Raw genomic sequence first — 229,202 nt, 5'->3', positions numbered from 1 at the left:
TCGCGGTGCTGTCCGGTATCGAGGACGGCCCGGTCTGCTTGGCGCTCAGCGTGTCCGACGCCGCCGAGGACGTGATCGCGGTGATCCGCGCGGGCGCACGCGGCTACGTCACCAAGACAATCTCCGGCGCCGAACTCGCCGACGGCATCCGCAGGGTCGCGGGCGGCGACGCCGTCTTCAGCCCGCGGCTCGCCGGATTCGTGCTCGACTCGTTCACCGGCCGGTCACCGGTCCCCGAACCCCCGCTCGACCCGGAACTGGACTCGCTGACTCCCCGCGAACTCGAGGTGCTGCGCCTGCTCGCTCGCGGCTACACCTACCGCGAGATCGCCGAGAACCTCTTCATCTCGGTGAAGACCGTGGAGACCCACGCCTCCAACGTGCTGCGCAAAACCCAGCAGTCCAACCGCAACGCCCTCACCCGCTGGGCGCACCGCCGCCGCATCGACTAGTCCACATGAATGTTCCACAAGCTCGCATCCTGCGTGGCGTGTGAACCCGTTGCGAGGCGTCGACGAGTCCGTTCGCCCCGCTCGACCGGGGCGGATGGAGGTGTGCACGACACGCACGGCCCGGGCGGATGCGGAGATTTCGCAGAACGCGCATGGCCGGAGCGAATACGGAGGTTTCGCCTACATCGCGATGACGATGATCCCGATGATGATGAGCATGCCGATGAAGAGGCCGATGGCGATGGCCAACGGGGCGTTGCTCGGCTGCGGCTTGGCCGCGCGTTGCGGCATGGCCGTCGCGGCGACGCCCACGCCGGGTGCGCTGCGGTGCGGGCGGGGGAGCGGGGCCGAGTGGGGGCTGCGCAGGCCGGAGGCCGAGTTCCGGGCCGCCCAAGCCGGAATGGTGCCGTCCTCGGTGCGCACGGGGGCGCCGAGAATGTAGGGCCCGGTGCCGGGACCGAAAGCGGCGGTGAGGATTTCGTCCCGTGCCTCGGCCATCGTCGGCCTGCGCTGCGGCGCGGGTTCCATCATGTGCAGCAGGGCGTTGGTGAGGATGCCGCTGCGCGAGGGCGGAATGATCTGGGCCATCGCGGCGCGCTCCACCAGGACGTCGCTGTCCTCGTGCAGGCCGAACGGCGGCTGGCCCTCGATCGCGGTGTACAGCGTGGCGCCTAGCGAGAACACGTCGCTGGCCTCGGTCGGCTGCATGCCGCGCGCCACTTCCGGCGGGAGGTAGGCGGGGGTGCCGATGATGATCCCGTCCGGGTCGTCGATCTCGCCCGCGCCGCGGGAGATGCCGAAGTCGCTGAGTTTGGCCATGCCGACACCGGGGCCGCGATCGGCGACGAGAATGTTGCCCGGCTTGATGTCGCGGTGGGTGATGCCCGCGGCGTGCGCGGCGGCCAGTGCGTCGGCGACCTGGGCGCCGATCTGCGCGACCTCGATCACCGGCAGCGTGTCGACCAGCGCCAGCGCGCGCGCCACGTTGCGCGAGGGTAGATGCTCCATCACCAGCCAGGGCTCGCCCGCCTCCAGCACCACGTCGTAGACGGCGATGGCGTGGTCGTGCGAGAGCTTCGCCGCCACCCGGCCCTCGTGCATGATCCGGTTGCGCACCTCGGTGGCCTCGGCCTCGGGCAGCCCGGCCGTGGAGAGGACCTGCTTGATGGCGACGTCCCGGTCGAGCAGCCGGTCGTGGGCCAGCCACACCGCGCCCATGCCGCCGCCGCCCAGCTTGGACTGGAGGCGGTAGCGGCCTGCGACCAAATAGTCGGGGCCGACGATGGGACGGGGGCGATCGATCATGGTGTGCAGGGTATCCGAATATCCCTGCGTCGCCGCGCTTCTTATGCCGACAAGTGGGAGCGCGCGAGTGCTCTTGACGGGATTCCGGGGGTGGGTTTCTACTGTAGGCCTATCGAACGTATATTCGATAAGAGATCGATAGCTGGATCGGTGCTGGCTCCCGTTCCTCCGTGTGGAGGTGGGGTCGGTCCGCTCGCTTCGCCTCGGAGTCCATCGTGGGAAGTAGGTGGTTGTGATGGGTTCGGACGTGCGGGTGGGGGAGACAGAGAGACAACAGAAGCTGGCCGAGCTGCGCAATCGGATGGCCGCCATCCCGGGACGCGGCGAGTCGGCGGCCGCGCGGGTGCCGTTCGCCGAGGACATGCGCCGCGAACCGCTCCCGGTGCCCGATGCCCTTGCGGAATTGTTGCCGGAGGGTGGTCTCGGCAAGGGTTCTGTGGTCGCCTACACGGGTGCGCGCTCGCTGCTCGCCGGTCTGCTCGCCGCGGTGACCGAGCACGGCGGGCACGCCGCGGTGGTCGGGGTACCGAGGTTCGGGCTGCTCGCTGCCGCGGAGATGGGCGCCGAACTCGCGCGGCTGGCCGTGATCGCCGATCCGGGGCCCGATCCGATCGAGGTGGCGGCGGTGCTGCTGGACGGTCTCGACCTGGTCGTACTCGGTCTCGACGGCGTCGCCGTGCCGCCTGCGCGCACCCGCGTGCTCGCCGCCCGCGCCCGCAACAAGGGCGCCACCCTGGTGGTCACCGACGGCGACTGGCCCAACCCCACCCTGCGCCTGGACGCCCGCATCGCCGGATACGTCGGTCTCGGCACCGGCCACGGCCGCCTCCGCTCGCTGAGCCTCGAGGTCGAGGCGCGGCACCGTGCGGGCATGCCGCGGCGCGGACGTGTCGAGCTGCGCCCCAGCGGTGGTCGCGTCGAGTGGTTCGCCCAGGAGACCTCGCCCGCCCCCATCGAATTGCCGATCGCGCGGGGTGCGGCGTCATGAGTGGCGGGGCGGCACCGTGATTCGGCCGAGTCGGGCGCGGGTGCTCGCGGTGTGGTGCCAGGACTGGCCCGCGGTCGCGGCGGCGGCCGTGGCCGAGCTGCCGCCGACGCGGCCGGTGGCGGTGTTGTCCGCCAACCGGGTGGTGGCGTGCTCGGCGGTGGCACGGGCGGAGGGGGTGCGGCGCGGGCTGCGGCGCAGGGAGGCGCAGGCGCGGTGTCCGGAACTCTTTCTGGCGCAGGTTGATCCGGATCGCGATGCGCGATTGTTCGAGCCGGTGGTCGCGGCCGTCGACGCCACGGTGCCGGGTGTGGAGGTGCTGCGGCCCGGGTTGCTCGTGCTCGGCGCGCGCGGGGCCGCCCGGTTCTTCGGCTCCGAGGAGACGGCCGCCGAACGACTGGTCGACGCGGTGGCCGCGGTCGGGGTGGAGGCGCAGATCGGCATCGCCGACGAGCTGTCCACGGCGGTGATCGCGGCGCGGCGCGGTGCGATCGTGCCGCGGGGCGGGGGTGCGGGATTCCTCGCGCCGCTCGCGGTGTCCGAGCTAGCGCTGGAACCCAGCCTGGCCGCGCCGGAGCGCGCCGAGCTGGTGGATTTGTTGCACCGCTTGGGTTTACGCCGGGTCGGTGATTTCGCGGCGCTCGGTCCCGCCGAGGTCGCCTCCCGCTTCGGCGCGGACGCTGTGCTCGCGCACCGCAGCGCGCGCGCCGTTCCGGAGCGACCGCCCGCCGCGCGCCGCCCGCCGCCCGATCTCGCGGTGGACCAGCGCTGCGACTCGCCGATCGACCGGGTCGACGCGGCCGCTTTCGCGGGACGCATGCTCGCCACCCGCCTGCACGCCAAGCTCGCCGACGCCGCGCTGGCCTGCACCAGGCTCGCGGTGTTCGCCGAAACCGAAGCGGGCGAACAACTCTCCCGAATCTGGCGGTGCGCCGAGCCGCTCACCCCCGAGGACACCGCCGACCGGGTGCGCTGGCAACTCGACGGCTGGCTGACCCGCCGCGACCGCCCCACCGCCCCGGTCACGCTGCTGCGGCTGGAACCCGTGGAGGTGGTGCGGGCGGGCGCGCTGCAACTCGGCCTGTGGGGCGGCGTCGGCGAGGAGGACGAGCGCGCCCGGCGCGCCCTGGTTCGGGTGCAGGGGCTGCTCGGCGGTGAGGCGGTCCAGATGGGCGTGCTCAGCGGCGGCCGCGGTCCCGCCGAGCGCGTCACCATGGTCGTGCTCGGCGACGAGCGGGTGCCCGCGGCGGACCCGGAACTGCCCTGGCCCGGTCGGTTACCCGAACCCGCCCCCGCGGTGCTGCTGATGAACCGTCCCGTGGTGCGCGTGGAAGCGGCCGACGGAACTCCGGTGCGGGTCACCGAGCGCGGCCTGTTCACCGCCGACCCGGCCCACCTGCACTGGGGCAGCCGCAGCTGGCCGCTGGCGGGCTGGGCCGGACCGTGGCCGGTGGACGAACACTGGTGGGTCCCGGACTCCGCCGCCGCGGCCCGCGCCCAGGTGCAGCTGGGCGGCGACGCGGGCGACGTCCGTGTGCTGCTGCTCGTCTACAGCGGTGAGTGCTGGCGCGCCGAAGGTCTCTACGACTGATCCCGCGTCCAGACGAACGCGATGGTGAACGGATGTCCGCGCAGCTCAGCCCATTTCGGCTTGGCCCGCACCCAGTCGTCGTCCACGACCGACTCGACGACCTCGGTGAGCGCCCAGCCCGCCGTCAGCGCGGCGGTCATGTGCTCGCCGAGCATGTGCAGGTGAGTGCTGATCGCCACCGGCGCGTCGCCCGTCGGCGTGTAGTGCGTCGGCATGCCGGTCACCATCATGAACTGCGGGTGGTAGCTGACCGTGACGCAGCGACCGCCGGGTGCGGCCAGCCGCCGTGCCTCGGTGTAGAACGGGCCGAGTTCGGGCAGGTGCTCGTCGATCAACGAGGCGATCACCAGGTCGTAGGCGCCCTCCGGCAAGCCGGTCGCCCGCACGTCCACGCGGTGCAGCGAGGTGTGCGCGCCGCGGGCGCGGGCCAGTTCGAGCATGCCTTCGCTGACGTCGACGCCGTCGATCCATGTCACCCCGCGCTCGCGCAGCCAGCCGCCGGTCCGCCCGGTCCCGCAGCCCAGATCCGCCGCCCGCTCGACGCGGTCCCACACCGGAACGCGCAGCCGCGCGAGCAAGCCGAGATCCATCTCGTCCAGCACGGTGCGCTCGTAGGTGGGCGCCCAACCGTCGTATCCGGTGGTCACGTCGACGGTGCGGTAGTTGCGGCGGTCGAAGTCGGCGAACGTTGGCATGTGCGCATCCTGCGCCGCGATGTGCTCGAACACCAACGGTTTTCGTGCGCCACGAAATCGGCTGCCTACCTGCCCACCTGCCAGTCCTGCCGCGCCGCCCAGTCCCGCAGCTCGGTGGCTCCCGTCTCCAGCACCGACGGGTCGGGTTCCGGCGGAGTGGGCGCTCCCGGGGGCGGCGGTGTGTATACCGCGGCGATCCCTTCGGCGGCCTCGGCCCCGAGGTGTGGGGTGAGCATTTCCCGATAAGCGTTGGGAGATATGGAATTCCACCGCACCGCGTGTCCCAGGACCGCGCTGAGTTCGGCGGCGACCTCGTCACCAGTCAGCGCCTGCGGACCCGCCACGATCCGCAGCGGCGGCGGAGTCGTGGCACTGATCAGGTCGGCGACAGTCGATCCCAGGTCATCGAGCGCGACCCACGGGACAGGCAGTTCCCGCGGCAGCGGATAGGCGAGTTCCCCGGCGCGCACGAGCGGGGCGGACCACGGGGCGACGAGGTTCTCCATGTACTGCCGAGCGGGTGCGACCACCGTGGCCGCCTCGACGCCGCGGGTCAGTTCGGCGGACAACAGCACGCGGGCGTCCACGAACGGCACGCCGATGGGCGCGGGTGGCAGCACGGTGCCGGTATTGAAGACCACCCGCTCGACGCCCGCCTTCCGGAGACCGGCCAGCACCGCCTCGGCCTGCCGGACGGCCAGGTCGGTGAAGACGAGCGGCAACTGCACGATCACGGCGTCGGCGCCGGTGTACGCGGCTGCGAGCGAGTCGGGTTCGAGCAGGTCGGCCTGGACCGGCTCGGTGTCCGGGGGCAGCACGCCGGGAGAAGTGCGGACGACGCCACGGACGCGGTGCCCCGCGGCGAGCAGGCCGCGGACGATGGCGGCGCCCTGGGTTCCGGTCGCGCCGTGGACTGTCACGGTTGATGTGTTCATGCCCCCGAAGGTAGTTTCAGAAGTAAAGCAATACCCAGCAAGTGATATAATTTCAAGATGGAAACCATCGGCTCTGAGCAGCGGAAACAACTGCAAGCCACCGACTGCTCGGGCTGCGGTGTGGAGCGCACGCTGAAGGTTCTCGACGGAAAATGGACGACGCTGATCGTCCGCGAACTGCTCTCCGGCCCCAAGCGCTTCGGCGACCTGCGCACCGCTCTCGGTTCGCCGAGCGCCAAGACCCTGACCGACCGCCTGCGCGCCCTCGAACACCAGCGCATCCTCACCCGCACCGTCTACGCCGAAGTGCCGCCCCGCGTCGTCTACCAACTCACCGAAGACGGCGAAAGCCTCGAGGACATCCTGTACGCGATGCTGAAGTGGGGCGAGGAACACCCGCTCGCCGGGAGCTGACCCCGAGGACGCCCTCCGCTCAGCCGCCGGCCCAGATCGTCCGGCCTGGATCGGCGGGCCAGACCCAATCCTGATCGAAGAACCAGACGAGCCCGTCCCCAGCGGCCGCCGCCGCGAACGCCAGGGCCGAGCCGACAACGGCTCCCATCCCCGCGGCGTCGCGAGTTGGTCCCTGTGATGCTGCCGACAAACACCGGGCGGTGGTCGGGCCGGGGTCGGTACTCTCGAACATCGTGAATCTGACGGCTGCCCGGATGGCGTTCGGTGGGGTGGAGATCGCCTATCGCGATTCGGGGGCGGTCGACGAGACGCCCGTCGTGCTGGTGCACGGCATGGGCGGGGACGGGCACACCTGGGATCGCTTCGCGCGTCGGTTGGCGCAGACGGGGCGGCGGGTGATCATCCCGGATCTGCGCGGGCACGGCCGCAGCTCGCACGCCGACTCCTACCGCTTCGACGAGTTCGGTGCAGACGTGCTCCGCCTGTGCGAGCACCTCGAGCTGAGCCAGGTGGACCTGGTCGGGCATTCGCTGGGCGGTTACGCGGTGTCGTGCGTCGCGCAGGAGCGGCCCGAGCTGGTGCGCAGGCTGGTCATCGAGGAATGTCCGCTGCCGCTGCGCTCCGGCGACGAGGAACTCCGGCTGACCCGCCGGTTCCCGACCCTGCCGGAACTCTGGCACGCCACGACCAGCCTGATCCGGCATCCGCGCGCCGTCCTCGCCTTCGACCGTTCGATGACCCGCACCGCGCTGGAACAGTTCCGCAAGCCGAACCCGGAATGGTGGGACCGGCTGGCCGACATCACCGCCCCCACGCTGGTGCTGCGCGGCGGGCCGGGCGGCATGGTCGATCTCGCGAAGCTCGACGTGCTGCTCGGCTTGGTCGCCGACTGCACCGTCACCCCCTTCGCGTGCGGCCACAGCATCCACCGCGACCGTCATCGCGAGTTCGAGGCCGCGGTGCTGCCATTCCTCGCCGTGCCGTGCGGAATAGAGTGAAACGGTGCTCGTTACCGACCGGTCCGCCCCGGGCCCACGCGTGAGCGCGTGGTGAACGCGTTCGACGGCATGCTGTGCTCGGCGGCGTCGGCCGACGTCCCGCTGCCCGGCACCGCGACGCGGGTGAGCGCTTGGCTCTGCGTCGAACATCCCGGCGCGTGGGGCCGCGACGTGATCGGCGACGAGGTCCTCGGCCCCGAGATCACCGCCGAACTCGCCGCGCGCACCACCGCCGCCCGCGTCCGCCCGACCCTGATCCGTCGCCCCGGTCGCAGTGAATTCACCGGCGCTCGAACGGTTCTGCTCGTCAACTCGCGCGCCGAAGGCGGCTGGTGCGAGCGGCTCGAGATCACCGACTTGAAGCAGTTGCTCGAAATCGACCTGCACCTGCTCGACGGCCCGCCGCCCGGCATCGGCGAGCCGGTGGCCGACCCGCTTGTCCTGGTGTGCGCGCACGGCAAGCGCGACCAATGCTGCGCCATGCTCGGCCGCCCCATCGCCGCAACCCTCTCGACCGCCTACCCCGACCAGGTCTGGGAGTGCTCGCACACCGGCGGCCACCGCTTCGCGCCCGCCATGGTGCTGCTGCCCTCGGGACTCACCTACGGCCGCGTCGACGCCGCCGCCGCGACCGCCGCCGTGGCGGCCGTCCACCGCGGCGAGGTCGCGCTCGCCGGATTGCGCGGGCGCAGCGGGCATCGGCCGGTCGAACAGGTCGCCGAACTCGCGGTGCGCGCGGAGATCGGTGCGCGTCTGGATGAACTCAGATCCGAGATCGAAAATGTCTCCGGCACAACCGATCCCACGCACGCGGGCAGCGCCCTGGTCACCCACCGCGACGGCAGGCGCTGGCGTGCCACCGTCCGGACGGTCGCCTACACCCCGCGCCAGGCCAGCTGTGGCGCGGGCCCGAAGCCGGTCACCGCCCTTGTCGCCGATCCCATCCAGGCGCTGCCCTGATCGCCCTGCTCAAACCTATAGCCTGCGTACTGCTTTCGTCATCCAGTCCGTGGGCGGCGCCTCAGTGCTGGATCAAGCCGCCGACCCGGACAGGCGCGACGTGGCCGGTCGCCGGAAGGGTCTGAGCCAGGGTGAGCCCGATGTCGACGAGCGCGGACCTGCGCAGGCGGGCGACCTCTGGGATCGGAGTCCAAATCGACTCGGCGGTCTCGCCGTTCGGTTCGGGCCGGAGCCGGCCGCCGGTGATGCGAACCTGGTAGAAAATGCCGACGTTGTGGTGCTCGGCTCCGGCGCGCGCGGCGGCAGCGGGAATCACCCGCGAGTCCACGCCCAGCAGGCGTTCGACGATCCCGTGGCAGCCGGTTTCTTCGGCGACCTCCCGGATCACCGCGTCGAACGGATCCTCCGCGTGCTCGACCTTGCCGCCGGGAAGAGTCCAGTGGGTCTCGCCGCTCGGAAATACATGACGGGCGAGCAGCACCCGCTCGTCCTCGATGGACACCGCGTACGCTGCCAGTCTGAAGCTCATCACCGTAACCTCCCGCCGGACCCTACCCAACTCCGCGTGACATCCGGCACCACCGGGGTATTGCCTTGCGAGCGTGCGGCTTCGGATGCTGGCGGAACAGGGCGCGGTACGGGGCGGGTAATGTCCCGACGGCAAGCGCGCCGGTCGAGGGAGGGACGAGATGACGACACCGCCGTGGGGATCGAACGGGCCGGGATATCCGCCCGGATCGCCGAGCGGGGAGCTGCCCGCGCATTCCGGCGGACACCCCTTGCCATCGCAGCCGACCCCGCAGGGCCAGTCGGCCCCACCTGCACCCGGCTATCCCGTCCCGCCGCACGGGAATCCCACCCCGCCACCGCCTGGGCAACAGCCCCCGTTCCCGCATGGCCCCGCGACCCCACCTCCGCACGGCTATCCCGTGCCGTCCGGATATCCAGCACCGCAGCAACCTGGCTACCCGGCTCCACCGCCGCCCGGCTATCCGGGTGCGCCACAGGGATATCCCGCCCCATCACCGTATGGGCAACCGGCTCCTCCGCCGGGCTACCCGCACGCCGCCCCGCCGCCTCTCCAATTCCCCGGCACCCCCGCCGTCCAGGCCTACCTCACCGCGGTCACCCACCACATGACCCGCGGCCGCATGCAGATCGCCCAGCACATGGTCGGCCCGCTGATGAGCTTGGTCGGCGTCAACGCGGTGATCGCGACCGCGCTGAACCCGATCGATTTCGTGCTCTGCGTCGCCACGCTGGAGGAGATCTCACCGGCCGCCGTCGACGACTTCCCGCGCCACGTGGACGGTTTCGCCAAGAACCAGCGCAGGCGTAGCTTCATCGGGGTGAAGGGCGGCGCGATGGGCGTGGCCGCGCTGGTCTCCGAACGCGTGCACCCCGCTGCCGTGCAGGCGTTGCGGAACCGGCCGATGAGCTGGGGCTCGGTGGTGACGCCTGTGCTCGTGGATCTCGGGAATCGCCAGCTGCACATCGCCTCCAACACCCCGGCCGTCGGCCTGGCGCTGTGGCACGGTGTGCGCTCACAGGCGCGGGCCTACCTGCCGGAGCCGCGTCAGGTGCTGGGGTAGCGCGTCCACAGCGCAGGGAACCGCGCAGATCACCAGTGGGTGCCGGGCACCCAGCGCGCGGCGCGGCGCAGTACGGTGCCGGTGACCCGGCGCGCGGTCGAAGGTTCCCGCGGTTCCGCTTGTGGTGCAACGGGTTCCGCGTCTCCCTCGGTATCGGCGGTCTCGCCTTTCGCGGCGGGTGAGTCCGGCAGCGCGCGGTAGTAGCGGTGCAGGACGCGGTCACGCAACTTGGGCGTGAGCAGCGCGCCGTACTCCGCGATGGTGCCGATCGGGACGTCGATCCGCTTGGGCCGCTCGGTGAGCGCGCGCACGATCGTGGCCGCCGCCCACTCGGGCGATTCCGACGGCCCCTGGTCGCCGCTCGGCGTGATCATCGGTGTGCGCACCAGCGGCATGTGGATGGTGGTGAAGGTGACGCCGTCGGCCATGGTCTCCACGGCCGCCACCTCGGTGAACTTGTCCAGCGCCGCCTTGCTCGCCAGGTACGCCGAGAACCGCGGAGTCGCGACTTGCACACCCGCGCTGCTGATCTGGACGATGTGGCCGAATCCGCGCTCGCGCATCTGCGGCAGCAGAGCCAGCGTCATGCGCAGCGCGCCGAAGTAGTTCACCGCCATGGTCCGCTCGAAGTCGTGCAGGCGGTCGGTGGAGCGGTGGATGGCGCGGCGAATCGAGCGGCCCGCGTTGTTCACCAGCATGTCGACGTGGCCGTGCTCGTCGAGGATGGACTCGAGGGTGTGGTCGACGGAATCGGAATCCGTGACGTCGCACTGGTATCCGTACGCCGATCCGCCCGCGGCGCGAATCTCCTCGACCACGGACGCGAGTTCGTCGCCGCGTCGAGCCAGCAGGAACACCGTCGCGCCTTTGGCGGCCACCGCCACCGCGGCGGCGCGGCCGATGCCGGAGGAGGCGCCGGTGATGAGGACGTGCCTGCCGGTCAGGTCCCGGTTGCGGCGGTTGTGTCGGATCTGCCCGCGCACACCGGCGTCGTCGGCGGAAGCTTGGGTCATCGGGTTTGCTCCTTTGTCGCGTCAACGGTGACGGCCCTGGATGGGCAAGAACTTACTCCGAAGTAAGTTTACTCGCCAAGTGGCGCTCGTCACGCTCGGAGACGCGTTCGAAGAGCCCTCGAATCCATCGAACATATGTGCGATACTCGTGCGCATGGCGGACGATCGGATGGCGGACATCTTTGCCGCGGTGCGGCTCGGCAGCGGGAATCCGGAAGCGGCGCGCCGCGCGCTCGGTGCGCTGTGGGAGGAACTAGATCCGTCCGGTGATCCCTTGCAGCGCTGCGTGATCGCGCATCACCTCGCCGTCCTGCAGGAGACGGACGAGGCGGCGCTGCGCTGGGATCAGCGTGCGCTGGCCGCGGTGTTCGGCCCTGGGATCCCGCTGGACGAGGGGCTGCGCTGTTTCCTGCCCTCGCTGTACCTGAACCTCGCAGACAGTCACCGCAGGCTCGGCGATTTCGACGGCGCCCGAATGCAATTGGCGATCGCGCGCGGTCACCTGCGGATCCTGGCCGACGACGCGTACGGCGAGATGATCCGCGACGGGCTGGACCGCGTGGACGCCGCGGTCGCCGCTGGCTCCACCGAGCGGGTTCGCGAGGGCTGATCGGCGAGCGGGCGGCGGGTCGACGAGGGGCCCGCCGCCCGCTGGTTGCGACTCGGTATCCGTTGGGCGGACCCACGCGCACCTTCACATCTATCGAATGTATGTTCGAGATGAGGAGGTGACGTGTCATGGGTTGGAGCAACGGCCCGCCGACCTGGGCCGAACTGGAGCGGGTGCTGTCCGGTCGTCCCGGCCGGACCGATCCGGACGCCATGTACCCGGGCGACGGCGGCGACAGCCCGGCCTGGTCGCGCAAGCGCGAGCCGTACTCGGCCGAGCCGGTCCACCGCGACGGCCCGACCGTGCCCTACGCGGAACTCCACGCGCATTCGGCCTACAGCTTCCTCGACGGCGCCAGTCAGCCCGAAGAGCTGGTGGAAGAGGCGGTGCGGCTGGGGTTGGAGGCGATCGCGCTCACCGACCACGATGGCTTCTACGGCACCGTCCGCTTCGCGGAGGCGGCCAAGGAGTTGGGGATGGCGACCGTCTTCGGCGCGGAACTGTCGCTGGGTCCGCAGGACGTGCGGCGGCGCGCGCCGAAAACGGCCACGCACGCCGACGCGCCGGACTCCGCGCCGCGCACGGGCGCGCCGGATCCGGCCGGACAACACCTGCTCGTGCTTGCTCGCGGTCAGGAGGGCTATCGGCGGCTGTCCCGCGAGATCGCCGCCGCGCACCTGGCCGCGGGGGAGAAAGGCATCCTCCGCTACGACCTCGACGTCCTCACCGCGGCGGCGGGCGGACACTGGCACATCCTGACCGGCTGCCGCAAAGGGCACCTGCGCCGCGCGCTCGCCGAGGACCTGCGCGTAGGCGACACCCGGCTGGTGCGTGCCGAGGCCGCGCTGCGCGAACTCACCGAGCGTTTCGGCGTCGAACGGGTCGGCGTGGAACTCACCCACCACGGCGTCCCGGAGGACGACGAGCGCAACGCCCACCTCATCGACCTCGCCGACCGGCTCGGTCTTCCGGTAATCGCCACCACCGGAGCGCATTTCGCCGCCCCGGCGCAACGCCGCCGCGCCATGGCGCTGGCCGCCATCCGGGCCAGGCAGAGCCTGGACGACATCGCGGGCTGGCTGGCGCCCACCGGCGGCGCGCACCTGCGCTCGGGTGCGGAGATGGCGCGGCTGTTCGCGTCCTGCCCCGACGCGGTGGCCAATGCCGCGGCGCTGGCCCGGGAATGCGCCTTCGACCTGCGCCTCATCGCGCCCCAGCTGCCGCCCTTCGACGTGCCGGACGGCCACGACGAGAACTCCTGGCTGCGCGAACTCGCCCTCCGCGGCGCGGCCCGCCGCTACGGCTCGCACGCGGAGAACCCGGCGGCCTACCAGCAGATCGAACACGAGCTCGCGGTGATCGAACAGCTCGGCTTCCCCGGCTACTTCCTGGTGGTGCACGACATCGTCAGCTTCTGCGCGGACAACGACATCCTGTGCCAGGGAAGAGGTTCGGCGGCCAACTCGGCGGTCTGCTACGCCATCGGCATCACCAATGTCGATCCGGTGGCCAATCAGCTGCTGTTCGAACGCTTCCTCTCGCCGGAGCGAGACGGACCGCCCGATATCGACGTGGACATCGAATCCGATCGCCGGGAGGAGGCGATCCAGCACGTCTACGCCAAGTACGGCCGCGAGTACGCCGCCCAGGTGGCCAATGTGATCACCTATCGCGGTAAGTCGGCGGTGCGCGATGCCGCACGCGCGCTGGGCTTTTCGCCGGGGCAGCAGGACGCGTGGAGCAAACAGGTGAGCCGCTGGACCGGCGTCGCGGCCGAGACCGGCACCGACATACCCGACGAGGTGCTGCACTTGGCCGCCGACATCGAAGGTCTGCCAAGGCATCTTGGCATCCACTCGGGCGGCATGGTGATCTGCGATCGTCCCATCGCCGACGTGTGCCCGGTGGAATGGGCGCGCATGCCGGGCCGCAGCGTATTGCAATGGGACAAGGACGATTGCGCCGCGGTCGGGCTGGTGAAGTTCGACATGCTCGGGCTCGGCATGCTTTCCGCGCTGCACTACATGATCGATATGGTGCGCGAGCACAAGGGCGTCGAGGTGGAGTTGCACAAGCTCGACCTGAAAGAGACCGCGGTCTACGAAATGCTTTCGCGGGCGGATTCGGTCGGCGTCTTCCAGGTGGAGTCGCGGGCCCAGATGGCGACCCTGCCCCGGCTGAAGCCGCGCGATTTCTACGACTTGGTGGTGCAGGTCGCGCTGATTCGTCCCGGCCCGATCCAGGGCGGCTCGGTGCACCCCTACATCCGTCGTCGCAACGAGCGCGAGAAATGGGATTACGACCATCCGGCGCTGGAGAATTCGCTGGGCCGCACCCTCGGCGTGCCGCTGTTCCAGGAGCAGCTGATGCAAATGGCCGTCGACGTCGCCGGTTTCACCGCCGCCGAGGCCGACCAGCTGCGCCGCGCGATGGGTTCCAAACGCTCACCGGAACGTATGGAGCGGATCAAGGCCCGCCTCTACCAGGGCATGCGCGACCTGCACGGCATCACCGGCGAGATCGCCGATCGCATCTACGAGAAGCTCTACGCCTTCGCGAATTTCGGGTTCCCGGAAAGTCATTCGCAGAGTTTCGCCGCGCTGGTGTTCTATTCGGCGTGGTTCAAGCTGCACCATCACGCCACGTTCACGGCCGGATTGCTGCGCGCTCAGCCGATGGGCTTCTACTCCCCGCAATCCCTGGTCGCCGACGCGCGCAGGCACGGGATCGCGGTGCACGGCCCCGACATCAACGCCAGCCTGGCCGAGGCCACCCTGGAGGCGGCGGGCACCGAGGTCCGGCTCGGGCTGGCCGCCGTCCGGCACCTCGGCACGGACCTGGCCGAGCGGATCGTCGCCGCCCGGCGCGAAAGCGGACCGTACACCTCGTTCCTCGATCTCACCGGGCGGGTGGAACTCTCTGTCGCGCAAGCCGAATCGCTGGCCACCGCGGGCGCGCTCGGCAGCCTCGGCATCAGCAGGCGCGAGGCGCTGTGGGCGGCGGGCGCGGCGGCGGGAGAGCGCGCGGATCGGCTACCCGGCACCGGCGCCGCGACCACCGCCCCCGCCCTGCCCGGCATGAGCGAGCTGGAGCTCGCGGCCGCCGACGTGTGGGCCACCGGGATCTCACCGGGCAGCTACCCGACCGAATTCCTGCGCCCCCAGCTCGACGCGCTCGGCGCCATCCCCGCCTCCGGCTTGCTCGCCGTCCCCGACGGTTCCCGTGTGCTGGTCGGCGGCGCGGTCACCCACCGCCAGCGCCCCGCCACCGCCGAGGGCGTCACCTTCCTCAACCTGGAGGACGAGACCGGCATGGTGAACGTCGTCTGCTCCGTCGGCCTGTGGGCCCGGTACCGCCGTCTCGCCCAGAGCGCCACCGCCCTGCTCATCCGCGGACGGGTGCAGAACGCGGAGGGCGCGGTCAGCGTCGTCGCGGAACACCTTCAGCGTTTGCACCTGCGGATCGACGGGAAGTCACGCGACTTCCGTTGAGCGCATGTCGACCTCGCGTCAGCGCCGTCGATTCGCTCCAAATACGAGGGCCTCCGGTTGGACTTGGCGGATGCCGTCGGAGTCGCGCTCGCCGACAAGCACCGGACCGATTGCATATTCACGTTGGATCAGCGCGTCTTTCGGGCTATCGAACCGCTGACGCCAGGCGTCGCTGCCTTCCGGATTCTGCCCGCGGATCTGTGACGCCGCGCTCGACATCTGCTGACGAACGGCGGTGACCGGGCGGGGTGCGGCGGTTACGCTGCGAGCATGCGGAAGCTTGTTGTGGTGTGCGTCGCTTTGCTCGGCTTGGCGCTGCTCGTCGGCTGCGGGGGCGATGACCGGGCCGACTCCGGTGGGCCGCCCGCCAAGACGGGTGGCTCCGCGCCGGTGTCGCCGCCCGGGTTCCGGGAGCAGGCGCCGGTGCCCGGCGACAGTCGTGGGCAGGACACCGACACCGTCGACCGCAAGGAGGTCGTCACCGGCAGCATCGACATCACCGCGGGCGATCCGATCGAGGCCGCGGCGCAGGTCTCCGACCGGGTGCGCGAGGCGGGCGGCCGGGTGGACAGCCGCACCGAGCAACCCGGTACCGACGACACCGAACCCAGCGCGTCGCTGACCGTGCGGGTGCCCGCCGACAAGACCGACGCGTTCGTGAACGGCCTCGGCGCGATCGGCACCCTCACCAGGGTGAGCACCAACCGCGACGACGTCACCATGCAATGGGAAGACCTGGACGCCAGGATCAAGGCGTTGCAGGCCTCGGTCGACCGGCTGCGCGCGCTGATCACCAGCGCCGCCAACACCGCCGATCTCATCGCCGCCGAACAGGCGCTGTCCAGCCGTCAGGGCGAACTCGACAGTCTCACCGCCCAGAAGCGCCGCCTCGACGATCAAGTCGCGCTGTCCACCCTCACCATCGAGATCACCACGACCGACAAGGAATCCGACGAGGGGCCGAGCAACTTCTGGGACGGCATCGTCGCGGGCTGGAACTCCCTGGTCGACTGGCTGAAGGACGCGATCGTGTTCACCGGCAAGGCGATTCCCTGGCTCGGCTTCCTCGCGATCGTCGGCGCACTCGTCTTCGCCGTCGTCCGCTTGGTGCGCCGCAGGCGTCGACCTGCCGAAAGCTCTTCCACCGCAGCGATTCCCGCGACTACCCGAGCAGGAGCCCCCGATGCCGCCGACGGTGGTCAGGGCGATCATCAAACCCAACAGCCGTAAAGGCCCACTCGTCGAACCACTTCCGGACGGCACCCTCCAGCTCTACGTCCGCGCCCCCGCCGTCGAAGGCAAGGCCAACAAGGCCGCCATCGAACTCCTCGCCACCCACTTCGACGTCCCCAAAACCGCCGTCCGCCTCACCGCGGGCGCCACCTCCCGCTTCAAACGTTTCGAAATCGAGGACTGAGGGGCGAGGCCTCAGAACTCGAGTTCGGTCCACGGAATGCTGATCGGGAACGGAAAATCGAACTCGATACCGTTCAGGGCCTCGCGGGTCCATTCCCCGGTGAGCAGATAGTTGGAGGGGCGCAGCGGGCGAATTCCGTCGGGGAGTTGTCCATATCCGGTTTCGAGTCCGTAGACCCGGACGATGTCTATGGCGCTGTCGTCGCGGGCGAGTGAGACCTCCCAGTACCAAGGGATGCCACCGCTGGCGTAGCGCGCCTTCTTGGCTTCGATGTCGGATTGGGTATTGCCCGGGGAGAGCACTTCACCGACCAAGAGGACATCACCGGCGCGAACATCCTGGTAGGGCTGTTCCAGGCAGCGATGGACGAGGAAGTCGGGTGTCACGAAGTCGGACTTGCCGGTCCTACCGAAGAAGACGTTGGTCTCGAAGTTCGCGCGCAAGCAGTGCTCGGTATCGGACGACATGTATTTGCGTGCGCAGCGTTCGAGTGCTGTCCACATTCGGCCGGTGAATATCTGGTGTTCGCCGGGGCCACGGCGCAGCCAGACCACCCGCCCGTTCCACAGCTCGATCTGCGCGGCGATCTCGGCGGGTAGCTTCTCCAGTTCCTCCCATGTCATGTGGGTGGGGAGATTCGGCTGCTCGCGGTGCGGCTCTGGCATGCGTAAATGGTAGCCGTGCCGCGCTCAGATCCCGCCGGGAAAGCCCAGCTGGCGCCAGGCTTCGTAAACCGTGACGGCGGCGGCGTTGGAGAGGTTCATGGAGCGGCGGCCGGGGAGCATGGGGATGCGCAGGTGGGCGGTGACGTGCGGGTCGTCGAGGACATGGTCGGGCAGGCCGGTGGGTTCGGTGCCGAAGAGCAGGACGTCGCCGGGTTGATAGGCGACGTCGGTGTAGCGGGTCGTCGACTTGGTGGTGAAGGCGTAGACGCGTTCCGGCCGCAGCGCCGCCCACGCGGCGGGCAGGCTCTCGTGCACGGTGACCGAGGCCAGATCGTGGTAGTCCAACCCGGCCCGGCGCAGCTTCGACTCCGAGAGGTCGAACCCCAGCGGCTCGATCAAGTGCAGCTCACAGCCGGTCCCGGCGACCAGACGGATCGCGTTGCCGGTATTCGGCGGAATGCACGGCTCGTGGAACATCAGGCGGAACACGCAACCAGTCAATCAGGCGCCGCTACAGCCGAGCCGACGGGCCACCGCCGAGAACCGAGTTCAGTTCGGCAGAAGCCGGAAAGACACTCGGCGATTGCTGCGCACGACACTGAAGTGTCGTCGGTCGAGAGTTGCCACTTCCGCCACATCGAGCCGCTCGGCCAAGGCGATGACAGACGCGTCGACTGCGCCCAGAGGGAAGTCCGCGTACGGTGGCGGGCACGGCTCCGCATCGACGGGAGCGGGTGGTGGGGGCAGGGGTGGCGAGGGTGCGTCTGCAAGAATCGGTGCCGTGACCGATCTCGACGCGTCCGGCGGACGACACGCAGGCGGTAGTCGTGCCGCGCAGTTCGTGCGCAGTCATCTGCCGATGGTGGTCGTCGCGCTGGTCGTCTTGGTCGCGGTGGTGTTCGTCGCTTCGGATCGGTGGCGGCGCGGTGCCCTGTTCTTCGGTGGGGCGACGTTGTTGGCGGCGGCCTTCCGGCTGTGCCTGCCGACCGCGCGGGTCGGGCTGCTCGCGGTGCGCAGCAAGCCGTTCGACGTGGGCGCGCTGAGTTTGCTCGGCTCCGCCATCGTCTTCTTGGCGGCGACCATCAACACGCTCGGTGTCGGCTGAGGCCGTAGCCTCCCTTCCGAGCGCTCCGACGCGGTGTCCGGCGAACCGCGACTACCGGTTCTCGCGTGCCAACCGCATGGTCTCGATGAGCAACTTGGAGACCGCTGCCGCCTCGGTCAGAAACCCGTCGTGCCCGTCGCGCGAGTGCACCACTTCCAGCCGGGCGCAGCCGGGTAGCGCATCGGCCAGTTCCTGCTGCGTGCGCAGCGGATAGAGCCGGTCGGAGTCCACGCCGCCGACCACGCAGGGCACCGGCGTCGCGGCGAGCGCGGCCTCGATACCGCCCCGTCCGCGCCCGACGTCGTGTCGGTTCATCGCCTCGGTGAGCAACACATAGGTGGCGGGATCGAAACGCTTGCACAGCTTTTCGGCCTGGTGGTCCAGGTAGCTCTGCACCGCGTAGCGCCCGCCACGCCGCGGATCCTCCGAGCCCTGCGCGTGGTTCTCGAAGCGGTGGTCGAGTTCGCCCTCGGTGCGGTAGGTGAGGTGGGCGATGCGGCGCGCGATGCCCATGCCGGTCATCGGCGCGCGATCGGTGTCGTGGTAGTCGCCGCCCTGCCAGTCCGGATCGGCCTTGATGGCGGCGATCTGGGTGGTCTGGGTGCCGATCTGGTCGGCGGTGGCGCGCGCGCCGACGGCCAGGACCAGCGCCGCGGCCACCCTTTCGGGCGCGCCGATCATCCACTCCAGCACCCGCATGCCGCCCATCGATCCGCCGACGACCGCGGCGAGCCGCTCGATGCCGAGCAGATCCAGCAGGGCGGCCTCGGCGCTCACCTGATCGCGGATCGAGATCTCCGGGAAACGCGAGCCCCACGGCTTGCCGTCCGGCGCGAGCGACGACGGCCCGGTGCTGCCCTTACAGCCGCCGAGCACGTTGGTCGCGATCACACACCATTCGTCGGTGTCCACCGGCGCCCCGGGCCCGACCATGCCCTCCCACCAGCCGGGCTGCGCGTGGACGTCGTCCGGCGTGCCGACGACGTGCGAGTCACCGGTCAGAGCGTGCTCGACGAGCACCACATTGTCCAGGGTGGGGGAGAGTTCGCCCCACCGCTGCACGGCGAGATGGACATTCGGAATCACCGCGCCGCTTTCCAGCCGCACGTCCCCGATGGCGATGACGCCGGGCCTGCCGTCCGGCGGCGGCAACAGGCCGACGCCGGACTCGATGCTCTGCTCGGTGCTCACGGTCACGTCGTCGCCGCCGTGAATCCGGCGCGCAGATCGGCCAGAATGTCGTCGATTCCCTCGATGCCCACGGCGAGGCGGACCAGTCCCGGGGTGACGCCGGAGGCGAGCTGTTGCTCGGGTGTCAGCTGGGAGTGCGTCGTCGATGCCGGATGGATCACCAGAGAACGCACATCCCCGATGTTGGCCACGTGGCTGTGCAGGACCAACGCGTCCACGAACTTCTTGCCCGCGTCGACACCGCCGCGCAGCTCGAACGAGACGATCGCGCCGGTCCCCTTCGGCGCGAGCCGCTTGGCGCGCTCGTGCCAAGGCGAGCTGGGCAGTCCCGCGTAGTGCACCGATTCGACCGCCGGATGCTCGGCCAGGAATTCGGCGACCGCCTGCGCGTTGGCGACGTGGCGCTCGACGCGCAGGCTCAGCGTCTCGATGCCCTGCGCGATGAGGAACGCGTTGAACGGCGAGACTGCCGCGCCGAGATCGCGGAGCAGCTGCACGCGGGCCTTCAGCGCGTAGGCGGGCGCGCCGAGATCGGCGAAGACCGCGCCGTGATAGCTGGGGTCCGGGGTGGTGAAGCCGGGGAAACGCGGCTCGCCCTTGTCGTCGCGGACGGTCCAGTCGAACTTTCCGCCGTCGACGATCGCGCCCGCGATGGCCGTGCCGTGCCCGCCCAGGTACTTGGTGGCCGAGTGCACCACGATGTCGGCGCCGTGCGCCAGCGGCTGGATCAGGTAAGGGGTCGCGACGGTGTTGTCCACGATCAGCGGGATCCCGGCGGCGTGCGCGACCTCGGCGATGCCGGGGATGTCGAACACGGCGCTGCTGGGATTGGCGATGGTCTCGCCGAAGAACGCCTTGGTATTGGGCCGGATCGCGGCGCGCCACTGTTCGAGATCGTCCGCGTCCTCGACGAACGAGACCTCGATGCCGAGCTTGGGCAGCGAGTAATGGAAGAGGTTGTAGGTGCCGCCGTACAGGTGCGGGCTGGACACGATGTGGTCGCCTGCGGAAGCCAGGTTCAGGATCGCGTACGTCTCCGCGGCCTGCCCGGAGGCGAGCAGCAGTGCGGCGACGCCGCCTTCCAGGGCGGCGATGCGCTGCTCGACCACGTCCTGGGTCGGGTTCATGATGCGGGTGTAGATATTGCCCGGCTCGGCGAGACCGAACAGCGCCGCCGCGTGGTCGGTGTCGCGGAAGGCGTAGGAGGTGGTCTGGTAGATCGGCAGGGCGCGGGCGCCGGTGCTCGGATCGGGGGCTTGGCCCGCATGCACCTGCTTGGTCTCGAAGGACCAACGGGCAGGATCGAACTCGGCCGCGACGGGGTCGGTCATATCATGCTCCACAAGAGTTGTTCGCCGGACTAACGAGATCGGTGATGCGGTCTATCCAGGACAACACATTTCCGGGAACCTCCTGACAGCGCGCTTGCCCTCGACCTTCGAGGGCCCGGTCATCACCCGGAGCACCCCACCGCTGCTGGAGGGTTGCCGTCCAGCGAGCCGGGGCTTGGCGCTGGCACTCATGACCTGACGGACATGGTAGCTGGCGGGCGGCCAATGGCCGAAATTCGTAGCCGATCTCACTCCGCCGATTCCGTCGGCGGTTCCGTGCAGACCCGCATGAACTCCGCGTACGCGTCGAGCAGCGTCGCCCGCGCCGCGCGCACCGCGATCTGCGGATCGCAGTCCATGATCAGCTCGCTGTGCACGTCCATCGCGAGGTGACACAGCATCTGCCAGGTAGAGACGATCAACCGCACGCTGAGCGCGTCTTGGGTGGTGCCGAGACGTTCGGCGAGCACCGCGGTGATGGCAGCGGACTTGCTGTCGGCGAACTCCAGCGCGCGGCTGTTGACCGAGGGGCTGTCGCGCGCGATCCGCTGCATCTGCTGGAACCTGCAGAACGACACCGCCGAGTTCTCCGTCGCCGCGTCATCGATCACCTGGAGGTAGGCGTTGCACAGCGCGCGCAGCTCGTTGCCGCCGCGCGGCTCTTCTCGCAACTTGTCGGCAACCATTTGACCGAAGTCGAGGACCGGCGCGAGGACGATGTCCTCCTTCGTCTCGAAATACCGGTTGACGGTGCGCGGCGAGACGTCGGCCGCGTTCGCGATCTGCTCGACCGTCGTCGCGTCGAAGCCCTGCTTGTCGCACAGCTCGAGCGCGATGTTCATGATGCGCTGCCTCGTCTGCTGCTTCTTGCGCTCGCGCAGTCCGAGAGGTGCTGTGTTGTCTCGCGTCGTGGACACCACGCCTTCCCGTTCCGTCGACGCGAGGCCGCCCGCCGTCGCCCGCGCTGTGCTGTTCCCGGTCGCGGCGGCGTCCTCGGCCGCGTTCGTGCCCACCGGCGTCGATGAGTCGAGCATCTCCCCACTGTAACCCAGACACTCGCTCAACTGTCGCAACATGGCAAATGTCTGATTGCGACATTTTTCTATTGACGCCAAATGTCGGACAGTGACAGGATTGCTCGCACGCGCACTTCCGGACGACGAGGAGACAAGGTGAGCGAGATATCGACAGCGGTGCACGCGCCGGGTGACCGGCGCGACTCGGCCCGCTGGCTGGCGCTCGGCGTGATCGGGCTGGCCCAGCTGATGGTGGTCCTCGACGCGACCATCGTGACTATCGCGCTGCCGTTCGCGCAGCGTGACCTCGGCATCAGCGAGGGCGACAAGCAGTGGGCCCTCACCGCCTACACGCTGATCTTCGGCGGCCTGCTGCTGCTCGGCGGCCGCCTTGCCGACTACCTCGGCCGCCGCCGGATCTTCCTGGTCGGCCTCGTCGGCTTCGCGGCCGCCTCGGCGCTCGCGGGTCTGGCGCAGAACGGCGCCCAGCTCTTCGCGGGTCGCGGCTTGCAAGGCGCCTTCGCCGCGCTGCTCGCACCCGCCGCGCTCGCGCTGGTCTCGGTGACGTTCACCGAGGCGAAAGAACGGGCCCGCGCCTTCGCCGTGTTCGCGGGAATCTCCGCGGGCGGCGCCGCGATCGGCCTGATCGCGGGTGGCGCGCTCACCGAATACGCGTCCTGGCGGTGGACCCTGCTGGTCAACACCCCCATCGCGATCCTCGCGTTCGTCGGCGCGCTCGCGTTCGTCATCAAGGACGTGCCCGCGCCGCGGACCGGCGGCTACGACGTGCCCGGTGCCGTCACCGTGACAGCAGGCCTGATCGCCATCGTGTACGGCTTCAGCCGCGCGGCCGATCACGGCTGGACCTCGGGCGGCACCCTCGCGCTGCTGGTCGCCGGGCTCGCACTGCTCGTCGCGTTCGTCGCCATCGAGCGCCGTTCGTCGAATCCGCTGTTGCCCCTGCGTATTCCGGGGGAGAGCAACCGCGGCGGCGCACTGCTCGCGGCGCTGCTGATCCCCATCGCGATGTTCGCGATGTTCCTGTTCCTGAGCTTCTACTTCCAGGTCACGCTCGGTTACTCGCCGCTGAAGGCGGGCGTCGCGTTCCTGCCGTTCCCCGTGGGCATCGCGGTGTCGGCGGGCATCACCAGCGCGCTGCTGCCCAAGCTCGGACCGCGTCCGCTGATGGTCGTAGGCGCCGCGCTCGGCGTGGTCGGGTTGCTCTGGCTGGCGCAGCTGAGCTACGGCGACAGCTACGCCGCTGGTGTGCTGCCCGCCCAGCTGCTGATCGCGCTCGGCATGGGACCGCTGTTCGTCGGTATGCAGGCGGTGGCGCTGCACCGGGTGGACGAGGCCGACGCCGGTGTCGCCAGCGCGTTGCTCAACGCCGCCCAGCAGGTCGGCGGCGCGGTCGGCACCGCGCTGCTCACCACGATCTCGGTGCAGGCGGCGAAGGACTACCTCGCCGACAATCCGACCGTCGACGATTTGGCCGCTCGCGCCGCCATCTACAGCTACGACGTCGCGTTCTATGTGGGCGCGGGCTTCTTCCTCGCCGCGATTCCGGTGATCGCGCTGATGATCAAGGCCAAGCCGGCCGACTTCGCCGAGGACGCGGAGGAGAGTGTTCGCGTCCCGCTCGCGGTCTGAGCGACACCGGATACGGCCCGCGCATCGACGGTGCGCGGGCCGTCTCGCGCGCCTGGCCGCCCTTCGGTTCCGGCGCAGGTCGGCGCGCTCGACTTGCTCCGGATGACATGATGGAGAAAGTGGTTGGGATCACTCGTGGGGCTATCGTGGGTAACCGTCTAGGAGTCCGCACAGTGGCCCCTCCCCGCGCGGTGAGATCGTCGGCAGCAGTACGCTTGTCTTGCTTGCACCACACGTCCCGCAAACAACGCGGTACATATACGTTGTCTGTTGAACAGCTGGGGTCCGCTCACAAGCGTGTTCGCCTGGCCGTGCAATAAGGGCACCATCCTAGGAGGACACGAAGATCCATGTCCAAGATCAAGGTTGAAGGCACCGTCGTCGAACTCGACGGTGATGAGATGACCCGGATCATCTGGCAGTTCATCAAGGACAAGCTGATCCACCCGTACCTCGACGTGAACCTCGAGTACTACGACCTCGGCATCGAGTACCGGGACAAGACGGACGACCAGGTCACCATCGACGCGGCCAACGCCATCAAGCAGCACGGCGTCGGCGTGAAGTGTGCCACGATCACGCCGGACGAGGCCCGCGTCGAGGAGTTCGGCCTCAAGAAGATGTGGCGCTCGCCCAACGGCACCATCCGCAACATCCTCGGCGGCACCATCTTCCGCGCGCCGATCATCATCTCCAACGTCCCGCGACTGGTTCCCGGCTGGACCAAGCCGATCATCATCGGCCGCCACGCCTTCGGCGACCAGTACCGCGCCACCGACTTCAAGGTCTTCCAGTCGGGCACCGTCACCCTGACCTTCACCCCTGAGGACGGCAGCGAGCCGATCGTGCACGAGGTCGTGAAGATGCCGGACGAGGGCGGCGTCATCATGGGCATGTACAACTTCAAGAAGTCCATCGAGGACTTCGCGCGCGCGTCGTTCAACTACGGCCTGCAGCAGAACTACCCCGTCTACATGTCGACGAAGAACACCATCCTGAAGGCCTACGACGGCATGTTCAAGGACACCTTCCAGGAGATCTTCGACACCGAGTTCAAGAGCCAGTTCGACGCGGCGGGCCTGACCTACGAGCACCGTCTCATCGACGACATGGTCGCCTCCTCCATGAAGTGGGAGGGCGGCTACGTCTGGGCCTGCAAGAACTACGACGGCGACGTGCAGTCCGACACCGTGGCCCAGGGCTTCGGTTCCCTCGGCCTGATGACCTCGGTGCTGCTCACCCCGGACGGCAAGACCTGCGAGGCCGAGGCCGCGCACGGCACCGTCACCCGGCACTACCGTCAGCACCAGCAGGGCAAGCCGACCTCGACCAACCCGATCGCGTCGATCTTCGCCTGGACCCGTGGCCTCGAGCACCGCGGCAAGCTGGACAACACCCCCGAGGTGATCGGCTTCGCGCAGACCCTCGAGGACGTCGTCATCAAGACCGTCGAGGGCGGCCAGATGACCAAGGACCTCGCGCTGCTCGTCGGCGGCGACCAGGGTTACCTGACCACCGAGGAGTTCCTCGGCGCGCTCGACGCGAACCTGGCTCGCGCGCTGCGCTGAGTCGGCACCGGGGGCCGGACGCGATCCGTCCGACCCCGACCGGCGCTGGGTGATCCCAGCGCCGGGGTTGAACCGGGCACCCGCCCCACCTCACGGTGGAACGGGTGCCCGACGTGTATTCGGGGTAGACCGCGACATCGAGCTTTGGCGTGCGACGTGCACGCGGCGAAGCATGGAGCCGGAGCCGACTCCGAGTGCCGCGCGCGGAAACGCCGTCCGTGTCGGACGAGCGCCGATTGCGCTGCAGTCAGTTGCCGGAAGGCACAGGTGCGTCGAGCAGACCGGCGAACGCCCTGGTGAAGCTGGCTGCCCCGTGCCCACGTTCGACCTCGGCGTCGAACAGCCGCTGCAGCGGATCGAGCAGATCCGTCGCCACGCCTTGGTTCCGGCTGGTCGTGCGGATGTCCGCGAGACCGGCCGCGTTGACCGCGAGATCGGAGAAGTTCACCGGGAACTCCCGCGAGTCGATCTCGGCGGCCAGCGTCGGCAGCATGTCGAGCAGCGCGCGCAGCCAGGGCACCAGGAACGTGTCGGTGAAATCGACCGCGGAGACCCGCTCGGTGTGCACCATCGCCGTCGCCTGGAAGAAGCCGCCGAACAGCCCGTACATCCCGCCGAGCACCGCCATGTCGTGCAGCGCCGCGAGGCCCGGGTCCGCGCCGACGTACTCGGTCGCGCCCAATTCCGCTAGGACCTCGGCGAATTCGGCCTGCGCGCTGGACTCGCCGCTGTAGACGAGCAGCGTATCGGGCGTGCCCACCGTCTGCGGGACGCCGAAGATGCCGCCGTCCAGGAAGCGCGCACCGTGCTCGGCGAGCCGTTCGGCCAGCTCGCGCGCGGTGTCGGGGCGGCCGGTGGCCACGTTCAGCACCGTCCGCCCGCGCAGCGTCGCGCCGAGTGGCACGAGCTGCTCCCCGGCGGCCGCCGTGTCGGCGAGCACGGTGACGATCAGTTCGCTCGCCGCGACCGCCTCGGCGGCGTCGTCCGCGCGCCGTGCGCCGAGCTCGTCGAGGTGAATCGCCTTGCCCTGCGTTCGATTCCACACCGTGGTCGGATGGCCGTTGCGCAGGAAGACCTCGGCGATCGCCGCGCCCATCCGCCCGAGACCCAGCACGGTGACCGATGTCTTGCTCATGATTCCTCCGTCGTGTCGTTCTGTCGGGTGGGCGCCCGTCGACCAGTCTTCGCGACAGAGCCGCCGAGGAGTGAGTGGCAGAACTGCCGCCTATCGAACGATTGCTGCCATACTCAAGGTATGAGCGAGCGATTCATGTGCCAGCGCGCGGGGCGCGGACCGAAGCCGAGCGTCGGCGAGGCGCGGGCATGACCGGTCGAACCGTCGCCATGGCCATCGCGCCCGGCGCGCTGCACCCGTGGGATCTCTACGAATTGGGCGTCGTCGCTTCGATTTTCGGCACACCGCAGCCCGATCTGGCCGACCCCTGGTACGAGCTGAAGGTGTGCGCGGTGGCCCCGGACCAGCAGACCCAGCCGATCGGCTTCGGCGCGTTCCTGCGCGCCGAGCACGGATTCGACGACCTGCTCACCGCCGACACCGTGATCGTGCCCTCGGTGGCGCACGAATGCGTGACCGCCGAACGCGAACTGCCACCCGAGCTGCTGGAGGCACTGGCCGCCGCGCATCGCCGCGGCGCGCGCATGGTCGCCCTCTGCGACGGCACCTTCGCGCTCGCGGCGGCGGGTCTGCTCGACGGCAGGCGGGTCACCGCGCACTGGGCGCACGCCGAGATGCTGGCGAAGCGCTTCCCGAACATCGAGGTCGACGACTCCGTGCTCTACGTCGACGACGGCGACGTGCTCACCAGCGCGGGCATGACCGCGGCAGTGGATCTGTGCCTGCACCTCGTCCGCCGCGACCTGGGAGCCGAGGTGGCCAACCAGCTCGCGCGCCGTATGGTGATCCCGCCGCACCGGTCCGGGGGTCAGGCGCAGTACGTCGACCGGAACGTTCCCGCGCGTGCCGCGGACGATCTCGGCGTGGTGCTGCAATGGGCCGTCGAGCACCTCGACGAGCCGCTGACCGTCGATACCCTGGCGGCCAAGGCCAATATGAGCCCGCGCACCTTCCACCGCCGCCTGCACCGCTCCACCGGAGCCACCCCGATGCAGTGGTTGCTCAACCAGCGCCTCGCGCACGCCCAGTCGCTGTTGGAGACCACTGACTTCAATATCGAGCGGATCAGCCGCCTGTCCGGACTGGGGACCGCGACGAATCTGCGCCGCCATTTCGCGTCCGTGGTCGGCGTGACACCCGCCGAATACCGGCGAACCTTCGCGCGCCGGGAGCCGATCGCCTGACAGATTCCCGTGGCCAGAATGGCTGTCGGTGACTCTGGGGGCGTAGGGCGACGCCGTGTGAGCTGGACTGATACCACAGCGGGCGGTGGCCGAACTCACCTCGGCTCGGGGAGCGATCGGACGCGCGCGCCGGTTACATGAAGGCGTGACCAGTCAGGTAGCCACCCCTCTGCCAGCTCCGCCCGGCCAAGCGCGGACCAATTGGCATATCCCCGCGATGCTCGCGCTCGCGCTCGGCGGCTTCGGCATCGGCACGACCGAGTTCGTCACCATGGGTTTGCTGCCCGACATCGCGCAGGCCATGCACGTCTCGGAACCGACCGCGGGACACGCCGTGTCCGCCTACGCGCTCGGCGTGGTGATCGGCGCGCCGGTACTTGCCGCGCTGTGCGCACGGGTTCCGCGCAAGCGGCTGCTCATCGCGTTGATGATCGCGTTCAGCGTGGGCAACGCGGCAACTGTGGTGGCGCCGAGCTTCGAGAGCCTGGTCGTGGCGCGCTTCGTCTCCGGTCTGCCGCACGGGGCGTACTTCGGCGTCGCCTCGCTGGCCGCGGCCACCCTCGCGCCCGCCGGGCAGCGAGCCAAAGCTGTTGCCGCCGTTATGCTGGGGCTGAGCGCCGCCAATGTTGTCGGCGTTCCCGCCGCCACCTGGCTCGGCCAGCATCTCGGGTGGCGGGACGCCTTCGTGGTGGTCGCGGTGATCGGCCTCGCGACGGTCGCGGCGCTCGCCCGTTTCGTGCCGGAGCTCACCGGCGTCAGGACCACCGATCCCCGGACCGAACTCGGCGCGCTGCGTCGCTCGCAGGTGCTGCTGACCTTGGCGGTCGGCGCCGTCGGCTTCGGCGGCATGTTCGCCGTCTACACCTACATCACCACCACCCTCACCGACGTGGCAGGCATGTCGCTGGGCTTCGTGCCGCTGGTGCTGATGCTGTTCGGGCTCGGCATGGTGGCGGGCAACATCGTCGGTGGCGTGCTCGCCGATCGCGGTGTGGACCGTGCCGTCTTCCTCGCGATGATCGCGATGGCCGTCGTGCTCGCCGGTTTCGTCGCCGCGGCGCACAATCCGTTCACCGCCGCAGCGGGCGCGTTCCTGGTCGGCGCGACCGGCGCGGCGCTCGCGCCCGGGCTACAGACCCGACTGATGGACGTCGCCGCCGACGCCCAAACCCTCGCCGCCGCGCTCAATCACGCGGCCTTGAACATCGCCAACGCCGCGGGCGCGTGGCTCGGCGGTGTGGTCATCGCGGCGGGTCTCGGGTACACCGCGCCCGCCGCCGTCGGGGCGGGTCTCGCGGTGATCGGTACGCTGCTCTTCGCCGTGACGGTGCTGGTCGGTCGGCGTCGCACGCCAGAACATACAGATCTGTATGTAAGTGTAGAATCGTCGGAATGACCAGGACCGCCGCCGACAAGCCGCAGCGCCGAACCCAGGAACAGCGCAGCAGCGAGATGCGCGTGCGGTTGCTCGACGCCACCATCGACTGCCTGGTCGAATACGGCTACGCGGGGACGACGACGCCGCGGGTCGCCGAGCGCGCGGGCGTCACGCGCGGGGCGCAGGTGCATCACTTCGGATCCAAGAACGATCTCGTCGTCGCCGCGATCAGTCACCTGGCCCAGCGCCGCGCGGAGACCGCGATGCGGGAAATGGCCAAGGTCGAAAGCGGCGCCGACCCGGTCGCCGCGGCGTTGGACTTCCTGTGGGAACTGCACCAGGGTCCGCTGTTCATCGCGACCGTCGAACTGTGGGTCGCGGGCCGGACCGACCCGGTGCTCGCCTCGGCCATGGAGAAGGTCGAGCCGTTCGTGAACAACGCGGTGCTGATGGCGGTGGCCCGATTCGTCCCGGACGAGATGCGCCGCAAGGACGCTCGCGATTTCGTCTACACCGCCATGGACGCCCTGCGCGGCATCCTCATCTCGAACTTCATCGAGCCGGATACCGACCGCGCCCGCCGTCGCTGGGGTCGCGCGTCCGCGAACCTGCGGGCCGCCGCGACGGCGAGCCTCGTGCCGCGGAGTGAATGACGAGCGCTCGCGGGGTCGCTGACGCCTCGCTGGAGGCTATGGCCGCATGGCGAATCCGCTGATTCCCGCTGGCGGCGAACGCTGTGAAACACAGCGGCCGCGACGCCGAGTCTCCGATGACTATCGACGCGGCGAGGCGATACGGGACGTGGTCCCAGTCCGACCGGCGGTCGATGAGGCGAGGCGATACGGGACGGGGTCCCAATCCGACCGGCAGTCGACGAGGCGCTGCGGAGCGCGCGATGTGGTCGAGTTCGGCCGATGTGGCAGTGCGGCATCGCAATGGCGTCGAGTCGCATACGAATCACGCTGTTACCGAGGCTTGCTGACGCCCGCTGGCTGACTGCTGCGGGCTGAGTGCCGACCGCCGTCGGCGCTTCGTGCGGCGTCGGTGCGGCCGCAGTGTCGGTGCTGCCGTTGCCGCTGACGGCGATCGCTGTGACCGTGGGCTCGGTCTCGAACCGCTTTGCGGGCCGAAAACTTCGCGGTGGGCAGCGGTACCGCGAGCCGGGATCGGCCGCCTGCTCGGCGGTGCCGGGGAAGCGCCGAGGATTGCGCCGCCGTTGGCCGGGTCTGGCGCGGCGTACGTGCTCCCGTCCCGAAAACATCCATCGGGCGTAACCGCCTACATCTCAGCGGCGGGTGGCTCCAGATACACAACTAGTTGTATGTCTGTCAATGCCACTCTGACCTGCGAATAAAGCTGAATTGATCCGAACTAGCACAGGACCCTTGCATCATTACATACAGCTTTGTATGTTTGTTTCAGCTCGATCCGTTCGGATCGGACGCTGATGTCCGCCGCCCGCACCGCCGGTGCACACCACGGCGCGGGCAGGCACGAAGTAAGGAGTTCGATGGCGAACAGGGTTTACGTCGTCGGCGTCGGCATGACGAAGTTCGAGAAGCCGGGCCGTCGCAAGAACGAGGACGGCACCGACTGGGATTACCCGGACATGGCGCGGGAGTCGGGTACCAAAGCGCTCGCCGACGCGGGCATCGACTACCGCGAGGTGCAGCAGGCCTACGTCGGCTACGTCTACGGCGAATCCACCTCCGGGCAGCGCGCGGTCTACGAGCTCGGCATGACCGGCATTCCGGTGGTCAACGTCAACAACAACTGCTCGACCGGTTCCACCGCGCTGTACCTCGCGGCGCAGGCCATCCGCGGCGGGCTCGCCGACTGCACGCTGGCGTTGGGCTTCGAGAAGATGCAGCCCGGCTCGCTCGGTTCCACCTGGGACGATCGCGAGCAGCCGATGGCCAAGCACATCATGGCGCTGGCCGAGATCTCCGAGGTGCTCTTCCCGGTCGCGCCGTGGATGTTCGGCGCGGCGGGTCGCGAGCACATGAAGGAATACGGCACCACCGCCGAGCACTTCGCCAAGATCGGCTACAAGAACCACAAGCACTCGGTGAACAACCCGTACTCCCAGTTCCAGGACGAGTACACCCTCGACGACATCCTCGGCGCGCGGATGATCTACGACCCGCTCACCAAGTTGCAGTGCTCGCCGACCTCCGACGGTTCCGGCGCGGTGATCCTGGCGAGCGAGGACTTCGTGAACTCCCACGACCTCGCCGGGCAGGCCGTCGAGATCGTCGGCCAGGCGATGACCACCGACTTCGGTTCCACCTTCGACGGCACCGCGAAGAACCTGATCGGCTTCGACATGAATGTGCAAGCCGCGCGGCAGGTCTACCGCCAGGCGAACCTCGGCCCCGAGGACTTCCAGGTCATCGAGCTGCACGACTGCTTCTCCGCCAACGAGCTGCTGCTCTACGAGGCGCTCGGCCTGTGCGGCCCGGGCGAGGCGGGCAAGCTCATCGACGAGAACCAGACGACCTACGGCGGCAAGTGGGTCGTCAACCCCTCCGGCGGCCTGATCTCCAAGGGGCATCCGCTGGGCGCCACCGGTCTTGCGCAGTGCTCCGAACTCACCTGGCAGCTGCGCGGCGCGGCCGACAAGCGTCAGGTCGAGGGCGTCACCGCCGCGCTCCAGCACAACATCGGCCTCGGCGGCGCCGCGGTCGTGACCGCCTACCAGCGCGCCGATCGCTGATCCGAAAACCATTCCCCGACAGGAGAGATCATGGGACACATCGAAGCAACCAAGGATGTCGACGCCACCCCGGAAGCGCTGTGGGCGGTCGTCTCCGACCCGCAGACCTGGGACAAGTGGTTCACCATCCACGAGCGCTTCATGGAGGAGCCGCCCACCGTCTTGGCCGAGGGGTCCAAGCTGGTCGCCAAGATCGTCATGCTCGGCATGGCGAACAAGCTGGAGTGGACCATCAAGGCGGTCGAGGCGCCGAACAAGCTGACCCTCGGCGGCACCGGAATGGCCGGCGTGAAAACCGAATTCACCTTCGACATCCAGCCAAAGGGCGCGGGCAGCACCATCGTGGTGTCCGGCGACTTCGAAGGCGCGCTGATCAAGGGCGCGCTCGGCAAGGCGGTCGAGAAGGACGGCATCAAGCAGCTGGACAAGTCGCTCGACCAGCTCGACGCGCTGGCCTCGGCGTAAGGCGTCGCGATGACAGCGGAAACCACCGCCGCCCGCGTCGTCGAATTCGACGACGCGGGTCTGGAAACCTGGTGTGACGACGAGCGTTTCGAGGTGACCTCGGAACGGATCGCCGAATACGCCGCGGCCACCAACGATCCCATCGCGGCGCACCGTGCGGGCGAGGTGGCCTCGCCGGTGTTCGGCATCGTCCCGGTCTTCGAGGCCATGATGATGCCGGTGATCGACGTGGCGCCGATGGACATCTTCGGCCGAGTAGTGCACGGCGAGCAGGACTTTCACTTCCACCGTGCGATCCGGCCCGGTGACGAGCTGGTCACCCGCGCGAAAGCGGTGGGCTACGCGAGCAAGTCCAACGGCAGCACGATCACCATCCTCGTCGAATGTCGCGACGAGGACGGGGAACTGGTCAACGAGCAATACCTGACCGCGTTCTTTCGCAACATCGACGCGAGCAAGTCCGTCGGACAGGCCGCGCCGCCGCACAAGTTCGACGAGTCGCTGCGTGGAACCGAGCCGTTCGCCGTCGTGCCGCAGCACGTCGACGACGACCAAACTTTCCGCTACGCACCGGCTTCCGGCGATCCGGTGCCGCTGCACCTGGACGAGCAGGTCGCCAAGGACGCCGGACTGCCAGGCATCATCGCGCACGGCCTGTGCACCATGGCCTTCGCGTCGTGGGCGGTGCTCACCGAGGCGGCGGGCTCGGATGTGCATCGGCTGCGCCGTTTCGCGGTGCGCTTCGCCAAGATGGTCTTCCCCGGCGACGACCTGGAGACCCGGATCTGGAAGGTGGGCGCCGCCGACGGCGTCACCACCTACGCCTTCGAGACGGTGCGCGGCACGGACGTCGTGCTCAGCGACGGCCTCGCCGAGATCGCCGACTGACCCGATCGGCCCGCGGCGTTCGGTCGCGTGCCGGTACCCCATTCATCACACCCTCGTCCGATCGGGCGGGAGCACCACACAGGAGACGCACACATGGGCGCATTGGAAGGAAAGGTCGCCGTCATCACCGGCGCGGGCCGGGGGATCGGCCGCGAGCACGCGCTGCTGTTCGCGAGCGAGGGCGCGCACGTCGTCGTCAACGACCTCGGCGGCAGCAACGCGGGCGAGGGCACCGATTCCGGGCCTGCGCAGCAGGTGGTCGAGGAGATCGTCGCGGCGGGCGGCAAGGCGGTCGCCAACACCGACAACATCGCCTCCTGGGAGGGCGCGCCCAACCTGGTCCAGCAGGCGGTCTCGGAGCTGGGCGGCCTGGACATCGTGGTCAACAACGCGGGCATCCTGCGTGACGCGTTCGTCGCGGGCATGGACGAAGCCCAGTGGGACGCCGTGATCGCGGTGCACCTCAAGGGCCACGCCGCGGTGCTGCACCACGCGGCCGCCTACTGGAAAGAGCAGAGCAAGGCGGGCAATCAGCCCAACGCGGCGGTGATCAACACCGCGTCCGCCTCGGGCACCACCATCCCGAACGCCGGTCAGGCCAACTACGGCGCGGCCAAGGCGGGCATCGCCGCGCTGACGCTGGTCGCCGCCGACGAGCTGGCCCGCTACGGCGTGCGGGTGAACGCCATCGCGCCCATCGCGCGGACCCGGCTCACCCTCGCCACGCCGGGCATGGGCGAGATGATGGCGGCCGAGGCGGAGGCGGCTGAGGAAGCGGGCGGATTCGATGCCTTCAGCCCCGCCAATATCTCCCCGTTGGTCGCATACTTGGCTTCGGACAAGTGCCCGATCACCGGCAAGGTGTTCGCGGTGCAGGGCGGCGCCATCTCCGAGTTGGGCGGCTGGCACGACGTCAAGACGATCGAGACCGAGGGCCCCTGGCTGATCGACGACATCGCCGCCCGGCTGCCCTGAGGTTGGGCCGCCAGAAAGGAGAACGACGATGTTCGAATGGTCCGAGACCGATCTGATGATCCGCGACGCGGTGCGCACCTTCATCGACAAGGAGATCCGGCCGAACCTGGACGCGCTCGACACCGGCGAGATGCTGCCGTATCCGATCATCCGAAAGCTGTTCAGCGAGTTCGGGATCGACGCGATGGGCGGCGACGCGGTCGAGAAGATGCTCGCCAAACAGCGGTCCAGGGAAGCCGCGGTCGCGGCGGGGGAGCCCGCGCCGGAGAAGAAGAAGTCTTCCGGCGGTAGCCCGTTCAGCGGGCAGGAGTCGCTGATGGCGGTGCTGATCGGCGAATTGTCCGGTGTCTGTATGGGTTTGGTGACCGCGATGGGCGTCAGCATCGGGCTGGGCGCGACCACCATCATGTCGCGCGGCACGCTGGCGCAGAAGGAGCGGTGGCTCGCCGACATCGTGACGATGAAGAAGGTCGCGTCCTGGGCGATCACCGAACCGGACTCGGGCTCGGACGCGTTCGGCGGGATGAAGACCTACGTCAAGCGCGACGGTGAGGACTACATCCTCAACGGCCAGAAGACCTTCATCACCAACGGTCCCTTCGCCGACGTGATGATCGTGTACGCGAAGCTGGAGGAGGGCACCGGTGCCGACAAGCGTGAGCGTAAGGTGCTGACCTTCGTCCTCGACAAGGGCATGGAGGGGCTTACCCAGGGCAAGCCGTTCAAGAAGATGGGCCTGCACGCCTCGCCGACCGGCGAGCTGTTCTTCGACAACGTCCGCCTCGGCCGGGACCGGCTGCTCGGCGAGACAGAGGAGCACAAGGGCGGCGACGGTCGCGAGTCCGCGCGCTCCAGCTTCACCGCCGAACGCATCGGGGTGGCGTTCATGGCGCTGGGCATCATCAACGAATGCCACCGGCTCTGCGTCGAGTACGCCAAGAGCCGCAAGCTGTGGGGTCAGGAGATCGGGCGCTTCCAGCTGGTCCAGCTCAAGCTGGCCAAGATGGAGATCGCCAGGATCAACGTGCAGAACATGGTGTTCAACGCGCTCGAGCGCGGTCGCGCGGGCAAACCGCCGACCCTCGCCGAAGCCTCCGCGATGAAGCTCTACTGCTCCGAAGCCGCCACCGACGTGGCCATGGAAGCCGTCCAACTCTTCGGCGGCAACGGCTACATGACCGAATACCGCGTCGAACAACTAGCCCGCGACGCCAAATCCCTGATGATCTACGCGGGCTCCAACGAAATCCAAGTAACCCACATCGCCAAGGCCCTCCTCGGCCGCTGACGCTCCCACACCCCTACCGCACGCCTCACATAGGCACCGCCTATGTGAGGCGTGCACAGGATGTGTGAGATTCACACGGCGCGGAGGTGGGTGCGGCTGGCGTAGACGTGTTCGGCGATGAGGGTGGCTATGCGGTCGGGGGCTTCCAGCATGGGGACGTGGCCGACGCCGTTGACGAGGATGCGGTCGGCGGAGTCGGGGAGTTCCTTCAGGTAGCGGCGGGCGTAGACGCGGTTCGGGATGATGCGGTCGTACTCGGCGAGCAGCAAGCGGACCGGCGTGGGCAGGTCGGACAGGTCGGCGAGGGCCGGGGCGCGCAGGCCGCCCGCGATCATCGGCACCATCGCCGTGCAGTTCAGCGCGGCGCGCAGGACGTTCGCGATCTCGCGGCGCGGCACCGCCGAAGCCTGCTTGCTCAGCAGGAACAGCGCGAACCGCTGCGGAATGAAGTTGTCGGTGGCGAAGTCGCCGAGCCGCCTGCCGATCCGTACGAGCGGGACCAGCGAGAGGAACTTCAGGCCGACCCGGAACTGAGTGATCGAGGGGACGTTCCAGCCACCGGCGGGCGCGATGAGCGTCAACGTGCGGGCCCGGCCGCGGCGGGCGAGTTCCACCCCCACCCAGGCGCCGAGCGAGTTGCCCGCGATGTGGCAGGTGCGCCAACCCAATTCGTCGAGCTGGGCCTCGATCCCGTCGGCCAGCACGGACACGTCGGTGTGCCAGCCCTCGGAGGGCGGGCCGCCCCAGTGCCCGGGAAGCGCGGGCGCGTACACCTCGCAGGCCGAGGACAACCGGTCCGCGGTGCGTTCCCAGCAGTGCGGCGAGAGCATGAATCCGTGCAACAGCAGCAGCGGATCGCCGGAACCCAGGTGCAGGGCCTTGACCGGTCCGGGTTTGTCGGCCGCGCGTGCGGTTCGCGCTCGGCTGGAACGCGGGGCGGCCGGGGACTTGGAGGTGTCGGACGTCATCGTCAGCACCCCTTCCTGGACGGCGGTGTCCGGGGGCGATATCTCTGACCAGCATTGTACGGTCGTCGGGTGCCCTACATCATCTCTTGTGTCAACGTAAACGGCGTCCGAGCGGCCACGGGTAAGGGCATGCTCGAGTGGCTCGCCGCCACCGAGGCCGACATCGTCTGCCTACAGGAGACCCGCGCCACCGACGAGCAGACCCGCGCCGCACTCGCCCCCGCGCTGGCCGACGGCTGGTGGCTGGCGCACGCCGAGCCGGGGGCCAAGGGCCGGGCCGGTGTCGGCATCCTCTCCAGGCGCGAGCCGAAGGCCGTGCGCGTCGGATTCGGCAGCGCCGAGTTCGATGCTTCCGGGCGCTACCTCGAGGCCGACTTCGACGAGCTGACCGTCGCCAGCGTCTACGTGCACTCCGGCGACGCGGGTACCCCACGCCAAGACGAGAAGTACCGCTTCATGGCCGAGTTCGGTGCCTACCTGAAGACCCGCACCGGCGAATTCGTGGTCGGCGGCGACTGGAACATCGCGCACACCGAACGCGACCTGAAGAACTGGAAGGGCAATCTGAAGTCGGCCGGATTCCTGCCCGAGGAACGCGCCTGGATCGATGAGCTGATCGCCGCGGGCTACGTCGATGTGGTGCGTCAGCTGCATCCGGGCGTGGACGGTCCGTACAGCTGGTGGTCCTACCGCGGCCGCGCCTTCGACAACGACTCCGGTTGGCGCATCGACTACCAGATGGCCCGCGGCGAGCTGCCCGGCCGCGCCAAGCAGGCCGTTGTCGAGCGGGCCGCCGCCTACGATCAGCGCTGGTCCGACCACGCGCCGGTGACGGTGCAGTACCGGTGACCGAACGGAGTGAGCGAATCATGTGCTTGCGTGCCGCACGCGGAGCGTCGAGCGTATGTGAGGTGCGGGCATGTCCGGCAAGGTGATTCGGGCGCTCGCGGCGCTCGGCGCGGTGGCGGTGGTGTTGCTGGTGGCGGTGCTCGCTCTGCGCGGCGGCTCCGACACCGACCGCACCGCGGGCTCGGCCACTACAGGCACCATCGCGACTGCTACGAACGGCCCGGCGCGCTCGCCCGCCAGTAACGGTCCCGAGCGTTCGCCCGCCACCTCTGCCATCGCGGCGACCACAAGCACGGCGCCGAGCCGGGCGCAAGGCGTCCCTGACCGCGCCTACGTGACGCTGGCCGAGATCGACGCGGGCCGCTGGCCGGATTCGGCGAACGCGCCCGGCACCAAGGGCGGCGAACGGTGGATGAATCGTGAGGGCACGCTGCCGCGCACCGACGCGGCGGGCAGGTCGATCACCTATCGGGAGTGGGACGTCAATCCCAAGCAGCGCAATCGCTCCCGCGACGCCGAACGCATCGTGACCGGCAGCGACGGCACGGCGTGGTACACCGGCGACCACTACGAGACCTTCACGAGGATGCGCTGATGACCCGCCCGGTTCCGCTCTCGCGATTCCTCGCCCGCACCCCAGACGGCGCGCCCGCCGTCCTCGGCGGCCCGTCCACGCCGGTGCTCGGCGCGCTCCCTGTCGACGCGCCGGAGCTGAGCGAGGTGCGTTACCGCGCGCCCGCGGGCTACCTGGTGCGCGAGCTGCGCGGGCCCAAGATGCGCGGCACGGCGGGCGTGTTCGACGAGTGGGCCGCGGCGTTCCAGTTCCCGTACTACTTCGGCGCGAACAAGGACGCCTTCGACGAATGCCTGCGCGACCTGGACGATTTCGTCGGCAACGCGAGCGGCTACGTGGTGGTGGTGCGGGACGCGGCCGCGCTGCTCGCCGATCAACCCGACGAGCGAGACTGGTTCGAAGAGGCGATGCGCGACTGCGCGGGTTACTGGGCGCGGCGCGATGTCGCGTTCCGCGTGGTGTACCAGGGCGCCCCACCCTCGGGTGAGTTCGTTCCGCTGTCCTTGGGTTGATCCGGGGGCACCTCATCCGCGTGTTCTCGGGGCTCTTGGGCGCAGGCCGGGTGACCTCCCCGCCGCGCTGTACGGCTACGGCGTGGTCACCGGCCACGGCCTCGTCGGTCGGTCTCGGGCCGATCAGCCGAGGCGGCGCGCCAGATCCTCGCCGAGCAGGACGAACACATCCGTGGTGTGCTCGATGAGTTCCTCTTTGCTGAGCGGCAGATCGCCCTGAAGCCACGTGGTCAGCGTCTGCACCAGCCCGCCGACCAGGTAGGTCGCGCGGAAGAAGATGGCCGGATCCGGTTCCGGCTCGGTGATGCCGTAGAAGTCGATGCCCTCCGCCGCGACCATACGCGCGAATACCCGGATGGTCTCGGTGGTGCGGGCCCGCAGCTCCGGCGTCGCCATGCCCGCGATCAGCGCGACCTTGGCCTTGCGCGGATCGTCGGTGAGCAGGTGGATGCCAGCGGCGATGGCCGAATGCGCCTTGGCCCGCGAGTCGTCCGGCGCGTCGCGCAGGCCGCCGAGGATGGCGACGGCCAGTTCCTCGGCGATCCGGTCGGTCAGCGCGGTCAGCACGGCGTCGCGGCTGTCGAAGTTCTCGTAGTAGTAGCGCTCGTTGAGCCCGGCCTGCGCGCACAGGCCGGAGACGGTCAGCTTGGCGATGCCCTGGGTGCCGACGATCTCGAGCGCCGCGTCCAGCAGGGCCGTGCGGCGCTGTGCCCTGCGCTGGTCGGCGGAGACGCCGCCGTAGGTCCGCTGCGCTGTCACAGCTCGATTCTGGCACGGCAACGATTCTGGTAGTGGTCCTTGCCACAATGAGAAATCTGGAGGATTCTATTGCCAGATGCCGTGGGTCCCGGTGTATGCCGGGTCTTTCGATGAGGAGACAACGATGTCCGCACGCTCGTCCACGCCGGGATACTTCGCCGCCAACTCGATGGCGCGGCGCGTCATGAGCAAGCGCGCGGTCGGCCTCACCTACGGTCAGCGCGCGCTCGTGGTCGGGGCCGTGCACCCTCGGCTCTACGTCGGGACCGCGGAGAACACCGAGCACCGCGATACGCCCTACACCCGGCTCGCGCTCACCGGCAAGCTGTTCGAGGCCGTCTTCCTCGGCAGCAAGGAGGAGGCGGATCGGGCGCTGGCGTTCACCACGAAGAAGCACGCCAAGGTCGTCGGCGAGCTGCCCGAGGACGCCGGGCCACACCATCCCGCGGGCACCCCGTACTCGGCCCTCGATCCGCACCTGATGTTCATGACCATGGCGTTCACCTTCGACTCCGCCGAAGTGATGTACGACCTGCTGGTCCGCAAGCTGACCGACGGCGAGCGGGAGGGGCTGTACCAGGACTATGTGCGTTGGGGCGAGCTGTTCGGCATGCCGCGCTCGGCCGCGCCCGCCGACTACCCGGCCTTCCGCGACTTCTTCGACGGCTACCTCGCCTCCGACGAGCTGTTCCTCACCGAGGAGGCCCGGTTGGTCGGCTCGTACCTGGCCGGTCAGCGTGTCCCGTATCCGCAGCGTGCCCCGTTGCACCAGGTCACATCGGCGTTCTTCCTGCTGGTGCAAGGCAGTCTGCCGCCGCGCGTTCGGGCGATGTACGGCATGCGCTGGGGGATGGCCGACGAACTCGCCTTCCGCGCGCTGGCCCGCGGCGTGCGCACGGCGCATTTCGCGCCGCCGCTGGCACCGAGGGTGCTGCGCGGCACGCTCGCCGGTCCGAGCGGCCCGGTCTACCGGCTGGTCTCCGAGCGGGAGCGCGCGCTGGCGCGGACCGGGCGACCGAGCATGCCCGGCGTCGACCCGCGCAACTGGGCGGCTAGAAATTCCCCTGGACTCACATGGGAAGATCGGAGGCATGTCGAGTCCCGCACCAGCCCCGGCCGCCGAGCGTAAGCAGCGTGTGCTGTCCGGGATCCAGCCGACCAGCTCCTCGTTCCACCTGGGCAACTACCTTGGGGCGCTGCAGTACTGGGTGACCTTGCAGGACGACTACGACGCGCTGTACTTCATCCCGGACATGCACGCCATCACCGTCGCGCACGACCCGAAGCAACTGCGGGCGCGGACACGGGCCGCCGCGGCGCAGCTGCTGGCGATCGGTATCGACCCCAAGAAGTCGACGCTGTTCGTGCAGAGCCAGGTGCCCGAGCACGCCGAGCTGGCCTGGGTCCTCAGCTGCATCACCGGTTTCGGCGAGGCCAGCAGGATGACGCAGTTCAAGGACAAGTCGGTCCGGCAGGGTGCGGAGAACGCGACCGTCGGCCTGTTCACCTACCCGGTGTTGATGGCCGCCGACATCCTGCTCTACCGCCCGCACCAGGTGCCGGTCGGCGAGGATCAGCGCCAGCATCTCGAGCTGACCCGAAACCTGGCGCAGCGCTTCAACACCCGCTACAAGAAGACCTTCGTCGTGCCGGAGGCGCACATCGTCAAGGGCACCGCGAAGATCTACGACCTGCAGGACCCGACCGCCAAGATGAGCAAGTCGGCCGCCACCGACGCGGGTCTGATCAACCTGCTCGACGATCCGAAGATCACCGCGAAGAAGGTCCGTTCGGCGGTCACCGACACCGAGCGCGAGATCCGCTACGACACGGACGCCAAACCGGGTGTCAGCAATCTCCTGGTGATCCTGAGCTCGCTGACCGGAACGCCGATCGTCACGCTGGAGAAGGATTTCGAGGGCAAGGGCTACGGGGACCTGAAATCCGATGTCGCCGACGCGCTGGTGGAATTTGTCACGCCCTTGCGCGCCAAGGTGGAAGAGTATCTGGCGGATCAAGGCGAACTCGACCGTATCCTCGCCGCCGGCGCGGAGCAGGCGCGTGAGATCGCCGGCAACACTCTCGCACAGGTCTACGACCGGGTGGGTTTCCTGGCCCGCTAGCCCGGGTACGACGCTTGCGAGGGCGTACCGCCGCCTTCGCTCCGGCCGTGCGCGGGGAGCCGACGGGCCGGGTTCGTCAGGAGGCGTCGAAGGGGCGAGCAGGTGCAGGCGATCGACAACATCAAGGCCGGGATCGAACGCCGCGTGCAGGCGCGGCCCTGGCTGGACCATCTGATCCGGGCCGGTGGCCGCTATCAGCGCCAGCGTGGCGACTACTTCGCGGCCGGGATCACGTATTTCACTGTGCTGTCGCTGTTTCCGTTGCTGATGGTGGCGTTCGCGGCCGCGGGCTTCGTACTCGCGGGCAATCAGGAACTGTTCCAAGAGCTTCAGGACAAGATCGTCGAGACCATCCCCGGCGAGCTGGGCACCCAGCTCAACGATCTCATCGACCAGGCGGTCCGATCCCGCGGCACGGTCGGCGTGCTCGGCCTGCTCGCCGGCCTCTACACCGGGCTCGGCTGGATGGCGAACCTGCGCGCCGCGCTCACCGAGCAGTGGGAACAGAAGCACGAGGAGGGCAACTGGATTCGCACCAAGATCTCCGATCTCGGTGCGCTGATCGGCCTCGGCCTGGCTTTCGTGGTGTCGCTCGGTCTTTCGGCGCTGGCGTCGAGCAACCTCGGCGCTCAGCTGCTCGAGCGCTACGGCCTCGCCGACCTACCTGGCGCCCGGGTGCTGTTGACGCTGCTGTCGATCCTGTTCGCGCTGCTGGCGAGCTGGGCGGTGTTCGCGTGGATCATCGCCAGGTTGCCCCGCGAGCCCGTCACGGTGGCCAGCGCCGCTAAAGCCGCGCTGATCGCCGCGATCGCCTTCGAGATCTTCAAGTTCGTCGCCTCCATCTACCTGCAGATCGTGCTGCGCAGTCCGGCAGGGGCGGCCTTCGGTTCGATCATCGGTCTGATGGTGTTCAGCTACATCACCTACCGCATCATCCTGTTCGCGACCGCGTGGGCCGCGACCGCCTCCGAGAACGAGCCCGAGGTCGCGCCCCCCGCACCCGCCCCGGCCGTCATCCAGCCGCGCGTGATCGACAATGCCGGACCGTTCGGCCGCGGCGCGGCCTACTTCGGCGCGGGCGCGCTCGCCGCCCTCGGGTTGGCCACCCTGCGCAGGCGGCGCTGAAGTACGCGGCGGGGATGGGCCGCGCTGATCGGACTCGCCGGAGCGACGGCATCGAAACTGCCCAGCGCCGTGGGCAGTCGACGTTCCGCGTTGAGCAACGCGGCTGGGATGGGCTGAGCGGACTCGCCGGAACCGAATCCGCTCAGCGACGTTGGCGGTTGATGCGCCGTGCCTTGAGCAGCAGGAACAGGATCAGCACGATACCGCCGACCATCAGCAGCGTGCGGAAGCCCGCGTTGTCGCGCTCGTGCGGCGGGCTGGCGAGCACGTCGCCGCCCTCCGGGCCCGGCGGAGCAGCGAGGGCCGCCGTGGATTTCGCGTCCGTCGAGTTGTGGTTCGGCAGCATGCCGACCTGGGTGCCCGCGGGCAGCGCGAAACCGTAGTCGAGCAGCCGGGCCGCCTGCTCCCACGGCCGCAGCGGGCGCACCTCGGCCTGCAACAGGGCGACGGCCAGCCTGCGCCCGTCGCGCTGTGCGGCCGCGACGAAGGTCTGCCGCGCGTCGTCGGTGAAGCCGGTCTTGCCGCCGAGCGCGCCCTCGTAGTTGAACAGCAGATGGTTGTCGTTGCCGACGGCGAAGCCCGGGTGGTCGACGTCGTCCGGGATCTTCGGATTCTTGGGATAGCCGGGGAACTCGATCTGCTCGGTGCGGATGAACTCGGCGAACAGCGGGATGGTCATCGCCTCGCGGAACAGCAGCGACAGGTCGTAGGCCGATGTGCTCATGCCGGGACCGTCCAGCCCGGACGGCGTCGCCGCGCGGGTATCGAAGGCGTACAACGATTTCGCCAGCTCGTTCATCTTCGCCACGGCGGCGTCGTCGCCGCCGAGCTGCGCGGCGATCGCGTGCGCGGCGTCGTTGCCCGAGGCCATGATCAGCGCCTGCATGAGCTGCCGGTTGGTGTAGCGGCCGCCGGGGCCGATGCCGACGCGGGTGCCGTCGACGTCCGCGTCCGCCTGGGTTCCGGTGACCACCGTGTCCAGCTGCAGCGTGCGCAGCGCGACGGTGGCGAGCAGCACCTTGATCGTGCTGGCGGGCCGGTAGCGCCCGTGCGGGTCCTTGGCCGCGAGCACCTCGCCGGTGTCCAGATCCGACACCACCCACGCGGTCGCGGAAATGTCCTTCGGCGGAGGCGGCGCGCCCTTCGGCAGCACCACGCCGCACTCGCCCATCCTGGTCCCGCCCACCGGAGGCACGGGGACCGCCAGCGGACCGGGCGTCGGTTGACCCGGCGCGGGCACCTCGGAGGTGTCGATCGGCGCGGGCGGCTTGGTCTTCTGCGGGCAGCTATCCGTGTTCGGGGTGGTGAACGGGGCGGTCGTGGTGGTCGTCGGCGCCGCGAAAGCCGGTGCGGCGAAAGCGCCGCCGAGCAGGGTGGCGGCGAGCGCACCGGCGAGACAGCGCGCGGCGCGGTGGCGGGGATGCGGGATTCTCATCGGGAGCGAGCCTAATAGGCGCAGGCGGACGGAGTCGGCCAACAGACCGTGGCTGGCCGGAGCGAAGGCCGAGGTCCGCCTAACAGGCGCAGCCGGACGAAGTTTCGGCGCCAGGCGCTCGGCCGGAGCGTCGGCCGGATACCGGGCACAGTATTGACAGCCGCCATAAAATGGTAGTTACTATCAAAAAGTAGTAACTTCCATTTACGGAGGGATCGTGAACGCGGACACCCGACGCTGGCTCGCGCTCGGCGCGCTGGCACTCGCCATGCTGACCATCGGCCTCGATATGACCGTCCTGACTGTCGCGCTGCCCACCCTCGCGGTCGACCTGCACGCGAATACCGGTGCGCTGCAATGGTTCAGCTCGGCTTACACGCTGACGCTCGCGGCGTTCATGCTGCCCGCGGGCGCGCTCGGCGACCGGTACGGACGCAAGAAGATCCTGCTCGCCGCGCTCGTCTTGTTCGGTCTCGCTTCGCTCGCCTGCGCCTTCGCCGACACCTCGGGGCAGTTGATCGCCGCGCGGGTGGCGCTCGGTATCGCCGCGGCGGCCATGACGCCGTTGTCCATGGCGGTGCTTCCGGTGCTGTTCCCCGAGCAGCACGAACGGGCCCGCGCCATGTCGATCTGGGTCACCGCGACCTCGCTCGGACTGCCGCTGGGTCCGGTGCTCGGCGGCTGGCTGGTCGACAACTTCTGGTGGGGTTCGGTCTTCCTGATCAACGTGCCGATGGTGGTGCTCGCCGCGACGGCGGTGACCGCGCTGGTGCCGGAATCGCGCAATCCGGAACGGCGTCCGATCGATCTGCCCGGTGTGTTGCTGTCGATGCTCGGGATGCTCGGTATCACCTACGGTTTCATTCGCTTCGGCGAAGAGGGCTGGGGCGACGCGGCGGCCTGGATCTTGCTCGCCTCGGGCGCGATCGCGATGGCGGCGTTCCTGCTGTGGCAGCGGCGCGCCCGGCACGCGCTGATCGACCTGGAATTGTTCCGCGCCAGAGGTTTCCGCTGGGGCTCCGTGTTCGCCGTGCTGATCACCTTCGCGATGTTCGGCATGTTCTTCACCGTGCCGCAGTACTACCAGGAGGTGCTCGGCGCCGACGCGCTCGGCAGCGGTCTGCGGCTGCTCCCGATGATCGGCGGCGTGGTGGTCGGGGCGCGGCTGGGAGATCGGCTGCTGCCGAAAGCCGGTGCGCGGGTGGCGGTCACGGTCGGGCTCGTGCTGCTCGGCATCGGCCTCGGCTCGGGCGCGATGACCGACGTGGACAACGCCTACTGGTTTACCGCGTGCTGGATCACGCTGGTCGGCGTCGGCATGGGCATGGGCATGCCGGTCGCGATGTCGGTCGCCATCGACGATCTGGACGTCGCGCGCAGCGGCGTCGGGTCCGCGCTGCTGCAGGCGTTGCGGCAGGCGGCGGGCACCATCGGCGTCGCCCTGCTCGGCACCGTGCTCGTCACCCGGTACCGCGCCGAACTCGGTGCGCTGAACGTCGCGCCCTACGACGACGGCGTGAGCGGCGGGGCGGCCGCAGCGAAGGCGAGCGGAAACGCGGACGCGTTGGCGCAGGTCCAATCGGCTTTCGTCGGCGGGATGAGCCTGATGCTGTGGGTCTGCGCCGGCCTGTGCGCGGTGTCGGTGCCGCTGGCGCTGTGGGTGCTGCCGCGCCGCGCGCCGGAGCCGGTCGACGCACCTGCCGCCGCGGCGGCGCTCGATGAGTCAGAATCGACGCATGTCGGTTGAGTCAACGGGTGAGGGTGTCGCGGCGCCGGGATTGCGGGAACGGAAGAAGGAGCGGACCCGCCGGACGATTCGCACCGAGGCCTTCCGGCTGTTCCGCGAGCAGGGCTACGGGGAGACCACGATCGAGCAGATCGCCGCGGCGGCCGACGTCTCGCCGAGCACCTTCTTCCGCTACTTCCCGACCAAGGAGCAGCTGGTCATCGCCGACGACCTGGACCCGGTGCTGATCGATGAAATCCGCCGCCAGCCGCGCGGGCTTTCCCCGATTCTCGCCTTCCGGCAAGCGATGGACACGGCGTTCGCCACCCTGACGCCCGAGGAACTGGCCTTCGAGCAGGAGCGCCAAGCCCTGCTCTACCACGTGCCGGAACTGCGCGCGGCGATCGGCATCGAGCTCGAGCGCGGCATCGAGATGATCGCCGAGCTGCTCGCCGAATACCTCGACCGCCCCGCCGACGATTTCGAGGTCCGTGTGGCGGCCGGTGCGATCGCCGGAGCGGGCCTCGCCATCTCGTTGCGCGCGCCGGTGAACGCGGACAACCTCGGTCGCGCGATGGACTTCCTCGACGCCGGTCTGCCGCTGGACCCTTCCGTCGATTGACCGCGTCAGCTCGCCCCGGCCACCGATGGCCGCTTCTGCTCGCGCAGCGCGCGCAGGGGAGTGTCGTCGTCCATCTCGGCGAAGAAGCCGCCGATCACGTCCTCGATCTCCGAAACCGACTCGGCGCAGTAGAGAATCGGCTGGTAGTGGGTGATGTCGTAGGTGGCGGTTCCCATCGCGACCACGTCGAGCGGCCGCAGCTCGGCCCGCCGGAACTCGTCCAGCTCGCCGTAGGAGGACAGCAGACCCGCCCCGTAGCAGCGGATTTCGCCGTCCTCGCGGACGACGCCGAACTCCATCGAGAACCAGAACACATCGGCCAGGAATTTCAGCGCCGTCTCGGTGGTCAACCGGGCGACCGCCGCGCCGACGGTTTCGTAGATGGCGGCGAAGCGGGGGCTGGCGATCTGGTTGGCGTGCCCGATGATCTCGTGGATGGCGTCGGGCTCGGGCGTGTAGAGCGGGGCGGAGTGATGCCGGATGTACTGCGTCGAGTGGAACACCCGGTCCGCGAAAGAGCCGAAGAACTCGCGCAGCGGCACCAGGCCGGCGGCGGGAATGTAGTGGAAGCCGGTGAGCGGGGCGAGTGCCGCTGTCACCTGGTCGAGTTGCGGGATGTGGTCGCCGGGTAGGTCGAGCCGGGACGCGGCGGCCAGCACTTCCGCGCACGCGTAGGTGCGGTGTTTGCGAGCCAGTTCGGCGGAGACGATCCGCCAGACCTGTTGTTCTTCCTCGGTGTAGTCGATCTCGGGTACGGGTTCGCCCGGCCGGTAGGCCAGCGCGAGAGCGGCGATGGCGTTGCGGCGCGCCCGGTACTCGGGGTCGTGCACGCCGGGGTGCTCATCGCTCAAATGCACCGTCACGTCGCCGTCGCCGCTGCGGGTGACCGGCGAGTACAGCTGAGCCTCGGTGAACATATCTCGATGCAAGCACCGCCTGACCGTTCCGACAACGAAAGCCCGGCCAGCTGTACACACTGCCTAGCTGGCCGAGCGGTTTCCGTCGATTGCCGGTCTCGTTCATGGAAACGGTGACACTGGCGATTCAGTGACCTGCGTGGTACACGTGCACCACCGCATGCCCCTTGCCGCGCCCGATCAACCACTTGTTCACCGGTGTGGTGACCACGAAGGCGACGGCGAAAGCGAAGGCGAGGGCGCCCCAGAAGAGGGCGTCGGTGAGTCCGGCGTGCATGGCGCCGGGCACCGCGAGCAGCACCGCGTTGTCGGTGATCTCCATGACGGTGATCGAGAGAGTGTCGGCGGCGAAGGCGACGGACAGGGCGGCGCCGAACGCGACGCCCGCCTTCATCACGCCGCGGATGGTCAGCGCGTAGCCGAAGACGAAGGCGAGCACGATGGCGAGCACCATCGTCGGCAACGTGCTCCAGCCCAGCGCGGTGCCGATGACCAGGCCGAGCACCTCGCCGATGGCGCAGCCGGTGAGGCAGTGCAGCGTCGCGGTCGCGGCCATTTTCCAGGTGGCCGCCGGACGATGCTCGGCGTGTGCGGAGTGGTCCGCTGCGGCGGTGTGGGTTTGCTGCGCGCTGTGCGTGCTCTCGTGCCGACCGGCCGCATCTCCTTCGTGCGCGGTCGGTTCGGAACGCCCTGCGTGCCCGGCGTGTGCGTGATGTGCTCCGTGGCCGTGTTCCATGTCTTGAACTATACCCCCATGGGGTATCGAGTCAAGCCCGGTATCGCAGCGCGTGTACGCGATTTGCCGGACATGAGCGGGGGTGATGCCGCAAGATGGCGAAAGTACGAAGGAGGACGCATGCATACCGTGCGGATCGATCTCGACCAGAAGCTGTTGGCCGCCGCCGCCGCGATCATGGGGACGGCCAACAGCAACGCCACCGTCAACGAGGCGTTGCGCCGAATCGTGGTGCACGAGCGGCAACTCCATCACCTCGAGAAACTGGCCTCGGGTGTGCTGTGCGCACTACCCGCGCCGGAGGCTGTCACCGTCGACGGTTAGACGGGCGCTGCCGGACGACGTCCGTCGACAGTCCCATGCATGGTCGGAGCGGAGGCGGAGGCCCGACCCGCGGCCTATCGCTGTTGTGCGCATCGTGTGTCCGGTGGTGGAACGAGTTCGATCAGGTATTTCATGACCGGCTCGTCCACGCAACGCACGCCCTTGAACACGACGCCGTGCTGGGTGGCCGTGTAGGTGATCAGTGGTGCGTCGAGGGCCTCGGCCAGCCGCACGCCGCCCTCGTACGGTGTCGCCGGATCGCCGGTGGACGCCACGACGACCACTTTCGGCAGGCCCGTGATCACCGGCGGATGCGGCTGCCAATTCGGCGGCACCGGCCAGAACGCACACACGTCCAAGGGGGATTCGGTGATGGGCAGTCCGCTGTCGAAAATGGGGGCGACCTCGCGGATTCGGCGTTCCTGCTGGGTAACTTGTGCCCGCTCGGTGACTCTGACCTCCTCGAGGCACTTCACCGCCCGGTGTACGCCCATCCCGATGGACTCGGAATGGCCGGTGATGATCGCCTGGAGGGCGTCACCACGGCCCCGGGTCAGCTCGGCGAGGCCTGCGGTGAGCTGCGGCCAGAGTGCCGGGCTGTACATCGAGGCGATCACCCCGTCGGCCGCATCGAAGAAATCCACTCCGCGCTGATCCGTGGTGGCCGCGGGATGGCTGATCAGCGGCAGGGTCAGCTTCCGGTAGACCTCGGTCGCCTGCCGGGGGTCGGTGCCGAGAGGGCAGTCGGGTGCCGTCGCGCAGTCCGCCGCGTAGGCCTCGAATGCCCGCTGGAACGCGGCGGCGTCGGCCACCGGATCACCCATGTTGGCCGCCGGATCGAGGGGACCGTCCAGCACCATCGCCCGGACCCGGTCCGGGAACATCTCGGCGAAGGTGGAACCGAGACGGGTGCCGTAGGAACCACCGAAGTACGTCAGCTTCTGCTCGCCGAGCACCGTCCTGATCACATCGAGATCCCTGGCCACATCGACGGTCCCGACATGTGCGAGCAGCTTCGTCCCCGAACCGGCCGCACACGAGACGGCGTAGTCCTCGGCCTCCTCTTCCAGTTGATCGATCTCGCCGAAGGCATGGCCGGCCCCGAGTATCAACCGCTCCGTCCGCGTCTCCTCCGCGGACGGGCAGCGCACCAGCGGCGTCGAGGCGCCGAGTCCGCGCACATCCATGCCGATCACGTCGAAGCGTTCGGCCAGCGGCGTTTTCGCCAGCATCCTCGGCATGTCCAGGCCGGGCCCGCCCGGGCCGCCCGGGTTGGTGAGGATCGCGGCGACGCGCTCGCCGCGCGCCCGCAGCCGAGAGATGGCGATACGGGCGGTCTCGCCTCCTGGATCGGCGTAGTCCAGTGGAACCGTCACCCGCGCGCATTCGATGCCCTCGGCGGAAAGCCCCGCGCCGCCGGGATAGTTCTCGCACGACTCCCAGGTGAGGGTCTGGCGGAGGAACGGTTCCAGGGTCGGAGCCGGCGCGACGAGCGGTTCATCGTCCGCGCACGCCGCCGTGGTGAGCAGCAGCGCCGCCAGCGCCGCGCGCGGAAACCACGACGGCGCCACGCCCTGAATTGTCCTGCGCCTTCGCACTATTCGCCTTCTCCTGGGTAGCGGTTCGCCGAACAGTGTGCCCGAACCGGCGGTTGTCGCGCCTGCTGGGATCCGCTCAGGCCGACCGGCAGACCAGTCCTTCGGGTGGTGGGGTGAGATCGATCAGATACCGCAACACCGGCTCGTCCACACACGCCACACCCTGGCCGAAGACGCCGTGCTGCACACCCTCGTAGGTGACCAGGGAAGCGCCGAGCGCGCGGGCCAGGTTCGTCCCGCCCTCGTGCGGGGTGGCCGGATCGCCGGTGACGGAGACGACGACGACCTTCGGCAGATTCGATACCGAGGGGACGTGCGGCTGGGAATTCGTCGGCACCGGCCAGAAGGCGCAGACGCCGAGGGGAGCCTGTCCGGTGCCGCGACCGTCGTCGAAAATCGGTGCGGCGGAGCGGGTGCGGCGGTCCAGTTCGGCGGCCTCGGCGCGATCGGTGACGCGCTTCTCCTCGAGGCAGAACACCGCCTGCTGCAAATCCCGCTCGACGATGCTCGGGCTCGCGATGACGTCCGCGAATGCCAGCAGAGCGTCGCCGCGGCCGTCGGCCAGCTCCTTCAGGCCCTCGGTGATACCGGGCCAGCCCGCCGGGTTGTACAGCGAATTGGCCACCGCGCTGAGCGCGTCGCGATAGCCGAGGCCGCGCGGGTCGGCGGTGGCGGCCGGTCGGTCGATCAGCGGGAGGACGAGGGCGTGGAAGGCCGCGGTGGCGCGGGCCGGGTCGGTGCCGAGCGGGCAGTCCGGCGCCTTGGCGCATTCGGCGGCGTAGGCGTCGAAGGCCTGTTGGAAGCCGCGCGAGAAGACCACCGCGTCGACCATGTCGGTGGCCGGGTCGACGCCGCCGTCGAGGACCATGGCGCGCACGCGGTCGGGGAACATCTCGGCGAAGGTGGAGCCGAGGCGGGTGCCGTAGGAGCCGCCGTAGTAGGTCAGGTTCTCGTCGCCGAGCGCCGCCCGGATCACGTCGAAATCCCGTGCCACATCCCGGGTCCCGACATTGGCCAGCACGTCGACACCCGTGCGCTGTACGCATTTCGCCACGTAGTCGCGGTTCTCGCGTTCGGTTTGCGCGATGCCTTCGGGTGAATAGTCGACGTCGAGCTCGTTGCGCTCCGCTTGGTACTCCTCCGGCGTCAGGCACACCACCTTCGGCGTGGAGGCGCCGAGGCCGCGGACATCGACGCCGATCACGTCGAAACGTTGCGCCACCTCGCTTTTCGCGAACATCAGCGGCATCACGATTCCGGGCGATCCGGGGCCGCCGGGGTTGGTGAGCAGGGAAGCGACCCGGTCGCCGCGGGCGGGGAGGCGGGAGACGGCGATCGAAGCCGTCGCGCCGTCGGGCTCGGCGTAGTCGAGCGGGACGGTCACCCGCCCGCATTCGAGGCCGCCCGCCGCGAGCTCGGCGCCGTGCGGGAAGTCCGCGCAGGAACCCCATGCGACGTGCTGGTCGTAGTACCTGCCGAGGTCCGGGCTCGCCGCGGTGTCGGAGCCGCCGCAGGCCGCGAGCGTCAGCAGCGCGGCTGCGCCCAGTGCGCGCACGGCGTGCGCCGCGCCGTCGCGGCCGTGGGCCGCCGAGTTGTTGGAGTTCTTGCGCCAACCAGACATTCGTCCCCCCGATCGGTTCGTTCCCTCATTCTGCCCGAACCGCGCGCCCACCCGACCTGTCGGTGGCCGCTGGCACAATCCGAACTCTCCAACGCATTCGAGGGGGATTGTGATGTCGGTACCGATCGCCAACCTGCCCTTCGGCCAACGCCCGCGCGAGCGACTGCTCGCGCTCGGCCCGCACGCGCTCAGCGACAGCGAATTGCTCGCCCTGCTGCTCGGTCAGGGTCGCCGGGGCGAGAGTGCGCTGGAATTGGCCGCGGAGCTCCTCGCCGAATACGGCGGCATCCCGGGCCTGGCCAAGGCTCGGCCCGAGGAACTGTTCCGCAGAGCCGGGATCGGGGTGGCCAAGGCCGCCGCGATCATCGCGGCCTTCCAGCTCGGCAGCAGGGCACGCGCCGAACCCGAGGCCGCCCCGCACCTGGAGAGCGCCCTCGATGTCGTCCGCATCGCCCGCCCGCTGTTCGACGGCGTCCGCGTGGAACGGGTTCTCGTGCTGGTCTGCGACACCCAGAATCGCTTGCGGCAGAAGGTGTTCGTCGCCGAAGGCGCGGTCGATCAGGTCGCCGTCCCGATCCGCGAAATCCTCAACACCGTGCTGCGCCACGACGGCCGCGCCTTCGCCCTCGTCCACAACCACCCCTCCGGCACCGCCACCCCCAGCCTCGACGACCGCCGCACCACCACCGCCCTCATCGAAGCGTCCCGCACCGTAGGCCTGCGCTTCCTCGACCACGTGGTCCTCGCGGGCGAACACTGGTCCTGCGCGACTCCCCTTCCCCTCGGCCGGGAATGAGTCGGCTCATGCTGCCCCGAGGACGACCCGCGCCTGCGGTTGCCGGGTGGACGGTGGATACCTGCTTGCGCGATGCCACGTTTCGCGGCGTCACCGCTCGTGCCGTGCTCCCTCCGACAGGTGGCCGCGCAGGCCGATCTCAGCGGCTCGGTGCACGATGCCGGTGATCGTGGTGGGTGTCAGCTTTCCTCTGGCGGAGTCGTCGAGCACCGCGTCGACCGCACCGACCATCGCACCGCTCAACGCCGCCGCGTGCAGGTCGTCGAGGTCGGCGGGGTAGGCGTCGAGGAGGGCTTCGGTCAGGCGCTGCCGCAGTCCCGCGTTGCGCAGCAGAGCGGCAGCGCGCAGGGCGGGCACTTCGGCGATGAGGCGTGCTCGTATGTGGGTGAGTTCGTGGTCGAGCGGGAAACTCCAGCTCGTCGCCGCGCTGAGCTGATCGATCACGCGCAACAGCAGGTCGGCGGGGCCTTCGCGTGGGACGCGGGCGGCGAAGATCTCGGCGAGGAGTTCGTCGTAGAGGTCGTCGTCGGCGAAGACGACGTCTTCCTTGGCGGTGCAGTAGTTGAAGAAGGTCGCGTAGGAAACCTGTGCGGCGGCGGCGATCTCGGCGACCGTGGTGTTGTCGTAACCCTTCTCGGCGAACAATCGCAGGGCCGCCTCGACCAGAGCCTGCTTGGTCTTCCGCTTCTTCTGTTCCCGCAGTCCCATGCCTGGATTCTTACATGCCGTCGAAATTTAGACAGAGTCTAACTTCTGCTAGCCTGGCGCCATGATCGAACGAACGGGGTGCGTCGTCGTGGGTGGCGGCCCAGCGGGGATGATGCTCGGACTGTTGCTGGCTCGCGCGGGCGTCGAGGTGACCGTGCTCGAGAAGCACGCCGACTTCCGCCGGGACTTCCGCGGCGACACCGTCCACCCGTCGACACTGCGCCTTCTCGACGAACTCGGCTTGGGTGAACGGTTCGCGAGAATTCCGGCCGGGCGCCTGCGGCAGATGCGGATACGCATCGGCGACACCGTCGTCGTGATGGCGGATTTCAGCCGAATTCCCGGTCGGCACAAGCACATCGCGATGGTGCCCCAGGGCGATTTCCTCGATCTGCTCTGCGCTGCCGCTTCCGAGGAGCCGACGTTCACCCTCCGTCGCAATTGCACCGTGACCGGATTGCGCCGCGACGACGACGGCCGGGTCACCGGCGTCGACTACACCGATGCGGACGGTGGATCGCGGGCGCTCACGGCGGATCTCACGGTCGGCTGCGACGGCAGGTGGTCGGTGGTGCGCCGCGAATCCGGACTGCCGGTGCGCGAGTTCGAGGTTCCGATGGATGTGTGGCAGGTCCGAGTCCCCAAGGCTCACAGCGGCGACGGCGAGGTGTTCGGCTGGTTCGGCGGTGGTCAGGTGGCGGTCGCGATGGACCGCGGCGACTACCAGCAGGTCGCCTACCTCATCGCGAAAGGCACCGACGAGCAGCGGCGAAGCGAGGACATCGCGGCGTGGCGGTCCCGTCTGGGCGAGCTGTGCGGTTTCTCGGATCGGCAACTGGCCGCCATCCGGGACTGGGACGATGTCGCCGTCCTGCGGACCGGGATGAACCGCCTGCGCCGCTGGTACGCCGACGGCGTGCTGTGCATCGGCGACGCCGCGCACACCATGTCACCGGTCGGCGGCGTCGGCGTCAACCTCGCGATCCAAGACGCCGTCGCCACCGCCCGCTACCTCGCCGAACCCTTGCGCCACGGCACAATTCGCCGCACCGACCTGGCCCGCGTCCAATGCCGCCGCTCTCTCCCCGCGGCGGTCGTCCAGCAGACCCAGCGCGGCGAACACGACATGCTCATCCACCCGGCCCTCGACGCCACCCTCGATGAACACCACCTCCCAGCGCCCCTACGCCTGCTCCGCCGCTCGCCCCGGCTACGCGCCATCACCGCCTACATCGGCGGCATCGGCCTCCGCCCCGAACACGCCCCACCCTTCGCCCGCCGCACAGAGCGCTCCCCAGTCCTTTGAGCGGTCCACTGCGCGAATCCCGTGGGCGGCATCTGCGGACCCACACGCGAGTGAGTCAGTTCAAGCTGCCCTGGGGAACGACCCACACCTGTGGTTGCCGGGTTACGGCCGCGATGTGCTCGAAGTCGGCGTCGTAGTGGACGAGGACCGCGCCGTGGAACTCGGCCACGGCGGCGGTGAGCAGATCGATGATTCCGGCTGAACGATGCTGACTCCTGCGCGCCATCAGCAGCTGAACTTCCCGGGCGCGATCGGCGATGGTTTCGTTGATCGGCAGGTTGATGTACAGGGAGCGTCGTCGTTGGCCGATGTTCTGGACGTCGGCGAGATTGCGGCCGGAGTATCCGGCCTCGAGGTCGACGGTTACGCAGGTCGCGGCGGCGCGGTCGGCGATGAGGCCCGCGATGACGCTTTGTACCGGTGCATGCCTGATGCGAGCGGCCGCTGAGGTGTCCACGAGATGCAGCCGCAGTGGTGTCGTTTCGGTCAACGGCGAGCCTGGCGCATGATTTCCGGATCATCGATGTCCGGCCCGACCCCGAACCCGTGGGGATCGTTCAGCACCTGCTCGATCCGTCGCCTGCGATCGGCCACGAACTCGAGCGCGGCATTGACCGTGTCCTTCTTCGTGGTCGTGCCCAGCTCCTTGGCGGCCAGCGCCAACGCTTCGTCGTTGAGGTCGATCATGGTCTTCATATGTCTCATGATATATCTCCAGCAGAGTACCCAGCAATATCGATGGGTATTCGTAGCCCTCGACGCTGCGGATCGGTGCGTGCCGGTCACGGGGCGGAGCGCCAACGGCGAAGGCCGCCACCGTCTTTGGGATGGTGGCGGCCTTCGTTGTCGGGCCGGTGGGTCCGGGGGTCAGCGGGCGAAGAGGAGGGCTCGCTTGACTTCCTGGATGGCCTTGGTGACCTCGATGCCGCGGGGGCAGGCGTCGGTGCAGTTGAAGGTGGTGCGGCAGCGCCAGACGCCTTCGACGTCGTTGAGGATGTCGAGGCGTTCGCGGGCGGCTTCGTCGCGGCTGTCGAAGATGAAGCGGTGGGCGTTCACGATCGCGGCCGGGCCGAAGTAGCTGCCGTCGCTCCAGTACACGGGGCAGGAGGTGGTGCAGCAGGCGCACAGGATGCACTTGGTGGTGTCGTCGAACCGGGCGCGGTCGGCCTGGCTCTGGATGCGCTCGCGGGTCGGCTCGTTACCCGTGGTGATCAGGTAGGGCTTCACCGCGCGGAACGCGTCGAAGAACGGCTCCATGTCGACGACGAGGTCCTTCTCCACGGGCAGGCCGCGGATCGGCTCGACGGTGACGGTGAGCGACTTGCCGCCCTTGGGCAGCATGTCCTTCATCAGCACCTTGCAGGCCAGCCGGTTCACGCCGTTGATCCGCATCGCGTCCGAACCGCAGACGCCGTGCGCGCACGAGCGGCGGAAGGTGAGCGTGCCGTCCAGGTAGGACTTGATGTAGATGAGCACGTTCAGGAAGCGGTCGGTCGGCAGGACCGGCACCTGGAAGGACTCCCAGTGCGCGCCCTTGTCGTCCTCCGGGTTGAACCTGGCCACCTTGACGGTGATCATCACCGAGCCGTCGGGGACCGGAGCGGGCTTCTGCGAAGAGGGTGCTTCGGCAACAGCAGTCATCAGTACTTACGCTCCATCGGCTCGTAACGGGTCTGCACCACCGGCTTGAAGTCGAGGCGGATGTCGGAGATGAGCTCGGGGCTCTCCTTGTAGGCCATGGTGTGCCGCATGAAGTTCACGTCGTCGCGGTCCGGGTAGTCCTCGCGGGCGTGGCCGCCGCGCGATTCCTTCCTGTTCAGCGCGCCGACGACGGTGACCTCGGCCAGCTCGAGCAGGAAGCCGAGCTCGACGGCCTCGAGCAGGTCGCTGTTGTACCGCTTGCCCTTGTCCTGCACCGAGATCCGCGAGTACCGCTCCTTGAGCGCGTGGATGTCGGTGAGGGCCTGCTTGAGGGTGTCCTCGGTGCGGAACACGGCGGCGTTCATGTCCATCGTGTACTGCAGCTCGGTGCGGATGTCGGCGACCCGCTCGTCACCGTGCTCCGACAGCAGCATGGCCAGCCAGTCGGTGACCATCTGCGCCGGCTTCTCCGGCATGTCGACGAACTCGGTGCGCTGGGCGTACTCCGCGGCGGCGATGCCCGCGCGGCGGCCGAACACGTTGATGTCGAGCAGCGAGTTGGTGCCGAGGCGGTTGGAGCCGTGCACCGAGACGCACGCGCACTCGCCCGCGGCGTAGAGGCCGGGCACGATGTCGGTGTTGTTGCGCAGCACCTCGCCGCGGATCCGGGTCGGGATGCCACCCATCACGTAGTGACAGGTCGGCATGACCGGCACCGGCTCCTTCACCGGGTCCACACCCAGGTAGGTGCGGGAGAACTCGGTGATGTCCGGGAGCTTCTCCTCGAGCACGTCCTCGCCGAGGTGGGTCACGTCGATGAGCACGTAGTCCTTGTTCGGACCGGCGCCGCGACCCTCGAGCACCTCGAGCACCATCGAGCGGGCGACGATGTCGCGCGGCGCGAGGTCCTTGATGGTGGGCGCGTAGCGCTCCATGAACCGCTCGCCGGACGCGTTGCGCAGGATGCCGCCCTCACCGCGGACCGCCTCCGAGATCAGAATGCCGAGACCGGCCAGACCTGTCGGGTGGAACTGGTGGAACTCCATGTCCTCCAGCGGCAGACCCTTGCGGAACACGATCGCCATGCCGTCGCCGGTCAGCGTGTGCGCGTTCGAGGTGGTCTTGTACATCCGGCCCGAGCCGCCGGTGGCGAACACGATCGACTTGGCGTGGAAGACGTGCAGCTCGCCGGTGGCCAGCTCGTAGGCGACCACACCGGTGGCGACCGGACCGCGGTCGGTCTCGGTGAGTACCAGGTCGAGCACGTAGAACTCGTTGTAGAACTCCACGTCGTGCTTGACGCAGTTCTGGTACAGCGTCTGCAGGATCATGTGGCCGGTGCGGTCGGCGGCGTAGCACGCGCGGCGGACCGGAGCCTTGCCGTGATCGCGGGTGTGACCGCCGAAGCGACGCTGGTCGATCTTGCCCTCGGGGGTCCGGTTGAACGGCAGACCCATCTTCTCGAGGTCCATCACCGCGTCGATGGCCTCCTTGGCCATGATCTCCGCGGCGTCCTGGTCGACCAGGTAGTCACCACCCTTGACGGTGTCGAAGGTGTGCCACTCCCAGTTGTCCTCTTCGACGTTGGCCAGCGCGGCGCACATGCCGCCCTGGGCGGCGCCGGTGTGGCTACGGGTCGGGTACAGCTTGGTCAGCACGGCGGTGCGGACCCGGGGACCGGCCTCGATCGCCGCGCGCATGCCCGCGCCACCGGCGCCGACGATGACGACGTCGTAGCGGTGTTCCTGAATCGGTCGCGATTCACTCATGCCTGCGCCTCGCTCCGCTCAGCTCCGGCATGTGCGAAGCACGCTGTGTCGATGATTCGTTCGCTGCGCTCACTCATGCGAGGGCCTGTTCCTAACTGATGTTGGGGTCGAAGGTGAAGATGACGTAGGTGCCGACGCCCGTGACCAGGATCATCGAGATCACCAGCAGGGTCTTGAGCCAGAACCGGGTCGAGTCCTTGCGGGAGTAGTCGTCGATCACGGTGCGCAGACCGTTGCCGCCGTGCAGCTGGGCCAGCCACAGCATGGTGAGGTCCCAGATCTGCCAGAACGGGGAGGCCCAGCGGCCCGCGACAAAGGCGAAGTTCAGTCGCTGCACGCCGCCGTCGATCATCAGCATGATGAACATGTGGCCCAGCACCAGGACCATCAGCAGCAGGCCGGAGAAGCGCATGAACAGCCACGCGTACTTCTCGAAGTTGTTGCTGGAGCGAGCGCGCGGCGAGCGAGGCAGATCCAGGCTGGCCGGACGGTCGTAAGACTTACCGAGTACAGGTGCGCTCATCGCGATCAGTGCTCCGTCAACAGGTAGAAGAACTGGCGGCCGATACCGGCGGCCGAGACCAGGATCCAGATGGCGAGCACGATCCAGAGCATCTGCCGCTGGTAGCGCGGGCCCTGGGACCAGAAGTCGACGAGGATCACGCGGACGCCGTTGAGCGCGTGGAACAGCACGCAGACCACGAGGCCCATCTCCATCAGCGCGACGAGCGGCGTCTTGTAGGTCTCGATCGCCGCGTCGTAGGTCTCCGGGCTGACCCGGACGAGTGCGGTGTCCAAAACGTGCACGAAGAGGAAGAAGAAGATGGTGACACCGGTGATCCGGTGCAGCGCCCAGGACCACATTCCGGGGTCGCCTCGGTACAGCGTCTTCCGCTTCGGCTGGGCCGGAGCTTCGATCGTGGTCATAGAGTGCGGTGCCTCCAACGTCGTTGATGGACCCGGTCTCAGGTCCCGGGCCGGCCGCGTGAAGGGGGCGAATGCCCAGGTTGCTGCGCTGTGCTCCAAGTGTGCTGGAGTACGGTGCTCCGTTCGCACGAGGCCCGCCGGGAACCTGAACCGATCTGTTGTGGACTCTAATCCTCTCGGTTTCGCGGAACTAATTCGGCGTGCCGTGCGTTGCGCGACATTCCGCTGGGTTAGGTTTACCTTTGTTGATGCGTAATGGGGTGTGCGCGGGCTCTCGCGCGGCCTCGTCGCGGTGGTTCGGCGAGAGGTTCACGATGCCGGAAATCGAGTGGAATGTTTTGCGCGACAATGCTATTCGAGTTATGCGCAACGCCTATGCGCCCTACTCTCGTTTCCCGGTCGGCGCAGCGGCTCTCACTTCGGACGGTCGAATTGTGAGCGGTTGCAATGTGGAAAATGTCTCATATGGATTGGGCCTCTGCGCCGAATGCGTACTCGTCGGTAACTTATTCGCGGGCGGCGGCGGGCGTCTCGCGGCGGTCTCGGTCTGCGATTCCCGCGGCGAAATCCTGATGCCGTGCGGTCGCTGCCGCCAGCTTCTCTACGAGCACGGCGGCCGCGATCTCCTGGTGGACCACCGCACGGGCCCCGTCCGGCTGAGCGCCCTGCTGCCCGACGCCTTCGGTCCCGACGACCTCAGCGCCGGACAGCAGTAGGGGGCGTCAGCAGTCGGCCTCGAACGATTCGTCGATCTCCGCCTGAGTCGTCATCTCGGCGCTCGGCACGTGAATGGGGGTGAGCCCCATTCGCTGCATCATCAACGCGACACCCTCGCCGATGGCGGACGACTGAGCAGCGAGCCGGTTCGCGTAGATCTTCACGCCGCGCACATCCCGCAGCAGCGTCTCTTCGAGGTCGGCGACGCGTGTCTCGATCCTGGCCATTCGACGATCCAGATCTGAGCAGGTCATCTGATTCCCCCTTCGTCGATCGATTGATGCGGCGAGGCTATCGGAGGTCACCGACAAGAACCAGCCGCGGTGGAGTGTCGTGCCAGACTGGCCGGGTGACGGGTGTGGACGCGGTTTCGATCATCACGACCAAGCGCGATGGCGGGGAGCTCTCGGACGCGCAGATCGACTGGGTGGTCGACGGATTCACCAGGGGCGCGGTGGCCGACGAGCAGATGTCGGCGCTGGCCATGGCCATTGTCTGGCGCGGGATGACGCGCAGGGAGACGGCCCGCTGGACGGCCGCGATGATCGCCTCTGGACGGCGAATGGACTTCACGGATCTGCCGCGCCCCACGGTGGACAAGCACTCCACGGGCGGGGTCGGCGACAAGATCACGCTGCCGCTCGCGCCGCTGGTCGCCGCGTGTGGTGCGGCGGTGCCGCAACTATCCGGACGTGGGCTGGGTCACACCGGCGGCACTCTGGACAAGCTCGAGTCGATCCCCGGCTGGCGGGCCGACATCGACGTGCCGCGCATGCGCGAGATCCTGGCCGACCCGGCGATCGGCGCGGTCGTGTGCGCGGCGGGGGCCGACCTCGCGCCCGCCGACAAGCGCCTCTACGCCCTGCGCGACGTCACGGGCACGGTCGAGTCGATCCCGTTGATCGCCAGCTCGATCATGAGCAAGAAGATCGCCGAGGGCACCGGCGCGCTGGTGCTCGACGTGAAGGTCGGAGCGGGCGCGTTCATGAAGGACCACGGCGCGGCCCGCGAACTGGCCACGACCATGGTCGAGCTCGGCGCGGACGCCGGGGTGCGCACGGTCGCGTTGCTCACCGCGATGGACACCCCGCTGGGGCGCACCGCGGGCAACGCGCTCGAGGTGGCCGAATCGGTCGAGGTGCTGGCCGGTGGCGGGCCCGCCGACGTCGTCGAGCTCACCCTCGCGCTGGCGCGGGAGATGGTGGCGCTGGCGGGCCTGGACATCGATCCGGCCGACGCACTCGCCGACGGACGGGCGATGGATCACTGGCGCGCGATGGTGCGAGCCCAGGGCGGTGACCCGGACGCGGCCCTGCCGCGCGCCACGCACACCGAAACTGTCCGCGCCGAGCGCGACGGCGTGCTGACCCGCCTGGACGCCATGGGCGTCGGCGTCGCCGCGTGGCGCCTCGGCGCCGGTCGCGCCCGCCAGGGCGACCGGGTGCAGTTCGGCGCGGGCATCGAGATGCACGCCAAGCCGGGCGATCCGGTCGTCGCGGGACAGCCGCTGCTCACCCTGCACACCGACACGCCGGACGCGATCCCGGGAGCCGTTGCCGCACTGGCGGATTCGATCACCATCGGCGCCACCGCGCCGATCGGGGACGTCCCGCTGATCTTGGACCGGATCGGTTCCTGAGCGCCGAAACCGGCCGTGCTCGGCGTCGCTACGGAGACGCGCTGTGAACCGCGCCGTGGCCCGCCGGCAACGAGATGGTTGACACGGCGGAACTTCGCTGCCGATTCCGCGCGGCGCGGCTAACGTGTGGTCATGACAGGACCGATGCCGCTCACCCTCGCCTCGATCCGCCAAGCTCCCAAGGCGCTGCTGCACGATCACCTCGACGGTGGTCTGCGGCCCGCGACGGTGCTGGAGCTCGCCGCCGATTGCGGTTACGAAGACCTACCCGCGACCGATGAGGCCACCCTGGCGGCCTGGTTCCGCGACGCCGCCGACAGCGGTTCCCTGGAGCGCTACCTGGAGACGTTCGCGCACACCGTCGCGGTGATGCAGACACCGGAGGGCCTGCGCCGGGTGGCTCGCGAGTGCGCGGAGGACCTGGCCGCCGACGGCGTGGTGTACGCCGAGGTTCGCTTCGCGCCCGAGCAGCACCTGGAGCGCGGCCTGAGCATGGACGAGGTGGTCGAGCACACCTTGGCCGGCTTCCGTGAGGGCGAGGCGGCCGCGGCCGAGGCGGGCCATTCCATCGTGGTGACCTGTCTGCTCACGGCCATGCGGCACGCGGCGCGTTCGCGTGAGATCGCCGAGCTCACGGTGCGCTGGCGCGACCGTGGCGTCGGCGGCTTCGACATCGCGGGTGCGGAGGCGGGCTTCCCGCCGAGCAGGCATCTCGACGCGTTCGAGTTCATGCGGGCGAGCAGCGCGCACTTCACCATCCACGCGGGCGAGGCGTTCGGCCTGCCGTCGATCCACGAGGCGCTGGCGTTCTGCGGCGCCGACCGGCTCGGGCACGGCGTGCGCATCACCGACGACATCCACGTGCCAGGCGCGCTCGAGGACGCGGAACTGGGTCTGGTCGCGAACTACGTGCGGGACATGCGAATTCCGCTCGAGCTGTGTCCCTCGTCGAATGTGCAGACCGGTGCGGTGCCCGCCCTGGACAAGCACCCGTTCGATCTGCTCGCCCGGCTGCGCTTCCGCGTCACGGTGAACACCGACAACCGCCTGATGAGCGACACCACGATGAGCGCGGAGATGCTGAAGCTGGTGGAGACCTTCGGCTACGGCTGGAGCGATTTGGAGCGGTTCACCATCAACGCGATGAAGTCGGCCTTCATCCCGTTCCCGGAGCGGCTGCGCATCATCGACGACATCATCAAGCCGGGGTACGCGGTGCTGCTCGGCTGAACGAGGGCGCGGACGGACCACCGGCGCACGGCATACAGGGCGGTCTATCGTGGGATGTTGTGACGAGTGTGCAGATTCCCGGTCGATTCAACGGCCCGCCGGATTCGGGTAACGGCGGTTACGTCTGCGGACGTCTCGCCGAACACCGTGACGAAGGCACAGTGACCGTCATGTTGCGCAACCCGGCTCCGCTGGACACGCCGTTGCGGCTGGAGGACGGCAAGTTGTTCGACGGCGAGCGCCTGATCGCCGAATCGCGAGCGGGCGCCTTCGAACGGGATGTTCCGGGACCCGTTCCACGCGAAATCGCGGAGAAGGCCACGGGCTCGTACGAGACCAACGACATGTTCGCGCTCTGCTTCGTCTGCGGAAACGCACGCGAAGATGGACTGCGTATCGAGCCGGGGACGGTGCGCGCGGGGCTGGTCGCGGCACCGTGGACGCCCGACGAATCGCTGGCGATCGGAGACGCGCTGCTGTGGGCGGCGCTGGACTGCCCGGGTGGCTGGTCTGTGCCGGGCATGCTGGACCGCCCCGCACTGCTCGGCTCGATGACTGCCGCGGTGCTCGGCCTACCCGAGGTGGGCGAACCGTGCGTCGTGGTCGGGGAAAGCCACGGCGAGCAGGGTCGCAAGATTTTCACCGCCAGCGCGGTGTACGGCAGCGACGAGCGGCTGCTCGGTCGCGCCGAGCACATCTGGATCAGGCTGAAATGAGTTCGGGGCCGAACGTATTCGGCCCCGAACTCAGCGGACTACTGCGGCGCGAGCCGAGCTTCGAACCCGCGCTCGAGCTCGCGCCAGCTCTGCGCCTCCGCGGCGAACGGCGGGTTCGGCGCCATCCGGGTCGGGTCCGGGTTCAGCAGGTACGACACGTACCAGCCCAGGGGAGTGGACTGGGCAAGGGCCTGCTCGACGGCGTCGTCCTCGGCGTAGTCGGCGGCGTCGGTGAACAACTCGACTGCCAGGTCGAGCTGTTCGATGTCGACCGCCTCCGGGCCCTCGGCCAGGTCGTCGGCCAGGCCGGGCAGCACGTAGACGTTCTCGTCGGTCACCTCGACCTCGAGCGAGCCGTCCACGGCGGCGGTCTGCACCTCGCCATAGGTGCTCACCCTCGCCAGATCGTGCTCGTGCTCGTCGGCGAGGTAGCGCGCGAGGGCGCGCTCGGAGGTGAACACCGTGATCGAGCCGTTCTTGCCGAGGAAGATCGGTTCGTCGTCGAGATAGCAGCGCAGCGTGAAGTAGGTGCCGTCCGCGGTGACGATCTTGACCGGGTCGATGCCGACCTCGTGCCAGAACGAGTCGTCTTCCTCCTCGTCCTCGTCGTCCAGGTCTACGGCCTCGAATTCCTCGTCCTCGTCGCTGTCGGCGGCGTCGTCTGCGTCGACCACGTTCTCCTCGGCCGCGAGCAACTCGGCCTCGGCGACCGCGACGGCCTCGGCGTCCACGTCCGGGGTGGCGACCACCGAGTCGATGGCGTCGAGCACCGAGTCCCAGTCCTTGGCGATGGCCGCGCCGATCTGGTCCCAGAGTTCCTCGCCGTCGCGACCGACGAACGCGCTCACTCCACCGGGCAGCGCGCCGAGCACGGGGTGCGAGCCGAAGAACTTGGTGACCGTCTCCAGCTCGCACACCTCGCCGATGTTGCGGACCATGCCGAGGGTGTCCTCCAGCTCGGCGATGCTGTCCACGTCGGGATCGCCCGCGGCCAGCTCCGGCACCGCGACCAGGTCGAAAGTGAAGTTCTCCTCCGGCTCCAGTTCCACCGCCGACAGTCCGGCGACGACCTTCCACGCGGGATGGTCGACCAGGTCGTTGTCGGAGCTGGTCCGGATGAACGCGGCCAGTTCGGCGACGGTGTCGAAACCATAGAGGGAATCCTCGTGTCCGAGGAATGCCATCCACTCGTCGTCACCGTCGCGCCAGCGCGGTGCCCACAGGGTGACGAGATCGCCGTCGGTCAGGCCGAGCTCGATCGGGACGATGTCTCCAGAAGCCATGTGCGGAAGCCTATCGACCTTCCGGCTCAGGCACTATCCGGCCCGCCCCCAATTGTGCCCGCCGCGCCGTTGGGCGCCGGGGCGAACGACTCGTTCAGTGTCGCAACGACCTTCGAGCGCTGTGCTCCCGCGTCCTCGGAGGCCTGCCTGCAGGCCCAGACGATCAGCTGGGAGACGTCGCCGGGCGCCATCGAGGTGACCGCCTCCGACAGCGTCAACCCGACCAGCGCGCCCTCGCTGTTCACCTCGACGGTGACCGCGCCATCTTCGGTGGTGAACTGGCCGCGCACCTGCTTCAGGCCGTACAGGGCGGCCTCGAGCGCTTCCAGTTTCTGGGTCGCGCTCGCGACGAGCGCGTCCATCTCGGCACTCATGCCAATTCCTCGCTTCGCTCGTTCATACCGGCCGCATCCAGCTCGTCGGTCCCGTGTCGGCGTCGTCGATGCGGTCGAGTTCGTCGACCGCCTGCTGCCGGGTGGGCAGTCCGAGCCGGTCCAGGACGTCGGCGGGCATGCCCGACTCGGCGAGGACCTCGCGGCGCTTGGCGCGCGCGGCGATGGCCGAGCGCTGCGTCAGGCGCAGGATCTCGTTGGCGAGAGCCTGTGCGCCGTAACGGTATTCACTGCGCTCGAACTTGATCTCGACCGGCATGCCCTGGTCGGTCGCGCGCACCGCGATGGTGCCGGACCGGTTCTGGCTGACGGCCAGGGTGACGTTCGGAATCTGCTGGGCCTGCTGCTCGGTCATGCCTCCGCCTCGCTGGCGCTCGGCTCCGGCATGCCCTCGGCGGGCTGGCACATGATTCGCTCACTGCGTTCGCTCATGCTGTCGGCCTGTAGAAGCCGTAGAACTCCATACCCATGTTCTCCGTTCGGATGGAACTGACCGAGACCGGGTCGCCGGCCTCGACGAGCTGCCCGTTGCCGACGACCATGGCGACGTGGCCGTCCCATACGGCCAGGTCACCCGGCATCAGATCGCCGGGCGACACCTGCGGGTGTCCGATGTGCTGTTCCTGAGCCAGGCGCGGCAGTTCGACGCCCGCCTCGCTGTAGGCGTACTTGGTGAGGCCACTGCAGTCGATGCCGGAGCCCGGGGTGTTGCCGCCCCAGACGTAGGGCGTGCCGACCGCGCTCAGTGCCGACTGGACCGCGGTCGCGGCCTTCTCGTTCGGCGCCTCGACGACGCTACCGTCGGGCAGCGTGATCTTCACGCCGTCCTTGGTGCTCGGCGTGGCGGTGGTGTCGCCGGGCTTCGTGGAGTTCGAGCTCGAATTGTTGCTCGTGCCGGGACTCGTCTTGGCGACGTTCTGCGCGGAACTGCTCGCCACGCTGGTGATCAGCGAACCGGCCTGGCCGACCACGCCCATCAGGCCCTGGATGCCGGTGCCGGCCGTGCTGGTGATAGCGCCAGGCAGCGACGCGAGCGACGGGCTGGAGGGCGCCGGGGTCAGCTGGCTCATGGTCGCGGTGTGCGTGTCCAGTTCGTTGCGCACCCGACCGACTACGCCGAGTCCCTGGTTCAGGTGATCGATGGCGGTGCCGACCAGGGCCGCGAAACCCGGTGGCGTGGTGATCGTCGGGCCGAGCGCCGTCGCGGTGTTCACGAAGGACTGCACGATGCCGTTGAGATCCTTCTGCCCGGTCTCGACTTCGGTGGCGGCCTGGTCGACGACGGTCGCCATCTCGTTGCCGCGATCGGAGATGTTGGCCGCGGAGGTCTGCACGCGCAGCGCCTTCGCGGTCGCGGCGTCGGCGGCGACGCCGTCCCACGCGGTGTTCATCTGGTTGATGCTGTTGCGGCCCAACTGATGCAGCTGATCCAGCGCCGTCGAGGTGGAGGTCAGCGAGTCGGCCGGGCCGCCGCTGGGCAGCACGCCGGTGCCGAAGCTGCCGAGCAGATCGAGCAGCGGCTTGACCAAGAGGTTGACGTCGATCACCGGCTCATCCGTCCAGGTCGGCGGACTTCAACGCGGCCGCGTTGTTCATGTCCGTCTCGGTGAGCACGGTGGCCGCTCCGGCCGCCGCGCCGCCCATGCTGGACAGGACGGCCGACAGTTGCGCGATCGACGCGACGTGTCCGGCGTGCGCCGCGGAATACGCGGCCATGAAATCCCCGCCGATGAGCCCCATGATCGGCCCGAGCAACGCGGGCGAGGCGCCCGCGGCCCCCGCTGCGACACCGGCCATTTCACCGGCCATCACCTCGGCGGTGGCGCCGTAGGCGGCGATGCCCTCGGTGTCCGCCGACATCTTTGCCATAGTGCTTCCCCCATCTGTTCGTTCCCAGGCAGAGTACGTCATCCAACTGGTTCGACGCGCCGCCTTGCCATTCGGTTCCCTCGCCTCGGAAAAAATTCACGAGGACGTTCGACGCCGAACTCGCCTCGAACCTTATCGTTCCCTCATGCGTACGCACACCGTGGACCATCCACTCGCCGCCACCCTGCTGACGACGATGCGCGACGCGCGCACCCCCAACGCGGTATTCCGCAACGCGCTGCGCGATCTCACCGGCATCCTGGTCTACGAGGCGCTGCGCGACGCGCCCGTGACCAGGTACGAAATCGAAACCCCCGTCGCCTTCGCCGAAGGCGTGCGGCTGGCCCATCCGCCGCTGCTGGTCCCGGTGCTGCGCGCCGGGCTCGGCATGGTCGATGCGGCCGCCGAGCTGATCCCCAACGCCCAGGTCGGTTTCGTCGGCCTCGCCCGCGACGAGACCACTCACCAGCCGGTGCCGTACATGGAATCGCTGCCCGCCGACCTGTCCGGCATTCCGGTGTACGTGCTCGACCCGATGCTGGCGACCGGCGGCTCCATGCGCCACACCCTCGAATTGCTCGCCGCACGCGGCGCGACCGACATCACCGCGATCTGCGTGGTCGCCGCGCCGGAAGGCATTGCGCTGCTGGAGAAGTCGCGGCTGCCGGTGCGGTTGGTGACGGCGACCGTCGACTCGGGCCTGAACTCCGACGCCTACATCGTCCCCGGCTTGGGCGACGCGGGCGATCGCCAGTTCGGACCGCGCTGACGCGCTCAGCGCGGCCGGGTGGCTACAGCGCGCGGCAGAACGCCGCGAGCGCCGTGAGTCGTTCGGCGGCAACGCGTCTGGCGTCGGTGAGACCGGCGCGGTCGGCCACCGGCTCGACGACCTCCAGGTAGCACTTGAGTTTCGGCTCGGTGCCCGAGGGCCGGATCACCACCCGGGAACCCGCGCCCTCGAAAATCAGTGCGTCGGTGCGCATTCGGCCGCGCGTCTGGAGCAGATCCGCGTACTTCATCGGCTCGCCCGCGATCTCGTGGGGCGGGGCGGCGCGCAGCCGCTCGACCACCGCCGCGGCGGCCTCGGCGTCGGCCAGCCGCAACGCGACCTGATCGCCCGCGTGCAGGCCGAATTCGACCGCGTACCCGTCGAGTTCGTCGAGCAGCGTGCGCCGCTCGGCCTTCAGCCGGGCCACCAGGTCGGCGGTGAGGACGGCCGCCGAGATGCCGTCCTTGTCGCGCACGGCCGCCGGGTCGACGCAGTGACCGATGGCCTCCTCGTAGGCGTACACCAGTCCGTCGCCCGCCCTGGCAAGCCATTTGAAGCCGGTGAGCGTCTCGGCGTACCGGGCGCCGCGGGCCGCCGCCAGCTTGGACAGCAGCCGCGACGAGACGATCGTGGTGGCGACCAGCGCGTCCGGTGGCGCGGTGCGCAGCACGCAATCAGCAAGCAGCACACCGGTTTCGTCGCCGCGCAGCATCCGCCAGCCGTCCGGGCCCGGCACGCCGACCGCGCACCGATCCGCGTCGGGGTCCAGCGCGATGGCCACGTCGGCGTCCACCCGTTCGGCCAGCGCGAGCAGCAGGTCGGCGGCTCCCGGCTCCTCCGGGTTCGGGAAGGCGACGGTGGGGAAGTCGGGATCGGACGCGAATTGTTCGGTCACCACGTGCACGTCGGTGAAACCCGCCGCGGCCAGCGCCCGCACGGCGAGATCGCCGCCGACTCCGTGCAGCGGCGTCAGCGCGATCCGGACGTCGGCGCGCGCGCCCGGCCCGCCGACCAATTCCGGCAGCCGGGCCACCCGCGCGAGATAGCGGTGCACGAGCGCGTCGTCGGATTCGGCGACCGGTGTGCGCGGGATCGGACCGGCGACCGCCTCGATGCAGCGCTCGATCTCGGTGTCGGCGGGCGCGATCAACTGCGAGCCGCCGTCTAGATAGAGCTTGTAGCCGTTGTCCTCCGGCGGATTGTGCGACGCGGTGATCTGCACGCCCGCCACCGCGCCGAGTTCGCGCACCGCGTACGCCACCACCGGCGTCGGCACCGCGCCGGGCAGCAGGGTGACCGGAAAGCCCGCCGCCGCGAAGATTTCCGCGACGGCGGTGGCGAATTCGGGCGAACCGTGCCTGGCGTCGCGGCCCACGACGACGTGACCGCCGCCGAGGCATCGGCCGCGCAGCCAGTCGATCACGCCCGCCGTCGCCCTGCTCACGGTCGTCACGTTCATGCCGTCCGGGCCCTCGCGCAGCGGCCCGCGCAGCCCGGCGGTCCCGAAGCGCAGCATCTAGAGCCGCTCCAGCACGCCGCGCAGCAGTTTGCCGAGCCGAGGTGCGGCTGCGTTGCCCTCGGCGAGCACCTCGGCATGCGACAGGTGCTCGCCGGTCACGCCCGCGGCCAGGTTGGTCACCAGCGAGATGCCGAGCAACCGGGCGCCGAGCGCGCGGGCCGCGATGGCCTCCAGCACCGTCGACATGCCGACCAAGTCGGCGCCGATGGTGCGCAGCATGCGGATCTCGGCGGGCGTCTCGTACTGCGGTCCGGTCAGGCCCGCGTACACGCCCTCGGTCAGGCTCGGGTCGATTTCCCTTGCCAGCGCCCGTAATTCGGGGTCCCACGCGTCGACCAGATCGACGAAGGTGGCGCCCGCCAGCGGGGTGCGGGCGGTGAGATTGAGGTGATCGCTGATCAGGACCGGCTCGCCGACCTGCAAGCCGGGCCGGATGCCGCCCGCCGCGTTGGTCAGCACCACGATCTCCGCGCCCGCCGCCACCGCGGCCGACACCGGGTGCACCACGTCGGCGGGCTGGTAGCCCTCGTAGAGATGCTGGCGGCCCATCAGCAGCAGCACCGGCGTCTCGCCGACGGGCACCGAATGCACCACGCCGACATGGCCTTGCGCGGTCGGTTCGCCGAAACCGGGCAGTTCCGGCATCGACACCGACGCCGACGGCGCGCCGATCTCCGCGGCCGCCTGCTGCCACCCCGAACCGAGCACCACGGCCACCCGGTGGCGCTCGACTCCCGTACGTTCCGCGATCGCCTCGGCGGCCTGTTCGGCAAGCATGAAGAGAGTGTATTTGGCGCGCTGGCGCGCCGCGAACGGTCGCTCGTCGGGCTCGCTCCGGGGGCGGTCGGCAGGGCGTGGATGGTTCGTTGGGCGTCGTTGCGCGCCGAGTTGCGGTGGGCTACCCGCCAGTAGGCAACGTCTACCGATGGCGATACGCTGCACGCATGCCGTATCTGGAGCGTCAGGGAGATGTGTTCGTGCTGTACCTCGGGAACGAGGGACAGACCGACAGCGAGAACCGCTTCCATCCGGACTGGATCGCCGAAGTGCACGCGCTGTTCGACAAGGTCGAGGCCTCGGAGGGTCCCGCGGCGCTGGTGACCACGGCGACCGGCAAGTTCTTCAGCAACGGCCTGGACACCGACTGGCTGTTCGGCAACCTCGGCGAGATCCACGGCTACCTGGACAAGGTGCACTCGCTCTACACCCGCCTGCTCGCCTTCCCGATGCCGACGGTGGCCGCCGTCAACGGGCACGCGTTCGGCGCGGGCGCGATGCTGGCCACCTCGCACGACTTCCGCGTCATGCGGGCCGATCGCGGCTTCTGGAGCCTGCCCGAGGTGCACCTCGGCATGCCGTTCACCGTCGGCATGAACGCGCTGCTCACCAACCGCCTGACCAACCAGGTCTGCGTGCAGGCCATGACCACCGGCCATCGCTACCCGGCCGACCAGGCCATCGCGGCGGGCATCGTGGACCAGGCCGCCGAAGCCGACGCGTTGCTGGAGACCGCCGTCGCCCAGGCCGCGGCACTCGCGGGCAACCGCAAGCCGAATCTGCCGATCATCAAGCGGGCGCTGCACGCCGAAGCGCTGGCCGGGCTCGCGGTGCGGACCAGCCCCGAGAACCTGGCGTTCGCCGCCGGATAACCCCCGGCCGGGCCCGGGTGTGACCGGGCAGACGGATATGAGTGGGCCCGATTCGCGACACAGTGCCAGACTGTGTCCCATGCCTCCACCGCGCAGCGGGCCTCAGGAAACGAGCAGCACGTCGCGCGCTGTCCACACCGACGGCGCCGCGGCGGCTTCCGACGCCGCTGTCGCCGCCGCGGCCACCCGGTTGATCGAACTCTCGCATTCTCTCCACGCGGAGCCCGAGCTGGCTTTCGAGGAGACGCGCAGCGTCGCGAAGGTCCTCGCGCCGCTGGCCGAGCGCGGTTTCGAGATCCACCCCGGCGTCGCCGACCTGCCAACGGCGTTTCGCGCCAGCTATGGAAGCGGCGAGCTGACGGTCGGCATCTGCGCGGAATACGACGCACTGCCCGAGATCGGGCACGCCTGTGGGCACAACATCATCGCCGCGTCGGCCGTCGGCGCGGCGCTCGGCCTCGCCGAGGTGGCCGACGAACTCGGTATCACCGTCGTGGTGCTCGGGACGCCCGCCGAGGAAAGCGGCGGCGGCAAGGTGCTGATGCTCGAGCGCGGGGTCTTCGACGACGTCGCGATGGCGATGATGGTGCATCCCGGCCCGTACGACATCGTCGGCGCGCGCTCGCTCGCCCTCGCCGACATCGGCGTGGTCTTCCACGGGCACGAGGCGCACGCCAGCGCGGCCCCCGAGCACGGCCGCAACGCGGGGGACGCGGTCACCGTCGCACAGGTTGCTCTGGGTTTGCTGAGGCAGCATCTCCTGCCTGGTCAGCAACTTCACGGTATAGTCAGCGACGGTGGCGTAGCCCCCAACATCGTGCCCGGACGTGCGGAACTGCTGTACTACCTACGCGCAGTCGACTCCGCATCCCTCGAGGATCTGATGCGACGAGCGTCGGCTTGTTTCGAGGCGGGCGCCCTGGCGACCGGCTGCACCCACGAAATCCGGACGCTCGCGCCTACATATACCGAGCTGACGCCCGATCCGGCACTACTGTGTGCCTATCGCGAGCAGATCGCCGACCTGGGACGGGTGCCGATCGCACCGGAGCTCGAGGCGCAGCGACCGCTCGGCAGCACCGATATGGGCAATGTCACCAACGTCATCCCGGGCATCCATCCGGTCATCGGCATAGATGCCGGTGGGGCGGTGACACATCAGCCGGGATTCGCCGCGGCCAGTGTCAATGCCTCGGCGGATCGCGCGGTAACCGATGGCGCGGTCGCGCTCGCGCGTACCGCAATCGCCGTCGCCCGCGATGAAGAACACAGAGACAGGTTGTTGCAACGACTCGTTCAACGACAGGAGGACATTCGGTGAGCACTACAGGCCGACCGGCGGCGCGAGCGACGGGCCAGGAGGCGGCGCGCGCTACCACGGAGGGCCCCGCGAGTGCCGCGTTGTCGAACACCTCGGCGCGAGCCACCGGCCCCAAGGGCGCGGCGTGCCTGACCCCGGAGGCGCCGGGCGGCGTCGCGACGGACACCGTCGTGACCGCCCGGGATGCGGTCGAATCGTGGCTGGCCGAGCACGCTGTCGACCTCGTGCAGTGGCGCAGGCACATCCACGCGAACCCGGAGCTGTCCCGCACCGAGTTCGGCACGACCGAGTTCGTCGCGGCCTGGCTGACCAAGGCGGGTCTCTCCCCGCAGAAGATGCCCGGCGGCACCGGCCTGATCTGTGACATCGGCCCCGAGGGACCGCGCATCGGCCTGCGCGCCGACATGGACGCGCTCCCGTTGCAAGAGTTCACCGGCCTCAGCTTCGCCTCGACCGTGCCGGGCGTCTCGCACGCCTGCGGCCACGACGCGCACACCACCATCCTGCTCGGCACCGCGCTCGCGCTCGCGGAGATCCCGGACCTGCCGGTCGGCGTGCGGCTGGTCTTCCAGCCCGCCGAGGAGGTCATGCCCGGCGGCGCGATCGACCTGGTCGCCGCGGGCGTGATGGAGGGTGTGGAGCGGATCTTCGCGCTGCACTGCGATCCGCGCCTGGAGGTCGGCAGGGTCGGCATCCGGGTCGGCGCGATCACCTCGGCCGCCGACACCATCGAGCTGGTGCTCGACTCGCCGGGCGGCCACACCTCGCGTCCGCACCTGACCAGCGACCTCGTCTACGCCATCGGCACCGTGATCACCGGCCTGCCCGGCCTGCTCAGCCGCCGCATCGATCCGCGGACCAGCACCGTGATGGTGTGGGGCGCGGTGTCGGCGGGCAAGGCGCCGAACGCCATACCGCAGACGGGCATGCTCACCGGCACCGTCCGCACCGGCGATCACGCGACCTGGTCGCTGCTCGAGCCGATGGTGCACGAGATCGTCGACGGCCTGCTCGCGCCGACCGGCGTGCGGTACCAGCTCAACTACCGCCGCGGGGTGCCGCCGGTGGTCAACGACGAGCACTCGACCAGGATCTTCGAGGACGCCATCCGCGCGCTGGGCCCCGACGCGCTGGCCGACACCATCCAGTCCGGCGGCGGCGAGGACTTCTCCTGGTACCTGGAGGAGGTGCCGGGCGCGATGGCGCGGCTCGGCGTCTGGTCCGGGCACGGTGAGCAGCTGGATCTGCACCAGCCGACTTTCGACATCGACGAGCGCGCGCTGGCGGTGGGCGTGCGTGTGCTGTCGAACATCGTGTTGCAGACGCCGCCGCGCTGAGCTGTCCGAAAGAACTGAGCCGTCCGAAAGAGCTGAGGATCCGAAACAACCGAGGATCCGAAACAAGCGAAACGAACGAACCCCGCCGCCCGGATGCTCCGGCGGCGGGGTTCGGCGTCTCAGCTCGAGTAGTTGCCAGGTCCCACGTTGCGGCTGTTCCGCGTGCGCAGGGCGTGCACGTAATCCTCTGGCGCGCCCGCCTTTTCGGCCGCGTCGGCCATCACGCCCAGATAGCGCGCCGACGGTAGGCCGCCCTCGTAGGCGTCCAGCACGTACAGCCAGGCCAGCCGCGGCTCGGTGCCACTGCCGGGGCTCGGGGTGACACGCAACCGGATCTTCTTGTGGATGCCGAAGTCCGAGCCCTCCCAGCGGTCCAGCAACTGCTCGTCCTCGGGGGAGACGTCGTAGAGCACGACGAACACCCGGGACCCCGGTTCCTCGACGACCGTCGCCAGCGGCCCTTCCCACCCGATGTCGTCGCCGGCGAAGGTCAGCCGCCAGCCCTCCAACCAGCCGGTCCCGGACATGGGGGAGTGCGGACAGCGCTCGAGCATCTGGGTCGAGTCCATGTTGGACCCGTAGGCGGCGTAGATCGGCACCTGCAAAGGGTAGCCAATGATGACACCGGATCGCCGCTATCCCGCCCACATGACGCCGTGTTCCCGGCGCGACGGCCAGGTGTGGCGAGTACGACAGCGCGCCGACCACTAACGTTAGCCAGGTACCGGAGATCCCGGTCGACAGCTCGAGCGGAGGTATCCATGACCCGCATTGCGATCATCGGTGGCGGACCGGCCGGCTATGAGGCGGCCTTGGTCGCGGCCCAGCACGGCGCGGACGTGACACTGATCGACCGCGACGGCATCGGTGGCGCATGTGTGTTGTGGGACTGTGTCCCGTCCAAGACCTTCATCGCCTCCACCGGTGTGCGCACCGATCTGCGCCGGGCCAGGGACCTCGGAATCACGCTCGACCCGAGTCAGGCGGCCGTACGGCTGCCCGAGGTGAACGCGCGCGTCAAGGCGCTCGCGCTGGCCCAGTCCTCCGATATCCGCTCCAAGTTGCAGTCCGCGGGCGTGACCGTGCTGTCCGGCTCCGCCCGGCTGGCCGAGAACGGCGGCGGGCGGGCGCCGCATCGGGTGACCGTCGGTATGGACGGTGGCCGCGAGCGGCTGATCGAGGCCGAGGTGGTGCTGATCGCCACCGGCGCGAGCCCGCGCGTGCTGTCCGGCGCCGAACCCGACGGCGAGCGCATCCTGAACTGGCGTCAGCTCTACGACCTGCGCCAGCTGCCGGAGACCCTGGTGGTGGTCGGTTCCGGCGTGACCGGCGCCGAATTCGTCTCCGCCTACACGGAATTGGGCGTCCGGGTGAAGCTGGTCTCCAGCCGTGACCGGGTGCTGCCGCACGAGGACGCCGACGCCGCCCTCGTGCTCGAGGAAGCGCTGGCCGAGCGCGGTGTCGAGCTGGTGAAGCACGCGCGGGCCGACGCCGTCGAGCGCACCGCGGAAGGCATCGTGGTCAAGCTCTCCGACGGCCGCACAGTGGCCGGCACGCACGCGCTGATGACCGTCGGTTCCACACCGAACACCGACGATCTCGGCCTGGAAGAGGTGGGTGTCGAGCTCGACCGCGGCGGCTACCTGCGGGTCGATCGGGTCTCGCGCACCTCGGTGTCCGGCATCTACGCCGCGGGCGACTGCACGGGCTTGCTGCCGCTGGCCTCGGTGGCGGCGATGCAGGGCCGCATCGCGATGTACCACGCGCTCGGTGAGGGCGTCAGCCCGATTCGGCTCAAGACGGTCGCGTCGGCCGTGTTCACCAGGCCGGAGATCGCCACGGTCGGCGTCAGTCAGAACTCGATCGACAATGGCGAGGTACCCGCGCGCACCGTGATGCTGCCGCTGAACACCAACCCGCGGGCGAAGATGTCGGGCCTGCGCCGCGGCTTCGTCAAGATCTTCTGCCGCCCGGCCACCGGCGTGGTGATCGGCGGCGTCGTGGTCGCGCCGATCGCCTCCGAGTTGATCCTGCCGATCGCACTCGCGGTGCAGAACAACCTGACGGTCAACGATCTCGCCCAGACCTTCTCGGTCTACCCGTCGCTGACCGGCTCGGTCACCGAGGCGGGCCGCCTGCTCATGCGCCACGACGACCTGGACTGACGCGCGGCGCCGCGGTTCTCACGGTCATGCGGGTCGACGCGTCGAGTGACGTTGTCGGCTCGGGTATTTCACCGCGTTGCCTGCACGGCCCAACTGTGGTTGACTGCCCGCAGAGATGCGATCGGCGGGCGGTCGCGTGGTTCTGGTGTGGGGGGAAGGTCCTTTCCGAAACCGAACAGCGAACGGCCCTAGGGTTGTTCGGCGATCGAGGCGCGTCTCACCAGGGACAACTGAGTGCGATCGATTCGGCCGCACCCGGGAAAGGGATTGGCGAAAAGTGAAACATCGTAAGCCGAGTCGGGCGCAGCGAGCGATGGCGAGCACCTCGTTGCCACTGGCCACTGCGGCCGCCGTGGCTACATTGTTCGCGGCGCCGGCGGGGGCAGTTCCCAACGAACCGAGCACACCGACGACACCGGCGCCGGTCCAGCCGGGCACCGAGACGCCGGAGGCGCAGAACACTCCGGAGACCACCAAGCCGGATCCGGGCAACACCCAGGAGTCGGACCCGAACAAGCCGGAGAGCGCGCCGACTCCGAGCCAGCCGGGTGTCAACACCCCGGATCCGAACCAGGTGATGCCGGATCCGAAGAAGGACCCGAAGCTAACCGTGCCCAGCCAGCCGGGCGTCACTAGCCCGCGCGTCGCGCCGCTGCCGGTGCCGGGCCAGGACCCCGCGCAGCCGGTCGTCGTTCCGGGCACCGAGGCGGAAGAGCCGAAGCCGGGTCAGCCGGGCGAGACTCGTCCGGGCGGCGAGAGCGGCGCCCAGCCGGGCGGCGACGCCGACGCGCGTGCCGCGCAGCCGGATCGGCCGGGTTCCTCCGGGCCGTCGCAGTCGGAGACGCTGGTGCAGGAACCGCGCTGGGAGGCGCCGCGCCTGCAGGCCGCGCCCGCCGCGCCGGTCGTCGAGATGAGCGGTCCGCACCAGGAATTCGGCGCGAACATCGACGGCGGCGCCGTGCTGCCCGGTTACGTGGCCAACACCCACCACTTCAGCAACGAGGCCGGTTACGTCGGCACGATCGGGTACAACACCCCGACCGGTAAGGGCGAGGCCGGTGTGTCGGTCGAGTTCGTCGACGTCAACACCATCAAGGTCACCAGCTACACCGGTGGCGAGGGTCTGGCCCCCAACACCAACTCGTTCGTGCTCGACACCACCCAGGTGAACCTGGCCAAGGCGTCGGTCGAGCAGTGGATCGCCGCTCAGCCGGGTGGTGCCGCCGCGCTGGAAGCCGCCGCGCAGGTTAAACTTCCGCCGATTGTCCCGCCGGGCGACTTGGCTCCGCAGACGGTCAATGTTGCTGGCGTGACCACGCAGTGGGGTGGCTCGTTCCAGTACTGACACGAGCTGTTCAACGGGTGGGGCGGTCGTTTCGCGACCGCCCCACACGTGTGTTCTGGGGAAAGGATTGGGTGTGGGCTCCGAAGGTGACGCGAAGGACAACGAAGCCGACAAGCCCGGGTCGCAGTTCGGTCCGCCGCTGAACGATTTCGGCCCGCCGACAGGGGATTTCGGCCCGTCGGTCGGCGGCGGCGATTTCGGTCCGCCGCTGAGCGAGTTCGGGGGTCCGCAACTGGGGGAGGTCGGCCCGCAGTGGCCCGAACCCCCGGGCGACCACCCGAACGTGGGCTGGCGGCCCGCCGCGGAGGCGCCGCCCGTGCCGCCGACGCCGCCGCAGTACCGCGCTCCGGAGACAACGGTCTTCCCGGACAACCCGCCCGCGCCGCAGGCACGTCCCGCACCGGCGCCCGCGCCCGACACCGAGCGCGACGTCCCCGCCGACGCGACTGTGCGACACACCGCGGCGCCGACCGGCGGCACGCCGGAACGCTGGTGGAACAGCGCGAGCGAATCCGGCGAGGTGCCCAAGCCGCCGCCCACGACCGACCCCGGCCTGTCCTGGGCCGACGATCCCATCGCCAAGCGGCTCGCGCCCGGTGCGCCCGTCGCGCCCACCGGCGGCGGCTCCGGCGGCAACAAACGCTGGATCGTGCTCGGCGTCGCGGCCGCGGTCGCCGTGCTGATCGGTCTGGTGGTGACCATCGTCGCGGTCAACGGCGGCGGCGACGAAGGCACGACTGCCGCGCCACCCTCCGATTCGAGCGTCGGACGGGGTTGTGTGCCCAGCAAGGACGACAGGGTGACCGTCGGGAACGGCGCGGGTGGATTCGACTCGGGCCCCGACGCGATCCTCGGCTTCCAGTACGGGTTCTACGTCGAGCGCAGCGGAGAGAAGGCGCGCAGGTATGTGGCGCCCGATTCCGTCAACGTCTCCCCGGCCGAGACCATCCAAGCGGCCATCGACGATCAGATCCCCGCCCGTACCACCCACTGCCTGCGCATCGCCCAGGTGACCGCCGACACCTTCGAGGTCGACCTGACCGAGTACCGACCCGGCAGTGCGCCCATCGTCTACCCCCAGGTGGTGCAGACCGTCAGCCGGGACGGTAAGACGCTGATCCTGAGCATGCGAGCGCGGTCGTGGTGATCCACCTTGGTCTCATATTCTGAGATTGGAGTTTCATATTCTGGTAGCGGTGTGACACAGTGGGATGACGCGTACCGTGGCGTTCCGCTGGGAGGTTTCCATGTCGCCGACTGTTCCACCGCTGGCAGCCAAGCTCGGCGGACTGAAGAGTTCGGCGATTCGTGACCTGCTGAAGCTCACCGCTCGGGCCGAGGTGATCAGCCTCGCGGGCGGCTTGCCGGATGCCGAACTGATGCCGCGCGAACGCATCGCGACCGCGGCCGAGGCGGCGCTGCGCGGACCCGGCTGTCTGCAATACACCGAATCGCCCGGCTGGGCGCCGCTGCGCGACGTGCTCGCCGAGCGCGAGTCCGCCCGGCTCGGCCGCCGGGTGCCGGTCGACGAGGTGTTCGTGACGCACGGCTCGCAGCAGGCATTGTCGCTGCTCGCCGAGGTGCTGCTCGACCCGGGTGCGCTGGTGGTCGTCGAGAATCCGGCGTACGTCGGCGCGCTCCAGGTGTTCCGTGCGGCCGGAGCGCGCATCGTCGCCGTGCCGCTGGACGGCGAGGGTATGCGCGTCGACGTGCTGCGTGAACTGCTGGCGCGGGGCGAGCGACCCGCGGTGGTGCACACGGTGAGCAATTTCCACAACCCGGGCGGGGTGACCATGAGCACCGCGCGCCGCCGCGAACTCGCGGAACTAGCTGCGGCGCAAGGCTTCTGGGTGATCGAGGACGACCCGTACGGCGAGCTCTGGTTCGACCGGCCCGCCCCGGAACCGGTCGCGACACACTCGCCCAACGTGATTCGGCTGTCCAGTGCGTCCAAGATCCTGTCGCCGAGTTTGCGAGTCGGCTGGATGGTCGCCCCCGACGCGGTCTGCCGGGCGGTGGAACTACTGAAACAGGGTGCGGACCTTTGTGGTTCGGCGCTCACCCAGCAGATCGCGGCCGACCTGCTCTCGGACCGGGACTGGCTCACCACGCATGTGGATCACGTCCGTGGCGTCTACGGTGAGCGGGCCAAGGCGCTGGTGCACGCCGTGCGCACCGGCTTCGGTGACCGCGTCGTCTGCACCGACGCCGCGGGCGGCATGTTCGTCTGGGCCGATTTCACCGACGGCACCGACACCCAGCGGTTGCTGCCGCGCGCGCTGGAGGTGGGCGTCGCCTACGTGCCTGGCGCCGCGTTCGCGGTCGAGAACGGCTACCGCAACTCGATGCGCATGTGCTTCACCACCTCCGACGCGGCGGTGCTCGAGGAGGCTGTCGCCCGGCTGGTTACGGCGCACGCCGGATAGACGCGTCGGTCGGCCCGGCGAGCCCGAGCTCGCTCGCCTTGCGCCGCTGCCGCACTCGATTCAGCACCTTCGTGCCCATCGGTCTCGAGCGCGCTCGCGTCGGTCGGCCGTGCACCTCGGTGCGATCGGCCCAGCGCGCTCGTGTCGGTCGGCTGTGCGCCAGTGTGCGATCGGTCAGCGCGCCTGGGTGTCAGTCGACCCAGTTGTAGGTCCGCTCGACGGCCTTGTTCCACGCCGCGATGTGCTCGTCGCGGTCCTCGGCGCTCATGCTCGGCTCCCACGTGGTGTCGGCGGCCCAGTTGGCGCGGATGTCGTCGGTGCCGGACCAGTAGCCGACGGCCAGTCCCGCGGCGTAGGCCGCGCCGAGCGCGGTGGTCTCGGTGACGACGGGCCGCACCACCGGCACCTCGAGGATGTCGGACTGGAATTGCATGAGCAGGTCGTTGGCGGTCATGCCGCCGTCGACCTTCAGCGTGGTCAGTTCCAGGTCCAGCTTCTGGGATTCGGCGTCGGCGCGCATCGCCTCGACCACCTCGAATGTCTGGAACGCGGTGGATTCCAGAACCGCTCGCGCCAGGTGGGCCTTGTTGACGAAGCGGGTCAGCCCCGCGATGACGCCGCGCGCGTCGGGCCGCCAGCGCGGGGCGAACAGCCCCGAGAACGCGGGCACGATGTAGGCGCCGCCGTTGTCGTCGACGCTGGCCGCGAGCCGCTCGATCTCCTCGGCGGAATCGATGATGCCGAGGTTGTCGCGGAACCACTGCACCAGCGAGCCGGTCACCGCGATGGAGCCTTCCAGCGCGTACACCGCGGGTTGGTCACCGAGCTGGTAGCAGACCGTGGTGAGCAGGCCGTGCTTGCTCCACACGGGGGTGGTCCCGGTGTTGAGCAGCATGAAATTGCCTGTGCCGTAGGTGTTCTTGGCCTCGCCGGGAACCAGGCAGGCCTGCCCGAAGGTGGCCGCCTGCTGGTCGCCGAGGATGCCCGCGACCGGAACTCCTTGCAGCGGACCGGAGGAGATCTCGCCGTACACCTCCGAGGAGCTGCGGATCTCGGGCAGCATCGCCTCCGGCACGCGGAATTCCGCGCAGATCTCCGAATCCCATTGCAGCGTCTTCAGATCCATCAGCATGGTGCGCGAGGCGTTGGTGACGTCGGTGACGTGCAGTCCGGTCAGATTCCACAGCACCCAGCTGTCGATGGTGCCGAAGCACAGCTCGCCCGCCTCGGCGCGCTCCTGCGCACCCGGTACGTTGTCCAGGATCCAGCGCAGCTTGGGGCCCGCGAAGTAGGTGGACAGCGGCAGTCCGGTGCGGTCCTGGTAGCGGGTCGGGCCCGCCTCGCCGCCGAGTTCGGCGACCAGCCGATCGGTGCGTGTGTCCTGCCAGACGATGGCGTGGTGAATCGGCTTGCCGGTGGCGCGTTCCCAGACCACGGTGGTCTCGCGCTGGTTGGTGATGCCGACGGCGGCGATGTCGCCGGGGCCGAGGTCGTTCTGCTCCAGCACCTCGCCGAGCACGAGTTCGGTATTGCGCCAGATGCTTTCGGGATCGTGCTCGACCCACCCCGGCCGGGGGAAGATCTGCTCGTGTTCGCGCTGGGCCACCCCGACGACGCGGCCACGCCGGTCGAAGACGATGCACCTGCTCGATGTCGTGCCCTGATCGATGGCGGCCACATAGCGACGCATTGCAGCAGGCTACTAAACGTCCCTCGCGCTCGGTATCACATCGCGACATGCCCGCCAGCGGACTAGGCTCATCGGTTACCGGCGAGTAGTTCTGGACGACACACGGAGCCCGGCCGACCGGCGCTAGGTGCGGCGATTCGCATAGCCTGTACCAGAACAGCTCGATCTGTGCCCGTGAAGACCCACGACGTCCGACGCAGGCGCGTCGGCTGGAGGAGTCGAGCATGACCAAGAAACCGGAATCGCAGTTCCTGGGCCCGGAGCAGCGGCGTGCGGCCTGGGAGCGGTTGGGCAAGGAACATTTCGACGTGCTGGTCATCGGCGGCGGGGTGGTCGGCGCCGGTATCGCGCTCGACGCGGCGACCCGCGGTCTCTCGGTCGCGCTGGTCGAGGCGCGGGATCTGGCGTCCGGTACGTCGAGCCGGTCGTCGAAGATGTTCCACGGCGGGCTGCGGTATCTGGAGCAGCTGGAATTCGGGTTGGTGCGCGAGGCGCTGCGGGAGCGTGAGCTGGCGCTGGCCACGCTGTCGCCGCACCTGGTGAAGCCGCTGCGCTTTCTGTATCCGCTGACCCACCGCGGCTGGGAACGGCCGTACGTCGCGGCGGGGCTGGTGCTCTACGACACCATGGGCGGCGCGAAATCCGTTCCCGGACAGCGTCATCTGTCGCGAGCGGGTGCGCTGCGGCTGGCGCCCGGGCTGCGGCGCGATTCGCTGATCGGCGGCGTCAGCTATTACGACACGGTCGTCGACGACGCCCGCCACACCATGATGGTCGCGCGCACGGCAGGGCACTACGGTGCGGTGATCCGCACCTCCACCCAGGTCGTCGGGTTCCTCCGGGAGGCGGATCGGATCGTCGGCGTGCGGATCCGCGACAGCGAGGACGGACGTTCCGGCGAGGCGCGGGGGCACGTGGTGATCAACGCGACCGGCGTGTGGACCGACGAGGTCCAAGCCCTCTCGCACAACCGCGGCCGGTTCCACGTGCGCGCCTCCAAAGGCGTGCACGTCGTGGTGCCGCGCGACCGCATCGTCAGCGACACCGCGATCATCCTGCGCACGGCCACCTCGGTGTTGTTCGTCATCCCGTGGGGCGCGTTCTGGATCATCGGCACCACCGACACCGACTGGAATCTGGACCTGGCGCACCCGGCCGCCACCAAGGCGGACATCGACTACCTGCTCGACCGGGTGAACGAGGTGCTCGTCACCCCGCTGACCAGCGACGACATCACCGGCGTCTACGCGGGCCTGCGACCGCTGCTGGCGGGCGAGAGCGATTCCACGTCCAAGCTGTCCAGGGAGCACGCGGTGGCTCGGATCGCGCCTGGGCTGGTCGCGATCGCGGGCGGCAAGTACACCACCTACCGAGTGATGGCCTACGACGCGGTCGACGAAGCGGCACAAGACATTCCGGCCAGGGTTTCGCCGTCGATCACCGAGAAGGTGCCGCTGCTGGGCGCGGACGGCTACTTCGCACTGGTCAACCAAACAGTCCAGCTGGCCGAGGCGTACGGCATCCACCCCTACCGGGTCAAGCACCTGCTCGATCGCTACGGTTCGCTGATCGATGAGGTGATGGCGCTGGCCGAGGGCAAGCCGGAGCTGTTGCAGCCGATCACCGAGGCGCCCTCGTATCTCCAGGTGGAGGCCGTGTACGCGGCGGCGGCCGAAGGCGCGCTGCACCTGGACGACATCCTGGCCCGCCGCACCAGAATCTCCATCGAGTACTCGCACCGCGGCGCGCACTGCGCCGAACAGGTGGCGCGGCTGGTCGCGCCGGTGCTCGGCTGGGACGAGGCGGAGATCGACCGCGAGATACGGACCTACCAGGCGCGGGTCCAGGCCGAGATCCGGTCGCAGACCCAGCCCGACGACGCCTCGGCCGACGCGCTGCGGATCGCCGCCCCGGAGCCGCGGCCGCAGATCCTGGAGCCGGTGCCCTCCGACGGCTGAGCCGCGCGCTCGACTGCGTCCGAGAAAGATTCAGGCGCGGCCGAGCGCTCCCGCCTCGACGCCGACGGCCCAATCCACCAGCGAGCGCAGGTAGCGCAGCACGAGTTCGTCCGGATACGCGGCCGGATCGGTCAGGTGCAGCCGAGCCAGTTCCTCGACGGCGGCCAGCATGATCCGCTCCGTCGCGCCGTTCGGATCGATGGTGATCCCGGCGTAGCGCGAGAGGTGTCGCGCGCCGATCGCCCGCGCGTAGGCGCGACCGGTCTCCAGCCGGTCGCGCAGCTCGGGCGGGCCACCGTCGGGCGGGCTCAGCATGATCCGCCAGCTGGTCGGCGCGGCGTGCAGATAGGCGAGCACGCCCCGGCCGACCTGGTCGACGTCGTCGCCGGTGCCGCTCCAGTCCACGCTGCGCACGCCGGCCAGCGCGACCGCGCTCTCCCGGTCGAGCAGCGCCGACATCAGCCCGGGCAAATCGGTGAACTGCTGATAGACCAGCGCCCGCGCGACGTCGGCGGTGCGGGCGACACGCTCGATGCCGACCGCGCCGAACCCCTCGGCGGCGGCGATGTCGCGAGCCACGTCCAGCAATTGGTCGCGGCGCTCGGCGGCGGACATGCGCCGCTTGGGGGCGCGGGAGGCTCGCTCCGTGGTCACGGCACAGACGGTAGCGCAAGCAAAAGTTCCACAGCCTTCGCCGCGCTCTGCACCGCGCTCTCCATCGTCGCCGACCAGTCGGTGGCGGTCCAGTCGCCCGCGAGCACCAGGGTGGGGACCGAGGTGCGCTGGGCGGGTCGCAGCCCGTGGGTGCCGAGCACCTGCGAGAACGTCGCCCTCGGCATGCGCACCACGTGGGCCTGCACGACGCGGGCCGCGGCGGCCGCCGGATAGTAGCGGCGCAGCAGGTCGAGTTGTTCGGCGACGATCGCGTCGTTGGACTTGTGGATCTGCTCGTAGGCGCCGCTGGTGGTCAGGCAGTACAGCCAGGCCTTGTCGGTGTTCCGTCCGGTCATCAGCTGGCGGTCGAAGACCTCGTCGATGATTCCAGTGCCGCCGATCAGCGCCTCGAACTCGGCCGTGGTGCCCAGCGGGCGGTCCAGGTAGAGGTTGGTGCTGACGATCGGCGTGTAGCCGAGTTCGTCCGCCGCGGCGTAGATTTCGGCGTGCTCGGGCAGGTCGTCGAGCAGACCGCCGATCGCGGAGTTCGGCACGGCGCAGACCACCGCGTCGGCGGGCAGCACCGAGCCGTCGGCGAGCGCGACGCCGGTCACCTCGCCGTCGGCGATGTGGATGCGCCGGGCGATGGCCCGGTACCTGACCTCCACCCCGTGCCGCTCGAAAACGCGCTGTGCCCCGGTGACATACAGCGTGTCGAGGTCGGTCGTCGGGTAGCCGATGGTGACCGGCCGCCGGTGCCGGACACCGAGCCGGATGCCGGTCGCCATGACATCGGCGAACACCTTGGCCGACTCCCGCTGCACGGGCTCGGCGGCGATGCCGAGCGCGAGCCAATCCCACAGCGCCTCACGGGCTGTGGCGGGCATACCGACGCGCTGGAACCACTGTTCGGTGGTGAGGTCGGCGAGATCGGCGGGCTGGCGCAGACATTGCCACCCGAGGAGCATCGTGGCGCGGGCCGCGCGCAGCCGGTCCGGCACGCTCGCGTCGGGATGCGCGCCGAGGAAGGTGCGCAGCGCGCCGAATCCCTTGGTGGACATGCTCACCGAGCGCCCGTCCGGCCACCGGAGGGTGGCGCGGTGCGGGAAGGCGACGTATTCGCGGGTGCCGACGCTGGTGAGGTAGCGGAACAGGTGCTCGTAACCGCTGGCGATGACGTGCTGACCGTTGTCGGGCGGATCGTCGACGGCGTCGACCCGCATGGCGTGGGTGCGCCCGCCCAGCCGTCCGCGGCGCTCCAGCAGCGTGACCTGTTTGCCCGCCTCGGCGAGCCAGACCGCGGACGCGAGCCCCGCCAGTCCGCCGCCGATGACCACATAGCGTCGCGGATCGTCCATGGCCGCACCCTTCTCGCAACTGACATTTTGTAAGTTAGGTGAGAAGGGCTGGATGGTCAAGGGTTTTCGGCTCAGGCGGGCACGGTCTGAAAGGCGCGCAACTCGGCGGCGTTGTGCGCCGAGAAGATTCGCACTTGGTCGCCGTGGTCGCGGAGCAGATCGCGCAGGCGCTGCTGGTTCTCGCGCCGCGGTCCGCCGAGCGTCTCGACGCTGAGTTCGAAAAGGGTCGTGCCGAGCGGCTGGTGCGGATGGACCAGATCCAGTTGGCCCGGATGGAAATACGCGTCACCCGCGGCGAGCAGCCATCCGTCGCCGGTGTCGACGGCGACGCCCGCGTGACCGCGGGTGTGCCCGGCCAGCGGCACGAGCAGCAGGCTCGGCGGCAGTCCGGCCAGTTCGCGTACGGCCTCGAAGCCGAACCACGGCTCGCCGTGCTCGGAATAGGATTGCCACTTCGGACCGTGCTCGAATTGCGCTGCGCGGTAACGGAATCGCTCCTGCGCGGTGTGCGCGCCGCGGAAGGCGCGCAGTTCGTCGTCGTAGACGTGCACGGTGGCGTGCGGGAAGTCGGCGAGGCCGCCCGCGTGATCCAGATCGAGGTGAGTGAGCACGATGTCGCGCACGTCCTCGCGGCGGAAGCCGAGCGCCTCCACCTGCCGCACCGCGGTGCGCTCGATGTCGAACACCGGCCGGGTGAGCGAGATGAAGCGACGGCCGAGCCATTCGTTCGGGCGACGCACGCTCTGCTCGCCCATGCCGGTCTCGATCAGGACGAGCCGGTCGTCGAGTTCGAGAAGCAAGCAGTGGCAGACCATTTCGGCGCGGCGCAGCAGGCCGGGCGCTCCGTCGAGCAGCTTTCCGCCGAAGGGGCGCATGGTGCCGCAGTCGAGGTGGTGGATGCGCATCAGGACAGCTCCCTTTCGAGGGTGGTGCGGAGGTGGTCGGCGACGGTGCGCAGCGGGGCGAGGTCGCGCTGGGTCTTGGCGAGCAGCAGCCCGCCCTCGAGCATGGTCAGCGCGACGACCGAGAGGTTGGCCGCGCGCTCGTCGTCGAGGCCCTTCTCGCGCAGGAATTCTTCGATCACCGCGCGCCAGGAGTCGAACCCGGCGACGCAGGCCTGCCGGATCAATTCGCTCTCGGCGGCGGCGTCCAGCGCGACCGTCGCGAGTGGGCAGCCGCGCTGGAAATCGGACGCGTGTAGGTTGTCCGCCATCGCGGCGAATATGGCGTCGGTGCCGCCGTCGTCGAGGATCGCGCGCAGCGTGTCCCTCAGGTGCACGCTGGATTGCGTCAGCGCCTCGGCCGCGAGCTGTTCTTTGCCGCCGGGGAAGTGGAAATACAGCGAGCCCTTCGGGGCGCCGCCCGCGCTGACCAGCTGGTTCAGGCCCGTGGCGTGATAGCCCTTGGTGTGGAAGAGATCGGCGGCGGCGTCGAGGAAGCGCTGCCGCGAGTCGGTTCGTGGGGACACGAGGACCAAGGTACCTCGAGTTATGACGACCGGTCTAGTTATTGTTTTCAGTGCGGCTGAGTGACGCTGGACCGAGGCGCTTCCGCCGTGCCCGCCGACTGTTGGGGTTGTAGCAGCAGGTAACCGAAGACGGCCGTCACCGCCAGCGCGATCAGCGCGGCGACGTACTGGGTGGCAATCGCGCGGACCGGCACGCGCCGCACCGATCGGGTCGTCATCGTTCTTGCTCCTGTCGGGTGAGTAGCGGTCGGCCGCAAGTGCTGTCGTCAACCAGGGCGAAACTGTTAGCAACTGAGTGGCAACTAACACTTCGCGGCCGCGCGCATCCTCGCGGACCCCGCCGCGCCCTCCCTCGGATGACTGCCATACGAACCGGAACGGTGACCGACGCTGGCGCGTCCATTGGGTGAACTTCGGACTCGGGAGGCTCGAAATGTATCCGCCCCCTTCGGGCGGCGGGTCGGTCCGAGGGCAGCTCGTAGCTGCACGGCTCGAACAGGCAACAAGGTGGCGACTGCCCATACCTTGGGTCCCTGGTCCGGAGCGCCGCTCAGCGCGATGGTTCATATATGAGTGGCATGAAATCGACCACTGAGGCGCGGTCGGAGAAGTTCCGGGCCCGCGGCGGGATGGGGTTCATCTCGGCGTGCGGGCTGCTCCTCGCGGTACTGAGCACGGCTGCCATAGTCATGGTCGTTCCGCGACTCGCGCATGCGATGTCCGGCATGGATGTCTCGACCATCCTGATCTGGCTGGCTATTCCGGTCTTCATCGTCGCCGTTGTGGCGGAGATCGTGTACCTCGAGCGTCACGGCAAGCCGTACGACTACCGTGACTCGGCTACCTCCATCGCCGCAGGCCTGGGGTATCAACTCGCCAACGTTCCATGGGCGCTGGCGGAACTCGCGATCTTCGCGGCTGTTTCTTCGCTGGTGCCGTGGCGCCTCGAGGGTTGGGTCGCGTGGGCAGTCGCACTCATCGGGGTCGACCTCGCCTACTACTGGTTTCACCGCGCGCACCACGAAATCCGGGTGTTCTGGTCGGTCCACGTCGTGCACCACTCGAGCGAGAGATTCAATCTCACCACGGCACTGCGCACGCCTTGGCTGGTTGTGACGTCCCTGCCGTTCCTCGTACCACTGGCACTGTTGGGAATCGATGGCAAGATCATCGCCGCCTCCTACGCGATCAACCTGCTGTACCAGTTCGGCATCCACACCGAGGTCATCGACAAACTCTGGGCGCCTGTCGAATTCGTGTTCAACACGCCGAGTCACCACCGCGTGCACCACGGCTCGAACACCGAATACCTCGACCGCAACTACGGTGGCGTACTCATCATCTGGGACCGCATCTTCGGCTCTTTCGAGCCGGAGGGTGAGCGGGTGATCTACGGGCTCACCAAGAACGTCGACACCTACAACATCGCAAAGATCAACGTCCGCGAGATGGTCGCGATCTGGCAGGACGTCAAGAACGCGGCGAAATTCTCGGACAAGCTCGGCTTCCTGTTCCGGGGTCCAGGTTGGCGGCCACAGTCGACCCTGACCGATACCGCGACTGCACTCGAGTGAGTGTCTGGTCGTGTCGCCGGTAGTACGACAGCCGGGCTGGTGTCGCCAGTGTGACCTGGCCCAGATGTGGTCGGCGGCGCGTCTGATGAGCGGTTCCGATCAGGTGCGGCGCTTCTTGCGTGAGCGGGCGAGGTCGTGGGCGGCTCGAAGTAGGTCCAGGACGGCTGTTTCCGTGCGCGGGCCCGGATTCACCACGGCAAGCCACCCCTGGCGGCCATAGACCGGGTGTGCCATGACGATGTCGGTGGCGCTCGGGTCCACGGTGTGCGGGTCGGGGTCGCGGGGTGTGCGGCCGGTCCAGTTCAGGAAGGCGTCCTTTCCGGCGAAGAAGTTCACGCGGAAGGTGCCGGGGCGGCTCAGGCGCGAGGTTTCGTCGCCGGGGTAGTCCTTCGTCAAGAGCGTTGCGAAGGGTTGCGTCCGGGGGACGACGCCGTCGGGTGCGTAATAGAAGAACGCGTCGCCCCAGCTGATATCGGGGGAGCCGTCGCCGGGTTGCGGTGTCAATGTCAGGACTCCGTCGAGTCCCGCGACGAATTCGATGATCTCGTCCATCTCCATGTGTTCTAGCGTTTCATTCATGTGCATGTGGAGACTTCGGTCCGGGAACGCCGAGATCCCGACATGACAAGTCGCAAATCGCCTGGACTGCGCACGGTCGATGTCGCCAGACGGGCCGGGTGCTCCGTCCAGCAGGTGCGCAACCTGGAACGCGACGGCGTCCTGCCTCCGGCGACGCGCACCGCCTCCGGTTACCGGACCTACACGGAATCGCACGTGCATTCCGCGGTGGCCTATCGCGCCTTCGCGGTGGGCGCGGGCCCGATGGAGGCCAAGCGAATCATGCGCGCCGCACACGCCTACCCGGATTCGGACCTGCTCGCCCTACTGGACACCGCGCATGCCCGGCTCGACACCGAGCGCCGGGAACTGGAACTGGCCAAGCGGGCGGCGGGTGCGATCACCGTCGAGCCGATGGACGACGTCCGGCCTGCCGACTCGATGACTGTCGCCGAGCTCGCCGGTGCGCTGGGCGTGCGGCCGTCGACGTTGCGGCACTGGGAATCCGAGGGACTCCTCGCGCCGCGTCGCGGCAGTCCGCGCGGGGCGCGTGAGTACACGCCGAGCGATGTCCGAGACGCGCGGATCGTCAACCAACTGCGCCGGGCCGGTTACCGGATCGCCCCGCTGCGCGCCTTGATGCCGGAACTGCGCAGGGCGAACCGGTGGAACGAGATATCCTCCGCGCTGGCCGCGCGAGACGCGAACATAAACTCTCGCTCGCGAGCTCTGCTCGACGGCTCGGCCGCACTCGGTGCGCTGCTCGCGTCGAAGTGATCGCAGGGAACGAGATCGCGTCCGCGTTGGCGGCGCGGGACGTGAATGTCGACGCCCGCTCGCGAGCTCTGCTGGACGGGGCGACTGCGCTGCGTGCGGTGTTTGTGTCGAAGCGATTGCGAGCAAGGAGGTTCGAGCCCCGCGCCGATGCCCGGTAGGCACGGTCGTGGGGGCTCGGTCGGCTCACTTCGTGATCGAGCGAACCTCTTCCTCGTACTTCTCCCGAACCTCGGCGTCGGCGGGATGGAGCGCGCGATTGCCGTCGAACAGTTTTCGGACCAGCTGAACCGCCCGCTCCGGTGCGGCGGCAAGTGCGAGATCGATTCCCCCGAGGTAATTCGGTACGGCCACTTCGGCTTTGCGTGTCTGCAAGGTCCCGACGATCGCGGCGGCCACGTCTTCCGGGTCCACTGTCGGCATCCCGCGACCGAGCGTCAGCCCCGAGGACAACCTGGTCCGCACCGCCGACGGCAGCACGCAGCTGACGCTGACACCGCGCTCGGCGAACTCCAGACGCGTTGCGGCAGAAAGACCCACGGCGGCGAACTTGCTCGCGTTGTAGACGGCCAGGCCGGCGATCGGGATCTTGCCCGCCAGCGAGGCGACGTTCACGACGTGCCCGCTCCCGCGCTCGACCATCCCGGGAACCACCGCGCGCATGCCGTGGATCAATCCCCAGACGTTGATGTCGAAGGTGGCGCGACCGATCGCGTCCGGCTCGTCGAGGAACGCGCCCGCGGGCATCACGCCCGCGTTGTTGACCAGGATGTCGACGCGGCCGAGCTCGGCGACGACCTTGTCCCACTGGTCGCGGGCGCGCACGTCGAGCTCGAAGGCGCGGGCGCCGATGGCCGCGGCGGCCGCCTCGCCCGCGGCGATGTCGACGTCGGCGATGGCGACGTGGGCTCCGGCGTCGGCGAACAATTGGGCGGTGGACTGGCCGATACCGCGACCACCGCCGGTGATCAGCACTTGGGCGTCCCGTAGCTCGATGGCGGGATAACCGTGACCGAGAATTCTCACGCAAAGACTCCTTGTTCGAGGGCGCGGCGGGTGCTGCGCAGGCTGTGCCGGAAGGTGTCGAGACGGCGACGGCCGTCCATGAAGTTCGGGCCCATCACCGCGAGGTCCTCGGCGGTCGCGCCGAGCATCAGCACGCGGGTGCCCGCGGCGCGCAGCTGGGCGATCTCCGCGGCGAGCTGAGCGCTCATCCGGTCGCGGAGTTGGCGCTCGAGGAAGTGGCCGGGGCCGGTGGCGGGCACCCGCGACGCGGAGGCCATCGGCGCGAGCACCACGACCTCGTCCAATCCCAGCCCGGCGAGCAGGTCGACGGACGCGGTGGATCCGGCGCCGCCGTCCACGAACCGGCGTCCGGCGATCGGGACCGGCGGGAACCAGCCGGGAATCGCCCAGGACGCGCGCAGCGCCGCGCCGAGGGTGGCGTCGGGTGCGTCGGGCGCGCCGAACGGAACTCGCTCCGCTGTCGCGTGATCCATGCTCACCAGCCAGGTCGCCGGATGCGGCACCCAGGTGCGGTCCGGGTTCAGGCGCTCGGCGAGCCGCTGCAACCATCCGGCGTCACCGCCGCCGATCGGCAGTAGGCCGCTGCCCGCGGTGAGCAGTCGCTGCCCGGATCCCGCACCGCGCAGAGTCAGCCTCGGTGCGCCGAGGCCGGGGCGGGGCAGCGGCGGGAAACGGCCAGGTTCGTCGCGCATGTGCGCGAGCAGCGCCGGATTGGTGCTCCGGCCTTCCTGCATGGCGACCAGCTCGTCGACGTCGATGCCGCTGCCGAGCATGGTCACCATCTCCGCGCCCGCCGAGGTGCCGAGCAGGACGTCGGCCTCGCGCGGATCCCAGTCGAGCACGTCGCGCACCGCGGCGAGCGCGGCGACGATCCATGCCGCGCCGACCGTCCCGCCGCAACCGATGGCCAGACCACGTCGCTGTGGCCCGTTCTTGTTACTCATGGTTTCGCACACTATCAGAATTCAAATTCTCTCGGTATCCGAAATCTGAGAGTACGTAGAATCGCGGGCATGGCACGACTGACCAGGTCCGAGAGTCAGGCCCGCACCAGGGCCGATCTGATCGCGACCGCGCGCGATCTCTTCCTCGCCGACGGTTATGCGAAGACCTCCATGGAGCGCGTCGCGGAGGAGGCCGGGTACTCCAAGGGCGCGGTCTACTCCAACTTCCGCACCAAGAAGGAGCTGTGCCTCGAGGTGCTCGAGGACATCCACGCCACCAAGTTCGGCGAGGTCTCGGAACTGGTCGCCGCGGACGAGAGCTTGGAAGAGCGGCTGGCGCGACTTCAGGACTGGGCCGAGCGCACCCTCGGCGACGTCGGCTGGACGATGCTCGAGTTCGAATTCGCCACGCTCTCTCGCGACGATCCCGAGCTGCGCGCCGCGCTGGTGTCCAACCTCGGCGCGGTGCGCGGCGCGGTGGCCGCGCAATTGCAGACACTGGCCGACAGTCTCCGCTTGGACTTGCCGATGCCGGCGGAGGACGCGGCGTCCACGGTGCTGAGTCTCGGTCTCGGCCTGGGCATTCAGCGCGCCATCGACCCGTCCCTGTCGGCGCGGCTGATCACCGACGCGGTGCGGCTCTTGCTGAGCGTCGCCGAACGGTCTACGCCGCTCGGCGCGGAATGATCGACGCGCTCACGGCGGAAAATGCAGCGTCCACTCGCCGCGGTAATGCAGGCGGGTGACACTGCCGGGCGGAATGTCGATCCGCCAGAACGATTTCGGCGGGGCGTCCAGCGTCACCAGCAGCGCGGCGCGGATCACCGCGGGATGGGTCACCGCGATGGTCGACTTGCCCTCGGAGGCGATCTCGGCCATCCAGTACCTGGTCCGCTCGATCACGTCCAGCACCGACTCCCCGCCGTGGCCGCGGAACTGCGGGTTGGTCAGCCACGCGTAGAGCTCGTCTTGCGGCACCGACATGAGCTCGCCGCCGCGCCACGCGCCCGCGTCGAGGTCGCGCAGCCGGGCGTCCTCCTCGCCGGGCAGACCCATCAGAGCCGCCGTCTCGACGGTGCGGCGTTCTGGTCCGGTCAGCACACGCGCGGCGGTGAGCGGGGCGCAGGCGGAGATGGCGCGGCGGCCCGCCTCGGTCAGGGATTCGTCGACTGGAAAACGTGCCTTTCGCATCGCCTCGGTCATGCCATGGCTGACCAGGTCGAGTCTCAGCACCTTTTGCACGGATCGAAGCGTACGACCCGGCGACGGCGGACGGACCCTTATCCGGCCTGTCAGTCTGTTCGTCGTGTGCTCCCGGGTAACGCTAGGGGTGCGCGCCGGGGGCGCGGTCGGTTTCGTCCAGGTCTCGTCGGCGCCGTGTCGTCGAGCCGCCGGTTGCCGCCTCGCGGTCGGTCGCCTGTCGGTGCTCGGGTGCACACTGATCCCATGGCCACGTTCTCCACCGCCATGTTCACCCGCGCGACCCAGGAATGGTTCGACGGCGCGTTCCCCGCGCCGACCTCGGCCCAGCTCGGCGCGTGGCAAGCCATCGCGGCCGGAGAACACACCTTGGTCGTCGCGCCGACCGGCTCCGGCAAGACGCTCTCGGCGTTCCTGTGGGCGATCGATGAACTCGCCGCACGCGAGCGACCGGACGACGCGCCGAAGCGCCGGACGCGTCGTTCGAGCGAAGACGGCAAGGTCGAACACGTGGGGACCACCGTGCTCTACGTGTCCCCCCTGAAGGCGCTCGCGGTGGACGTCGAGCGAAACCTGCGCGCGCCGCTGGTCGGCGTCACACAGACCGCCAAACGGCTCGGCCTCGACCCGCCCGACATCACCGTCGGCGTGCGCTCGGGCGATACCAGCGCCGCCGATCGTCGCGCCATGCAACGCACCCCGCCCGACATCCTGATCACCACGCCGGAGTCGCTGTTCCTCATGCTGACCTCCGCCGCGCGCGAGACCCTGCGCACCGTGCGGACGGTGATCGTGGACGAAGTGCACGCCATCGCTGGTTCCAAACGCGGTTCGCACCTGGCGCTCTCGCTGGCCAGGCTGGATCTGCTGACCGAGCGGCCCGCCCAGCGCATCGGCCTCTCCGCCACCGTGCGGCCGCCGGAGGAGGTCGGCCGGTTCCTGGTGGGCAACGCGCCCATCACCATCGTCTCGCCGCCCGCGCCCAAGACCTTCGACCTGTCGGTGCGGGTGCCGGTGCCGGACATGACCGAGCCGGGCGAATCCGATCAGCCGGGTTCGATCTGGCCGCACGTCGACGAGGCCATCGTGGACTTGGTGCTCGACCACAACTCCTCGATCGTTTTCGCGAATTCGCGCAGGCTCGCCGAACGGCTCACGGCCCGGCTGAACGAGGCGTACTCGGCGCGGCTCGGCGATCCGATCGACACCGCGCACGCGCCGCCCGCGCTGCTCGGCGCGTCCACCGAGGTGATCCACGGCGCCGACCAACTGCTCGCCCGCGCGCACCACGGGTCGGTCAGCAAGGAGCAGCGCGCGCTGATCGAAGACGACCTCAAGAGCGGGCGCTTGCGTTGCGTGGTCGCGACGAGCAGTCTCGAACTCGGCATCGACATGGGCGCGGTCGATCTCGTCGTGCAGGTCGAAGCGCCGCCCTCGGTGGCGAGCGGACTGCAACGCATCGGCAGGGCGGGTCACCAGGTCGGCGAGATCTCCCGCGGTGTCCTGTTTCCCAAGCACCGCACCGACGTCATCCACTGCGCCGTCGCCGCCCAGCGGATGGTCACGGGACAGATCGAGGCCTTGCAGATCCCGGCCCACCCGCTCGACATCCTCGCCCAGCAGACCGTCGCGGCCTGCGCGCTCGAGCCCATCGACGTGGACGCCTGGTTCGAGACGGTGCGCGGGACCGGCAGCTACGCCGGACTGCCGCGCTCGGCCTACGAGTCGGTGCTCGACCTGCTCTCCGGTCGCTATCCCTCCGACGAATTCGCCGAACTGCGCCCACGGCTGGTGTGGGATCGCGACGCGGGCACGCTCACCGGCCGCCCCGGCGCGCAGCGACTGGCGGTGACCTCCGGCGGCGCGATCCCGGATCGCGGCATGTTCGCGGTGTACATGGTGGGCGAACGGAATTCGCGGGTCGGCGAACTCGACGAGGAGATGGTCTACGAATCCCGCGTCGGCGACGTGTTCGCCCTCGGCGCGACCAGTTGGCGGATCGAGGAGATCACCTTCGACCGGGTCCTGGTGACGCCCGCTTTCGGGCAGCCGGGGCGACTTCCGTTCTGGCACGGGGACGGGTTGGGCAGGCCCGCCGAATTGGGCGCGGCGCTGGGCGAATTCATTCGCAAAGCGGGCCGGGAGTCCGCCGAGGCGCTGGCCAGGTCGGTCGAGCCGTCGGCCGCGGGTGACGGCGCACCGTCCGGGTCGCGGAAGGCCGCCGCGCGGAATGCCGGTTCCGCGGAGACCGATGGTTTCGGTCGCATCGTCCGAGCCGCCGGACTCGACGACAACGCCACTTCGAATCTTGTGACCCTGCTGGAAGATCAGCGCAGCGCGACCGGCCAGCTGCCCACCGACCGGACCCTGATCGTCGAACGGTTCCGCGACGAACTCGGCGACTGGCGGCTGGTCTTGCACTCGCCGTACGGTCTGCCGGTTCACGCGCCGTGGGCGCTGGCGGTCGGCTCCCGGCTGCGCGAACGGTTCGGCGTGGACGCCGCGCCGAACGCCTCCGACGACGGGATCGTGGTGCGGTTGCCCGACACCACCGACGATCCGCCCGGCGCGGAGTTGTTCGTCTTCGACCAGGACGAGATCGACGACATCGTCACCGAACAGGTCGGCGGCTCGGCCCTTTTCGCATCCCGGTTCCGCGAATGCGCGGCGCGCGCCCTGCTGCTGCCGCGGCGCGACCCGGGCAAGCGCGCACCGCTGTGGCAGCAGCGGCAACGCTCGGCGCAGCTGCTGGACGTCGCGCGGAAGTTCCCGGACTTCCCGATCCTGCTGGAGACGGTGCGCGAATGCCTCCGCGACGTCTACGACCTGCCGAACCTGCGCGACCTGCTCGGCCGGGTCGCGCGCAGGCAGGTGCGGCTCGTCGAGGTGGAGACCGCGACGCCGTCGCCGTTCGCCAGCGCGCTGCTGTTCGACTACATCGGCCAGTTCATGTACGAGGGCGACAGCCCGCTCGCCGAGCGAAGGGCCGCCGCGCTCTCGCTGGATTCCGGATTGCTCGCGGAGCTGCTGGGCCGCGTCGAGCTGCGCGAGCTGCTAGATCCGGCGGTGCTCGAACAGACCGAGCGTGAACTGCAACGACTCACCCCCGAACGCCGTGCGCGTGATGCGGAGGGGTTGGCCGATCTCCTGCGGCTGCTCGGGCCGCTGACGCCGGAAGAGGCGGCGTTGCGTTGCGTCGGTGCGCCGGTGGCGCGCGGTGATGAGGATGCGCGGCCGAGCGACGACGAGATGGCGGCGAATTTCGGTGCCGTCGACGAACCCCCCGGCGACCCGCGGCCCTGGTTTGCGGAACTCGCCAAAGCTCGGCGCGTGCTGGAGGTCTCGTTCGCGGGTCGGACCTGGTGGGTAGCCGTCGAGGACGCCTCCCGCCTCCGCGACGCGCTCGGGGTCCCGCTGCCGATCGGCACGCCCGCCGCGTTCATCGAGCCGGTCGCCGACCCGCTCGGCGACTTGGTCGGCCGCTACGCCCGCACGCACGGACCGTTCACCACCGAGGCCGTCGCCGCACGCTTCGGCATCGGCCCCGCGGTCGCCGCCACCGCGCTGCATCGTCTGGTGACCGAAAAGCGGGCGGTGGAAGGCGAATTCACGCCGGGTGCCAGCGGTTCCGAGTGGTGCGACACCCAGGTGCTGCGGCGGTTGCGGCGGCGGTCGCTCGCCGCGGCGCGGCACGAGGTCGAGCCGGTCTCGACCGCGGCCTTCGGGCGCTTCCTCCCGTCCTGGCAGCACGTCGAGACCGGCGAGCTGCGCGGCGTCGACGGCGTCGCGGCCGTGGTGGAACAGCTTGCCGGAGTGCCCATTCCGGCCTCGGCGTGGGAATCGCTGATCCTGCCCGCCCGCGTCCGCGACTATTCGCCCGCGATGCTGGACGAGCTGATGGCCACCGGCGAGGTGGTGTGGTCCGGGCACGGCGCCATCACGGCCAAGGATGGATGGATCGCGCTGCACCTGGCGGACCAGGCCCCGTTCACGCTCGCGCCGCCGGACGAGATCGACCTGTCCGAGGTGCACCTGCGGCTGCTCGACGCGCTCGGTGCGACATTGGCGCCGCGGACGCCGCTCGCCTCGGACTCGCCGGGCCGCCGCGACAACGTCGTACTGCTAGACGACGACATGCCGACGAAGCCGGACGCCGCGATGCCGCTCGACGCCGACCCAGTGACGAAACCCGATGGCGCGGTGCCACGCGACGTGGACCAGGCCCCGGCCGGTGATGGCCCGCCGCGCTCCGAGCCCATTCGTCTCCCCCCGGTCGTACACGGCGGCGGCGCGTACTTCTTCCGCCAACTCTCCGACTCCACCGGCCTCCTCGACGACACCGCGGTGGCCGCCGCGCTGTGGGAGCTGGTGTGGGCGGGTGTGGTCTCCGGCGACACGTTCGCGCCGGTGCGCGCCCTGCTCGCGGGTACCTCGCGCACCACGACGGCGCACCGGACTCCACGCCGCGCGCCACGCGGCCGCGCCTACCTGCCCCGACCGGCCATGCCGACCCGGTCCGGCCCGCCCGCCGTCGCGGGGCGCTGGTCGCTGCTGCCGGAACGCGTCGCCGACAACACGATTCGCGCGCACGCCACCGCGGACACCCTGCTCGAGCGTTATGGCGTACTGACCAGGGGATCGGTGCAGAACGAGGGGGTGACGGGCGGTTTCGCGCTGATGTACCGGGTGCTCACCGAATTCGAGGACCGCGGCCGCTGCCGTCGCGGTTACTTCGTCGACTCGCTCGGCGGCGCGCAGTTCTCCACCACCGACGTCGTAGATCGGTTGCGCTCCTTCGACACCGAACGCGGCCGGACCGGCGATCCGGCGAAACAGGGCAAGGCGCTGGCGCTGGCCGCCTGCGACCCCGCGAACCCGTACGGCGCGGCCCTCGGCTGGCCCAAGGGCGACGGCGACAGCGGCCACCGCCCTGGTCGTAAGGCGGGCGCGCTGGTCGTGCTGGTGGACGGCGAGCTCGTGCTCTACTTGGAGCGCGGCGGCAAGACGCTGCTCACCTTCACCGAGGACCCGAACGCGCGCCAGTCCGCCGCCGCCGAACTCGCCGAGCTGGTCCGGCGCCGCCGCGTCGACTCGTTGGTGATCGACCGGGTGGACGGAGAATCGGTGCACGGCAACACCTTCGCGGGCTTCCTCACCGAGGCGGGCTTCTCCGCCACGCCGCGCGGGCTGCGGCTGCGGAGGCAACCATGACGGGGGGAGCGGTGCGTGCCCGAGGGTGACAAGGTCTTCCTGACCGCGAACCGCCTGCGGCTCGCGCTCGTGGGAAAGACGCTGGTGCGCAGCGATTTCCGGGTGCCGAGGTATGCGACGGTGGATCTGGTCGGCGAGCTGGTCGAAGAGGTCGGCAGCTACGGTAAGCACCTGTTCATCCGCACCACCAACGCGAGCATCCACACCCATCTGAAGATGGAGGGGGTGTGGCGCACCTACTGCGCGGGCGAGCGCTGGACCCGGCCGCGGGTGACCGCGCGCGTGGTGCTCGGTACCGACGACACCGAGGCCGTCGGTTTCTCGCTCGGCACCGTCGAGGTGCTGCGCCGGGCCGACGAGCACACCGCGACCGATCACCTCGGCCCGGATCTGCTCGGCCCGAATTGGGATGCGGCCGAGGCGGTTCGGCGCTTGGAAAGACATCCAGCGCAACCGGTCGGCCTCGCCCTGCTCGATCAGCGCAATCTGGCGGGCATCGGCAACATCTACCGCAGCGAGGTCTGCTTTCTGCGAAAAGTGCACCCGGCAATGCCGGTCGGTGACGTGCCGGATCTGCTGGCCCTGGTCAACGAGGCGCATCGCGTCCTCACCCAGGCCGCGCACCGTCCGCCGTGGCGCGCGTTGGTCTACGGTCGCCAGCGTCAGCCCTGCCAGCGGTGCGGCACGCGGATCGAGGTGCGGCCGCTCGGCGAGACGACCCCGCCGTCGGATCGCATCACGCAGCGCGAACGCGGCATCTACTATTGCCCTCGCTGCCAACCCGAACCGCCCTGAACCCTGGTCGCCGACCGAGCCCGTCAAGTTGTTCGGAATTCGCTATCTGTGATCGCGGAATTCCGTGCCAACGGTTTGCAAATCGGTCTTTACGCCGGTAATTCTCCAGAGTAGGGTTCGAGCTCGTCAAACTATGTGAGCCGTAATTCCGGTTGCGCCGCCACACTTTTCGGTCTCGGGGAGAACACCATGGAACTCACGGCAGGGCAGCGGGCGGCGCTGGAGCTGATCTGCGACACCTTCGCGCCGGGCGACGGCCTCGCGCTGCCGTCCGCCTCCGAGCTCGGCGTCGCCGACGTGGTGCTCCGGCTGCTCGACCGCAATCCGCGCGAGGCCGAACGCAAACAGCTGGCGACGCTGCTCGGCCTGTGGGATTCCCCGGTTTTCGGTCTGCTCGCTGGCATGGGTCCGCGACGTTTCTCCGCGCGCTCGCAGGCCGATCGCGAACGGCTGCTGCTCGAACTCGGCGAATCGCGGCTGGGGGCCAAGCGCGCGATCTTCCAGGCGCTCAAACAGGCCGCGCTGCTCGCGTACTACACGACGCCGGGACCCGACGGCAGCAACCCGCTGTGGAAGGAGATGGGCTATCCCGCTCCGCCCGGCCCGTTGCCCGGCGCGCCGAAGCCCGCCTTGCGGCCGGTGCGGCCCGGCGCGGACGAGACGCTCGACTGCGACGTCGTCGTGGTCGGTTCCGGCGCGGGCGGCGGCGCCGCGGCCGCCGTGCTCGCCGAGGCCGGTCTCGATGTGATCGTCCTGGAGCGCGGCGAATACTACGACGACGCCGATTTCGGCGCGGGCGAGCTCGACGCGCTGCTGCGGCTGTACGCGCCGGGGCCGTCGGCCACCGCGGAGGGCCAGCTCACGCTGGTCGCGGGCACCTGCCTGGGCGGCGGCACGGTCGTCAACTGGAGCACCTCGCTGCGCACCCCTGACGAGGTGCGCGCGGAATGGGCGAACCTGGGCGCCACCCAGTTCGCCGAGGACGAGTACGGCGCGGCGCTGGACGCCGTCGAGCGGCGGCTCGGCGTCACCTACGACCGCTCGCCGGGCTCCGCGCGCGACGGCGTGCTGGAACGTGGGCTCGCGGCGCTGGGCTGGGATGTCGCCCCGCTGCCGCGCAATGTCACCGACGCGTGCGACGCGGGCGTCGAGTGCGGACGCTGCGGCTACGGCTGTCGGCTCGGCGCGAAGCAGACGGTCACCAAGACCTGGCTCGCCGACGCGGCCGAGCGCGGCGCCCGGCTCGTGGTCGGCGCCGACGTCCGGCGCGTCGAGGTGAAGGGCGGCCGGGCCGAAGGCGTCCAGGCCGTGACCGCCGAGGGCGCGGAATTCACGGTCCGTGCCCGCGCCGTGGTGGTCGCCGCGGGCGCCATCCAGACGCCCGCGCTGCTGCGCCGATCGGGGTTGCGGAACAAGAACATCGGCGATTACCTGCGCCTGCATCCGGCCTCGGCGGTGTTCGGCGTCTTCGACGAGGAGATCAGGCCGTGGGAGGGCGGGCTGCAGACCAGGATCTCGCGCAAGCACAGCGATCTGGACCAGCACGGCTACGGCGTGATCTACGAGACGGGCCCGCTGCACCCCGGTCTGCTCGTCGGCTTCATGAACTGGCGCGGCGCGGCCGAGCACCGCGCGGCCATGCTGGATCTGGCCCGCACCGCGGCCGTCGGCGTGATCACCCGCGACCGCGACCATGGGCGCGTCACGGTGGACCGTTCCGGCGAACCGGTCGTGCGCTACAAGCTCTCCGAGCGCGACCGCGCCCACCTGCACACCGGAATCGCGGGCGCCGCCAGCATTCTCGAAGCCGCGGGCGCGAAGCGCGTCTTCTCCGGGCATCAGGCCGGAGCTACCTACGAACCCGGCGTCAGCGGCTCGCACGCGGAATTCGTCGCGGCCTGCCTCGCCGCCGGATACGGACCCGGCCGCTGCGGGATGGGAGCGCTGCACATCATGGGCTCGGCGCGGATGGGCGGCTCGCGGGCGATGTCGGCGGCGGATCCGGACGGCGCGACCTGGGAGGTGCCCAATATCGTCGTCGCGGATGCCTCTTGCTTCCCGACGGCGTCCGGGGTGAACCCCATGGTGTCGATCGAGGCGATCGCCTATATGAACGCCAAACGTCTTGCCGCCCGGTTGAGTTGAGCCGCTACAGCGCCTTGATTCCTTTGAGCACCGCGCGCAACACATCCATGTCCCGCGGCCCCGCCTCCGGCGTCGGTTCGGGATCGCGGAAGTTCAGCAAACCGTCATCGATGAGGTCACCGACCAGGATCTTGGTCGAGGTCAGCGGCAGGTTCAGCTGCGCGGCCAGCTCGGCGATGGACTGCGGTTCGCGGGCCAGCCGCACGATCTCGGCGTACTCGGGTTCGTTGCGGCGTAGCGTCCGCGATCCGGCGCGCACCACGAGCGTGAGCATGTTCAGCTCGGGTCGGCCGCCGCCGGAGCGCCCTCCCGTGACCGCGTAGAGGCGGACGAGGGGGCCCGCCTCCTCGTCGAACCAGGACTCCCGCCGGTCGCTCATGGCCGTCGCGAACCGACCCCGTCGAGCTGTTGCGGGCGCGGGTCGACGGATAGGTGCGCGCCGACGCGCTGCACGGTCTGGTTCATCTCGTAGGCGACCATGCCCATGTTGGCGTTCTCCGCGGTGAGCACCGCGAGGCACGCGTTGTCGCCCGCCGCCGTGATGAACAGCACCGCGCGATCGAGCTCCACCACCGTCTGGCAGACCCCGCCCGCGTCGAAATGGCTGCCCGCGCTGCGCGCCACGCCGTGCAGGGTGGAGGCCATCGCGCAGAAGCGTTCCGCGTCCGAGCGATTCATCGCCGTGCTGTGGCCGAGGAGCAGTCCGTCGGTCGACAGCACGACGGCATAGCGGACGTCGAGCAGCCGTTCGACGAGATCATCGAGCAACCAGTCGAGACTACGTGGCTTGGAGGTCGTCACCGGCACCTTCCTGCGGGTTGGAGGTCGTTGCTGTCGGGTTGTCGACGCGGTTCAGGCGACCCTGCCGGGTTCCGTTCTCGATGGCCGACATGAGTGTGCGCGCCTCCTCGGCGGTGCGCGGCCGGGTGGCGGCGGCGCCGTTCGTGCTGGCGGACGGCCCGGCGGACGTCTCGCGACGACGCTTGGGCAGGGCCGGTCGATCGCCGGAACCGGCGTCGACGGCCACATTTGGCGCGGGGCTCGGCGCGGCGAGAGCGGGGACCGGTGCGAATCCGTTGAACGTCCCGTTGCTCGCCAGCGCGTGCGGTTCGCGGGCGGCTTGCTCGCGCGGGGGCTCCTGCCCGGTGGCGATCAGCGTGGTCGGCACCAGCACGATGGCTTTCACGCCGCCGTAGTCGGATTCGGTCAGCCGCACCGAGATGCCGTGCCGCGCGGCCAGTTTCCCGACCACGAACAGGCCGAGGCGGGCATCGCTGGAGAGCGTGGCGACGCTGAAGTCCGGCGGCGAGGCCAGCACGGCATTGCGTTCGGCCAGTTCGGCTTCCGGCATGCCGAGCCCCTGATCGGTGATCTCGATGGCGACGCCCTTGCCGACCAGCGTGCCCGTCACCTCGACCCGCGATTCCGGCGGGGAGAAGGCGGTCGCGTTGTCGGTCAGCTCGGCGATGAGGTGGATGAGGTCGGCCACCGAGGTGCCCGACACGCGTACCTCGGGCAGCTTGCCGATCTGAATCCTGGTGTAGTCCAGGCTTTCCGCGACCGCGCTGCGCACCACTTCGATCAGCGGCACCGGGTTGCGCCAGCGACGACCCGGCTGTTCGCCGCCGAGGATGACGAGGTTCTCGGCGTTGCGCCGTGCCCTGGTGGCCAGGTGGTCGAGCTGGAAGAGCAGGTCGAGGCGGGCGGGGTTCTCCTCCTCGCGTTCGGCCTTGTCCAGCAGCGCCAGCTGACGGTGCACCATCACCTGGCTGCGGTGCGCGATATTGAGGAAGACCGCGGCGACGCCCGCCCGCGTCTTCGATTCGGCGACCGCGGCCGACACCGCCGCCACGTGGGCGCGGTTGAACGCGTCGGCCACCTGACCGATCTCGTCGCCGCCGTAGTCCAGGCGCGCGACCTCCTGCGGGTCGACCTGGTCGCCCTCGCCGAGCCTGCGGATGGTCTCCGGCAGGCGCTCGTCGGCGAGTTCCAGGGTGTCGCGGCGCAACCGGTGCATGCGGCCGATGAAGCGGTTGGCGAGCAGCAGCGCGGCGAGGAAGGCCAGCAGCGTCACCGCGAGCACGGCGAGGCCGCCGTAGAGGGAGTTGCGGGCGATCTCCTCGCCGGTGCTCTCCGCGGTGCGGTGAGCGTCGCGGCTCTGGTCCTCCCACAGCTTCAGCAGCTGCGAGCGCACGGCGGTGGCGGACTGCTGCCATTCGCCGATGCCGAGCGGCAGCGGCGGCGGGGTGTCGGCCGCGCGGGTGGTGCGGGAGGTGGACTGCCTGCCGGACGTGTCGGCGGTGGAACCGTCGGACTCGCCGCTGTGAGTGCCGCGCTGGATGATCGCGTCTTCCATCGCGGTCAGCTGCCGCCAGGTGGGGCTGGCTGTGATCTCCTGAAGCTGTGCTTGGCGCTTTCCGCTCAGCACCGTTGTCGCGTAGGTGACCTCGCCGCGGCCGTCGCCGACGTAGCGGCTGAAGTCGGTCAGCTGTTCGGGGGTGATCTGCTCCGAGATGAGCGCCGCCGAGCCGATCGCGCTCGCCCGCGATACCGCTTCGGCCGCGCGCAGCGCGTGCACACCCTTGTACAGCTCGACGGCGATCTCGGCGTCCGGCGCCACCTCGGCGGCCAGCAGCGAGGCGAGCACGATGGTGTCGATGATCTGGTTGAAGGCGAGGAATACCTGCGCCGAAGGCACGGCGTGCGCGTCGACGCCGCCGCGCAGAGTGGGCAGCTGCTGGTAGAGCACGTCGTAGCTGTCGATATCGCCCGCGAGGTCGGGACGCAGTTCAGAAGCGGTCTCGCCCAGGGCGCCCAGCGCGGCCAGCGCCTCGTCGGAATTCTTGCGGGCGGCGGACAGCGTGTTGGTCGCGTCGTCGTCGCCCGCCAAGTGCAGCAGCGAGGCGCGACGTTCCTCCTGGAACGCCTCGATCATCAGGATCGCCGGGGTGGTGACGGAACTGGCCAGCTCGGCCCAAGACGCCGCGTTGCGACCGGCTTTCACCAGATACCAGGTGGCGCCGATGCCGAGCCCGAGCAGCGCGACGCTGGGGATGAGGACGATCGCCAGCAACCTGGTTCGGACGCCGAGGGGGCGGGACCACATGCCGGTCGGTAATAGCCGTTGAATTCTGCTGCTTATCACCGATGATCTTGCCTACCTCTGGGCATCGCTGCCGCCGTGCGGAACCGGCCGGTGCCGGGTTCGAGAACCGGCATGGGCCGAATGTCCCGAGTAACCCTAGTCACTGAAAGAACGGCGACGCAATAACTTTCGTCGAGCAGAGAGAAGGGTAATGGGGAGTGGCGGTATTCGGGTAACCAAGCGATATATTCGGAAGTGCTACCAATGTGAATGCCGTGGTCACAATGCATTTCGCTCAGATATCGCGGGACGCGGGGGAGTTCGCCGAGTCGCGTTCTCTGGGCGGACGGGAGAGGCCCGAGCTGCCGAATGCCGGAACGGGCAAACCGAAATGGCCCCGGAGTCAGTGGCTCCGGGGCCGATTTTCCCAGTAGCGGGGACAGGCTTCGAACCTCAGAGCTCTGGGTATGGTTCCAGCTGGCTGCCGCGCTTATTCAGCCCGCGCCGGTGTTCTCGACGGCAGCCGAGCCCCTTCCTGATCGAGGAAAGCCGGGCGCGGTGCTTGTTGTCCGGGTGGCGCGTCACCGAGTAGGCGCGGGTAGTTCGCGTGCTTGTTGTCTGGGTGGGGCGTCACCGAGTAGGCGCGGTAGTTCGCGTGCTTGTTGTCGGCTCGGGTGAAGCGACGCGGAGTGAGCGCGGCAGTCTCGGTTCTTTCACCAACCTGAACGAACCGGCGTCGACTGGACGCGGTGCACGCGCTCGGGGCCGCTCGACGCGCACTGGCTCGCGGGATGGTGAATGTGGTGGTGGTCACATCGATCTGGCATCGTGCTCAGGCAGTGCCCAGTCCGGCGTGGACAAGTTGAGCAGAATGCTCAATTGAAACTCCACCTATTGTTCAATCCGCGCTTTCGGGACAGGATGTCGGCACCAAGTGCTCAACGATGCGAAGCGCTCCGACCGGGCGCCGAGCGGATGGGTGGACCGATGACCGAGCTCGCCGACCGCGATCTGATCACCGCGCCATACGACCTCGCCGACCGCTACCGCGTCGGCTCCGGCACCGTCGTGCTGACGGGGGTGCAGGCGATCGCGCGGCAACTGGTGGAACAACACGTGCGCGATCTGCGGGCGGGCCTGCGGGTCGGCACCTTCGTCTCCGGCTATCAGGGCAGCCCGCTCGGCGGCGTGGACAAGATGCTCAACGGAATGCCCACCGTCCTCGCCGAGCACGACATCTCCTTCGTCCCCGGCCTGAACGAGGAACTCGCCGCGACCTCCGTGTGGGGCAGCCAAGCGCAACTGCCCGCGGGCAACGCGACACACGACGGCGTCGTCGGGGTCTGGTACGGAAAGGGACCCGGCCTCGACCGCGCCACCGACGCGCTGCGGCACGCGAATATGTACGGCGCGAACGCGCGCGGCGGGGTGCTGCTACTGGTCGGCGACGATCCGGCGTCGAAATCCTCGACCGTGCCCGCGGTGAGCGAACGGTCGCTGGCCGCGATGAACATCCCCGTGCTCTTTCCGCGCAACGCGCGCGAGATCATCACCATGGGGTTGCACGGCGTCGCGCTGTCGCGGGCGTCCGGGTGCCTGGTGGCGCTGAAGATCGTCGCCGACGTGGCCGACGGCGCATGGACGGTGGACGGCTCGGTCGGCGACATCGCCATCACCGTCCCGGAGATCGAATGGGAGGGCAGGCCTTTCACCTACCTCCAGCGGCCGATGGCCGCGCCGACCGACAGCGTCGTCGCCGAGGCCGACCTGTACGGACCGCGCTGGGAACTGGTGAAGGCCTACAGCACCGTCAACGAGCTGGACGTCATCGAGGTGAACCCGGCGCGCGCCAGGATCGGCATCGCCGCCACCGGAACCACTTTCGACGCGATGCGCCAAGCGCTGGTCGATCTCGGCGTGGACGACGCCGACCTGTCCCGAGCCGGAGTCCGGCTGCTGCGCATCGGCATGCCGTATCCCATTGCGCCCGAACGTGTCCGGCAGTTCGCGGACGGGCTGGAGCGGATCGTCGTCGTCGAGGACAAGACCGCGTTCATCGAGACGCAGATTCGCGACATCCTCTACGGCCGTGCCGATGCGCCCGAGATCCTCGGCAAGACCGATGCCGATGGGCGAGTGTTGTTCAGCCCCAATGGCGAACTCACCTCCGGTCGCATCGCGGGCCCGCTGCGCCGAGCCCTCGCCAGTTACCTGGAGATGAAAAGGGCCCTGCCGCAGCCGCTGTCGCTTTCGGTGCTGTCCGCCAAACGCGCACCGTACTTTTGCAGCGGCTGCCCGCACAACCGCTCGACGGCGGTGCCGGAAGGCTCGCTGGCCGGTGGCGGGATCGGCTGCCACACCATGGTGACTCTGTCCGGTCGCGCCGACAGCGCCGTCACCGGCTTGACCCAGATGGGCGGCGAAGGGGCGCAGTGGATCGGTCAGGCGCCCTTCACCGACGTGGGTCATCTGTTCCAGAACATCGGTGACGGAACGTATTTCCACTCCGGGCAGCTGGCGGTGCAGGCCTGCGTCGCGGCGGGGGTGAACATCACCTTCAAGCTGCTGCACAACGACGTGGTCGCGATGACAGGGGCGCAGGACGCGGAGGGCTCCATCGGCGTTCCGAGGCTCACCCACAAGCTCAGCGTCGAGGGCGTGCGGAAGATCATCGTGTGCGCCGACGAACCCAAGCGCTACCGCAAGCGCGATCTCGCTCCGGGCACGCTGCTGTGGCACCGTGATCGGCTCGACGAGGCCCAGCGCATGCTGCGCGAGATTCCCGGCGTCACCGTGCTCGTCTACGACCAGCACTGCGCGGCCGACGCGCGCCGCAAGCGCAAGCGCGGCGCGCTGCCGGTCCGGCGGACCAGGGTGGTCATCAACGAGGCGGTGTGCGAGGGCTGCGGCGATTGCGGCGTGAAGAGCAACTGTCTTTCGGTGCAGCCGGTCGACACCGAGTTCGGCCGCAAGACGCGCATTGATCAGACCTCCTGCAACACCGACTACAGCTGCATGGACGGCGACTGCCCCTCCTTCGTCACGGTGGAGCTGCCCGACCCGGCGGAACGCAAGCGGCGCAAGGAGGTTCGCCGTCCGCAGCCGCCGCGCCTGCCGGAACTCGCGCTCGAGGCGCCGACCGGCACGCAGAACGTCTTCCTCGCGGGGATCGGCGGCACCGGCATCGTGACCGTGAACCAGGTGCTGGCGACGGCGGCGCTGCGGGCGGGCTACGACGTGGCGAGCCTCGACCAGATCGGCCTGAGCCAGAAGGCCGGACCGGTCGTGTCGCACCTGCGGTTCGCGGCGGACGCGCTGGAGCCCGCCAACCGGCTCGCCCCCGGTTCCGCGGACTGCGTCATCGCGTTCGACCTGCTCGCCGCGACCGACGACAAGAACCTGGCCTACGGTTCGCCGACCGCGACCATCGCGGTGGCCTCGACGAGCAAGACGCCCACCGGCGACATGGTCTACGACAAGTCCGTCACCTATCCGGACGAGTCGTCGCTGCTCGCCCGGCTGGCGCGGGCGGCGAAGGTGGTCGGCTCGTTCGACGCGCTCGCGGCCGCCGAGGTGCTCTTCGGCAATACCGCGGCCGCCAACTTCCTGCTGGTCGGGGCGGCGTATCAGAGTGGGGGACTGCGGCTGCCCGCGTCGGCGATCGAGGAGGCCATCGAGATCAACGGCGTCGCCGTCGCCGCCAATCTCTCGGCCTTCCGCTGGGGCAGGATCACGATCGCGCGGCCCGCGGAGTTCGCCGCCGCGACCGCGCGCAGCAAGCCCGAGCCCGCGCGGGTCGTAATGCCCGCGGATCTGTTCGACGGGTTCACCGCGACGGGGGAGACGCGGCGGCTGGTCGAGCTGCGCGCGGCCGAGCTGATCGGATTCCAGAGCGTCGCGGTGGCGCGCGACTACGTGCGCACCGTGCGGCACATCTGGGACACCGAACGGCGGGTCACCGACCGCACCGAATTCAGCGAGCAGGTGGCGCGCGGGCTGTACAAGTTGACCGCCTACAAGGACGAATACGAGGTGGCGCGGCGACTGACCGATCCCGCGTTCCTCGCCGAGGTCGCCGCCCAGGTGCCCGACGGCGCGAACCTCACCTACCGCCTGCACCCGCCCGTCCTGCGGGCGCTCGGCAGGGAGAAGAAGATCGGCATGGGCCCGCGCAGCCACCTGGCTCTGCGCTTGCTCGCCAAGGGAAAGCGCCTGCGCGGCACCGCCTTCGACCTCTTCGGCTACGCCCACGTCCGCCGCGTCGAACGCGAACTTCGCGACCACTACGTGCGCATGGTGACCGCGCTCGCCAACGATCTGGACGCCGACGGCTACGACCGAGCCGTCCAGGCCGCCGCTCTCCCCGACGTCGTCCGCGGTTACGAGAACATCAAGCTCGCGAACGTCGCGGAGTACGCCGAGCGGTTGCGCGAACTCGGTATCGAGCCGCCACGGATCTGACGCCCGCCGTAATACCGCACCGGGCAGGCACTTCCGAGACTTGTGCCGACCTCGCTGCTCACCTCGTAATCCCCGACGACCAGCTTGGCCGTGCGGACGTGGACCCCGGTGGAATCCGGGGTCCACCGGGGATCCCGGGTTCAGCGTTCAGGCTCGCTGCGGTAGCGGGACGCGCGGCCGTCGATTCCGCAGAGTTTCCACGCGAGCTTCGCCACCGGGTTCATCAGACCGGAGTCCGTGGCGAGGGCGCGGACGTCGGCGAAGATGCCGCGCAGGGTCGCCTGGGATTCTTCGCTGCGCCAGTACAAGTCGTCGATCACCGATTTCGGGATGTCGAATTCGCGGCGGAACTCGACCGGCGGCGTCATGATCATCTCGCACATCACGCGCATCACGATCGGCGTCAGCACCGACAGCGCTGTCTTGCGCACCGGGTCCAGCCGCGGGGCGTTCTTGCGCAGGTACTCGTGGGCGAACGAGATGTGGCGCGCCTCCTCGGCGACGTGGATCTGCATCACCCTGGCGACCATCGGATGCATGTCCGCGCTGGAGCGCAGGATCGCCTTCTGCATGTGGTCGATCGGCTCTTCCCCGCCGAGGACCATGGTGAAGAACAGCGCGGGGAAGTACACCACGGTCGGCCAGATCGCGAGGGTGAGTTTGCGATCGATCGACCCCATGCCCACGACGTCCATGCCGATCCGGTCGATCATCTCCTGAAACATCAGGGTGTGATTGCACTCTTCGGCCGCTTCGTGGGTGATGAATCGGAACTCCGGATCGCCGTTGTCGAGCCGGGCCGCGTACTGCATGATCCCGCGAATCAGCAACTGCTCGAAGTGCAGTCCGACCTTCGCGATCCCCGCTTGCCGCCACATCCCGATGGCGATCCGCCGCTCCTCCGGCTGCGCCTGGTACCAGGGGTGCCGCCCGAGCGGGTCCGCCTCGGGCAGGATCCATCGCCGATCGGTCGGATCGACAGCGAAATCCGCCGAATCCCAATCGATGTCGACGTACGGGTCGAAGTGCCGTTCCACCGACCCTTCGGACAACGTCGTCAACTTCGCCGCGTACTCGGCGTCTTCGATGTCGCGGTCCATCGTGCTGGCGGCGGAGTGGGCGAGCCCCATTGCCTGCCCCTTTCATCGGATGCGAGAACTACTGTTACCGACGGTAACAGCTAGGAGCTGATCGACGCCAGACGCAAGAAAGCGGCCCGGAACTTGTTGTTCCGGGCCGCTTTCGTTTGTAGCGGGGACAGGATTTGAACCTGCGACCTCTGGGTTATGAGCCCAGCGAGCTACCGAGCTGCTCCACCCCGCGTCGGTAGTCTCAACCTTACACACGGGCAGGGTGTGGCACCTAATCGCCTGGTCGGGGGTGGTTTCAGCCGAACTGGATGCCCTGGGCGAGTGGTAGTTCGGTGGAGTAGTTGACGGTGTTGGTGGCGCGGCGCATGTAGGCCTTCCACGAGTCGGAGCCGGATTCGCGGCCGCCGCCGGTGTTCTTCTCGCCGCCGAACGCGCCGCCGATCTCGGCGCCCGAGGTGCCGATGTTGACGTTGGCGATGCCGCAGTCGGAGCCGTCGGCGGCCAGGAAGCGTTCGGCCTCGCGTTGGTCGCCGGTGAAGACCGCGGACGAAAGTCCTTGCGGCACCGCGTTGTGCAGCGCGATGGCGTGGTCGAAGTCGTGGTAGGTGAGCACGTAGAGGATCGGCGCGAAGGTCTCCTCGCGCACCACGGCGGTCTGGGCGGGCATCCGCACGATGGCCGGGCGCACGTAGTGGGCGTGCTCGCTGAACCCGAGTACCGGCTCACCGCCGCAGACCAGCTCGCCGCCGTCGGCGAGGGCGCGGTCGATCGCCGCCCGCATGCTCGTGTGCGCGGATTCGTTGATCAGCGGGCCGACCAGCACCCCGTCGTCGAGCGGATTGCCAACGCGCAGTTGCCGATACGCCTTCTCGACGCGATCGAGCAGCGGCCCGACCACGTCGACGTGGACGATCAGCCGTCGCAACGTGGTGCAGCGCTGCCCTGCGGTGCCCGCGGCGGCGAACACGATGGCGCGCGCCGCCAGCTCCAGATCGGCCGACGGCGTGACGACGGCACCGTTGTTCCCGCCGAGTTCCAGCAGGCAGCGGCCGAAACGCGCGGCCACCCGCGGCGCGACGATGCGACCCATCCGCACCGAACCGGTGGCGCTGAGCAGCGCGACCCGCTCGTCGTCCACCAGCCGGGCGCCGACCTCGGAACCGCCCTGAATCAGTTGGTGCACTTGCGGATCCGCGCCGACGTCGGCCGCCGCGCGGCGTAGCAGTGTGTGGCAGGCGAGCGCGGTGAGCGGGGTGGTCTCGGACGGCTTCCACACCACCGTGTCGCCGCACACCAGCGCGATCGCGGTGTTCCATGCCCAGACCGCCACCGGAAAGTTGAAGGCCGAGATCACCCCGACGACGCCCAGCGGATGCCAGGTCTCCATCAGCCGGTGCCCGGGCCGTTCGGAGGGCATGGTGCGCCCGTACAGCTGGCGGGAGAGCCCGATGGCGAACTCGCAGATGTCGATCATCTCCTGCACCTCGCCGACCGCCTCGGGGCCGATCTTGCCCGCCTCCAAGGTGACCAGCTGGGCGAGTTCGGTCTTGTGCGCGGTGAGCAGTTCGGCGAGCCTGCGCACCACCGCCGCCCTGGCGGGCGCGGGCACCGTGCGCCAGGCGCCGAAGGCCGCGGCGGCGCGTCCGATGGCCGCGTCGACGGACGCGGACGAGTCGGCGGGCAGAGTGGCGAGCACACCGCAGGTGATGGGGGTGCGGGCGGTCAGCTCGCCGTCCTCGGGCGGCTCGGCGCCGAGGCCGCGCAAGAGGGTTGCCGCGCGGTCGGCGAGATCGCGGGTCAGCTGGTCGCTCAGGGTGTTCGTCATCGATTGCTCCGCTTCGGCTTTGGTTTCCGCTGTGGGCATGCACCCGGTGCTACCAGGTTGCCGGAAGTGAACGAGTGGAGGTTTTCGACACGAGCAGCGCTCACTGGGTTAGCCTCCACTGATGGCGGATACACCGGCAAGACCCGTACTCGATGACATCGATCGCCTGCTGATTCGTGAACTGATGGCCGATGGTCGCGCCACCCTGTCGAACCTGGCCGAGAAGGCGAGCCTATCGGTCTCCGCGGTGCAGTCTCGGGTGCGCAGGCTGGAAGCGCGCGGCGTGATCCGCGGCTACACAGCGCATGTCGATCCGGAGGCACTTGGACAGCTGCTCTCGGCATTCGTCGCGATCACTCCTCTCGACCCGTCGCAGCCGGATGACGCCCCCGCTGTGCTGCAACATATCCCGGGTATCGAGGCATGCCACTCGGTGGCGGGTGACGAGAGCTACGTGTTGCTGGTACGGGTCGCATCGCCGAGGCATCTGGAGCAGCTGCTCCAGGAGATCCGGGCGACCGCCAACGTCCGGACGCGCAGCACCATCATCCTGCAGACATTCTACGACAGGTAGCCGTAGAGCGTAATTAATCCGCAATCTTGTAGAGATTCCGTAAATCTTTTCGTACCCTACTGGTGTGACCCTCGAACTGGAGCGCACCCGATCGGGTGGTGACACGGCACCGGTCACCCCCGCGACCCGGGTACACGAGATCCTGTCGGCGCATATCCTCGCCGACGGATTCGATATGGTGCTGGACCTGACGAACTCCCGCGGCTGCCGCCTCGTCGACGAACGCGACGGCAGCACCTACCTCGACATGTTCGGTTTCTTCGCGTCCAACGCGCTGGGCATGAACCATCCCGCGCTGGCCGACGACCCGGACTTCCGCGCGGAGCTGGCGACGGCCGCGCTGAACAAACCCTCCAACTCCGACATGTACACCGTGGAGATGGCGCGGTTCGTCGCGACGTTCGCGCGGGTGCTCGGCGATCCGCGGCTACCGCACCTGTTCTTCATCGATGGCGGCGGCCTCGCCGTGGAGAACGCGCTCAAGGTCGCGTTCGACTGGAAGAGCCGACACAACGAATCCGGTGGCAGGTCACCGGATCTCGGCACCCAGGTGTTGCATCTGACCGGCGCGTTCCACGGCCGCACCGGCTACACCATGTCGCTGACCAACACCGACCCGGTCAAGACCGCCCGCTTCCCGAAGTTCGATTGGCCGCGCATCGAGACGCCTTACCTGGCCCCGGGGCGTGACATCGAGGCCGCCGAGGCGCAGGCGCTGGACCAGGCGCGCCGCGCGTTCGCCGAAAACCCGCACGACATAGCGTGTTTCATCGCCGAGCCGATCCTCGGCGAGGGCGGCGACCGGCACTTGCGCCCGGAGTTCCTGCTCGCCGTGCAGCGGCTCTGCCACGAGAACGACGCGCTTTTCGTCCTCGACGAGGTGCAGACCGGCGTCGGCATGACCGGAACCACTTGGGCCTACCAGCAATTCGGCCTGGCGCCCGACGTGGTCGCCTTCGGCAAGCGGACCCAGGTGTGCGGCGTGATGGCGGGTGGCCGGGTCGACGAGATCCCCGACCACGTCTTCGCGGTGAGTTCGCGGCTCAACTCGACGTGGGGCGGCAACCTCACCGACATGGTGCGGGCCCGTCGCATCCTCGAGGTGATCGAACGCGACGGACTCATCGAGGCCTCCCGGCCACTCGGCGAGCACCTGCTGTGCAGGCTGGAGGGGCTCGCGGCGGATCATCCGCGCGTCACCGAGCCGCGCGGACGCGGTCTGATGTGCGCCATCACCCTGGCGACGGCGGACCTGCGCGACGCGGTGCTGACGGCGCTGCGCGAGCGGGAGAACGTGCTGATCCTCGGCACCGGCGAGCGCGGCATCCGGTTCCGGCCGCCGCTGACGGTCACCGCGGCGCAGCTGGACGCCGCCGTCGACGCGTTGGAAAGGGTGCTCGGTTCGGTCGAGTGAGGCGGCGGGAGACCGGGTCGGCGTGGATAGCCGGGAAATGGCTGTTCGGCCCGTAGGCTTCGCTCACATGTCGTCTCACTCCTCACAGGCACGGTGCAGGCGCGTGAACCGATGCGGCGCACCTCGCGGGATATTCGCGTCCTTGGCCGCCGTGGCGGCGGTGACCAGCTGCACTACTACCAGTGAGGCGGGCATCGTCGCCACGGAGTCCACGACCTCAGCGGTCGCGGCCCCAACCTCCGCGCCGCCGCCCCCGCAGATCGCCAACCTGTTGCCGGGCATGCCGCCGCCGCTCTCGGCGACCGACGTGTACGCGGCCAACCGGGAGCTGAGCCCAACGGTCGCCGATCACCGGCCGCTGGTGTACGTCCCCAACAGCCAGTCGCACACCGTCACGGTGATCGACCAGAACACCTTCCAGGTGATCGACACCTTCGCGGCGGGCGGCGAGGAGCCACAGCACGTGGTGCCGTCCTACGACATGCAGACGCTCTACGTCACCAACGACCTGCCGATCGGCGGCGGCAGCCTGCGGCCGATCGACCCGCGCACCGGCCTGCCCGGCGAGCCTTTCCCGGTCCGGGACCCCTACAACATGTACTACACGCCCGACGGCAAGTTCGCGCTCGTCGTCGCCGAGGCGGACAAGTCGCTGGACTTCTACGACCCGAAGACCTGGCAGAAAGTACACGCCCTTCCGGTGCCCGACTGCGCGGGCGTCGACCACATGGACTTCACGGCCGACGGCCGTTTCGCGCTCGCCAGCTGCGAATTCATCGGCCGCATGCAGGTTTTCGACGTCGCGGAACGCAAGCTGATCAAGACCATCGATCTCGCGGGCGGCCGCTCGGGCAAGCCGCAGGACGTGAAACTCTCGCCGGACGGGCTCACCTTCTACGTCGCCGACATGGCGGCGGGCGGCCTTTACGTCTTCGACGCGCTCACCTTCGAGAGCAAGGGCTTCGTGCCCACCGGGGACGGCGCGCACGGCCTCTACATCACCCGCGACTCCAAGCAGATGATCATCACCAACCGGCACGAGGGCAGCATCTCGGTCTGGGACTTCGCGGCGAACGGCTTGGTGCACAAATGGTTCGTGCCCGGCGGCGGCAGCCCGGACATGGGCAACATCTCCGTCGACGGCCGGATCTTCTGGGCCTCCGGACGCCACCACGGCGAGGTCTACGCGATCGACATCGTCGAGTGGAAACTGTTGGCCCGCATCCCGGTGGGCCGCGGACCGCACGGGCTCACCGTGTGGCCGCAGCCGGGGCGTTATTCGACCGGGCACACGGGGGTCATGCGCTAGGCCCTGTCTCGAAGTCCGCGGATGGGACTTCGAGACAGGGCCTGGGCGCTCCGACGACCTCGGTTGTGTGCGGATTTCGCCCGGTCTGTCGGCCGCCGTTGTCAGTCGTTCGCAGCTAGGCGCAGGCCCAACCCGCCTTCGACGAAGCGACCGACCGCCGTGCGACCGGCGTCGAGCGCGGGCTCGTAGCCTTCGCGGGACCAGCCGATGAGTTCGGCGGTGCCGTCTCCGGCCGGGGTGACGACGATCTCGGCGACCATCTCCGCCGTGGTCGGTTCGCAGACGGCCCAGGAGTAGTGGGTTTCCTTGTCCCACTGGGCGGTTCGCTGGGCGACGTAGTCGGGGTCGGTGATTCCGCCTGCGGCGAGCGCCGGGCGGTCGTCGATCCGTTCGTCGGCGCGCAGGGCGCGCAGGTACCAGCTGCCCGCGTTGATCTCGATGGGTTCCATCAGTGCTTTCCGTGTCGTGTGCCGAAGAAGAGAGCGCCGGCCAGTGGGATCGCGAGGAACCACAGCCAGCTGCCGGTGACGAAGAACAGGATGAGCGCGACGATCGGGATCGCGGCCATCGCCCGGTCCAACCATTCGTCGAACGGCCGGGATTTGCGTTCGGCGGGAGCGGCGACGGCCGCGGGCTCCGGCGGCAGGTCCGCGAAGACACGGTCCACGTCGGCCCGGGTCACCGCCGCGGCGATCACGGCGCTGCGCTCGTCGAATTCCGCGACACTGAGGCGACCAGCGGCGAAGTTGTCCGACAGCCGCCGCATCGCGTGCTCCCGCTCCGCGGTGCCGATCCGGGTGTCGGGCAGCTCGTCCATGGGGAAAGGCTAGCGCGCGCGGCCTCGCGCACCCGCGAGGCGGGGATCGCGGGGGAGTCGGCCAGCTCACACTGTCCGAGATGGTCGGCGGGGGTACGCTCCCTGTAAGGCTGTGCCCGCGGCAGCGATGTCGTGAGCTGGACTTTCGGTAGTGTGCCCCGGCATTCGGGAGTCCGCGTCGGCGCGGCGGATGTCGATGGTGACTGGGAGGTTCGCGATGACTGCGGCGCGATTCGGTCGCTATCGGCTGGAACGGCTTCTCGGCAAGGGCGGGATGGGACAGGTCTGGCTGGCCTACGACACCACCGACCGCAGGCGCGTCGCGCTGAAGCTGCTGCCCGCCGAACTCGCTGCGGACGCGGTGTACCGGACGCGTTTCGAGCGCGAGGCTCAGGTCGCCGCCGCACTGCGCGATCCGCACATCGTGCCGATCCACCGGCACGGTGCCGTCGACGGGCGGCTGTTCATCGAGATGGCATTCGTGGAGGGCACCGACCTCGCGGCGCGGCTGACCGAGAGCGGAGCGCTCGAAGCGAGCGTGGCCCTCGACATCCTCGGGCAGGTCGCGACCGCGCTGGACGCGGCCCATCGTGCCGGGCTGGTGCATCGCGACGTCAAGCCCTCCAACATCCTCGTCGCACCCGACGGTTTCACCTACCTGATCGACTTCGGCATCGCGCGCGGCGCGGGCCAGACCTCGGTCACCACAACGGGTCTGGCGATCGGCACCTGGGCCTACATGGCGCCCGAACGCTTCAGCGGTCACGCCGACGCGCGCGCCGACGTCTACTCCCTGGCCTGCGTCCTCTACGAATCCCTCACCGGCCGTCGCCCCTACGGCGACACCGACCCGGCCCAGCAGATGCGCGGGCACCTCATGACCGATCCGCCGTGCGTGTCGTCGGTGAACGCGGCGGTCCCGGCCGGGCTCGACGCGATCATCGCGCGGGGGATGGCGAAAGAGCCGGGGGACCGGTACGCCAGCGCGGGGGAGTTCGTTCGCGCGGCTCGCGAGGTCGTTTCGGCTGATGTGGCCCAGCATGTTCCATCGGGAAGTGCGCCGTCGGCGGCGAGTGGCGCTGCGGGGCGGCAGGTCGGTGGGCCGCCTGTGGCCGGAGGCGCGCGGCGTGCGGTGGTCGAAGGGCCAAAGCCGACGAAGGTCATGCCCGTGCCGGGCCCTACGCCCACGCTCGTGCAGACCAGAGTCGCGCCGCAGGCCCTCGCGCCAGACCATTCGCCGAGTCCCCTGGCCGGGAGTCGTGCCGGGTCGGATGTCGCGCCGCAGAACTCACCAGGCGCCTCGGCATGGGGACGTGCGACGTCAGGAGTTGCCCCACAAGGTGTCGCGCCGCTGGGCTACGCGCCACCGATCTCGGCGCCGGGTGTGCCGGTTCCGCACCCCTACGGTAAGCGGTGGTATCTGCGCCGCAAGCCCGCCCCGGTTGTTCGGCGGCCGAGGTCGCTCGGGCCGGTGTGGCCGTCGCGCGGGCCCGCGTACGTCGCCCCGCCTCCGCAGCGAATGCCGCGGCGCAAGAGGGGCGGGGTGCTGCGGAAGGTCATCGGTGCCTTGGTCGTGATCTTCTTGGCGCCCTTCGTCTTCGCCGCGGGCTGCTTGGCGTTGATCGCCGCGGTCGGTGGGAACGAGACCACGACCGCGCCGCCGCCCGCCGCGATGGTCGAGGAGGGGCCGGAGCCCGCGCCGAACCAGCCGGACGTCCCCGCCCCGGCGTACAGCGCGGTGCGGGACGGCAAGTTCGAGTTCGCGGTGACCGACGTGAAGTCGGGAGTCGCGCGGGTCGGTCTGCAATCGGCGCAGGGCGCGTTCCTGATCGTCACCCTCGCCGTCCGCAACATCTCCGACGAGACGAAGTGGTTCCTGCCCTTCGGCCAGAAGCTGTTCGACGCCCAAGGCAACGCCATCGACCACGACACGACCGCCACCGCCTGGCAGGCCATGCAGTCCCGCCTCGGCCACTCCTTCGAACTGCGCCCCGGCGCGTCGGCCACCACCGTGCTGGTCTTCGACGTGCCACCCGGCAGCACCCCGGCCCACCTCGAACTCCACGACTTCGTCCTCTCCGACGGCGTCACCGTCGCCCTCGACTGAGCCGCGTCGATTCGCCGATCGAGAAGCGATCGCGGCTCTCCGGCCGGATAACGGCCCGTTGCCTACGCATCGGCCCGTAGTCCAGATCGTGACGCGCAGCGAAAACCCCCGGACGCCTCGTCCGAACAGCATGCGCAGGCGAAGAAGCGCCCTTGACTGCCCGCGCGTCCCGAGAGCAATCCGCTCGGCGGCTACGTCCTGCTCAGGACGCCAGACCGGGCCGCGACGACCGGTCCCGAGCGACGCGGGAGTCGGGTCGCTGCGACGTGGCTCGTCGGCGGCCACTGCCCGCGGACATCGGAGGCCGAGGAGTCGAGGGACCGGGTCGGACAGTGCCGCGGTCAGGCGGCGTCGACGCGGGCGAGGGTCGAGTGGACCGCTTGGCGGCCGAGTTCCAGCGCCTTGGTGAGCAGGTCGGTGTCGCGGGCGGTGCCTTCGACGGTGGGGGCGTCGGCGGGCGGGTGGATCTGCAGGACCGCGTCGCCGAGCGAGGCCAGCAGGGCGTTCTCCGCCTCTTCCTGCTGCGGGCGGCGCAGCCAGGCGCGGTAGGCGCCGGGGGCGCGCAGGCGGAGGTAGTTGCCGCCGACCATCTGGTGCACGCGGGAGGCGGGCGGGCGCGACTCGTCGGCGCGGCGGGTGCGCAGCACCAGGCAGTGGGTGGCGCCGCCGCGCACCGCGCTGTGGATCGGGATCGGCTCGGCGATGCCGCCGTCGAGGTATGGGACGCCGTCCAAGGTGACGGGCGGACCGGCCAGGATCGGCAGGTTCGCACTGGCCCGCAGCGCCCGCATGAGGGTGCGCTTGTCGTAGATGTGCGGGCGCAGGTCGATGGCGTTGCCGGTGCGGATGTCGGTGCCGATGGGGTGGAAGGTGGTGGGGTTGTTCAGGATCGCCGGGAAGTCCATGGGCTCCAGGCCGTCGTAGACCCGATGCACCAGGTACCGCACGTCGAAGGCGGCGCCGCCGCGAAACAGCCTGCTCGGATCGATCACCCGCCGCATGATCTCCGGATTCGACCAGGACCGCATCCCCGGCACGGCCCGCCCGCACAGCAGCCAAGCGCCGTTGATCGCGCCCGCCGACGTGCCGTAGACCGCGTCGAACACCCCGGAGAGGCCGAGTTCCTCGAGCGCCTGCACCATGCCGCTGGAGTAGACGCCGCGGCTGCCGCCACCTTCGATGACGAGCGCGAGGCGATGCCCGTCCGCGCGGGAACCGGTGGTGCTGCGGCCGCGGATGATCTCGGCCACGGTAGAGCTGGTCACCGAACCACGATACGACAAGAGCGGGCGCGGACTCCGTTGTCCATCGCCCGCTCTCGTGCGGTGCGGTCGGCCACGAGGGCGCGACCTACATTCGGTTGGCGCAGCCGTACGTCGCCTTACTTGATCTCGGCCAGCACGGTGCCCTGGGTGATCGCGGCGCCCGCCTCGACGGCGAGACCGGTCACGACGCCCGCCTTGTGCGCGTTGACGGGGTTCTCCATCTTCATGGCCTCGAGCACCACGATGAGGTCGCCCGCTTCCACGGTCTGGCCCTCCTCGACGGCGACCTTGACCACGGTGCCCTGCATCGGCGCGGTGACCGCGTCACCGGAGGCCGCGCCGCCGCCCGCGCCGCCACGCTTGCGCGGCTTCGGCTTCTTGCGGATCACACCGGCGCCGTTGCTCGCCGCACCCGCGGCGCCCGCGCCCACGGTGAAGTTGCCGGGCAGCGAGACCTCGACGCGACGGCCGCCGACCTCGACGACGACCTTCTGCCGGGGCAGGTCCTCGTCCTCCTCGGCGGGGGCGGCGCTACCGGTGTAGGGCTCGATGTTGTTGGTCCACTCGGTTTCGATCCACTTGGTGTAGACGTCGAACTTCTCGCCGTCACCGATGAACGCCGGGTCCTCGACGATGGCGCGGTGGAACGGGATGACGGTGGCCAGACCCTCGACCTCGAACTCGGCCAGCGCGCGCCGGGCGCGCTCCAGCGCCTGGTTGCGGTTCTCGCCGGTGACGATCAGCTTGGCCAGCATCGAGTCGAACTGTCCGCCGATCACGCTGCCCGCGACCACGCCGGAGTCCACGCGCACACCGGGGCCCGACGGCTCGCGGTAGACCTCGACCGGGCCGGGGGCGGGCAGGAAGCCGCGGCCCGCGTCCTCGCCGTTGATGCGGAACTCGAAGGAGTGGCCGCGCGGGGTGGGGTCTTCCTTGATGTCCAGTTCCTCGCCGTTGGCGATGCGGAACTGCTGGCGCACCAGGTCGATACCCGCGGTCTCCTCGGTGACCGGGTGCTCGACCTGCAGGCGGGTGTTGACCTCGAGGAACGACACGGTGTCGCCCTGCACCAGGTACTCGACGGTGCCCGCGCCGTAGTAGTGGGCCTCGCGGCAGATCCGCTTGGCGGACTCGTGGATCTCGGCGCGCACCTTGTCGGACAGGAACGGCGCGGGCGCCTCCTCGACCAGCTTCTGGAAGCGGCGCTGCAGCGAGCAGTCGCGGGTACCGGCGACCACGACGTTGCCGTGCTTGTCGGCGATGACCTGCGCCTCGACGTGGCGGGCCTTGTCCAGGTACTGCTCGACGAAGCACTCGCCGCGACCGAACGCGGCGACCGCCTCGCGGGTGGCCGACTCGAACAGCTCGGGGATCTCCTCGATGGAGTGCGCGACCTTCATGCCGCGACCGCCGCCACCGAACGCGGCCTTGATCGCGACCGGCACGCCGTACTTCTTGGCGAACTCGACGACCTCGTCGGCGTTCTTGACCGGGTCCTTGGTGCCCGCGGCCATCGGCGCGTTCGCGCGCTCGGCGATGTGGCGGGCGGTCACCTTGTCGCCCAGATCGCGGATGGACTGCGGCGAGGGACCGATCCAGATCAGGCCGGCGTCGAGCACGGCCTGGGCGAAGTCGGCGTTCTCCGAGAGGAAGCCGTAGCCCGGGTGGATCGCGTCGGCGCCCGCCTTGGCGGCGGCGTCGAGGATCTTGTCGAACACGAGGTACGACTCGGCCGAGGTCTGGCCGCCCAGCGCGAACGCCTCGTCGGCGAGCTTCACGAAGGGCGCGTCGGCGTCGGGCTCGGCATACACCGCGACACTGGCGATGCCGGCGTCCTTGGCCGCCCGGATCACGCGCACGGCGATCTCGCCTCGATTAGCTACGAGTACCTTCGTGATCCGCGCGCTGGCATGGCTGGGCACTGAGCCTCCTGGTTGCATTCTTCTGGTCGCTTCGCGGGTGGGACCGCGCAGGCTCCGTTCCCGGTGGGTTCGGAACACCGCGCAGGCTCCGCGCCCTGTCGACAATTTCGTCTGGGGCGAGTGTAGGCAGTCTGCCAACAGACACCGAACTCGGATAGCCCTACTGAACAGTAGGTCGCGCATCACACATTCGCATCTGTTGTGATCGAAGCCCTGTTCGGCCGATCGAGTACTACCGGACGCAGTCCGACAGCAGGCCCGCGCGTGGCCGCAGGTACGCCTTACTTTCCGCGCCCGCGCCGGGGCGTTCCCGCCGGAATCTCGCCCGGTTCAGCCCCCTTGGCGATCGGCATCCGCACCGAATTGCCCCATTCGGTCCAAGAGCCGTCGTAATTGCGGACCTTCTCGTACCCGAGCAGATAGGTCAGCACGAACCAGGTGTGGCTCGAACGCTCGCCGACGCGGCTGTAGACGACCAAGTCGTCGGCGCCGTCGAGGGGCGCGTAGGTGGTGTCCAGCTCCGCGCGCGAGCGGAAACGCCCGTCGGAGTGGAGCGAGGAGTCCCACGGGATGTTCAGTGCGGTGGGAATGTGGCCGCCGCGCAGCGCCGCGTCCTCGGGGTTGTCCGGCTTGGGGGTGAGCTCGCCGGAGTACTCCTCGGGCGAGCGCACGTCGAGCAGCGGTTTGCCCAGGTGGGCGAGCACGTCCTCGCGGAAGGCGCGCGCGGTCGTGTCGTCGCGGCGCACCGTCGGGTAGTCGCTGACCGGGAGATTCGGGGTGTCGAAGGTGGTGTCGCGCTCCTCGGAGATCCACGCCTCACGCCCGCCGTCGAGCAGCCGCACGTCCTCGTGCCCGAAGAGCGTGAACAGCCACAATGTGTGCGCCGCCTGGGCGTTGCCCCGATCCCCGTAGATGACCACCGTGTCGTCGCGCGAGATGCCCTTGGCCCGCATCAGTTCGGTGAAACGGGCGCCGTCGATATAGTCACGCGTGACCGGATCGTTGAGATCACCGCGCCAATCGATCTTGACGGCTCCCGGCACGTGTCCGATGTCGTACAGCAAGATGTCCTCGTTGGACTCGACGATCCTGAGTCCCGGCGCGCCTATGTTTGCCGACAGCCACTCTGTGGTTACTAGTCGGTGAGGATGTGCGTACGTTCCGAATGAGGGATGTGAGTCCGGGGCGACGGGCACGATTTGGGTCCTTCACACGAGGTAGACGGTGGTTACGGCGGTTCAGGTCTCACAGCGATGTTAAATGTGAGGCGATTGTGAAACTCGTTTCAGATCACGAATCGGCTGATTGGGCGAATAAATCGCACCCTCATCCGATAAAGTCTCCCGGGAGGAGGGGTGAGCTATGTCCGATTCTTGGCCGCGGCGGCGACTGCTCGCGATCCTACGTGGCGCAAGCGAGCCTCTCGACGCCCAGGAGCTGGCCAGAATCACCGGGCAACACGTCACGACGGTGCGGTTTCACCTCGACGTGCTCACCAAGGAATCCCTGGTCCGCCAATTCCAGCAGCCACCGCGTGGCCGCGGCCGTCCGCGCATCGGCTACAGCGCGGTGCAGCGCTCGGTCGGCTATCAGGAATTGGCGCAGGTGCTCGCCGACCAGCTCGGTCCCGATCCGCGCCGCCGCTCGGAGGCCGCCGTCGCGGCGGGTCGGGCCTGGGGCGCCAAGCTCGACGCCGGTGATCACGCGGTGGAGTCCCTGGAGGACGCCAGAGAAGTCACGATGACGCTGCTCTCGGAGCTCGGGTTCGCGCCGGAGCGCGATGCCGCCGCCGAGACCTCCGGCCAAGCGGTGATCCGGATGACCGCCTGCCCGCTGCGGGAACTGGCCCGCACCCACTCCGAGGTGGTGTGCGGCGTGCATCTGGGTTTGATCAGAGAAGTGCTGGACCGCAACGGCGCGCGCGGCGAGGTGAACGTCCGGCTGCAACCGTTCGTGGAACCCGAGCTGTGCGTGACCCGGCTCGAATACCTGGCCCGCCGGAATCAGGAGAATCGCGAGGCGGCCTCGGTGCCCGTCGGCGCCGAGGCAGGCGGCGCGGAAGCGCCCCTCACGCCGCCGCTACTGGGCCGTGTGGCGCCACAACTGCGCAACGGCGACCCCAACGTCGCCAAGCAGTCGGCGCAGCAGTGGTAGGCCGATACCGATGACGCTCGACGGATCGCCCTCGATCCGGTCGACGAACCAGCCGCCGAGCCCGTCCAACGTGAACGCCCCCGCCACTTGGAGCGGCTCGCCCGTGGCGATGTAGGCGTCCAGCTCGTCCGGTTCCGGCTTGGCGAAATGCACTGTCGTGGAACTGCAGTCCACGGATTCGGCGACGATCTCGCCGTCGACCAGCCGCAGCACACAGTGCCCGGTGATCAGATCGGCGCTGCGCCCGGCCATCTCGGCCCAGCGGGCCCGCGCCACCTCGGGGGTGTGCGGCTTGCCCTGGAGAACGCCGTCCACCAGCAGCATGGAATCGCAACCGACCACGACGCAGTCGGCGGCGTATTCGGGGACGACCGAGGCGACCGCGACCGCCTTGGCCCTGGCCAGCTCGACGACGACCGTCTGCGGGGTGGTGTCGGCGGGCAGGGCCGCGGCGACCGCGTCCTCGTCCACATCGGAGATGCGCACCACCGGGTCGATGCCCGCCGAGCGCAGCACCTCCCTGCGCGCCGGTGACGCGGACGCGAGAACCAGCGTCGTCGTCACCGACGGGTGGACAGGTGCGGGAAGGCGTACGGCGAGAACGGTGACGTGCCGCGGTGCATCGCGGTCGGGCGACCCCACATGTCGGCGGGGCCGGTGGCGGCCGGTGCGCTCGCCGCGTTCGCGGCGGCGGTCAGCACGCACACCAGTGCGGCGACCTCCTCGTCGGACGGCGAGCCCTTGACGATTCGAATGAACGGCTGCTCGCCCGCCTCGGCGGTCGGGGTGGACGCGTCGGCGGTGACCGACTCGACCTCGTCCGCGATCGGGTCGACTGCGAGATCCAACTCGGCGGCGGTCAACACGTCTTCTTCTGCCACGGTCGTCACAGTGCCAGATCCTTCCTCTAGCTCCATCGGGCGTCTTGCGCTACCCGAAATGGGATGACGCGGTAATCATCCTCGGATTCACTCATTGCGTCTGCAACCAGTGTGCGCGGGCTACCGAGGTTATCGCTGACTCAGAGCGGGATGTTGCCGTGCTTTTTGGGCGGAAGGGTCACCATCTTGCGCTCCAGCAGTCGCAACGCGGACACGATCTGGCCGCGAGTGTGCGACGGCGGAATGACCGCGTCGACGTAACCGCGCTCGGCGGCGACGTACGGGTTCACGAGAGTGTCCTCGTACTCGTTCTGCAGCTCGAGCCGCAGCGCATCGACGTCGTTGCCGTCCTTGGCCGCCTGCTGCAGCTGCTTGCGGTAGACGAATCCGACGGCGCCGGAAGCGCCCATCACGGCGATCTGAGCGGTCGGCCAGGCGAGGTTCACATCGGCGCCCATGTGCTTGGAACCCATGACGTCGTAGGCGCCGCCGTAGGCCTTGCGGGTGATGATGGTGATTTTGCCCACAGTGGCCTCACCGTAGGCATAGAGCAGCTTCGCGCCGCGCCGGATGATGCCGTTGTACTCCTGGCCGGTGCCGGGCAGGAAGCCGGGAACGTCGACCAGGGTGATGATCGGGATGTTGAACGCGTCGCAGGTGCGCACGAAGCGCGCGGCCTTCTCAGAAGCGTCGATGTCGAGGCAGCCGGCGAACTGGGTGGGCTGGTTGGCCACGATGCCGACGCTGCGGCCGTCGACGCGGCCGAAGCCGACGATGATGTTCATCGCGCGCTCGGCCTGCACCTCGAGGAACTCGTCGTCGTCGAGCAGGCGACGGATCACCTCGTGCATGTCGTACGGCTGGTTCGGCGAGTCCGGGATGATCGAGTCCAGCTCGAGGTCTTCCTCGGTGAGCGAGTCCTCGATGGCGCCGTCGATCGGGTCGGTGGGCGCGAAGCGCGGCGCCTCGGCGCGGTTGTTGCTCGGCAGGTAGCTGAGCAGGTCCTTGACGTAGTCGAGCGCGTCCTGCTCGCCGGAGGCCACGTAGTGCGCGACGCCGGACTTGGTCATGTGAGTGTGCGCGCCGCCGAGGTCCTCCATGGTGACGTCCTCGCCGGTGACCGTCTTGATGACGTCCGGACCGGTGACGAACATCTGGCTGGTGCCGTCGACCATCACCACGAAGTCGGTGAGCGCGGGGGAGTAGACGTGTCCGCCCGCGGCCGGGCCCATGATCAGCGAGATCTGCGGGATCACGCCGGAGGCCTGGATGTTGCGGTGGAAGATCTCGCCGTAGAGGCCGAGGGAGACGACGCCCTCCTGGATGCGCGCGCCCGCGCCCTCGTTGATGCCGATCAGCGGGCGGCCGGTCTTGAGCGCGAGGTCCATCACCTTGACGATCTTCTCGCCGTACACCTCGCCGAGGCTGCCGCCGAAGACGGTGACGTCCTGGCTGAAGATGCACACGTCGCGGCCGTCGATGGTGCCGTAACCGGTCACCACGCCGTCGCCGAGCGGCCGGTTGTTCTCCAGCCCGAAGTTGACGCTGCGGTGCCGGGCGAGCGCGTCGAGTTCCACGAAAGAGCCCTCGTCCAGCAGCGCGAGGATGCGTTCGCGGGCGGTCATCTTGCCCTTGGCGTGCACCTTGTCGACCGCGGCCTCACCCATCGGGTGCTTGGCCTCTTCCAGCCGATTCCGCAGGTCGGCCAGCTTCCCGGCGGTGGTGTGGATATCGGGTTCGCCCGCCGAACCGGATGCGGACTGCTGCTGGACACTCGTCATGGCTTCGGAGTGTAACCAGTAGCAGGCGGTCCTTCTAACCCACGGTGGGCTACCCGCGAGTAGAAAAGCCCAGGTCGACAGGGCTCAGAGGGGTTTTCGAGCGAAAAATCGGTTTCGTGCGGACGGGGCCGCCGGATACCCTGCGGGAGTCCATTTTTCGGCTCATGGGGAGGAGCCAGACATGTGGGAGTGGGGTAGAACCGTCGCCGAATACGCCACGGCGGCGTCGACGAATTGGCGGGTGCGCGAGGCCGAGCCGACCATCCTCGATCCGGAGTTCGAGGAAGAGGAGTCGACCTCCGACACCACCGCGCGCGGGGAGCGAGAGCCGGGCAGCATGGCCGGTTACGACCTCGTGGGCTGAGACCGATCGCTCCCGTCCCGACTCCGGGACGGGGGCGAGTAGCCTGCGGTGCGTGCAGACGCCACCGCCCGATTCCGCGCACCGACCGCCTTTGGATGCCGAACAGTTGCGGCGCGGCCTCGCCGAGAGCGACTACGCGGACTTCTTCGCGCGGGTGGAGGTGGTGGAATCCACCGGTTCCACCAACGCCGATCTGATCGCCACGGCCGCGACCTCCGAGGATCACCGCGTGCTGATCGCCGAGACCCAGAAGGCGGGCCGCGGCAGGCACGCGCGTACCTGGGTCAGTCCGCCGCGGGCGCAGATCGCGATGTCGATGCTGGTGCGGCTGCCCGGCATCGAGCCCGAGGTGCTCGGCTGGCTGCCGCTGCTGACCGGCGTGGCAGTGGCGGATGCATTGCGCGCGACGGCGGGTGTGAACGCGATGCTCAAGTGGCCCAACGACATTCTGATCGGCGGCCGCAAGGTCGCGGGCATTCTGGCCGAGGTGGCCGCGGGCGGCGACGTTCCCGCGGTGGTGATCGGCGTCGGCGTGAACGTCGGCCTCACCGAGGCGGAATTGCCGGTGCCGCATGCGACTTCGCTCGCGCTGGCGGGCGCGGCACAGACCGACCGCACCTTGGTGGCGCAGTCGCTGCTGACCGAGTTCGCGCGCCGCTTCACGGCTTGGCGCGACGCGTCGTGGGCGACCGACGACTTGGCCGCCGCCTACCGTGAGCGCTGCGCCACGCTCGGCATGGACGTGCGCGCCGAACTGCCCGGCGGCCGGACCCTGACCGGTGTCGCGACGGGCATCGACGCGACCGGGCGTTTGCTGATCGGGCACGACGCGGTCTCCGCGGGCGACGTCACCCACTTGCGCGCCGATTACTGATCGGCGGTGGTGTGGCGATGGTTCGCCACCGCCACCGACCCATACGAGCGATCAGGCGGGCTGCAAGTCCCCTTTCGCCGCCTCCCTGGCAAGCATGCGGTCCCGCTGCTCCTCGAACTTGAGCACGTCGCGGCCGAGCTTGTCCACGAACTCGCCGAGCCGCTCGCGCGCCTGCTCGCCGCGCGGCCCGAAATCGTTGCGCTCGAAGATGTCCCACTTTTTCAGCACCGGTGAGACCACCTCGTCGAGATGCTGGCGCAGGTCGTAGATGCCGTGCTTGGCCATGAGCACGCTGTTGCGGCGCCAGTTCGGCATCCCGGCGCCCGGCATGACGAAGCTGGTGAGCACCCTGGTCAGCGCCATGATCGCCTGGTCGGGAACCAGATCGAGGGCCGCGCCGCACAGGTTGCGGTAGAAGATCATGTGCAGGTTCTCGTCGGCGGCCACGCGCTGCAGCATGCGGTCGGCGATCGGGTCTTCGCAGACCTTGCCGGTGTTGCGGTGGCTGACCCGGGTGGCGAGCTCCTGGAAGGTCACGTAGGCGACGTTGACCAGGAAACCGTCCCAGTCCGCGGGCGCGTCGACGCCCTGGGTCATGTGGATCATCCTGGCCTGTTCCAGCGCGACCGGATCCACGCCCCGGGTGACGACCAGGTAGTCGCGCATGACGATGCCATGCCGGTTCTCCTCGGCGGTCCAGCGGCCGACCCAGCTGCCCCACGCGCCGTCTTGGGAGAAGTTCTGCGCGATCAAGCGATGGTAGGAGGGCAGGTTGTCCTCGGTGAGCAGGTTGGTGATCATCGCGGCCTTGGCCACGTCGCTCAGTGTGGACTGCTCGGGTTCCCAGTCCACGCCGCCCATCGCCGCGAAGTTGCGCCCTTCGTCCCACGGCACGTAGTCGTGCGGATGCCAGTCCTTGGCCATCGACAGATGCCGGTTCAGGTTCTGCTCGGCCACCGGTTCGAGTTCGGTCAGGATTTCGAGTTGGGTCAGATCCTTGGTCACACACGCCTCCACAGTCGTCAGTACACGTCATGCCGAGTGGTTGTCGTCTGAATCGGGGCCGAGCTTGTCGAGCGAGCGGAGCCGGGTCGTGCGCAATGCGATACAGCCAGTGAAGCGATCCCCCGCAAGCTGACGATTGTGCAGCACGCGGGAGCCGGTGTCAGGCATTCTGGCATCTTGCCGGGGTAGGGTTCCGAGCATGGGTTATCCGGAGGATGTGCTCGCCCCCGACGAGCAGTTGATACTCCATCGCCATCCGCATTGGAAGATGCTCTTCTGGCCCATCGTGACGCTGATCGGGGCCACGGCGCTGGCCGGTTTCGCCGGGGGACTCGCGTACCGCAACACCGTGGGCACCGCCACGACCGTCGTGCTCGGCCTGATCTTCGCCATTTGGTTCGTGATCGTCGTCTGGCGTTGTGTCGCACCGATTCTCAGCTGGCGGACGACTCACTTCATCATCACCGACCGGCGCGTGCTCGTGCGCCAGGGCGTGCTCACCCACACCGGCATCGATATCCCGATGAGCCGCATCTCGAGCGTTCAGTTCCGGCACGGGCTGTTCGACCGGATGCTCGGCACCGGCACCCTGATCATCGGCTCGTCCTCGGAGGAGCCGCTCGAATACGACGACATCCCCGGCGTGCAGGACGTGCACGCGCTGCTCTACCACCAGGTGTTCGAAGTGGACAGGTCGAGCCACCAGCACGGGTTCGGCCCGGCGGGCGGCCATCGGTGAGTCGGGCGTTCGCGCCCGCGATCCGTAATCTGTTTCCATGACCGCCGTACTCCTGGCCGAAGACGACGAGGCCATCGCCGCCCCGCTGTCGCGAGCGTTGGGGCGGGAGGGTTATCACGTCACCGTGGAGAGCTTCGGCCCCGCCGTGCTGCGCCGCGCTCTCGAAGGCCATCACGACCTGCTGATTCTCGACCTCGGCCTGCCCGGCATGGACGGACTGGAGGTGTGCAGGCAAGTGCGCGCCCGCGGCGCCGATCTCGCCGTGCTGATGCTCACCGCGCGCACCGACGAGGTCGATTTCGTGGTGGGGCTCGACGCGGGCGCCGACGACTACGTCGGAAAGCCGTTCCGGCTCGCGGAATTGCTGGCACGGGTGCGAGCGCTGTTGCGCCGCAGCGGAATCGGCGACGAGGCGGTGGAGGTCGGCGGCATCCGGCTGGAGCCTGCCGCGCGCCGGGTGCTCGTCAACGGCGCGGAGGTCGGTCTGGCGAACAAGGAGTACGAGCTGCTCAAGGTACTCATCGACCGTGCGGGCCAGGTGGTGCCGCGCGAGACGATCCTGCGCGAGGTCTGGGGCGACGCCGAACTACGCGGCTCCAAGACGCTGGACATGCACATGTCCTGGCTGCGCCGCAAGATCGGCGACGAGGGGCCGATGGCCGAGCGGCGCATCGTCACGGTGCGCGGCGTCGGCTTCCGGCTGAACACCGACTGACGTGCGGCGCCGGATCCTGCGGTCGATGCTGACCGTGCTGACACTGACCACGGTTGTGCTCGGCGTGCCGTTGACCTACACCGCCTGGCTGTGGGTCGAGGACATCACCCGCAACGACCTGCAGAGCAGGCTGGACCGGATCGCCACCGAGGTCATCGCCCAGGAACAGGCCGACGGCCTGGTGCGCGGCGGTCTCGACGTGCGCGTCGTGCGTCCGCTGGTGCCGGAGAACGGCAAGCTCACGATCGTCTACCCGAGTCCGCAGGACAACGCCTCCCGCCTCGACATCGGCGCGGACTCGGTGCCCGACCCGCTGGTCGAATCGCTGTCCATGGGCACATCGGGATCGCTGCGCCTCGAGGTGCCCGCCGCGCCCATGCACGCGCGGCAGCGGCAGGCGGTCGCGGTGGTGGCGCTGGCCGTGCTCGCCTCGCTCGGCGCGGCGGTGACGGTCGCGGTGGTGACGGCGCGCCGGGTCGCCGATCCGCTGCGCGACGTCGCGGCGCGCGCGGCGCGGCTGGCGATGGGCGATTTCCGCGCCGACCCGCGCCGCCACGGCATCTCCGAACTGGACCGCGTCTCCGACGTGCTCGACTCGGCCACCGTGGAGATCGCGGGCCGTTTGCAACGCGAGCACGCGCTGGTCGCCGATGTCTCCCACCAGCTGCGCAGCCGCCTGACCGCGGTGCGGCTGCGCCTGGACGAACTCTCCGCGCACGCGGATCCCGAGGTGGTGCACGAGGCCGAGGAGGCGATGGCGCAGGTCGACCGGCTCACCGACGCCATCGACGAACTGGTTCGCGCGTCCCGCGACGAGGACGCCGCCGACCGCGATCCGATCCCGGTGATGGACGAGCTGTGCGGCATCGTCGCCGAGTGGAAGCATCCGTTCGCCGAGGCGGGGCGCGAGCTGGTGCTGACCGGCGACGAGTCGCTGCGCGCGCCGATCACCGCGTCGCGCCTGCGAGAGGCGGTGACGGTGCTCATCGACAACGCGCTCATGCACGGCGGGGGCATCTGCACGGTGTCGGTGCGCACGGTCCGTCCTGGCAATGCTCGCGAGCCGCTGGTGTGCGTGGAGGTGGCCGACGAGGGCGAGGGCGTGCGCGACGAGCTGGCGCCGCACATCTTCGATCGCGGGTTCTCCGCGGGCGGGTCGACGGGCGTCGGCTTGGCGTTGGCGCGCGCGTTGATCGAGGCGGACGGTGGACGTCTGGAGTTGCAGCGGCGCAGGCCCGCGCTGTTCGCGGTGTTCCTCGGATCGTGGACGCCGTCGCGGGCGGCGGGCGCGGCGCCCGAGCCGCGCTGAGACTACGGTCAGCCGGTCAGGCTTGCCCGAGCTGTTCCTCTTCGATGAGCTCTTCGAGCTCGGCCTCCAGCTCGGTCATCTCGTCCGGGAAGACCCAGCGCCGCATCGCCCAGAACCGGAAGGCCATCTGCAGGAAATTGCCGATGATGAAGGCGCTGACGAAGTCGGCGACGTTCTCGACCACGAAGCTGACGTTCGGCTGCCGCAGGTCGAACACGTAACTGGAGATCCACAGCGGGATGTTGCTGAGAATCACGCCGACACCGCTGACCGCGAAGAACAGCAGCGCCTCGTGGTGGCGCTCCCGGCCGCCGCGGTTCTTGAACGACCACTCGCGGTTCAGGATGTAGGAGGCGATCACGGCGATGACGCCGGAGATGATCTTCGCGGTGACCGGCTTCTCGGTCAGCACGGTCAGCTTGAGGAAGTAGAAGATCCCGCTGTCGATCACGAAGGTCGTCGCGCCGACGATCGCGAACTTGATCAGCTCGTGGTGGCGGTAGGCGATCTCCCGCAGGGGCCGGGGGAGGACGCTGACCACGTCGTCGACGAAAGACACGAGAGCCGAGTGTACCGGTAGCGGTCATTGCGGCCGGACATGACAAGATTGCACGACGTGAGTACCCGTTCGTTCGATCAAGCCGCGATGCCCACCGTCACCATGATCGGTGGCGGTCAACTCGCGCGAATGACCCATCAGGCCGCGATAGCGCTCGGCCAGCGGCTCCGGGTGCTCGCCGAGAACCCGGAAGACCCGGCCGCGCAGGTCAGTCCCGAGGTGGTGCTCGGCAGCCACACCGATCTCGCCGCGTTGCGCAAGGCCGCCGTCGGATCGCACGCGCTGACCTTCGACCACGAGCACGTGCCGACCGAGCACCTCGAGGCGCTGGTCGCCGAGGGCGTCAACGTGGCGCCGCCGCCGCAGGCCCTGATCTACGCCCAGGACAAGCTGGCCATGCGCACCAAGCTCGCCGAGCTCGGTGTCCCGGTGCCCGCGTTCACCCCGGTCGCCGCGCCCGCCGACGCGGTGCGCTTCGGCGACGAGCACGGCTGGCCGTTCGTGCTCAAGGCAGTGCGCGGCGGTTACGACGGCCGCGGTGTGTGGATGCCCGCCGACGCCGCCGAGGCCGAGCGGATCGTCACCGACCAGCTCGCGCACGGCGTGCGGCTGCTCGCCGAGGCGAAGGTCGATCTGAAGCGCGAGCTCTCGGCGATGGTGGCCCGTTCGCCGTTCGGGCAGGCCGCGACCTGGCCGGTGGTGGAGACCGTGCAGCGCAAGGGGCAGTGCGCGGTGGTGATCGCGCCCGCGCCGGACCTCGCCGATGAGCAGGCCGCCGAGGCCGAGACCCTGGCGCTGAACCTGGCCGCCGAACTCGGCGTGGTCGGCGCGATGGCCGTCGAGCTCTTCGAGACCCACGACGGCGCGCTGCTGGTGAACGAGCTGGCGATGCGCCCGCACAACTCCGGCCACTGGGGCATGGACGGTGCGCGCACCGGGCAGTTCGAGCAGCACCTGCGCGCCGTGCTGGACTACCCGCTCGGCGACACCAGCCCGCTGGCTCCGGTCACCGTGATGGCCAACATCCTCGGCGCCGAGCAGGCGCCCGAGATGTCGATGGACGAGCGGCTGCACCATCTGTTCGCCAGGATGCCCGATGCGAAGGTGCACCTGTACGGCAAGGGCGAACGCCCCGATCGCAAGATCGGGCACATCAACATCCTCGGTGACGACGTGGCCGAGGTGCGCGAGAAGGCAGAGCGGGCGGCGCACTGGATGTCGCACGCGGTGTGGACCGACGGATGGGATCCCCATGAGTAATCCTCGAGTTGGCCTGATCATGGGCAGCGACTCCGATTGGCCGACCATGGAGGCGGCCGCCGAGGCGCTCGCCGAGTTCGGCGTGCCGTTCGAGGTGGGCGTGGTCTCCGCGCACCGCACGCCGCAGCGCATGCTCGACTACGCGCGCGAGGCGGCCGATCGCGGCGTCCAGGTGATCATCGCGGGCGCGGGCGGCGCGGCGCACCTGCCCGGCATGGTCGCCTCCGCGACTCCGCTTCCGGTGATCGGGGTGCCGGTCCCGCTGAAGTACCTCGACGGCATGGACTCGCTGCTCTCGATCGTGCAGATGCCCGCGGGCGTCCCGGTCGCCACCGTCTCCATCGGCGGCGCACGCAACGCGGGCCTGCTCGCGGTCCGCATCCTCGCCGCCGCCGACCCGGCCCTGCGCACCCGCATGACCCAATTCCAGGCCGACCTGGAAAAACTCGTCCTCGAAAAGGACGAAGCCCTCCGCACCAAACTCCTCGGCTGACGTGCCGCCCGTCCGGGCGTCGCTCAACAGCGGCGTCCGGACCGCAGGGCTGTCACGGATTCGACCAAGCTCTACGAAACATGCGAAACAAACGAAACAACCTCGCGGGGTCATGGGGCAGTTCAAGCTTCGGTCGCTACGGTGGCTGCCGTGGCATCTGAGGAGAGTGGGCGGGCGCGGGCCGGGGAGGATCCGGCGCGGTTTCGGTTGACCGTGGTCGATCAGGCGTTGCGGTTGTTCGCGGACAAGGGGTACGAGGCGACGACGGTCGACGAGATCGCGGAGGCGGCGGGGATTTCCCGGCGGACGTTCTTCCGGCAGTTCCGGTCGAAAGAGGACGTGATCTTCGCCGATCACGAGTCGCAGCTGGCGCAGGCGGCGGCCTATCTGGCGAACGCGCAGGACGAGGATCCGTGGGACGCCGTGTGCGCGGCTGTCGTGCAGGTCTTCGAGCGGTTCACGCAGTGGCGGGAGATCGCCGCGCGGCGCTACCGGGTGGTGCGCAGGGTGCCCGCGCTGCGCGAGCGCGAGATCGTCACCGTGTTCCGTTACGAGCGCCTGTTCACCGACTATCTGCGCGAGCGCCTGCCCGACGCCCCCGATCTGGCCAGGGTGCAGTTCACCGCGGCGGTCACCGCGACGCACAACTATCTGCTGCGCCGGATGGTGCGCGGCGAGTCGGACGCGGGCGCCGCGGATCTGCGGGTCGAACTGGCGGCCATTCCGCGCGGTCGCGGCCGCGCCCACGACGCGGCGGAGATGGTGGTCGCGGTGTTCCCGAGGGACATGCCATCGCGCCAGGTCGCCGATCTGCTGACCCGCAAGCTCGGTAGTCTGTGACCTGAACCACCTACCGGTGCGTTGACACTCAGTGCCAGAAGATCGCCCCACTTGGCGCGGAATTCTGTGCGTATACTGGCGCATGAAGTGGCACTGAGTGCCGAGATGAACGCCGGCCGCCGACGCGGCTCGAGCCCACCACCCAGGAGCGTGTCCCATGGCGGGAAACCCCGATTTCGACCTGTTCAAGCTCGAGGACTTCCACGACGAACTGCGGGCGGCCATCCGCGGTCTGGCGGAGAAGGAAATCGCGCCGTACGCCAAGGACGTCGACGGTAACTCCCGCTTCCCCGAGGAGGCGCTCACCGCGCTGAACGCCGCCGGCTTCAACGCCGTGCACGTGCCCGAGGCCTACGGCGGCCAGGGCGCCGACTCGGTCGCCACCTGCATCGTGATCGAAGAGGTCGCCCGCGTCTGTGGCTCCTCCTCGCTCATCCCCGCGGTCAACAAGCTCGGCACCATGGGCCTGATCCTGAACGGCTCCGAGGAGCTGAAGCAGAAGGTGCTCGCCGACATCGTCAACGGCGAGATGGCCTCCTACGCGCTGTCCGAGCGCGAGGCGGGCTCCGACGCCGCCTCCATGCGCACCCGCGCCAAGCAGGACGGCGACGACTGGATCATCAACGGCTCCAAGTGTTGGATCACCAACGGTGGCAAGTCCTCCTGGTACACCGTGATGGCCGTGACCGACGCCGACAAGGGCGCCAACGGCATCTCCGCGTTCATGGTGCACAAGGACGACGAGGGCTTCGTCGTCGGCCCGCTCGAGCACAAGCTCGGCATCAAGGGCTCGCCCACCGCCGAGCTGTACTTCGAGAACTGCCGCGTCCCCGGCGACCGCATCATCGGCGCGCCCGGCACCGGTTTCAAGACCGCGCTGCAGACCCTCGACCACACCCGCCCGACCATCGGCGCGCAGGCCGTCGGCCTGGCCCAGGGCGCGCTGGACGCGGCGATCGCCTACACCAAGGACCGCAAGCAGTTCGGCACCGCCATCGCCGACTTCCAGAACACCCAGTTCATGCTGGCCGACATGGCGATGAAGATCGAGGCCGCCCGCCTCATGGTCTACACCTCGGCCGCCCGCGCCGAGCGCGGTGAGAAGAACCTCGGCTTCATCTCCGCCGCCGCCAAGTGCTTCGCCTCGGACGTGGCCATGGAGGTCACCACCAACGCCGTCCAGCTCTTCGGTGGCGCCGGCTACACCACCGACTTCCCGGTCGAGCGGATGATGCGTGACGCCAAGATCACCCAGATCTACGAGGGCACCAACCAGATCCAGCGTGTGGTGATGTCCAGGGCGTTGCTGCGCGGCTGACGCCCGCACCTGCGTATCAGGGAACGGCCGGGTTGTTACCCGGCCGTTCCCTTTTTTGTGTCACCCATCGTTCGCCGATATTCGTTCGCGACCGACCGGTTGCTCCATCGTGTCCGCGAAGTAGCTCGTTTCGAGACCTGCCGGCCCATAACCATTGGTAGCTGGATATTTCGGAAGCCGGTCGGGGCTTTTGGAGGCTGACGTCGATCCTCGCTGATAGGAGGCGCCTGAACAGGCGCTTCGTGGTTACTTCGGCAGGAGCTGACGCGTGTTTCGTCATAGCGCACATATTCTGAACAATCACTTCCCAAGAAACGCGGGTGATCGGCTACGCGCCTGTCCGGGAGGTTCGCGAGACCGCGCTCGACCTCGTTACGTCGCGAGGTGAGTGATGGTCGAGATCGTCATCGGACAACAGTCGGGGATGAATTGGTTCCCCTTGTCCGACTCAGATGTTTCGTGTCCGCACACGAAGTCCACCGTCGACTCCGTGCGGACCTGGGCCGAGGACTATTTGACCGGCCACGTGCCGGAACTCGGTCGTGACGGGCCGGTCTGCCCGTACATCCGGCCGTCGCTGCGCCGCGAGCTGATGTGGGTCGGCCGGGTGCCCGGCGTCCGTCCGTGGCCGGCGTACGTACGACTGGTCATCGAGGACGCGCTCGAGCTGTTCGGGCGGCTGGGGCCGGCGGAGGGCAGCGGCGCGGTGCTGCGCGCCCTCGTCACCGCGATGCCGGACCTGCGGGACTTCTCGCTGATCGACGACTTGCACGACGAGCTCAAGTCGAGATTCGTCGAGCGCGGCTTCATGCTCGGGCAGTTCTATCCCGGATGCAAGGAGCCGGGGTTGTGGAACAAGGACTACCACCCGCTCGATTCGCCGATCCCGATGCTCGTCGTGCGCAGCATGATGACCACCGACTTCCCGTTCCTGCTCGGGCGGCCCGAGTGGATGGCCGCCTATGTCAAGAAGTTCGCGCCCACGCTGCCCGCACACGTGCGGCAGGTGATGGTCAGCCGGTTGACCGCGAGCTCCGATACCGACGTGCCCGCCTACGAGCTCCAACCGGAGCCGGAGACGGACCGGGCGTCGTCGACCAGAAAGAACGCCATGCCGATTTCCGCGACGACGCGTAGAGCCGGCTGACTCGAATCAAGGGGATCGACTATGACGCACGGACTTTCGGCCGCGCGGGGCATCGACGTGAGCGAGAACGATGGTTTCCCGCTTTCGCCCGCGCAACTCGGCATGTGGTACGCACAGCAGCTGGATCCTTCGGTGCCGCTCAACGAAGCGCAGTACATCGAGATGCGCGGGCCGCTGGACATCGACACGCTGATCGAGGTCTCGCATCAGGTCGCCTACGAGTACGAGACCGCGCTGCTGCGGTTCGGGGTGCGCGATGGGCAGCCGTATCAGGTCGTCGATCCGAGCCTGCACACGAACCTGAGCTACCTGGACCTCAGCGACGCCGCCGACCCGGACGCCGAAGCCATGCGCTGGATGCGGGCGGACGTGACCGCCCCGGTGGACCTGATCGACGAGCGGCCCGGGATATCGGTGCTGATCCGGGTCGCCCCCGATCGAGTGCTGTGGTATTCGCGGGCACACCACATCGTGGTGGACGGTTTCGCGTCCGCGACGGGGCTGTACCGCGTCGCCGAGCTGTACAACGCCGCGCTGGCGGGCGAGGAGCCGCCCGCGTGCAAGGCGTCCGGGCTGCGCGAGATCTACGACGACGAGGTGCGCTACCGGCAGTCGAGCCGATTCACCGCCGATGCGCAGTACTGGTCGCAGCGCATGGCGGACATGCCCGAACGGTGCAGTCTGGTGCCGGGCGCCGCGCCCGCGCACGCGCTCGGACGTCAGCACCGGCAGCGGCTCTCCGACGAGACGAAGGCACGGCTCGACGCCGCCGCGTCGCGCTACGGCGTCGGCACGCCCGGTATCGCGATGGCGGCGCTCGCGGTCTTCTACGCGCAGTCCACCGGTGCGCACGATGTGGTGCTGAGCCTGCCGGTCTCCGGACGCACCACCGCGATGTTGCGTCGCTCCGGCGGCATGCTGGCCAATATCGTTCCGCTGCGCGTCACGGTGGGTGAGCGCAGCACCATGGCCGAGATCGTGGACGCGATCCGGATCGAGGTCTCCGGTGCGCTACGGCACCAACGGTTTCGACACGAAGAGATCCGGCGGGGCGCGGACGGCGACGCGGCGGTCGCGGGCGGTCGCGGGATCGTCGGCCCGGTGGTCAACATCATGCTGTTCCCCGCCGAGATCCACTTCACGGGCATCGAGACCGATCTGCACGTGATCACGTCGGGCCCGATCGAGGACCTGTTCGTCAACATCTACCAACACGGCGCGCGGGCGCCGATCTACCTCGACTTCACCGCCAATCCCGATCTCTACGACGAAGATTCCCTGGCCCGTCACCACCTGCGGTTCCTGAAGCTGTTCGAGGCGCTGCTGGACGCCGACCCCGACACCCCGGTCCGCGAGGTCGAGTACTTCCTCGACGACGAGGTGGTCCTGCGCGAAGGAATGCACGGTCCGACGCCACCCGTCCCCGGACTGCTGCCGGATGTGCTCGACGAGGGACTGCGCGCGGCGGGCGAGGATGCCGTCGCCGTGGTGGACGGCGACCGCACCGTGACCTACGGCGAACTCGACAGCGCCGCAGGCGTAGTGGCCCGGCGACTGACTCGGCTCGGCGCGGGGCCGGACGAGTCGGTGCTCGTCGCACTGCCGCGCTCGATGGAGTCGGTGCTCGCGTTCTGGGGCGTGGTGCGTTCCGGCGCGGCCTACGTGCCGCTCGGTATCGGTAACCCCGCCGAGCGGGTCGCCACGATGGCGACGGAATGCGGTGCGCGACTGGGTATCACCACCCGCGAGCAAGCTTCGCGGTTGCCCGATACGGTCCGGTGGATCGAGATCGACACGGACACGGCGATTCTCGACGCGCTCCACGGCCACGCGGCGGAAGCCACTGCGGTGGAGAGCGATTCGACGGAAGGCGACTCGCGGGGCGAGCTGCGCCTCGAGCACGCCGCCTACGTCGTCTTCACCTCCGGGTCGACCGGCGTGCCGAAGGGCGTGGTCGTCTCGCACTCCGGGATCGCGGGGCTGGCCGCCGCTGTGCGCGAAGCCTATCGGCCCGAGGTGGGTTCGCGCGTGCTGCAGTGCCTGAACCCGAGTTTCGACGCGTCCCTGCTGGAACTGCTGGTCGCGTTCGGTAGCGGCGCGACGCTGGTGATCGGCCGGGGTGAAGCCATGGCGGGCGCCGAGATCACCTCCGCGATCGCGGAATCCGGGATCACCCACCTCTGCTCCACGCCCGCCGTGCTCACCACACTGCCGGACGACGCCCTGAACGGCGTGCGTGCGCTGTCCACCGGTGGGGAGATCTGCCCGCCGGAAGTGGTGGCACGCTTCGGTTCCGGCCGCAGGCTGGTGAACTCCTACGGCCCGTCCGAGACCACCGTCGCGGCCACCTTCACCGATGCCATGGACCTCGAGCGCCCCTCCGGCATCGGCCGGCCGGTGCCGGGTGCGCGACTGCTGGTCCTCGATCGGCGGCTGGCGCCGGTGCCGATCGGCACACCTGGCGAGCTCTACATCGCCGGGTCCGGAGTGGCCCGCGGTTACGCGGGACGCCCCGGTCTGACGGCCGAACGTCTGGTCGCCGACCCGTTCGGACCGGCGGGCAGCCGGATGTATCGCACCGGTGACTTGGTCTACTGGCGTTCGGTCGAACCGTCCGGTGAAACGGCCGCGGCCGACGGTGTCGTGCTGGAGTACCTGGGGCGCAGCGATTTCCAGGTGAAGTTGCGCGGCATGCGAGTGGAACCCGGCGAGGTCGACGCGGTGCTCCATTCGCACCCGGAGGTGGAGATCTCCGTCACGGTCGTTCGCACCGGTGCGTCCGGACGCGCCATGCTCGCGTCCTATGTGGTTCCGGTGCATCACGATTCGCGGTCCGTCGAACTGGACGTGCCGAGCCTGCGCGAATTCTGCATGCGCCGGTTGCCCGGCCACATGGTGCCCGGCGCCATCACCGTGCTGGACGCGCTGCCGATCACCGGCAACGGCAAGGTCGACCGGCGCGCGCTGCCGGAGCCGATGGCCTACGAGGCGTCGCGGGCTGCCGCGTCGGAGGTCGAGGGCGTCCTGTGCCAGTTGTTCGCCGAAGTGCTCGGCGTGCCGTCGATCGGCGCGGACGTGTCGTTCTTCGCGCTCGGCGGCGACTCGATCCTCTCCATCCAACTGGTCGCCCGCGGCCGGGCGGCCGATCTGGTGTTCTCGGCGCGCGACGTGTTCGAGCACCCGACGCCCGCGGCCCTGGCGGCGGTGGTCACCGCGCCCGGCGAGCGGCAGTCGCTCGCCGAATTGCCCGGCGGCGGCGTGGGTTTCCTGCCACGGACGCCGATCGTGGACTGGCTGCTCGAGCAGCGGGGATGGCAGCGGTTCAGCCAGTCCATGGTGCTCGCCCTGCCCGCAGGTCTGAGCGAGTCCGAACTGGTGCGCACCCTCGGCGCGGTGCTGGACCGGCACGACATGTTGCGCGCCAGGGTGGTTCGCGGCGGCTTGGAGGTCGCGGCGCCGCGGACGCTCGCGGCCGAGACGCTGCTCGAGCGCGTGCGGGTGCCCGAAATCGAGGGCATCGACACCGAATCCGTCGTCGCGGCGGCCACCGCGCGACTCGCGCCGGAGGCCGGGATCATGGTCGCGGCGACCTGGCTGGACGCCGGTGCGGAGGCGGCGGGCAGGCTCGTCCTCGTCATCCACCATCTGGCCGTCGACGCGGTGTCCTGGCGCATTCTGATCGCCGATCTGATCTCCGCCTGGGCGCAGGCGCACGCCGACGAGACGCCCGAATTGCCATCCGTCGGCACCTCCATGCGTACGTGGGCGCACGCCCTCACCGAGGCGGCGACGACCGAGCCGTGGACCGCCGAGGCCGACCACTGGGCCGCCGTGCTCGCCACCCCCGATCCGCCGCTCGGCCGCCGCGCGCTCGATCCGGCAATGGACACCGGCGACACCATCGAGCGCCTCGAACTGAGCCTGCCCGCGGCGACCACCGCGACGCTGCTCGACCGGCTGCCCGCGACCTACCGCTGCGGTATGGAGGAGGCGCTGCTGACCGCGCTGGCCTCGGCGCTCGCGGAACACCGTGCCGAACCCGGCCCCGCGCTGGTCATGCTGGAGCGGCACGGCCGCGAGGAGGCCGCCGTACCCGGCGCCGATCTCTCCCGCACAGTCGGCTGGTTCACCAGCCAGTTCCCCGTCCGGTTGACGATTGGCGACGCCGGTCCGCTGGACGCGCTCGTCACCGTCAAGGAACAGCTGCGCGCCGTCCCGCACGGCGGCATCGGCTTCGGCCTGCTGCGGCATTCGAACCCGGAGACCGCCGCCGTCCTCGGCGCCGCGCCGGACCCGCAGCTCGGATTCAACTACCTCGGCCAGGTGACCGAGGGCGACACCGACGCGTCGGAGGCTGCGGTGCCGTGGTTGCCGGTCTCGCTCGCGGCGAGCCTGGGCGGTGGCGCCGAGCTGCCTGCCTCGGCGGTCCTCGCTGTCGACGCGGTGGTCGTCGAACGCCCGGAAGGTTCGGTGCTGCACGCGGTGTGGCGGTACGCCTCGAAGGTCGTCGACGGCGCGGAAATGGAAGCCCTTGCCGGGAAGTGGATTTCCGCACTGGAGGAACTGGCCCGACGACTGGCCGAGCCCGACGCGGGCAAACTGACGCCCTCCGATCTGCCCCTGGTCTCGGTCGGTCAGCGACAGCTGGACGCCTGGGCCACCAGGTATCCCGCCATGACGGACGTGTGGCCACTGGCCCCGCTCCAGCATGGTCTGCTCTTCCACGCGCAACTGGCCGCGGGCCGCACCGACGAGTACTCGGTGCAGGCGGTGTTCGAATTCGACGGAGCGGTGGACATCGAGCGGCTGGCGGCCGCCGCCACCGCGACCGTGCGCGAACACGAGGCGCTGCGCACCGCGTTCGTGGCGGGCACCGACGAGCCGGTGCAGATCCTGCTCGCCGACGTCGACGTCCCCTGGCGCACAGTGGATGTCGACGCGGACGACTTCGACGCGTTCGCGGCCCGCGAGCTGGCGGCGCCGTTCGACCCCGCGCACCCGCCGCTGGTCAGGTTCGTCTGCGTGCGGTGCAGCGAGGACGACATCCGGCTGCTCGTCACCAACCACCACCTTGTGCTCGACGGCTGGTCCATGCCGCTGCTGCTCGCCGAACTGCTCGCGCGCTACCAAAGCGGTGGGGACGGAACGGCTTTCCCGCAGCCGGTCTCGTACCGCGACTACCTGGAATGGCTGACCCGCCGGGACCGCGCCGCGGCGACGGCGGCGTGGACGGACGCGCTCTCCGGACTGCCCGGCCCCACGCTGGTCACCGCGGGCCGCACCCCGCAGCGAACCGGTGCCGGGAAACTGGATCTCGACCTGCCGCTCACACCCGAGACCGCCCTCGCCCTGCACAGCATGGCGGCCGACCAAGGCGTCACCCTCAACACGGTGGTGCAGTGCGCTTGGGGCATGCTGCTCGCCGAGCTGACCGGCGAGACCGATATCGTCTTCGGCGCGACGGTTTCCGGCCGACCTGCCGACCTGCCCGGCGCGGAACGCATCGTCGGCATGCTGGTCAACACCCTCCCGGTGCGCGTCACGCTCGATCCCGCCGAGCCGGTCGGTGACCTGTTGCGCCGGATCCAGCGCGAGCAGGGCACTCTGCTCGACCACCACACCGCGGGACTCACCGAGATCCAGTCCGCCACCGGGCTCGGCGTGCTCTTCGACACCGCCATCGTCTACGAGTCCTATCCGGTGGACGCGGCGGCCCTGCGCAACGCAGCCGAGCACGCGGCGCTCCGGGTGCGGGATTTCCGCGGCCGCGACGGCACCCACTACCCGCTGTCGCTTGCCGCGCACGCACGCGACACGCTGCGGCTGATCCTCAGCTGCGCCACCGGATTCTTCGACGCCGACGAGGCACACGCGATCGGCGACCGCCTGGTGCGGATGCTCGACCGCATGGCCGCCGACCCGGCGGGGAGAGCCGCCGGTGTGTGCGGCGTGGAGCGCGCCGACGTGCTGCGTTCCCGACCGCAGCCGATGCGGCTGCTGCCCGATCTGCTGCGCTGCGGCGTGCGTCCGGGCCGGGTCGCGGTCGAGGACGACGCACACGCCGTCGACTACACGGAACTCGATGCCCGCTCGAATCGCTTGGCCCGCAGACTGATCGCGTCCGGCGCTGGCCCGGAGACCAGGGTGCTGCTCGCGCTGCCGCGGTCCGTCGACTGGTTCGTCGCGGTGTGGGCGATCGCGAAGTCCGGCGCCGCGTTCGTCCCCGTCGATATCGACCATCCCGAGGACCGCCTCGCGACCCTCGCCGCCGACAGCGCCGCGCCGCTCGGTATCACCACCGCGCGACACCGAGATCGACTGCCCGGCACGGTGTCCTGGTCGCTGCTCGACGACCCGGTGCTGCGCGCCGAGCTGCTGGACCATTCCGACGCGGCGATCACCGATGACGACCGGCTGCGCCCGCTGCGCGTGGAACACCCCGCCTATCTGATCTACACCTCGGGATCCACCGGGACACCCAAGGGCGTCGTGGTGACCCACGCCGGACTCGGCGGGCTCGCGGTGGGTGCCGCGGCGCGCATGCGGGCCAGGCCGGGCGATCGTGTCCTGCTCAGCATGAACCCGAATTTCGACGCCGCGACGCTGGTGTGGCTGTCCACCTTCTACACCGGCGCCACGCTGGTCACCGCGCCCGCGGCGGCGATCGCGGGCGACGAGCTGACCTCCGTGATCGTGGCGAACGAGGTGACTCACGTCGTCGCGCCGCCCGCCGTGCTCGCCACGCTCTCGGCCGCGTCGTGGAACGGCGTGCGCACGGTGGTCACCGGCGGCGAGGTCTGTCCGCCCGAGCTCACCGCACGGGTCGGCGCGGGTCGGTCGATGATGAACTCCTACGGACCGGCCGAGGCGACCGTCGCCGCGACCTTCAGCGCGCCGCTGGTCCCCGGCGAGGCCGCCGAGCTCGGCGCGCCCATGCCGGGATTCGGTCTGGTCGTGTTCGACCGCTGGTTGCGGCCCGCGCCGGTCGGGACGATCGGTGAGCTGTACCTGATGGGCCCCGGTCTGGCGCGCGGCTACCACGGCCGCGCGGGGCTGACGGCCGCTCGGTTCGTGCCCGACCCGTTCGGCGCTCCCGGCGACCGGATGTATCGCACCGGCGATCTGGTGCGGCGCGTCTCGCACAGCGGCCTGGAATACGTGGGCCGCAACGATTCCCAGGTCAAGCTGCATGGCATCCGGGTGGAACCCGGTGAGGTCGACGCGGTGCTGCGCGACGTGCCGGGGGTCGGACTCGCGGTCACCGTGCCGCGGCGCGGGCCCACCGGTGACCTGGCGCTCGCGGCCTATGTGGCTCCGACGGCGGGCGCCGAACTCGACGGCGCGCGCCTGCGCGACCACTTGGTGCGCCGCCTGCCCCGCCACCTGGTGCCCGCGGCGGTGACCGTGCTCGACGTCCTGCCGGTGACCGGCAACGGCAAGGTCGACGTGCGCGCTTTGCCCGAACCCGAATGCGTCGCAGTGGAATACGTGGCTCCGATCGGCGTCGAGCGCGTCGTCGCCGAGGTTTTCGGCGCGGTGCTCGATCGGCCGGGTATCGGCGCGTACGACGACTTCTTCGCCCTCGGCGGCGATTCGCTGTCCGCGACCAGGGTGACCGCCCGGCTCGGCGCCGCACTCGACATCGAGGTGCCGGTCCGGTTGTTGTTCGAAGCGCCGACGGTGCGCGCGCTGGCCGCCCGGTTGCCCGCGGCGGGCGCCGGGGCACGGCCCAGCATCGGACCGCGATCCGGTGCGCGGCCCGAGCACATTCCGCTCGCGCCCGCGCAGCAGCGGATGTGGTTCGTCAACCAATACGACCCGGAATCCGGTGCGTACAACATCCCCGCGGTGCTCCGCCTGCGCGGTGACCTGGATGTGAGCGCTCTGCGTGCGGCGCTCTCCGATGTGCTGGCCAGGCACGAGGCGCTGCGTACCGTGTACCCGGCGCGCGACGGCGTCGGCTACCAGGTCGTGCTGCCGGCGGACGCGGTGGAACTCGATCCGGAGCCGATCCAGATCGCGGGGGACGCGCTGCCTGCTGCGGTACTGGATTGCGTGACAGCCGGTTTCGACGTGGCCTCGGCGGTGCCGTTGCGGCTGCGCCTGTTCCGCGTCGCCGATGGCGAGCACGTCCTCGTCGTCGTGGTGCACCACATCAGCGCGGACGGGTTCTCCATGGGGCCGCTCGCGAGGGACGTGCTCGCGGCCTACGCGGCGCGTGCCAACGGCGATATCCCGGGCTGGACCGAATTGCCGGTGCAGTACGCGGATTACACGCTCTGGCAACGGGATCGGCTGGGTTCGGCCGACGACCCGGAATCCCTGCTCGCCGCTCAGCTCGACTACTGGACCACCACACTGAAGGGCCTGCCGGACCGGCTCGAGCTGCCCGCCGACCGGCCTCGTCCGGCCGTTCCGTCGCTGCGCGCGGGCACCGTGCTGCGCACCGTCGACGCCGAATTGGCCACCGCGCTGGACGAACTCGGCCGAACCAACCACAGTTCGCTGTTCATGGTGCTGCACGCCGCGCTCGCGGCCCTGTTCGCCAGGCTCAGCGGCACATCGGACATCGCGATCGGCACGCCGGTCGCGGGTCGCGGCGCGGCCGAACTGGACGATGTGGTCGGCATGTTCGTCAACACCGTCGTGCTGCGCACCGAGATCGACTCGGCCGACACGTTCGCCGAACTGCTCGCCGAGACGCGGCGCACCGATCTGGACGCCTTCGCGCACGCCGACATCCCGTTCGAGAGCCTCGTCGACGTGCTCGATCCGGCCCGCTCGGCGGCGCGGCACCCGCTGGTCCAGGTCATGTTGGTGTTCCAGAATCTCGCACCGGTCGAGCTCACGCTCTCCCATCTGCACGTAGCGCCGGTGGAGCTGGAACAGCAGAGCCTGCGTTTCGACCTGAGCGTCACGGTGGCGCCGGACGAGACGTCGGGCCTGACGATCCGCTTCGGCTACGCCACCGATCTGTTCGACCACGACACCGTCGAGCGGTTCGCCGACCGCTGGCTGCGGTTGTTGCGCGCGGTCGCCACGGCTCCGGAAGCGCCCGTTGGCGATGTCGACCTGCTCGACGCGGAAGAGGCTGCGGCCCTTGTCGTTCCGGCCCTGCCTCCGGTGGCGGAACCGGCCGTGTTGCCAAAGCTGCTCGCGGCGGCGGTGGCGGACAATCCGGACGGTGTCGCGGTGATCGACGGCGTCACCCGGCTCACCTACCGCGAGCTCGACGAGCACGCCAACCGGTTGGCGCGGGTGCTCATCAGCGCGGGCGCTGGCCCCGAAGAGCTGGTCGCGATCGCCATCCGGCGCTCGCTGCCCGCGGTGCTCGCGGTGTGGGCGGTGGCCAAGACCGGCGCCGCGTTCGTGCCGATCGACCCGGCCTATCCGGCCGAGCGGATCACGCAGATCCTGGACGATTCCGGGGCGCGGCTCGGCGTGACGGTCCGCGCCGTCGCGCCGTCGCTGCCCGGCGCGGACTCCGGCGAGTCGCCGGTGCACTGGCTCGCGCTGGACGATCCGGCCACCACCGATCTGGTCGACTCGGCCACCGGAGTGCCGATCGACGACACCGAACGCACGACGCCGGTGCGGTGGGAGAATCCGGCCTACGTCATCTTCACCTCGGGTTCCACCGGACGACCGAAGGGCGTCGTCGTCACACACGAGGGGCTGGCGAATCTCACCGTCGCCCAGCGCGATCGGATGCGCATCACGGCGGACTCGCGTGTGCTCGCGGTCGCGTCCCCGAGCTTCGACGCCGCGGTGCTGGAGCTGCTGATGGCCGTCGGCGCGGGGGCGACGCTGGTGATCGCCGGTCCCACCGCTTTCGGCGGGCCGGAGCTCGGGGAACTGCTCGCCCGCGAACGTGTTTCGCACATCGCGCTCTCGCCGTCGGCGCTGGGCTCGGTGGATGCCGCGGTGCTCGGCCCGGAACCCGCGCTGCGCGGCATCATCACCGGCGGCGAGCCGTGCCCGCCGGACCTGGTCGAACAGTGGGCGGCGCCGGATCGCTTGCAGTTCAACGACTACGGTCCCACCGAGTGCACGATCTGGGCGACGGGCAGTGATGCCCTGCGGCCCGGTGACGAGATCACCATCGGCGGCCCGGTCCCCGGTCTCGCGGTCCGCGTGCTCGACGAGCGGCTGCACCCGGTGCCGGACGGTGTCGTCGGCGAACTGTATCTGTCCGGCCATGCCCTCGCGCGCGGCTACCACGGCCGATCGCCCCTGACCGCCGCGCGCTTCGTCGCCGATCCGTACGGCGCGCCCGGCGAACGCATGTACCGCACCGGCGATCTGGTGCGCAGGCGCGACGGCGCGCTGGGCTACATCGGCCGCGGTGACCTCCAGGTGAAACTGCGCGGACTGCGCATCGAACTCGGCGAGATCGAGTCGGCCCTGGTGCGCGATCACGCCGTCCACCAAGCGGCGGTGACGGTCTACACCGATCCGTCCGTCGGCGAGCTGCTGGTCGGCTACGTGGTGCCGCACGGAGTGGGTGCCCACGAGGCGGCGGCAGACGAGGCCGAGGCGCCCGCGGCGGAAACCCACGCCGTCGCGTCCCGCGAGGTCGCGACGATCGACCTCGACGCGCTGAAAGCCTCTCTCGCCCAGCAGCTTCCGTCGTACATGGTGCCGTCGGCACTTGTCGTGCTCGACGCTCTGCCGCGCACCGCGAACGGCAAGCTCGATCGGCGGGCACTTCCGGCTCCCGATATCCGTGCGGGCCGCTTCCGCGAGCCGACGACGCCCGCCGAGCGCATCGTCGCCGAAACCTTCGGTGAGCTGCTCGGCGTGCCGCGGGTCGGTCTCGACGACGACTTCTTCGCGCTCGGCGGCAATTCGCTCATCGCGACCCGCATCGCCGCCCGCCTCGGTGCGGCACTGGACCGTCGCGTTCCGGTGCGTATGGTGTTCGACGCCCCGACCGTCGAACGACTGGCCGAAGCGGTGCGCACCTCGGCGGCGCCGCCCGGTCCGCGTCCGGGACCGCGCCACCGGCCGACCTACGTCCCGCTTTCGGCGGCGCAGCGGCGGATGTGGTTCCTCAACCGCTACGATCCTTCCTCGCCCGCGCAGAACGTGCCCCTCGCGTTGGAGGTGCGGGGCGAACTGGATGTCGCGGTCGTGCAGGCGGCACTGATGGACGTCATCGCCCGCCACGAGGCGCTGCGCACCGTATATCCGGTGAACGCCGAGGGCGAGCCGTACCAGGACGTGCGTGGTGTGGCGGAAGCCTTTGTGCCGGTTCGCGTCTCGGATGCCGATGCCGAATCCGTTCCGCGTTTGGTCGCCATGGCCTGCGCGCAGGGTTTCGATCTCACCACCGAGCTCTCGCTGCGCGTGCAGCTGCTCCGGATCGAACCGCGGCGCACCGTAATGGTGGTGGTGATGCACCACATCGCCTCCGACGGTTCGTCGCTGGCGCCCTTGGCCCGCGACGTGCTGGTGGCCTACTCGGCTCGCCGCGCCGGTGCCGCCCCGCAATGGCAGCCGCTGCCACTGCAATACGCCGATTACGCGCTGTGGCAGCACGAGTTGCTCGGCGCCGACGACGATCCCGACAGTCTGGCGCACCGGCAGCTGGAGTACTGGCGGGACGCACTGGACGGACTGCCCGCCGTGACGTCGCTGCCGAGCGACCATCCGCGGCCGACCATGTCCACCCATCGCGCGGGATCGGTCGAGTTCCACATCGATGTCGCCACGCAGCAACGCATTCGGCAGATCGCACGGTGGCACGGCGTGAGTAACTTCATGGTGGCGCACGCGGCCCTCGCCGCGCTGCTCGGCCGCATCTCCAGGCAGCAGGATGTCGCGATTGGCACGGTCGTCGCCGGACGCGGTGACGGCGAACTCGACGAGCTGGTCGGCATGTTCGTCAACACCCTGGTGTTGCGCAGCAGGGTGCGTTCCGAGGACACCTTCGAAAAGCTGCTGGCCGCAACCAAAGACGGTGATCTGGACGCGTTCGGCAATGCCGATCTGCCGTTCGAGCGGTTGGTCGAGGTGGTCGCGCCCGCTCGCTCCACGTCCCACCATCCGCTGTTCCAGGTGCTGCTGACCTTCCAGAACTTCGAGTTCAATCCAGGCGGGGTGCCCGAACTCGGTGTCCGCGCGATCGAGATGCCCGCGGTCGGAGCGAAATTCGATCTGGAGTGGATGCTCGACGAGCAGTTCGACGGAGAGGGAGCGCCCGCTGGCATCGACGGCAGCCTCACTTTCGCCCTCGACCTGTTCGAACCGTCCACCGCGCGAACGCTCACGGAAAGGTACGTCGAGTTGCTCGACGCCGTCACCGCGAACCCGGAGCTGGTACTCGGCGACATCGATGTCACCGCGCCGCCCGGCACGGTCGTCTACGCCCCACCGCCGAGCGTGGTCCAGCAGCGCACCGACTTGCCCTACCGTCCGCCGGTCACCCGGACCGAGCACGTGGTGGTGAGCGCCTTCGAGAAGGTGCTCGGCGCGGAACGAGTCGGGTTGGACGACAACTTCTTCGAACTCGGCGGCACCTCCATGGTCGCGGTCCGCCTGGTCGACGAACTGCGCGAACAACTCGACCACGCCGTCCCGGTGCAGTGGATGTTCGGCGATCCCACGCCGGGAGCGCTGGCCGAGCGCATCGTGGCGCAGCCGGAGGCGAGGGCGGACGGGACCGATCCCGCGCTGCGACCGCTGCTGCCGTTGCGTCCGTCCGGCAGCGGGCCCGCGCTGTTCTGCGTGCATCCGGCGATCGGATTGGCCTGGGGCTACGCGGGATTGGTGCGTCATCTGGATCCCGGCCACCCGGTGTACGGGCTGCAATCACCGGGCGTCGCCGCCGCGCAGCCGGACATGTCGCTGACCGAACGCGCGGCGCGCTACGCCGACGAGATGCAGGCCGCCCAGCCGGACGGTCCGTACCGGGTGCTCGGCTATTCGGCGGGCGGACCGCTGGCCCACGCGGTCGCCGTGGAACTCCAACGCCGAGAGGCGACGGTATCGGCGCTCGTCATCATCGACGGTCGCGCCGACGTCGAACCCGAGAGCGCCACGGAGATGCCGCCGCCGGAGATCCTGCTCGCCGAGTTCGGCGGCATCGACCCGGCCCTGCTCACCGGCGACCAGCCGCTGGCCGAGCGCGCCGCCGAACTCCTGCGCGGCGGGCGCGTGTTGGGCGAGGTTGCCGTTGATGCTTTGGGCGAATCCGCTGATGGCGCCTTGGACGAAGTTGCCGGTGGTACCTCGGGCGGCGTTGCCGATGATCCCTCGGGCGCGGTGGTCGATGGTGGCTCGGACGAGTCGGCCGGTGGTGCCTCGGGCGAGTCGGCTGGTGGTGCCTCGGGCGAGTCGGCTGGTGGTGCCTCGGGCGAGTCGGCTGGTGGTGCCTTGGCCGCACTAGGCGGCGGCGCCCTGGACGCGATGGCCGGTAGCGCCTTCGGTGCGCTCGACGCCGCGGCCTTGGAACGCCTCTACCTCGACTACCAGCAGTTGGTCCGGCAGGCGGCCGAATACCGGCCCGGCGTGTTCGACGGTGATCTGCTCTTCTTCAGCAGCACCAGCCGCAGGCCCGGCTACTCGCCGAACGCGGACACCTGGCGGCCCTACGTCAGCGGCGCGATCGTCGACCACCAGACGGGCCACGAACACAACCACCTGACCGGGCCAGAGGCCCTCGCGGTGATCGGCCCGATCCTGGCCGAGTACTTGCGGGAGCGCGGCTGACTTCCATCAGCCGGAGCGGAGGTACGCCTAAGCGACCAGGTCCGCGTACTCGCGGTGGTCGGCGATGTACTTCTCGACGTACCAGCAGGTCGGCACCACGGAAAAGCCCGCGTCCCTGGAGTCCTGAAGCGCGTACTCGACCACCTTGGCCGCGATGCCCTGCCCGCGGAACTCCGGGAAGGTCATGGTGTGGTGGAAGTCGCGGACCTTGCTGTCCTCGCGCTCGGCGTAGTCGGCGTACCCGGCCAGGGTGTCGTCGACGTAGATCTCGAATCGGGTGTCGGCGGCGTTGTGCTCGAGCCTGGTGGTCATGGTGGTGCCAACTCCTTCGTGCGCGGGATTGTTCCGGACTCCATCAGGGGTGCGGTTGCGTGGCGGTGGACCGGTCGCGGAATGCGCCGAGTGTATAAGCCCGGTCGGCGAGTTCCGCGTCAGAGGATCGCGCCGGGGTTGAGGATGCCGTGCGGGTCGAGCGCGTCCTTGATGCGCTGGGTCAGCGCCATCACGTCGGGGCCGAGCTGGTCGGGCAGCCAGTCCTTCTTGAGCCTGCCGACGCCGTGTTCGCCGGTGATCGTGCCGCCGAGGGTGATGGCGAGGTCCATGATCTCGCCGAAGGCACGGTGCGCGCGGGCGGTGTTCTCGGCGTCGGCGGGGTCGTGCACGATCAGCGGGTGGGTGTTGCCGTCGCCCGCGTGCGCGATCACCGAGACGGTCACGTCGTTGCGTTCGGCGATGGCGGCGATGCCCGTGACCAGATCGCCGAGGCGCGGCAGCGGCACCCCGACGTCTTCGAGCAGCAGCGGCCCGAGCCGTTCCACGGCGGGAATCGCGAAACGCCTCGCCGCCGTGAACGCCTCGCCCTCCTCGGCGTCCTCGGTGTGGAAAACCTCGGTGGCTCCGGCCTTTTCGCACGCCTCGACCATGATCTCGGCCTCGCGCGCGGCGAATTCGCCAGGCGCGTCGGACCGGGCGACCAGCAGCGCGGCGGCGGCACGGTCCAGACCCATCCGCATCTCGTCCTCGACGGCATTGATGGCGATGGAGTCCATGAACTCGAGCATGGACGGCCGCAGCGTGCCGGTGATGCCGAGAATGGCCTCGGTGGCGGCGGTGAGCGAGGCGAAACTGGCGACCACAGTGCTCTGCGACGGCTGCGCGGGCAGCAGTCGCAGCGTCAGTTCGGTGATCACGCCGAGCGTGCCCTCGCTGCCGACGAACAGCTTGGTGAGCGAGAGCCCGGCGGAATCCTTCAGGCGCGGCCCGCCCAACCGCACGGGGGTTCCGTCGGCGAGCACGACCTCCATGCCGAGCACGTAGTCGGTGGTGACCCCGTACTTCACGCAGCACAGCCCGCCCGCGTTGGTCGCCGCGTTGCCGCCGATCGAGCACATCTCGAACGACGACGGATCCGGCGGATACCACAGCCCGTGCTCGGCGACCGCCCGCTTCACCTCCGCGTTCAACAGCCCCGGCTGCGCGACCGCGGTCCGGGTGACCGGATCGACGGTGATCGCCCGCATCCGCTCGGTGCTCAGCACGATCCCGCCGTCCACCGCCGTGGCGCCGCCGGAAAGCCCGGATCCCGCGCCGCGCGGAACCACCGGCACCCGGTGCGCGTGCGCCCAGCGCAACGTCGCCGCGACATCCGCGGTGCAGGTGGCGCGGACGACCGCCGCGGGCGTTCCGGCCCCGGGATCGCGCGCCCAGTCCTGCCGGTAGCCGATCAGCAAATCGGGGTCGGTGAGCACCGCGCCCTCGGGGAGTGCGGCGACGAGTTCATGCAGGTCCACGGTTGTTCAGAGTAGTGGGGTGCGGGCGTGGAATCGGTCGAAAGCGCAGGCGGACGCTACTTCGGGCTGGTAATTCCGGGCGCGCCGGGCAAGAATGCCGGGTGCAGGGGCTCGCCGTGCGCGGATCGACCGTCGTCGTGACGGTGGACGCGCCCGGCCGACGGATCGTTCGACCATTCCGGGGACCTGCCACATATTCGGAGGGTTGACGGCATGCGGGTCGAATCACCGGACTACCGCGAACTCATCGGCGCGCTGTTCGCCGACGAGTTCGCCGACGGCGCCGTCGATCTGGAGGCGCTGCGCGGCATCCACGCGGGCGAGTTCGGTACCTGGCTCACCGCACTCGACCGCTCGGGCCTGTTCGACAAGGAAGCCCTGGCGACGGTCGCCGACCAGTGGCGCCGCGACCCCATGCTCCTGCTGGACGCCCTCCTCGCCGATGTCGACGACGTCACCCGCCGCCGCTGGCTGATGGCCTGGTCGAGCCTGGACCGCCCGGAACCCTTGGGCCAGATCGGCTGACCGGGGCGACTCGGCGGACGTTTGCCAACAGCTCACCTCGCGGACACCTGCCGCTGCCATGCTGGCCGCGTGTCCGATCTGGCCGTCGCCGCCGACTCCCTCGCCGACCGGTTCACCCGCTGGTGTGAGCTCGTCGTCGCGCGGCTGCCCCTGGGATTGGACCGGATCGTCCCGCCGACGTTCCTCGGCTTCGCACTGATCAACAGCTTCACCTTCGGCGTCGACCTGGTGCTGCTCACCCTCTTTCACGGCTGGTGGAACTGGCCGGTGCCGGTCTCGATCACACTGGGCTACATCTGCGCGTTCGGGCTCGCCTTCGTCCTCAACCGCACCTTCAACTTCCACTCGCACGCCCCCGTCGGCAGGCAGGCCGCGGTGTACGTCGTGGTCGTCGTGATCAACTACGTGGCCTTCATCCTCGGCGTCGGCGGCGGACTCACCGCGCTCGGCGTCGAATACCACGTGGCCCGGCTGCTCGCGGGCGCCTGCGAAGCCCTTTATATGTACACCGCCATGCGCTGGATCGTCTTCCGCGCCCGCCCCACCGACGAGACCTGACCGCTCGCACACGCCGTTCGCACGCCTCACATAGGCACCGACTATGTGACGCGTACGGACGACGTGTGGGAACCGACGGGTTGGGGAAGGGGGATGTCAGTGCAGGAGTTGTGGTCGCGCGCCGTCGATTACGACGACGTCGTCGTCGGTGAGCGCCCAGTGCGCGACCCCGGCGGCGCGGTACTCGGCCGCGAGCCGGTTGCCGAACCCATCCGGGTCGGTGGGGGAGTCGATGTGCGGGACGATCCGGTGATCGACCAAACCCAATCCGTCCCAACGCGGTTCGACACCGCACGTCGGTTCCACCTCGGCGGGGTCGTCCACCGACTCCAGCCCGTGTAGGTCCGGCGTCAGCAGGCAAGCGCCCGCGCTGTACCCCGCGTAGACCAGCGCGTCGGCTTCGAGCAACCGCGTCAAGGCGAGATCGGCTCCGCTACGGGCGAATTGGGCACGCAGCACGAAGGTATTGCCGCCACGTACCCAGATCAGCGGGAACTCGGCGAGTCGATGCTCCAATTCCTCTGCGCGCCCGACGTACTCGCGGAGATCCAGCACCTCCGGCGTATACCCGAGCTTGCGCAACGGAACCAGATCGCTGGTCACCGCCGACGTCCACGCGTCCGGCCAGGCGTCGCAGGCGTTGGGTATTACGGCAACCCGGCCCGGCGCGCCGACCAGTGCGGCGAGCCGGTCCTGGTGCTTGCCGAATCGGTAGCTGGACAGGAAGAGCCGCACCGGCTCAGAGGGTGAACGCGAGGTGGCGGACCAAACGGACGCCGAGCTCTTCGTTGCCCGTGACGGCGATCTCGTCGAGATGTTCTGCCGCACTGCGACGACCGCCGCCCAGCCGGACGAAAAGCCCCGAGTCCATGGCGATCTCGACATCGGCCGCACCGTCGAACGAGTCGACGAAGGCGGCCCGCTCGTCCACCGCGATGTGCAGGGTCCGCGGTAGCGCGCCGGACAGCGCGAAGGTGATCCGTGACCCGGCGGGCGCCTTGCCGAGCTTGGCGACGACCCGCGGCAGCGATCCGGCGAACTCGGCGAACGCCAGGTCACCGCGCCTGCCGCCCTCGTTCACTCGCACGTCCAGCGCGTCGGCGATGTCGAGTTCGTGCATCCAGCAGTCGAACAGCCGCACCCGCATGAACCGGCCGTAGGGGACCTGGCCGATCGGGGAGACCGTCGGCGTGGTCCATGCGGCGTCGTCCATCTCGGCCAGCGCCTTGTGCCGCCGGTCCATCACCTCACGGAACAGCTCGAGCAGACGCGCGCCGGGCATCGGACGCAGCCGGTCGACCCAGATCTCGTTGAGCACCGCGGTCTCGTTGCGGACGTACGGCAGCGAACGGACGTCGGTCTTCTCGCGCATCGGATCGTGCGGCGGCGGCTTCTCGCCGAGCAGCCACGATTCGGTGCCGACCACGTGTGCCACGATGTCGAACACGGTCCAGCCGGGCAGCTTCGACGGTGTGCGCCACCGGTTTTCGTCCAGGTCGGCGACCAGCGCCGCGATGGCGTCCCACTGCTCGGTCAGCAGCGCGGTCAGCTCGGTGCGGTCGAATGTCTGGTCGGTCATGCCTGCGTTCCTTCCTCGGTGCCCACGTCCTCGGCGTCGTCCTGGCGGGCCAGCGTCGCGAGGCCCGCCCGGATGGCGTCGGCGGTGCCCTCCGGATCGTTCGGTCTGCGCAGCAGGAAGCCCTTGGCGAAGCTGAGCTTGTCGCCGTGCCTGCGCGGGACGACGTGCAGGTGCACGTGCGCGACGGTCTGGAACGCGGCCTTGCCGTCGTTCATCACCAGGTTCGCGCCGTCGGCGACGAGACTGCTGCGCCGCATGGCCAGCGCGATCCGGTGCCCGGCGCGGAAGAGCTCCGCGCCGAGATCGGCGTCGAGATCGTCCAGTTCCGCCGCGTGCCGCTTCGGCACGACCAGTGTGTGGCCGCGCGCGACGGGGCGGATATCGAGGAACGCGCACAGCAGTTCGTCCTCGTAGACCTTGGTAGCCGGAGCTTCACCCGCCACGATGCGGCAGAAGACGCAGTCGTTCACACCGCGACCATACGGCGTACGAGTGGCGCGGAACACCCCGAATCCCCTGTCGAACATGACGCGCGTCACTCTCTGTCGCGGTCTCGAGCGCCTGACCAGTTCGCTGACGTGTGGGTAAGTAAGAGACCTGAAGGTTCGATCTTGTGGCCCTCACCTGCGCGGACGATCATCGAAGTCGAGTTTTTCGCGTCGGCGCAGCGAGAACGGAGGCGACGACACAGCGCGTCGACGCGGTTCGAATCCGGCATATGGGCGGAATCCGACCACGTTCTGTGACGGGCATCTCAGCTACGCTCACGGCGAGCCGGGTACAGTTGCGAGGATTTTCGGCGAACTTACTCGTTAGTAACTTCGTCCGGACATCGGTCGGTGGCCAACAGCCAGCACGAGAAGGAAGTCTGACAAGTGGAGACAACGCAAAACGTTGGCGACTCGTCGCCGCGCGGAGCGCGTGTCGGAGTCGTTCGCGAGTCCAACGCGGGCGAGCGGCGTGTCGCATTGGTGCCCAAGATCATTCCGGCGCTGCTGAAGCAGGGCGTCGAGGTGGTCGTGGAAGCCGGCGCCGGACTGGGTGCGCTCATTCCCGACGAGGCCTACGCGGAGGCCGGTGCGACCATCGGCGATCCGTGGTCGGCCGAGGTGGTCGTGAAGGTGGCCCCGCCCAGCGATGCCGAGGTGGCCAAGCTGTCCGACGGGCAGACGCTGATCGGCTTCCTCGCCCCGCGCAATGCCGAGAACCAGATCGCGGCGCTGAAGTCGGCCGGTGTGCAGGCCTTCGCGGTCGAGGCGATCCCGCGGATCTCGCGTGCGCAGGTGATGGACGCGCTGTCCTCGCAGGCGAATGTCGCCGGATACAAGGCGGTGCTGCTGGCGGCGTCGGAGTCGACCCGCTTCTTCCCGATGCTGACCACCGCGGCGGGCACGGTGAAGCCCGCGACCGTGCTGGTGCTCGGCGTGGGTGTGGCCGGTCTGCAGGCGCTGGCGACGGCCAAGCGACTAGGCGGCCGGACCACCGGTTACGACGTGCGTCCCGAGGTCGCCGATCAGGTGCGTTCGGTCGGTGCGCAGTGGCTGGACCTTGGCATCGACGCCGCGGGCGAGGGCGGTTACGCGCGTGAGCTGACCGACGAGGAGAAGGCCAAGCAGCAGCAGGCGCTCGAGGACGCGATCAAGGGCTTCGACGTGGTGATCACCACCGCGCTGGTGCCGGGTCGTCCCGCGCCGCGGCTGGTGACCGCCGCCGCGGTGGAGGGCATGAAGCCGGGCAGCGTGATCGTGGACCTGGCCGGTGAGACCGGCGGCAACTGCGAACTGACCGAGCCGGGACAGACCGTGGTCAAGCACGGCGTCACCATCGCCTCGCCGCTGAACCTGCCCGCGACCATGCCGGAGCACGCCAGCGAGCTGTACTCCAAGAACATCGCGGCCCTGCTGGAACTGATGCTCGTGGATGGCAAGGTCGCCCCCGACTTCGAGGATCAGGTTCTCGCGGACTCCTGCGTCACTCGTGAGGTGAACTGATGTATACCGAACTGCTGGCGAACATCGCGATCCTGGTGCTGTCCGGGTTCGTCGGTTTCGCCGTCATCTCCAAGGTCCCCAACACCTTGCACACCCCGCTGATGTCGGGCACCAACGCCATTCACGGCATCGTGGTCCTCGGTGCGTTGGTGACGCTGGGCCGGGTGGAGAACCCCTCGATCGGCATCCAGATCATTCTGTTCGTCGCCGTGGTCTTCGGAACGCTGAACGTGATCGGTGGTTTCGTGGTCACCGACCGGATGCTGGGCATGTTCAAGGCCAAGAAGCCGGTCGCCGCGGCGGAGAAGGCGGGCGAGTAAAGCTATGGACAACCTGGTCAACATTCTCTACATCGTCGCCTTCGCGATGTTCATCTACGGTCTGATGGGCTTGACCGGCCCGAAGACCGCGGTGCGCGGCAACTGGATCGCCGCCGTCGGTATGGGCATCGCCGTGGTCGCGACGTTGATCGCGGTGCGCGACACCTCCAACTGGATCCTGATCGTCGCCGGTCTGGTGCTCGGTGTGGTGCTGGGTGTGCCGCCCGCGAAGTACACCAAGATGACCGCCATGCCGCAGCTGGTGGCCGCGTTCAACGGTGTCGGCGGTGGCACGGTCGCGCTCATCGCGTGGGCCGAGTTCCTGGATACCACGGGCTTTTCCAACTTCAAGCACGGTGAGGAACCGACGGTCCACATCATCGTGGGCTCGCTGTTCGCCGCGATCATCGGTTCGGTGTCGTTCTGGGGCTCGCTGATCGCCTTCGGCAAGTTGCAGGAGATCCTGCCGGGCAAGCCGATCGGGATCGGCCGCCTGCAGCAGCCGCTGAATCTGCTGCTGCTGGTGGTCGCGATCGTCGCGGCCGTGGTGATCGGCATCGGCGCGGCCGACGGTGGTGCGCCGTGGTGGTGGATGGTGCTGCTGCTCCTCGCCGCGGGTGTGCTCGGGTTGATGGTGGTGCTGCCGATCGGTGGCGCGGACATGCCCGTGGTCATCTCGCTGCTCAACGCGTTGACCGGTTTGTCGGCCGCCGCGGCGGGTCTGGCGTTGAACAACACCGCGATGATCGTGGCGGGCATGATCGTCGGCGCGTCCGGCACCATCCTGACCAACCTGATGGCCAAGGCCATGAACCGGTCCATCCCGGCCATCGTCGCCGGTGGATTCGGTGGCGGCGGCACCGCGCCCGGTGCCGGTGGCGGCGAGCAGAAGCAGGCCAAGGCCACCTCGGCCGCGGACGCCGCGATCCAGATGGCGTATGCCAACCAGGTCATCGTGGTCCCCGGCTACGGCATGGCCGTCGCGCAGGCCCAGCACGCGGTCAAGGAGATGGCCGAGCTGCTGGAGAAGAAGGGTGTGGAGGTCAAGTACGCCATCCACCCGGTCGCGGGTCGGATGCCCGGGCACATGAACGTGCTGCTGGCCGAGGCCGAGGTCTCCTACGACGCGATGAAGGAAATGGACGACATCAACGGCGAGTTCGGCCGCACCGATGTCGCCCTGGTCATCGGCGCCAACGACGTCACCAACCCGGCCGCCCGCGAGGACGCCTCCAGCCCGATCTACGGCATGCCGGTGCTCAACGTCGACCAGGCCAAGTCGGTGATCGTGCTCAAGCGGTCGATGAACTCCGGCTTCGCCGGCATCGACAACCCGCTGTTCTACGCCGACACCACCTCGATGCTGTTCGGCGACGCCAAGAAGTCCGTCGGTGCGGTCACCGAGGAACTGAAGGCGCTGTAAGGCACCGGGTAAGCGGCCCTCGTTCCACCGGAGCGGGGGCCGCTTCGCGTTAATTCGGTGGACGTCGCCGGTCCGACACGCCGATCATGGTCGGAATGTTGGAACGCAAGGAACCACTTCGGTTGGTCGGGCCCGAGCCGGGGCCGGCCGATCCGGCCGAGAGCCTACGGTGGTCCGTCGCACTGGATTCGTACTACTCGCCGCGCGATGTGCTCGACGTGCTCGCGCTGACCCCTTTCGTCCAAGGCGAACAGGGTCGCTACCGCAAGAAGCAGCTCGAACGCGTGCGCGCCGACGCGCCGCTGCGCCCGCCGGGTTCGCGGATCGCCCGCGCCATCGAGGAGGACAACAGCCGCTCGATCCTGGTGGTCGGCGACGGCTGGACGCTGCGCGCGGACCGCTGGGCCGACCGTTCCGCCGTCGTCGAGGTCACCGCCGTCACCGATGAGCTGGCCAACGATGTTCTGGCCGAGGCGATCCGCGACGCCGAGGAGCCGTCCGAGGTGGTGGACGGCATCGAGATGGGGTTCTGGTACCTGCACACCCAGCAGGGACCGCGGCGGCGTCAACACGACATCGAGACACCGGTCTGGTCGGACATCCGCCGCAACTATCCGGACTCGGCCGCGGCCGCCCTGGATCGGCTGATGGCGCTGTCGCCCACCGATATTCGCGGTCGGCTCCTGTTGCTGCACGGGCCGCCGGGCACCGGAAAGACCACGGCGCTGCGCGCGCTGGCCAGGGCGTGGCAGCCGTGGTGCCAGGTCGACTGCGTGCTGGATCCGGACATGCTGTTCAGTCAGCCCGGCTACCTCATGTCGGCCGCCACCGAGGTCGACGACGAGCGCCGCCGCTGGCGCCTGCTGGTGCTGGAGGACTGCGACGAGCTCATCCGTGCCGAAGCGAAAGCCTCGGCGGGGCAGGGGCTCTCGCGTCTGCTGAACCTGACCGACGGGATGCTCGGGCAAGGGCGCGATGTGCTCGTCGCCATCACCACCAACGAGGACCTGTCCCGCCTGCACCCCGCCGTCACGCGTCCCGGCCGCTGCCTCGCCCAACTCGAGATCGGCCGCCTCTCCGCGACCGAAGCGCGGCGCTGGCTCGGCGACCACCCGGCCCCGATCCCCGACGACGGTTTCTCCCTCGCCGAACTCATCGCCCTCCAAGGCGGCGTGCCCAGTCTCGATACCACCGCACCCGAACCGGAGTCGGGGATGTACCTGTAGGCGCTGCGAGCGCGGGGTTTCGCCAGCGTCGTCCGCGATCGACCAAGCCGGAAGCCGAACACCGGTACCGTCGAACTGGTGCCAGCCAAAACGGTCGACGGTCGAACACGCACGGCGCGCGGCGCGGTGTTCACCGTATTCGGTGCGAACGGTGCCCTGCTGGCGATGTGGGTCGTGCACATCCCGGTCATCACCGATCGGACGGGCGTCTCGCATTCGACGCTGGGCATGTTCATCCTGCTCATGGCGGGCGCGGGGATCGTCGGCATGCGCATCGCGGGCCCGCTCGCGGACCGGTTCGGCAGCAGGAGACTGGTGGGCGTGGCCGCGCTCGTCGCGTCGATAGCCGTGCTCGGTCCCGGCTTCGCGACCGGCCCGGTGTCGCTGGCGGTGGCGCTGGCCTGTTTCGGCTTCGGCAACGGCGCACTCGACGTCTCGATGAACGCCCAAGCGGTGCAGGTCGAACGGGCCTACGGGCGGCCGATCATGTCGGCGTTCCACGCCCTGTTCTCCGGCGGCGGCCTGCTGGGTTCCCTGCTCGGCGCCGCCGCGTTGCGCGCGGGCTGGGACGTGCGCGTCACTCTCGTCCTGGCCTCGGCGAGTTGTGTCGCGCTGGTCGTCGCGAGCGTGCCGCGTCTACTGGCCGATCCGGCCGCGCCCCAGCGGCCCGAACCACCCAGCTCGGAAGTCATCGGCCCCGCGCATACTGAGGACGCCGCCGACGTGCCGGAACCCGGACACCGACGAAAGGTGTTGGCGCTGGCCGCTATCGCTTTCGCAGTGCTGCTCGCGGAAGGCGTCGCCGCCGACTGGAGCACGTTGCAGATGCGCGACCACCTCGGCGTCGACGCAGCCACCGCCGCGCTGGCGTTCGGCGCGTTCTCGGTGACCATGACCGCGGGTCGCTTCGCCGCCGACCGCGTCAGCGGCGCGTTCGGCCGGGTCGCCGTGGTCCGCTACGGAACCCTGCTCGCCGCCCTCGGCCTCGGTGTCATCATGCTGTCCGCCTGGACACCGCTGACCCTTGTCGGCTGGGCGCTCTGCGGCCTCGGCCTCTCCGGCAGCGTCCCCCAGATCTTCACCGCCGCAGGCAATCTCGGAACCAGCACCGCCGCCACCGATATGGCTCGCGTCTTCGGCCTCGGTTACTTCGGCCTGCTCGCGGGGCCTGCCGTCATCGGTTGGCTCACCGAACTGGTTCCCCTCACCGCCGCCATGCTCGTGCCCCTCGTCGCGGTGCTGCTCTGCTGCTGGAAGGCGGGCGTCGTCGCCCCGGCCCCGTCCGCGCCCGACCTCAGCGCCAAGGCCACGGACGACGCCCACTGATCGCTCGGTTCGCCAGTGGACCCGCGCTGGGAGTGGGCGGGTCCCGCAGCACCCACCCACGGGGCCGGTTCGGGACATCGTCGGCCCGGGCTGGTCCGGTTGCGTGGGGCGCTCCGTTGAGCTCCACGTCCGCGGGTGGGTACATTTCGCTTCCGACAATTTCAACAGGTCGGCGTGATCCGCTATTCCGCGCCAACCAGCGGACCGCATCAACTGGACTCAGTCGAGTCGACAATGACTCCTGCTCCAATCCTGTTGCCCCTGACGCTCTTCGAGCCGCAAACCCTCGGATCACCGCACCGAAACCTCCTCCACCGCCCATGCCCCGGCCGCCGCCGTCTCCGCGACGAAGTCGCCGAAATCCTTGGCCTCCCGCCCGAGCGCCCGCCGCACACCATCCGTGACCGCCGAGTTCCGTCCGTCGAGAAGCGTGCCGAACAGGTAGTCGAGCAGGCTGACCTCGTCGGCCGGAACCTGGTATTCCGTCAGCCCCGCGACGAATTCCGTGCGGGTGAGGGGGATGAACTGGATGTCGCGGCCGGTGGCCGCGGCGATCTCGGCGGTCGCCTCGGCGAAGGACAACGCCCGCGGCCCGGTGAGTTCGTAGACTTCGCCGTCGTGCCCCGGCTCGGTCAGCGCGGCGACCGCCACGTCGGCGATGTCGTCGGCGTGTACGAACGGTTCCGGTACGTCGCCGTTGGGCAGCGCGACCGTTCCGGACGGGATGTAGTCCGCGAACGCGCCCTCGCTGAAGTTCTGGGCGAAGAAGGCGCAGCGCACCACGGTCCACTCGAGCCCGGATTCGCGCACGATCCGCTCGCACTCCAGCGCCTCGGGTTCGCCGCGCCCGGACAGCAGCACCAACTTGCCCACACCGGCCGTCTTCGCGGCCGCGGCGAACGCCCGGATGACGTCCGGCGCTCCCGGCGCGGCGAGATCGGGCTGGTAGGCCAGGTAGGCGGCGTCCACATCGGCGAGCGCCGGTCCCCAGGTGGCGCGGTCGGTCCAGTCGAACGGAATCTCCGCGGAACGGGACCCGATACGGACTTCGTGGCCACCCGCCAGGAGCCGGGACGCCACCCGGGAACCGGTCTTTCCGGTGCCGCCGGTGACGAGGGTGCGGGGCTGTCGGCTGTCGTTGCTGTTCATGATTCGAGTACACCGTCTCGAGCCGAGACGAAACATAGTTCAGCCGCTCACGACCATGCGCGTGCGTCTACTGTTGGAGACGTGGATGCGCTCGCCAGTCTGCTCGAAGGCCCACGCGCCAGGGGCGCGTTCCTGATGTGTTCGCTGCTGGATCCGCCGTGGTCGTTGCGCATCCAGGACGAAGCGCCGCTCACCGTGCTCTCGATGATCCGCGGCACCGCCTGGATCGTCCCGGACGGCACCTCGAATTCGCCTCGGGCGAGCAAGGTTTCGGCCAAGAGCGAGCCGCGCCAACTGCTCGCGGGCGACGTCGCCATCTTCCGCGGCCCGCATCCCTACACCGTCGCCGACGATCCAGCGACGCCACCGCAGATCATCATCCATCCGGGCCAGGTCACGAAGACGCCCGACGGTGAGATCCTCTGCGAGACATTGAGTCTCGGCGTGCGTCAGTGGGGCACCGACCCGGAGGGCGCGACCATGATGGTCACCGGCACCTACGAGTCGGCGGGCGCGGCGAGCCAGCGGCTGCTGCGCGCCCTGCCCCCGATCGCGGTGCTGTCGCACGGCGATTTCGACAGCCGCCTGCTCGACATCCTCGCCGACGAGGCGACCAAGGACCAGCCCGCCCAAGGCGCGGTGCTGGACCGCCTTCTCGACTTGGTACTGATCGCCGCGCTGCGCGCCTGGTTCGCCCGCAACGACGCACCCGCCTGGTACCACGCCTACAGCGATCCGCTGGTCGGCAAGGCCCTGCGCTTGCTGCAGCACAATCCCGCGCACGGCTGGACCGTCGCGAGCCTGGCCGAGACGGTCGGCGTCTCGCGCGCCGCGCTGGCTCGGCGGTTCACCGACCTGGTCGGCGAGCCACCGATGGCCTTCCTCACCGAATGGCGCCTCGCGCTGGCCGCCGATCTGCTCCAGGAGTCGGATGCCACCATCGAGGCCATCGCGCGCCAGGTCGGCTACGGTTCGGCCTTCGCGCTGAGCGCCGCCTTCAAACGCCACTTCGGGGTGAGTCCGCGCGACCACCGGCAGGGCGCCGCCCACGCTGAGCTATCGTCGGCCGGGTGACGCAGCAGTATCCCGTGCTCTGGCCGATGCCGACCCGGTGGGCGGACAACGACCACTACGGCCACGTGAACAACGTGACGTACTACTCGTACTTCGACACCGCGGTGAACGCCTGGTTGATGCACGCGACGGGCACCGACATCAGGGAGCTGCCCGCGCTCGGCGTGGTCGCGCAGACCTCCTGCCAGTACCTCGGCTCGATCAGCTTCCCCGACCAGCTGCAGGTCGGCCTGCGGATATCCCGGCTCGGCCGCTCCAGCATCACCTACGACCTGGCGATCTTCCGCGACGCCGACGGTTCGCTCGAGCTCGCGGCCACGGGCGTCTTCGTGCACGTCTACGTGGACGCCGAGACCCGCAAGCCGGTCGAGATCCCGGAGGTCGTCCGTACTGCCGCGGCCGAACTCGTCACCGACTGACGGTTCCCTCGAAGAGCTCGAGCCGCGGCAGGGCGCGGCTATCCGCGCAGCGCGCTCTGGAACCGGCGCATGCCCGCCAGCCAGCGGTCGTAGTCGGCGCCCTTGCGGCGGTACATCTCCAGCACCTCCGGGTGGGGGAGGATCAGGAACTGCTCGGCCTCGACGCCCGCCAAGACCACATCGGCGACCTCTTCGGGCGAGAGCACCGCGCCCGCCGACGTGACCGCCTTGATCGCCATCGCGGCGGCCGCCTCGTCGCCGGGGATCAGATCGCCGTGCAGCAGCTTGGTGTCGACGCCCATCGGGCACACGCAGCTGACTCGAATCCCGTTGTCCCCGTAGGTGATCGAAAGCCATTCGGCGAAACCGACCGCGGCGTGTTTGGTGACCGAGTACGGCGCCGAGCCGATCTGGGTCAACAGCCCCGCAGCCGACGCCGTGACGACGAAGTATCCCTCGCCACGCGCCACCCAACCGGGGACGAGCAGCCGAGCGGCGCGCACGTGCGCCAGCACGTTCACCTCCAGCGCGGCCGACCACTGCTCGTCGGTGCTCTCCAGTCCGGGACCGCCGCCGATGCCCGCGTTGGCGAAATAGGAGTCCACCGGCCCGAATTCGGCCTCGGCGCGATCGATCAGTGATTGGACGACCTGCTCGTCGGAGACATCGCCGCCCACCGATACCGCCTGGGCGCCAATGGATTCCGCTACCGCAGCAGCCGACTCGCCGTCCAGGTCGGCGACCACGACGCGCGCTCCGCGCTCGGCCAGCCGCCGCGCCAGCGCCGCACCGATACCCGCTCCCGCCCCCGTGACGATCGCGACCTTGCCCGAAATCTCCATACCCGCACAGTAGCGGGCACGGCGATCAGCTCGACCCGGCCAGCCGATCCAGCAACGGCGCGGTCCGCGGCCCCACCAGCTCCCGCATGACCAGCGCCATGTTGGTTCGCTCCACCCCGGGAATCTTGAGGATCTGTCCGGCGATTCGATACAGGTCGTCGGCGTCCTGGGCGACGACGCGGACGGTGAGGTCGGTGAGTCCGGTCATGCCGCACACCTCGGTGACCTCCGGGACCTCGGCGAGTTCGTCCACCACCGAGTCCAATTGGTGCTGATCGACGACCACCGCGACGAACGCGGCGAGTGGATAGCCCAGCGCTCGCGGCCGCACCCGCCGTTCGAAACTGCCGAGCACCCCGCTCGCCTCCCAGCGAGACAGCCGCGCCTGCACGGTGTTGCGGGACAGCCCGAGCCGGTTCGCCAGCTCCACGCCGGTCGCCCTCGGGTTGGCGACCAGCTCCAGCAGCAGGCGCGCATCGGTGGCGTCCAGCGTGGCGTCGACGGGTTCCTTACTGGACATACAACGCAGTATGACACCACCGCGGCCCACCGATTTGAGCATTCTGCCCATTGGTCTACCGGTCACTTGCGCAGACCGCTTTCTCGTGGATGCTGTGAGGTAGGACACATCGTGCTCGGCGCAGGATGAGGAGGCGAGCGGTCATGGCGGACAAGCCCACATACCCGGTGCAGTTGATCCAGCCCGACGGCCGCCGCGTTCTCGATCGTCAGCACGCGGCGCTCGTCGCCGATGTCGGCCCGGATCAGCTGCGCGCGCTGTACGAGGACATGGTGGTGAGTCGCCGCATCGACGTCGAGGCGACCGCGTTGCAGCGCCAAGGCCAGTTGGGACTGTGGCCGCCGTTGTTCGGCCAAGAGGCGGCCCAGGTCGGTTCGGCGCGCGCCCTCCACGCCGACGACTATGTGTTCTGCAGCTACCGCGAAGCCGCCGTCGCCTATTGCCGCGGCGTCTCGCCCACCGAGCTCACCCGGCTGTGGCGCGGCGCGGCGCACTCCTGCTGGGACCCCGGCGCGGTGAACATGACCAACCCGAACATCGTGGTCGGCTCGCAGGGCCTGCACGCCACCGGATACGCCTACGCCGCGAACCTGGACGGCGCCGAGATCGCCACCATCGCCTACTTCGGTGACGGCGCGACGAGCCAGGGCGACATCGCCGAGGCGCTCGGCTTCGCCGCGAGCTGGAGCGCGCCGGTGGTGTTCTTCTGCCAGAACAACCACTGGGCGATCAGCGCTCCCGTGCGGATCCAGAGCGCGACGCCGATCGCCCGCCGCGCCTACGGCTACGGCATGCCCGGCGTTCAGGTCGACGGCAACGACGTACTCGCCGTGCTCGCGGTGACCAGGCAGGCCGTGGCGCGGGCGCGTTCGGGCGGCGGGCCGTCCTTCATCGAGGCGCTCACCTACCGGATGGGTCCGCACACCACCGCCGACGACCCCACCCGGTACCGCGCAGCGGCCGAGACCGAGGAGTGGAAGCGCCGCGATCCGATCGACCGGGTGCGCAGGCTCCTGGAGCGGGAGGGGCAGTTCGACGAGGACTGGGCGCGGCAGGTCACCGCCCACGCCGACGACGTCGCGCGACAGCTGCGCGCCGCGACCATCGAGATGCCGGACCCGGCGCCGATGGAGCTGTTCGACCACGTCTACGCGACACCACACTCGCTGCTAGACGAACAGCGGCGGGAGTACGCGGAGTACCTGACCGGCGATCCCGGTGCGTCCTCCGCGCGACCGGAAGGAGTCCGACCATGATCACCACCTTCGCCAACGCGCTGAACACCGGGCTGCGCCGGGCGCTGGAGGACGATCCCAAGGTCGTGCTCATGGGCGAGGACATCGGCAAGCTCGGCGGCGTCTTCCGGGTGACCGACACCTTGCAGAAGGACTTCGGCAACAACCGCGTCGTCGACACCCCGCTGGCCGAATCCGGCATCGTCGGAACGGCTTTCGGCATGGCGCTGCGCGGGTTCCGGCCGGTCTGCGAGATCCAGTTCGACGGGTTCGTCTATCCGGCGTTCGACCAGATCGTCTCCCAGGTGGCCAAGATCCACTACCGGACCAAAGGAAAGGTGATCGCGCCCATCACGATTCGCATACCGTTCGGCGGCGGCATCGGTTCGGTGGAACACCACTCCGAATCGCCGGAGGCCTACTTCGCGCACACCGCGGGGCTGCGGGTGGTGACGCCGAGCAATCCGTCCGACGCGTATCACCTTGTGCGCCAAGCGATCGCGCTGGACGATCCGGTCATCTTCTTCGAGCCGAAGCGCCGCTACTGGGACAAGGCCGACGTCGACTTCGACGCACCGCCGGAGCTGGCGATGGATCGGGCCCGGGTCTGTCGCACCGGCGAGGACGCCACTCTCGTCGCCTACGGCGGCACCGTCGCGACCGCGCTCACGGCGGCCAGAATCGCCGCGGAGGAAGGACATTCGCTCGAGGTCATCGATCTGCGCAGCCTCGCGCCGATCGATTTCGACACCATCGAGGAATCGGTGGACAAGACCGGCAGGCTGGTCATCGTGCACGAGGCTCCCGTCTTCGGTGGGCTCGGCGCCGAGATCGCGGCACGGATCACCGAACGCTGCTTCTATCACCTGGAGTCGCCGGTGTTGCGCGTCGGCGGGTTCGACATCCCCTACCCCCCGGCTAAGCTCGAGAAGCACCACCTGCCCGACGCCGATCGCATCCTCGCCGCGGTCGACCGTTCGCTCGCCGCCTGACCGCCGACCCGATCCGAGAGGCGCCCCGTGGAAGACGACGGCCACGTTCTGGAATTCCGGCTCCCGGATCTCGGGGAGGGTCTTTCCGAGGCCGAAGTGGTGTCCTGGTCGGTGGCCGTCGGCGACAGTGTCGAGCTGAATCAGACGATCGCGGAGGTCGAGACCGCCAAGGCCGTGGTGGCGCTGCCCTCGCCGTTCGCGGGACGGGTCGAGGAGTTGCTCGCCGAGCCGGGGGAGACGGTCGAGGTGGGCGCGCCGCTGATCCGGGTGCGGGTCGAGTCGCCGCCTTCCGCCGCCCGGGAGTCCGCCGCGATCCGAGCCCCGCTTCCGCCGTCTCCCGGCACTGACGCGACACAAGCGCCGGTCCCGCCGTCCTCCGAGGCCGACGCGACCGAGGCCGTCCCGTCGTCGCCGGACACCGCCGACGGCAACGGCCGCACCTCGGTGCTCGTCGGTTACGGACCGGAAGGCGAAGCCGAGTCGCGGCGGCGCAGGCCCGCGCCGGAAGGACGCGCCGCGGCAACGCCCGCCGCGCGCAAACTGGCCAAGGAACTCGGCATCGACCTGTGGTTCGTCGCGGGCTCCGGCCCGAACGGAGCGGTGACGGTCGAAGACGTGCGCGGCGCCGTGCCCGTCTCGCAACCCCGAATCGCCGCGCCCAGAACCGATATCGCGCCCGTGAATCGCCCCGCGCAGCCGGTGACCGAGCCGAACGCCGGCGTGATCCGCCCCGCGGTGCGCGAGGAGCGTGCGCCGATCACCGGCATCCGCAAGCGCACCGCGGCGGCCATGGTGGTGAGCGCGCGGACGATTCCGCAGGCCAGCGCCTTCGTCACGATCGACTGCACCGCGTCGATGGAACTGCTCGACCACCTGCGCACCACCAAATCCTTCGCGGGACTGACGCTCACGCCGCTGGCGCTGGTCGCCAAGGCGACGCTGGCCGCCATCGCGGACTTCCCCGGCGTCAACGCGTACTGGGACGAGGCGAATCAGCAGATCGTCACCAAGCACTACGTGAATCTCGGCATCGCGGTGGCCACCGACCGCGGCCTGCTGGTGCCCAATCTCAAAGAGGCGCAATCGCTCAGCCTGCGCGACCTGTGCCGCGAGATCGGCTGGCTGGCCGAGACCGCGCGCTCCGGCTCGGCGACTCCGGCCGACCTGCGCGGCGGCACCTTCACCATCACGAACGTCGGCGTCTTCGGCGTCGACGCCGGGGTGCCGCTGGTCAATCCCGGCGAGGCCGCGATCCTGTGCCTCGGTTCGATCCGCAAGCGGCCCTGGGTGTTCCGCGACGAACTCGCCGTCCGCTGGGTGACCACGCTCGGCGTCAGCTTCGACCACCGCATGATCGACGGCGAACTGGCCGCGCGCTTCCTCGCGACCACCGCCGGACTGCTGGAAGACCCACTCACCCTGCTCAGCCGGATGTAGCGCGCGCAGGGCTGGCGAGCGCCTGCGGTGTTCCGCTGACGGTCGCCTCCGGCGCGGCTCGCGTATCCAGCACCCGCCGCACGATCAACCCGGCGAGCAACGCCCAGAACGCGGCCCCGATGCCGAGGAATCCGACACCGGACGCGGCGATGACGAAGGTGATCACCCCCGCTTCCCGGTGCTGTTCGGAGCGCAGAGCACCCGCCAGCGCCGCCGCCAGGGTCGCCAGCAGCGCCAGCCCGGCCACCGTTTCCAACGTCCCCTCCGGCGCGGCGGCCACCAGGGTGACCAGCGCCGCGGAGCCGAGCGCGAGCAGCAGGTAGGCGACCCCCGCGGTGCAGGCCGCGATCCACCGGCGCTTCGGGTCCGGATGCGCGGCGGGCGCGGCGGACAGGGCGGCGCTGATCGCGGCCAGATTGATGGCGTGACCGCCCGCCGGTGCGCCGAGAATGGTGCCGATACCGGTGACTGTCATCGCCGCGCGCCACGGCACCCGGTAGTCGAACGACCGCATCACCGCCGTGCCCGGAATGTTCTGCGAGGCCATGGTGACGATGTAGAGCGGGATGGCGATGCCGATCATCGCTTGCCAATTCCACTGCGGCAGAGCGAGTTCCACTGTCGGCGCCATGGCGGTGAGATCGAGTTCGCGATGCTCGACAACGATGCTCACCGCGGCGCCGATGGCGGCGACGACGAACGCGGCGATCACCGCCCAGCGCTTGGCGAAACGTTGGAGCGCCAGCCACACCGCGATCACCGGAACCACCACCGCCGGGCTGGTCGCCACCGCCTTCACCGGCGCGAGGCACATCGGCAACAGCACGCCCGCCAGCATGGCCTGCGCGATCTCGACCGGAATCGCCGCGACCAGATTCCCAAGCCGCTGCCACAGGCCGGTGATCACGATCAGGACCCCGGTGAGCGCGAAAGCCCCGAGCGCGGCCCGCCAGCCCCCCGCGATCGTGCCCGCCCCCGCGAGCAGCGCGGCGCCGGGCGTCGACCAGGCCAGCGTGATCGGCATCCGGTAGCGGTAGCTGAGCAGGATGATCCCGATGCCCTGGGTGACGCACAGCGCGAGGAGTCCGGACGCGGCTTGGGCCGCGGTGGCGCCGACCGCCGTCAACCCGCTCAGCACCACCGCGAACGAACTGGTGAACCCGACGAGCGCCGTCACCGCGCCCGCCCCGAGCGGTTGTGCCAGCCCGGCGGGCGTGGAAATCGTGGCCATTGTTCGGATGATGCCGCTGGTCGGACGGCGTGTCACCGGCCAGTGCGGGGAAACTGGACCGACTTCCTACCGGTGGGTATGTCGCGCGAGCCCGCACATCCGCGGCGCGCGGTGCGCAGGCGTACCTCAGCATTCGCTCCGAACATGCGCCGCTATCGACGACGTCGTCGTGCGGTGTCGATTAAGGTGAGACGGTCGGCGCGCGAGAGAAACTGGACGAGGAGCTGGGTTGAGCGCGGTACTGATCTCTGCGGGGGAACTTCGGGAAACATTGGCGGACAAGCGGGTTCGCTTGCTCGATGTGCGATGGGCGCTGGGCGACCCGGACGGGCCGCAGCACTATCTGGAGGGCCACATTCCCGGCGCGGTCTTCGTCGACATGGAGACCGAGCTGGCCGCACCGCCCTCACCCGCGCGCGGACGGCATCCGCTTCCCGACATCGCGCAGCTGGAGAAGTGCGCGCGTAGCTGGGGCATCCGCACCGGCGATCCGGTGGTCGTCTACGACGCGACCGGCGGCATGGCCGCGGCACGGGCTTGGTGGCTGCTGCGCTGGGCGGGCATCGCCGACGTGCGCATTCTCGACGGCGGCCTGCCCGCTTGGACGAACGCGGGCGGCGAACTCGCCGCGGGCGCCGAACCCGATCCGGAACCCGGCGACGTCGAACTGCGGCCCGGCCAGCTGCCGGTGGTCGACGCCGACGCCGTCGCGAAGTGGAAGGGCGTGCTGCTCGACGCCCGCGCGGGCGAGCGATACCGCGGCGAGATCGAGCCGGTCGACCCGAAAGCCGGACACATCCCCGGCGCGGTGAGCGCGCCGACCGCCGAGAACCTCGGCGCCGACGGACGTTTCCGCGCCGCGGCCGAATTGCGCGAGCGCTTCGCGGGTTTCGGCTCCGGCCCGGTCGCGGTGTACTGCGGTTCCGGCGTCACCGCCGCCCACCAGGTCGCCGCGCTCGCGGTCGCGGGCGTCGAGGCCGCGCTGTACCCGGGCTCCTGGTCGCAGTGGTCGAACGATCCCAAACGTCCGGTCGCCACGGGCGCGCAGTAGTCGGTCGGCGAGTGCGAGACGCCTACGACGAGGTAGCGCGGCCGCCGCGGCAACGGGCGGCATCCTGCTGGAACGAAGGCGCCCGGTCCGTCGATAGCACCTCTCGTCGACGGACCGGCGTCATGGACACGTGCGTGCGATGTCGTGCAGCGTGGCGTTGTCGGCCGCGGTCAGCGGCAGTTCGTAGCGCACCGCGACAGTGAGGTAGCGGCCCGCGTAGAAACAGTGGTTCGCGCGCGACGGCGGCAGCCATTCCGCGGGCGTGCTGTCGCCTTTGGCCTGGTTGACGCCCGCCGCGGTGACCAGCAGATTCGTCTCGACGTCGTTGGCGAACCGCACGCGGCGCTGCGGCGGCCAGGCGAACGCGCCCATGTCCCAGGCGGCCGCGAGCGGGTAGACGTGGTCGATCTGCACGGCGCGGGCGTCGGCCTTGCGGAACGTGCTCCGTTCACCGGTGTACGGGTCGTCGAGGGTGCCGGACACGACTACGCAGTCCCGGGTGCCCGCGCGGAAACGCACGTCGCCGAGCTGGGCGGCGAGCACGTTGTTGCGGGTGTCGCAGCCGTCGTGCCCGCCGGGGCCGTCGTAATCGTCGGTCCAGGACGGCCCGAAGACGCAGCCCTGGCCGTTCCCGCAGCCGCGCTCGTAGCCGCCCGGCTTGGGCCGCTCGGCGACCACCCGAACCTCGGCGAACAGCTGTTCCAGCTGGGCTCGGCTCGGGCTACCCGGCGCGGGTGGGACCGGTCCGGCCGACCACACACCGCACCCGGCCAGCAGCAGCGCCGCGAGGAGCGGCGCGAGCACACGACCACGGATGTTCTGACGCACGGTGCCACTTGTACTCGTGGGCACCGACATTCGCGGGTTTCGGCGGGACGATCAGTTGTGGGGCTTGCTCACAACCAGGCGCGCGCGAGCAGGTCGTCGTCGGCGACCTCGCTGGCCCGCGGCGGGTATCGGGTGGCCGCGATGGACTCGTGGTGCGCGCCATCGTGCCCGATCAACCACGAGCCGCCGCGCTCCTCGCACTCGGCGATCTTGGCGAAAGTGGTGAGCAGGAACGTGATCGCCTGATGCGGGTCCGGGGTGTGCGCGAGGTGCTGTGATTCCCCGGGACGTGACAGGTCCAGCCACACACCGCACTCGCCGTCGAGTCGCATCCCGACGATCTTGGCGGCGTTGACGAAGGTGTACTTGCGTCGTTCCCAATGCGTAGTCGGCGTGAAGCTCTGCTCGAGTACCTGGAGCAGAATCGTCATGCTGCTGCCCTCCGCTCGTTGACGCCCAGCTGTGGTTCTCAGTCGTGACCAGCGAATATCCCAGTATGTGCCGAAAACGGCGCCAGCGGTAGCAGCACATCCCGGCGCGGCTCGGGGACGCGTCGACGGACACCCGGTACCACTGGACCCGGGCTGTCTCCGCTGGTCGCGGCATGATCTCGGTACCGTCCATAGTGCCCCTGAACCGCGAACTTCGCATGGACGCACCTACGGAACACCGCGCGCACCCCGCGGCGAAGTGTCGGACTCACCTGATTTGATGGGCGGATGCTGCACGGACTGTGGTCGCCAGGGGCCGGTCTGCTGCTGTGGACCGACGACGGGGTGCCGGACGCGCTGCCCGACCCGTTGGGCGCCGTTCTGCGCGCGTCGCGGTTCCGGCACCGGGCCGAGGTTCTCGTGTCCGCGTCCGGTTCGGCCGAGCCCGCCACGGTGCGCGCGCACGCGCTCGCGCCCGAGGCCGCCGCCGCGGCGTTGCGCCAGCCGCTGCCCGCTTCGGCCGTCGCGGGCGATCTGCGCTTTCTCGCTCATGTCGCGCACGGTGTGGAACGCTGGGTGCGGGCCGGGCGGGTCGTCCCGGAACTGCGCAGGGACGACGGCCAATGGTGGGTGCGCTGGCGACTGGTCGGCGGCGCGGCCCAGCGCGCCTGGCTGGCCGAGCTCGCGGTGGCCGCACCGGCAGCGCTGCATGTGGCCGGACGCCCCGCTGCGATGCTGGAAGACCTCGTCGGCGAACTGACCGACCCGATCGCCAGGCGGCTGCTGGACGGTCCGCCGCCGTCGCACCCGCTGCTCGCCGCGCTGGTCGGCGACAGTCCGCTCGACAGCGGCAGCCATCAGCTTGCCGAGGTGCTGGAGCGCTGGCGGGCCAGTCTCACCGTGGACGAGCCGGAACTGGTGCTTCGCCTGCTCGAACCGGACGGCGAGCTGGGTGTCGCCGACGAGTCGGTCGCGCTGTGGCGGCTCGAGGTCTGCCTGCGCACCGAGGGGGAGGCGCCCTCGCCGATCCCGCTGCACGGCGACCCGAGCCTGATCCGCACCGCGATCGACAAGCTGGGCGAGGCGCAGCGCGCCTATCCGCGCCTGCGCGATCTGCCGACCGATCCGCGCACGATGGATCTGCTGCTGCCCACCGAGGTGGTCGCCGATCTCGTCGCGCACGGCGCGCACGCGTTGCAGGCGGCGGGCGTCCGGTTGCTGCTGCCGCGCGCGTGGAGCATCTCCGCGCCGTCGATGCGGTTGCGCGTGGAGAGCGGGGTCCCGGCGGCGGAGAGCACCGTCGGTATGCGCGGATTGGTCCGTTACCGTTGGGAATTGGCGCTCGGCGACACCGTGCTGACCACGGCCGAGATGGAGCGCCTGGTTCGCGCGAAATCCGATCTCGTCCAGTTGCGCGGCGAGTGGGTGCAGGCAGATCACAAGGTGCTCGCCGCCGCGGCTCGTTACGTCGCCGCGCACAGCGACGATTCGCCGATCACCTTCGCCGACATGATCGGCGAACTGGCGGGCGGGCGCGTCGAGCAGGTGCCGATCACCGAGGTCACCGCCACGGGGTGGGCGGCCGATCTGCTCGATCGGCAGCACGACGCCGAGCCGGTGGCCGCCCCGAGCGGTCTGAAGGCGCAGCTGCGTCCCTACCAGCTGCGCGGGCTGTCCTGGCTGGTCACCATGAGCCGAATGGGCTGCGGGGCGATCCTCGCCGACGACATGGGCCTCGGCAAGACGATCCAGGTGCTCGCGCTGCTGGTGCACGAGCGGGAACAGTCCGACAACCCTGGCCCGACGCTGCTGGTGTGCCCGATGTCGGTGGTCGGCAACTGGCAGCGCGAGGCCGAGCGGTTCGCACCCGACCTGCGCGTGCTGGTCCACCACGGCGCGGGTCGGCGGGGCGGCGCGGACCTGGACGCGGCGATCGCCGAAGCGGACCTGGTGCTCACCACCTACTCGCTGCTCGCCAGGGATGTCGAGGCGCTAGGCAGACGGGACTGGGAGCGCGTCGTGCTCGACGAGGCCCAGCACATCAAGAACGCCGCGACTCGCCAGGCCCGCGCGGCCCGCTCGTTGCGAGCGCGACATCGCTTGGCGCTCACCGGAACTCCCGTCGAGAACCGGCTCGAGGAACTGCGGTCGCTGCTGGATTTCGTGATGCCGAAGCTGCTCGGCAGCGCGCAGACGTTCCGCGCGCGGTTCGCGGTGCCGATCGAGCGGGAGAACGATCAGAACGCGATCTCGCGGCTGCGCTTCGTCACCCAGCCGTTCGTGCTGCGCCGGGTGAAGACCGATCCGTCCGTCATCAGCGACCTGCCGGAAAAGCTGGAGATGACGGTGCGGGCCAACTTGACCGTCGAACAGGCCGCGCTGTACCAGGCGGTGGTCGACGACATGATGGACAAGATCAAAAACGCGAAAGGCATGGCGCGCAAGGGCGCTGTGCTCGGCGCGCTGACCCGCCTCAAGCAGGTGTGCAACCACCCCGCGCACTTCCTAGGCGACGGCTCCGGCGTGCTGGCGCGCGGCAAACACCGTTCCGGCAAGCTGGCGTTGGTGGAGGACGTGGTGGACGCGGTGCTCGCCGATGGTGAGAAGGCATTGCTTTTCACCCAGTTTCGCGAGTTCGGCGAGCTCGTCGCGCCGTTCCTCGCCGAGCGCTTCGGCGCCCCGATCCCGTTCCTGCACGGCGGTGTGCCCAAACGCCGCCGCGACGCCATGGTGACCGGGTTCCAGGCCGAGGACGGTCCGCCGCTGATGTTGTTGTCGCTCAAGGCCGGTGGCACCGGACTGAACCTGACGGCGGCGAATCACGTAGTGCACCTGGACCGTTGGTGGAATCCCGCGGTGGAGAACCAGGCGACCGACCGTGCCTTCCGCATCGGCCAGCGGCGCGCGGTGCAGGTGCGCAAGCTCGTCTGCGTCGACACCATCGAGGAGCGGATCGACGAGATGATCAACGGCAAGCGCAGGCTCGCCGACCTGGCCGTCGGCGCGGGGGAGAACTGGATCACCGAGCTGAGCACCGACGAACTGCGTGACCTGTTCACCCTCGGCGCCGAGGCGGTGGGCGAATGAGCTTCGAGGACTACAGCAAGTACGGCAAGCGGCTACCGGTCGAGGGTGGCGTGACGGCGCGCAGCAGGCGCGGCGGATTCGGGCGCACCTGGTGGGGCAAGGCGCTGATCGACGCGGTCGAGGCGATGGCCGAGCCCGGCAGGCTGGCCCGAGGGCGCAGTTACGCGCGCTCGGGACAGGTGGTGAGTTATCGGATCGAACCGGGCGCGGTGGTCGCGGAGGTGCAGGGCAGTCAGCCGCGCCCGTTCACCGCGGCGTTCCGCGTCCGCGCGCTGCGCGAGGACGAACTCGAGCTGCTGATCGAGACGATCCGCAGCTCACCGGGCATGCTGGCCGAGATAGCGTCGGGCGCGCTGCCCTCCGGACTCGGCCCGCTGCTGTTGCCGACCACCGCGGCCGAGCTGGACTTCGACTGCACCTGCCCGGACCCCGGCTGGCCGTGCAAACACGTCGCGGCCGTCTGCTACCTGCTCGCCGAGCGCCTCGACGAGCGGCCCCGCGAGATCCTCACGCTGCGCGGACTGGATCTCGACACGCTGATTCGCGGTATCGAGCGCGATCCGCGACCGGTCGCCACGGAGGATCTGTACGGCGACGAGGCGCTGCTTCCCGACCTGCCGAAGGTCGAATTCCGTTCCGCGATGGACGATCTCGATCCCGTACTGCTGCGCAAGGCGCTGCGCATGAGCTCGGAGGACGAGGCGAGCGCCGCCGCCGGGTTGCGCGAACTCGGTGCGTTGTATGCGCTGCTGCGGCGCTGAGATCGCCGCGGCGATCCGCTGCCGCGCGGCCAGCACCCGGCATCGAGGTCGGGCCCTGCGTCTCCGGACTTCGTCGGGCGGATCCCGTCCGTGCGCTGGGTGCCGGTTTCTCGGTACCGGGTGCCACTTCCAAGTCTGCTCTCGCGGGACGGGCGAGGTAATGCCTGAGCGCTGTTCATTCACTGCCCATGTGCCGAACCTGCGCTGCCAGGACCTTCCAGAGTCGCGCGGCCGACCCGACCTGCGGCGCTACCTCTCTGACCTGCGCTGATGCGCTGACTTGGGCGGCCCGCCCACCAGCACGACCACGTAGCAGAGCGCGGACAGCCCGGCGAACGCGACCACGGTCTCGGGGAAGTACAGGCAGGAGATCCAGAACGTGCCGCCCGCCGTGACCGCGCAGATCCAGTTGAACAGCGACCAGCGTGCGATCAGCTCGGGAGCCGCCCGCACCGCGACGGCCGCGAGCAGCGGGAAGAGCATTCCGAACAGCCCCAAGGCCACGCTGTAGCCGGTATTGAGCCCGAACACCGTTACTTCCCTGCCGCCTTCGAACAGCGCGGTCGTGGTGTTCCTGCCCAGCTCGTTGATCACTTCCTCGCCCGCGACATCGGCCCCGTTGAAGACGTGCAGCGCGAGCAAGTGGCCGAAGCCGATCAGGCCGAGGAACACGCCGCCCGCGTAGTGGGCCGGTAAAGGCCATCGGGCGACGATGGGGTTGGGCTGGATGGTGGACGTCATCGCGGTCATCGCGACCTCCGAGAGTTGACATACCCAGAACAGAACAAAATTTATGTTATAGGGTGGGCGATGTGGCGGGCAAGACCTCATGGCTGGCATCCGGGCTGACGATCCTCGGCGCGGCGGGACCGACGGCGCTGACCATCGACAAGCTCGTCGCGGCCACCGGACTCAGCACCGGGTCCTTCTATCACCACTTCGCGGGCATGCCCGGCTACAAGAAGGCGCTGCTCGCGCACTTCGAGGAGGTGCAGACGCTGCGCTACATCCGCGAGGTGCAGGCCGCCGAGAATCTGGACCCGCGCGCCAAACTCGATCTGCTGATCGACCTGGTGCTCGCCGATGGCGCACCCGCACGCCTGGAGGTGGCGGTCCGGGCCTGGGCACTGGACGATCCGGTCGCGGCCGCGGCCAAGCAGCGCGTCGACGCGGCCAGGCTGGCGTTCCTGCGCGAGCTGCTCGGTGAGATCGGCTACCCGGAACCCGCCGCCGAGCAGACCGCGCAGATCCTCTACCTGCTGGTGCTCGGCGCGGGCAACACGCTGCCCGAGGTGCCGCCCGAGCGGCTGCGCGTCCTGTGCGACCGGATCCTGTCGTGAATGCCGTTCCGCCGCAGCCTGTCTCGTCCACCGACGACTTGGGCGGCGAGGTCCCGATCGTCCGCCCGGTCCGGCGGGTCGTGTCCCTGGTGCCGTCGATCACCGAGTCGGTCGCTGTCACCTGCCCGGAGCTGCTCGTCGCGGCGACGCAGTGGTGCGCGCACCCGGCCGACCTCTCCGTCGAGCGGGTGCGCGGCACCAAGAACCCGAATGTCCGCCGGATCGTCGAGCTGGCTCCCGATCTGGTGCTGTGCAATCAGGAGGAGAATCGTCGCAGGGACGTGGAGCGGCTGCGCGAGGCCGGTATCCCGGTGTGGGTCACCAGGATCGAAACCTTGGACGACGCGTTCCCCTCGCTCACCAGGCTTTTCGTCGAGGCGCTCGGAGTCCCGGCGCCGTCCTGGCTGGTCGAAGCCGAAAAGATCTGGGCCGCCCCTCCTCCGGAGCCAGTTCGGGCGGCAGTGATCCCGATCTGGCGCAAGCCCTGGATGGTCGTCGGTCGCGACACCTTCACCGGTGACCTGGCGCGCCGCCTCGGGCTGCGACTCGTCCACGCCGACCGCCCGGAGCGCTACCCGCGCGTCACGGAGGACGAACTCACCCGCGGCGTCGAACTCGCGATCCTGCCCGACGAGCCGTACGTCTTCACCGAAACCGATGGACCCGAAGCTTTTCCGGGCATACCGGTCGCGCTGGTCGAAGGACGCAGCCTCACCTGGTACGGCCCCTCGCTCGTCACCGCCCGCGACACCTTGACCAGGCAGATCACCGCCGCGACCGCCGACCACCGCTAGACAGGGCCTGAGGCACCGAGGCGAACCGGTAGTCGGTCAGATCGAAATGCCCACTGCGCCAGGCCGCCTCCACCGTGGTCGACGGCCGCAGCGGAACATCACCGTGCTTGTCGAAGTAGTAGCTGTTGGCCACCGAACACGACTCCTGCCAGAACACCTGCCCGCCGCGCCGGGACAGCATCTCCTGGAAGAAGCGGTCGTTGGCTTCCTCGGTGACCTCGACCAGGGTCGAGCCGGTCGCGCGGGCGTGCCGCAGGCAGCGCAGGATATGGCGGACCTGGTTCTCGATCAGCGCGAAATACGACGAACCGTTGTAGCCGTACGGCCCGATCACCGAGAAGAAGTTCGGGAAGCCGGGGACGCTGACGCCCTCGTAGGCCTGTAGCCGGTGCTCGTCCCACCACTTCTCCAGGTCCCGGCCGCCGACGCCGCGCAGGTCGTAGGTCGGCATGTTGCCCGACTCCATCACCTTGAACCCGGTGGCCAGGATCAGCACGTCCGCCCGATGCTCGGTCGCGTCGGTTCGCACGCCCGTCGCGGTGATCTCCCGGATCGGATCGGTCTCCAGCAGCACGTTGTCGCGGTTGAAAGCGGCCAGGTAGTCGTTGGAGAAGCTGGGGCGCTTGCAGCCGAGTGCGTAACGGGGCGTGAGCTTTTCGCGGATCACCGGGTCGTGGACCTGGCGGCGCAGGTGGGCGAGCCCGGCGCGCTCGCCCACGGCGGCGGTCGGCAGTGACTTGTAGTAGTGCGCCGCGATGGGGAAGGTCAGTTCCACGTAGGTCTGGCTGATCAACCTGGTCAGCGACCGTCCACCGGGCAGCCGCAAGGCCAGCCGCAGCGGGGCGGGCAGCGGCATGTCCGGGCGCGGCAGGCACCAGATCGGCGTGCGCTGGAAGACGACGAGCTGCGATACCTCGGGCGCGATCTCCGGGATGACCTGCACCGCGGAGGCGCCGGTCCCGATGATCGCGACCCGCTTGCCACGCAGGCTCTGCCCGTGGTCCCAGCGCGAGGTGTGCATGGTGACGCCGCGGAAATCGCCGACGCCCGGGATCTCCGGCATCTTCGGCCGGGTCAGCACACCGGTCGCGCTGATCACGTAGCGTGCCCGCAACTCCTTCCCGGAGTCGGTGCGTAGCCGCCACAGGTGCCGCTCTTCGTCGAATTCGGCGTCGGAGATGGTGGTGCTGAAGCGGATGCGCGGGCGCAGCCCGTACTTGTCGACGCACGATTCGGCGTAGGCCTTGAGTTCGCGACCCGGCGCGTAGACGCGGGTCCAGTCCGCCCGCTGATCGAACGAGAACTGATAGCTGAACGACGGAATGTCCACGGCCACACCGGGATAAGTGTTCCAGTGCCAGGTGCCGCCGACGCCGTCCGCGTCGTCGACGATGAGGAAGTCCTCGAAACCGGCCTCGCGCAGCTTGATCGCCGCGCCGATGCCGGAGAACCCGGCTCCGACGATGATCACTTCGTGGTCGATGGTCTCGTCGTTCATCGCACCGCTCGCTTCATGAGTCCGGCGTACGAACCCATGTGATGTCGGGCGACATCATTGTCCGCACCTGCCACCTCATTAGGCGCGCGCCCGCCGGCTTTGTCAACGGGCCGCGGTGCTACTCGGGAGCCTCGACGCGATAGACGCGTTCTGCGGTGCCACGGAAGATCTGGGCCAGGTCGTCGGGCCCGCCACCGTGGCCGGTCACGATCTCGGCGATGGCCCGGGCGCTGTGGTCGATGCTGGTGATGGGCTTGTCCACCGGGAAGTTCGAGCCCCACAGCAGGCGGTTGGGTCCGAAGGCATCCATCGCGTGCGTGACCAGCGGACCGATCCGCTCGACCAGCGTCGGCACCGGCGTCGCGCTACCGCGCGTCGGCACCGGGTGGCCGAGGATGGGCATCATCAATCCGCTGACTTTCGCGACCACATTCGACTGGGCAGCCAGTGCGCTCAGGTCGTCGCGCCAGGTCAGCAGCAGCTTCCTGCGCTCGCCCGGGTTGGCTCCGGTGTGTTTGCCGACCTTGCCGAACAGTCCCGCGGGCGTGCCGAGATGGTTCAGCACGATGGTGACGTCGGGATAGCGCGCGGCCAGTGCCGTCACCTCCGGCAGCTGGTGCGAGTACACCCACGCCTCGAAGGACAGCCCGCGCTCGGCGAGCTCGGCGAACCCGTCGAGGAAGCGGCTCGTGGTGAGTGCGCCCGCGTTGCCCGTGAAGGAGCGGATGGCGGTGTCGGGGTGGTGCGCGACCATCGTGCGGATGCCGCGGAACAGCGGCGACGCCGTCTGGTGCGCGTCGAGCAGGGCCGCGAAGCCGTCGGCGGCCGGGTCGGCCGATCCGATGACGGCGCCGAGCCGCGGGGTGTCGACACCGAAGGGCAGGCTGGCGACCCAGCGGGTCTCGTCGGCCTTGGCGGTCGGACCCGTACCGGTCCATTCGACCTCGATGTGCACGATCGACTCGACCGGGACGCCCGCGGTGTCGGTCCGGTAGTCGGCGGGCAGGTACGGATGCACGTACGGCGTTGGGTCGCCGACGAATTCACGGTCGCGGCGCGGGGCCAGCCGGGTGGCGAGATCGATCGGCACCGGCAGGTACTTGAACAGCCGGGCGAGATTGCTGAAATCGCGCGGCGTGGTCAGCGGATCCCACTGGTGGATGTGCGCGTCGATCACGCGTAGACCCGCGAGGTCCATCGTGTCCCTCCTGTCTGGCGGATTTCCCGGCCCGGCGATTGTCACACGACCGGTGCCGGGCCTGGGGGAAATGCTTCGCTCCGGCCGTGCGTGGGCTGCTGACGGACTTCGGCCGGTGTCGCCGATCGCCCCCGCCTCACACGTTGCGGCGGTACTGCCCGCCGACGGTGAAGAAGGCGTCGGTGATCTGCTCCAGCGTGCATACCCGCGCGGCGTCCATCAGCACCTCGAAGATGTTCTCGTTGGTGCGGGCCACCGCGTCCAGGCGGGCCAGCGCCGTGTGCGCCGCGTCCCGATGGCGCTGCTGGAACTCACGCACCCGATCGAGCTGGGACTTCTTCTCCGCTTCGGTGGCGCGGGCGAGTTCCATTACCCGGTGCTGTTCGCCGTGGGGATTGCGGAACGTGTTGACTCCGACGATCGGCAGCGAGCCGTCGTGCTTGCGCCGCTCGTAGAGCATGGACTCGTCCTGGATCTTGCCGCGCTGGTAGCCGGTCTCCATGGCGCCGAGCACGCCGCCGCGCTCGCTGATCCGCTCGAACTCGGTGAGCACCGCCTCCTCGACCAGATCGGTGAGTTCGTCGACGATGAAGCTGCCCTGCATCGGGTTCTCGTTCATCGCCAGCCCCCACTCGCGGTTGATGATCAGCTGGATCGCCAGCGCGCGGCGCACCGATTCCTCGGTCGGGGTGGTCACCGCCTCGTCGTAGGCGTTGGTGTGCAGGCTGTTGCAGTTGTCGTAGACGGCGATCAGGGCCTGCAGCGTGGTGCGAATGTCGTTGAAGTTCATCTCCTGGGCGTGCAGCGAACGGCCCGAGGTCTGGATGTGATACTTCAGCTTCTGCGAGCGCTCGTTGGCGCCGTAGCGGTCGCGCATGGCGATCGCCCAGATGCGCCGCGCGACCCGGCCGATCACCGAGTACTCGGGGTCCATGCCGTTGGAGAAGAAGAACGACAGGTTGGGCGCGAAGTCATCGATGTCCATGCCGCGCGCGAGATAGGCCTCCACGTAGGTGAATCCGTTGGCGAGGGTGAAGGCCAGCTGACTGATTGGGTTCGCGCCCGCCTCGGCGATGTGGTAGCCCGAGATGGACACCGAGTAGAAGTTGCGAACCTTGTTGCGCACGAACCATTCCTGGATGTCGGCCATCATGCGCAGGCTGAACTCGGTGGAGAAGATGCAGGTGTTCTGGCCCTGGTCCTCCTTGAGGATGTCGGCCTGCACGGTCCCGCGCACGGTGGACAGCGTCCGCGCCCGGATGTCGGTTGCCTCCTGCTCGGTCGGCGCGCGGCCCGTGCTCGCCGAGAATCGTTCCAGCGCTTGGTCGATGGCCGTGTTGAGGAAGTAGGCGAGGATGGTCGGGGCCGGGCCGTTGATGGTCATGGAGACCGAGGTGGTCGGCGCGGTCAGGTCGAAGCCGTCGTAGAGCGCCTTCATGTCGTCGAGCGAGGCGATGGAGACACCGGACGTGCCGACCTTGCCGTAGATGTCGGGGCGCTCGTCTGGATCGCGGCCGTAGAGCGTCACCGAGTCGAAAGCGGTCGAAAGGCGTTTCGCATCGGAGTGTTCGGAGAGCACCTTGAACCGCCGGTTGGTGCGGAACGGATCACCCTCGCCCGCGAACATCCGCGCCGGATCCTCGTTGTCCCGCTTGAACGCGAACACCCCCGCCGTGAACGGGAAGCGACCGGGCAGGTTCTCCGCACGCAGAAACCGCAGTAGCTCACCGTGATCGGTGAAGCGGGGCAGCGCGACGCGCGCGATGCTGCTGCCCGACAACGACTCCCGTCTCAGCGGCGTGTGCAGCTCCCGGTCGCGCACGCGCACCACCTGCTCCGCGCCACGGTAACTCTCGGCGACCGAGGGCCATTCGGCCAGCAGCGCGGCATCGTCGTCACTCAGTTCGCGGCGGGCGGTATCGAGCAGCTCGGCCACCGCGGTGGCCTCGGGTAGTTCGGCCAGCACTTGCTCGAGCCGCTGGACGCGCTGCGCCGCCGCGACCTGCCGGGCCGTCTCGGCATGGTATTCGCGCACCGCCTCGGCGATCTCGGCCAGATACCGCACCCTGGCAGGCGGAATGATCTGGGCAAAGCGGGTGGAGACCTTGGTGTCCACCCGCGGCAGCGTCCCTGGCTCGAGCCGCAGGCCGTGCTCGCTCAACAGGCCGGTCAGGTGCTGGTAGAGCGCGGTCACGCCGTCGTCGTTGAAGGTCGCCGCGCTGGTGCCGAACACGGGCATGTCCTCCGGGCGCGAGCCGAATGCCTCACGGTTGCGCAGCAATTGGCGCGACACGTCGCGCACCGCGTCGGACGCGCCCCGGCGCTCGAACTTGTTGATCGCCACCACGTCGGCGTAGTCGAGCATGTCGATCTTCTCGAGCTGGGAGGCGGCGCCGAACTCGGGCGTCATGACGTACATCGACACGTCGACGTGGTCGACGATGGCGGTGTCGCCCTGCCCTATGCCTGGTGTCTCCAGGACGACCAGGTCGTATCCGGCCGCCTTGCACGCCGCGATGATGGTGTCGACGTTCCGCGGCAGCTCGTGATTGCCGCGGGTGGCCAGCGAGCGGAAGAACAGGTGCGCGCCGTCGAGCGCGTTCATCCGGATGCGGTCGCCGAGCAGCGCGCCGCCCCCGCGGCGCCGGGTCGGATCGACGGCGAGGATCGCGACGCGCGGCTTGTCCTGCTGGTCCGAGCGCAGCCGCCGCACCAATTCGTCGGTGAGAGAGGACTTTCCCGATCCGCCGGTGCCGGTGATGCCGAGTACCGGCACGGCGCGCGCGTCGGCCGCGGCGAGCAGCGCCTCGCGGGCGGCGGCGGGCAGCGTGTCCTGCTGGAGGCAGGTGATGGCGCGGGCCAACGCGGGTCGCTCGCCCGCGAGCACCGCCTCGGTCGCGGGGAAATCCTCGGCGAGATCGACATCGCAGATGCGCACCAACTCGTTGATCATGCCGGGCAAGCCGAGCCGCTGGCCGTCCTCGGGGGAGAAGATCCGCACGCCGGAAGCGGCCAGGCGCTCGATCTCCTCGGCCACGATCACCCCGCCGCCACCGCCGAAGACCCGGATGTGGCCTGCCCCGGCCTCTTTCAGCGCGGCCGCGAGGTATTCGAAGTACTCGATGTGGCCGCCCTGATAGGAGCTGACCGCGACGCCCTGCACGTCCTCCTCGATCGCGGCGGCGACCACCTCGTGCACGGCGCGGTTGTGGCCGAGGTGGATCACCTCCGCGCCCTGGGACTGGAGGATGCGGCGCATGATGTTGATCGCGGCGTCGTGCCCGTCGAAGAGGGCGGCCGACGTCACGAAACGCACGGGATGGGTGGGCGTGTAGAGCGCGCTGCTGTCGGCCACGGGAGTCCTCCGGCGAGTCGTCCTGACGCCCGATACTAGGACGTCAAAGTAATTCTACGGTGATGGGGATCACGCCGCCAGGATTCGCGGCGGTCCCGGCGACGTGCCGGTTTCCGGTCCTCGCGAGGGTTCCGATCAGCCTGACCGCAACCGGCGACATCGGCCGCGCACTCGAGTTCCGATGGAGACCGTCGTAATCGGAGCGAAGGGCCGGATGATGAACAGCTTCATCGCCGGGAGGGTCTGGGCGCAGCCGCGTCCTCCTTCGGTGGCAGTCCGTCCCGGCGCCGGGCTCCCCGCCCTGTCGCGTGCCGCTGGCATCACCACGTGCTCGCTAGGTCCCTCGAAAAGGTCTGGAGGTCAATGGATATGAGCGATCATCCGACCCCGAGTGGGCGAGCCGCCTGCTGGCGCCCGGCGCGACCCGGCTCCGCGTCCGCCGTCGGACCGCGCGAGATGCGAGTGCTCACCGATCTGCGGGTCGGCCCGGTTCCGTTGCTCACGATGGAATGGCTCGCGACCGGCGGCGGTCTCGGTTGATCGCCCCGGCGCCCGTCGCGTAGCCCGGGTCTGTTCCCACGCCCTCGGACATACTGATCCGACGGCGTGCGAGCATCGGATGGGGAACGCGCTGCGGCGGCTGGTCGATGACGGTGTGCTGAGCGCGGAGCAGCGCGACGCCGTGCTGGCGGCGGTGGCCGCCGAGGAGACGGCTCGGCCGTCGACGGGCAAGCTGCTCGTTGAGGTCGCGGCGTACGCGGGGGCGGTCGCGCTCGCGATCGCCGAGGCGGTCTCGGAGCTGTCGGGAGCGCTCGGCGCGGCCGGGTTCGTGCTGATCGTCGGTGCGGTGCTGCTGGCGGCGGGCGCCATCGCTATGACGCGTTCGCCGCGCAGATCCGACTGACGCGGGGCGGTGCGACCGAAGCGGCCCGGCCGGAGAGGCGGCTGAAGGCGCACGGCAACTCGGCGAGGTGGGATGGATCACATTCGCCAACCGGCGGATCATTACTTGGACATCCAACTATAGGATGACCGCAGATCGCGCCTTCGCGCGTCGACGACGACAGACAAGGACTGGCATGGTTCGCGAACTCACTCATTTCATCGGCGGGCAGCACGTCCCGGGCACCTCCGGAAACTTCGGCGACGTCTTCGACCCGAACATCGGTCAGGTGCAGGCGCGGGTGCCGCTGGCGAGCAAGGCCGAGGTCGAGGCGGTCATCGCGAACGCGGCGGCGGCCCAGCCGGAGTGGGCGGCGTTCAATCCGCAGAAGCGGGCCAGGGTGCTGATGAGGTTCCTGACCCTGGTGCAGGACGAGATGGACAGCCTGGCCGCGCTGCTCTCCGCCGAGCACGGCAAGACCATCGCCGACGCCAAGGGCGACATCCAGCGCGGGCTCGAGGTCATCGAGTTCGCCACCGGCATCCCGCACCTGCTCAAGGGCGAATACACCGAGAGCGCGGGCACCGGCATCGACGTCTACTCGATGCGTCAGCCGCTCGGCGTCGTCGCGGGCATCACTCCGTTCAACTTCCCGGCGATGATCCCGCTGTGGAAGGCGGGCCCGGCCCTCGCGTGCGGTAACGCGTTCGTGCTCAAGCCGTCCGAGCGCGATCCCTCGGTGCCGCTGCGGCTCGCCGAGCTGTTCCTGGAGGCGGGTCTGCCCGCCGGCGTGTTCAACGTGGTCAACGGCGACAAGGAGGCCGTCGACACCCTGCTGCACGATCCGCGGATCAAGGCCGTCGGCTTCGTCGGCTCCACCCCGATCGCGCAGTACATCTACGAGACCGCGACCGCGAACGGCAAGCGCGCCCAATGCTTCGGCGGCGCCAAGAACCACGCCATCGTGATGCCCGACGCCGATCTCGACGACGTCGCCGACCAGCTGATCGGCGCGGGCTACGGCTCGGCGGGCGAGCGCTGCATGGCCATCTCGGTGGCCGTGCCGGTCGGCGAGGAGACCGCGGACCGCCTGGTGGCCAAGCTGACCGAGCGCGTGCACAAGCTCAACATCGGCCGCTCGGACGATCCGGGCGCCGACTTCGGCCCGCTGGTCGGCAAGGACGGCGTGGATCGGGTCAACAACTACGTCCAGATCGGCATCGATGAGGGGGCCGATCTGGTCGTGGATGGTCGCGGCCTGACCGTCGAGGGCGGTGAGGACGGCTACTTCGTCGGCGCGACCCTGTTCGACAAGGTCACCTCCGAGATGCGGATCTACCGGGAGGAGATCTTCGGCCCGGTGCTCACCGTGGTCCGTGCCAAGGACTACGAGGAAGGCTTGCGCCTGGCCAACGAGCACGAGTACGGCAACGGCGTCGCCATCTTCACCCGCGACGGCGACACCGCCCGCGATTTCGCGTCCCGGGTCGAGGTCGGCATGGTCGGCATCAACGTGCCGATCCCGGTGCCGATCGCGTACTACACCTTCGGCGGCTGGAAGCGTTCCGGCTTCGGTGATCTGAACCAGCACGGCCCGGACTCGATCCGCTTCTACACCAAGACCAAGACGGTGACCCAGCGCTGGCCTTCCGGTCTGAAGGAGTCCAACGCGTTCGTCATCCCGACGATGGACTGAGCCGGATGTTCACCTTGGACGAGGACGAGCGCGCGATCGGCGAGACCGCGCGTCAGTTCGCCGACGAGTTCCTCGCGCCCAACGCGCTGGAATGGGACGAGCGGAAACACTTTCCGGTGGACGTGCTGCGCAAGGCGGGCCCACTCGGTCTCGGCGGCATCTACGTCCGCGAGGACGTGGGCGGCTCGGGACTGCGCAGACTCGACGCCGTGCGCATCTTCGAGAAGCTTGCCACCGGCTGTCCGGCGGTGGCGGCCTACATCTCCATCCACAACATGGCCGCCTGGATGATCGATGCCTACGGCACAGAGGAGCAGCGCCAGCACTGGTTGCCCGGACTGACCTCGATGGAGTTGCTCGGCAGCTACGCGCTGACCGAACCGGGCGTCGGCTCCGACGCGGCGGCGTTGAGCACCAAGGCCGTTCGCGACGGCGACGACTACATCCTCAACGGGGCCAAGCAGTTCATCTCCGGCGCGGGCGCCAACGACGTCTACGTGCTGATGGTCCGCACGGGTGAGGAAGGGGCGCGCGGCATTTCGGCGCTGATCGTCCCCGCCGACACGCCGGGCCTGTCGGTCGGGCCGAACGAGCGCAAGATGGGCTGGAACGCCCAGCCGACCCGCCAGGTCGTGCTGGAGGACGCCCGCGTCCCGGTCGCCAACCGGCTCGGCGCGGAGGGCGATGGCTTCCGCATCGCCATGAACGGGCTCAACGGCGGGCGGCTGAACATCGCGGCGTGCTCGGTCGGCGGTGCGCAGGCGGCGCTGGACAAGGCGGTGCCGTATCTCGCCGATCGCCAGGCCTTCGGCAAGCCGCTGAACAAGAACCAGGCGCTGCAATTCGAATTGGCCGATATGCGCACCGAATTGGAGGCCGCGCGGACGCTGCTGTGGCGCGCGGCCGCAGCGCTCGACGCGGACGCGACCGACAAGGTCGAACTGTGCGCGATGGCCAAGCGATTCGCCACCGACGTCGGCTTCGAGGTGGCCAACAAGGCACTCCAATTGCACGGCGGCTACGGCTATCTGCACGAATACGGTCTGGAGAAGATCGTCCGGGATCTGCGCGTCCACCAGATCCTCGAGGGCACCAACGAAATCATGCGGGTGGTCGTCGCCCGCTCGGTCATAGGAGCAGCATGAGCGAACGAAGTGAGCGAATCATGTGCCAGCGCGCCTCGCGCATGCCGGAGCCGAGCGTCAGCGAGGTGCAGGCATGAGCGACGTACTCATCGAGAAGCGCGACGGCCTCGGCCTGATCACGCTGAATCGGCCCAAGGCCATCAACGCGCTGAATCACCCGATGGCGCTGGCCATCACGGATGCGCTGCGCGCGTGGGCCGAGGACGACGAGGTGCGCACCGTCGTGGTCACCGGCGCGGGGGAGCGCGGGCTGTGCGCGGGCGGCGACATCGTCGCGATCCACGCCGACGCGCTCGCGCTGAATGATCGCTCCGCAAGCTCCGCGAAAACCGGTGACGCGGAAGCCGATTCGCCGACCGGCCTGTTCTGGCGCGACGAGTACATCCTCAACGCGCTGATCGGCCGCTACTCGAAGCCGTACGTGGTGATCATGGACGGCATCGTGATGGGCGGCGGCGTCGGCCTTTCCGGCCACGGCAGCCACCGCGTCGTCACCGAGCGGTCCAAGGTCGGCATGCCCGAAGTGGGCATCGGTTTCATCCCCGATGTCGGTGGCACCTACCTGCTCGCGCGCACGCCGGGCGAGATCGGCACGCACGTCGCGCTGACCACCGCGCGGATGGGCGCTGGCGACGCCATCGCGGCCGGATTCGCCGACTACTACGTGCCTTCGGACGACATCCCGGCGCTGCTCGACGCCCTGCGCACAGCGAGCGCCAACGCCGCGATCGCCCAGTTCGCCAAGGCCGCACCGGAATCCGAACTGCTCGGGCAGCGGGACTGGATCGACGCCTGCTACAGCGCGGACACCGTCGAGGAGATCGTGGCCCGGCTGCAAGCCTACGACGCGCCGGAGGCGAGCAAGGCGGCGTCCGATCTGCTCGCCAAATCGCCTGTCGCGCTGAAGGTCACGCTGCGCTCGTTGCGCGCGGCGCGCGAGTTGTCGAGCCTGGAGGCGGTGCTGAACGAGGAGTACCGCGTGTCCATCGCTTCGCTCGGATCGCACGACCTGGTCGAGGGCATTCGCGCGCAGGTCGTCGACAAGGACCGCAACCCGCAGTGGCGACCGGCGTCCCTTGCCGAGGTCACCGACGCGCAGGTGGCGGCGTATTTCGCCGAATTGGGCGACAAGGAACTGGGTTTGGCGACACCGGAGGCAGAGCAGTGAACGCAGCATCGCACAGCGATTCGACCAGGGGTGGTGACCGGGCGACGGGCGGGCAGAAGATCGGTTTCCTCGGCGTCGGTCACATGGGCGCGCCCATGGCGGCCAACCTGGTCCGCGCGGGCTACGACGTGCTCGCGTTCGACCCGGTGCCCGCGGCCAAGGAGCAGGCGCGTAAGGATGGCGCGACCGTGGTGGAGACCGCCGTCGCGGCCGCCGCGGACCGTGACGTGGTGATCACCATGCTGCCCAACGGCAAGCTGGTGCTCGACGTCTACGCCGATCTGCTGCCCGCCGCGAACCCCGGCACCCTGTTCATCGACTGCTCCACCATCGACGTCGCCGACGCCAAGGAGGCCGCCGCGCGGACCGTCGCGGCCGGGCACCGCGCGCTCGACGCACCCGTCTCGGGCGGCGTCGCGGGCGCGGCGGCGGGCACCCTGACCTTCATGGTCGGCGGCGCGGCGGCCGATTTCGCCGACGCGCTCCCGCTGCTCGAAGTGATGGGCGGCAAGGTGGTGCACTGCGGCGACGCGGGCGTCGGCCAGGCCGCCAAGATTTGCAACAACATGCTGCTCGGCATCTCGATGATCGGCCTGTCCGAGGCGCTGGTGCTCGGCGAGAAGCTGGGCCTGAGCCACCAGTCGTTCTTCGACGTGGTCTCCACCGCGTCGGGCCAGAGCTGGGCGCTGACCAGCTACTGCCCGGTCCCCGGCCCGGTTCCCACCAGCCCGGCGAACAACGACTACCAGCCGGGATTCGCCACCGCGCTGATGACGAAGGACCTCGGTCTGGCCGCGAACGCTTTGCGCGCCAACGGCATCGACGGTCAGCTCGGCGCGCTCGCCGCGGAGATCTACACCCGGTTCAACCAGACGGACGCGGGCAAGGACTTCTCGGCTATCGTCACCGATATCCGTAACCGATCCGATCAAGAGGTGGCCTGAAGATGGATGCATCGCGAAGCGATTCCGTGAGGGGTGGCGGCCGGGCGACGGGTGGGCCAGACTTCGAGACGATTCTGCTGGAGCGCAAGGGCCGGGTCGGCTGGATCACGCTGAACCGTCCGAAGGCGCTCAACGCGCTGAACGCGCAGGTCCTCGACGACGTGATCGCCGCGCTGGACGAGCTCGAGCACGACGACGAGATCGGCGCCGTGGTCATCACCGGCTCGGAGCGGGCCTTCGCGGCGGGCGCCGACATCAAGGAGATGCAGCCCAAGTCGTACATGGACATGTTCATGGACGATTTCTTCGCCCGGTGGGACCGGCTGGCGAACTTCCGCAAGCCCACCATCGCGGCGGTCGCGGGTTACGCGCTCGGCGGCGGCTGTGAGCTGGCGATGATCTGCGACATCCTGATCGCCGCCGACACGGCCAAGTTCGGGCAGCCGGAGATCAAGCTGGGCGTCATCCCCGGCATCGGCGGCTCGCAGCGCCTGACCAGGGCGATCGGCAAGGCCAAGGCCATGGATCTGGTGCTGACCGGCCGCAATATGGATGTCGAGGAGGCCGAGCGCGCCGGACTCGTCTCGCGCATCGTGCCCGCCGCCGAGCTGCTCGACACCGCGCTCGAGGTGGCCGAGACCATTGCGGGGATGTCGCTGCCGGTCGCCATGATCGCGAAGGAGTCGGTCAACCGCTCCTTCGAGACCACCCTCGCCGAGGGCCTGCGCTTCGAACGCCGCGTGTTCCACTCGCTGTTCGCGATCGAGGACCAGAAGGAAGGCATGACCGCCTTCGTCGAGAAGCGTCCGGCGAAGTTCAACAACCGCTGAGTCGGTGCACGGCTCGCGCGCCCGCCCCCGAGGCGTTCGCGCGAGCCGTTGCTGTTTCCAGAAGGCGAACGGCTCGGTTCGATCCCGCGCGGGAGTGACTTCGCGCTCGGACGCCTCCGCTCAGGGTTGGAGCGAGCGCTCGAGATTCGCGGTGAACGCAGGCATCGTGCGTCGCCTTCCGAGGCGTTCACGCGCGCCGTCGCTCTTTTCGGGGCGGACGGCTCGGTTCGAACCTGAGCGGGAATGGCTTCGCGCGCAGACGATTCTGCTCAGGGTTGGAACGCACGCGTGAGATCCGCGGCGAACGCGGGCGGCGTGCGTCCGTCGACCGTGTAGCGGTAGAGCGCGACCTGATACACCGCGGTCGCGGCCGAGACGAAGATCAGCGCGGTGGTGAAGACGGACAGGCCGAACCAGCCGCCGACCGCCGCGCCGTAGGGGAGGCCGATCCCGGCCTGTGCCTGCGCGCCCAACGCCGCACCGACCGACACACTCACCAGGAGCCCGACGAGCACGAGCACGTAGCCGACGACGCCGAGGCGCGCGCTGCTCGCCACGCCGGGGCCCCACCCGCGCTCCAGCGTCGCCCGCGAATCACGCAGTGCGTCGATCGGATTCCGATGCTCCAGGACGATCTTCGGCAGCGTCAGGTTGGCCACGTCCGCCCACGCCGTGCGGGTACGGCCGCGCGTCGCGCGCATGTCGCGGAAGTCGTGCTCGACCAGGCGCAGCACCGGCAGCACGGTCGCCGCCGCGAGCGCCCACAGCAGGACCGCGGCCCACCGTGCCCGCGCCGCCCGCCTGCCCTCGGCCGCAGTGGGGTACCCGCCGCGAAGCACGATGTCGGTCTGCGCGATGAGCGCGGCATTGCCGAACGTGGTGACGATCATCGTCAGCAGGTAGGCGGCGCCCGCCAGCAGTAACGGCGTCGCCGAGGCGGTGCCGACGATGTCCGTGCCGACCAACAGCATCGGCGCGCCCATTACGACCGCGCCGGTGACGGCCGACCGCCTCGGAAACGCGCGAAGAGCGCGATGCGAGGTCAGCACGCCGAATCCGGTCGTGAGCATGGTTCTTGTGGCGGCGAATGCCATGTGTACACCCCCGTTGTCGTGCGCGTGTGGTTCTCGCGCCATGCTAGTCAACGGGACGCGGCGGGCTCCGGTCTCAGTTGCCCGAGGGCTCCGGGGTGCTGCGCAGTTCGATCTGCGTCGGCGCGGTTCCGCCGTGCGGCGGCCGCGCCGAATTCCGTTCCACCGCGAGCAGACCGGCGATCGTCGCGCCGAGCGCCGCGGTGACCGCCACTGCCGCGATGACTTTCCGGCGGTCGACGCCCGCGGTGGCCGGCCGGTACAGTGTCGCGCCCGCCCGCAGGCGCGCCATCCGCACGTCGCCGGACGGGCGTTCGGCGGCGAGCAGCACCGCGCCGCGGGCCGAGACGTATTCCGGCTCCGGGTCGTAGACCACCGGCAGATCGACGAGTTCGGCCAGCTCGGCGCGCACGCTGGGGCTGCGGGTGCAGCCGCCGAGCAGCACGAGCGCGTCGGGGCGCACCCCGCTTTCCTCGATGAGCTGGCGGACGAACGACGCGGAGTGGTGGATGCTGGCCGCGCACAGTTCGGCCAGGTCGCTGCGGGTCACCACGGCGCGCCCGCCGGAGCCGGCGTCGGTCGCGGTGACCACCCGCGCGGTGCTGAGCGCCTCGCGATGCCGTCGGCTGGTCAGCCGATCGGTGAGCACGCCGCCGCGGGCGAGTTGCCAGCGCAGCAGCGCGTCGTAGCCGTCGCCGCCGAGCACCGTGCTGCGTTTGCTGGAGAGGATGGTGTCGGTGCGGCAGTCGGCGTGCGTGACCGTCAGCCCGGAGCTGCCGAGGTCGTAGAGCATCACCGTGCCCGACTCCGGCAGGCTTCCGGTGAAGCGCAGGTATCGCAACTGGGCGAGCGGCTCGTCGACGATGGTCAGTCGGCTGCGGCCCGCCGCGGCGCGAATGGCGTCGGCGTGCAGCGGGCAGCGGCAGGTGACCGCGGTTCCGGTGATCAGCTCGTCTCGTAGCTGCGCTGAACGGCTCATTCGGCTGATCGCCTCGAACACTGCTTCCTCGACGCCGCCGCCCATACGACGCGGTACGTGGCAGCGGTCGATCGGAGGCAAGTGCGGCTGGTCGGAATGTGTCAACATCGCGCGCGCGCCACCAGCGCCCGCCGATACCCCCAAGACCAGCACCATGGATTACATGGTGGACCTTTTCCCGTCCGCTGCCAAGGCAACACCGCCGCTAATTCGCTAGTTGGATGCCGGAACGTTACGCGGCGGTCGTTTCCGTGGTGTACGAGACCGGTAGGTACGGACCGAAGTTCAGCGATCGCGGGTGTTCCAGCGGGCGGGCGCGTCCCCGGTGTCGAAGTCGCCCGCGGCATGCCGGAATTCCGCGAGCAACTGCAACAACGTGTGCAGTCGCTGCGGGGGCAGACCTGGCTGGGCGAACACCTTCGTGTTCAGTTCCTTGGTCGCCTCGGCGACCAATTCCCTTCCGGCGTCGGTGATCTCGATCAGGGTGGCGCGGCGGTCGCTGGGGTGCGGAACTCGTTCCACGAGTCGTGCCGCCTCCAGGCGATCGACGGTGTTGGTGACGCTGGTCGGGTGCACTTGCAGTCGGGCGCTGGCCTTCGCCATCGGCAGCGCGCCGGTCTTGCTGAAGCTGAGCAACATCAGCAGCTCGTACCGGGAGAAGGTCAGACCGGTCGGTTTGAGTGCCTCGTCCACCCGGGCCATCACGATTTGCTGGGCGCGCACCAGCGACGTCACCGCCGCCATGCCGTCGGCGACATCGCCCCAGCCGTGGCCGACCCACTGGCGGTGGGCCTCCTCGATCGGGTCGACTGGAAGCGGGCGTGGCCGAGACATGTCCCCGATCATTCCATGCCGAGTGGCCGTTTCCGTGTCGTGCGCCGACGTTCCGGCGTCGTTATCACCCGCGCGGGGTTCAGGCCCGCTTTCGAATCAGCTCGAGCCCAAGCCTGGTCGCTCGACGCCCGGCCCGGCATTCTCGAAGACGAGGCGGGCGTGGCTGAGTGGTTCAGGCAACGGTCTGCAAAGCCGTTTACGCGGGTTCGATTCCCGCCGCTCGCTCCAGGCAAAGGGGTGCGCCGGTCGTCGACGCCCCGGTTCGATGTCGGATCGGGGCGTCGCCGACGGTTGCCGCACGCGGTGAGTGGCCGCATGGGTGTTCACCCACCGTGGGCCGTTCGCGACGACGCGGGCGATCCAGGGTCGCGTGCGTGCCATCGTTCATGCGAGGCCGGAAAAGTCTCGCGCGACAACGTGATTGCGATCGGCGAAAGTGCCGAAGGTGTAGTCGGGCAACAGACCGAAGTATTCGCCGCGGGTGGTGCTGCTCCACCGCCGGGCGCTCTCGGCGCGCGTCTTGTAGAAGTTCACCATGTACCCGCCCTCGTACACGCGCAGCAGGCTGTAGCCACCCGGATACTCCTTCACCGCGGCCACCTCGAGGAATTCCACCGCGATGTTCGCGTCCGGGCGGGTGCGCCGGTTGCGGTGGGTGTGGCCGCTGTGGTGCAGGAAGACGCCGGGCGCGCGCTCGTAGTGGCGCTGTAGCTCCGCGCTGTCCGGACCGTTGAGAACGAAGCCGGGGCCCGCGGTGTTGGTCAGCCCGGACTCGCGGGTCACCGGGTGGTGGCCGAAGACCAGGGTCGGGCGGTCCGGGTCGGCGCGCAGCACCTCGGCGAGGTGATCGAACTGCGGCCGTTCGATGCGGCCGCCCGAGCCGTCGAGTTCACTGGTGTCCACGCCGAGCAGGCGCAGGCCGCCGACCTCGTGTTCGACCAGTTGCTGCCTGGGCAGGAAGTTGTCGCCCCAGCAGTCGCGGTGTTCGCCCAGATGCGTGCAGCCCCGGTAACCGACGTGCGGGCGATCGTGATTGCCTCTCGTCACCAGGTAGTCGCTGCCGAGCGCGCCCCAGGTGTCCAGCCGGGCGCGGACACCGCGCGCTTCCTCCGGCGTCGCCTCGCTGGTCAGGTCACCCGCGACGACCAGTTGGTCCACGTCCCTGGCCCGCAGGTCGTCGAGCAGCGCGTCCAGCATGACTTCCGGGTAGGGCGGCAGACCGGCGAGCTGGCGGAACCCGGGCGGGAACCCGCCGACCACAAGGCCGCTCACCGTCTCGCCGTAGTGCACGTCGTTGGCCAGCGCGATGGTGCGCAACAGGTGGCCTGGCGGCGGCACCAGGGTGGTGAATTCGCCGGTGGTTTCCGGTGTTCCGGGAGTCAGCGTCGTCAGCGAGAGAGCGGGCGTCGCCCGCACGCCCTGCGACCGAGCTTCGAAACGGTAGCGTCGGCCCGGCTCCAAACCGCCGATCTCCGCGTAGTGAAAAGGGGTTCGCTCGGGATCGGCGAAGACGGGGACCGGCGTACTAGCGGAATCCGCCGGACCCAAACGAACTTCGGCATCGGAGGGGACCGGCGTCAGGCGTCCCGAGTCGTCCGGAGCCACCGTCGTCCAGGTCAGCGCGACCGAGCGGTCGGTGACGGTGACCACTTCCAGATCCGTCGCCAGCGGCGAAACGCGGTGCGCCCGCGCTCGACCCGCGGGCAACGCGGAAAGCAGGGCTGCGGAGGCGAAGGCGCCGAGCAGGGTCCGGCGCGACGGCCCGCAGCAGCTCATGAACGCGAGGGTACGGCAAAACGCCCGTCCGATCCGATCTACTTCGCGGCCAGCAGCACTCGGTGCTGCTCTTCGAGCAGCCGGTGGGCGTCGTCCTGGGTCTTCGCCCAGATCTCGCCGACGTACCGCCCCGCGGTCACGACGCAGAACCAGGAATTGGCACCGCCTTGCGGGTCCGACCGACACGACGAAGACGCGACGCCGGGAGCGGTCGGCGCGGGCTGCAGCTCGCGCTGCATCTCCGCCAGGGCCGCACCCAGGCGCTGCGCTCCGGAGGAGTCGTCGGTGCGATAGACCGTCGTGTCCTTGTTCGCCATGGCGTTCAATCCGACTTCGCCGAACAAAGTCGCCGCCCGGGGCTGGTCCTGCGCGAAGAGCACCGCGCCGCGGCGGCGATACGCGCCACGCTGCGCGTCACCGTCGCCGATGGCGAGGGCGTAAACGCCGTCCGGGTCGTAGGGCAGATCGGGATAGTCGGCGGGTGGTGTCGCGCGGAAGTCATCGAGGAGGGGACGCTGTAACTCGATGGCGCGCAGCGCGATTCGCTCCAGGTCGGCGCGGGTCGTGGCCCCCACCGAGGTGTAGATCACGTACTCGCGCACGGCGGTGAAGGCCATTCCCTGGAACCGTCCCCGATCTTCCAGGTAGCTGAAGCGCGTTTCCGGGGCATCGGGCAGCGGTGCGGGCGTTTGCGCTTCGTTCTGCAACAGGCCGGGAGAGCTCGCCGCGGTATCCCCGAATTCCTCGGCCGCCTTCGTCGCCGTATCGGCATCGGGGAACCGCATCACGCCGTGTGTCAGGTCTTTCCGTCGCTCCCGATCACCGTTCGTGCGATGCGAGATGAATCCGCTGAGCAGCCCGTTGCGCTCGGCCACCGCCTTCATCTCCTGACTGTGCCCAGCCATCACCACCAGCATCGCCGAGGTCAACACCCCCGCCCGCCCATACAGCGTGACCTCCGGATCGATATCTGTCGGCAGCGCGAGCACATCCGCCATCCGCGTACCCTCCGCCAACATGCCCTGAAGCCGCCGCTGCTCCGGCGTCGGCACACTCGTGGGCGCCGCCGCCGACGTCGTGGTGGACGCCGATGTCGGAACATCCTCCGGATAACAAGAACTCAGGGCGATCATCGCGGCCACAACGGCCCCCACCCGCAATACAGAACGCACGGTGTCATCCTGCCAAAGGTCGGCTGCGGTGCGTGCGGGGGACCGCTGCGCCGAGCTGCTCGGCCGCTGTCGGTGACGGACTGAGCTGCTCGGCTGGCCCGTGCGTCAGTCGACGGTCTCCTCGTATCCGCTCTTCTCTTTCGCGGCAATCGTTTTCGCGGCCTTGGCGGCGGCCTTGGCCGGGTCGCCGTAGCGCTTCGTGTTGACGGTGCCGACGCTGCCTTCTTTACCGTGCCGGGTGGCGACGGTATCGAGGCCGGGGTCGGTGACGATCTCCCAGAACTTCGTGCCGTTCGGCCCGACGGCCTCGAAGTACCGGCGGGTGAGCCCGGGGCCGCGCCGCTGGCCGCCGAAGAGCATGGTGGTTTCGGGCGCGGCCTGCTCGAGGTGGTCGGCGAACAGGCTCAGGAACGAGGTCGCGAGGATCCACGACAGCGACTTCTCCCACCACGAGTAGGCCGGATGCGCATCCGAATTCGTGAAGACCCGGCCGTCGGAACTCGGTGACACGTCGGAGAATACGGTGTCGATCGTGCCGTCGAGGCCGACCACGAGCGCACTCAGGGTCGACAGCACGGGGTCCCAATGAAGTTGCTCGTCAGGGCGCAGCGCGACCGTGTACTTCGCCCCGAGTTTGCGCATGGGCCCCCGCTCCCGCCGTACCTCGGCGGGACTCAGCAGTCGCAGACCGGCCCTTCCGATCCGCCACTCGGCGTAGCCGATGCGCTCCCAGAGCGTACGCAGGCTCGCGGGCAGCGGTGCCGTGAGCGCCTCCTCGAGCGCGTCGATCTCCTCGGCCGGGGCGGGCGGGCCGACTTCCACTTTCAACTCGTCCAGACCGGGTGAGTGTGTGGTGAATCCCTGTGCCACAAGGTATTCAGCTATCTCGCCGAGGGCGGTGACATGCCAGGCCGGATCCTGATCGTCGTCGCGGATGCGAGCGCGGACCCATTCGGCGACGGTCAGTTCCTCGCGTACCCGGTAGCCGTTCCAGGTTACCCATTCCAGGGTGGACAGCGCCGCACCGTCGCGGTACAGCTCCAGCTCCCGGCGTTCGTGCGCCGCCGCGAGTTCCGGGTCCACCGCGAACCGTGGCCGGTCGAAGGCCACCAGGCGTTCGCTGTCGGCGTCGGGCCGGTAGAAGGTGCGCATGATGGCCGCACGACCGGGCAGATACCAGGGATCGGATTCGGTGTATTTCGCCGCCGCGCAGGTGGCCTTCATTCCGGTGAAGGCGTTTCCGGCGGCGGCCGGGTCGGGGAAGATGAGGCCGACCGTGTCGAAGCGGCCGTTGTTGACGCCCCACCGATAGACGACTCGGTCGAGATAGCGCACCAGTTCGACGAATTCGTTGCCTGAAGTCGTCCACAGCAACGCGCGCTCGGATTGTTCGCGCGCCTCGCCCAGGAACTCCCGCATCCCGTGATAGCCGATCGGGCTCGTCTGGAAGGGGTTGTCGCCCAGGATGCCGAAGCCGTCGAAGGCGTAGATTTCGCCGTCCGAGTCGAGGAACCACACCTCGCCCGTGCTTCGGTCGGTGAGCAGGCGGCGCCGCACGGTGGTGCCCGCCAAGGTGCCGAGGTCGTCGTCACCGATCCGAACGAGCGGCCGCCCTGCCGCGCGGGCTCGCTCGCCCTTGTCGAGCAGCGCGCTCCGTGCCGAATCCGCCTCTCCTGACAGCACTTCGGCGAGCTGCGCGCGCATGTCGTCCGAGGTGAGCGGATCGAACCAGTCCCGGCCGCGAGAGAGATCGTCGGGCTCGACGGCGTCGACCGCGATGGACGTCCAACTGACGTAGGCGGTTCGGACGAGGTCGTACTCGTCGGCTTCCCACGCGGCCATGATGCCGACGGCCAGCGCGTACTTGAACACCCGCTGTTCGGTCTCGTCCGCCGGTGTGGCCCAGCCGCTGATCTCACGCAGCAGTTCGACGAGAGGCCATCGCTGCTTCACGTGATCGGTGACGGCATTGGCGTAGTGCGCGGCGGCACGATGGTCGCGCCGATCGCGCAACCGCCGCAGGACATCCCGGTGCACCTCCGCTGAGAAGATCTCACCGAGTGCGTTTCCCATGCGCCAGATGCTGCGCCGTTCGGTGAACAGCCGCTCGATCAATGCCGTGCGCGCGGTGTCGGTCTTCAGGTTCCGTACCGCCGAATACAGGTTGGCGACCACTGTTTCGAGCTGGTCGTCCACTGTCTGCCCGTGGCTGAGCAGCACGCTGTGCGCCGGGTCGGAGTCGGCGTAGCGACGACCGTAGTCGTCGAGCGCCGCGATGAGAAAGTCCTGCGCACCGGCGTGCTGGAAGCGATACAGCTGGTGGCCAGCGGTATTGCGAGCGCCTATCCCCGGATGGGACAAGATGGTGTCGATCATGGCGGCGGCGGCCCGCACGGCCTGCTCGGGCGAGAGCCGTGGCAGCACATACTGCTCCCCGCTCGGCCGGAACAGCTGCTCCCACAGCGCTTCGACCGTGCTCGCCGGTGCGGGCAGGGCCGCCAGCCGGAGCAGTTCGTCGAACACCTGCGGATGATGCGCGACCGGAGCCAGGGCGAGGCAGACGGCCTTCTTCAGTTCGTCGTTGTTCATCTCGGCGACGATGTCGGAGGCATCCGGCTCCGGTGTGTGCTCGAGTAGCCGGAGAAGCACCGGAACCAAGGCGCTGTCCGGGGCGTCCACCCGCATGCCCTTGACCACGCGGGTGCGCACCTGGGCGGGCAGGTGCTCGATACCGCTGGCCGCCAGCGCGGCCCGATCCGGGTGCGCACTGCCGAGCATGGCGTCGAGCGCCCATTCGATCACTTCGGCGGGCGACTCATCGATGTCCGCGCGCAGCAGAACGCGTTGTGCGACAACATCGCTCAGTTCGGAATTATCGATCTCGGCCAGGGCGGCGGCGTGGTCGCCTGCGCTCAGCCGCTGCAGGTAGGGGGACGACACCTCGGCGTCGGCCCAGCGGAGGTCGAGCTCCGCGCGGGTCAGCACCGGTTCGGTCTCGCACAGCTCGTGGGCCCGCCGCAGGGCGATCAGGCAGGCCCTGCTGTACGGATCTTTGCCGAGCAGCTCTCCGGCCGCCGCGGCGAGCGCCGCGCCGTCGCGCACCAGCGGCGTCGCCACCGAAAGCGCCCACACGCGAAGCGACCAGGCGCAGGTGGATGCGGGCAGCAAACGCACGAGAGTGTCCGCGGCCGGGCTGTGATCGCGTCCAGCTCGCCGATCCGCTTCGGCTCGCAGCAGTGCCGTACCGGTCGTGACAGGCATCCGATCCAGGGCGGCGCCCACCTGTTCGGCGGTGAGCGTTCTGTCGTCCAGGCCGTGATTGATCCAGGTCGCCCGGGCCAGCGGCAGGCGCTCCGGTGCCATCTCCATGGCGGTGAGCGCGGCCCGCGTTCGCGCCTCGTCATCGGGAGCGACGAACTGCTGGAGCAGCGAACGGCGGACACGGAACTCCGGCACGGACGCCACGTCGCCGTCGATCGTCATCGTGCCGAAGACCTCGGCGAAGGCGTCCAGCAGGTCTGGGCGATCCTCGGTACGGCCGATCTCGGCGAGTACGCGGGCGCGGTCGTCGTCCTGTGCGAGCAGGCCCGTGTGCAACAGCCAGTAGATGGCCAGATGTGGATCGCGGTGCAGCAGAGGCAATTCCACCTCGAGCACCTGCTGGGCCTCGGTCGCGCTCCACAGGTGCGTGAAGTGCCCGGCGGCGCTGGAGGTCAGGTCCGCCGCGGACCGGGTGGGCTTTCCGTCGCGCAGCAACGGCCGCGCCAACAGCCACACCAGCCACTGGTAGCGGTTCGCCAATTCGGCGCTGGTCGGGCCGGGCCCGGAGGTCGCGGCGAATGACGGCGGACGGAAGGAGTCGCGAATATCGAATCTCGACCGCTCGTCCTCGTCGTTCTCTTCGGCCCGCTCGAGTTCGTCCCGGTAGGCCAGCCAGTCATCGAAAGACTCGAACCACAGGTCCAGTTCTCGGGTTTCGTGATCCTGCCACCACACCCGGCCATCGCCGCGCAGATCCAGCAGCGTGTAGTCGTCCCCTTCGTCATCGATGACGAGGAATCCGCTCAGCGATTTGTCGATCGCTCCGAAGTACGGGTAGTTGATCGCCAAGTGGGCGTCCACGAGCGGGCCACGATCGCCCGTCCAATACTCGAGCAGCCGATCGTCGACGGCCTCGGCCACACGAGCGGGAACGGGGACGCCGAAGTAGCGGCTGGCGGACTGATGCAGGTCCATGAGTTCTCTCTGATATCGAAATGCGCTGTGCCGGTGCAAAAGACGCTCGCGGCCGAGGCAGCTCGCCGCCTGTCACCAGATGGCGCGACACCCACCGTGCCGTCCAAGATCGTCTGATTCGGGACCGTACTGCACGGCTCGGACAAGAACGCCACACACCGATTCCGCTCCCCGCCCGAGGCGAGGACAGCCGATGGCGCGACTATGTCCACCTCGACGAGGTGCCGGGCGCGTTCGTGGTTGCCTTATCAGGTGTCGGGCGTGTCCGACTGACGCTGCGCGCATTTCGCAGCGGGCAGGCGCACGATGCCCTTCGCAAGGTCAACGCCCAGCGGATCACCGGCGCTGTCGAGCTGTTCACCGCGCAGCTGGCGCGGTACCCCCTCGTGTGCCTCGACCGGCTTCGCTCACTCCGGCGGCGCTCCCAGAACGAATTCGATCTGCGAACCTCGATGAGGCCGATGCGCCCCCTTCTCCAGGTGCTCGATGAGGTACGGCCGCAGATGCGGTGTGTTGCGCCGCCCTTCCTCCGCTTCAGGCCTGCGCGGGGAAGTCGGGATGGTTGGTGTAGGGCGAAGCAAGGTCACGCAAGTCGTGGCACGGCCAGGGATCGCGGGCGTGACGGGCCAGGATGCGTCGCTTGGCCTCGATCTCGCGCAGGACGCGGGCCGGGTCGTGCAGAGCCACATGCAGAGCAATCGTGGGGTGGAAACCCGAGAGGTCGACCTGACAGAAGTCGACCGTGTGCCCGTGGGCGGACCACTCCCCGCATCCGTCACCGTCGCAGCGCCGGGCCAAGTCGGCCTCCTCATCCAGCCGCGCCTCGAGGAACCTCACCAGTTCTTCGGTCATAGGAGCATTCTCGCTGTTGCGCCGGGCGTCAGCCGCGGCGATACCCTTCGGTGAGTATGTCGCGAGCGTGCACACTCAGCAGTGACCAGCGGTATCGATATGTGCGACATCAGTTCTCGACCACGATCGACTTCGGCAACGGTGCGGCGCTGCTGCGTGCGGCAAGCTTACTCAGCTCGGCGGCAATCTCCTTGTCGCGGCCGTCGACAGCGTGGAGATATCTCGACGTTGCTGCGTCGGAGGGCGTGGCCTAGCCGCTTTTTGAGGTCCGCCAGGCTGGCGCCTGTCGAGGCGGCGAGAGTCTGCCCAGTGTGCCGAAGGTAGTGGAAGGTGACTTTCACGCCGACCCTGCTTCTTGCGCGGGCGAACGCCTTGCGTATGGCATCTCCGCGCATCCGCCCGCCGTCTCGACCCACGAAGAGCACTCGAAGTGGTCGAGTCGATCTGGCCCGCCGAGCGCACAGTGATCATGAACGAGTACCCGATCACAACCGAGGGTTGATGCCTAGCCATCAACCCAACTGCCTTGATTCTTAGAGACCGAGGCGCGTGCGAGTTTCGTGACGGCGCCGTTCGAATGTCACGAAACCCCAGTCGAATTGAGTCCTAGGTATGCCGTCTCATGAGGTTAGTGTCTTCGGGTTCAGGAGGGTTGCGCTGTGCTAGGGCAATCGGGGCGCCCGCTGTAGTGGTCGATATCGGCTCCGATCTTGTTGCGTCCCAGCCAAAATTCACTCTATGAGCCCGGTGGTACAACAACTTCTCACGCTCGCCGCGGTTGTGCTCGGCGCAGGTTCGACCTTCTCGGCAACAGTGCTGATCGAACGCACGAAGTGGAGGCGAAATCTCGACACCCGATGGGATGACAAGCGTCTGGCCGCGTACATCGATCACGCGAGCGGGATGAAGAAGGCCCTGATCGTGTGCATGCGTTTGGCGGAGAGGCACGGCTACTCGGCAGAGTGGCCACCGATCAATCGTGACGCTGCCATCGCGGAGTTGGCCGCCACTGACGCGGAGAGGATCACGAATTGGGAGGCGCTGTTCTTGCTTGGCTCTCCGAAAGCCGTTGTCGCCGCGCAACGATGGAACGAAGCGATCTGGGGCTTCCGACACCTCGCCTTGAGTGAGCACCCCGACCATGGGGAGTACGTGCAGCTCTTTGAGACGATGGGTCGACTGCGGAACGAGTTCTACGATTGCGCGCGAGCCGATCTCGGCGTCATCAGCGGTGCTCTCACTCCCGAGATCGGGGCTTGGCTTCGGGAACCTCCTGGGCGCGATTCTTCAGCCGTCCGAGGTAGTCAGGGCAGCGGTGCTGCCGTTCCTGATGAGCTTGGCAGGGCGGCGGGCGGGAACGACAGTTAGGTGTGGTGTCTCATGACGCGATCGGCGGGTACCACCTGATCAAGCCCAGCTCGGGTCTATTAGGTCTATTAGGGAGAGTTCGAAACCGAAGTTCAGGTCAAGCCGGTCGGCGAGGTTGAGCAGCTGTCCGACACTGAAGCGTTCCGCTGACTTGTTCTTGATGTTCGTTCGCCAGGTGCCGTTGGCGGTGATCGCCGCGTGGTTGGGGCACGCCGATGCCGGTGTCACCACGAGGATCTACACCCACTCGCAAGACGATGCGCTTCGGGAAGCGGCGAAGACTTTGGGGTCATCGCGTGTCATCGACGCGAGTTGAGATCGTGAACGAGAAAGGCCCCCGACAGCCGATGCGCTGCTCAGGGGCCTTTGTCATGCGTGCCCTCGGCAGGATTCGAACCTGCGGCCTTCTGCTCCGGAGGCAGACGCTCTATCCCCTGAGCTACGAGGGCGGGATAGGTCTCGGTCGGGCCGGGTGGTCCGATCGGGCGGGGCAAGCGTATCGCATCGCGCGCTGGACGCCAAAAAGGGCGTCGGGCCGGGCGCTTTCGAACGGTCCGGCCCGACGCCGGGTCAGTTGAGGGGGAGGGGGGTGCCGCCGCGGGCGGTCAGCATGGTGGTCAGCAGGCGGGATTCGGCCTGTTGGGTTTCGACCATGCTGGCGGCGAGGGTGCGCACGGCGGTGGTCGCGGCGTGCTTGGTCGCGTACTCCATCATCGGGATGCCGCCCTGGTGGTGGCGCAGCATGAGCCGCAGGAACATGGCGTCGGCCTCGGGCATTGGCGCTTGGCGCAGCGCGGCGAGTTCCTCCTGGGTCGCCATGCCGGGCATGCTCGCCATCGACCCGGACATCTGATGCCCGCCGCCGTGCCCGTGCCCGGAGTCGGGTTCGCTCATCCAGCCCATGAAACCCTCGGCGCCCTGCGCGGGCTTGTTCCACAGCTGCAACCAACCCTGCATCCGCCCGACCTGATTCTGCTGGGTCGTCATGATGTCGTAGGCCAGCCTGCGCACGTCGTTGTCCGTCGAGCGCAGCAGGGCGATGCCCGCCATCTCCACGGCCTGGGCGTGGTGCGCGGACATGTCCTGGGCGAAGCCGATGTCGACCGCGTTGGGGTCGGGTTCACCGGAGCCGCCGTCCAGCGGCAGACGCACGAGCGTCCCGATGGCGAATCCGAGCAGGATGGCGCCGATGGCGCCGAGGATCAGCAGCGCCACTCCCTGCCTGCGAACCTGCGCCTTGAACCCGGTCTCCGACTCGGCTTCGGCCTGCATCTAGGGACCCGCCGTCGGCGCGGCCGGTGCACCGGGCAGACCCGGCGTGCCGGGCAGGCCGGGCACGCCAGGCGTACCGGGCAGGCCGGGAACGCCGGGGATGCCCGGCACACCCGGAATACCGGGCGGCAGCCCACCTCCGAGCTCGGACGGATCGGTCGGGATCCCCGCACCATCCATCGGCACCGCGTCCGGCCCCGCCGGCGCGGGATCGAACGGTTCCGGGTTCTCCCGGTCGAAGTACGGGTTGGAGCAGGCCGCGCCGACCTCGGGATAGGTGTACTGGTTCTGCCGCAGCGCGGTGATGAACTGGTTGATCCGCTTGTCCTGCGGGTCGTCCAGTTTCAGCTGGTGGCCCCACGACTGCAGCGAGATCGCGCTGTCCAGCCCCGGGTACGGCGACATCAGCGTGTACTGCTTGCCTTCGACCTTCTTCTTCAGCGTGTCGATGCCCGCAGCGTCCACCTTGTCAGGGTTGTAGGCGATCCAGACCGCGCCGTGCTCGAGCGAGTGCACCGCGTTCTCGGTGCGGATCGGCTTCGCGTAGACGACACCGGTGCAGTCGGCCCACGCCTGGTCGTGCGGACCACCGAACGGCGGCGTCTGGTCGTAGGCCACCCGCTGCGTCGGGTCGACGTGCTTGCCCGCGCCCTGCGCGTAGTCCTTCTTCACCACGCCCGCGATCTGATCCGACGGGTCCTTCTTCTGCGCACTGGGCGTGTACTTGTCCAGTTCGGCCTGTTCGCGGTATTTGGGGACCAGGTTGTAGGCGAGGGCACCGATCAATGCGATGATTACTGCGGCCGCGCCGATGGCCAACCACGGGACCTGGCGTTTCTTCGGAAGTTGGCCCTTGCCGCCGCCCCCCTTGCGGGAAGGCGACGCCTTCCCCGCGGCTCGTACGGCCTTGGCCGACTTCGAGGCGCTGTTGCTACTCGGCATTGCTCGTTGCTCTCTCGATGTGATGAACCGCTGTGCTGTTCATTGCGGACGGATCCGGGGCAGTGCCCGCCCGACGGCGTACACCTGCCCAGACCATAGGATAGAGACTCGTGACTCCAGCTGACCTTGCAGATCTCCTTCGCTCCACCGCGGCGAAGGTGCTTGTCGAACGTGGACTGGACCCCGCGGTCCTGCCCGACGAGGTCAACGTGGAGCGCCCCCGCAATCCGGAACACGGTGACTATGCCACGAATGTGGCCATGCAGGTGGCCAAGAAGGCCGGAACGAATCCCCGCGAGTTGGCCACCTGGCTGGCCGACGCGCTGAGCGCCACCGAGAGCGTTTCCTCGGCGGAGGTCGCGGGCCCCGGCTTCCTGAACATCCGCCTCGCCGCCGCCGCGCAGGGCGCGATCGTGCGGAAGGTGCTGACGGCGGGCGCGTCCTACGGCACCGCCGACGCGCTCGCGGGCACCCGGATCAACCTGGAGTTCGTCTCGGCGAACCCGACCGGCCCGATCCACCTCGGCGGCACCCGCTGGGCATCGGTCGGCGACGCGCTGGGGCGCATCCTGGCCGCGCAGGGCGCCGACGTCACCCGCGAGTACTACTTCAACGACCACGGCGCGCAGATCGACCGGTTCGCCAACTCCCTGGTCGCCGCCGCCACCGGCGCGCCGACCCCCGAGGACGGGTACGCGGGCGCCTACATCGGTGAGATCGCCGACCGGGTGGTCGCCGAGAACCCGGGCGTCGTCGACCTGCCCGAGGACGAGCGGCACGAGGTGTTCCGCCGTGAGGGCGTCGAGCTGATGTTCGCCCACATCAAGCAGACCCTGCACGAGTTCGGCACCGACTTCGACGTCTACTTCAACGAGAGCTCGCTGTTCGCCTCCGGCGCGGTGGACAAGGCCGTCGAGGAGCTCAAGTCCTCCGGCAAGCTGTACGAGAAGGACGGCGCCTGGTGGATCGCCAGCTCCGAGTACGGCGACGACAAGGACCGCGTGGTCATCAAGAGCGACGGCAAGTCGGCCTACATCGCCGGTGACATCGCCTACTTCCACGACAAGCGCGCCCGCGGCTTCGACCTGTGCATCTACATGCTCGGCGCCGACCACCACGGTTACATCGGCCGCCTCAAGGCCGCCGCGGCGGCGTTCGGCGACGACCCGGACACCGTCGAGGTGCTGATCGGCCAGATGGTGAATCTGCTGAAAGACGGTGCGGCCGTTCGCATGAGCAAGCGCGCGGGCACCGTGGTCACGCTCGACGACCTGGTCGAGGCGATCGGCGTCGACGCCGCGCGCTACTCGCTGGTGCGGTCCTCGGTGAACTCCAGCATCGATATCGACCTGGACCTGTGGACCAAGCAGGACAGCGTCAACCCCATCTACTACGTGCAGTACGCGCACGCCCGCTCCTGCCGCATCATCGACAACTCGGCCGCGTTCGATTTCGCTTCGGTCGCACCGGATTTCGCCCTGATGACCTCGGATCGCGAGGGCGAGCTGATCCGCACACTCGGCGAGTACCCCCGGGTGGTCGCGACGGCGGCGGAGAACCGGGAGCCGCACCGGGTCGTGCGCTACCTGGAGGAACTCGCCGGCGCCTACCACCCGTTCCAGTCCGACGACGACATGCGGGTGCTGCCCAAGGGCGACGAGCCGGTCACTCCGCTCAAGTCCGCCCGCCTGGAGCTGGTGAAGGCCACCCGCCAGGTGCTCGCCAACGGCCTCGGCCTGCTGGGTGTCAGCGCACCGGAGCGTATGTAGTGCGCGGGCGACTCGTGAATTCGTATCTGTCCACGTGCTCGGCGCGTGCGGTAAGGAAGGAACAACTATGAGCGCGCACCCCGCCGGGCCACGCCACGCGGAGCTGAGTTCTTCGGGCGCTTCGCAGGCTACGCGCCTGCCCCACGCTCCCAACCTGCCGGAGCGGCCGACCGATCCGCAGCAGATGATCGACCTGCCCGCGAATGTCTGGCCGCGCAACGCCTCTCGCGACGCCGACGGCGTGGTGCGGCTGGCCGGTGTGCCGGTGCACGACCTCGCCGCGCAGTTCGGCACCCCGCTGTTCGTGGTCGACGAGGACGACTTCCGTTCCCGCTGCCGGGACATGGTGCAGGCCTTCGGCCCCAACGCCCGGGTGCACTACGCGTCCAAGGCGTTCCTGTGCGGCGAGATCGCCCGCTGGATCCGCGACGAGGGCCTCTCGCTGGACGTCTGCTCCGGCGGCGAACTCGCCATCGCGCTGCACGCCGGCTTCCCCGCCGAGCGAATCGCGTTGCACGGCAACAACAAATCCGTCACCGAGCTGGAGGCCGCGGTGCAGGCCGGTGTCGGCCACGTGGTGGTCGACTCGCTGATCGAGATCGACCGGCTCGAGGCGGTCGCCGGGCGCGCCGGTGTTGTGCAGGACGTGCTGGTCCGCGTCACCGTCGGCGTGGAAGCCCATACCCACGAATACATTTCGACCGCGCACGAGGACCAGAAGTTCGGCTTCTCGATCGCGGGCGGCGACGCCATGGAAGCGCTCGCCCGCGTCTTCGAGGCCAGCAACCTGCGGCTGGTCGGACTGCACTCGCACATCGGTTCGCAGATCTTCGAGATCGACGGTTTCGAGATCGCCGCGCGTCGCATGCTCGGCCTGCTGCGCGAGGCCATCGACAAGTTCGGCGTGGAGCGCACCGCGCAGATCTCGACGCTGGATCTCGGTGGCGGACTGGGTATTTCGTACTTGCCGAACGACGACCCGCCGCCGCTCGGCGGGTTCGCGGCGAACCTGCGCCGCCTGGTCGCCGAGGAGGCGGCCCGCGCGGGTCTGCCCGAGCCGACCATCGCGGTCGAGCCGGGCCGCGCCATCGCCGGACCCGGCACCGTCACCCTCTACGAGGTCGGCACCACCAAGGACGTCTCGCTGGACGCGGGCCTGCGCCGCCGCTACGTGAGCGTCGACGGCGGTATGAGCGACAACATCCGCCCCGCGCTCTACCAGGCCGATTACGACTGCCGCCTGGTCTCGCGCTCCTCGGACGCACAGCCCGTCGTGGCGCGCGTCGTCGGAAAGCATTGCGAGAGTGGCGACATCGTCATCCGCGACACCTGGATGCCCGCCGACGTCGGCCCCGGCGATCTGGTGGCGGTGGCCGCGACCGGAGCGTATTGCTATTCGATGTCCAGTCGATACAACCAGTTGACCCGTCCGGCGGTCGTCGCCGTTCGCGACGGTCAGCCGCGACTGGTGCTGCGCCGGGAAACGGTGGCGGATCTGCTGAGTCTGGAGGTTGAGGCATGACCGAAGTGGCCAAGAACGGTACCTGGGGGACCGATCGCCCGATCGGCGTCGCGGTCCTCGGCATGGGCAATGTCGGCACCGAGGTCGTGCGGATTCTGCGCGAGCACGCCGACGACCTGCGCTCGCGCGTCGGCGCGCCCGTCGTGCTGCGCGGCGTCGCGGTGCGCAGCCTGGACAAGGATCGCGGTCTGCCCGCCGAACTGCTGACCACCGACGCGGACGTGCTGGTCGACCGCCCGGACGTCGACCTGGTCGTCGAGGTCATCGGCGGCATCGATCCCGCGCGCCGTCTGATCCTGGCCGCGCTGAACGCGGGCAAATCCGTGGTCACCGCGAACAAGGCCCTGCTGGCCGATTACACCGGCGAACTCGCCGCGGCCGCCGAGCGCAACCGCGCCGACCTGTACTTCGAGGCCGCGGTCGCGGGCGCCATCCCGGTCGTGCGTCCGCTGATCCAGTCGCTGTCCGGCGACCGGGTGAACCGTGTGGTCGGCATCGTCAACGGCACCACGAACTTCATCCTCTCGGCCATGGACGAGACCGGCGCGGACTACTCCGCGACCCTCGCCGAGGCCACCCGCCTCGGCTACGCGGAGGCCGACCCGACCGCCGATGTCGAGGGCTACGACGCGGCGGCCAAGGCCGCGATCCTGGCGTCGCTGGCCTTCCACACCCGGGTGACCGCGGCCGATGTGTACCGCGAGGGCATTTCCAAGATCACCGCGGAGGACCTGGAGACCGCATCGGCGGTGAACTGCACGGTCAAGCTGCTGGCGATCTGCGAGCGCGTGGACGCGGGGCCCGGCGAGCCGAGCCTGGCCGAGGGCGGCAAGGAGCGCGTCTCGGTGCGGGTCTACCCGGCGCTGATCCCGCGCAAGCACCCGCTGGCGGCGGTCAGTGGCGCGTTCAACGCCGTGGTCGTCGAGGCGGACAACGCGGGCAGGCTGATGTTCTACGGGCAGGGCGCGGGCGGCGCTCCGACCGCCTCCGCGGTGCTCGGTGACCTGGTGATGGCCGCACGCAACAAGTTCTTCGGTGGCCGCGCGCCGGGCGAATCGGTTTATGCTGAGCTACCGATCGCGCCGATCGGCGATACGCCCACCCGCTACCACGTGAACCTGCAGGTCGAAGACGTCCCCGGCGTCCTGGCCAAGGTTGCGGGCGAATTCGCCAAGCACGGGGTGAGCATTTCGACCGTCCGTCAGGAAGGGCACGGCGAGGGTGCGCGCCTGGTCGTGGTGACCCACCACGCGGTGGAGTCGGCGCTCGCGGACACCGTGTCGGCTTTGGCGGAGATGGCGTCCGTCACATCAGTGACAAGCGTTTTGAGATTGGAAGGCACCGAAGAATGAGTACGAATGTGCGGATCGTCGCCGACATTCGAAGCGATAGGTTTACAGGCTTCCGGTGCACCATTGCTCCCGGTTCGAGGCAGGGAGGGCTGGCATGAGCGCGACAGGCGTCGCCCCGCAGGCAGGAGTGCACTCCCGCTGGCCGGGTCTGATCGCGGCCTACCGTGATCGGCTCGCGGGTGCGGCCGACTGGGAGCCGGTCACGCTGTTCGAGGGCGGCACCCCGCTGGTGCCCGCGCCGTACTTGTCCGAGCTGACCGGCTGCGAGGTGTACCTCAAGGTCGAGGGCGCCAACCCGACCGGCTCGTTCAAGGACCGTGGCATGACCATGGCCATGACCGACGCCAAGTACCGCGGTCAGAAGGCGGTGCTCTGCGCGTCCACCGGCAACACCTCGGCGTCGGCCGCGGCGTACGCCACCAGGGCGGGCATGAGCTGCGCGGTGCTGATCCCGCAGGGCAAGATCGCGATGGGCAAGCTGGCCCAGGCCGTCATGCTCGGCGCGCAGATCATCCAGGTCGAGGGCAACTTCGACGACTGCCTCGAGCTGGCCCGCAAGGTCACCGCCGACTTCCCGGCCGTCGGCCTGGTGAACTCGGTGAACCCGGCGCGCATCGAGGGCCAGAAGACCGCCTCGTTCGAGATCTGCGACGTGCTCGGCAAGGCGCCGGACGTGCACGCGCTCCCGGTGGGCAACGCGGGCAACATCACCGCGTACTGGCGCGGTTACCGCGAGTACTACGCCGACGGCATCACCAACGGCCTGCCCCGCATGCTCGGCGTGCAGGCCGCCGGTGCGGCCCCGCTGGTCAACGGCGCTCCGGTGAAGGACCCGGAGACCATCGCCACCGCCATCCGGATCGGCGCGCCCGCGTCCTGGAACGGCGCGGTGGAGGCCAAGGAGCAGTCCGGCGGCGTGTTCCGCGCGGCCACCGACGAGGAGATCCTCGCGGCGTACCGCCTGGTCGCGGCGAAGGAAGGCGTCTTCGTCGAGCCCGCCTCGGCGGCGAGCGTGGCAGGCGTGCTCGCGGCCCGCAAGGAAGGCTGGCTGGACGCGGGCCTGACGGTGGTGTGCACCGTCACCGGCAACGGTCTCAAGGATCCCGACACCGCGCTGCTCGGTATGCCGCAGGTGCAGCCGATCGCGGTCGACCCGGTGGCGGTCGCCGCCCGACTCGAGCTGGCCTGAGTTGAGTTCACGCGAAAGCCAGTTGATGTCGCGGACCCTGCCCGCCGGACTCTCCGTGACGGCGCGGGTGCCCGCGTCGAGCGCCAACCTCGGTCCCGGATTCGACTCGCTCGGTATGGCTTTGGGCATCTACGACGAGATCGAGGTGCGCACCACCGATTCCGGCTTGACGATCCGGGTCGAGGGTGAGGGTGCCGACGATGTCCCTTGGGGCCCTTCGCATCTCGTCGTGCGCGCCATCGAACGCGGCCTGGAGTCCGCCGGTGTGTGGGCCGACGGCCTCGATGTGGTGTGCCGCAACGTGATTCCGCATTCGCGCGGGCTCGGCTCGTCGGCCTCCGCGGTGGTCGGCGGCCTGGCCGCGGGCTGCGCGCTCGCCGCGAAGCTGGATCCCGAGCTCGCCGTCGACGCCGCACGATTGGTGCAGCTGGCCTCGGAATTCGAAGGCCACCCGGACAACGCGGCGGCCAGCGTGCTCGGCGGGATCGTGGTGTCCTGGACCGAGACCGCCGCCGACGCGACCGAGGCGAGCGCGGACATCCCCGAGCACGGCCGGGTGTACCGCGCCGTCCGGCTCGACCCGCACCCGTCCCTGCGCCCGGTGGTGCTGATTCCCGAGGTCCGCTCGTCCACCGCGCACACCAGGGGTCTGCTTCCCGAGACGGTGCCGCACGGCGACGCCGCCTTCAACGTCAGCAGGGCCGCGCTGGCCGTCGTCGCGCTGACCCAGCGTCCCGACCTGCTCATGCCCGCTACGGCCGACCGGCTGCATCAGGGCCAGCGTGCCCCCGCGCTACCGCTCACCACGGCGTGGATCGAGCGGTTGCGCGCGGCAGGCATTCCGGCGACCGTCTCGGGTGCGGGTCCGACCGTGTTGGCCCTCGGTACCAGCGAATTCCCAGCGGAACTCCGAGAACTCGCGGCGGCCGACGGACTCCGGGTGGTCGAGCCAGGACTCGCCGAAGGCGTCCAGGTCGACTGACGGCGCGTCTGCCTTGCCGAGGTTCACAGTTGCCAGCTATTCTGAGCAAGTCCGTACATCGTGCGCATCAGACGCCGGTGCTTCATCAGGGCAATCGCTCCAGCAGGCTCCAGGCTCGAGCCTCCAGGCCATGGGGGTACTGCGTAGCTGCGCAACTGGAATGATCTCTCCCACCTTTCACAACCGGTGGCGAAGCCTCCGGTCCGGCGGGGCAGGCGATACGGCAATACCGAGTCCGGCAGAGTGCCCGGACTGCGGGACGAACCCTCGAAACAGCACACGGCGGTCGAGGGAAGGAAAGGATTTCCGTGACAGATACGGACCTGCTCGCGACACCCGGGGTGGAATCCAACCCAAGTTCCTCGGGCGGCCGCGAAAGTGAATCCGGACAGATTTCGAAGATGAGCGAACAAACCGACGTCGCACGATCGGGGCTGACTGGAATGTTGTTGCCGCAGTTGCGCGCGCTGGCGGGGGAGCTCGGTATCCGAGGCACCTCCGGTATGCGCAAGGGTGATCTGATCGCCGCCATCAAGGAGAACCAGGCCGGTAAGTCCGCCAAGTCGGACAAGCCCGCGCGCGGCGAGAAGGCCGAGCAGGCGGCCCTCGACGTGACGCCCGCGCCGGCGAAGGAGAAGGCTCCGGCCAAGGAGGCCAAGGCGAAGGAAGCCGCGCCCGCCGAGAAGGCCGCCGCGCCCGCGCCCGAGGCTCCCGCCGATCCCGCTCCTTCGAAGTCCGCGCAGGCCGAGTCGCCGCAGAACGATTCCGCCCCCGCCGCCGAGACCAGCGAAGAGTCCGGCCGCGAAGGTGGTCAGCGCGGCCGTGGTCGGCAGCGTCGCGGCCGTGACCAGGCGCGTTCGGGCGGCGAGACCGCCGAGGCGCGTGGTGACGAGCAGAAGCCGGAAGCCGAGCAGGGCGAACGGCGCCGCGAGCGTGGCCAGGGTGAGCGTGGTCAAGGTGAGCGCGGTCAGGGTGAGCGCGGTCAGAACGGCGAGCAGCGCGCTCAGGGCGGTCGCGGCGACGGTGGTCGCGGCGAGGGCGGTCGCGGTGGCGACGACGAGGAAGGCGGCCGCGGTCGTCGTGGTCGCCGGTTCCGTGAGCGTCGTCGTGGGCGCGACCGCGAGACCGGCGGCGGTGAGAGCCGCGAGCTCGAGATCCGCGAGGACGACGTCCTACAGCCGGTCGCGGGCATCCTCGACGTGCTGGACAACTACGCGTTCGTCCGCACCTCGGGCTACCTGGCCGGACCGAACGACGTCTACGTCTCGATGAACCTGGTCCGCAAGAACGGCCTGCGTCGCGGCGACGCGATCACCGGCGCCGTGCGGGCTCCGCGCGACGGCGAACAGGCCAACCAGCGGCAGAAGTTCGATCCGCTGGTGCGGCTGGACACGGTCAACGGCGGCGACGTCGAGGCGGCCAAGCGGCGCCCCGAATTCAGCAAGCTGACCCCGCTGTACCCGAACCAGCGACTTCGGCTGGAGACTCAGCCCAACAAGCTGACGACCCGCGTGATCGACCTGATCATGCCGATCGGCAAGGGCCAGCGCGCGCTGATCGTGTCCCCGCCGAAGGCCGGTAAGACCACGATCATGCAGGACATCGCGAACGCGATCGCGACCAACAACCCCGAGTGCTACCTGATGGTGGTGCTGGTCGACGAGCGTCCCGAAGAGGTCACCGACATGCAGCGTTCGGTGAAGGGCGAGGTCATCGCCTCGACCTTCGACCGTCCGCCGAGCGATCACACCTCGGTCGCCGAGCTGGCCATCGAGCGCGCCAAGCGACTCGTCGAAATGGGCAAAGACGTTGTGGTGCTGCTGGACTCGATCACCCGATTGGGCCGCGCGTACAACAACTCCTCGCCCGCCTCGGGCCGGATCCTCTCCGGTGGTGTCGACTCGACCGCGCTGTACCCGCCCAAGCGGTTCCTCGGCGCGGCGCGCAACATCGAGAACGGCGGCTCGCTGACGATCATGGCCACCGCCATGGTGGAGACCGGCTCGACCGGTGACACGGTGATCTTCGAGGAGTTCAAGGGCACCGGTAACGCCGAGCTCAAGCTGGACCGCAAGATCGCGGAACGGCGCGTGTTCCCGGCGGTGGACGTCAACCCGTCCGGTACCCGCAAGGACGAGCTACTGCTGAGCCCAGACGAGGCGGCGGTGCTGCACAAGCTGCGCCGCGTGCTTTCCGGCCTGGACTCGCACCAGGCGATCGACCTGCTGATCGACCGCCTGAAGAAGTCCAAGAACAACCTCGAGTTCCTGATGCAGGTCAGCAAGACCGCGCCGGGCGCGCTGGACGAGTAACGGTACGAGTTTCCGTGCCACCGAAGGGGCTTCGCTGTCGCGGAGCCCCTTCGGCGTGTACGGGCGGAAGAAGATCAGGCCGATGGCGGCCGCGCCGGTGATCATGCAGGCGAGCAACATCGTCGTCGCCGACACCGAGACGTCGTCGTCCGAATCGGCGGACCGCTCGTAGTACGCGACCGTATCGGCGGTCGTGTAGGCCGCGTACGGCGTGGTCTCGGGGATCGCGAACCAGCCCACCGCGACAGTGAGAATCAACAGGACGAACACCGCGAGGGCGATTCGGCTGTTCATAGCGTTCTCCTTTCTGTCTCGGCACGCCGATGTGCAGGGGGAACTCGACACCTACGAACTCTATGAACAGTGCTGTTCGCCTTCCCGAGTAGCGGACTACTCGACTTAAGGGTTCCGTAGGGGCGAAGAAACCGCGTGCCCTCACTTTCTGGGGTGCTGCGTATGCGGGGTTGCCTTAGATACACGAAGCAGGGAACAAAATGGTTGCCCGGTGTGTTTTGGGTGCGTAGTAGCGGTTCTGGCATACTGGACCGCTGTGCGTCTGCGTCCCGCAGACAATCCCGCCGACCTCTGCGAAGCAGAGTTTGGAACCAGCGGTTCCGGTTCACGCCCAGCGTGGCGACCCGGCGACCACTATCGAGAGGACACCATCCATGAAGGCAGGAATCCACCCGACGTACGTCGACACCACGGTGGTCTGTGGTTGCGGCAACACCTTCCAGACTCGCAGCACCAAGGAGTCGGGACACATCACCGTCGAGGTCTGCTCGCAGTGCCACCCGTTCTACACCGGCAAGCAGAAGATCCTGGACACCGGTGGCCGCGTGGCCCGCTTCGAGGCTCGCTACGGCAAGCGCGCGGGCAAGAAGGCCGACGCCAAGTAGCTTCCTCGCCGACGCCCGGTTCTGCACTGCAGGCCGGGCGTCGGCGCATTTGTTGGCCCGGTGCGGTACGCGCCGGATGACGAGAAATGCCGACCCGGCGCAGGCCGGGAACCGAGAGAAGGAAGCATCATGACGCAGCCGTCCGCGATCGACGACATCCTGGCCGAGCACGCGGGACTGGAAACGCAGCTGGCCGATCCGGCGCTGCACAACGATCCGGGCGCCGCGCGCCGCGTCGGCAAGCGGTTCGCCGAACTCGCCCCGATCATGGCCACCTACAACAAGCTGAAGAGCGCGCACGACGATCTGGCCGCCGCGCAGGAACTGGCCGACGACGATCCGGCCTTCGCCGCCGAGATTCCGGATCTGCGGCGTCAGGTGGAGGAGCTGGAGCAGGCGCTCGCCGACCTACTCGCCCCGCGCGACCCGCACGACGGCGACGACGTGGTGCTCGAGGTGAAGTCCGGCGAGGGCGGCGAGGAGTCGGCGCTGTTCGCCGCCGATCTGGCCCGCATGTACATCCGCTACGCCGAGCGGCACGGCTGGAAGGTCGAAGTCCTCGGCGCCACCATCTCCGACCTCGGCGGATACAAGGACGCGACGCTCGCCATCAAGAGCCGCGACGCCGCGCGCGACGGCGTGTGGTCGCGATTCAAGTTCGAGGGCGGCGTGCACCGCGTCCAGCGCGTTCCGGTGACCGAATCGCAGGGCCGCATCCACACCTCGGCCGCGGGCGTGCTCATCTACCCGGAGCCGGACGAGGTCGAGGAGGTGCAGATCGACGAATCCGATCTGCGCATCGACGTCTACCGCTCGTCCGGCAAGGGCGGTCAGGGCGTCAACACCACCGACTCCGCCGTCCGCATCACGCACCTGCCCTCCGGCATCGTCGTGACCTGCCAGAACGAACGCTCGCAGCTGCAGAACAAGGCCCGCGCCATGCAGGTCCTCGCGGCGCGCCTGCAAGCGCTGGCCGAGGAGCAGGCCGAGCAGGAGGCCGCGGCCGGTCGCGCCAGCCAGATCCGCACGGTGGACCGTTCCGAGCGCATCCGCACCTACAACTTCCCGGAGAACCGGATCACCGATCACCGCATCGGCTTCAAGGCCCACAACCTCGACTCCGTGCTGGACGGCGACCTGGACGCGCTCCTCGACGCGCTCGGCAAGGCCGACCGCGAGGCCCGCATGGCGGCCGAATAGACCGCGCCTGCGCGTGGATGTGCGCGGTCCCGGTTCCGGGAAGTGAACAATGGCGCAATGAAATCGGCGAGAGTGGGGTGGTGGGTCGAGTGTCTCTGCGTTCAGTGATCAACGAAGCCGTCGAACAACTGCAGGCCGCCGGGGTGCCGAGTCCGCGCGCGGACGCCGAGCAGCTCGCCGCGCATCTGCTCGGGGTCGAGCGGACTCGATTGGCTTTGGTGCCGCTGGTGGATCCGGTGCTCGTCGCGGACTACCGCGCCCTGGTGGACCGGCGCGCCCAGCGCATTCCTTTGCAGCACCTGACCGGCGTCGCCCCGATGGGGCAGATCGATCTCGCGGTCGGGCCGGGCGTTTTCGTGCCGCGGCCGGAGACCGAGTTGCTCTTCGCTTGGGCGCTGGCCCATTTGGAGACGCTGCCGCACGATCACCAGCCGATCGTGGTCGATTTCTGCACCGGTTCGGGCGCGCTCGCGCTCGCTGTCGCGCACGCGCGGCCCGACGCCCAGGTGCACGCCGTCGAGGTCGATCCGGCCGCCCTGAAATGGGCCCGCCGCAACGCCGACGACCGCATCGCGGACGGCGACACGGCGATCACCCTGTACGCCGACGACGTCACCGATCCGAACCTGCTCACCGAGCTGAACGGGAAGGTCGACCTGCTGCTGTCCAACCCGCCCTACATCCCCGAGGGCGCGGCGCTCGACCCCGAGGTCGCCGACCACGACCCGCACCTGGCGCTGTTCGGCGGGCCGGACGGACTGGACGTCATCCGACGGATGGTGCCCAACATCGCCCGCCTGCTGCGTCCCGGCGGCGCGACCGCCATCGAGCACGACGACACCAACGGCTCGGCTCTCGCTGCCCTCCTCGCCGAGACCGGCGATTTCGTCGATGTCGTCGAACACCCAGACCTCGCAGGCAAACCCCGTTTCGTCGTCGCCACCCGCACCTGACGCCCCACCAGCACCATGTGCCAGGATGGGGGCCGTGAGTACCGTCTACGACTGCGCGGATCCCGATTCGCGCGCCGCCGGACTGTCCGCAGCGACCAGCGCCCTGAAGTCCGGGCGACTGGTGGTGATGCCCACAGACACGTTGTACGGCTTGGCGGCCGACGCCTTCGATTCCACCGCGGTGAGCGAGCTGCTCGCGGCCAAGCGCCGCGGCAGGGACATGCCGGTGCCGGTGCTGGTCGGTTCGTGGCACACGATCGACGGACTGGTCTTCTCGGTGCGCCCCCAGGCGCGCGAGCTGATCCGCGCGTTCTGGCCGGGTGGTCTGAGTCTCGTTGTGCAGCAAGCGCCTTCGCTGGCGTGGGACCTCGGTGACACGCGCGGCACGGTGATGCTTCGGATGCCGCTGCACCCGGTGGCGCTGGATCTGCTGCGCGAGGTGGGCCCGCTGGCGGTGTCCAGTGCCAACATCTCGGGCCAGCCGCCCGCCAAGACCGCCGCCGAGGCCCGCGAGCAGCTCGGCAGCCTGGTCGGCGTGTACCTCGACGGCGGTCCCGCCGCACACGCGGTCGCCTCCACCATCGTGGATCTCACCGCGGACCAGCCGCGCGTGCTGCGCGAGGGCGCGGTCCCGGTGGCCGAGATCGCCGAGGTGCTCGGCATGTCGCCGGACGAGCTGACCATCACCCCCGCGCGGTGAGCGGGAGAAAGGTCGCATGATTTCCGGCTCCGGCTCGGTCGTTCCGCTGCGCGAGTTACTGCTCGTCCTGTTGATCTCGGCCACGGTGACCTTCCTCGCCACCGGCGGTATCCGGCTGCTCGCGATCTCGTTCGGCGCGGTAGCGGTGCCGCGCGAGCGGGATGTGCACGTCAAGCCGATCCCGCGGATGGGCGGCGTCGGCATGTACATCGGTGTCGTGGCGGCGGTGCTGTTCGCGCACCAGCTGCCCGCACTGCGCCGCGGTTTCGACTATGCGGTGGACATTCCCGCCGTGCTGGTGGCGGCCACCATCATCGTGCTCGTCGGTATCGTGGACGACCGCTGGGGACTCGACGCGCTCACCAAATTCGCGGGCCAGGTGACGGCGGGCGGCGTGATGGCCGTGATGGGGCTGAGCTGGTACGTCATCTACAACCCGTTCAACAATTCCACCGTGGTGCTCGACGCGCTGCAGGGCGGTCTGGTGACCGTGGCCGTGACGGTGACGCTGATCAACGCGATGAACTTCGTCGACGGCCTCGACGGTCTGGCCGCCGGCCTCGGCTTCATCTGCGCCGCGGCGGTTTTCGTGTTCTCCGTGGGGTTGCTCTACGAGCAGGGCGGCGACGTGAACACCTATCCGCCCGCGCTGCTCGCCGCGGCGCTCGCGGGCGCCTGCGCGGGATTTCTTCCGCACAATTTCCAGCCCGCTCGGATATTCATGGGCGACTCGGGTTCGATGCTGATCGGCTTGATGCTCGCCTCGGTGTCCACCGGCGCCTCGGGTCGAATTCCGCTGCAAGGCTATGGTCCGCGCGACATCGTCGGTCTGCTTTCCCCGCTGCTGTTGGTCGGCGCCGTGATGTTCATTCCGGTGCTGGATCTGCTGCTCGCGATCGTGCGCAGGGTGCGCGCCGGTGTGAGTTTCTCCACGCCCGACAAAATGCACTTGCATCATCGTTTGCTGCAGATCGGCCATTCCCATCGACGCGTCGTCCTGCTGATCTATTTGTGGGTCGGTGTGCTGGCATTCGGCGCCGTCGGCACCTCGTTGATGGACCGCCGAATCGTGGTGCTGCTGATGGCCGCGGGGCTCATCTTCGCCCTCGTCGTGACCGCCGTTCCAGGGCTGCGGCGCGGGGAGGCGGCGGCCGAGCAGCAGGCGTCTGAGTAAAGTCGCAACCGTGACCTTCACTCCGAACCCGATTCCCGGTCCCGACGCGCCGCTGAAGTCGGCGCTGCGCTACGGCCTGATCGGGCTGGCGGTCCTGGTGGTCCTGAGCGCCGCGATCGCGACCGCCGTCGCCGGGCTGCCGGGACTGTGGGGCGCGCTGCTCGGCGCGGCGATCGGCGGCGTGTTCATCCTCACCACGGCCGCGGTCGTGCTCTTCGGCGCGAAGCTGCCGCCGAGCACCGCGGGCCTGGTCATGCTGGCCAGCTGGGTCGGCAAGGTGCTGCTGGTGCTCATCGCGGTGGCGATCCTCAACCAGTTCGATTTCTACAACCGGGTGGCGCTGTTCCTGACCGTCATCGGCGCCCTGGTCATCGTGCTCGGCGCGGAGACGTACGGCGTTCTGCGACAGAAGGTTCCGTATGTCTCGACCACCGCCGGGGACTCCGAACCCGCTTCCGAACAGGAATGACTCACCCCCCTACACAGCGTCGTAGATAACTTGGTAAAGTGTTGGTAAGCAAGTGACCAAGCGAGGGGGGATCACCACGATCCCTCCGAGTACCGCTATGCTTACTGCCGTGCCGGGCTCGAGGGTTCCGGTTCTGCATGTCGACGATGTCGCCGACACACGTACAGACGCCGCCCGAGCGGGATTGCCGCGCAGCTGCTGACGAATTTCGAGCCGACCTGAGTCGACCAAATTGATCGTCAATGTCCGATCGAACCGCGGGAATGACCGTACCCGCGGCCCGAACACGGGAGAGAACGCTGAGCGTCACCACTTTGGCGGCGGGTGAGTTCCACGCGCCGTCGCTAACCGACTTCTTCCCTCCAGCTTTGCTGTTCGAGGGAACGCCGTTCGAACTCGATCGTTTGATGCTGGTCCGGTTGATCATGACCGCCGTGCTCGTCGCCGTCATGCTGCTGGCCTTCCGGAGTCCCCGAATCATTCCGCGCGGCCTACAGAATGTCGCCGAAATCGGTCTGGTCTTCGTCAAGGAGCAGATCGCGGAAGAGGTACTCGGCAAGGAAACCGGCCGCAAGTTCTTCCCGCTGATCGCGACGATCTTCTTCACGGTCCTCTTTCTGAACTTCTCCGGCATCGTCCCGGGCTTGAACATCTCCTCGAACGCCCGAATCGGTATGCCGATCGTGCTCGCGGCGGTCGCCTACATCGCGTTCAACTACGTGGGCATCAAGAAGTTCGGCTTCCTCACCTACATGCGCAGCAGCATCGTGGTGCCGAACGTGCCGCCCGCTCTGCACGTCCTGCTGATCCCGATCGAGTTCGTCTCGACCTTCATCCTGCGCCCGTTCACGCTGACCGTCCGACTCATGGCGAACATGCTGGCCGGCCACATCATGCTGGTGCTGTTCTTCAGCGCGACCTGGTTCTTCCTGTTCGACGCCGCCGCGTGGATGAAGGTGTTCTCGCCGTTCTCGCTGCTCGCGGGACTCGGGTTCACCCTGTTCGAGATGCTGGTCATCTTCCTGCAGGCCTACGTGTTCGCGCTGCTGACCGCCGTGTACATCGGCCTCGCCGAGCACGCCGATTCTCACTGACCGCACTACCCATCACCGGAGACCTGCTACACCGCGCCGCCCGGCGGGTGAGCAACAGAAAGGGAAAGAAGACTCATGAGCCTCTCGTACCTGGCCCAGGAAGCTGCCAACGAGTCGACGCTGAAGGGCCTCGGCGCCGTCGGCTACGGCCTGGCCGCCATCGGCCCGGGCATCGGCGTCGGCATCGTCGTCGGTAAGGCGATCGAGGGTATCGCCCGTCAGCCCGAGCTGCAGGGCACGATCCGTACCAACATGTTCCTCGGTATCGCGTTCACCGAGGCGCTGGCCCTGATCGGCCTCGTCGCCGGCTTCATCTTCTGATTCCGATGTACGAGTTCGCAGTACTCGCAGCGGAGGGCGGAGAGGATGTGAATCCTCTCGTCCCCGAAACGTACGACATCGTCTGGTCGGTGGTCTGCGTCGCGATCATCGCGGTGCTGTTCTACAAGTACGTCATCCCGCGCCTGATCAAGGTGCTGGACGAGCGTGCCGACAAGATCGAAGGCGGTATCGCCAAGGCCGAGGCCGCGCAGGAAGAAGCCCAGCAGACGCTGCAGCAGTACCAGCAGCAGCTGGCGGACGCCCGCCTTGAGGCCGCGCGCATCCGTGAGGACGCGCGCACCCAGGGCCAGCAGATCCTTGCGCAGATGCGCTCGGAGGCCCAGGCCGAAAGCGACCGCATCGTGGCCTCGGGCCACGCCCAGCTGGAAGCCCAGCGCCAGCAGATCCTCACCGAGCTGCGCTCCGAAGTCGGCCGCACGGCCGTCGACCTGGCCGAGAAGATCATCGGTCAGTCGGTTTCGGACGAAGCCAAGCAGGCGGCCTCGATCGAGAAGTTCCTGAGTGAACTCGACGAGACCGACGCCGGCATCGGGGTCGGAAGGTAACCATGTCTGAGCGGGTCAACGGCCGGAGGCGGAAGCGGAGCGTAACCACGCAGGCCGTCCCGTCCAGACGAGATTGGATACAGCGAAAGTGAGAAGCATGTACGCAGCGAGCCGCGAGGCCAGCTCCCGGTCCCGGGAGGCGCTTCGGGCCGCTCTGACCGGAAGCGACAGTGTTGCCGCCACGACGGGCTCGGAACTGTTCGCCGCTGTCGCCGTGCTGGACGACCAGCGTTCGCTGCGTGTTGCGCTCGCGGACGTGTCGGTGCCCGGTTCGGTGCGCGCCGAGCTGAGCGAGCGGGTCTTCGGCGGCAAGGTCAGCCCCGCCACCCTGGCGGTGCTGACCACCGCGGTGGCCCAGGACTGGTCGCGCACCTCCGACCTGGTCGACACCCTGGTGCTGCTCGGTCAGGAGGCCCTGCTGGAGTCGGCCGCGGACAGCGGCAGGCTCGAGGCGGTCGAGGACGAGCTGTTCCGGCTCGGCCGGATCATCGCCGACAACCCCGAGCTGGAGCAGGCGCTGTCCGATCGCGGGAAGCCGGGTTCGGCCAAGCGCGAGCTGATCGCCGGGCTGCTGTCCGGCAAGGCCGAGACCATCACCGTGACTCTCGCGGAGCAGGCGGTGGCCCGGCAGCGGACCGGCCTCGGCCCGGCCTTCGACGAGTTGTCCGACCTGGCCGCCGCCCGGCGTGAGCAGATCGTCGCGCACGTGCGTGCCGCGATCGCCCTGACGCCGCAGCAGCGGGAGCGGCTCGCCGCCTCCCTGCAGCGCATCTACGGCAAGCCGATCACGGTGCACGTCGAGGTCGATCAGAGCCTGCTGAGCGGGCTGGTCGTGCGCGTCGGCGACGACGTGATCGACGGCAGCGCCACCGGCCGACTGGAGCGGCTGCGCCGCGAGCTGGCGTAGTCCGGCTCTGCCGGCCCCGGCACCGGCGCCAACACCGACATTCGAGACCCTTACAGCGAGAGCAGGAAGAACATGGCGGAGCTGACGATCTCCTCCGACGAGATCCGTAGCGCGATCGAGAGCTACACCCAGAGCTACACCCCCCAGACGTCCATCGAAGAAGTCGGTGTCGTCACCGACACCAGCGACGGCATCGCGCACGTCAGCGGCCTGCCCTCGGCTATGGCCAACGAGCTGCTCGAGTTCCCGGGCGGCGTGCTCGGCGTGGCGCTGAACCTCGAGGACCGCGAGATCGGTGCGGTCATCCTCGGCGAGTTCGCCGAGATCGAAGAGGGTCAGCAGGTTCGCCGCACCGGTGACGTGCTCTCGGTGCCGGTCGGCGACAAGTTCCTCGGTCGTGTGGTGAACCCGCTCGGCCAGCCGATCGACGGTCTCGGCGAGATCGAGTCCGAAGAGCGCCGCGTGCTGGAGCTGCAGGCCGCGACCGTGCTGGAGCGCCAGCCGGTCGAGGAGCCGATGGCCACCGGCATCACCGCCATCGACGCGCTGACGGCGATCGGCCGCGGCCAGCGTCAGCTGATCATCGGCGACCGCAAGACCGGCAAGACCGCCGTTTGCATCGACGCGATCCTGAACCAGAAGGCCAACTGGGAGTCCGGCGACCCCACCAAGCAGATGCGCTGCATCTACGTCGCCATCGGCCAGAAGGGTTCCACCATCGCGGGCGTGAAGGCCGCGCTGGAGGAGCACGGCGCGATGGAGTACACCACCATCGTCGCGGCCCCGGCCTCCGACTCCGCCGGCTTCAAGTGGCTGGCCCCCTACACCGGCTCGGCCATCGGCCAGCACTGGATGTACCAGGGCAAGCACGTCCTGATCGTGTTCGACGACCTGACCAAGCAGGCCGAGGCCTACCGCGCCATCTCGCTGCTGCTGCGTCGCCCGCCGGGCCGCGAGGCGTACCCGGGTGACGTCTTCTACCTGCACTCGCGTCTGCTCGAGCGTTGCGCCAAGCTCTCCGACGAGATGGGCGCCGGCTCGATGACCGGTCTGCCGATCATCGAGACCAAGGCCAACGACGTCTCGGCGTTCATCCCGACCAACGTCATCTCCATCACCGACGGCCAGGTCTTCCTCGAGTCCGACCTGTTCAACAAGGGTGTCCGCCCGGCGATCAACGTCGGTACCTCGGTCTCCCGCGTCGGTGGCGCCGCCCAGACCAAGGGCATGAAGAAGGTCGCCGGTTCGCTGCGTCTGGAAATGGCGCAGTACCGCGAGCTGGAGGCGTTCTCCGCCTTCGCCTCCGACCTCGACGCCGCCTCGCTGGCGCAGCTCGAGCGCGGCGCCCGCTGGGTGGAGCTGCTCAAGCAGGACCAGTACTCCCCGGTCGCGGTCGAGGACCAGATCGTCTCGATCTTCCTGGTCGACGCCGGTTACTACGACTCGGTTCCGGTCGCCGACATCCGCCGCTTCAACGCGGAGCTGATCGAGGACCTGCACCGCAGCGCGGCCGACGCGTTCAAGTCGATCGAGGGCGGCAAGGTCCTCGACGCCGAGAACGGCGACGCCATCAAGGCGGCCACCGACAAGTTCAAGCAGGGCTTCCTCGCCTCCGACGGCAGCCGTGTGGTGAACGAGGCGGAGGCCGGCGAGCTCGACCACGAAGAGGTCGAGTCGCTGTCGGTCACCCGCAAGCACGTCGAGAAGTAATCGGGCGAGCAATGCGCTATTGGAATCTGGCGAATGAAGGGAGTGTGAACCGTGGCAAGCTTGCGTGAATTGCGCTCCCGCATTCGTGGTGTGAATTCGATCAAGAAGATCACCAAGGCCCAAGAGCTGATCGCGACCTCGCGAATCTCCAAGGCCCAAGCCCGGGTCGCGGCCGCCAAGCCGTACGCGGAAGAGATCACCAAGGTCCTCGCCGAGCTCGCGAGCGCGTCGAAGAACCTGGCGCACCCGCTGCTGACCGAGCGCGCCAACCCGCGTCGCGCCGCCGTGCTGGTGATCACCAGTGACAGCGGCATGTGCGGTGGTTACAACTCCAACGTGCTCAAGCGCGCCGAAGAGCTGATGACCACCCTGCGCGGCGAGGGCAAGGAGCCGGTGCTGTACGTGATGGGCAACAAGGGCCTCACGTACTACACCTTCCGCAACCGCCCGCTGGTCTCGGCGTGGACCGGCTTCTCGCAGCAGCCGAAGTACACCGACGCCTCGGCGGCCTGTGGCCACCTGGTGGACGCCTTCATGGCGGGCTCCGAGGGCCAGGTGCCGCATCCGCACGGCACCGGCGACATCGAGGGCGTCGACGAGCTGCACATCGTGTACACGCGGTTCGTGTCGATGTTGACGCAGACCCCGGAGGTGCGCCGCCTGGCGCCGATCCAGGTCAGCTTCGTCGACGAGAACTTCGACATGGGCGCGGACTCGTTCTCCGATTCGCCCACCGCCGAACCGCAGGCGCAGTACGAATTCGAGCCCGACGCCGATGTACTGCTGGCGGCGCTGCTGCCGAAGTACGTGAACACGCGTATCTACGCGTCGTTGCTCGAGGCAGCGGCATCCGAGTCCGCGGCTCGGCGCACCGCAATGAAGGCGGCCACCGACAACGCCAACGAACTCGCGAGTGTTCTTCAGCGCGAGGCGAACTCGGTGCGTCAGGCCCAGATCACGCAGGAAATCAGCGAAATCGTCGGCGGCGTGAACGCGCTGGCGTCGAGCTCGGACCGCGACTAGAAGCGCAGGAAGAGAACCAATCCAAATGACCGCAGCTGTCACTCAAGACAACACGAGCCGGACCGGCGCCGCCGCAGGCCGCGTCGTCCGGGTCATCGGCCCCGTCGTGGACGTCGAGTTCCCGCGTGGCGCGATCCCCGAGCTGTTCAACGCTCTGAACGCCGACATCAAGCTGGCGTCGGTGGCCAAGACCCTGACCCTCGAGGTCGCTCAGCACCTCGGCGACAACATCGTGCGCACCATCTCGATGCAGCCGACCGACGGCCTGGTCCGCGGCGCGACCGTCACCGACACCGGCAAGCCGATCTCGGTGCCCGTCGGTGACGTCGTCAAGGGCCACGTCTTCAACGCCCTCGGCGACTGCCTCGACGCGCCGGGCACCGGCCGCGACGGCGAGCAGTGGGGCATCCACCGCAAGCCGCCGAGCTTCGACCAGCTCGAGGGCAAGACCGAGATCCTCGAGACCGGCATCAAGGTCATCGACCTGCTGACCCCGTACGTGAAGGGCGGCAAGATCGGTCTGTTCGGTGGCGCCGGTGTCGGCAAGACCGTTCTGATCCAGGAGATGATCACCCGTATCGCGCGTGAGTTCTCCGGCACCTCCGTGTTCGCGGGCGTCGGTGAGCGCACCCGTGAGGGCACCGACCTCCGCCTGGAGATGGAAGAGATGGGCGTCCTCCAGGACACCGCCCTCGTCTTCGGCCAGATGGACGAGCCGCCGGGCACCCGTATGCGCGTCGCCCTCTCGGCCCTCACCATGGCCGAGTACTTCCGCGACGTGCAGCACCAGGACGTGCTGCTGTTCATCGACAACATCTTCCGGTTCACCCAGGCCGGTTCCGAGGTGTCGACCCTGCTCGGCCGTATGCCCTCCGCCGTCGGTTACCAGCCCACGCTGGCCGACGAGATGGGTGAGCTGCAGGAGCGCATCACCTCGACCCGTGGTCGGTCCATCACCTCGCTGCAGGCCATCTACGTGCCCGCCGACGACTACACCGACCCCGCCCCGGCGACCACCTTCGCCCACCTCGACGCGACGACCGAGCTCTCCCGCCCGATCTCGCAGAAGGGCATCTACCCGGCCGTCGACCCGCTGACCTCGACCTCCCGCATCCTGGAGGCCTCGATCGTCGGCGACCGGCACTTCGCCGTGGCCAACGAGGTGAAGCGGATCCTGCAGAAGTACAAGGAACTGCAGGACATCATCGCCATCCTCGGCATGGACGAGCTCTCCGAAGAGGACAAGGTCCTCGTCGGTCGTGCCCGTCGTCTGGAGAAGTTCCTCGGCCAGAACTTCATCGTGGCCGAGAAGTTCACCGGCCAGGTGGGTTCGGTCGTGCCGCTGGAGCAGACCATCGACGACTTCGACCGTGTCTGCAAGGGCGAGTTCGACCACTTCCCGGAGCAGGCGTTCAACTCCTGCGGTGGTCTCGACGACGTCGAGGCGGCCGCGAAGAAGATCGCCGGAAAGTAGTCACCGATGGCCGAAATGTCAGTCGATCTCGTGGCTGTCGAACGACTGCTCTGGTCCGGCCAGGCGTCGTTCGTCAGCGCGCAGACCACCGAGGGCCAGATCGGCATCATGCCGGGCCACGAGCCGCTCCTCGGCCAGCTGGTCGAGGGCGGCACGGTGAACATCGTGTCCACCGATGGCGAGCGCATCGTCGCCGCCGTGCACGGCGGTTTCTTCTCGGTCACCGCCAACACGGTGCGTGTCCTGGCCGAGTCCGCGGAGTTCGCCGGTGAGGTGGACGTCGAGGCGGCACGTAAGGTGCTGGCCGACACGTCCGCGACCGAGGAACAACAGCGGGCGGCACAGGCCCGGGTGCGCGCGGTCGAGCAGGTCGCGAGCGCCTGAAGACCCTGACGGGTCGTGAACATCCCCATTGTCGGCGGCGAAGGTATCTTCGTCGCCGACAATGGTATTCAGCCCCAGTTGCTCACCCGTTTGTAGACTCGTGTTTGAATGTCGCAACGGATGGGTATCCGCCGCGGTTCGTGACGCGGATGCCGAGCGAAAGGACGGACAGCATTGCAAACCGGGATGGTTGTCCTGATCATTCTGGTGCTGCTGCTGGTCGCATTGGCGTTGATCTCCGTCTACCGACTGATCATGCTGCGCCGCGGCGGGACCGCTGCGATCCTGCGCGTGCTGCCCGCGAACGGCGGCCAAGGCTGGCGGCACGGTCTCATTCGCTATGACGAGGACCGCCTCGTCTTCTTCAAGCTCACCAGCCTCAAGATCGGTCCGGACGCCACGATTCGGCGCCGCGGCATCGAGGTCGGCGACCGGCGCGGTCCGCGCGGCGACGAGTACGACATCATGACCGACGAGATCATCGTCACCGAGGTGGCCGACACCGAGGGCAACTACGAGCTGGCCCTCGATCGCGGCGCCCGCGCGGCCTTCCTGTCCTGGGTGGAATCGCGGCCTTCGGACCGCACCCGCCGCATGCCCGGTCTGTAGCGAGCGGAGAATTTCATGAGTGAGCGCCAGCGAGCGAATCATCGACACAGCGCGCCCACGCGCGCGACGTGGCCGAGCGTCAGCGAGGGCGCGTCGTGAGCGTGCACCTGACCCGGATCTACACCAGGACCGGTGACGACGGAACCACCGGGCTCAGCGATTTCTCTCGAGTTTCCAAAACCGATCCCCGCCTCGTCGCGTACGCGGACTGCGATGAAGCCAACGCGGCCATCGGTGTCGCGATCGCGCTCGGCGCACCGGACGAGCATCTGCTGACGGTGCTCCGCCAGGTCCAGAACGACCTGTTCGACGCCGGCGCGGATCTCTCCACCCCCGTGGTCGCCGAACCCAAGTACCCGCCGCTGCGGATCACGCAGGACTACATCGACCGGCTGGAAGGCTGGTGTGACGAGTTCAATGCCGAACTGGCGCCGCTGAATTCGTTCATTCTGCCGGGCGGCACCCCGCTGGCCGCGCTGCTGCACACCGCGCGCACCGTGGTCCGCCGCGCCGAGCGCGCCGCGTGGGCCGCCGTCGAGGCGCACTCCGAGGACACCAGCGTTCTTCCGGCCAAGTACCTCAATCGGCTGTCCGATTTGCTCTTCATCCTGAGCCGGTACACGAATCCCGAGGGCGACATTCTGTGGCAGCCCGGTGGCGGCAAGAAAGAATCGTGATGCCGACCGTTCGGATCGTGTCGCAGCACACCGGGATCGCGTACACGCGCGTGCGCGCCGCCGGCGGTGGATAAGCTACCCAGTGTGAGCGAACGGTTTCTGGTCACCGGGGGCAATCGGCTCGTCGGCGAGGTCGCGGTAGGAGGCGCTAAGAACAGCGTCCTCAAGCTGATGGCCGCTGCCCTGCTTGCCGAGGGCACGTCGACGATCACGAACTGCCCCGACATTCTCGATGTGCCGCTGATGGCCGACGTACTGCGCGGCCTCGGCTGCGAGGTCGTCATCTCCGACGACGCGCCCGGCGACCGTTCCGTGGTCACCATCACGACGCCCGCCGAGCCGAAGTACCACGCGGACTTCCCCGCCGTGACGCAGTTCCGCGCCTCGGTGTGCGTGCTCGGTCCGCTGATGGCGCGGTGCAAGCGCGCGGTGGTCGCGCTTCCCGGCGGTGACGCGATCGGTTCCCGCCCACTCGACATGCACCAGGCCGGCCTGCGGTTGCTCGGCGCGACCAGCGAGATCGAGCACGGCTGCGTCGTCGCGCGCGCCGACGAACTTCAGGGCGCCCGGATCCGGCTGGACTTCCCCTCGGTCGGCGCGACCGAGAACATCCTCATGGCCGCGGTGCTCGCCGAGGGCGAGACGGTCATCGACAACGCGGCGCGCGAGCCCGACATCGTCGACCTGTGCAACATGCTGGTGCAGATGGGCGCCCGGATCAGCGGCGCGGGCACCTCGGTGCTCACCATTCAGGGTGTCAAGCGACTGCGTCCGACCGATCACCGTGTGATCGGCGACCGCATCGTCGCCGCGACGTGGGGGATCGCCGCGTCCATGACCATGGGCGACGTCCGCGTCACCGGCGTGAACCCGAAGCACCTCTCGCTCGTGCTGGACAAGTTGCGTTCGGCGGGCGCGCGAATCTCCTTCGAGGTGGACGGCTTCCGTGTCGTGCAGCCGGAGCGTCCGCGCGCGGTGAACTTCTCGACTCTGCCGTTCCCCGGCTTCCCGACCGACCTGCAGCCGATGGCCATCGGCCTCGCGGCGATCGCGGATGGCACCTCGATGATCACCGAGAACATCTTCGAGGCCAGGTTCCGCTTCGTGGAGGAGATGATCCGGCTGGGCGCCGACGCCCGCACCGACGGTCATCACGCGGTGGTGCGCGGTATTCCGCGGCTGTCCAGCGCGCCGGTGTGGTCCTCGGATATTCGGGCCGGCGCGGGTCTGGTGCTCGCGGGTCTGGTCGCCGACGGCACCACCGAAGTGCACGACGTCTTCCACATCGACCGCGGTTACCCGAATTTCGTCGAGCAGCTGCAGGCATTGGGCGGTCTGGTGGAGCGGGTCGGGGCGCCTGATTGATCTTGTCCGCGGGCCGGAATCGATCTTGTCCGTAATGGATGTTGATCAAGAGTCGTCCAAAACCCGTATTGACCAGGCGATTTGACATCGTGCAAGCGGCCACGTAACTTTATTCAAGTCAGAGCGACACGGACACCGACCCGGGGCCGAGCGGAGACGCTGAGCCAGGGAAACGAGGTAGGACGAGGAGCGCCTGGCGGTCACACTAGCTCGATTGGGACCCCGATTTGGTTTCGGGTTACCGGCCGCGCTAAGCTGTAAAAGTTGCCTCACCGATTGATCGGGGAATCCCCCGGGAGATGGTGTGTGCGTGTGTTCTTTGAGAACTCAATAGTGTGTCGATGAATGTCAGTGCCAAATTTTGAAATTTGGTTCCGGCTCTTCACCCCCCGTGTGGAGGGCTGGACATTTAAGTCAGCTAATTTCCGGCTGGCGATTGTTTTGCTAGGTTTTCGGACTCTAGTTTAGATCTGATTGCACCTTTTGGGTGTGATTGTGAGTCTTCAACGGAGAGTTTGATCCTGGCTCAGGACGAACGCTGGCGGCGTGCTTAACACATGCAAGTCGAGCGGTAAGGCCC

General features: G+C 69.1%; 204 protein-coding genes, 3 tRNA genes, 1 rRNA gene, 1 pseudogene and 1 riboswitch (1 of these 210 running past the window's edge). Of the genes and pseudogenes, 120 read left to right on the top strand and 89 right to left on the bottom strand.

Features of this window, described 5'->3' with window-relative positions; all coding sequences use genetic code 11:
* Positions 1-452 carry the 3' portion of a response regulator transcription factor gene (locus ABZV58_RS11335; protein ID WP_067785130.1) on the top strand. It extends 184 nt beyond the left edge of the window, so 452 of the gene's 636 nt are visible here — the last part of the coding sequence; its start codon lies beyond the left edge, outside the window; the stop codon is at positions 450-452.
* Between the two features lie 180 nt (positions 453-632).
* On the opposite strand, the gene ABZV58_RS11330 is transcribed toward ABZV58_RS11335, so the two are convergent.
* A complete protein-coding gene (locus tag ABZV58_RS11330; RefSeq protein ID WP_355000048.1) occupies positions 633-1,757 on the bottom strand; it encodes a serine/threonine-protein kinase in 1,125 nt (374 codons plus the stop codon).
* Between the two features lie 235 nt (positions 1,758-1,992).
* Here ABZV58_RS11330 and ABZV58_RS11325 point away from each other — a divergent pair, with 235 nt between their 5' ends.
* Together ABZV58_RS11325 and ABZV58_RS11320 are read left to right on the top strand one after the other, a co-directional pair.
* Positions 1,993-2,745 carry a hypothetical protein gene (locus ABZV58_RS11325; protein WP_355000047.1) on the top strand — a complete coding sequence of 251 codons (753 nt, stop codon included), beginning with the start codon at positions 1,993-1,995 and terminating at the stop codon, positions 2,743-2,745.
* Between the two features lie 16 nt (positions 2,746-2,761).
* The gene (locus tag ABZV58_RS11320; protein ID WP_355000046.1) at positions 2,762-4,333 is read left to right on the top strand and encodes a DNA polymerase Y family protein; all 1,572 of its coding nucleotides are present in this window, start codon (positions 2,762-2,764) and stop codon (positions 4,331-4,333) included.
* On the opposite strand, the gene ABZV58_RS11315 is transcribed toward ABZV58_RS11320, so the two are convergent.
* Together ABZV58_RS11315 and ABZV58_RS11310 are read right to left on the bottom strand one after the other, a co-directional pair.
* A complete protein-coding gene (locus tag ABZV58_RS11315) occupies positions 4,324-5,028 on the bottom strand; it encodes a class I SAM-dependent methyltransferase (RefSeq protein ID WP_355000045.1) in 705 nt (234 codons plus the stop codon). The two genes, ABZV58_RS11320 and ABZV58_RS11315, sit on opposite strands and share 10 nt — an antisense overlap.
* A 65-nt stretch (positions 5,029-5,093) precedes the next feature.
* Positions 5,094-5,963, bottom strand: a complete 870-nt coding sequence (locus tag ABZV58_RS11310; protein ID WP_355000044.1) for an NAD(P)H-binding protein — start codon at positions 5,961-5,963, stop codon at positions 5,094-5,096.
* Positions 5,964-6,020: 57 nt separating this feature from the next.
* On the opposite strand from ABZV58_RS11310, the gene ABZV58_RS11305 reads away from it, so the two are divergent.
* On the top strand, positions 6,021-6,377 hold the full coding sequence (locus ABZV58_RS11305; protein ID WP_355000043.1) for a helix-turn-helix domain-containing protein: 357 nt from the start codon (positions 6,021-6,023) through the stop codon (positions 6,375-6,377).
* A 19-nt stretch (positions 6,378-6,396) separates the two neighbouring features.
* Here ABZV58_RS11305 and ABZV58_RS11300 read toward each other — a convergent pair whose 3' ends face one another.
* A complete protein-coding gene (locus ABZV58_RS11300; protein WP_355000042.1) occupies positions 6,397-6,525 on the bottom strand; it encodes a hypothetical protein in 129 nt (42 codons plus the stop codon).
* 85 nt (positions 6,526-6,610) lie between these two features.
* On the opposite strand from ABZV58_RS11300, the gene ABZV58_RS11295 reads away from it, so the two are divergent.
* Together ABZV58_RS11295 and ABZV58_RS11290 are read left to right on the top strand one after the other, a co-directional pair.
* Positions 6,611-7,375 carry an alpha/beta hydrolase gene (locus ABZV58_RS11295; RefSeq protein ID WP_355000041.1) on the top strand — a complete coding sequence of 255 codons (765 nt, stop codon included), beginning with the start codon at positions 6,611-6,613 and terminating at the stop codon, positions 7,373-7,375.
* Between the two features lie 69 nt (positions 7,376-7,444).
* Positions 7,445-8,335 carry a sucrase ferredoxin gene (locus ABZV58_RS11290; protein WP_355000536.1) on the top strand — a complete coding sequence of 297 codons (891 nt, stop codon included), beginning with the start codon at positions 7,445-7,447 and terminating at the stop codon, positions 8,333-8,335.
* Positions 8,336-8,396: 61 nt separating this feature from the next.
* Here ABZV58_RS11290 and ABZV58_RS11285 read toward each other — a convergent pair whose 3' ends face one another.
* Entirely contained in the window at positions 8,397-8,864 is a 468-nt protein-coding gene (locus ABZV58_RS11285) for an NUDIX domain-containing protein (protein WP_355000040.1), read from the bottom strand.
* A 160-nt stretch (positions 8,865-9,024) separates the two neighbouring features.
* Here ABZV58_RS11285 and ABZV58_RS11280 point away from each other — a divergent pair, with 160 nt between their 5' ends.
* A complete protein-coding gene (locus ABZV58_RS11280; RefSeq protein WP_355000039.1) occupies positions 9,025-9,927 on the top strand; it encodes a hypothetical protein in 903 nt (300 codons plus the stop codon).
* Positions 9,928-9,956: 29 nt separating this feature from the next.
* Here the strand turns inward: ABZV58_RS11280 and ABZV58_RS11275 are convergent, their stop codons facing one another.
* Positions 9,957-10,940, bottom strand: coding sequence for an SDR family NAD(P)-dependent oxidoreductase (locus ABZV58_RS11275; protein ID WP_355000038.1), 984 nt, complete (start codon positions 10,938-10,940; stop codon positions 9,957-9,959).
* Positions 10,941-11,094: 154 nt separating this feature from the next.
* On the opposite strand from ABZV58_RS11275, the gene ABZV58_RS11270 reads away from it, so the two are divergent.
* The 4 genes from ABZV58_RS11270 to ABZV58_RS11255 all read left to right on the top strand — a co-directional run bounded on the left by ABZV58_RS11270 (position 11,095) and on the right by ABZV58_RS11255 (position 16,458).
* Positions 11,095-11,550: a hypothetical protein gene (locus ABZV58_RS11270; protein ID WP_355000037.1), complete on the top strand. Its 456-nt coding sequence runs from the start codon at positions 11,095-11,097 to the stop codon at positions 11,548-11,550.
* 128 nt (positions 11,551-11,678) lie between these two features.
* On the top strand, positions 11,679-15,041 hold the full coding sequence (locus tag ABZV58_RS11265; RefSeq protein WP_355000036.1) for an error-prone DNA polymerase: 3,363 nt from the start codon (positions 11,679-11,681) through the stop codon (positions 15,039-15,041).
* A 270-nt stretch (positions 15,042-15,311) separates the two neighbouring features.
* Positions 15,312-16,271 (top strand): DUF4349 domain-containing protein, encoded by a 960-nt coding sequence (locus ABZV58_RS11260; RefSeq protein WP_355000035.1) that lies wholly within the window; start codon positions 15,312-15,314, stop codon positions 16,269-16,271.
* Positions 16,225-16,458, top strand: a complete 234-nt coding sequence (locus ABZV58_RS11255; protein ID WP_355000034.1) for a DUF167 domain-containing protein — start codon at positions 16,225-16,227, stop codon at positions 16,456-16,458. The genes ABZV58_RS11260 and ABZV58_RS11255 overlap by 47 nt, the downstream gene beginning before the upstream one ends.
* Positions 16,459-16,469: 11 nt before the next feature.
* Here ABZV58_RS11255 and ABZV58_RS11250 read toward each other — a convergent pair whose 3' ends face one another.
* Together ABZV58_RS11250 and ABZV58_RS11245 are read right to left on the bottom strand one after the other, a co-directional pair.
* Positions 16,470-17,123 carry a Uma2 family endonuclease gene (locus tag ABZV58_RS11250; protein WP_355000033.1) on the bottom strand — a complete coding sequence of 218 codons (654 nt, stop codon included), beginning with the start codon at positions 17,121-17,123 and terminating at the stop codon, positions 16,470-16,472.
* A 24-nt stretch (positions 17,124-17,147) separates the two neighbouring features.
* Positions 17,148-17,612, bottom strand: coding sequence for a tRNA (cytidine(34)-2'-O)-methyltransferase (locus ABZV58_RS11245; RefSeq protein WP_355000032.1), 465 nt, complete (start codon positions 17,610-17,612; stop codon positions 17,148-17,150).
* Positions 17,613-17,982: 370 nt separating this feature from the next.
* Between ABZV58_RS11245 and ABZV58_RS11240 the strand changes: the two genes are divergently transcribed.
* Complete coding sequence (locus tag ABZV58_RS11240) at positions 17,983-18,228, top strand: DUF3017 domain-containing protein (protein WP_355000535.1); 246 nt, start codon at positions 17,983-17,985, stop codon at positions 18,226-18,228.
* A 51-nt stretch (positions 18,229-18,279) separates the two neighbouring features.
* Here ABZV58_RS11240 and ABZV58_RS11235 read toward each other — a convergent pair whose 3' ends face one another.
* From ABZV58_RS11235 to ABZV58_RS11225, 3 genes are all read right to left on the bottom strand, one after another.
* A complete protein-coding gene (locus ABZV58_RS11235) occupies positions 18,280-19,425 on the bottom strand; it encodes a homoserine O-acetyltransferase (protein WP_355000031.1) in 1,146 nt (381 codons plus the stop codon).
* A complete protein-coding gene (locus ABZV58_RS11230) occupies positions 19,422-20,750 on the bottom strand; it encodes a bifunctional o-acetylhomoserine/o-acetylserine sulfhydrylase (RefSeq protein WP_355000030.1) in 1,329 nt (442 codons plus the stop codon). Before ABZV58_RS11230 ends, ABZV58_RS11235 begins: the two co-directional genes overlap by 4 nt.
* An 85-nt stretch (positions 20,751-20,835) precedes the next feature.
* A riboswitch (SAM riboswitch) is annotated at positions 20,836-20,946 on the bottom strand.
* Between the two features lie 52 nt (positions 20,947-20,998).
* Positions 20,999-21,784: a TetR family transcriptional regulator gene (locus tag ABZV58_RS11225; RefSeq protein WP_355000029.1), complete on the bottom strand. Its 786-nt coding sequence runs from the start codon at positions 21,782-21,784 to the stop codon at positions 20,999-21,001.
* A 138-nt stretch (positions 21,785-21,922) separates the two neighbouring features.
* On the opposite strand from ABZV58_RS11225, the gene ABZV58_RS11220 reads away from it, so the two are divergent.
* Together ABZV58_RS11220 and ABZV58_RS11215 are read left to right on the top strand one after the other, a co-directional pair.
* Positions 21,923-23,416, top strand: a complete 1,494-nt coding sequence (locus ABZV58_RS11220; RefSeq protein ID WP_355000028.1) for an MFS transporter — start codon at positions 21,923-21,925, stop codon at positions 23,414-23,416.
* Between the two features lie 350 nt (positions 23,417-23,766).
* Positions 23,767-24,984: an NADP-dependent isocitrate dehydrogenase gene (locus ABZV58_RS11215; protein WP_141807251.1), complete on the top strand. Its 1,218-nt coding sequence runs from the start codon at positions 23,767-23,769 to the stop codon at positions 24,982-24,984.
* Positions 24,985-25,231: 247 nt separating this feature from the next.
* Here the strand turns inward: ABZV58_RS11215 and ABZV58_RS11210 are convergent, their stop codons facing one another.
* Entirely contained in the window at positions 25,232-26,200 is a 969-nt protein-coding gene (locus tag ABZV58_RS11210) for an NAD(P)-binding domain-containing protein (RefSeq protein ID WP_355000534.1), read from the bottom strand.
* Between the two features lie 107 nt (positions 26,201-26,307).
* Here ABZV58_RS11210 and ABZV58_RS11205 point away from each other — a divergent pair, with 107 nt between their 5' ends.
* From ABZV58_RS11205 to ABZV58_RS11170, 8 genes are all read left to right on the top strand, one after another.
* Positions 26,308-27,303, top strand: coding sequence for a helix-turn-helix domain-containing protein (locus tag ABZV58_RS11205; RefSeq protein WP_355000027.1), 996 nt, complete (start codon positions 26,308-26,310; stop codon positions 27,301-27,303).
* A 217-nt stretch (positions 27,304-27,520) separates the two neighbouring features.
* On the top strand, positions 27,521-28,699 hold the full coding sequence (locus ABZV58_RS11200) for an MFS transporter (protein WP_355000533.1): 1,179 nt from the start codon (positions 27,521-27,523) through the stop codon (positions 28,697-28,699).
* Positions 28,696-29,334 carry a helix-turn-helix domain-containing protein gene (locus tag ABZV58_RS11195; RefSeq protein WP_355000026.1) on the top strand — a complete coding sequence of 213 codons (639 nt, stop codon included), beginning with the start codon at positions 28,696-28,698 and terminating at the stop codon, positions 29,332-29,334. The genes ABZV58_RS11200 and ABZV58_RS11195 overlap by 4 nt, the downstream gene beginning before the upstream one ends.
* A 794-nt stretch (positions 29,335-30,128) precedes the next feature.
* Positions 30,129-31,397 (top strand): lipid-transfer protein, encoded by a 1,269-nt coding sequence (locus ABZV58_RS11190; protein ID WP_355000025.1) that lies wholly within the window; start codon positions 30,129-30,131, stop codon positions 31,395-31,397.
* A gap of 30 nt (positions 31,398-31,427) precedes the next feature.
* Complete coding sequence (locus ABZV58_RS11185) at positions 31,428-31,862, top strand: SRPBCC family protein (RefSeq protein WP_355000024.1); 435 nt, start codon at positions 31,428-31,430, stop codon at positions 31,860-31,862.
* Positions 31,863-31,871: 9 nt separating this feature from the next.
* Complete coding sequence (locus ABZV58_RS11180; RefSeq protein WP_355000023.1) at positions 31,872-32,750, top strand: MaoC/PaaZ C-terminal domain-containing protein; 879 nt, start codon at positions 31,872-31,874, stop codon at positions 32,748-32,750.
* 93 nt (positions 32,751-32,843) lie between these two features.
* Entirely contained in the window at positions 32,844-33,725 is an 882-nt protein-coding gene (locus ABZV58_RS11175) for an SDR family oxidoreductase (RefSeq protein WP_355000022.1), read from the top strand.
* Positions 33,726-33,753: 28 nt separating this feature from the next.
* Complete coding sequence (locus tag ABZV58_RS11170; protein WP_355000021.1) at positions 33,754-35,013, top strand: acyl-CoA dehydrogenase family protein; 1,260 nt, start codon at positions 33,754-33,756, stop codon at positions 35,011-35,013.
* A gap of 71 nt (positions 35,014-35,084) precedes the next feature.
* Here ABZV58_RS11170 and ABZV58_RS11165 read toward each other — a convergent pair whose 3' ends face one another.
* On the bottom strand, positions 35,085-35,981 hold the full coding sequence (locus ABZV58_RS11165; RefSeq protein ID WP_355000020.1) for an alpha/beta fold hydrolase: 897 nt from the start codon (positions 35,979-35,981) through the stop codon (positions 35,085-35,087).
* 69 nt (positions 35,982-36,050) lie between these two features.
* Between ABZV58_RS11165 and ABZV58_RS11160 the strand changes: the two genes are divergently transcribed.
* From ABZV58_RS11160 to ABZV58_RS11145, 4 genes and pseudogenes are all read left to right on the top strand, one after another.
* The gene (locus tag ABZV58_RS11160) at positions 36,051-36,830 is read left to right on the top strand and encodes an exodeoxyribonuclease III (protein WP_355000019.1); all 780 of its coding nucleotides are present in this window, start codon (positions 36,051-36,053) and stop codon (positions 36,828-36,830) included.
* A 70-nt stretch (positions 36,831-36,900) separates the two neighbouring features.
* Entirely contained in the window at positions 36,901-37,425 is a 525-nt protein-coding gene (locus ABZV58_RS11155; protein WP_355000018.1) for a ribonuclease domain-containing protein, read from the top strand.
* Positions 37,425-37,916, top strand: coding sequence for a barstar family protein (locus ABZV58_RS11150; protein ID WP_355000017.1), 492 nt, complete (start codon positions 37,425-37,427; stop codon positions 37,914-37,916). The genes ABZV58_RS11155 and ABZV58_RS11150 overlap by 1 nt, the downstream gene beginning before the upstream one ends.
* Positions 37,912-38,028, top strand: a pseudogene (locus ABZV58_RS11145) (hypothetical protein); the annotation flags it as partial. The gene ABZV58_RS11150 and the pseudogene ABZV58_RS11145, both read left to right, overlap by 5 nt.
* An 11-nt stretch (positions 38,029-38,039) precedes the next feature.
* Here ABZV58_RS11145 and ABZV58_RS11140 read toward each other — a convergent pair.
* The gene (locus ABZV58_RS11140) at positions 38,040-38,675 is read right to left on the bottom strand and encodes a TetR/AcrR family transcriptional regulator (RefSeq protein ID WP_355000016.1); all 636 of its coding nucleotides are present in this window, start codon (positions 38,673-38,675) and stop codon (positions 38,040-38,042) included.
* 124 nt (positions 38,676-38,799) lie between these two features.
* On the opposite strand from ABZV58_RS11140, the gene ABZV58_RS11135 reads away from it, so the two are divergent.
* The 3 genes from ABZV58_RS11135 to yhjD all read left to right on the top strand — a co-directional run bounded on the left by ABZV58_RS11135 (position 38,800) and on the right by yhjD (position 41,923).
* Complete coding sequence (locus ABZV58_RS11135) at positions 38,800-39,804, top strand: oxygenase MpaB family protein (RefSeq protein ID WP_355000015.1); 1,005 nt, start codon at positions 38,800-38,802, stop codon at positions 39,802-39,804.
* On the top strand, positions 39,767-40,798 hold the full coding sequence (gene trpS, locus ABZV58_RS11130; protein WP_355000014.1) for a tryptophan--tRNA ligase: 1,032 nt from the start codon (positions 39,767-39,769) through the stop codon (positions 40,796-40,798). The genes ABZV58_RS11135 and trpS overlap by 38 nt, the downstream gene beginning before the upstream one ends.
* Positions 40,799-40,900: 102 nt before the next feature.
* The gene (gene yhjD / locus ABZV58_RS11125; protein WP_355000013.1) at positions 40,901-41,923 is read left to right on the top strand and encodes an inner membrane protein YhjD; all 1,023 of its coding nucleotides are present in this window, start codon (positions 40,901-40,903) and stop codon (positions 41,921-41,923) included.
* Between the two features lie 142 nt (positions 41,924-42,065).
* Here yhjD and ABZV58_RS11120 read toward each other — a convergent pair whose 3' ends face one another.
* Positions 42,066-43,358, bottom strand: coding sequence for a D-alanyl-D-alanine carboxypeptidase family protein (locus ABZV58_RS11120; RefSeq protein ID WP_355000012.1), 1,293 nt, complete (start codon positions 43,356-43,358; stop codon positions 42,066-42,068).
* A 268-nt stretch (positions 43,359-43,626) separates the two neighbouring features.
* Here ABZV58_RS11120 and ABZV58_RS11115 point away from each other — a divergent pair, with 268 nt between their 5' ends.
* Positions 43,627-45,105, top strand: a complete 1,479-nt coding sequence (locus ABZV58_RS11115; RefSeq protein ID WP_355000532.1) for an MFS transporter — start codon at positions 43,627-43,629, stop codon at positions 45,103-45,105.
* Positions 45,095-45,706, top strand: coding sequence for a TetR family transcriptional regulator (locus ABZV58_RS11110; RefSeq protein WP_355000011.1), 612 nt, complete (start codon positions 45,095-45,097; stop codon positions 45,704-45,706). The genes ABZV58_RS11115 and ABZV58_RS11110 overlap by 11 nt, the downstream gene beginning before the upstream one ends.
* A 5-nt stretch (positions 45,707-45,711) precedes the next feature.
* Here the strand turns inward: ABZV58_RS11110 and ABZV58_RS11105 are convergent, their stop codons facing one another.
* On the bottom strand, positions 45,712-46,623 hold the full coding sequence (locus ABZV58_RS11105; protein ID WP_355000010.1) for a phenylalanine 4-monooxygenase: 912 nt from the start codon (positions 46,621-46,623) through the stop codon (positions 45,712-45,714).
* 127 nt (positions 46,624-46,750) lie between these two features.
* Positions 46,751-47,359: a DUF4396 domain-containing protein gene (locus ABZV58_RS11100; protein WP_355000009.1), complete on the bottom strand. Its 609-nt coding sequence runs from the start codon at positions 47,357-47,359 to the stop codon at positions 46,751-46,753.
* 120 nt (positions 47,360-47,479) lie between these two features.
* On the opposite strand from ABZV58_RS11100, the gene ABZV58_RS11095 reads away from it, so the two are divergent.
* Positions 47,480-47,683 carry a type II toxin-antitoxin system VapB family antitoxin gene (locus tag ABZV58_RS11095; protein ID WP_355000008.1) on the top strand — a complete coding sequence of 68 codons (204 nt, stop codon included), beginning with the start codon at positions 47,480-47,482 and terminating at the stop codon, positions 47,681-47,683.
* Between the two features lie 74 nt (positions 47,684-47,757).
* Here the strand turns inward: ABZV58_RS11095 and ABZV58_RS11090 are convergent, their stop codons facing one another.
* Both ABZV58_RS11090 and ABZV58_RS11085 read right to left on the bottom strand, forming a co-directional pair.
* Positions 47,758-49,254 (bottom strand): alpha/beta hydrolase, encoded by a 1,497-nt coding sequence (locus tag ABZV58_RS11090; protein ID WP_355000007.1) that lies wholly within the window; start codon positions 49,252-49,254, stop codon positions 47,758-47,760.
* A 103-nt stretch (positions 49,255-49,357) separates the two neighbouring features.
* Positions 49,358-50,902 (bottom strand): alpha/beta hydrolase, encoded by a 1,545-nt coding sequence (locus ABZV58_RS11085; protein ID WP_355000006.1) that lies wholly within the window; start codon positions 50,900-50,902, stop codon positions 49,358-49,360.
* Positions 50,903-51,014: 112 nt separating this feature from the next.
* Here ABZV58_RS11085 and radC point away from each other — a divergent pair, with 112 nt between their 5' ends.
* Complete coding sequence (gene radC, locus ABZV58_RS11080; RefSeq protein ID WP_355000005.1) at positions 51,015-51,698, top strand: DNA repair protein RadC; 684 nt, start codon at positions 51,015-51,017, stop codon at positions 51,696-51,698.
* Between the two features lie 90 nt (positions 51,699-51,788).
* Here the strand turns inward: radC and ABZV58_RS11075 are convergent, their stop codons facing one another.
* Positions 51,789-52,406, bottom strand: a complete 618-nt coding sequence (locus ABZV58_RS11075; protein WP_355000004.1) for a TetR family transcriptional regulator — start codon at positions 52,404-52,406, stop codon at positions 51,789-51,791.
* A gap of 61 nt (positions 52,407-52,467) precedes the next feature.
* On the opposite strand from ABZV58_RS11075, the gene ABZV58_RS11070 reads away from it, so the two are divergent.
* Positions 52,468-53,712: an FAD-dependent oxidoreductase gene (locus ABZV58_RS11070; RefSeq protein ID WP_355000003.1), complete on the top strand. Its 1,245-nt coding sequence runs from the start codon at positions 52,468-52,470 to the stop codon at positions 53,710-53,712.
* 55 nt (positions 53,713-53,767) lie between these two features.
* Here the strand turns inward: ABZV58_RS11070 and ABZV58_RS11065 are convergent, their stop codons facing one another.
* The 6 genes from ABZV58_RS11065 to sdhC all read right to left on the bottom strand — a co-directional run bounded on the left by ABZV58_RS11065 (position 53,768) and on the right by sdhC (position 58,049).
* Positions 53,768-54,202 carry a PIN domain-containing protein gene (locus tag ABZV58_RS11065; RefSeq protein WP_355000002.1) on the bottom strand — a complete coding sequence of 145 codons (435 nt, stop codon included), beginning with the start codon at positions 54,200-54,202 and terminating at the stop codon, positions 53,768-53,770.
* Complete coding sequence (locus ABZV58_RS11060) at positions 54,199-54,417, bottom strand: type II toxin-antitoxin system VapB family antitoxin (protein ID WP_355000001.1); 219 nt, start codon at positions 54,415-54,417, stop codon at positions 54,199-54,201. Before ABZV58_RS11060 ends, ABZV58_RS11065 begins: the two co-directional genes overlap by 4 nt.
* A gap of 162 nt (positions 54,418-54,579) precedes the next feature.
* The gene (locus tag ABZV58_RS11055) at positions 54,580-55,353 is read right to left on the bottom strand and encodes a succinate dehydrogenase iron-sulfur subunit (RefSeq protein WP_355000000.1); all 774 of its coding nucleotides are present in this window, start codon (positions 55,351-55,353) and stop codon (positions 54,580-54,582) included.
* Complete coding sequence (sdhA, locus tag ABZV58_RS11050; RefSeq protein ID WP_354999999.1) at positions 55,353-57,122, bottom strand: succinate dehydrogenase flavoprotein subunit; 1,770 nt, start codon at positions 57,120-57,122, stop codon at positions 55,353-55,355. The genes ABZV58_RS11055 and sdhA overlap by 1 nt, the downstream gene beginning before the upstream one ends.
* Positions 57,123-57,213: 91 nt before the next feature.
* Positions 57,214-57,645, bottom strand: coding sequence for a succinate dehydrogenase hydrophobic membrane anchor subunit (locus ABZV58_RS11045; protein WP_141807228.1), 432 nt, complete (start codon positions 57,643-57,645; stop codon positions 57,214-57,216).
* A 5-nt stretch (positions 57,646-57,650) separates the two neighbouring features.
* Complete coding sequence (gene sdhC / locus ABZV58_RS11040; RefSeq protein ID WP_354999998.1) at positions 57,651-58,049, bottom strand: succinate dehydrogenase, cytochrome b556 subunit; 399 nt, start codon at positions 58,047-58,049, stop codon at positions 57,651-57,653.
* 314 nt (positions 58,050-58,363) lie between these two features.
* Here sdhC and ABZV58_RS11035 point away from each other — a divergent pair, with 314 nt between their 5' ends.
* Entirely contained in the window at positions 58,364-58,765 is a 402-nt protein-coding gene (locus tag ABZV58_RS11035) for a cytidine deaminase (protein WP_354999997.1), read from the top strand.
* Positions 58,766-58,771: 6 nt separating this feature from the next.
* Here the strand turns inward: ABZV58_RS11035 and ABZV58_RS11030 are convergent, their stop codons facing one another.
* Positions 58,772-59,020, bottom strand: a complete 249-nt coding sequence (locus ABZV58_RS11030) for a hypothetical protein (RefSeq protein WP_354999996.1) — start codon at positions 59,018-59,020, stop codon at positions 58,772-58,774.
* Positions 59,021-59,115: 95 nt separating this feature from the next.
* On the opposite strand from ABZV58_RS11030, the gene ABZV58_RS11025 reads away from it, so the two are divergent.
* The 3 genes from ABZV58_RS11025 to ABZV58_RS11015 all read left to right on the top strand — a co-directional run bounded on the left by ABZV58_RS11025 (position 59,116) and on the right by ABZV58_RS11015 (position 62,351).
* Positions 59,116-60,405, top strand: a complete 1,290-nt coding sequence (locus tag ABZV58_RS11025; RefSeq protein ID WP_354999995.1) for a thymidine phosphorylase — start codon at positions 59,116-59,118, stop codon at positions 60,403-60,405.
* Between the two features lie 132 nt (positions 60,406-60,537).
* Entirely contained in the window at positions 60,538-61,635 is a 1,098-nt protein-coding gene (locus ABZV58_RS11020) for an adenosine deaminase (RefSeq protein WP_354999994.1), read from the top strand.
* A gap of 59 nt (positions 61,636-61,694) precedes the next feature.
* Positions 61,695-62,351, top strand: coding sequence for a hypothetical protein (locus ABZV58_RS11015; protein ID WP_354999993.1), 657 nt, complete (start codon positions 61,695-61,697; stop codon positions 62,349-62,351).
* 38 nt (positions 62,352-62,389) lie between these two features.
* Here the strand turns inward: ABZV58_RS11015 and ABZV58_RS11010 are convergent, their stop codons facing one another.
* From ABZV58_RS11010 to ABZV58_RS10990, 5 genes are all read right to left on the bottom strand, one after another.
* Positions 62,390-63,634, bottom strand: a complete 1,245-nt coding sequence (locus ABZV58_RS11010; RefSeq protein ID WP_354999992.1) for a primosomal protein — start codon at positions 63,632-63,634, stop codon at positions 62,390-62,392.
* Positions 63,635-63,660: 26 nt separating this feature from the next.
* Positions 63,661-64,008, bottom strand: coding sequence for a YbaB/EbfC family nucleoid-associated protein (locus tag ABZV58_RS11005; RefSeq protein ID WP_354999991.1), 348 nt, complete (start codon positions 64,006-64,008; stop codon positions 63,661-63,663).
* A gap of 22 nt (positions 64,009-64,030) precedes the next feature.
* On the bottom strand, positions 64,031-64,381 hold the full coding sequence (locus ABZV58_RS11000) for a hypothetical protein (RefSeq protein WP_354999990.1): 351 nt from the start codon (positions 64,379-64,381) through the stop codon (positions 64,031-64,033).
* A 73-nt stretch (positions 64,382-64,454) separates the two neighbouring features.
* Positions 64,455-65,573 (bottom strand): C40 family peptidase, encoded by a 1,119-nt coding sequence (locus ABZV58_RS10995; RefSeq protein WP_354999989.1) that lies wholly within the window; start codon positions 65,571-65,573, stop codon positions 64,455-64,457.
* 4 nt (positions 65,574-65,577) lie between these two features.
* Positions 65,578-65,895: a hypothetical protein gene (locus ABZV58_RS10990; protein WP_354999988.1), complete on the bottom strand. Its 318-nt coding sequence runs from the start codon at positions 65,893-65,895 to the stop codon at positions 65,578-65,580.
* Between the two features lie 145 nt (positions 65,896-66,040).
* On the opposite strand from ABZV58_RS10990, the gene upp reads away from it, so the two are divergent.
* The gene (upp, locus tag ABZV58_RS10985) at positions 66,041-66,664 is read left to right on the top strand and encodes a uracil phosphoribosyltransferase (RefSeq protein WP_354999987.1); all 624 of its coding nucleotides are present in this window, start codon (positions 66,041-66,043) and stop codon (positions 66,662-66,664) included.
* Positions 66,665-66,686: 22 nt separating this feature from the next.
* On the opposite strand, the gene ABZV58_RS10980 is transcribed toward upp, so the two are convergent.
* The gene (locus ABZV58_RS10980; protein ID WP_354999986.1) at positions 66,687-68,180 is read right to left on the bottom strand and encodes a phospho-sugar mutase; all 1,494 of its coding nucleotides are present in this window, start codon (positions 68,178-68,180) and stop codon (positions 66,687-66,689) included.
* The gene (locus ABZV58_RS10975; protein ID WP_354999985.1) at positions 68,181-68,960 is read right to left on the bottom strand and encodes a purine-nucleoside phosphorylase; all 780 of its coding nucleotides are present in this window, start codon (positions 68,958-68,960) and stop codon (positions 68,181-68,183) included.
* Positions 68,961-69,127: 167 nt separating this feature from the next.
* Here ABZV58_RS10975 and ABZV58_RS10970 point away from each other — a divergent pair, with 167 nt between their 5' ends.
* From ABZV58_RS10970 to ABZV58_RS10960, 3 genes are all read left to right on the top strand, one after another.
* On the top strand, positions 69,128-69,832 hold the full coding sequence (locus tag ABZV58_RS10970; RefSeq protein ID WP_354999984.1) for an enoyl-CoA hydratase-related protein: 705 nt from the start codon (positions 69,128-69,130) through the stop codon (positions 69,830-69,832).
* Positions 69,833-69,911: 79 nt separating this feature from the next.
* Positions 69,912-71,153 carry a M20 family metallopeptidase gene (locus ABZV58_RS10965; protein ID WP_354999983.1) on the top strand — a complete coding sequence of 414 codons (1,242 nt, stop codon included), beginning with the start codon at positions 69,912-69,914 and terminating at the stop codon, positions 71,151-71,153.
* A gap of 128 nt (positions 71,154-71,281) precedes the next feature.
* The gene (locus ABZV58_RS10960) at positions 71,282-72,490 is read left to right on the top strand and encodes a M20 family metallopeptidase (RefSeq protein ID WP_355000531.1); all 1,209 of its coding nucleotides are present in this window, start codon (positions 71,282-71,284) and stop codon (positions 72,488-72,490) included.
* Positions 72,491-72,609: 119 nt separating this feature from the next.
* Here the strand turns inward: ABZV58_RS10960 and ABZV58_RS10955 are convergent, their stop codons facing one another.
* Complete coding sequence (locus ABZV58_RS10955; RefSeq protein WP_067843310.1) at positions 72,610-73,089, bottom strand: gamma-glutamylcyclotransferase; 480 nt, start codon at positions 73,087-73,089, stop codon at positions 72,610-72,612.
* A 162-nt stretch (positions 73,090-73,251) separates the two neighbouring features.
* On the opposite strand from ABZV58_RS10955, the gene ABZV58_RS10950 reads away from it, so the two are divergent.
* The 4 genes from ABZV58_RS10950 (at position 73,252) to ABZV58_RS10935 (ending at position 78,426) form a co-directional block, all read left to right on the top strand.
* On the top strand, positions 73,252-74,655 hold the full coding sequence (locus ABZV58_RS10950; protein WP_354999982.1) for an NAD(P)H-quinone dehydrogenase: 1,404 nt from the start codon (positions 73,252-73,254) through the stop codon (positions 74,653-74,655).
* A gap of 313 nt (positions 74,656-74,968) precedes the next feature.
* Positions 74,969-76,000 carry a hypothetical protein gene (locus tag ABZV58_RS10945; protein ID WP_354999981.1) on the top strand — a complete coding sequence of 344 codons (1,032 nt, stop codon included), beginning with the start codon at positions 74,969-74,971 and terminating at the stop codon, positions 75,998-76,000.
* A 73-nt stretch (positions 76,001-76,073) separates the two neighbouring features.
* Complete coding sequence (locus ABZV58_RS10940; protein WP_354999980.1) at positions 76,074-77,147, top strand: hypothetical protein; 1,074 nt, start codon at positions 76,074-76,076, stop codon at positions 77,145-77,147.
* A 100-nt stretch (positions 77,148-77,247) separates the two neighbouring features.
* Positions 77,248-78,426, top strand: a complete 1,179-nt coding sequence (locus tag ABZV58_RS10935; RefSeq protein ID WP_354999979.1) for a PLP-dependent aminotransferase family protein — start codon at positions 77,248-77,250, stop codon at positions 78,424-78,426.
* A gap of 190 nt (positions 78,427-78,616) precedes the next feature.
* On the opposite strand, the gene glpK is transcribed toward ABZV58_RS10935, so the two are convergent.
* On the bottom strand, positions 78,617-80,116 hold the full coding sequence (glpK, locus tag ABZV58_RS10930) for a glycerol kinase GlpK (RefSeq protein WP_354999978.1): 1,500 nt from the start codon (positions 80,114-80,116) through the stop codon (positions 78,617-78,619).
* Between the two features lie 224 nt (positions 80,117-80,340).
* Here glpK and ABZV58_RS10925 point away from each other — a divergent pair, with 224 nt between their 5' ends.
* Positions 80,341-82,074: a glycerol-3-phosphate dehydrogenase/oxidase gene (locus ABZV58_RS10925; protein ID WP_354999977.1), complete on the top strand. Its 1,734-nt coding sequence runs from the start codon at positions 80,341-80,343 to the stop codon at positions 82,072-82,074.
* 30 nt (positions 82,075-82,104) lie between these two features.
* Here ABZV58_RS10925 and ABZV58_RS10920 read toward each other — a convergent pair whose 3' ends face one another.
* Genes ABZV58_RS10920 through ABZV58_RS10900 form a run of 5 tightly spaced genes read right to left on the bottom strand, consistent with a single transcriptional unit; the run spans position 82,105 to position 85,772 of the window.
* Positions 82,105-82,689, bottom strand: coding sequence for a TetR family transcriptional regulator (locus ABZV58_RS10920; protein WP_355000530.1), 585 nt, complete (start codon positions 82,687-82,689; stop codon positions 82,105-82,107).
* A 35-nt stretch (positions 82,690-82,724) separates the two neighbouring features.
* On the bottom strand, positions 82,725-84,140 hold the full coding sequence (hpnE, locus tag ABZV58_RS10915) for a hydroxysqualene dehydroxylase HpnE (RefSeq protein ID WP_355000529.1): 1,416 nt from the start codon (positions 84,138-84,140) through the stop codon (positions 82,725-82,727).
* A gap of 17 nt (positions 84,141-84,157) precedes the next feature.
* Positions 84,158-84,991, bottom strand: a complete 834-nt coding sequence (locus tag ABZV58_RS10910) for an MBL fold metallo-hydrolase (protein ID WP_354999976.1) — start codon at positions 84,989-84,991, stop codon at positions 84,158-84,160.
* Positions 84,991-85,554 carry a TetR/AcrR family transcriptional regulator gene (locus ABZV58_RS10905; RefSeq protein WP_354999975.1) on the bottom strand — a complete coding sequence of 188 codons (564 nt, stop codon included), beginning with the start codon at positions 85,552-85,554 and terminating at the stop codon, positions 84,991-84,993. Before ABZV58_RS10905 ends, ABZV58_RS10910 begins: the two co-directional genes overlap by 1 nt.
* Positions 85,555-85,601: 47 nt before the next feature.
* Positions 85,602-85,772: a hypothetical protein gene (locus ABZV58_RS10900; RefSeq protein WP_354999974.1), complete on the bottom strand. Its 171-nt coding sequence runs from the start codon at positions 85,770-85,772 to the stop codon at positions 85,602-85,604.
* 360 nt (positions 85,773-86,132) lie between these two features.
* On the opposite strand from ABZV58_RS10900, the gene ABZV58_RS10895 reads away from it, so the two are divergent.
* The gene (locus ABZV58_RS10895; protein ID WP_354999973.1) at positions 86,133-87,128 is read left to right on the top strand and encodes a sterol desaturase family protein; all 996 of its coding nucleotides are present in this window, start codon (positions 86,133-86,135) and stop codon (positions 87,126-87,128) included.
* A 99-nt stretch (positions 87,129-87,227) separates the two neighbouring features.
* Here the strand turns inward: ABZV58_RS10895 and ABZV58_RS10890 are convergent, their stop codons facing one another.
* The gene (locus ABZV58_RS10890) at positions 87,228-87,686 is read right to left on the bottom strand and encodes a DUF6194 family protein (protein WP_355000528.1); all 459 of its coding nucleotides are present in this window, start codon (positions 87,684-87,686) and stop codon (positions 87,228-87,230) included.
* 63 nt (positions 87,687-87,749) lie between these two features.
* Between ABZV58_RS10890 and ABZV58_RS10885 the strand changes: the two genes are divergently transcribed.
* Positions 87,750-88,463 (top strand): MerR family transcriptional regulator, encoded by a 714-nt coding sequence (locus tag ABZV58_RS10885; protein ID WP_354999972.1) that lies wholly within the window; start codon positions 87,750-87,752, stop codon positions 88,461-88,463.
* Positions 88,464-88,646: 183 nt separating this feature from the next.
* On the opposite strand, the gene ABZV58_RS10880 is transcribed toward ABZV58_RS10885, so the two are convergent.
* The gene (locus ABZV58_RS10880) at positions 88,647-89,486 is read right to left on the bottom strand and encodes an SDR family oxidoreductase (RefSeq protein WP_354999971.1); all 840 of its coding nucleotides are present in this window, start codon (positions 89,484-89,486) and stop codon (positions 88,647-88,649) included.
* Entirely contained in the window at positions 89,483-90,430 is a 948-nt protein-coding gene (locus ABZV58_RS10875) for a patatin-like phospholipase family protein (protein WP_354999970.1), read from the bottom strand. The genes ABZV58_RS10880 and ABZV58_RS10875 overlap by 4 nt, the downstream gene beginning before the upstream one ends.
* Positions 90,431-90,499: 69 nt before the next feature.
* Between ABZV58_RS10875 and ABZV58_RS10870 the strand changes: the two genes are divergently transcribed.
* Positions 90,500-91,117, top strand: coding sequence for a TetR/AcrR family transcriptional regulator (locus ABZV58_RS10870; RefSeq protein ID WP_354999969.1), 618 nt, complete (start codon positions 90,500-90,502; stop codon positions 91,115-91,117).
* A 9-nt stretch (positions 91,118-91,126) separates the two neighbouring features.
* Here ABZV58_RS10870 and ABZV58_RS10865 read toward each other — a convergent pair whose 3' ends face one another.
* Positions 91,127-91,672 (bottom strand): histidine phosphatase family protein, encoded by a 546-nt coding sequence (locus tag ABZV58_RS10865; protein WP_354999968.1) that lies wholly within the window; start codon positions 91,670-91,672, stop codon positions 91,127-91,129.
* 204 nt (positions 91,673-91,876) lie between these two features.
* Here ABZV58_RS10865 and ABZV58_RS10860 point away from each other — a divergent pair, with 204 nt between their 5' ends.
* From ABZV58_RS10860 to ABZV58_RS10850, 3 genes are all read left to right on the top strand, one after another.
* The gene (locus tag ABZV58_RS10860) at positions 91,877-96,841 is read left to right on the top strand and encodes an ATP-dependent helicase (protein ID WP_354999967.1); all 4,965 of its coding nucleotides are present in this window, start codon (positions 91,877-91,879) and stop codon (positions 96,839-96,841) included.
* Positions 96,842-96,856: 15 nt separating this feature from the next.
* Positions 96,857-97,636, top strand: coding sequence for a DNA-formamidopyrimidine glycosylase family protein (locus ABZV58_RS10855; RefSeq protein ID WP_354999966.1), 780 nt, complete (start codon positions 96,857-96,859; stop codon positions 97,634-97,636).
* Between the two features lie 189 nt (positions 97,637-97,825).
* Entirely contained in the window at positions 97,826-99,781 is a 1,956-nt protein-coding gene (locus ABZV58_RS10850) for an FAD-dependent oxidoreductase (RefSeq protein WP_354999965.1), read from the top strand.
* Between the two features lie 4 nt (positions 99,782-99,785).
* Here the strand turns inward: ABZV58_RS10850 and ABZV58_RS10845 are convergent, their stop codons facing one another.
* From ABZV58_RS10845 to ABZV58_RS10835, 3 genes are read right to left on the bottom strand one after another with little or no spacing between them, the layout of a single operon-like run.
* Complete coding sequence (locus ABZV58_RS10845; protein ID WP_354999964.1) at positions 99,786-100,160, bottom strand: DUF742 domain-containing protein; 375 nt, start codon at positions 100,158-100,160, stop codon at positions 99,786-99,788.
* Positions 100,157-100,582 (bottom strand): roadblock/LC7 domain-containing protein, encoded by a 426-nt coding sequence (locus ABZV58_RS10840; RefSeq protein WP_141807197.1) that lies wholly within the window; start codon positions 100,580-100,582, stop codon positions 100,157-100,159. The genes ABZV58_RS10845 and ABZV58_RS10840 overlap by 4 nt, the downstream gene beginning before the upstream one ends.
* Complete coding sequence (locus tag ABZV58_RS10835; RefSeq protein ID WP_354999963.1) at positions 100,560-102,887, bottom strand: nitrate- and nitrite sensing domain-containing protein; 2,328 nt, start codon at positions 102,885-102,887, stop codon at positions 100,560-100,562. Before ABZV58_RS10835 ends, ABZV58_RS10840 begins: the two co-directional genes overlap by 23 nt.
* A gap of 966 nt (positions 102,888-103,853) precedes the next feature.
* Here ABZV58_RS10835 and ABZV58_RS10830 point away from each other — a divergent pair.
* Positions 103,854-107,327, top strand: a complete 3,474-nt coding sequence (locus ABZV58_RS10830; RefSeq protein ID WP_354999962.1) for an indolepyruvate ferredoxin oxidoreductase family protein — start codon at positions 103,854-103,856, stop codon at positions 107,325-107,327.
* Between the two features lie 140 nt (positions 107,328-107,467).
* Here ABZV58_RS10830 and ABZV58_RS10825 read toward each other — a convergent pair whose 3' ends face one another.
* The 3 genes from ABZV58_RS10825 to ABZV58_RS10815 form a co-directional block, all read right to left on the bottom strand.
* On the bottom strand, positions 107,468-108,427 hold the full coding sequence (locus ABZV58_RS10825) for a diiron oxygenase (protein ID WP_355000527.1): 960 nt from the start codon (positions 108,425-108,427) through the stop codon (positions 107,468-107,470).
* Positions 108,428-108,576: 149 nt separating this feature from the next.
* Positions 108,577-108,650: transfer RNA gene (locus ABZV58_RS10820), tRNA-Met, on the bottom strand.
* 63 nt (positions 108,651-108,713) lie between these two features.
* Positions 108,714-110,243 (bottom strand): aldehyde dehydrogenase family protein, encoded by a 1,530-nt coding sequence (locus tag ABZV58_RS10815; RefSeq protein WP_354999961.1) that lies wholly within the window; start codon positions 110,241-110,243, stop codon positions 108,714-108,716.
* 121 nt (positions 110,244-110,364) lie between these two features.
* On the opposite strand from ABZV58_RS10815, the gene ABZV58_RS10810 reads away from it, so the two are divergent.
* The 3 genes from ABZV58_RS10810 (at position 110,365) to ABZV58_RS10800 (ending at position 113,540) form a co-directional block, all read left to right on the top strand.
* Entirely contained in the window at positions 110,365-110,817 is a 453-nt protein-coding gene (locus ABZV58_RS10810) for an Lrp/AsnC family transcriptional regulator (RefSeq protein ID WP_040686931.1), read from the top strand.
* 64 nt (positions 110,818-110,881) lie between these two features.
* On the top strand, positions 110,882-112,231 hold the full coding sequence (lat, locus tag ABZV58_RS10805) for an L-lysine 6-transaminase (protein ID WP_354999960.1): 1,350 nt from the start codon (positions 110,882-110,884) through the stop codon (positions 112,229-112,231).
* A gap of 151 nt (positions 112,232-112,382) precedes the next feature.
* Positions 112,383-113,540, top strand: coding sequence for a beta-propeller fold lactonase family protein (locus tag ABZV58_RS10800; RefSeq protein WP_355000526.1), 1,158 nt, complete (start codon positions 112,383-112,385; stop codon positions 113,538-113,540).
* A 101-nt stretch (positions 113,541-113,641) separates the two neighbouring features.
* On the opposite strand, the gene ABZV58_RS10795 is transcribed toward ABZV58_RS10800, so the two are convergent.
* On the bottom strand, positions 113,642-113,989 hold the full coding sequence (locus ABZV58_RS10795; protein WP_354999959.1) for a hypothetical protein: 348 nt from the start codon (positions 113,987-113,989) through the stop codon (positions 113,642-113,644).
* Positions 113,989-114,357, bottom strand: a complete 369-nt coding sequence (locus tag ABZV58_RS10790; RefSeq protein WP_354999958.1) for a DUF1707 domain-containing protein — start codon at positions 114,355-114,357, stop codon at positions 113,989-113,991. Before ABZV58_RS10790 ends, ABZV58_RS10795 begins: the two co-directional genes overlap by 1 nt.
* A 217-nt stretch (positions 114,358-114,574) precedes the next feature.
* Here ABZV58_RS10790 and ABZV58_RS10785 point away from each other — a divergent pair, with 217 nt between their 5' ends.
* Positions 114,575-116,464 (top strand): protein kinase, encoded by a 1,890-nt coding sequence (locus tag ABZV58_RS10785; RefSeq protein WP_354999957.1) that lies wholly within the window; start codon positions 114,575-114,577, stop codon positions 116,462-116,464.
* Between the two features lie 341 nt (positions 116,465-116,805).
* Here ABZV58_RS10785 and ABZV58_RS10780 read toward each other — a convergent pair whose 3' ends face one another.
* From ABZV58_RS10780 to ABZV58_RS10770, 3 genes are all read right to left on the bottom strand, one after another.
* On the bottom strand, positions 116,806-117,729 hold the full coding sequence (locus ABZV58_RS10780; RefSeq protein ID WP_354999956.1) for a patatin family protein: 924 nt from the start codon (positions 117,727-117,729) through the stop codon (positions 116,806-116,808).
* Between the two features lie 116 nt (positions 117,730-117,845).
* A complete protein-coding gene (locus tag ABZV58_RS10775) occupies positions 117,846-119,651 on the bottom strand; it encodes an acetyl/propionyl/methylcrotonyl-CoA carboxylase subunit alpha (protein WP_354999955.1) in 1,806 nt (601 codons plus the stop codon).
* A gap of 281 nt (positions 119,652-119,932) precedes the next feature.
* Positions 119,933-120,847 carry a sulfurtransferase gene (locus tag ABZV58_RS10770; RefSeq protein ID WP_354999954.1) on the bottom strand — a complete coding sequence of 305 codons (915 nt, stop codon included), beginning with the start codon at positions 120,845-120,847 and terminating at the stop codon, positions 119,933-119,935.
* A gap of 166 nt (positions 120,848-121,013) precedes the next feature.
* Between ABZV58_RS10770 and ABZV58_RS10765 the strand changes: the two genes are divergently transcribed.
* A complete protein-coding gene (locus ABZV58_RS10765) occupies positions 121,014-121,805 on the top strand; it encodes a transcriptional regulator (protein ID WP_354999953.1) in 792 nt (263 codons plus the stop codon).
* Here ABZV58_RS10765 and ABZV58_RS10760 read toward each other — a convergent pair.
* From ABZV58_RS10760 to ABZV58_RS10750, 3 genes are all read right to left on the bottom strand, one after another.
* Positions 121,731-122,369 carry a Maf family nucleotide pyrophosphatase gene (locus ABZV58_RS10760; protein WP_354999952.1) on the bottom strand — a complete coding sequence of 213 codons (639 nt, stop codon included), beginning with the start codon at positions 122,367-122,369 and terminating at the stop codon, positions 121,731-121,733. The two genes, ABZV58_RS10765 and ABZV58_RS10760, sit on opposite strands and share 75 nt — an antisense overlap.
* The gene (locus ABZV58_RS10755) at positions 122,366-122,695 is read right to left on the bottom strand and encodes an acyl-CoA carboxylase subunit epsilon (RefSeq protein WP_354999951.1); all 330 of its coding nucleotides are present in this window, start codon (positions 122,693-122,695) and stop codon (positions 122,366-122,368) included. The genes ABZV58_RS10760 and ABZV58_RS10755 overlap by 4 nt, the downstream gene beginning before the upstream one ends.
* A 131-nt stretch (positions 122,696-122,826) precedes the next feature.
* Positions 122,827-124,467, bottom strand: coding sequence for an acyl-CoA carboxylase subunit beta (locus ABZV58_RS10750; protein WP_354999950.1), 1,641 nt, complete (start codon positions 124,465-124,467; stop codon positions 122,827-122,829).
* Positions 124,468-124,648: 181 nt separating this feature from the next.
* Between ABZV58_RS10750 and ABZV58_RS10745 the strand changes: the two genes are divergently transcribed.
* Together ABZV58_RS10745 and ABZV58_RS10740 are read left to right on the top strand one after the other, a co-directional pair.
* Positions 124,649-124,831: a hypothetical protein gene (locus ABZV58_RS10745; protein ID WP_354999949.1), complete on the top strand. Its 183-nt coding sequence runs from the start codon at positions 124,649-124,651 to the stop codon at positions 124,829-124,831.
* 52 nt (positions 124,832-124,883) lie between these two features.
* Positions 124,884-125,705 carry a biotin--[acetyl-CoA-carboxylase] ligase gene (locus ABZV58_RS10740; protein ID WP_354999948.1) on the top strand — a complete coding sequence of 274 codons (822 nt, stop codon included), beginning with the start codon at positions 124,884-124,886 and terminating at the stop codon, positions 125,703-125,705.
* A gap of 51 nt (positions 125,706-125,756) precedes the next feature.
* Here ABZV58_RS10740 and ABZV58_RS10735 read toward each other — a convergent pair whose 3' ends face one another.
* Both ABZV58_RS10735 and ABZV58_RS10730 read right to left on the bottom strand, forming a co-directional pair.
* Complete coding sequence (locus ABZV58_RS10735; protein WP_354999947.1) at positions 125,757-126,710, bottom strand: acyl-ACP desaturase; 954 nt, start codon at positions 126,708-126,710, stop codon at positions 125,757-125,759.
* A 27-nt stretch (positions 126,711-126,737) separates the two neighbouring features.
* Positions 126,738-126,878 (bottom strand): hypothetical protein, encoded by a 141-nt coding sequence (locus ABZV58_RS10730; protein WP_354999946.1) that lies wholly within the window; start codon positions 126,876-126,878, stop codon positions 126,738-126,740.
* Between the two features lie 31 nt (positions 126,879-126,909).
* Between ABZV58_RS10730 and ABZV58_RS10725 the strand changes: the two genes are divergently transcribed.
* From ABZV58_RS10725 to ABZV58_RS10715, 3 genes are read left to right on the top strand one after another with little or no spacing between them, the layout of a single operon-like run.
* Entirely contained in the window at positions 126,910-127,449 is a 540-nt protein-coding gene (locus ABZV58_RS10725; RefSeq protein ID WP_354999945.1) for a PH domain-containing protein, read from the top strand.
* 37 nt (positions 127,450-127,486) lie between these two features.
* The gene (locus ABZV58_RS10720; protein WP_354999944.1) at positions 127,487-128,164 is read left to right on the top strand and encodes a response regulator transcription factor; all 678 of its coding nucleotides are present in this window, start codon (positions 127,487-127,489) and stop codon (positions 128,162-128,164) included.
* A gap of 1 nt (position 128,165) precedes the next feature.
* Entirely contained in the window at positions 128,166-129,473 is a 1,308-nt protein-coding gene (locus tag ABZV58_RS10715; RefSeq protein WP_354999943.1) for a HAMP domain-containing sensor histidine kinase, read from the top strand.
* Positions 129,474-129,489: 16 nt separating this feature from the next.
* Here the strand turns inward: ABZV58_RS10715 and ABZV58_RS10710 are convergent, their stop codons facing one another.
* Positions 129,490-130,032 (bottom strand): GtrA family protein, encoded by a 543-nt coding sequence (locus ABZV58_RS10710; RefSeq protein WP_354999942.1) that lies wholly within the window; start codon positions 130,030-130,032, stop codon positions 129,490-129,492.
* Between the two features lie 87 nt (positions 130,033-130,119).
* Here ABZV58_RS10710 and ABZV58_RS10705 point away from each other — a divergent pair, with 87 nt between their 5' ends.
* The 6 genes from ABZV58_RS10705 to ABZV58_RS10680 all read left to right on the top strand — a co-directional run bounded on the left by ABZV58_RS10705 (position 130,120) and on the right by ABZV58_RS10680 (position 148,803).
* Complete coding sequence (locus ABZV58_RS10705; RefSeq protein WP_355000525.1) at positions 130,120-131,292, top strand: 5-(carboxyamino)imidazole ribonucleotide synthase; 1,173 nt, start codon at positions 130,120-130,122, stop codon at positions 131,290-131,292.
* Positions 131,285-131,785, top strand: a complete 501-nt coding sequence (gene purE, locus ABZV58_RS10700) for a 5-(carboxyamino)imidazole ribonucleotide mutase (protein ID WP_141807175.1) — start codon at positions 131,285-131,287, stop codon at positions 131,783-131,785. The genes ABZV58_RS10705 and purE overlap by 8 nt, the downstream gene beginning before the upstream one ends.
* 150 nt (positions 131,786-131,935) lie before the next feature.
* Positions 131,936-132,625, top strand: a complete 690-nt coding sequence (locus ABZV58_RS10695) for a TetR family transcriptional regulator (protein WP_354999941.1) — start codon at positions 131,936-131,938, stop codon at positions 132,623-132,625.
* Between the two features lie 157 nt (positions 132,626-132,782).
* Positions 132,783-133,943, top strand: a complete 1,161-nt coding sequence (locus ABZV58_RS10690) for an acyl-CoA dehydrogenase (protein WP_067787697.1) — start codon at positions 132,783-132,785, stop codon at positions 133,941-133,943.
* A gap of 490 nt (positions 133,944-134,433) precedes the next feature.
* On the top strand, positions 134,434-135,090 hold the full coding sequence (locus tag ABZV58_RS10685) for a DUF6875 domain-containing protein (RefSeq protein ID WP_354999940.1): 657 nt from the start codon (positions 134,434-134,436) through the stop codon (positions 135,088-135,090).
* Positions 135,091-135,111: 21 nt separating this feature from the next.
* Positions 135,112-148,803 (top strand): amino acid adenylation domain-containing protein, encoded by a 13,692-nt coding sequence (locus ABZV58_RS10680; protein WP_354999939.1) that lies wholly within the window; start codon positions 135,112-135,114, stop codon positions 148,801-148,803.
* A gap of 27 nt (positions 148,804-148,830) precedes the next feature.
* On the opposite strand, the gene ABZV58_RS10675 is transcribed toward ABZV58_RS10680, so the two are convergent.
* Complete coding sequence (locus ABZV58_RS10675; protein ID WP_354999938.1) at positions 148,831-149,115, bottom strand: GNAT family N-acetyltransferase; 285 nt, start codon at positions 149,113-149,115, stop codon at positions 148,831-148,833.
* Between the two features lie 119 nt (positions 149,116-149,234).
* A complete protein-coding gene (locus ABZV58_RS10670) occupies positions 149,235-150,593 on the bottom strand; it encodes an FAD-linked oxidase C-terminal domain-containing protein (protein ID WP_354999937.1) in 1,359 nt (452 codons plus the stop codon).
* Between the two features lie 213 nt (positions 150,594-150,806).
* On the opposite strand from ABZV58_RS10670, the gene ABZV58_RS10665 reads away from it, so the two are divergent.
* Complete coding sequence (locus ABZV58_RS10665; RefSeq protein ID WP_354999936.1) at positions 150,807-151,118, top strand: hypothetical protein; 312 nt, start codon at positions 150,807-150,809, stop codon at positions 151,116-151,118.
* Positions 151,119-151,196: 78 nt separating this feature from the next.
* Positions 151,197-151,676 carry a GtrA family protein gene (locus ABZV58_RS10660; RefSeq protein ID WP_355000524.1) on the top strand — a complete coding sequence of 160 codons (480 nt, stop codon included), beginning with the start codon at positions 151,197-151,199 and terminating at the stop codon, positions 151,674-151,676.
* A gap of 96 nt (positions 151,677-151,772) precedes the next feature.
* On the opposite strand, the gene ABZV58_RS10655 is transcribed toward ABZV58_RS10660, so the two are convergent.
* From ABZV58_RS10655 to ABZV58_RS10645, 3 genes are read right to left on the bottom strand one after another with little or no spacing between them, the layout of a single operon-like run.
* Positions 151,773-152,411 carry a Type 1 glutamine amidotransferase-like domain-containing protein gene (locus ABZV58_RS10655; RefSeq protein ID WP_354999935.1) on the bottom strand — a complete coding sequence of 213 codons (639 nt, stop codon included), beginning with the start codon at positions 152,409-152,411 and terminating at the stop codon, positions 151,773-151,775.
* 4 nt (positions 152,412-152,415) lie between these two features.
* Positions 152,416-153,255: a maleylpyruvate isomerase family mycothiol-dependent enzyme gene (locus tag ABZV58_RS10650; protein ID WP_354999934.1), complete on the bottom strand. Its 840-nt coding sequence runs from the start codon at positions 153,253-153,255 to the stop codon at positions 152,416-152,418.
* Complete coding sequence (locus tag ABZV58_RS10645) at positions 153,252-153,725, bottom strand: HIT family protein (protein ID WP_354999933.1); 474 nt, start codon at positions 153,723-153,725, stop codon at positions 153,252-153,254. Before ABZV58_RS10645 ends, ABZV58_RS10650 begins: the two co-directional genes overlap by 4 nt.
* A 405-nt stretch (positions 153,726-154,130) precedes the next feature.
* Here ABZV58_RS10645 and ABZV58_RS10640 point away from each other — a divergent pair, with 405 nt between their 5' ends.
* The 5 genes from ABZV58_RS10640 (at position 154,131) to ABZV58_RS10620 (ending at position 159,541) form a co-directional block, all read left to right on the top strand.
* Positions 154,131-155,246, top strand: coding sequence for a Re/Si-specific NAD(P)(+) transhydrogenase subunit alpha (locus tag ABZV58_RS10640; protein WP_354999932.1), 1,116 nt, complete (start codon positions 154,131-154,133; stop codon positions 155,244-155,246).
* Positions 155,246-155,566, top strand: a complete 321-nt coding sequence (locus ABZV58_RS10635; RefSeq protein ID WP_141807164.1) for an NAD(P) transhydrogenase subunit alpha — start codon at positions 155,246-155,248, stop codon at positions 155,564-155,566. The genes ABZV58_RS10640 and ABZV58_RS10635 overlap by 1 nt, the downstream gene beginning before the upstream one ends.
* 4 nt (positions 155,567-155,570) lie before the next feature.
* Entirely contained in the window at positions 155,571-156,989 is a 1,419-nt protein-coding gene (locus tag ABZV58_RS10630) for an NAD(P)(+) transhydrogenase (Re/Si-specific) subunit beta (protein ID WP_354999931.1), read from the top strand.
* A gap of 95 nt (positions 156,990-157,084) precedes the next feature.
* Positions 157,085-158,215, top strand: coding sequence for a DUF5925 domain-containing protein (locus ABZV58_RS10625; protein ID WP_354999930.1), 1,131 nt, complete (start codon positions 157,085-157,087; stop codon positions 158,213-158,215).
* A 3-nt stretch (positions 158,216-158,218) separates the two neighbouring features.
* Positions 158,219-159,541 (top strand): MFS transporter, encoded by a 1,323-nt coding sequence (locus tag ABZV58_RS10620; protein WP_355000523.1) that lies wholly within the window; start codon positions 158,219-158,221, stop codon positions 159,539-159,541.
* Positions 159,542-159,832: 291 nt separating this feature from the next.
* Here ABZV58_RS10620 and ABZV58_RS10615 read toward each other — a convergent pair whose 3' ends face one another.
* The gene (locus tag ABZV58_RS10615) at positions 159,833-160,690 is read right to left on the bottom strand and encodes an NAD(P)H-binding protein (protein WP_354999929.1); all 858 of its coding nucleotides are present in this window, start codon (positions 160,688-160,690) and stop codon (positions 159,833-159,835) included.
* An 81-nt stretch (positions 160,691-160,771) separates the two neighbouring features.
* Between ABZV58_RS10615 and ABZV58_RS10610 the strand changes: the two genes are divergently transcribed.
* On the top strand, positions 160,772-161,764 hold the full coding sequence (locus tag ABZV58_RS10610; protein WP_354999928.1) for an AraC family transcriptional regulator: 993 nt from the start codon (positions 160,772-160,774) through the stop codon (positions 161,762-161,764).
* Positions 161,765-161,790: 26 nt separating this feature from the next.
* Positions 161,791-162,183 carry a thioesterase family protein gene (locus ABZV58_RS10605; RefSeq protein ID WP_355000522.1) on the top strand — a complete coding sequence of 131 codons (393 nt, stop codon included), beginning with the start codon at positions 161,791-161,793 and terminating at the stop codon, positions 162,181-162,183.
* A 38-nt stretch (positions 162,184-162,221) separates the two neighbouring features.
* On the opposite strand, the gene ABZV58_RS10600 is transcribed toward ABZV58_RS10605, so the two are convergent.
* Together ABZV58_RS10600 and ABZV58_RS10595 are read right to left on the bottom strand one after the other, a co-directional pair.
* On the bottom strand, positions 162,222-163,025 hold the full coding sequence (locus tag ABZV58_RS10600; protein WP_354999927.1) for an SDR family oxidoreductase: 804 nt from the start codon (positions 163,023-163,025) through the stop codon (positions 162,222-162,224).
* A 25-nt stretch (positions 163,026-163,050) separates the two neighbouring features.
* Complete coding sequence (locus ABZV58_RS10595; protein ID WP_354999926.1) at positions 163,051-163,545, bottom strand: Lrp/AsnC family transcriptional regulator; 495 nt, start codon at positions 163,543-163,545, stop codon at positions 163,051-163,053.
* A gap of 143 nt (positions 163,546-163,688) precedes the next feature.
* On the opposite strand from ABZV58_RS10595, the gene pdhA reads away from it, so the two are divergent.
* From pdhA to ABZV58_RS10580, 3 genes are read left to right on the top strand one after another with little or no spacing between them, the layout of a single operon-like run.
* Positions 163,689-164,801, top strand: a complete 1,113-nt coding sequence (gene pdhA, locus ABZV58_RS10590; protein WP_354999925.1) for a pyruvate dehydrogenase (acetyl-transferring) E1 component subunit alpha — start codon at positions 163,689-163,691, stop codon at positions 164,799-164,801.
* Complete coding sequence (locus ABZV58_RS10585) at positions 164,798-165,772, top strand: alpha-ketoacid dehydrogenase subunit beta (RefSeq protein WP_354999924.1); 975 nt, start codon at positions 164,798-164,800, stop codon at positions 165,770-165,772. Before pdhA ends, ABZV58_RS10585 begins: the two co-directional genes overlap by 4 nt.
* A 27-nt stretch (positions 165,773-165,799) precedes the next feature.
* The gene (locus ABZV58_RS10580; protein WP_354999923.1) at positions 165,800-167,209 is read left to right on the top strand and encodes a dihydrolipoamide acetyltransferase family protein; all 1,410 of its coding nucleotides are present in this window, start codon (positions 165,800-165,802) and stop codon (positions 167,207-167,209) included.
* Here ABZV58_RS10580 and ABZV58_RS10575 read toward each other — a convergent pair.
* Positions 167,196-168,440, bottom strand: a complete 1,245-nt coding sequence (locus tag ABZV58_RS10575) for a benzoate/H(+) symporter BenE family transporter (RefSeq protein WP_354999922.1) — start codon at positions 168,438-168,440, stop codon at positions 167,196-167,198. The genes ABZV58_RS10580 and ABZV58_RS10575 overlap by 14 nt on opposite strands.
* Positions 168,441-168,681: 241 nt before the next feature.
* Here ABZV58_RS10575 and ABZV58_RS10570 point away from each other — a divergent pair, with 241 nt between their 5' ends.
* The gene (locus ABZV58_RS10570; protein ID WP_355000521.1) at positions 168,682-169,491 is read left to right on the top strand and encodes a sulfurtransferase; all 810 of its coding nucleotides are present in this window, start codon (positions 168,682-168,684) and stop codon (positions 169,489-169,491) included.
* A gap of 120 nt (positions 169,492-169,611) precedes the next feature.
* Here the strand turns inward: ABZV58_RS10570 and ABZV58_RS10565 are convergent, their stop codons facing one another.
* Both ABZV58_RS10565 and ABZV58_RS10560 read right to left on the bottom strand, forming a co-directional pair.
* A complete protein-coding gene (locus tag ABZV58_RS10565; RefSeq protein WP_354999921.1) occupies positions 169,612-170,349 on the bottom strand; it encodes an HNH endonuclease family protein in 738 nt (245 codons plus the stop codon).
* A 38-nt stretch (positions 170,350-170,387) separates the two neighbouring features.
* Positions 170,388-170,750, bottom strand: coding sequence for a hypothetical protein (locus ABZV58_RS10560; protein ID WP_354999920.1), 363 nt, complete (start codon positions 170,748-170,750; stop codon positions 170,388-170,390).
* A gap of 288 nt (positions 170,751-171,038) precedes the next feature.
* Between ABZV58_RS10560 and ABZV58_RS10555 the strand changes: the two genes are divergently transcribed.
* The gene (locus ABZV58_RS10555) at positions 171,039-173,837 is read left to right on the top strand and encodes a DEAD/DEAH box helicase (protein ID WP_354999919.1); all 2,799 of its coding nucleotides are present in this window, start codon (positions 171,039-171,041) and stop codon (positions 173,835-173,837) included.
* A complete protein-coding gene (locus tag ABZV58_RS10550; RefSeq protein ID WP_354999918.1) occupies positions 173,834-174,598 on the top strand; it encodes an SWIM zinc finger family protein in 765 nt (254 codons plus the stop codon). The genes ABZV58_RS10555 and ABZV58_RS10550 overlap by 4 nt, the downstream gene beginning before the upstream one ends.
* Positions 174,599-174,847: 249 nt before the next feature.
* Here ABZV58_RS10550 and ABZV58_RS10545 read toward each other — a convergent pair whose 3' ends face one another.
* Positions 174,848-175,348: a hypothetical protein gene (locus tag ABZV58_RS10545; RefSeq protein WP_354999917.1), complete on the bottom strand. Its 501-nt coding sequence runs from the start codon at positions 175,346-175,348 to the stop codon at positions 174,848-174,850.
* Between the two features lie 62 nt (positions 175,349-175,410).
* Between ABZV58_RS10545 and ABZV58_RS10540 the strand changes: the two genes are divergently transcribed.
* Both ABZV58_RS10540 and ABZV58_RS10535 read left to right on the top strand, forming a co-directional pair.
* The gene (locus tag ABZV58_RS10540; RefSeq protein ID WP_354999916.1) at positions 175,411-175,938 is read left to right on the top strand and encodes a TetR/AcrR family transcriptional regulator; all 528 of its coding nucleotides are present in this window, start codon (positions 175,411-175,413) and stop codon (positions 175,936-175,938) included.
* Positions 175,935-176,732: a helical backbone metal receptor gene (locus ABZV58_RS10535; protein ID WP_354999915.1), complete on the top strand. Its 798-nt coding sequence runs from the start codon at positions 175,935-175,937 to the stop codon at positions 176,730-176,732. The genes ABZV58_RS10540 and ABZV58_RS10535 overlap by 4 nt, the downstream gene beginning before the upstream one ends.
* Here ABZV58_RS10535 and ABZV58_RS10530 read toward each other — a convergent pair.
* The 3 genes from ABZV58_RS10530 to icmF all read right to left on the bottom strand — a co-directional run bounded on the left by ABZV58_RS10530 (position 176,704) and on the right by icmF (position 182,783).
* Positions 176,704-178,230 (bottom strand): NAD(P)/FAD-dependent oxidoreductase, encoded by a 1,527-nt coding sequence (locus ABZV58_RS10530; RefSeq protein WP_354999914.1) that lies wholly within the window; start codon positions 178,228-178,230, stop codon positions 176,704-176,706. The two genes, ABZV58_RS10535 and ABZV58_RS10530, sit on opposite strands and share 29 nt — an antisense overlap.
* A 118-nt stretch (positions 178,231-178,348) precedes the next feature.
* Complete coding sequence (locus tag ABZV58_RS10525) at positions 178,349-179,428, bottom strand: amidohydrolase family protein (RefSeq protein ID WP_354999913.1); 1,080 nt, start codon at positions 179,426-179,428, stop codon at positions 178,349-178,351.
* 136 nt (positions 179,429-179,564) lie between these two features.
* Positions 179,565-182,783, bottom strand: a complete 3,219-nt coding sequence (icmF, locus tag ABZV58_RS10520; RefSeq protein WP_354999912.1) for a fused isobutyryl-CoA mutase/GTPase IcmF — start codon at positions 182,781-182,783, stop codon at positions 179,565-179,567.
* Between the two features lie 369 nt (positions 182,784-183,152).
* On the opposite strand from icmF, the gene ABZV58_RS10515 reads away from it, so the two are divergent.
* The 7 genes from ABZV58_RS10515 (at position 183,153) to ABZV58_RS10485 (ending at position 189,449) form a co-directional block, all read left to right on the top strand.
* Positions 183,153-183,323, top strand: a complete 171-nt coding sequence (locus tag ABZV58_RS10515) for a hypothetical protein (protein WP_354999911.1) — start codon at positions 183,153-183,155, stop codon at positions 183,321-183,323.
* A 79-nt stretch (positions 183,324-183,402) separates the two neighbouring features.
* Positions 183,403-183,687 carry a hypothetical protein gene (locus tag ABZV58_RS10510; RefSeq protein ID WP_354999910.1) on the top strand — a complete coding sequence of 95 codons (285 nt, stop codon included), beginning with the start codon at positions 183,403-183,405 and terminating at the stop codon, positions 183,685-183,687.
* Positions 183,688-183,862: 175 nt separating this feature from the next.
* Entirely contained in the window at positions 183,863-185,362 is a 1,500-nt protein-coding gene (locus tag ABZV58_RS10505; protein ID WP_354999909.1) for a CoA-acylating methylmalonate-semialdehyde dehydrogenase, read from the top strand.
* Positions 185,363-185,367: 5 nt separating this feature from the next.
* Complete coding sequence (locus tag ABZV58_RS10500) at positions 185,368-186,507, top strand: acyl-CoA dehydrogenase family protein (protein ID WP_354999908.1); 1,140 nt, start codon at positions 185,368-185,370, stop codon at positions 186,505-186,507.
* A 73-nt stretch (positions 186,508-186,580) separates the two neighbouring features.
* A complete protein-coding gene (locus tag ABZV58_RS10495) occupies positions 186,581-187,675 on the top strand; it encodes an enoyl-CoA hydratase/isomerase family protein (RefSeq protein ID WP_354999907.1) in 1,095 nt (364 codons plus the stop codon).
* On the top strand, positions 187,672-188,619 hold the full coding sequence (mmsB, locus tag ABZV58_RS10490) for a 3-hydroxyisobutyrate dehydrogenase (protein ID WP_354999906.1): 948 nt from the start codon (positions 187,672-187,674) through the stop codon (positions 188,617-188,619). Before ABZV58_RS10495 ends, mmsB begins: the two co-directional genes overlap by 4 nt.
* A gap of 2 nt (positions 188,620-188,621) precedes the next feature.
* Complete coding sequence (locus ABZV58_RS10485; RefSeq protein ID WP_354999905.1) at positions 188,622-189,449, top strand: enoyl-CoA hydratase; 828 nt, start codon at positions 188,622-188,624, stop codon at positions 189,447-189,449.
* Between the two features lie 269 nt (positions 189,450-189,718).
* On the opposite strand, the gene ABZV58_RS10480 is transcribed toward ABZV58_RS10485, so the two are convergent.
* From ABZV58_RS10480 to ABZV58_RS10470, 3 genes are all read right to left on the bottom strand, one after another.
* Entirely contained in the window at positions 189,719-190,543 is an 825-nt protein-coding gene (locus ABZV58_RS10480; protein WP_354999904.1) for a DUF6159 family protein, read from the bottom strand.
* A 73-nt stretch (positions 190,544-190,616) separates the two neighbouring features.
* A complete protein-coding gene (locus tag ABZV58_RS10475; protein WP_354999903.1) occupies positions 190,617-191,675 on the bottom strand; it encodes an Hsp70 family protein in 1,059 nt (352 codons plus the stop codon).
* Between the two features lie 129 nt (positions 191,676-191,804).
* Complete coding sequence (locus ABZV58_RS10470) at positions 191,805-192,353, bottom strand: MarR family transcriptional regulator (protein WP_354999902.1); 549 nt, start codon at positions 192,351-192,353, stop codon at positions 191,805-191,807.
* A 153-nt stretch (positions 192,354-192,506) separates the two neighbouring features.
* On the opposite strand from ABZV58_RS10470, the gene ABZV58_RS10465 reads away from it, so the two are divergent.
* Positions 192,507-192,581: transfer RNA gene (locus ABZV58_RS10465), tRNA-Cys, on the top strand.
* A 156-nt stretch (positions 192,582-192,737) separates the two neighbouring features.
* Here the strand turns inward: ABZV58_RS10465 and ABZV58_RS10460 are convergent.
* From ABZV58_RS10460 to ABZV58_RS10440, 5 genes are all read right to left on the bottom strand, one after another.
* The gene (locus ABZV58_RS10460) at positions 192,738-194,129 is read right to left on the bottom strand and encodes a metallophosphoesterase (RefSeq protein WP_354999901.1); all 1,392 of its coding nucleotides are present in this window, start codon (positions 194,127-194,129) and stop codon (positions 192,738-192,740) included.
* Between the two features lie 38 nt (positions 194,130-194,167).
* Positions 194,168-195,301, bottom strand: a complete 1,134-nt coding sequence (locus tag ABZV58_RS10455) for a hypothetical protein (protein ID WP_354999900.1) — start codon at positions 195,299-195,301, stop codon at positions 194,168-194,170.
* A gap of 105 nt (positions 195,302-195,406) precedes the next feature.
* Entirely contained in the window at positions 195,407-199,537 is a 4,131-nt protein-coding gene (locus ABZV58_RS10450) for a WGR domain-containing protein (protein WP_354999899.1), read from the bottom strand.
* Between the two features lie 534 nt (positions 199,538-200,071).
* Positions 200,072-200,389, bottom strand: a complete 318-nt coding sequence (locus tag ABZV58_RS10445; protein WP_354999898.1) for a DUF6221 family protein — start codon at positions 200,387-200,389, stop codon at positions 200,072-200,074.
* 167 nt (positions 200,390-200,556) lie between these two features.
* Positions 200,557-200,784 carry a hypothetical protein gene (locus tag ABZV58_RS10440; protein WP_354999897.1) on the bottom strand — a complete coding sequence of 76 codons (228 nt, stop codon included), beginning with the start codon at positions 200,782-200,784 and terminating at the stop codon, positions 200,557-200,559.
* A 343-nt stretch (positions 200,785-201,127) separates the two neighbouring features.
* Between ABZV58_RS10440 and ABZV58_RS10435 the strand changes: the two genes are divergently transcribed.
* Positions 201,128-201,757: a hypothetical protein gene (locus ABZV58_RS10435; RefSeq protein WP_354999896.1), complete on the top strand. Its 630-nt coding sequence runs from the start codon at positions 201,128-201,130 to the stop codon at positions 201,755-201,757.
* A 39-nt stretch (positions 201,758-201,796) separates the two neighbouring features.
* Here ABZV58_RS10435 and ABZV58_RS10430 read toward each other — a convergent pair whose 3' ends face one another.
* From ABZV58_RS10430 to ABZV58_RS10415, 4 genes are all read right to left on the bottom strand, one after another.
* Entirely contained in the window at positions 201,797-201,985 is a 189-nt protein-coding gene (locus ABZV58_RS10430; protein ID WP_354999895.1) for a hypothetical protein, read from the bottom strand.
* A 148-nt stretch (positions 201,986-202,133) separates the two neighbouring features.
* Positions 202,134-202,206: transfer RNA gene (locus tag ABZV58_RS10425), tRNA-Arg, on the bottom strand.
* 121 nt (positions 202,207-202,327) lie between these two features.
* Positions 202,328-203,029, bottom strand: a complete 702-nt coding sequence (locus ABZV58_RS10420; RefSeq protein ID WP_354999894.1) for a DUF305 domain-containing protein — start codon at positions 203,027-203,029, stop codon at positions 202,328-202,330.
* Positions 203,030-203,971, bottom strand: a complete 942-nt coding sequence (locus ABZV58_RS10415) for a DUF3105 domain-containing protein (protein WP_354999893.1) — start codon at positions 203,969-203,971, stop codon at positions 203,030-203,032.
* 110 nt (positions 203,972-204,081) lie between these two features.
* Between ABZV58_RS10415 and argS the strand changes: the two genes are divergently transcribed.
* From argS to ABZV58_RS10295, 24 genes are all read left to right on the top strand, one after another.
* Positions 204,082-205,740 (top strand): arginine--tRNA ligase, encoded by a 1,659-nt coding sequence (gene argS, locus ABZV58_RS10410; RefSeq protein WP_354999892.1) that lies wholly within the window; start codon positions 204,082-204,084, stop codon positions 205,738-205,740.
* 67 nt (positions 205,741-205,807) lie between these two features.
* Complete coding sequence (gene lysA, locus ABZV58_RS10405; RefSeq protein ID WP_354999891.1) at positions 205,808-207,262, top strand: diaminopimelate decarboxylase; 1,455 nt, start codon at positions 205,808-205,810, stop codon at positions 207,260-207,262.
* A complete protein-coding gene (locus ABZV58_RS10400) occupies positions 207,259-208,614 on the top strand; it encodes a homoserine dehydrogenase (RefSeq protein ID WP_354999890.1) in 1,356 nt (451 codons plus the stop codon). The genes lysA and ABZV58_RS10400 overlap by 4 nt, the downstream gene beginning before the upstream one ends.
* Before the next feature lie 94 nt (positions 208,615-208,708).
* The gene (gene thrC, locus ABZV58_RS10395; protein ID WP_354999889.1) at positions 208,709-209,803 is read left to right on the top strand and encodes a threonine synthase; all 1,095 of its coding nucleotides are present in this window, start codon (positions 208,709-208,711) and stop codon (positions 209,801-209,803) included.
* Positions 209,804-209,828: 25 nt separating this feature from the next.
* Complete coding sequence (gene thrB, locus ABZV58_RS10390) at positions 209,829-210,785, top strand: homoserine kinase (RefSeq protein ID WP_355000520.1); 957 nt, start codon at positions 209,829-209,831, stop codon at positions 210,783-210,785.
* Between the two features lie 443 nt (positions 210,786-211,228).
* A complete protein-coding gene (gene rho / locus ABZV58_RS10385; protein WP_355000519.1) occupies positions 211,229-213,097 on the top strand; it encodes a transcription termination factor Rho in 1,869 nt (622 codons plus the stop codon).
* Between the two features lie 668 nt (positions 213,098-213,765).
* Entirely contained in the window at positions 213,766-213,996 is a 231-nt protein-coding gene (rpmE, locus tag ABZV58_RS10380) for a 50S ribosomal protein L31 (protein ID WP_039796334.1), read from the top strand.
* A 129-nt stretch (positions 213,997-214,125) separates the two neighbouring features.
* Positions 214,126-215,196, top strand: coding sequence for a peptide chain release factor 1 (gene prfA, locus ABZV58_RS10375; protein WP_354999888.1), 1,071 nt, complete (start codon positions 214,126-214,128; stop codon positions 215,194-215,196).
* An 80-nt stretch (positions 215,197-215,276) separates the two neighbouring features.
* Positions 215,277-216,149, top strand: coding sequence for a peptide chain release factor N(5)-glutamine methyltransferase (gene prmC / locus ABZV58_RS10370; RefSeq protein WP_354999887.1), 873 nt, complete (start codon positions 215,277-215,279; stop codon positions 216,147-216,149).
* A 34-nt stretch (positions 216,150-216,183) separates the two neighbouring features.
* Positions 216,184-216,849 carry an L-threonylcarbamoyladenylate synthase gene (locus tag ABZV58_RS10365; protein ID WP_354999886.1) on the top strand — a complete coding sequence of 222 codons (666 nt, stop codon included), beginning with the start codon at positions 216,184-216,186 and terminating at the stop codon, positions 216,847-216,849.
* Between the two features lie 16 nt (positions 216,850-216,865).
* A complete protein-coding gene (locus ABZV58_RS10360) occupies positions 216,866-218,023 on the top strand; it encodes an MraY family glycosyltransferase (RefSeq protein ID WP_354999885.1) in 1,158 nt (385 codons plus the stop codon).
* Between the two features lie 10 nt (positions 218,024-218,033).
* Entirely contained in the window at positions 218,034-218,492 is a 459-nt protein-coding gene (locus ABZV58_RS10355; protein ID WP_354999884.1) for a hypothetical protein, read from the top strand.
* 242 nt (positions 218,493-218,734) lie between these two features.
* On the top strand, positions 218,735-219,586 hold the full coding sequence (gene atpB / locus ABZV58_RS10350; protein WP_084483115.1) for a F0F1 ATP synthase subunit A: 852 nt from the start codon (positions 218,735-218,737) through the stop codon (positions 219,584-219,586).
* Positions 219,587-219,661: 75 nt separating this feature from the next.
* Positions 219,662-219,907, top strand: coding sequence for an ATP synthase F0 subunit C (locus ABZV58_RS10345; RefSeq protein WP_011207590.1), 246 nt, complete (start codon positions 219,662-219,664; stop codon positions 219,905-219,907).
* A gap of 5 nt (positions 219,908-219,912) precedes the next feature.
* Positions 219,913-220,473 (top strand): F0F1 ATP synthase subunit B, encoded by a 561-nt coding sequence (locus tag ABZV58_RS10340; protein WP_354999883.1) that lies wholly within the window; start codon positions 219,913-219,915, stop codon positions 220,471-220,473.
* A 97-nt stretch (positions 220,474-220,570) separates the two neighbouring features.
* Positions 220,571-221,380 carry a F0F1 ATP synthase subunit delta gene (locus ABZV58_RS10335; protein ID WP_354999882.1) on the top strand — a complete coding sequence of 270 codons (810 nt, stop codon included), beginning with the start codon at positions 220,571-220,573 and terminating at the stop codon, positions 221,378-221,380.
* Between the two features lie 72 nt (positions 221,381-221,452).
* Complete coding sequence (atpA, locus tag ABZV58_RS10330) at positions 221,453-223,090, top strand: F0F1 ATP synthase subunit alpha (protein ID WP_354999881.1); 1,638 nt, start codon at positions 221,453-221,455, stop codon at positions 223,088-223,090.
* A 51-nt stretch (positions 223,091-223,141) separates the two neighbouring features.
* Positions 223,142-224,113: a F0F1 ATP synthase subunit gamma gene (locus tag ABZV58_RS10325; protein WP_354999880.1), complete on the top strand. Its 972-nt coding sequence runs from the start codon at positions 223,142-223,144 to the stop codon at positions 224,111-224,113.
* Positions 224,114-224,138: 25 nt separating this feature from the next.
* Complete coding sequence (gene atpD / locus ABZV58_RS10320; RefSeq protein ID WP_067787581.1) at positions 224,139-225,587, top strand: F0F1 ATP synthase subunit beta; 1,449 nt, start codon at positions 224,139-224,141, stop codon at positions 225,585-225,587.
* Positions 225,588-225,593: 6 nt separating this feature from the next.
* Positions 225,594-225,971, top strand: a complete 378-nt coding sequence (locus ABZV58_RS10315) for a F0F1 ATP synthase subunit epsilon (protein WP_067787579.1) — start codon at positions 225,594-225,596, stop codon at positions 225,969-225,971.
* Between the two features lie 186 nt (positions 225,972-226,157).
* The gene (locus ABZV58_RS10310) at positions 226,158-226,580 is read left to right on the top strand and encodes a DUF2550 domain-containing protein (RefSeq protein WP_067787578.1); all 423 of its coding nucleotides are present in this window, start codon (positions 226,158-226,160) and stop codon (positions 226,578-226,580) included.
* A gap of 95 nt (positions 226,581-226,675) precedes the next feature.
* Entirely contained in the window at positions 226,676-227,257 is a 582-nt protein-coding gene (locus ABZV58_RS10305; protein ID WP_354999879.1) for a cob(I)yrinic acid a,c-diamide adenosyltransferase, read from the top strand.
* 84 nt (positions 227,258-227,341) lie between these two features.
* Positions 227,342-228,622, top strand: a complete 1,281-nt coding sequence (gene murA / locus ABZV58_RS10300) for a UDP-N-acetylglucosamine 1-carboxyvinyltransferase (protein ID WP_354999878.1) — start codon at positions 227,342-227,344, stop codon at positions 228,620-228,622.
* Positions 228,623-229,125: 503 nt separating this feature from the next.
* Positions 229,126-229,202 (top strand): 16S ribosomal RNA (locus tag ABZV58_RS10295); the annotation flags it as partial.

It is taken from the genome of Nocardia sp. NPDC004654 (genome assembly GCF_040609595.1).
Taxonomy (GTDB): domain Bacteria; phylum Actinomycetota; class Actinomycetes; order Mycobacteriales; family Mycobacteriaceae; genus Nocardia.
The sequence above is the reverse complement of the archived record's forward strand: the minus strand, read 5'-3'. Positions and strand labels throughout refer to the sequence as shown.

Bases quoted from the DNA above. Each gene is read 5' to 3' on its own strand.
- ABZV58_RS11330 (WP_355000048.1), bottom strand. From the start codon at position 1,757: ATGATCGATCGCCCCCGTCCCATCGTCGGCCCCGACTATTTGGTCGCA.
- ABZV58_RS11325 (WP_355000047.1), top strand. From the start codon at position 1,993: ATGGGTTCGGACGTGCGGGTGGGGGAGACAGAGAGACAACAGAAGCTG.
- ABZV58_RS11315 (WP_355000045.1), bottom strand. From the start codon at position 5,028: ATGCCAACGTTCGCCGACTTCGACCGCCGCAACTACCGCACCGTCGAC.
- ABZV58_RS11310 (WP_355000044.1), bottom strand. From the start codon at position 5,963: ATGAACACATCAACCGTGACAGTCCACGGCGCGACCGGAACCCAGGGC.
- ABZV58_RS11305 (WP_355000043.1), top strand. From the start codon at position 6,021: ATGGAAACCATCGGCTCTGAGCAGCGGAAACAACTGCAAGCCACCGAC.
- ABZV58_RS11300 (WP_355000042.1), bottom strand. From the start codon at position 6,525: ATGGGAGCCGTTGTCGGCTCGGCCCTGGCGTTCGCGGCGGCGGCCGCT.
- ABZV58_RS11290 (WP_355000536.1), top strand. From the start codon at position 7,445: ATGCTGTGCTCGGCGGCGTCGGCCGACGTCCCGCTGCCCGGCACCGCG.
- ABZV58_RS11285 (WP_355000040.1), bottom strand. From the start codon at position 8,864: ATGAGCTTCAGACTGGCAGCGTACGCGGTGTCCATCGAGGACGAGCGG.
- ABZV58_RS11280 (WP_355000039.1), top strand. From the start codon at position 9,025: ATGACGACACCGCCGTGGGGATCGAACGGGCCGGGATATCCGCCCGGA.
- ABZV58_RS11275 (WP_355000038.1), bottom strand. From the start codon at position 10,940: ATGACCCAAGCTTCCGCCGACGACGCCGGTGTGCGCGGGCAGATCCGA.
- ABZV58_RS11270 (WP_355000037.1), top strand. From the start codon at position 11,095: ATGGCGGACGATCGGATGGCGGACATCTTTGCCGCGGTGCGGCTCGGC.
- ABZV58_RS11265 (WP_355000036.1), top strand. From the start codon at position 11,679: ATGGGTTGGAGCAACGGCCCGCCGACCTGGGCCGAACTGGAGCGGGTG.
- ABZV58_RS11260 (WP_355000035.1), top strand. From the start codon at position 15,312: ATGCGGAAGCTTGTTGTGGTGTGCGTCGCTTTGCTCGGCTTGGCGCTG.
- ABZV58_RS11255 (WP_355000034.1), top strand. From the start codon at position 16,225: ATGCCGCCGACGGTGGTCAGGGCGATCATCAAACCCAACAGCCGTAAA.
- ABZV58_RS11250 (WP_355000033.1), bottom strand. From the start codon at position 17,123: ATGCCAGAGCCGCACCGCGAGCAGCCGAATCTCCCCACCCACATGACA.
- ABZV58_RS11240 (WP_355000535.1), top strand. From the start codon at position 17,983: ATGGTGGTCGTCGCGCTGGTCGTCTTGGTCGCGGTGGTGTTCGTCGCT.
- ABZV58_RS11230 (WP_355000030.1), bottom strand. From the start codon at position 20,750: ATGACCGACCCCGTCGCGGCCGAGTTCGATCCTGCCCGTTGGTCCTTC.
- ABZV58_RS11225 (WP_355000029.1), bottom strand. From the start codon at position 21,784: ATGCTCGACTCATCGACGCCGGTGGGCACGAACGCGGCCGAGGACGCC.
- ABZV58_RS11215 (WP_141807251.1), top strand. From the start codon at position 23,767: ATGTCCAAGATCAAGGTTGAAGGCACCGTCGTCGAACTCGACGGTGAT.
- ABZV58_RS11205 (WP_355000027.1), top strand. From the start codon at position 26,308: ATGACCGGTCGAACCGTCGCCATGGCCATCGCGCCCGGCGCGCTGCAC.
- ABZV58_RS11200 (WP_355000533.1), top strand. From the start codon at position 27,521: ATGCTCGCGCTCGCGCTCGGCGGCTTCGGCATCGGCACGACCGAGTTC.
- ABZV58_RS11195 (WP_355000026.1), top strand. From the start codon at position 28,696: ATGACCAGGACCGCCGCCGACAAGCCGCAGCGCCGAACCCAGGAACAG.
- ABZV58_RS11190 (WP_355000025.1), top strand. From the start codon at position 30,129: ATGTCCGCCGCCCGCACCGCCGGTGCACACCACGGCGCGGGCAGGCAC.
- ABZV58_RS11185 (WP_355000024.1), top strand. From the start codon at position 31,428: ATGGGACACATCGAAGCAACCAAGGATGTCGACGCCACCCCGGAAGCG.
- ABZV58_RS11180 (WP_355000023.1), top strand. From the start codon at position 31,872: ATGACAGCGGAAACCACCGCCGCCCGCGTCGTCGAATTCGACGACGCG.
- ABZV58_RS11175 (WP_355000022.1), top strand. From the start codon at position 32,844: ATGGGCGCATTGGAAGGAAAGGTCGCCGTCATCACCGGCGCGGGCCGG.
- ABZV58_RS11170 (WP_355000021.1), top strand. From the start codon at position 33,754: ATGTTCGAATGGTCCGAGACCGATCTGATGATCCGCGACGCGGTGCGC.
- ABZV58_RS11165 (WP_355000020.1), bottom strand. From the start codon at position 35,981: ATGACGTCCGACACCTCCAAGTCCCCGGCCGCCCCGCGTTCCAGCCGA.
- ABZV58_RS11155 (WP_355000018.1), top strand. From the start codon at position 36,901: ATGTCCGGCAAGGTGATTCGGGCGCTCGCGGCGCTCGGCGCGGTGGCG.
- ABZV58_RS11150 (WP_355000017.1), top strand. From the start codon at position 37,425: ATGACCCGCCCGGTTCCGCTCTCGCGATTCCTCGCCCGCACCCCAGAC.
- ABZV58_RS11135 (WP_355000015.1), top strand. From the start codon at position 38,800: ATGTCCGCACGCTCGTCCACGCCGGGATACTTCGCCGCCAACTCGATG.
- trpS (WP_355000014.1), top strand. From the start codon at position 39,767: ATGTCGAGTCCCGCACCAGCCCCGGCCGCCGAGCGTAAGCAGCGTGTG.
- ABZV58_RS11120 (WP_355000012.1), bottom strand. From the start codon at position 43,358: ATGAGAATCCCGCATCCCCGCCACCGCGCCGCGCGCTGTCTCGCCGGT.
- ABZV58_RS11115 (WP_355000532.1), top strand. From the start codon at position 43,627: ATGCTGACCATCGGCCTCGATATGACCGTCCTGACTGTCGCGCTGCCC.
- ABZV58_RS11110 (WP_355000011.1), top strand. From the start codon at position 45,095: ATGTCGGTTGAGTCAACGGGTGAGGGTGTCGCGGCGCCGGGATTGCGG.
- ABZV58_RS11105 (WP_355000010.1), bottom strand. From the start codon at position 46,623: ATGTTCACCGAGGCTCAGCTGTACTCGCCGGTCACCCGCAGCGGCGAC.
- ABZV58_RS11100 (WP_355000009.1), bottom strand. From the start codon at position 47,359: ATGGAACACGGCCACGGAGCACATCACGCACACGCCGGGCACGCAGGG.
- ABZV58_RS11095 (WP_355000008.1), top strand. From the start codon at position 47,480: ATGCATACCGTGCGGATCGATCTCGACCAGAAGCTGTTGGCCGCCGCC.
- ABZV58_RS11085 (WP_355000006.1), bottom strand. From the start codon at position 50,902: ATGTCTGGTTGGCGCAAGAACTCCAACAACTCGGCGGCCCACGGCCGC.
- radC (WP_355000005.1), top strand. From the start codon at position 51,015: ATGTCGGTACCGATCGCCAACCTGCCCTTCGGCCAACGCCCGCGCGAG.
- ABZV58_RS11075 (WP_355000004.1), bottom strand. From the start codon at position 52,406: ATGGGACTGCGGGAACAGAAGAAGCGGAAGACCAAGCAGGCTCTGGTC.
- ABZV58_RS11070 (WP_355000003.1), top strand. From the start codon at position 52,468: ATGATCGAACGAACGGGGTGCGTCGTCGTGGGTGGCGGCCCAGCGGGG.
- ABZV58_RS11060 (WP_355000001.1), bottom strand. From the start codon at position 54,417: ATGAGACATATGAAGACCATGATCGACCTCAACGACGAAGCGTTGGCG.
- ABZV58_RS11055 (WP_355000000.1), bottom strand. From the start codon at position 55,353: ATGACTGCTGTTGCCGAAGCACCCTCTTCGCAGAAGCCCGCTCCGGTC.
- sdhA (WP_354999999.1), bottom strand. From the start codon at position 57,122: ATGAGTGAATCGCGACCGATTCAGGAACACCGCTACGACGTCGTCATC.
- ABZV58_RS11045 (WP_141807228.1), bottom strand. From the start codon at position 57,645: ATGAGCGCACCTGTACTCGGTAAGTCTTACGACCGTCCGGCCAGCCTG.
- sdhC (WP_354999998.1), bottom strand. From the start codon at position 58,049: ATGACCACGATCGAAGCTCCGGCCCAGCCGAAGCGGAAGACGCTGTAC.
- ABZV58_RS11035 (WP_354999997.1), top strand. From the start codon at position 58,364: ATGCCGGAAATCGAGTGGAATGTTTTGCGCGACAATGCTATTCGAGTT.
- ABZV58_RS11030 (WP_354999996.1), bottom strand. From the start codon at position 59,020: ATGACCTGCTCAGATCTGGATCGTCGAATGGCCAGGATCGAGACACGC.
- ABZV58_RS11020 (WP_354999994.1), top strand. From the start codon at position 60,538: ATGACAGGACCGATGCCGCTCACCCTCGCCTCGATCCGCCAAGCTCCC.
- ABZV58_RS11010 (WP_354999992.1), bottom strand. From the start codon at position 63,634: ATGGCTTCTGGAGACATCGTCCCGATCGAGCTCGGCCTGACCGACGGC.
- ABZV58_RS11005 (WP_354999991.1), bottom strand. From the start codon at position 64,008: ATGAGTGCCGAGATGGACGCGCTCGTCGCGAGCGCGACCCAGAAACTG.
- ABZV58_RS11000 (WP_354999990.1), bottom strand. From the start codon at position 64,381: ATGACCGAGCAGCAGGCCCAGCAGATTCCGAACGTCACCCTGGCCGTC.
- ABZV58_RS10990 (WP_354999988.1), bottom strand. From the start codon at position 65,895: ATGGCAAAGATGTCGGCGGACACCGAGGGCATCGCCGCCTACGGCGCC.
- upp (WP_354999987.1), top strand. From the start codon at position 66,041: ATGCGTACGCACACCGTGGACCATCCACTCGCCGCCACCCTGCTGACG.
- ABZV58_RS10980 (WP_354999986.1), bottom strand. From the start codon at position 68,180: ATGCTGCGCTTCGGGACCGCCGGGCTGCGCGGGCCGCTGCGCGAGGGC.
- ABZV58_RS10975 (WP_354999985.1), bottom strand. From the start codon at position 68,960: ATGCTTGCCGAACAGGCCGCCGAGGCGATCGCGGAACGTACGGGAGTC.
- ABZV58_RS10970 (WP_354999984.1), top strand. From the start codon at position 69,128: ATGCCGTATCTGGAGCGTCAGGGAGATGTGTTCGTGCTGTACCTCGGG.
- ABZV58_RS10965 (WP_354999983.1), top strand. From the start codon at position 69,912: ATGCCTCCACCGCGCAGCGGGCCTCAGGAAACGAGCAGCACGTCGCGC.
- ABZV58_RS10950 (WP_354999982.1), top strand. From the start codon at position 73,252: ATGACCCGCATTGCGATCATCGGTGGCGGACCGGCCGGCTATGAGGCG.
- ABZV58_RS10945 (WP_354999981.1), top strand. From the start codon at position 74,969: ATGGCGAGCACCTCGTTGCCACTGGCCACTGCGGCCGCCGTGGCTACA.
- ABZV58_RS10935 (WP_354999979.1), top strand. From the start codon at position 77,248: ATGTCGCCGACTGTTCCACCGCTGGCAGCCAAGCTCGGCGGACTGAAG.
- glpK (WP_354999978.1), bottom strand. From the start codon at position 80,116: ATGCGTCGCTATGTGGCCGCCATCGATCAGGGCACGACATCGAGCAGG.
- ABZV58_RS10925 (WP_354999977.1), top strand. From the start codon at position 80,341: ATGACCAAGAAACCGGAATCGCAGTTCCTGGGCCCGGAGCAGCGGCGT.
- ABZV58_RS10920 (WP_355000530.1), bottom strand. From the start codon at position 82,689: ATGTCCGCCGCCGAGCGCCGCGACCAATTGCTGGACGTGGCTCGCGAC.
- ABZV58_RS10910 (WP_354999976.1), bottom strand. From the start codon at position 84,991: ATGCGCATCCACCACCTCGACTGCGGCACCATGCGCCCCTTCGGCGGA.
- ABZV58_RS10900 (WP_354999974.1), bottom strand. From the start codon at position 85,772: ATGACGACCCGATCGGTGCGGCGCGTGCCGGTCCGCGCGATTGCCACC.
- ABZV58_RS10895 (WP_354999973.1), top strand. From the start codon at position 86,133: ATGAAATCGACCACTGAGGCGCGGTCGGAGAAGTTCCGGGCCCGCGGC.
- ABZV58_RS10890 (WP_355000528.1), bottom strand. From the start codon at position 87,686: ATGGAGATGGACGAGATCATCGAATTCGTCGCGGGACTCGACGGAGTC.
- ABZV58_RS10885 (WP_354999972.1), top strand. From the start codon at position 87,750: ATGACAAGTCGCAAATCGCCTGGACTGCGCACGGTCGATGTCGCCAGA.
- ABZV58_RS10875 (WP_354999970.1), bottom strand. From the start codon at position 90,430: ATGAGTAACAAGAACGGGCCACAGCGACGTGGTCTGGCCATCGGTTGC.
- ABZV58_RS10870 (WP_354999969.1), top strand. From the start codon at position 90,500: ATGGCACGACTGACCAGGTCCGAGAGTCAGGCCCGCACCAGGGCCGAT.
- ABZV58_RS10860 (WP_354999967.1), top strand. From the start codon at position 91,877: ATGGCCACGTTCTCCACCGCCATGTTCACCCGCGCGACCCAGGAATGG.
- ABZV58_RS10850 (WP_354999965.1), top strand. From the start codon at position 97,826: ATGGAACTCACGGCAGGGCAGCGGGCGGCGCTGGAGCTGATCTGCGAC.
- ABZV58_RS10845 (WP_354999964.1), bottom strand. From the start codon at position 100,160: ATGAGCGACCGGCGGGAGTCCTGGTTCGACGAGGAGGCGGGCCCCCTC.
- ABZV58_RS10835 (WP_354999963.1), bottom strand. From the start codon at position 102,887: ATGTGGTCCCGCCCCCTCGGCGTCCGAACCAGGTTGCTGGCGATCGTC.
- ABZV58_RS10830 (WP_354999962.1), top strand. From the start codon at position 103,854: ATGACCGAGCTCGCCGACCGCGATCTGATCACCGCGCCATACGACCTC.
- ABZV58_RS10825 (WP_355000527.1), bottom strand. From the start codon at position 108,427: ATGGACCGCGACATCGAAGACGCCGAGTACGCGGCGAAGTTGACGACG.
- ABZV58_RS10815 (WP_354999961.1), bottom strand. From the start codon at position 110,243: ATGACGAACACCCTGAGCGACCAGCTGACCCGCGATCTCGCCGACCGC.
- ABZV58_RS10810 (WP_040686931.1), top strand. From the start codon at position 110,365: ATGGCGGATACACCGGCAAGACCCGTACTCGATGACATCGATCGCCTG.
- ABZV58_RS10795 (WP_354999959.1), bottom strand. From the start codon at position 113,989: ATGGAACCCATCGAGATCAACGCGGGCAGCTGGTACCTGCGCGCCCTG.
- ABZV58_RS10790 (WP_354999958.1), bottom strand. From the start codon at position 114,357: ATGGACGAGCTGCCCGACACCCGGATCGGCACCGCGGAGCGGGAGCAC.
- ABZV58_RS10785 (WP_354999957.1), top strand. From the start codon at position 114,575: ATGACTGCGGCGCGATTCGGTCGCTATCGGCTGGAACGGCTTCTCGGC.
- ABZV58_RS10765 (WP_354999953.1), top strand. From the start codon at position 121,014: ATGTCCGATTCTTGGCCGCGGCGGCGACTGCTCGCGATCCTACGTGGC.
- ABZV58_RS10750 (WP_354999950.1), bottom strand. From the start codon at position 124,467: ATGACGAGTGTCCAGCAGCAGTCCGCATCCGGTTCGGCGGGCGAACCC.
- ABZV58_RS10745 (WP_354999949.1), top strand. From the start codon at position 124,649: ATGTGGGAGTGGGGTAGAACCGTCGCCGAATACGCCACGGCGGCGTCG.
- ABZV58_RS10730 (WP_354999946.1), bottom strand. From the start codon at position 126,878: ATGCCTGACACCGGCTCCCGCGTGCTGCACAATCGTCAGCTTGCGGGG.
- ABZV58_RS10725 (WP_354999945.1), top strand. From the start codon at position 126,910: ATGGGTTATCCGGAGGATGTGCTCGCCCCCGACGAGCAGTTGATACTC.
- ABZV58_RS10720 (WP_354999944.1), top strand. From the start codon at position 127,487: ATGACCGCCGTACTCCTGGCCGAAGACGACGAGGCCATCGCCGCCCCG.
- ABZV58_RS10705 (WP_355000525.1), top strand. From the start codon at position 130,120: ATGCCCACCGTCACCATGATCGGTGGCGGTCAACTCGCGCGAATGACC.
- purE (WP_141807175.1), top strand. From the start codon at position 131,285: ATGAGTAATCCTCGAGTTGGCCTGATCATGGGCAGCGACTCCGATTGG.
- ABZV58_RS10690 (WP_067787697.1), top strand. From the start codon at position 132,783: ATGGCGGGAAACCCCGATTTCGACCTGTTCAAGCTCGAGGACTTCCAC.
- ABZV58_RS10680 (WP_354999939.1), top strand. From the start codon at position 135,112: ATGACGCACGGACTTTCGGCCGCGCGGGGCATCGACGTGAGCGAGAAC.
- ABZV58_RS10675 (WP_354999938.1), bottom strand. From the start codon at position 149,115: ATGACCACCAGGCTCGAGCACAACGCCGCCGACACCCGATTCGAGATC.
- ABZV58_RS10665 (WP_354999936.1), top strand. From the start codon at position 150,807: ATGCGGGTCGAATCACCGGACTACCGCGAACTCATCGGCGCGCTGTTC.
- ABZV58_RS10650 (WP_354999934.1), bottom strand. From the start codon at position 153,255: ATGACCGACCAGACATTCGACCGCACCGAGCTGACCGCGCTGCTGACC.
- ABZV58_RS10635 (WP_141807164.1), top strand. From the start codon at position 155,246: ATGTATACCGAACTGCTGGCGAACATCGCGATCCTGGTGCTGTCCGGG.
- ABZV58_RS10630 (WP_354999931.1), top strand. From the start codon at position 155,571: ATGGACAACCTGGTCAACATTCTCTACATCGTCGCCTTCGCGATGTTC.
- ABZV58_RS10625 (WP_354999930.1), top strand. From the start codon at position 157,085: ATGTTGGAACGCAAGGAACCACTTCGGTTGGTCGGGCCCGAGCCGGGG.
- ABZV58_RS10615 (WP_354999929.1), bottom strand. From the start codon at position 160,690: ATGAACAGCAACGACAGCCGACAGCCCCGCACCCTCGTCACCGGCGGC.
- ABZV58_RS10605 (WP_355000522.1), top strand. From the start codon at position 161,791: ATGCCGACCCGGTGGGCGGACAACGACCACTACGGCCACGTGAACAAC.
- ABZV58_RS10600 (WP_354999927.1), bottom strand. From the start codon at position 163,025: ATGGAGATTTCGGGCAAGGTCGCGATCGTCACGGGGGCGGGAGCGGGT.
- ABZV58_RS10595 (WP_354999926.1), bottom strand. From the start codon at position 163,545: ATGTCCAGTAAGGAACCCGTCGACGCCACGCTGGACGCCACCGATGCG.
- pdhA (WP_354999925.1), top strand. From the start codon at position 163,689: ATGGCGGACAAGCCCACATACCCGGTGCAGTTGATCCAGCCCGACGGC.
- ABZV58_RS10585 (WP_354999924.1), top strand. From the start codon at position 164,798: ATGATCACCACCTTCGCCAACGCGCTGAACACCGGGCTGCGCCGGGCG.
- ABZV58_RS10575 (WP_354999922.1), bottom strand. From the start codon at position 168,440: ATGGCCACGATTTCCACGCCCGCCGGGCTGGCACAACCGCTCGGGGCG.
- ABZV58_RS10565 (WP_354999921.1), bottom strand. From the start codon at position 170,349: ATGTCGGTGCCCACGAGTACAAGTGGCACCGTGCGTCAGAACATCCGT.
- ABZV58_RS10560 (WP_354999920.1), bottom strand. From the start codon at position 170,750: ATGACGATTCTGCTCCAGGTACTCGAGCAGAGCTTCACGCCGACTACG.
- ABZV58_RS10555 (WP_354999919.1), top strand. From the start codon at position 171,039: ATGCTGCACGGACTGTGGTCGCCAGGGGCCGGTCTGCTGCTGTGGACC.
- ABZV58_RS10550 (WP_354999918.1), top strand. From the start codon at position 173,834: ATGAGCTTCGAGGACTACAGCAAGTACGGCAAGCGGCTACCGGTCGAG.
- ABZV58_RS10545 (WP_354999917.1), bottom strand. From the start codon at position 175,348: ATGACCGCGATGACGTCCACCATCCAGCCCAACCCCATCGTCGCCCGA.
- ABZV58_RS10530 (WP_354999914.1), bottom strand. From the start codon at position 178,230: ATGAACGACGAGACCATCGACCACGAAGTGATCATCGTCGGAGCCGGG.
- ABZV58_RS10525 (WP_354999913.1), bottom strand. From the start codon at position 179,428: ATGGACCTCGCGGGTCTACGCGTGATCGACGCGCACATCCACCAGTGG.
- ABZV58_RS10515 (WP_354999911.1), top strand. From the start codon at position 183,153: ATGAGCGATCATCCGACCCCGAGTGGGCGAGCCGCCTGCTGGCGCCCG.
- ABZV58_RS10510 (WP_354999910.1), top strand. From the start codon at position 183,403: ATGGGGAACGCGCTGCGGCGGCTGGTCGATGACGGTGTGCTGAGCGCG.
- ABZV58_RS10505 (WP_354999909.1), top strand. From the start codon at position 183,863: ATGGTTCGCGAACTCACTCATTTCATCGGCGGGCAGCACGTCCCGGGC.
- ABZV58_RS10500 (WP_354999908.1), top strand. From the start codon at position 185,368: ATGTTCACCTTGGACGAGGACGAGCGCGCGATCGGCGAGACCGCGCGT.
- ABZV58_RS10495 (WP_354999907.1), top strand. From the start codon at position 186,581: ATGAGCGACGTACTCATCGAGAAGCGCGACGGCCTCGGCCTGATCACG.
- ABZV58_RS10485 (WP_354999905.1), top strand. From the start codon at position 188,622: ATGGATGCATCGCGAAGCGATTCCGTGAGGGGTGGCGGCCGGGCGACG.
- ABZV58_RS10480 (WP_354999904.1), bottom strand. From the start codon at position 190,543: ATGGCATTCGCCGCCACAAGAACCATGCTCACGACCGGATTCGGCGTG.
- ABZV58_RS10475 (WP_354999903.1), bottom strand. From the start codon at position 191,675: ATGGTGCTGGTCTTGGGGGTATCGGCGGGCGCTGGTGGCGCGCGCGCG.
- ABZV58_RS10470 (WP_354999902.1), bottom strand. From the start codon at position 192,353: ATGTCTCGGCCACGCCCGCTTCCAGTCGACCCGATCGAGGAGGCCCAC.
- ABZV58_RS10460 (WP_354999901.1), bottom strand. From the start codon at position 194,129: ATGAGCTGCTGCGGGCCGTCGCGCCGGACCCTGCTCGGCGCCTTCGCC.
- ABZV58_RS10450 (WP_354999899.1), bottom strand. From the start codon at position 199,537: ATGGACCTGCATCAGTCCGCCAGCCGCTACTTCGGCGTCCCCGTTCCC.
- ABZV58_RS10445 (WP_354999898.1), bottom strand. From the start codon at position 200,389: ATGACCGAAGAACTGGTGAGGTTCCTCGAGGCGCGGCTGGATGAGGAG.
- ABZV58_RS10440 (WP_354999897.1), bottom strand. From the start codon at position 200,784: ATGCGCGGAGATGCCATACGCAAGGCGTTCGCCCGCGCAAGAAGCAGG.
- ABZV58_RS10435 (WP_354999896.1), top strand. From the start codon at position 201,128: ATGAGCCCGGTGGTACAACAACTTCTCACGCTCGCCGCGGTTGTGCTC.
- ABZV58_RS10420 (WP_354999894.1), bottom strand. From the start codon at position 203,029: ATGCAGGCCGAAGCCGAGTCGGAGACCGGGTTCAAGGCGCAGGTTCGC.
- ABZV58_RS10415 (WP_354999893.1), bottom strand. From the start codon at position 203,971: ATGCCGAGTAGCAACAGCGCCTCGAAGTCGGCCAAGGCCGTACGAGCC.
- lysA (WP_354999891.1), top strand. From the start codon at position 205,808: ATGAGCGCGCACCCCGCCGGGCCACGCCACGCGGAGCTGAGTTCTTCG.
- ABZV58_RS10400 (WP_354999890.1), top strand. From the start codon at position 207,259: ATGACCGAAGTGGCCAAGAACGGTACCTGGGGGACCGATCGCCCGATC.
- thrC (WP_354999889.1), top strand. From the start codon at position 208,709: ATGAGCGCGACAGGCGTCGCCCCGCAGGCAGGAGTGCACTCCCGCTGG.
- thrB (WP_355000520.1), top strand. From the start codon at position 209,829: ATGTCGCGGACCCTGCCCGCCGGACTCTCCGTGACGGCGCGGGTGCCC.
- rho (WP_355000519.1), top strand. From the start codon at position 211,229: ATGTTGTTGCCGCAGTTGCGCGCGCTGGCGGGGGAGCTCGGTATCCGA.
- rpmE (WP_039796334.1), top strand. From the start codon at position 213,766: ATGAAGGCAGGAATCCACCCGACGTACGTCGACACCACGGTGGTCTGT.
- prfA (WP_354999888.1), top strand. From the start codon at position 214,126: ATGACGCAGCCGTCCGCGATCGACGACATCCTGGCCGAGCACGCGGGA.
- ABZV58_RS10360 (WP_354999885.1), top strand. From the start codon at position 216,866: ATGATTTCCGGCTCCGGCTCGGTCGTTCCGCTGCGCGAGTTACTGCTC.
- atpB (WP_084483115.1), top strand. From the start codon at position 218,735: ATGTCCGATCGAACCGCGGGAATGACCGTACCCGCGGCCCGAACACGG.
- ABZV58_RS10345 (WP_011207590.1), top strand. From the start codon at position 219,662: ATGAGCCTCTCGTACCTGGCCCAGGAAGCTGCCAACGAGTCGACGCTG.
- ABZV58_RS10340 (WP_354999883.1), top strand. From the start codon at position 219,913: ATGTACGAGTTCGCAGTACTCGCAGCGGAGGGCGGAGAGGATGTGAAT.
- ABZV58_RS10335 (WP_354999882.1), top strand. From the start codon at position 220,571: ATGTACGCAGCGAGCCGCGAGGCCAGCTCCCGGTCCCGGGAGGCGCTT.
- atpA (WP_354999881.1), top strand. From the start codon at position 221,453: ATGGCGGAGCTGACGATCTCCTCCGACGAGATCCGTAGCGCGATCGAG.
- atpD (WP_067787581.1), top strand. From the start codon at position 224,139: ATGACCGCAGCTGTCACTCAAGACAACACGAGCCGGACCGGCGCCGCC.
- ABZV58_RS10315 (WP_067787579.1), top strand. From the start codon at position 225,594: ATGGCCGAAATGTCAGTCGATCTCGTGGCTGTCGAACGACTGCTCTGG.
- ABZV58_RS10310 (WP_067787578.1), top strand. From the start codon at position 226,158: ATGGTTGTCCTGATCATTCTGGTGCTGCTGCTGGTCGCATTGGCGTTG.